Source organism: Nocardia sp. NPDC055165 (assembly GCF_053606985.1).
In genome coordinates this window covers 224,189-448,321 of record NZ_JBSGSS010000001.1, presented here as the reverse complement: position 1 = coordinate 448,321, position 224,133 = coordinate 224,189, and the positions used below count along the sequence as shown (strand labels likewise).

Genomic DNA, 224,133 nt, shown 5'->3' with positions numbered 1-224,133 from the left:
CGAGGCGCTGACCGCGTATATGCGCGCGGCGGCACCATCCGGACAGCTTGTCTCGGTCGATGTCGAACTCACTGCCCGTCTCGTGTACGCGCTGTTCTGGGAAGCGGGCCGACTCGTTCTGGCGGAACCCGATGCCTTCCCGCCGCAGCGCATTCGTGACTACGCCGCACAGCTCATTCCCGCTCTGCCTGCGTTTCATACCTCTGCCTGATCGAGCCGGGTCGACACCCTCGCGGCCGTCGATGTTTCGCCGCCTTCTCTAGGCGCTGCTGTTTACCGGCCGAAGATCGCCGTTATCGAGCGGCGACCTCGGCATGCCTTGCCGTCATGTTCATCGACTTCCCGGTGTACGCCCCGCGTGAGGCCCGAAAACCGACTCGTGCTTGACAGGGCACCGCCAGGTAGCAAATACTACACTCAATGTAGCTACAAAGACTGTAGCTTTTGATGGGAGGTCGCCATGACGCGCCGGTACTGCATCATCGGAGCGGGATACACCGGTCTGGCCGTGGCCAAGGCCTATACAGACCTCGGTCTCGACTACGACCACATCGAGGCGACCGCCGCGATCGGTGGCAACTGGTCGCACGGGGTGTACGACTCCACCCACCTGATCAGCGCCAAAGCGGTCACCGAGTACCCCGACTATCCGATGCCGGACGACTATCCGGATTTCCCCAGTGCCGGGCAGATGCGCGACTATCTGCATTCCTTCGCTGCCGCATTCGGGCTCGATCGGCGCATCGAGTTCGACTCTCAGGTCACCGACGTCGCGCCGCTCGATGACACCGGGACGGCGGGCTGGCGAGTCGAATTCGCGACCGGTGAGGCACGCGAGTACACCGGCGTCGTCGTCGCCAACGGGCACTACTGGGACACCAACATCCCGACGTATCCCGGCGAATTCACCGGCAAGCAGATCCACTCCAAGAACTACAAGCGCCCCGCCGACCTCGACGGCACGCGGGTCCTGGTCGTCGGCGCCGGTAACTCCGGATGCGATCTGGCGGTGGAAGCCGCACTGAATTTCGGCACGTCGGAGATCTCTCTTCGCCGCAGCTACTGGTTCATCCCGAAGTATGTGCTCGGCGTGCCGAGCAGCAAGTTCGACATCGGCTCGGTTCCGGTGCCGAAACTGCTGCAGGAGGCCGTCTTCCGGTCGATCGTCGCAGTGGGGATGGGTAGCTTTCACCAGTTCGGGCTGGAGAAGCCGAAGCACCGCATCTTCGACCAGGATCTGGTGGTCAACCAGCAACTGCCGTATTTCCTCAAGCACGGCCGGATCGCGGTCCGTCCCGAGATCGCGCGCTTGGACGGGCACATAGTGCATTTCGTCGACGGCACCAGCGGGGAGTACGACACCATCGTCTGGGCCACCGGTTTCAGGACAACCTTTCCGTTCCTGCGCGAAGGGCTGCTCACCTGGGAGAACGGGCAGCCGCGGCTGGTGTCGCACACTTTCGCGCCTGGCCTGGCCAACCTCTCCTTCGCCGGACTGGTCGCGCCGCGTTCCGGCGCGGGCATGTTGTTGATGAACAGCTCCCGGCTACTCGCCGAGGCCGCGTTGCTGCAACAGCAAGTACGCACCCCGCTCGGCGATCTCTACTCGATTGTCTCCGAACCCTCCGGTGAAATCCTCGCCGGTGGACCGGAATTGCGCTGGGAGGTGCTGCGCGGCCGATGGCTGGTGCGCGTGCTCACCCAGCTGTCCACATTGCGGATCCTGCTGTTGCGCAGTCCCGTCACGACGGCGACGGAACCTGCGAGCCCAGAACCCGTGCCGGTTGCGCCACGCAGGCTGACCCGCATCGTGGTGAGCCCAGTCCTCGCCGTCGCCCGTCGGATCGCTTGACTCCCAACCCACTACACAGGAGCCCCTTCCATGCCTCCCAAGAATCGTGCACCCCGGACGATCGCCGTCGGTAGCCCCTTGACCCTGCCGTGCGGGGTGACTTTGCCCAACCGCATCGCCAAGGCCGCGATGAGTGAACAGCTCGGCGAGATCAACGGTGCGCCCAGCCAGACGCTGACCCGTCTCTACAGTGCGTGGGGTCGCGGCGGCGCGGGTCTGTTGATCACCGGCAACGTCATGATCGACCGTCGTGCCTACGTCGAGCCCCGCAATGTGACACTCGAAGACGATCGCCACCTCGAAGCCGTCGGCAACTGGGCGCGCGCGGGGTCGCGGGAAGGCGCCGTGATGGTCATGCAGATCAACCATCCCGGCCGAGTCGCGATCGGCCCGCTGAACCGGCTTCCGGTGGGCCCTTCGGCATTGCGTCCGGGGACGATCGGCTACAACCTGCGCAAGCCGCGCGCGTTGCCGCTCGACGGCATCGCCGACCTGCGACGTCGCTTCGTACGCTCCGCGGAATTGGCGGTCGAGGCCGGTTTCGCCGGTGTGCAGGTGCATGCCGCGCACGGATATCTGCTCTCGCAGTTCCTCTCTCCCATCGCCAACCAGCGAACCGACCGATACGGCGGCAGCCCGGCGAATCGTCGTCGACTGCTACTCGACATCGTCGCCGACGTGCGCGCAGCCATCGGGCCACGTGCACTGCTCTCGGTGAAGCTCAACTCCGCCGACTTTCAGACCGGGGGACTGGACGAGTGCGAATCGCTCGATATCGCACTCGCCCTCGAGCAGCTCGGGATCGATCTGCTGGAGGTCTCCGGCGGCAACTACGAAGCGCCGGCGATGACCGGCGTGGTGCAGGACAGCACCCGTGCGCGCGAGGCCTACTTCCTGCGCTACGCCGAGAACCTGCGCGCCGAATCGGCGATGCCGCTCATGCTCACCGGCGGTGTCCGCACCCTCGAATTCATGAACGACGTGCTGGCACAGGGCGCGGTCGATGTGATCGGGCTCGGCCGCCCGTTCGCCGTGCGCCCCGAGGTCGCGGCCGAACTGCTGGCCGGTACGCAGGAGCCGCAGACGCTGCCCACGGCGCCGCGCATCCCGATCAAGGGCGCGACACCGATCAACTCCTACCTCCAACTCGCCTGGCACGCCGCGAACTTCCGTCGCATCGCGGCCGGCGAGCGACACGTGAGCGGACCGGGCGCGATCCGGACGCTGGCCGCGGCCGGGACCACCGTGACCGCCCGCGCGCTCACCCAATTCTGACCACCGAGGAGCAACACATGAGCCTGCCCACTCCCACCTCCGCCCTCCGGGCCGTTGTCACCGGGGCCTCCTCCGGCATCGGCGAGTCCCTCGCCGAGGGCCTGGCCCGTCGCGGATACTCGCTGATCCTGGTGGCGCGCCGTGAAGACCGGCTGCGCGAGTCGGCCGATCGGCTTGCCGATCGCCACGGCATCGAAGCCGAGGTCCGGGCCGTCGATCTGTCCGACCGCGACGAGCGCGCGAAACTGTGCGAGGAACTCGCCACCCGTGAAATCGCCGTCCTGTGCAACAACGCCGGCTTCGCTACCTACGGCACGCTCGCGACCGCGAACCCGGCCAGAGAACGCCAACAGGTGGAGCTGAATACCGTTGCCGTACACGACCTCACGCTCGCCGTACTGCCCGGCATGCTCGCCCGCCGCGCGGGCGCGATCCTGATCACCGGATCCACCGCGGGCAACCAGCCCGGCCCGAACAATGCCACCTACGCCGCCAGCAAGGCCTTCGCCAACACCTTCGCCGAATCGCTGCACGGTGAATTGGCCGGCACCGGCGTGCAGTGCACCTTGCTCGCGCCGGGGCCGGTGCGGACCGAATACGCCGAGGTGGCTGAGGTTCCGAACCTGGACCGGATGGTGCCGGGCCCGCTGTGGGTCAGCGCCGAACAGGCCGCGAACGATGCGATCGCGGGCATGGCAGGCGGTCGCCGCCGTGTAGTCCCCGGCATCTTCGCCAAGGTACAGACCGTCGGCGGCCAGTACACCCCGCGCGGGTTGGTCGGGCCGATCCTGCGCACCATCTACCGAAGGGTCAAGTGACATGGGTTGGGAACCTGCCGACCGGACCGAGGGCCGATCTTTCCAGGCGGATATGCGCCGCGCACTGGCGATCGGCGATCCGCGCCGCAGCCTCTACCGCGACGCCCACTACTTCAGCGCCACCGTCGACATCGACCCCGCTGCGATGAAGAGATGGCTCCCGGCCGGTGTGCGGTTGACCGAACCGGCGCGCGCGGATCTGTTCACCGCGTGCTTCCCGGACAACAACTTCGAGTCGCCGGGATACCACGAGGCGGGGTTGTTCGTGCACATCAAGACGGTGCAGGGCACCGGAATCCACTGCCCGTGGATGATTCTCGACGACGATGTCGCCTTGATCATGGGGCGCGAACTGCTCGGCTATCCGAAGAAGCTCGGTGAGGTCGACTGGACAGTCACCGACACCGAGATCCGGGCCGAGGCCTCGCGCCGCGGCAACAAGCTGCTCACCATGGGTGGCAGGCTCGGCGCGGTTATCGCCGATCCGCCACCGATTCTGGGCCGCCCGCACCGCAATGTCGTCGGCCTCGCCGGGCTGTTTCCCGCCTTTGTGGTGGGCTTCACCCCCCGCGAGCGGGTGATCGAGGTGCGCCAGATCGAGGACTTCAGCCTGGACGTACACGGTTCCGAACGCGATCCACTCGACCAGATGGGGATCGGGCGGGTGATCCAAGCACGGCTGCACCGCGTCGATCTGCTCGGTGTGTGGGTGCCACCGATACCGCTGCGGCCGCTCACCCCGCTGTTCACAGCGAGCCGGATGCGGCCTCGAGTCCTATGAGCATCGCCGATCGACTCATCACCGAACCGCTCGCCATCCCGCGACCGGCCGTCACCGCGCCGTTCCCCCGCATCGATACCTTCGACAAGGCACTCACCGCACCGGGCGGTTTCGGTCCACGACTGCGCGCATGCCGCACGGCCGCACTGGATTTCCGTCGCGAGTTCGCCGCCACCGGGCGACCGGACTCGGTGCGGACCCACGATCTGATCTCGCTGCCGTACCCGACCCGCTACGGTCTGTTCCGCGCCGCGATCAGTCCCACGCCGTTCGTTACCATCAGCAACCGCTTGCTGATCGTGCGCTGGACCGAGACCGACGGCACCCCGCGCACTTTGCTGTTCGAGCCGAGCGATCATGAACTCGACTCCTACACACCGTATTTCGATGACATGAAGCGATTGGCGCCAGGACCGGTACGAGGCCTGTTCGTCCATGAGCACACCGATGTGCTGACCGCCTGCCGCCGTGCCGGAGTCGACCCGGCCGAGGTCGACTACCTCACCTTCGACCACCTGCACACCCAGGATGTGCGGCGCTGGCTGGGCACCACCTCGCCGCAACCCGACATCAGCCCGAATCAACCTGTGGTAGCGGCTTTCCCGAATGCGAAGCTGCTGGCTCAGCGTGACGAGCTCGAGGCCATGGCCGACCTGCACCCGTTCCAGCGGCCCTGGTATCAGCCGAGCACCTTCGTCGACCTGCCACCCGAGAAGATCCTGCCGCTCGACGGCAGTGTCCTGCTCGGCCCCGGTGTCGCGCTGATCACCACGCCCGGCCACGCCATGGGTAACCAGTCGCTGGTGCTCAATACCGACACCGGCATCTGGGCGATCAGCGAAAACGCCATCGCCACGGAATGTCTCACGCCGGACCAGTCTCGAATTCCGGGTCTGGCGAAGGCGGCGAAATCCTGGGGACACGAGGTGGTGCTGAACGCCAACACCATCGAAACCACGTACGAGCAGTACAACTCGCTGGTCATCGAGAAGACCATCGTCGATGTGTCCCAGCAGGATTCACGCTTCCTGCAATTCTTCCCGTCCAGCGAGCTGACCGGCGCACTGCTCAATCCCGGCACCGCACCCACCTTCACCCACCGCGCCATCCGGCACGGCTGACCCACTCGGCGGCATCATGACCACCACACCCGCGCGCAACCTCGGACTTTTCGCTCAGCTGCTCGATCCCGCACACCGCGCAGACCCGTACCCGCTCTACCACCGCATCCGCGAGCACGGACCTGTCCGGCTCGGCGGGGCACCGGTAGTGGTGTTGTCGTCGTATCAGGACTGCGCAACGGTATTGCGCGACAAGGCGAGCAGCGTCGAACGCCACTACGCCTCGATTCCTTTGGGACCCACCCCCGTTCACGACCTCGCCGGAGACTTCGCCGGCGAACTCACCGGCATCGCCCCGATGCTGTTCCGCGACAACCCGGATCACGCCCGCCTGCGTCGTCTGGTCGCCGCGACCTTCACTCCCGCCGTCGTGCGCCGGATGGAGCCACGGATCACCGCCATCGCCGACGCAGCTCTGGACCGTGCGGCCGAGCGCGGGCAACTCGATATCGTCGCCGATCTCGCCGGCCCGCTGCCGGTCACAGTGATCTGCGAACTACTCGGTGTCCCACTCGATGACGAACCCCTGATTCGAGGGTGGTCGACTGGGCTGGCACGCGCTCTCGACCCGGTGTCGGCCACCGCCACCACCGGCCGTCCCGACCCCGCGGCACTGGTCGGCGACAACAACGCGCTGCACGATTACTTCGAACAGCTTGTGCGCCACCGCCGCACCCGGCCGGGTGCGGATCTGGTGTCCGCCCTGATCGTCGCCGAGGACTCAGGACAGGCCCTGAGCCACGACGAACTCATCACCACCTGCGCGCTCCTGCTGATCGCGGGACACGAAACCACGGTCAATCTCATCTCCAACACCGTTCTGGCTCTGCTTTCTCATCGCCTCCATCGCCAGATCCTGTGCGTAGCACCGCCTTTCGTCACGTCGGTGGTCGAGGAGAGCCTGCGCTACGACCCGCCGGTCCAGCTGGTTCCCCGCATCGCCCGCGAGGCCATCCAGCTCCCGGATATCACCATCGCGGCCGGTGACTTCATCGTCATGCTCCTCGCCGCGGCCAACCGCGATCCGGCGGTGTTCGCCGACCCCGATCGATTCGACCCCGCCCGTGCGAATCGTCATCTCGCCTTCGGTCTCGGCCAGCACTTCTGCCTCGGCGCCTCGCTGGCTCGGCTCGAAGCCACCGTCGCCATCAACTGCTTCGCCCGCCGGGTCATCGACCCCCGCCTGGTCAGCGATCCACCGAGCTACCGCGAGCACGTCACCTTGCGTGGACCGGCGGCGATGCCAGTTACCTTCGCCTCGATCGCTTCCGCGAACGCCGCGTGACCGGATGCGTGTGGTCCTGAGTGACCCGGGCGGGGACCCCATCGGTCCAGTCCTCGTTCAGCCCGCGGAACGGGTCATGTAGCAGACCAGAGCCTCGATCGTGCTCGGCAACGAACCGAGGTGAGGCTCTGTGAGTTCGGCCGCCTCGACGCTGAACCGGATAGCACAGATGCGCCCGCTCGATGACTTCCGCGCGCCGGCACGGTGCAGCCCCGGGATTTCTCAGTCCAGGAGCTGGGGGTCCCGTCGGCAGTAGGTGATGGGCGGGTCGATGACGATCACATCGGTGACGGTCAGCAGGTCGGCGGGCACCTGGCCATCGAGGTGGATGAAGGTGGGGCACAACACCACATCGACGGCGAGCTCGGTGACGAGGAACTGTAATCGGGCCAACGGTGTCGCCGTGAGTATCAGAGTCCCGAGGAGCTCGTAGCCGAGATCGGTCGCGGTGGTACGGATCAGTGATTCGCACTGCGGTCGGCTCGGACCGGTCAGGTCGGCACGCACATAGCCGATAGCGGTCCTGACGGCCGGAGGCCGGCGCCGACGGGCGAACCCGATGTCTGCCGAGGCGCGAGTGAACCGGCGCGCACCGGCCGGGTCCGAGATCTGTTTGTGCATCGGATGTCCTGCCTTCGGTCGAAGCCATGTCTGCGTGCACGGCACGGATGGGAAGGTGATGGCGAGATCGCACCAGGCTGGAACGATCTGGCGCGATGAGCTATCGAGTCCGCCCGCGGACATAGGACGGAGTGGTCGCATCGCCACCAGTAGCGCACGGCGCCACTGGTGGCGATATCGGCTGCGCTGTCGCCGATGTCCGGGCGGGCGGCACACGCAACTCGAGGGGCAATCATCACCTGAACACCTCACTGTCTGCGGGGTGGAGCGTTCGACGGGCCCAACCTCATCACAGTTACCGATAGGCAAATAGAGTAGAAAGTCCCTCTAAAAAGAGTGGTCGGGGAGCCGTGTCAGCATCGGGGACGTGCTCGCGTCTCGGGTAGCGTTCGACCGGGTGGGTTGTGAGTCTGTATCGACTCGTTCGTCGTCGTCGCGGGTCTGACCGCACTATTGGCGACCTGGGAGAAACTGAGTCTCGCAGGCGCATTGGTCCTGCTCGGCGGCATCGTCTTCGCGGCTATCGCGCTCGCGGCGGTTCGCACCGGACCCAACTGATCCTGCCGGGTCTGCTCGCAAAGTCTTCGATGATTCGTGCCATGTGCGGAATTTCGAGCCTGGTTGTCCGGTTGCGTTGCAGGTCTTGGTGTCTGGACCGCCGCCCTTGTGTCGTTGGAGGTCAAGCGGGACCTCGGTTTCATCGACCTGTGCGGCATCATCAGGCCCGGCAGTCCGGACGTTGCACCCCAATTGGGCGTGGCGACGACATCGTGAACGAGGAGAATTCCTCGCAGGTCTTGGTCGCGGACCTGGCTCGGCCGTCGACGATCTCGAAACAGAAACCGACACCAGGCGTTCGCGAGTACATCAACCCAAGCAATCCGGGAACCGCCCTGCTCTTGAGCCTCATCTTGCGGGCTTATCCCCGCCTCACGCGTCGCAAATCGAAAAATAGCGCATGCTAAGGCCGTCGTCCGTGGCGTCCGGCTGAACATCGACGGCTACTGCTGGATAGCACATATTCGCGACGGTCGTATCGATTCGATTGCGGGTGACCACGCCGACACACGGTCGGCGTCGGTTATCGGGATATCGCGGGTGATGCGGGGGAGGGAGGCCTGAGGCGGCTCAGCCCCGTTCGAGTTCCCCGCGCACGGTGGCGGCGATGCGGGTGAGCGCGGTCCCGAGGTTGCGGCGCTGAGCGGCGGTCAGCGGATCGAACACGAGCCGCTTCACCTGCGCCACGTGCTCCGGGGCGCTGTCGGCGAGCTTGCGGCGGCCGCCGTCGGTGAGGGTGGCGAAGGTGTATCGGCCGTCGCTGGGGTCGGGTCGGCGGGTGACCCAGTCGCGGGCTTCGAAGCGGTCCATGGCTTTCGACAGCCGGGGCTGGGTGCTGTCGCAGACCCGGGCGAGGTCGCTCAGGCGCATCGTGTCGTCGTCGGCCATCGACAGCCTGGCCAGCACCCCGTACTCGAAGTTGGAGATGCCCGCGTCGCGCTGTAGCTGACGGTCGAGAGCTGCGGGGAGGGCGGTGACGACCGTGAGGAGCGCCTGCCACAGCTCCTGTTGGTCCTCATCGAGCCAGGGTGACGGGGTGTTCATGCGCTCATCGTACTTGCCCAGGAAACACGTACTTGCCTGGGCAAGTATTCGTACGCTACGTTGGTACTTGCCTAGGCAAGTGAAAATACTTTCCAGGGCAACTTGAGGAGCTGATATTGATGACAACCAGCCGCCGCCTCTCCGCGAACGGCCGAGCTTCGGGCAAGCCTGCTGCCGCCTACGCGGAGCTCCTCGCCCGTGTTATGCCACAGGCGCGCGAACAACTCCTGTGGAGTCCGGCCGACGGGCCGCTGCCGAGCCTGTTCGTCAGCCACGGTGCCCCGTTCACCCTCGACGATCCGCAGTGGCTCGGCGACCTCTTCGCCTGGGCTCAGTCGATGCCCAAACCCCGTGGCATCGTTGTTGTTTCGGCCCACTGGGAACAAGCACCAGCCGCGGTCACCGCGGCCGTGGCAGGCACTCCGCTCTACTACGACTTCAGCGGCTTCGACCCCCACTACAAGACCCTTCCCTACGCGACCCCGGACGCCACCGACCTCGCCCGCCGAATCGCCGGTCTGCTGGGCCCTGCGCCCGTGCACGAATTCGCTGACCGCGGCTTGGACCACGGCGCCTTCATCCCCCTCATGGCCATGTACCCCGCTGCCGATGTCCCGGTCGTACAGCTCTCGATGCCCGGCCTCGATCCCCGCGTGCTCCTCGAACTCGGCGCACGCCTGCGGCCCCTACGCGAAGAAGGCATTCTCGTGCTCGGCTCGGGCTTCATGACGCACAGCTTCGCCGTCTTCCGCCATCCTGAGCTCGTCGCCGAGACAGCAGCTTTCGATGAGTGGGCAGTCGATGCTCTCGCCCGCGGTGACGTCGATGCGCTGGCTGATCACCGGAGGAAGGCGCCCGGTGCCGCGGTTGCCCACCCGACGGCCGAACACTTCGTTCCGCTGCTGCTCACTGTCGGTGCCGCTGCGGACCCCGCCAGTGCGGTGAGCGCCATCGACCGCCTGGTCATGGGCAATTCCATCCGCTCGGTCCAGCTGACCTGAGCCGGTTCGGCTTTCCCTTCCCACTCGATCGCCTCATCCCGCGGCGACGAGATCGCACACCCTGGAGGACAGTTTCATGAAGGCAATCCGTTTCCACGAGTTCGGCGCCAGCGAAGTCCTACGCTACGAAGACATCGAACGTCCTGTCCCCGCGCCGGGGCAGGTACTCGTCCAGGTCGTCGCTACTTCGTTCAACCCGGTCGACGACCACATCCGCGCCGGGCATCTGGCGCAGATGCTCCCGATCGTGCTGCCGTACGTGCCGGGCATCGACCTGGCGGGCACCGTCGTCGAACTCGGCGCGGACGTGACGGGCCTGGCGGTCGGTGACCGGGTCGTGGCGATGTTGCCCCTCGACTCCGCGGGCGGCGCAGCCGAATTCGCGCTGGTTCCCGCCGAGTCCCTGGCCGCGGCACCGCAGTCGATCGAGTTGACGGACGCCGCGGCGCTGCCGCTGACCGGCCTCGCCGCCTGGCAGTTGGCGTTCGAGCTCGCCGAGCTGAAGCCGGGTCAGACGGTCCTGGTCAACGGGGCGGGGGGTGCGGTGGGCAGCCTGGTGGTGCAGCTCGCTGTCGATGCGGGAGCACGGGTAACCGCGGTGGACGCGCCGGAGCACGCGGACCGGCTCGGCGGCTACGGCGCAGTCCGGGTCGAAGGCCCGCTCAGCCTCGCCGACGGTCCGGACGCGGTGGGTGGTCCGTTCCAGGTGGTGGTGAACCATGTGCGCGTTTCCCCCGAGGAACTCGCACAGTTGACGAACTATGTCGCCGACGGCGGGATCGCCGTCAGCTCGGCAGGCCCCATTCCCGAAGACGCCGCCCGCGGGGTCCGCAGCGAGAGTCTCTGGGTCCGTAGCGACGGGGCCCAACTGAGCGAGCTGGTCGCCAAAGTGGACGCCGGCAAGCTCCGCCTCCACATCGCCGACCGTCGCCCGGTCGCAGAGCTGGCCGAGGTACACGCGGACGCGGGCGCCGGTCGACTGACCGGGAAGATCGTCGTGCTCGCCCCCTGATCGCACCCGACCGAGGTAAGGCGCTTCCCGCTCGAGCGGGAAGCGCCTCCGCATCGAGGGTCGGGCGAGCTCGCCGTCGGCCAGGTGGAATGCAAGATCGTTTAGGGTCTTGCCGGATCGGGGCGTCAGCCCATCGACACGCATCCCTGCAGGGTCTGGAAGTCACCTGCGAATCCGGGCCCGCCCGCACAGGTGGGTGTCGAGGTCCCGGTGACAGTCACCGTGGCTCCGGGTCCGGCGATGCCGATGGACAGTCCCGGCCGCACGCCGGTGACAACCGCCAGTGCACCCGGCCCCACCGCGATCGCGGCCGGTCCGGACAGGTACTGCGATGCCGAGGCGGCCGCGCCGCCGTTCGCCGCGATCGCGAGCGACAGGCTGATGGGGGCGGCGTCGGCGTCGGCGTTGCCGTCGAGTCCGTATGCCGCGGCCGCCCCCATGGCCTCGCTTTCCGCGGCGCAGGACGCACCCTCCTCGCCCGCCTGGGCCGTGGTAGCGCCGGGGGCCGGACAGGCCGCGACCGGCGCGGCATTCGCTGTCGGGCCGCCGACCAGAGCCGACAGTGAAACCGCACCCGCACCTACCAATAGGGCCGCGGCGCGCCTAGCAGTGAAGCTGAACATCGGGGTCACCCTCGCTCTCGATCGTGTCGCTCGTACCCGGCAACCCGCGAGGCTGCCCGGTCGAGCTGAAATCTGAGTTGGACAACCTTCAGCTTACGCACCTAATGATGCAAATTCGATGCACTCGGTTACTTTTACGTTCGTAGGACGGGCGAGACCGTTGAGCAGCCGCGGCAGCGTCGAGGTGCCCGTACAGGTGGGCTCCGAGATCGGCCGGGCGGCCACGCCGCCGCTGAACACGACGAGCGAGCGAGGGCTCAGCCGTTCTTGAAGGGGTTGAGGGTCTTTCCGGCGAGGTAGCCCAGTCGGATGGGCAGGGGCTTCATGGCGACGGCGGAAATCTTGTTGACGATGCCCGGGATGCACACGGGTTTGCCTTTCATCACCGCGGCCCAGCCTTCGGTGACGACAGCTTCGGGCTGCTGCCAGAGGATCCGGGGTAACTGGTCGGCTGCGTCGCGAGTGCCCATGACGTCGTGGAATTCGGTGCGGGTGAAGCCGGGGCACAGCGCGGTTACATGGATGCCGTGGGGCTTGAGTTCCATGTCGAGGGCTTGCGAAGTGTTGAGGACGTAGGACTTGATGCCGGTGTAGAGCAGGCCGGCGCCGGGCGGGGCGAACGCCGCGACCGAGGACAGGTTGATGATCCGGCCCCAGCGGCGCTCCTTCATGCCGGGGATGACCAGGTGAGCGAGTTCGGTCGGGGCGGTCACCATCAGCTGGATCTCCGCGGCCAGGGCGTCCCATGGGGTGTCGGCGAACGCGGTCTTGCCCGACAGACCCGCGTTGTTGATCAGGACGTCGACGTCCAAGCCCTGCTGGGCGGCGTAGTCGAGGATCGCGGCGGGTGCGGCGGGGTCGGTGAGATCGGCGGCGAACACCTCGCAGCGCACCGCGTGACGTTCGGTCAGCTGCGTGGCGAGCTCCTGTAGCCGGTCGGCGCGGCGGGCGACGAGCAGCAGCTGGTAGCCGCTGGCGGCCAGGTGGTGGGCAAACGCCGCGCCGATGCCGGCGGACGCGCCGGTGATCAGGGCGGTGCGGGGGGAGGTGGTCATGGGTCCTTCGTTTCGGATGGGGCCGACAGGTGGGCGGTGTTCAGGCAGGTGGGCCGGGCAGCTCGCGAGGACCGGGTGTGAAGTCACGGCGGGCTTTGCCGATGTCGCCCCGGTAGGAGCCGACCGGGCCGGTCAGCAGGAAGGGGCGGGGTACGCGGCGCTGAGCGTCGGTGAATCCCCAGGTGCCCATGCCCAGATAGACGCCGGGCGCGGCACGCCGCACCTCGTCCACCATATGGAGCGACCCGCACATCGAGGTGTAGGCGCGATAGATGAGCGTGTAGGCCGCAGCGCCGTCGTAGCGGGACGGCGCCAACAGTGTGCGCATCGGGTAGCGCTGCCGGACCCGGCCGAACTCGCTGAAAGTGTTGTAGCCGCGCCCGCTGTTCTCGTCGACGGGCCGGAATGCCTTGCACAGCCATGGACCGAGCGGGTTGGCCACGGCCACCTTTCCGGTCGCCACGGCGAACAGGTTCGGCTGCGCCAGCAGGGCGGCGGTGTATTCACCGTCGATCTCGCTGATCGTGGGGGCTTCGAGGGTGGTGAACAGGGCAAGCAGGCCGCTGGTGTTCAGGCGGCGCAGCTCCGCGGTCACGGCTTCGGTGCCCACAGGGAACTCCACTTCTCTCGACTTCTTGAATGGTCCTCAAGAAGATAGCGCGTTCTTGAGGACCATTCAAGATAAAGTGATGGGGTGCCCAGGAATCGACGCCCGCAGGATCGCGAGGAGAAGCGCGCGGAGATCATCGCTGCCGCGCAGCGCCTGTTCATCGACGACGGCTACGAGTCGGCGCCCATGGGGCAGATCGCCAAGAGCGCAGGAGTCACCGTCAATACGGTCTACTGGTACTTCCGGGACAAGGACGAGCTGCTCATCGCCGTCCTGGATCGCCTCCTGGCCGAAGCGCTCGCGACCTATGCGTCGGTCGACGGCCTGCCGCTCAACGGCCGGCTGCTGTGGGTGGTCGACCAGCTGGAACGGCTACACGGGCTCGTCAACACCGTGCACACCCGCGCCCCGGCCTCTCCCGCCATCGGCACCTGGCACGCCGGGTTCCACCAACTGGCTGACGCCCTGTTCGCCGACGACCTCCGCAGGGCAGGCGCTGCCGAGGCCGACCTCGCAGCCATGACCGCCATCGGGACCTTCGTCATCGAAGGCCTCCTCACCCATCAGCGCGACGACGCGGGCAAGCGAGCCGTCATCGACCTGCTCGTCCACAGCCTCACCGCCGCCCCCCGCCGAACCGGGACAAGCTGACCGGCAGTCGTCGAGATCGGGTGTTACGAACGGATCTTGTGCCCCCCGACCTGCTCAACCTGGAGGCTGCCAAAATCTCCCAGGCTGCATATGCCCAGGACGAGGCTGTTGGAAGGTATCCATCACCAATCGGATCGCGGCAACGACGGCACCCGGACCGTGTTCAGGCCTGCTGTCGAAGTCTTCGTATCGCACTGCGGCCGACCCGTGGACGATCAGTTCTTCGGTGTCCGCCGGATAGAAGCCATAGCCCACTCCGTCGGTGAGTTCGGTGTACGGATGACGACTGGAGTAGGCCGTAGCGAGAACGCCCGGGTGGGGAGAGCGCACCAGACCGCTGGCCGCCGCACGGTTGATCAGTGCTTCCAGTGCCGATTCGATCTCGAAGTCGGGGGTGCGGAAACCGAGCAGGTCGGCCCAGTCCGGAAACGTCGACTGGCGTAGCTGCAACGCCGCCGGTGCGCCGACAACCCATGCTTGCGCCCACTCGTCGATCGCCGGATCGATGACGAATTCCCAACTCCGCGCATCGAATTCCTCGTGTGCTCGCCGCGCACGCCGGGAGTCCTCGGCGTAGTAGGCCTCTCGAAACGCCGCAGTCGAGCGGTCGACAATCGGGGAATTGCTGTGCAGCGCCCTGTCCCGATCGTCCCAGCGCCGCACAGGAGCGATGCGCGCCAACGAGAGTTCGTAACCGGACGGCTCCTGCTTCATACACGCACAGTACCGATGTTCAATTTCCGCGGAGGGCTGCAGCGAACGAGCACCAGCAGTCTCAACGGCTATTTATCCGCAACGGCATATTTCCGTGAGTGAGTGAGCTGGTCCATCGATCCGATCAGGGGGACGTGCGCGCGTCCTTCGCGGCGCGGCGCGGGGCTTGACAGGGGCGCCGGACACGGCTTTGACTGACTTGGAAATAGGTTCCACCTCCTACGACAATGCTCTGAGAGGTCGACGATGGGTACCACGCGGATAGCGAGCCCGGGGCATCGGCGCGGATCGTCCGCCCGCCGCGGAGTCATCTCGGTTCTGGCACTGATCGGTGCGTGCCTGCTCTCCTTGACGGCTACCCAGACCGTCTCAGGGCAACCCATGGCAAACACCTCCGACACCGGATTCGCGATCCCCTTCGCCGGTGCGCCCGCCTACGAACACGTCGCACCACCGCTGATGACGAGTCCGGAGCAGCTCAACCAGCCGCTCGGTCAGGCATTGGCCGACACGATCGCCGGTCAGGTGGGTCTCGACAGAGCCGACGCGCTGACCGAGCAGCAATATCGTGACCTCAGCACCGGCGGCGGCGTCGGCGGCAGCCGCGAGGCGGCCGAGGTGATCGTCGCCTGCGTCGAGATCCTCACCAATACGGTCGGCCGCCCTCTCTATTCCGAGGTCAACGGGCAGCGCACGCCCTCGGTGCTGGCCAGCTACGGACTGTATGTGAACCCCGGTGGGCTGTTGGAGAGCCCGGCCAACGTGGACGCGCCGACCAGACAGGTGAACACCTTGCTCGCGCCCGGCGGTTACGTCGGAACGTGGTTGCGCGACAACGGCGCGTTGCGCACTCTGGTCGCGCTCTACCGGTCGGCCTACACGGTGCAAGCTGCCTACGGCTTCGCGGCACAACAGATTTCGGGCGCGGCGCAGCTGGTGACCAACACCAAGGGGGGCGTGAGCGCCGAGGTCGGCATGTCGATGGCCCCGCCGCTGTGGATTGTGAACTTCGCGCTGATCTACATCTTGAACCCGGCCCTGGCGGCGGAGATGCCGGCCTACTGGGCTCCCATACCCCCGCAGGTCGCCGACGCCATCACAGCGAGCCCGACCGGCCAGGTCCCTTTCGGCGACTATGCGGTCTACTTCGAGTGACGTGGTCAGCACCACGGTGTGCCGGCGATCGTGCGAGCGGAGCGTCAGTTGATGGTGCCGACGTAGCCGATGATGGTGTCGCGCGCTGTGTTCCATGCAGCAGACTCGGCGTCGGCGAATTCACCGTGTCCGGTACCACGCAGGATTCGTAGGTCGGCGATGCCGCCGGCGCGAGTGACAGCTTCGACGTAGCGGTGACTTTGTAGCGGCGCCACAACTCGGTCGTTCTCGCCGTGTAATGCGGTGATGCGCGTGTCGTTCGCCGGGAGGCGGTGAATGGGGGAGGCGTTGCGGTAGCGGTCGGGTACCTCCGCCGGCGTACCGTCGAGGAGCTTCGGGACGAACGAATCCTGGCTCTCGGTGACGGCCAGATCCAAGTCGAGTACCGCCGCCATGAGGGTGAGACTGCGGATGCGAATCGCGGGATGTCTCGGTGGTTCGGCCGATCGGTGTCCGGCGGTCCAGGCGGCGAGGTGGCCGCCGGCCGAGTGCCCGGCGAGGTGAACCCGCTGTAGGTCGAGCAGGTTACCGAGGCGTGGTGCGACGATGTGTGCCAGCGCGTCGACGGCGTCGTCGACATCGGTGAGTGTGACCGGCCATCCGCCACCGCCGTTCACTCGGCGATACTCGATGTTCCACACGGCGACGCCGTCGCCTGCCAGCGCACGGGCATGGGCGTCGAATTGCGCGAGGGTCCGGTTCTGCGCCCATCCGCCGCCGTGGATCAGCACCACCACGGGCAGTAGCGTGTTCGATACTGGTGGCAGGTAGAGGTCGCCGAATGTCTCCGGTGAGTTTCCGTAGTTGATGCGCATCGGGGATGGCGGAATCGCCGATGCTTCCACAGCGATCGTCTCGGCCGGTACCGACAGATCCGTGGCGCGATATCCCAGGGCGAGGATGAACACCGCGAGCACACCGAGACCGGCAATGCGACGCTTGCCTCCGTGTGCCATTGGTAGATCTCCTCTCGATATCTGCTCCGTATCGTTCCCGCTGTCGGTGAACGACGAGATGGGGCGGTCGGATCCAGCGGCGTTCCTCACCACCACCCGAGTATCGGTTGCAGCTCCCGTCCGAGTGGTCCGGCCAGGGATCGGGAGTAGCTCGCGGTCAGGTGGTGTTCGTCGTGATAGATCAGGATGTTGCCTTCGGCTACCGCGCAGAGCGTGGGTTCGCAGACCGCGTCCGTCAGGTCGATCGGGAAGACGCTGGGAAACGCCGAGGCGGGTTCCAGTCCTGGGTTGACCGGGTCGAGCGCGTCCTCGCGGCGCATGCCGCAGCTGGTTCGGTTCCCGCCGCCTGCCAAGCAATCGGTGGCCTTGTATCGGACGGTTCCGCGGCGCAGCCAGGGGGTGTCGCGGATGGCGACCACGTTGAGACCACGGTCCGACAGCGCCGCCCAGACGTGGAGATAGTCGGCGGGCGTCTCGTCGCCGCCCTCGTCGCGGGGCCGGGTACCGGTGGTGAACACCCAGTCGGGGCGGTCGGCATCGAGGCGGTCGATCACTTCGGCCGACCAGTCCCGGCAGTCCGGGATGGGCTCGCCCTTGTAGGTGGCGTCGTCGGCGAGCGTGAGCGGGCAGCCCATCTTCAAGTACACCTGGATGCGGAACGAGTGTTCGGTGGCGAGCACCTGGAGCGCGGGCAGCCAGTGTTCGGCATGGGAGCTCCCGACGAGTGCCAGTGTCCGATCAGCATCCGGGTCGCCATAGGTACAGGTGACGACGTCGCGGGTGTCCCAGTCCGCGATACATCCGTCCGCCGTGGGCGGGGGGACTTCGGTGGGCGCGGCGAAGACGGTGGGTTGCATCGGCTCGTCGGGTGTCGCAGCGCCGGAGGCCAGCGCCTCCGCACCCGGGTACAGTGCCGGGTCGAGCTCCCCGGCCGCGACCGGTGGCTTGACCTGGACCACTGCGAACTGCCAACCGGCGGTGACGGTGATGGTCGCCGCCAGCAACACCGCGACCGCGGACGCGACGAGGTGCCGCGATCGTGCGTCCCCGGCATCGTTGCTGTCGGCTGGTGAAGTGCGCTGCCGCAGTGGCTGTTCGATCCAGCGGTGTGTCATCCAGGCCAGCACAACAGACAGCCCGATCACCCCGGTGCCGCCCACGAGACCGGCGTGGGTGTTCCCGCGTTCGGTGAGGAAGAAGATCAGGATCGGCCAGTGCCACAGGTACAGGGGATAGGCGATATCGCCGAGCCACCGCATGGCCGGATGCGCCAGTAGCCGGTTCGGTAACGGCCAGTCGGCGAACCGCAGCTGGGTCACCGAGAGGATCACCGCAGCCGTCGCGCAGACAGGGAGCAGGGCCGCGGGGCCGGGAAACCGGTTGGCGCCGTCGATGATGAGCCACCCGCACACCACGACACCGAGAACACCGAACACCGACAGCGCGACGCGCACCTGTCGCCACAACATCAGCGTCGGCGCGACGACGGCGAGCCCGGCGCCGACCAGCAACTCCCACCCACGCGCGAAGCTGTCGTAGTAGTTCCACCCCTGGTTCGTGGCGACGCCGTAGGCCGCGTAGACGAACGAGGTCACCGACACCGCGACCACGACAGCGCCGATGGTCGCGCGAATCCGACCAGGTCGTGAGAGCCGCGCGCACAACCAGGCGACAGCCGCGACCGTCAGCAGCGCGGCCAGATAGAACTGCCCCTGCACCGACATCGACCACAGATGTTGCAGCGGACTGACCGAAGGATCGGCGGCCAGGTAGTCCGACCAGGTCAGGGCGAGCTGCCAGTTCTGGTAGTAGAACAGCGAGGACAGAACCTGCGCCGCCGCCGTCGACCATTGTGTATACGGCAGCAACACCACCGTCGCGACGACGACCGCCGCCAGCACGACCGTCATGGCCGGGACGAGCCGCCGCAGAGTGCGGCGCACGACCGACCAAGCCCAGAACGGCTCCGGCGACTCCGCTCGGCGCAGCAGCAAGCCCGTGAAGAAGAACCCCGAAAGCACCAGGAAGACGTCTACACCCCCGGAAACACGACCGAACCACACATGAAAGACGACGACCAACGCGATCGCGAGACCCCGCAACCCGTCCAGATCGAAGCGGTGCTCCAACTCTCGGTTGGTTCGCGTTGCCGTGCCGAGACGAGTCTGCTCGGTCGAATCGGCGTCAACATCGGTCACAGCGCCTGACACCGCCTTGCGGACCTCACATCGGGTACAGGCGAGCCGGTTCTCCGGAGAACGGACGATGACGAGGACATGACAACTCTCCTACCACGGACGAAACCGCCAGGTCCATTCGCCGGCGCTCGCTTTGAGCCGGGGGCCATGCCATCGGGCGTCGATATTCGCGGCGATCGTGGTGGCGGTAGGTCGCCGAACGGATAGTGGTTCGGTAAACATGATCTGAATTCCACTCGGGCAGTTATGGTCTGGGTGCCGTCGTCATGAAGGGACGTCCATGGACACCACCGACCGAACGACACCCGATCAACACTCCTGGGTCCGCCGGAATCGGTGGATCGTCATCGCGAGCGCGGTCGGCGCGGTGATCGGGTTGACGTTGGCCGGTGGTGGCCTCCAGCACCTGAAACCGCTGTTCGGTATCGAGAGCGATTCGGTACGGTTGACCGAACCCGATGCCCTGCAGGGTCTTCCGCGCCTCGCCGGTCCCGAAATTCAGCGCGAGGCCGCGACTGTCAAGAGCACCTACGGTGCGGACGTCGACTCGGTGGTCGCCGCTTACGGCGCCTCCAGCGAGCAGCCCGAGCTGATGGTCCATGTGGTGGCCGCGTCTTTGAAGAACCCCGAGACCAACCTCGACCGGCTGTTGACCGACACGCTCGGCACCACGCCCCGAGACGTGACGAGGGTCGACGCGGGCCCGTTGGGCGGTATCGCCCAGTGCGCCACTGCCGAAACCGTTCAGGGCGCGACGGCCCTGTGCTCGTGGGTGGCCGGCAACAGTTTCGGCAAGATCGTATGGGTGGGCGCCTCACTAGCTGACGCGACGCGCGAATTCGAGCACATCCGGGGCCAGTTCGAGAGCTGATGTCCGGCCGAACTGCCAGTCGGCGCGCGAGTTCGGCCACAGCGTCATCTCCGCGCTGCGGTGGTCTACCAATCTTGTTGAGTCGACTCGGAACGTCGCTGGCTTCGTGCGACGGGTTACCGTCCAGCACTACGTTCGGCGGCGTGCCGTCGGCGTCGGTCAGAGCGATAGCTTTGGTTGTGCTTACGGTGATGATGAACGACCGGGCGACGAGGGTGCTCGGTGTTCGGGGCGGATTCGGCGGCCTGGACCCAGACGAGGGCTTGGCGGCCGGTCTGCGGAAGAGGGTGGACGGTGGGATCGAATGCCGCGGCGAGGTGGTGTGCTGGTGTCCTGTTCCCGCGCACGCTGACAACGCGCCGGGGCAGGCCGTCGATCTGACTGGCTGGGAATGTACTCATACCAGCTTCCATCTCGAAGACTTTGTGCCCGTTGAGGCTACGTACGCCGAAGGGCCGATCGTCAGCGTCGACGCGCAGCGAACCCTGCTTCGGCAGGGGATCGCACTGGCGCGGGAGGTCGGGCGACTGGCTGGTGAACTAGACGCGTCGATTCCGCTGCGATGCATCATCGCGACCAACGAAACCAACGGTACGTTCCGGTTTCACAAGATCCGGCTCGATGAAAGCTGGCTGGCCGACGACCTCGACGGTTACAACGGTGAATGCGTAGTTGCTATCGACTTTCCCTCGACTCACCCTTGATCTGTGAGCCTCTGTGCGTGAACGGCAGCCCGTTCGGGTTGGCGACAAACGACACGGCTGTGTGTACCCAATCCCGGAACAAGCCAAAGATCAACGCACGGCGTCCAGTACCCGGGTCCGCCATCCGTTTGGGTCGCTCTCCAGCACGGTGGCGTAGGTAAGTCACCTGTGCGGACACCGACGCGCTTCCGATGGTCGACGCGATCCGTCTACGCCTGTCCGATTGGCGCTCTGGTCAGTACCCGGCTATCCGTTGACCGGGTATCTGACCACAACGACTCGGCTGGTCAGAACGCCCGGCCGCGGGATACCGCGGCCGGGAGCGTCGGTAGATCAGGGCTGGCCGCTGACGGCGGCGGTGACGGCGTCGAGGAAGGGCTGGCCGCCCATGGCGTAGCCGCCGGCGATGGCGCCCAGGACCAGGCCGACGGGGCCGGTGATGATGCTGAGGAAGCCGAAGCCGAGGACCGTGCCGATGAGGCCGCCGAGGATGCCGCCCGCGACGACGCCGACCACGTTGCGGTTGATCTCGTTCGTCAGCTGGGACATGGGGCTGATGGCCTGCATCTCGCCGATTCCGGTGGCGCTCGCCTGCGGGGCGAGGACGAGGTGATGGCCGTTGTCGGAGATCGTTTGCGCCACCCGCATCTCCTTGCCGGAGATCTGGTAGGTGAGCGGGATACGGGTGACGACGGCGCCGGAGTCGGCGACAAGGGTGACCGCGGTGTTGTCGTCGGTGGTGGTGAACGTGCCGCCGGCGACGGTGGTGGTCAGCACCCGGGAGAACTCGGTGAGGGTGGCCTCGTAGTGCACGGACTGGTCGACCCCGGATGTGGTGACCTCAGGGCGCGGCGGTGCGACCGGCTGCGCGGCGGCGGTCCCCGCGGTGATCCAGACGGCGGCGCCGACCAGGAGCGTGGCAGCAGGGAAGTAACCGAGTTTCATCAGGGAATTCCTTTACGCATCACGAAAGTTTGCGCGGCAAAACGGCGTGCCGCTGCTCGGGGCACGAACCGTGTTGTCCGCCAGTGAGATCGGGCAGACAATAGCATCCTTTTCCGGCTGTCGGTGAACCGTGTCGAATTGGGCGGTGGACCAGTGTTTAGCATTGTTAAAAGACGTAGATTCACAATTCGACACGTTCGTGTGTGCCGTGTAAGAACTGTCAGGCGAGTGGGACGTCGGTCGGGGATGTCCAGCGGATGAGTAGGACAACACAGATGGCACGTCGAAGAAACCTAGCCATGCTCGGCGTGTCCATAGGGGCGGTGTTTGCCCTGGCAGGTGCGTTCTACCTGGCGCTTTCGGTCGTCGTGGGGTTCGCGGCCGAGGAGCCCGACGGGCCTGAGAATGCCTCCGCTGAAAAAACTTTGCCGAGCGAGGTTTCGGCAACTCAACCGCTGGGAACTATTACCGATGTTTCTGGCAGCGTCGTGTCGACTTTGACCAAATCCGCGACGCGGATTCCCTGGGTGGAACTGCGTGCCGGCGATTGTGTGGATTTGAATGCGAGTCCGGACGATATTCGCCAGGTCTCGTGCGGCGACATCAACTCCCGCTACAAGGTGACGGAATTGGCGTCGGTGGGCGGGCACTGCCCGGGCGACGTCGACCGCGCCCAACCTCGGACACTGCCCGGCGGCGTGGACCAAACCCTCTGCCTGGACATCGACTGGACCGTCGGGGAGTGCCTCGACATGGCGGGGGACGCGGCGAGGCACGTGGACTGCGCCGCCGACATCCCCGGTCGGGTCCGCGTCCTCGAGATCCGGCATGACACCACGGATGTGAACGTCTGCACGATCGGCGACCGCGGTGTCGTCTACGACCAGCGCCGCTACGTGGTGTGCGTCAGCACCCGCTGACCCGCCGGGATCGTCAGTCGGCCGTGCCGATGGTCGCGGCGGTCGTCTTCGCACTCGATGTGGCCTCGATCCGACTGACCGGCTCCTGCCCATTCGCTGTGTGTGAGATCCTCGGTGTACCACCGTGACTGGTGTATTCGAGGAGGAACCATGACCAACGCAGTCGGCATCACTCCCGCTGGAATCGGACGTCGGGCAGGGGCCAGGTTCATCGACTGGATCATCGCCGGAATCGTCGGCGCCGTGCTGTTCTGGATCCTCGAGCGAGTCACCGATCTGCCCAGCTGGATCGCGATCCTGCCCGGCGCCGGATTCGGGTTCCTGTACTTCGTCGTCTTCGAAGTGGCGACCGGATCGACCCCGGGCAAGAAGCTGCTCGGGCTGCACGTGAACGGCGCGGGCGGAGCGGTCAAGCCCGATCTCGTCGAATCGGCCAAACGCAACGCCTACATGCTGCTGAACCTGATTCCCTGGCTGGGCGGGCTGCTGTGGTTCGTCGCGGCCATCGGCATCGCGGTGACGGTGAGTTCGAGCCCGAGCAAACAGGGCTGGCACGACAAGTTCGCGGGTGGCACCCAGGTGGTCAAGGACTGATCCGGCCGTGGTGCGGTTGTGTTGCGTTCTTCGCGGCCCCCGGCGATAAGGAATCGGCGAACGCCGAAACTCCTGCGCCGGAAGAGGAACCGAACACACATGGCCGTACCGGTGGTCTTCACCAGCAACTGTTCCGACCAGTCCAACGACAACGGTTTCCAGTGGGAGTTCCGTTGCGAACGCTGCACCACCGTCCACCGGTCAGCGTTCCAGCAGAACTACCTGTCTCGGGGTCGCGGTGTGCTGCGCTCGATGCGTGATCTGCTCGGGGACCGAATCCCTCTCCTCCACAAAGTATCTTCGGCCGCGGACAGCTACTCCAACAGTTGGGGCGGCTCCGCGTCGAGCACCAAGGACGCTGCGTTCGCCAAGGCTGTCGACGAGGTAGCGCGCGAGTTCCGTCTGTGTGCGGGCTGTGGTTCGTGGACGTGTGCGCGGATCTGCTGGAACGACCATGTCGGACAGTGCACCAACTGCTCGCCGCAGGTGGGGCACCAGATCGCGCAAGCGCAGGCAGCCGCCCGCGGCGCGCAGATCCACCAGGCGGCTCAGCGTCAGGAGTGGGCGGGACAACACGACCTCGGTACTCCCGCGCGCGTCGCCTGCCCCACCTGCGCCGCCACCACCGACGGCGGCCGGTTCTGTCCATCCTGTGGCAGCGCACTCGACATCCGCATCGATTGCCAAGGTTGCGGTTCCCCTGTAGGTCCAGGCGCGCTGTTCTGCTCGAACTGCGGTCGCGCCAGATAGGCGCGGCGATCGGGGGCGCTCACGACATCGGCATGAGCGCCCTCGGTTATCGGAGCGGTGTCGTCATCGCTTCGCTGACCAGTGGTTTACCCTCCGGTCGGTTCTCCTCGCCGAGGCTGCGCACCAGCAGCGTCGCACCCGCGACGGCGCCGGGCATCAGCAGCACGGCCACGAACGGGATCAGGAAGACAAGGGCGAGCGGAACACCGAAGCCCCAGGCGAGCATGCGTCGTCCGCGCAAGACGGACAGTTGTTCGCGCAGTTCGACGCCGCGACGCTGCCATGCCACCGCGGTGAGTTCTTGCGCGAGGAAGAAGGCGGTCACGCCGATCCCGATCACCGGAACGACGGTTTGGCCGAGGACGGGGATGAACCCGAGAACGAACAACAGCACGGCCCAGACCAGCACTCTGATCAGCAGGCGAACACTGTCGCGGGTCGATATCCACAGATCCCGCCCGAACCCGTTGCCCGATTCCGGTGCGGTGCCGTCCGCGGACTCCGACCTGTCGACCTGCTCGGACAGTCGCTCGTAGAACGGCTGCCCGATCACCAAGGTGATCGCGGTGAACGCCACGACCGCGACCAGGGCCCCGAACCCGAACAACACCACGCCCAGCAACCCACGAAACAGCCCGCGCCACGGCGAGTTCCAGTCGTCGGCGAACGGCGACATCCATGCGGTGAAGTCCCCGACACCGAACGCCGCTACGGTGAACACCGCGACGTAGAGGATCAACGTGACCAGGCCGGGCAACAGCCCGAAGCCGAACCAGCGACCGTGGCTCGCGACCCACCGCTGCCCGCTCCACAAGTAACCGAACCCTGTCCCCAGTTCATGCATGGCCGTAGCCTATCCGCGATCGATCGACCCCTCGGCGGTGTTGTGGGCGTTGAGGTTTCACGCCCTGGTACGAAATGATTTCTCGTACAGTGGAACCAAGCATTCCTCGGGGGTGAGAGGCGCAACGGTGTCGACGAGTCTGTCGAAAGGGCAGAACAGCCCGCTGACCGTCCACGATGTCGTGGTCGCGGTGCAGATCGATGCGGCCGCGGACCTGTCGGCGCTACTGGTCACCGACGCGGGCAAGGTTCGCTCGGACGCGGACTTCGTCTTCTACAACCAGCCGACGGGGCCCGGAGTTCGTCTGCAGCCGAGCTCGTCGGGGCGACCGTCAGGGTTGGCGGTTTCGCTGGATCAGGTCCCGGCCGATGTCGCCCAGATCCGGGTGGTGATCACCCTCGACGACGCGCGTGCCACGTTCGGACGGATTGCGGCCCCGTCGGTGTTCGTGGCAGACGCATCCGGCATTCGGTTGTACGAGTACCGGATCGACGGGTTGACGACCGAGTCCATCGTGATCGCGGTCGAGTTCTACCGTCGCCAGGGCAGTTGGAAGGTTCGCGCGGTCGGACAGGGATACGCCGGTGGATTCGCCGCCTTGGTCACCGACCACGGCGTCACGGTCGATGACCCTCCGCCGCCGGTCCACCCCACCACGCCAGTCCCGAGCTATCCGTCGCCGCTTCCAGCGACTGCCGGTCACCCGCCACCGCCGCGCGCGACGCCACCGGTCGCCGCCGGTGAGGTCAGGCTGTCGAAGAATCGACCCGTCAGCCTGGCGAAAGGCCAGCGGGTCACGCTGCGCAAAGACGATGGCGTCGCGTTGACCTTCATTCGGATGGGGTTGGGCTGGGATCCGATCCGGCGCGGCGGGCTGTTCGGGCGCCGCGCGATCGAGATCGACCTCGACGCCTGGGTGGCGATGTTCGCCGACCGAAATCTGGTCGACGTCGCCTATTACGGGCAGCTCGTGTCCAAAGACGGCTCGATCCGGCACCAGGGTGACAACCTCACCGGTGAGGGGGAGGGCGACGACGAGGTGATCCTGGTCGATCTGACCCGCGTCCCGGCTCACGTCACCACGTTGCTGTTCATCGTGACCTCGTACCAGGGACATACTTTCGAGAAGGTCGTCAACGCGTTCTGTCGCTTGGTGGACAACACGACCGACACCGAACTGGCCCGATACTCGCTGACCGGTGGGATGCGGTGCACCGCGATGGCCATGGCGAAGGTCTTTCGCGGCGACGGAGACTGGCAGCTGCAAGCCCTCGGCGAGGGCTTCGATGCCAAGCATCCCGGTGAGGCGGTGCCCCTGCTCGGACGATTCGTCACACGAGGATGACCTAGCTCCTGGGGTCGACAAGGGCCGCGGGAGCCGGTGATCGGCCGGCCGTCACGTGCGGTCGTGGAGAGTGACGTGATAGCCGTCGGGGTCGGCGAAGGTGAAGGTTCGGCCGAAGGGGCCGTCGATCGGTGCGGCGACGATGGTGTGACCGTCGGCGGCGAGAGCATCGTGAACGGCCTGGACATCTGTGGCGTGGAGCCAGATCGCGGCACCGATGCCGGGCTGGGAAACGGAGGCGAGATCGGTGCCGGGAACGATGTCGCGCAGGGCGAACGCGATCGGTTTCGTCTCGAAGACGACGGCGTGCGGAGGACCGTTCGGTGAGCGGACGAGGCCGAGGTACTGCTCGTAGAACGCCTGGGAAGCGTCGAGGTCGCGTGTTTGCAGCGAGAGGAAGTCGGGGCCGGTGGCGGGCATGATGAACTCCTTCTAGTCGTGTCAGTATCCTGACACGAACCAATCTATGTCAGAATACTGACATGAGTCAAGACGGAGTAGATCTGGGGACGTCACTGGGCTACCTGCTGAAAGAGGCGTCGAGCGCGCTCCGCATCGCCATGGAGGAAGTGCTGCGCCCGCTCGGAATGAGCGTGACGCACTACTCCTGCCTCGAGCTGCTGGCTCAGCGACCGGGCTTGTCGAACTCCGAGCTCGCGCGGGGCGCGTTCGTCACCCGGCAGACGATGAACGTGCTGCTCCAGACCCTGGAACGAGACGGCTATGTGACCAGGCCCGCGGCGGCGCCCGTCGGGAAGGTTCTTCCCACGCGGCTCACACCTCGCGGACGACGGAGTCTCGAACAGGCCACCGTGGCCGTCCGGTCCGTCGAGGTCAGAATGCTGGCCGGCATGACCGAGGCCGAGCAGTCGGGCGCGTTCCGGATCCTGCGGAGCATGATCGGTTCTCTGCGCGAGGACAGCGACGGCGCATAGTCCGTTCCCCGGCGCGCTCTATGCTGTCGGCGTGGCACGCACCGAAGGAACCCGAGCTCCCGGCCGCCCGGCCGCGGCGAGCCGTGACGACGTGCTGGATGCTGCCGTGCAGGTCTTCCTGGCGGGTCATCGAGTCGACGCGAATGCCATTGCCGCCCAACTCGGTCTGGGCCGCACCAGTATCTACCGGTGGTTCGGTTCCCGGGACGGGCTGCTCGGGGCCGCTTTGGCGCGCCAGCTCGAGCGCATGGTCGCCTACGCCGAACGGCGCAGCACCGCCACCGGCGGGGAACGGCTCGTGGAGATCCTCGACCGCGCCATTCACTGGCTGGTCGAAGACGGTTCGCTGCGCACCTACTTCGATCAGGAATCCACGTCGGCACTGCGCGTGATCACCCGCAGCGACGGGGTGGTGCACCCGGCGGCGGTCTCGATCGTGGAAGGTCTGCTCGAACGCGCCGAGGAGCAGGGCTATCAGCCGCCGATCGATCGCGCCACCCTCGCGTATGCCTTGGTCCGGCTGTGGGAGGCGTTCCTGTACAACGACGCGGTGGCCGGATTCCAGGGTGACGTGGAGCGGCTGAGTCGCGTCCAGGCTGCCCTGCTTCGGGCTTAGTCGCCACTGTCGCGCAGGCGTGAGCAGTACCACGCGGCAAGGATGTCCAGCGCCGCCTGTCGCGATATCGGTTGCCGCAGGCGGTGCCATTCGTGTGCCGCCGCCAGGGTCGCGCCGATGAGTCCGGCGGCGAGGAGGCGGGTGCGCTGTGACCGATTTACGTACGGGTGCAGGTGAGTGGCCAGCGTGTCGACGAAATCCGCCAGTGCCCTGGCGATTCGGGACTCGACGGTGTGGTCGCCGACGGCCCCTGCACCGAAAACCAGCTCCGATGTGGAATGCGGGCCGGACTCGACGAGATCGAAGAGCACCGTCACGCAGTGCCGCACCTGGTCGACGTCTGAGGTCGCCGCGTCGTGGGCGTTGCGCAGCCTGTCCGCGACGTCGTCCAGATACTCCAGGATCACCGCGAGATAGAGCTCGCTCTTGGTGGAGAAGTGGCGGTAGAGAACGGGTTTGGTCACATCGGCGACGGCGCTCACGGTGTCCATCGTGGTGCCGTGATAGCCGTGCGCGGTGAACGTCGTCCGCGCGGCGGTGATGAGCCGACCGCGCTGCACGCTGCCGGATCGAGACGTTGCGAAGGAAGTGCTCATGTGCCGGGTCCCTACCTCCATTTGATACACGCAGAACTCTATGTAACATACTGGACCATGCAACTGGCCTTCACCGAGGACGAGCTCGCCTTCCGCGACGAGCTGCGAGCCTTCTTCCGCCGTGAGATTCCCGCGGACATCTGCGGGCGGAACCGACACATGCACGAGCTGAGCAAAGACGACTTCGTCACCACTCAGCGCATCCTCAACGCCGCCGGGCTGGCCGTACCCCACTGGCCCGTCGAGTGGGGTGGCCGGGACTGGTCGGCCGTGCAGCACCACATCTGGCATCACGAAATGCAGCTCGCCTCGGTGCCCGAGCCACTCACCTTCAACACGAACATGATCGGCCCGGTACTCGCCGAGTTCGGCTCGCCCGAGCTCAAGGCCCGATTCCTGCCCGCGACGGCGAATCTCGACATCTGGTGGTGCCAGGGCTTTTCCGAGCCCGACGCCGGCTCCGACCTGGCCTCGCTGCGCACCGTCGCGGTGCGCGACGGTGATCACTACGTGGTCAACGGGCAGAAGACCTGGACCACCGCCGCGCAGAGCGCGGACTGGATGTTCTGCCTGGTCCGCACCGATCCCACCGCGCCCAAGAAGCAGGCAGGCATCTCGATGCTGCTGTTTGCCATGGACACCCCCGGAGTGACGGTGCGGCCGATCGAGCTGATCGACGGCGGCTTCGAAGTCAACGAGGTGTTCCTGGAGAACGTGCGCGTCCCGGCCGATCAGCTGGTCGGCCAGGAGAACCACGGCTGGGCCTACGCCAAATTCCTGCTCGGCAACGAACGCACCGGCATTGCCGCGGTCGGGCAGACCGAGGTCCGCCTGGAGCTGGCGAAGGAATACGCCGCCCAGACCAGGCTCGGCACCGGCACGCTCCTCGACGACGCGACCTTCGCCGCCCGGATCGCCGATCTCGACAACGAACTGCTGGCACTCGAGCTGGTGCAGCTGCGGGTCGCGGCGAGTTCGAGTGGCGGCGCTCCCAACCCCGTCTCGTCGATCCTCAAACTGCGCGGTACCGAACTGCAGCAGGCCGTCACCGAACTGCTCGTCGATATCGCGGGCCCCGCTGCCGTCGCCCGGGTGGGGGAGACCGACGACTGGGCGCGTCGCACCATCGCCGGATACCTGAACTACCGCAAGACTTCCATCTACGGAGGATCGAACGAAGTGCAGCGCACCATCATTGCCTCGACGATCCTCGGACTGTGAGTAACCGCCATGGATTTCACCTTCACCCCTGAGCAGACCCTGCTGCGCGACACGGTGCGCAGCGTGCTGACCCGCCACTACACTCCCGGACGCCGCGCGGAGGTGATCGCCGATGTTCCCGGCTGGGATCCGAAGGTGTGGGCGGACTTCGCCGAGGTCGGTCTGCTCGGGCTGACCGTGTCCGTCGAGGACGGCGGCGTCGGCGGCGGCCCGATCGAAACGATGCTCGCGCTGGAGGAAATCGGCCGCACCCTGGCGCCGGAACCGATCTTCGACTGCGCCCTGCTACCCGCCCTCGTGATCGGCCGGGCGGGCACGGCAGACCAGCGTGCGTCCCTGCTGCCCGGAATCGTCGACGGCGAGCAGCTGTTCGCCTTCGCCCACGCCGAGCCCGGCGTCCGCTGGCCGGACACGCGTTCGGAAACCCTGGCCGTCGCCAACGGTGACCGGTGGACGCTGACCGGTCGCAAAAGTCCTGTGCCCTCGGGAGATCGGGCCGACCGGTTGATCGTCTCGGCCGTGGTACCCACCGGCGAGACCGCGTTGTTCCTGGTCGATGCCGAGGAGACGGCGGTCGTGCGCACCGCCTACCGCACCTACGACGGAGGTAGTGGCGCCGAGATCGAATTCCGTGGTGCGCCCGCCGAGTTGCTCGGCGCCGACCTCGACGCCGGTGCGATCATCGACGAAGCCGTGATCACGACGCAGGCCGCACTGGGCGCCGAAGCGGTCGGTGCGATGGCCGAGGCGTTGCGACTCACCACGGAGTATCTGAAGACCCGCAAGCAGTTCGGTGTCGCGCTGCGCACCTTCCAGGCTCTCACCCACCGGGCGGCGGACATGTACGTCGCGCTGGAACTGGCCCGCAGCATGAACCTGTACGCGGCGATGTCCTTGGCAGACGGCGTCATCGATCCGACGGTGGCTTCCCGTGCGAAACGGCGAATCGACCTCTCCGGCAAACACATCGGCCAGGAGGCCATACAGCTGCACGGCGGAATCGGCATGACCGCCGAATACCCGGTCGGGCACTACACCGCCCGGCTCACCACCATCGAACACACCCTGGGCGACACGAACGATCACCTGCGCTACCTGTCCGGTCCGCTGGCCGAGCACCGGAAAGCGAAGATCTGATGCGTATCCGTGGCGCGGTTCTCGACCACCCCGACCGGCCGCGGCCGTTCGCGTCGTCGCGCCCGATCGGGGTCTACGACCTCGAACTCGACGCGCCGGGCCCCACCGAGGTGCTGGTCAGGATCGAAGCGGCCGGTGTGTGCCATTCCGATCTCAGTGTGGTCGACGGCAATCGGGCGCGGCCGCTGCCCATGCTGCTCGGCCACGAGGCGGCGGGCATCGTGGTGGCACTCGGCGACCAGGTCGACGATCTGACAGTGGGTGACCGGGTGGTGATGTCGTTCCTGCCGCGGTGCGAGCGCTGTGCGGCGTGTGCCCGCGGCGGTGAGCTGCCCTGCACCGAAGGGACCCGGTCGAACACGGCAGGCGAGCTCCTGCACCACCCCGGCAGACTGACCAGGGCCGGCAGGCCCGTGCGTCATCACCTCGGCGTCTCCGGGTTCGCCACGCACGCGGTGATCGACCAGGCCTCGGTCGTCGCGGTCGGCCGCGACGTGCCGCCCGAGGTCGCGGCACTGTTGGGGTGCGCCGTCCTGACCGGGGGCGGCGCCGTGCTCAATGTCGCCGACCCGGGACCGGAGGACGACCTGATGGTGGTGGGGCTGGGCGGCGTCGGTATGGCCGCGTTGCTCACCGCCTCCGCGATCGGGGTGCGGCGCATCGTTGCGGTCGACCGTCTGCCCGCCAAGCTCGCGGCCGCCCGCGACCTCGGTGCGACCGAAACCTGCACACCCGAACAGGTTGCGGCACAGGGGATCCGGGCGCGCTACGTGATCGAGTGCGCTGGTCACCCCGCCGCGTTCGAAACCGCCTTTCTGGCCACCGCTCCCGGTGGAACCACCGTCACCGTCGGTCTGCCCGCCCCGTCGGCCACTGTGACACTGTCACCCCTGATGTTCACCGCGGAAGCCCGCACCGTGGTCGGTAGCTACCTCGGCTCCGCGGTACCGGCGCGCGATATCCCGCGCTACGAGCAGATGTGGCGGGCGGGCAGGCTGCCGGTCGAGAAACTGATCTCCGCCCGCATCGGACTCGACGACCTCAACGAGGCGATGGATCAACTCGCCGACGGCGCGGCGGTGCGTCAGGTGATCGTCTTCGAACCCGACATGGAGCCACGATGACATCCACCCTTTCCGACCTCCCGGTCGCCCAGTTCATCGGCGGCGACTGGGTGCACAGCGCGGCGACGATGCCGGTGCGCAACCCCGCCACCGGCGAAGAGGTCGCCACCGTCGCCGATGGTGACGACCGGACTGCCTCGGCCGCCTTGGACGCCGCGGTCGCCGCCCAGGACGACTGGGCGGCCACCGATCCGCGCCACCGCAGCGACATCCTGCTGCGCGCGTTCCACCTGCTGCATGCCGACACCGAGCGCATCGCCCACACGATCAGCCTGGAAATGGGCAAACCGCTCGCCGAGGCACGCGGCGAAGTCGCCTACGGCGCCGAATTCCTGCGCTGGTTCGCCGAGGAAGCCACCCGTGGCAGCGGAGCGTACTTCCGCGCACCGAGTGGTGGCCGCCGCATCGCTGTCCGCACACAGCCGGTGGGCCCGGTTTTCGCGATCACACCGTGGAATTTCCCCCTGGCCATGGTCACCCGCAAGGTGGCCCCGGCCCTCGCCGCGGGCTGCACCGTTGTTCTCAAGCCCGCACCCCAAACCCCGCTCACCGCAGTGGCATTCATGCAGATCCTGGCGAAGGCAGGCGTGCCACCAGGGGTCGTCAACTGTGTCACCACCTCGCGCGCGCCGCTGGTGTCGGCGCGGATTCTCACCGACCGGCGGCTCCGCAAGCTCACCTTCACCGGCTCCACCGCCGTCGGCCGCACCCTGCTGACCCAAGCCGCGCAAGGAGTCCTGCGGGTTTCGATGGAACTCGGCGGCAACGCTGCCTTCGTCGTCCTGGAGTCCGCCGACCTGGACAAGGCCGTCGACGGCGCGGTGCTCGCCAAACTGCGCAATGCGGGCCAGACCTGTGTCGCCGCCGACCGCTTCCTGGTCCACGAATCGCGGGCAGCGGAGTTCACCGACCGGTTCCTCGCCGCCGTTTCCGCGCTGCCGGTGGGCGACGGCCTCGACCGAGCCACCCGCATCGGACCCGTGATCGACGACGCGGCGGTACAGCGGATCACCGCGCTCGTCGACGAAGCGGTCAGCCAGGGCGCACACCTGCACACCGTCGGAACCGACACCGCAGGATCCGGTTACTTTGTGCAACCGGCGGTCCTGACAGACGTCGACACCCGAACCCGGCTCTGGAATTCTGAAGTATTCGGCCCCGTCGCCGCGATCCGCACCTTCACAGACCCGGCCGAGGCCCTGCAACTGGCCAACGACACCGACTCTGGCCTGGCCGGGTACGTCTTCGGCGAAAACCTCAGCGACACCCTCGAATTCGCCGAGAGCCTGCAGACCGGCATGGTCGGTGTGAATACCGGCGCAATCTCCGACCCGGCCGCGCCCTTCGGCGGGATGAAATCGTCCGGACTGGGACGGGAGGGTGGCAGCACCGGGCTGGAGGAGTACCAGGAACTGCAGTACCTGGCCATCGACCGGTGACGTGCCGATCGGTGAGGTTCACCCAATTCGTGTGATGCGATCTCGGCGGTGCCGGACGATCGTCGATCCCGACGATTCCCGGACCCCGACAGGAGCGCTGCATGTGCGAGAAGCCGAAGCCCGCGAGCGCCGCGACAACGGATATCAACCACGCCGCGACGCAGCTCTACGACCTGGAGAACCGGGCCGACTTCGCCGATGCGCAGCGAGGGCTCATCGCTCCACTTCCGGGCACCGTCTACTCCGACGCCGATCCCCACCAGGTGGTCTTCGACCCCGCCGAGTTCGACTACCTCCGTGGTGACCCGCCGGTCCCGGACTCGGTGAACCCCAGCCTGTGGCGGCAATCGCAGCTCATCAGCATGGGCGGGCTGTTCGAGGTGACCAAGGGTGTCTACCAGGTCAGAGACAACGACATCGCGAACCTGACGGTGATCGAGGGCGAGGACGGCATCATCGTCATCGACTGCATGGCCGGTGTCGAATCCGCGCGGCAGGGCATGGACCTCATTCGTGAACATGTCACCGACAAACCCGTCGCGGCGGTGATCTACACCCATACCCATGTCGACCACTACGGCGGCGTGAAGGGGGTGGTCTCGGCAGAGGATGTGGCGTCGGGCAAAGTGCCGATCATCGCCCCGGGTCTGCAGTTCGACAAGTTCGCGATCGGTGAGAACGTCGTCGCCGGTAATGCCATGGCGCGCAGAAGCTTCTACGCTTTCGGCGCGCTGCTGCCGCCCGGTGAACGTGGGTTCGTCACCTGCGGTATCGGTATCGCGTCGACGAACGGGCCGTCGATCTCCTACATCTCACCCACCGACCTCATCACCGAATCCGGGCAACGGCGCGAGATCGCGGGCGTCGAGTTCGAATTCCTCTACACCCCCGACACCGAGGCGCCGGAGGAGATGCACATCTGGATTCCGCAGTTGAAGGCGTTGACCTGCGCCGAGAATGCCAACCATGCCCTGCACAACATCCAGACGCTGCGCGGCGCCCGCACCCGCGACGCCCGCAACTTCGCCCGCTATCTCGACGAGACCTTGGAGCGGTGGGGCGACGACGTCGAGGTCCACTACGGCCCCCACACCTGGCCGGTCTGGGGCAACGAGAACGTCACCACCCTGCTGGAATCTCAGCGCGACACCTACAAGTTCATTCACGACCAGGCCCTGCGGTTGGCCAACAAGGGTTACACCCCGCTCGAGGCCGCCGAGGTGATCGAACTGCCCGACGAGCTGGGCCGGAACTGGGCCAACCGCGGCTACCACGGCACCCTGCACCACGACGTGCGCGCGGTGTACACCAAGGAACTCGGAATGTGGGACGGCGATCCGGTCTCGCTGCACCCCCACACGCCCGTGGACGCGGCAACTCGGTTCGTCGAATTCGCCGGCGCCGACAACATTCTCGCCGAGGGCGAGCGCGCGATCGCGACGGCCGACTACCGCTGGGCGGCCGAGATCCTGCACAAATTGGTGTTCGCCCAGCCCGACAACCAGCGAGCCAAAGACCTGCAAGCCGACGCCTACGAGCAGATGGGCTATCAGGCAGAGGGTCCGCAGTGGCGCGGGATCTTCCTCTCGGCCGCACTCGAACTGCGTGAGGGTACTCAGCCACCGCCGTATGTGGTCGCCAGCCAGGACACCATCTTGGCCATGCCCATCGACATCCTGTTCGACTTCGTCGCGGTGCACATCATCGGCGAACGTGCCGCCGAGGTGGACTTGCGCCTAGATCTGGACTTCACCGATGCCGGTGAGCAATGGACGATGTGGGTTCGCCGCGGCGTGCTCAACGCACGCCGCGGCAAGTCCGACAACCCACAGGTAGCAGTGTCCGGACCGAAGCCGTTCCTGGTCTCGACACTGTTGAAGCCGGAGACTGCGGTCCCCCTCGCCGACAGCGGCAAGATCACGATCACGGGCGATCCGGCGGTCCTCACCACCTTCGGCACGCTCCTCGACGAGTTCGATCCGGCTTTCCCGATCGTCACCCCCTGATCCGCCGTGAGAGGTCCGCGAACTGGTACCGACCCCGAGCGGCTGCCGTCGGTGTCGACGAGTCGGCACAACCGGACCGGGGGCGACGAATTCCCGGACCTCGTTCAGTGACGCCGAGACCTGGATTTCATCCGAGGACGAGGTTGCGGTAGGTATCGAGGATGCCGCGGATCGACGATGTCACCGGCAGCTCACCATCGAGTGGTGCCCAGATGTAGCGGGCGTGCGCGGTGAGGTGGATCGGGTGTGTCGCGGCGACATCGACGGCGAAATGCAGACGGCGAACCGGGTGTGCGTCGGGGGACAGGTAGTCGAAATCCCCGACGTGGTGGCGGATGCCGGTGACCATCAGCCCAGTTTCCTCGAGCACGCCGCGGGCGACCGCCGCTGCGAGGGATTCTCCCGGCATCACCGTCGCACCGGGCAGCTTCAAGGGTGCCTTGATCGGACCGGTGTCGTGGCGCTCGAGAAGTAGTATCTGCCCACCACGATCGATGATCGCGCCGACTCTCGGTGCGGTGCCGTCGATCGCGGCCCGGCGGGACAGATCTTCGAACTCCGACTCAGATACCGTAGGACTCACCGACTCTTCACTCCTACACCCACTCGATACCAACGGCCGGATTCGACGAACACAGCCGACTATTACGGTACTTGCCGGACGCCGCAGATGGAGGCGAACCGGAGGGTAGCTTGAGTTGGCCACTGCTGCAGCGAAACTGGACAATTGACCGCTGATCCGGTCGATGCTGGGAACAGTCGCCGCTGCGCACTTTCTTCGACGCTTGCTTTGGTCGCACCACTGGCGGTGTTGTCGAGGCGATCAACAACGTGGATCAACCCGACGTGGTCGGTCCTCGGTAGATCGCTATACGTGCCGTGACCGCGCCGTGGGCAGCCCACGGCGCGGTCGGTGTCAGCTTTCGATGGCGGCGTGGAAGGCCACGGTGTCGAAGATGTCTTCCATCCGGGTGGCTTTGCCGTGGCGCATGGTCCAGGAATGCAGGAACGGCAGGGTGGTGATCGTCCCGCTGCGGGCGGTGACCCGGCGGGTGCCCATGACGATGACGCGGTCGTTCTGTTCGATGAACTCGACCGGATCGAGCGCCATGCCGCCGAGTACCGACGGAACATGGGCGAGGAACTGCTTGATTCCGTCGTGGCCGATCTTGGTTCCGCCGAGGCCGTACTTGTGCATGCCGTCCGGGTGGACCCATTCCACGTCGTCGTGCATGACGGACAGGATCTTGCCGACATCGCGCGTGGCGAAACCGTCGTAGGACGTGCGGATGGCCTCGATGTTCGGTGTCGTCACCTGTGCGCGGCTCATGACGACGTCACCTGACGCACGTGCGCCGGGTGGTGCGCGGCGAGCGTGCGACGAATACCGTCGCGCCAGTCGACCGTGCACGGGCCGGTGAGGGACCGGCGCAGTTCGGGATCGAACTGGTAGGTCTCACGGGTGACCTCGGCGGGGACGAGTTTCGCCTCGATACCGCTGAGCTCTTCGAGGTATCGCACACAGTCGGTGATACCCACCGATTCGTCACCACCCCAGTTGACGAGCCTGGCCGGCACCGACGCCGCGTTCCACAGCTCGGGAACATGGGCGACGAGGTCGTCGGTGTAGAGCAGCGAACACCAGTTCTGCCCCTCCAGCGGAACCGGAATCGGTTCCCCGGCCAGCATCCGCTGGAAATACAGCATCGGCACACCGCCGTATCCGCCGGGACCGTAGGCGATGTTGAGCCGGGCGATCGTGGTCGGGAGTTCGAGCACGTTGGCCATCGCCCGCACGGTGCCTTCGGCGGCGATCTTGCCGACCGGGTAGGTGGGCAGCCAGTCGGCGACGCCGTCGATCGGGTCGGATTCGCGATAGGCGTGGTCGAGGGTCTGCCGTTTGTAGAGCGCGCCGGTCGAGACGAACAGGAACGACTCGGCGGTGCGGCAATGTGTCATGAGCCGCGCACAGGCGGTGGCGTTGATGCCGAGCGCGTCCTCGAAATCGCTGCCGTCACCGCGATGGACCGCGGAGTGCAGTACGTGGGTGAAATCGGTGGGCAGCTGTTCGTAGCCCGCGGCGGTGGTGTCGTTCATGTCCCACTGACGCGTGATCACACCGACGTCGCGCAGTTCGGCTTCGACACCCGGTGTCCCGAAGCGGCCGAGACACCAGACCTCGTTGTCTGCGGCGAGCGCCTCGGCGACAGGTCTGGCGACCTGCCCGGTCCCGCCGGTGATCAGAATCTTCTTGCCGTGCAACGTGTTTCTCCCTATCGGTCGGCGTCGGCGAGTGCCCGGTCGAGTTCCTTGCGCAGAACGGACTGGAACGCGGTAACGTGCCGTGGCCCCATCAGCGTGTAGTGCTCGCCGGGGACGTCGATGTAGCGGTTGGGTTCAGTGGTGAACTCGTCCCACCGGCTGAGTTCGTTGTCGATCCAGTCTTGTTTGGTGCCGCGCAGGGGAACCGCGCAGAACACGCTCATCGAGCGCACGGCACCACTGGGCGAGTACGTGCGGCCCAGGCCGGTGAGACCGTCGGCGAGCTCGGCCCATGCCGTGAACTTCGTCAGGTCCAGATCGAGTTCGGCGATCCGTTCGGGTGGGGCGAGCTCGATCAGGCGTGCGAGCTGCCGGCTCTTGGGCAGTGCGCGCAGCTCGGCGGGCAATTCGGCGGCCTGCCGCTTGCTGATCAGGTCGAGGAACATCGCCAGATTCGCCGCGGTCTCGGTGAAGTCCAGCTCGTCCATCCGGTACTTGATATGCGGTGGCAGGTTGAAGCTGCCGAGGAAATCGACCCGCTCGCCCTCGGCCTCGAGTCGCTTGGCGATCTCGAAAGCCACCGCGGCACCGAAGGAGTAACCGGCGAGGGCATACGGTCCGTGCGGTTGCCGTCGGCGGATGGCATCGAGATAGACATCGACCATCTCGTCGAAGGTGTGGAACGGCTCCTCACCGCTGTTGAATCCGCGGGCGCGCAGCGCGTAGAACGGCCGATCACCGACGAAGTACTTCGCCAGGTTGACGAAAACCAGGACTTCGCCGACGCCGGGGTGGACACAGAACAGCGGCGTTTTGTCGCCACTGGTCTGCAACGCCACGATCGGATCGTATCGGCGCGGTCCGTCGCCGCCGCCGTCGACGATGGCGGCCAGCTCCCGCACCGACGGGGCGGTCAGGATGGCGATGATCGGCAGGGTCGCCACCTCGAAGCGGCGCGCGATCTGCTGCTGCAATCGAAGGATGTCGAGCGAGGTGCCACCCAGATCGAAAAAGCTTGCCGTGACGCTGATTTCGGTGACCGGAAGATCGAACAGCTCCGCGTAGACACCGGTCAGGATCGACTCGGTGTTGCCCTCCGGTGCCGAATATCCGCCGAGCTGACGGGTTGTGACAGCCGCGGTGTCGGCGATGACCTGGTCGTAGCCACCCGATTCGAGCCGTTGGCGCATGCGTGGCCGCAAGGTCTTACCCAGACTCGTCTTGGGAAAGTCCGCCTTGTCCAGCGGCAGGATGAATCCGGGCCGGAACCCGCACAGCAACACGACCGTGGAACGCACCGCGGTCAGCAGGCGATGCAGACCGGCTTCGTCGGCTCCGGTCTCGGCGTGGATGGCGATCACGAGCTGTTCGGTGTCACTGCCGGGGCGCCGCGTCGGGAACGCGGCGACATAGCCGGGGGAGATGCCGTCGAGTTCCTCGATCGCCGTTTCGATCTCGTGGCTGAAATAGTTGACGCCGTTGACGATGACGCTGTCCTTGCTGCGCCCGACGAGCGTGAGCCTGCCGTCGGCCAGCCGCCCGAGATCGCCCGTGCGGAACCAGCCGTCGGCGGTGAAAGCCTCGCGGGTGGCGTCCGCATTGTTGAAGTAGCCGTGAGTGACCATCGGGCCGAGCAGTTGCACCTCGCCGGTCGCACCGTCGGGTAGTGACAGGTCTTCGTCGTCGGCGACCCGCAGCTGCAATCGGGGCACCGGATGCCCGACAGCGGCGAACTCCTGCCCGGTGTCGGCACTGGGGAAATCGCGATTGTAGATGCTGCCCGCGCAGGTCTCGGTCATCCCGAACGCGGGCCACAACGCGGCGTCGTGCAGGCCGCAGGCGGCGAAGGTCTGCAAGAACGCCTGTCCCGTCGCGACCACATTGGCTTCGCCACCGCTCACGATGTGGCGCAGGCAGGTCAGATCGAGCAGGTCGCTGTCGCTTTCTGGTTCGAACAACGAATTCAACTGGCCCAGTAGGAAATTCGGTGTGAAGGTCATGGTCACCCGGTGGCGGGAGATGATCCGCAGGAACTGCATCGGGTCGTCGGCGACGATCTCGCTCGGAGCATGGATCTGCTGCGCTCCGGAATACAGCGGAAGCAGATGTGTTTCCAGCAGCGCCGCGACATGATCGAACGAGATCCAGTTGAAGGTGGTATCGGCCGGGGTGAGGTGCTGCACCGCCGACTTGCCGGCCATGGAGCTGAGCAGGTTGCCATGGGTGAGTGACACCGCTTTGGCGTTTCCGGTGGATCCGGAGGTGAGGACCAGCAGCGCGAGGTCGTCGCTGCTCGCGTGGTGCACGAACGGTGGGTGTTCGCCCGTCCGCAGGGATTCCACCGTCACCGGCGCCAGTCCTGACACGGCGGGCATGGTGTCGCGCATCGCGAGCGATGTCACCACCAGTGGGCCTTCGAGCAGTTCGCCGACATGGCGCAGTGCGCTCGCCCAGCGCGTCGGGTCGGCGGGCTGGGCGACCATGGGACACGGGACGAACCCGCCGAGGAAACAAGCCCACAGCACGGTGACGAAGTCTTCGTGATCATCGAGCAGGAGAACGACTTTCGACTGTGGTCGCAGCCCCTGGTCGCGCAGCGCGCCGGTCAGCCGCAAGGCGTCGTCGAGCAGTTGTGGATGGGAACGATGGACCCGAACCGCGGGTGCGTCGGCGGTGCGTTGCAAATAGGTCGTGCCGCTGGTCGGATGATGGCGCGCGGCGTGCAGGAGAATTTGTGGTACCGACTCGGCGTCGCGTACCGCATGCGGTACAGGCACCGTCGAAAGAATCGATGTAGCAGTCATTTTCACCTAACCACTGATCAGACGTGCGGCGAACCGCGATGTTCAGGCAGTGCCGAAGACCTCGTCGTACTCCAGCCGGGGAAGGCGGCCCATCCAGGCGTCCGGGCCTGGCTTGCCGATGTTGATGACGCACAGCGGTGCGTGCCTGCCGTCGGGGAAGAACTCCCGGGCGATGGCGTCGGCGTCGAATCCGACCATCGGGCCTGCCGCGAGACCCGCGGCCCGGATTCCGATGATCAGGTACGCCAGCTGCAACGCCGCGTTGAACGTGGCCGACTTCTCGCGCACCGCCGGGTCGGCGAAGACGTTCTGCGGGTTCTCCATGAAGGGAACCAGTTTGGGCAGCTCGTCGTGGAAATCGAGGTCGGCCCCGAGCACGACTGCCAGTGGCGCCTGCGCGGTCTTGTCCTTGTTGCGATCTGTCATGGCCTCGACCAGGCGTGACCTCGCCTGGTAGGAGCGCACGAGGACGCCGCGAAGGGGTTGCTGGTTCATGGAGGTCGGCCCGAATTTCACGAGTTCGTAGATGGCGCGGAACTGTTCGTCGGTCACCGGCTCGTCGGTGAAGGTGTTGGCCGTGCGGGCGGTGCGGAACAACAAGTCCTGCGCTTCCGCGTCCAGTGCCAGCTGCTCGGTCGATACCGTCGCCGCCATGAAACCCTCCAGGGTGAGTTGATTAGACTAGTCGGTCCAGTCCAGTAAATAGTAGATAGACTGACTCGTCCACCCGTACTGTTGGTGACGCGGGTCACTCACCACGAAAGGCGCAGACGGACATGTCGACATCGGCCATACGCTCGAGTGGATCCGGTGGCCGCCCACCCGGCGGCGACCCGGGTAAACGTCGAGCAATCCTCGATGCCGCGATCGATACGTTCCTGCGAGACGGCTACGAGCGGGCGACCCTCGACGTGATCGCCGAACGGGCCGGCGTGGCGAAGCAAACCGCCTACAACCACTTCGGTGACAAACAGACCCTGTTCCTGGCCGCCGTGGACGACGAACGCAGCCGTGTCGCCGCGAACTTCGGCACAGACATCACCGGCGCGGATCAGGCCGACGATCTCGATGCCATCACCGCTCTCGTCGAGATCGGCCACCTCGTCCTGCGCGTCCTGCTCGACGAGCGCGCCTCCGCGCTGCGCCGCTTGGTCATCAGCGAGGTCGCCCGCATCCCGTCGCTGCGCCCTGCCTGCGCGGACGGCGAACCGAAACAGCTCGTCACGCAGATCGCCGACCTGCTGCGTCGCCGCAGTGAACGCGGTGAGCTCGACGTCGACGATTCGTCGACCGCCGCCCGGCAGTTCGTCTCACTGCTCGTCCAACAGGGTCTGCACGCCTCGATGTACGGCACGATCCCACTGCGTGCCGCCGACGCCGCAACGATCTGCACCGAGGCCGCCCACCTCGTCGTCCGCGCCTACCGCCCGGTCGCGGATCCCAACTGATGGACCGTGACTTTTGTCGAGATCGCGGTCCCGGTTGTGCGGAATGCAGGCAAAGGGCTTGTGTCACTTGCCATTGAGGTGCGCAGGGGATTCGATCCCCGGAGCGATCGGGAATGGGCGCGGCATCGCTGTGCGAGAGGCTACAGCGCCTAGGATGGATCCTGCCCCCGCGACGTGGCGGCGGCGCGTGGGTGCACGGGGAAGGCTCGCCTCGACCGGTCAACCGGTCGAGGCGAGCCGCACCGCCTTGCGAACGCCGAGGGCGTCAGTGATTACTGCGCGATCGCTGATCATGGGGAGGTCGGAGGGAATCCATCCGATCAGAGAGACAGCATGACAGCGACCATCGCCGTTTGCCCGAGCAGCTGAGCTATCGGATCGTCGATTGTTGTGCCCATTTTCCCATGGGACTCCGGTCCACCGACACGTTCTGATCTGACACTGGACAAGAATCCCATCGTCGTGGCACTTCGCGCCGACCGGAGGTGTTGAGGGCGGTCGTGGACATGCCTTCGGCGGCTTCTTCCAGCCCGGCGCGCTGCGTATTCTGGTCGGATGATCTCCGCAGGTATCGCGGCGATCGAATTCCTTGTGAGCGGAGGGTAATTCGTGAGCAGCGCGCAGGTCGGGTCGTCGCGAGGGGTGGGCGAACAGGAGATCCTGGATCGGGTGGCCGAACTGGCGGTGGGGTTTGCCGCCGACGCGGCCGGCTATGACGAGCGGGCCGAGATTCCGGTCGCCGAGCTGACCGCACTGCACGATGCCGGGGTTGATCGGGCGGTGCTGCCTCGGCGGCTGGGTGGGCTCGGATCGAGCTATCAGTCGTTCGGGGCAGTGGTCCGGATTCTGGCGAAGGCCGATCCGTCCATCGCGACGATCTGGGTGATGCACGCTGGTGCGGGCGTCGCACTGGCCGAGTTGACCGGGGATTCGGCGGGGTCGTTCTTCGCCGAGGAGTTCCTCGCGGGTAAACGGTTCGCCAACGCGTTGTCCGAGCCGGGCAGCGGGAACCGGTTTCTGCAACCACAGCAGGTGGCCGAACCCGTGGTGGGCGGCTGGTCGCTCACCGGCGCGAAACGGTTCGTCTCCGGTAGCGAGATCGCGGACTACCTGTTGGTGAACGCGCTGGTTTCGGGGGCACCGACGTTCTTCGGGGTGATACCGGACGAGTCCGTATCGATCATTCCGATCTGGGACACCCTCGGTTTGCGCGCGACCCGCAGTCAACTGCTGGCCTTCGACAACACCGTGTTGCGCGCCGAATACCGTGGTCGTGCACCGGGACCGGGTGATTTCGCGGTGATCCCGGCCGGGTTGCCCGCTATCTCCCTCGGCATCGCCGACGCGGCGCTCGCCGCGTTGGTCGCGCACGCCCGGTCGCGGATGATCCTGGGCAATCCGCTGGCCGAGCAACAGTGGGTGCAGCACGAGGTCGCCGACGTACAGGTACGCCTCGCCGCCGCCCACGCCCTCTACGACCAGGGTCTGCGCGAGGCCGACGGCGCGAGCCCCGCCTTCTTCTCCACCCTGTCGCGGGCGAAGTATCTCGCGAACAAGGTGGCAGTGGACGTCGCCCAGTTGGGTGTGCGCGTGGGTGGAGCATCGGGGTATCTGCGTCAGTCGCCGATTCAGCGGCACCTGCGCGACGCCGAGGCGGGGCAGCTCATGGCGTACTCGACCGAGGTGCTGGCCGGTGAGATCGGCCGGGAGGTGCTCGGCGCCGATGTGCCGCCGCCGAGCTCTTGATCACCTCGGTCGAGATCGGTTGTCTTCCAATACTTCAGGTGCCACAGCCGTCGTCGGACGTGGAGCTACCGGAGTCACTATCCGGCCATGGCGTCCTTGCGCCGCGCGGCGCGGTAGGCGGCCGGGGTGACCCCGTACTTGGCGCGGAATGCTCGGGAGAGTTGATCGACCGTGCGGAAACCGCAGCTGTCGGCAATGTCGCGCAGGCCACGGGTGTCATCGCTGAGCGCGCTCGCCGCGGCAGCCAGCCTGCGGGTGCGGATGAGCCGCCCCACGGACAGGCCCTGGAGTTCGAACGCCCGGAACAGGGTCCGCCTGCTCACGTGCAGCCGGACCGCGACCGCATCGGGATTCACCGCCGGGTCCGCGAAATTCCGGTCGATGAAGTCGGCCGCGCGGCGACGCAGCACATCCTCGGTTGTCAGCTCCCTCGTCGCATCCGTGAGATCGCGTTCGAGCAGCGCGACTATCGCCGCCCGGAACAAGATCTCGTCGATGCGAGCCACAATTCGCAGATGGTCGGGACTTGTTGCACCACAGGCGATATCACGGCCGAACATCAAGGCAGACACCGCCGCGCGCGACAGCGGCCAGGACCAGCCGCCTGCCGCGGCCGCGTCCAGTCCCCACGCGGTCAGCGAATCGACCGGTAGGTAGAGGTACAGCACATCGGTGGCCGGAGCCTCGCAGCGCGCGAGGGTCGACCGGAACGGGCTGTCGAGGCACACCGCGAAAGCCTCACCGGCCACCGCGGTCGATCGGTGGCCCCGTTGCTCGAGCGTGGCCCGCCCGGCCAGCACCAAACCCAGTTGCAGGTATTGGCTGTAGTGGTCGTCGCCGACGCCGGCGCCGCGCTCGGCGGTGATGTCCGAGGATCGCAGCCGGGCGACCAGCACCGACCCGGTGCTCGAGGTCCACAGCGTGGCAGCGAAATCCTCCCGGGCGCGCAGGCGGCAGCCGAACGCCACCCGCTGCAAATCGGGCGTCCCGCGGAGGGCCACACCCTGGTCGGCGGCGGGGCCCGGTCGCTCCAAGGGACACACAGTTGCCGGTCGAATCAATTCGCTCGCCGATTGCCCCAATTCGAACAAAACGGACTTCTCTGGCGCTGGGACCCTCGGAAAGGCCTCCGTTCGGTCGGAGTGCTGCTCGCCGCGCTCGGTTCGCCCTCCGGTCTCGATCCTGTGCGCGTCCGCCTCGCTGTGCATATTCCACCTCCGCGCTGGGGGTGCGCGGTCGCCGGAAACGGGTAGGACGCGGATCCGTCACCGGTTGCCTGCACCTGTCGACAATGGGAGTTGCTCTCGAAAAACCAAGGATAACAGCGCAATTCGATGACATAGTACGGTCTATCGGATCTGGGTGTCACCTCGTGGACGACACTCGCATTCCGTGCCAGGTTCGCCGGGATGTCGTGCCAGGACGGTTTGCGCGGGCCGTGCTCTCGACTGCCTCGAAGGCGGTTCCCGCCTGCCGATTTCGGTCATCCGGTAGCCATCGGGGGCGCTCGTCGATGGTTTGCCTGGTTATTGCGGCACTCCTGCCTGCGGCCTAACCTCGACACCGTTGGCTCCCTTGCTATTCCGCGTTCAACGGTCGCAGGATTCCTCATCGTGTCCTCCCTGCTCGCGCGCATTCCTCGCCCACCTCGACGACAAAGGACTACTGAGACATGCTGTGGGAAGCACTGCTGTGGGTGATCGTCGCCGCAGGACTGGCCGGAACCGCCGCCTACCTGCTGCGCAGGCGCGGCAAGGGGCGCGACGGAGAGGCCACCAACGAGTCGGTGGGGCAGGTGTTCACGCTCGTCGGCGGACTGCAGGTGGTGCTCGCGTCGTTCCTGCTCATCGGCGTGCTCGACACCAACGCCGGTGCGGCGAAGGCGGCATCGGACGAGGCAGACCGGCTGCTCGCCTTGCAGTGGGCGGGCGACGCGTTGTCCGAGCCGGCCCGCAGCACCGTCACCAGGGCTGTTCACTCCTATACCGGCCAGGTGATCGAGGTCGAATGGCCAGCCATGAGCTCCGGTGGGAGTGTCGATGACAGGGCGTGGAACCAGTTGTCGGCGGTGCGCACCAGCATTGCGGCCAGTCCTGCCGCCGACGAATGGCAACGTTCGCGTCAGATCGCGGCAGCCGATCGGCTGTGGGAGGTCTACGAGGCAAGGCAAGCCAGGATCGAGGCCGCGGGCAGCGCGCTGTCGCCGATGATGTGGCTGGCGCTGGCACTCGGCGCGATTCTGTCGGTGGGTTTGTCACTGCTGTTCTCGGGCACCAGCGCGCGCATTCACATCGTGGTGGTGGCCAGCTTCGCGGCGGTGGTGACGTTCATGATCTTCACCATCTTCGAGCTACAGAACCCCTATGGCAGGGCGGCGGCTGTCGCGCCGACGGCCTTCGATGCCGTGCTGGTGCAACTGAGGTGAAAAAGACTGTGCGGAGAGGGATCTGGGCTGCCGCACTGGCGGGGGTGGGCCTGTTCGCGCCCGTATCGGTCGGTGCGGTTCCAGGTCCGGTATCACCGTCGATCGAGCCACCGAGCGTCGTCGTACCGCGAAACACGCCGCGAATCGGGACGTTGACCACCGCCCCACCGGAACCCGCGGAGACGCTACGCGTACCGCCGCCTCTCGCGACGACCGGCCAGCTTCCTCGGTCGGTGCCGCGGTACGAGGAACCGGAGGTCACCCGGCGGCCGTTCGTGGAACCCAGGCTCCCCGGTCAGGGCGACCGGCCCGATCTACCGGAGACCACCACGCCGAGAAGGCCGTTCGAGAAGCCGGCCGTTCCTTCGTTCGAGCGGCCGACTGTTCAGGTGCCGGTACCGCCTCGCGGTGGTCTGGAATTGCCCGCTCCGGCCCGCCCGTTCGATGGACGGGAAGCACCGGTTCCGCATGCCCCGCGTCCGCTCCCGTTGCCTGCTCCGGCACCTCCGCCGTTCCCGTTACCTGCTCCCGCGCCGCCGAAGCCGCTGCCTGTACCACCGCCACCTCCCTCGGTCCCGGCCCCGCAGCCGACTGTGCCGCCTGTCCCTGAACCGTCACCTCCACCGGAACCTCCTCCGCCACCGCCTAGCGTGTCGGTCAGCCCCGCACCGGCCCCGATTCCGTCACCCGTGGAACCGCCGCCGAGTCCACCCGTCCCGGTCCCCACGCCGGTGAGGTTTGTCTCGCCGCCCGAGAAGGAGCCGGAGGCGGTGGTTGCCCAGCCGGTGGCGGTCGAACAGCGACGCTGGGCGCTCACCGCCCTGCTGCTGGTCATCGGAAGCGCGGGTGCGGGGAGGGCGGCGATGAGGCGCTCATGAGTCACTGAAGTAGACATGCAGCGTCCTCGTGGCAATGCCACGAGGGCCGATCGAACCTGGCTACGGGCCCGCGCGAGAATCGTGAAGGAGCTATGAATTCACTTCGCGCACAACGGATTTCGAGTCATTTTGCTCCGTAGATCGCGCACGATCCGCTACAGTCGCTTCTGCCACAATCGATAGCCGGTGGATAACTGATTCGTTCACTCCCCGTGGTGTGTCATCTCGTTTCTCCCATGTCTCTCGAAGCAGGAAGAACTCATGACTGAACTGGCTGAACCATTCTCTGGAACCATCGCCGCCGCCCAGCTGAGCCTCAGCACCGTCGCCGCGCGCAACCTCGCAACCACCACCAAATCCGTGCCGCAGATGCAAGGCATCACCTCGCGGTGGCTGCTGAAACTGCTGCCCTGGGTGCAGGCCGACGGTGGTGTGTACCGGGTCAACCGCCGCCTCACCTACACCGTCGGCGACGGTCTGATCACCTGCTACGACACCGCGGGCCAGGCGCGGGTCCTCGCACCCGACCTGCGTGAACTGCGCTATCTGCGTGACTACACCGACGATGCCGCCCTGCAGATGGTGGCGGACTCCTTCGTCGAACGCCAGTACGCGCCCGGCGACATCATCGCCGAAGCGGGCCGACCGGCCGAAGAGCTGGTGGTCCTCGCCCACGGCAAGGCCGACAAGCTCGGCACTGGCGCCTACGGGGAGTCGACCGTCCTCGAGATCATGACCGACGGCCGGTTCATCGGTGAACGAATCCTCGGCGCCGACGCGCAGCCATGGGACTTCACCGTCAAAGCGGTGACCGCGTGTACCTGCCTGGTCCTCACCGACCGTGCGCTGGCCGAGGTCAGCGCACGGATCGAAGGATTGCGCGAACACGTGCGGGCGGCCCAGCTCGACGGCGCCGTCACCGACGAGCGGGCCAACCCCTACGGCGAGAGTTCGATCGAGCTCGCCTCCGGTCACGAGGGCGAACCGCAGTTGCAGGGCACCTTCGTCGACTACGACCTGTCCCCGCGTGAATACGAGTTGAGCATCGCCCAGACCGTGCTGCGGGTCCACAGCCGCGTCGCCGACCTCTACAACAAGCCGATGGACCAGATCGAACAGCAGCTGCGGCTGACCATCGAAGCCCTGCGCGAGCGGCAGGAAGACGAGATGGTCAACAACCGAGACTTCGGACTGCTGCACAATGCCGCACCGCAGCAGCGGATCAGTACTCGCACCGGAGCTCCGACACCGGACGACATGGACGAATTGCTCGCCCTGGTCTGGAAGGAGCCCGCGTTCTTCCTGGCCAATCCGAAGGCCATCGCCGCCTTCGGCGCCGAATGCAGCCGCCGCGGTATCTATCCGACGAGCACCGAGCTGAACGGTCATCGGGTGCCCTCGTGGCGCGGGGTACCGATCCTGCCGTGCAACAAGATCGGCACCTCGGCCGGCCGTACCACCTCGATCATGCTGATGCGCACCGGTGAATCGTCACAGGGCGTGATCGGCTTGCGCCAGACCGGAATTCCCGACGAGTACGAGCCCGGACTGAACGTGCGCTTCATGGGCATCGACGACAAAGCGATCATCTCCTACCTGGTCAGCACCTACTACTCGGGTGCGGTGCTGGTGCCCGATGCCCTCGCGATCCTCGAGAACGTGCAGCTCGGCGCCGAGGGCTGACATCGTGCAGCCCTTCGAGCTGCCCGAGTTCTACGTCGCTCATCCCGCGCGGCTGAACGCGCACGTGGAACAAGCACGGGCACATACCAAACAGTGGGCCTACGAGATGGGAATGCTCGGCGACACCGTCGGTGGCGATGTGGTGTGGGACGAGCCGAGTTTCGACGGCATGGACTACGCCGGTCTGTGCGCCTACACGCATCCAGAAGCCGGCGCACCGGTGCTCGACACCGTCACCGACTGGTACACCTGGGTCTTCTATTTCGACGACCACTTCCTCGACGCGTTCAAACGCACCGGTGACATGGACGGTGCACGGCGGTATCTCGACCGTCTGGCCACGTTCATGCCGCCCGACGGTGCCGCGATGCCCGAGCCGACCAACCCCGACGAACGCGGTCTCGCCGACCTCTGGACCCGGACGGTGTCGTCGATGTCGGAATGCTGGCGCGAACGGTTCCGCGAAAGCACCCGGAACCTGCTGCTGGACTGTGTCTGGGAGATCGGCAATATCAATACCGCCCGGATTCCCAATCCCATCGACTACATCGAGATGCGTCGCAGGGTCGGCGGCGCACCGTGGTCGGCCGATCTGGTGGAGTACGCCCGCGGCGTCGAAATTCCCGAAGCCATCGTCGGCACCCGGCCGATGCGCGTGCTCAAGGACACGTTCTCCGACGCGGTGCACTTACGCAACGACATCTTCTCGTATCAGCGCGAGACCGAGGAAGAAGGCGAGGTGAACAACGGAGTCCTGGTGGTAGAGCGGTTCTTCGACTGTTCGCCACAGCAGGCCGCCGACATCGTCAACGACCAGCTCACCTCGCGGATCCACCAGTTCGAGAACACCGTGCTCACCGAGCTGCCGCTGCTGTTCGACGAGCACGGGCTGGACGCGGTGCAGTGCGCGGCGGCGCTGTCGTACGCGCACGGTCTGCAGGACTGGCAGTCCGGTGGCCACGAATGGCACCTGCGGTCCAATCGGTACATGAACGGCTCCGCGGCGACGGGACCGATGTCGTTCGGTCCCGCGGGAATCGGCACCGAACTGGCCAGACCCGGGTTCTGGAAAGGTCTCGCCGGGCCGGGCGGCGCGCGCAGCCACACCCGGACTCCGTTGCGCCGCACCGGGCAATTGCCGCTGCCGGACTTCGACGTGCCGTTCGAGTTGAGTCTGTCACCGCACCTGCCCGTGGCACGCGCGGCCAGTATCGACTGGGCGCAACAGGTCGGATTCCACGATCCGCTGCCCGAGCTCGGTGGGCGGCAGCTGTGGACTCGCGAGGATACGGCCGGATTCGATTTCGCGCTGTGCTCAGCCGGTTTGGACCCTGACGCCGATGTCGACGTGCTCACGCTGTCGGCCGAATGGCTCACCTGGGGGACCTGGGGCGACGACTATTTTCCTACTGTCTTCCCACCCACCCAGGGCGCCGCCGCGATGGCCGGCGCGAAAGCCTGCAACGCCAGACTGTCGACGTTCATGCCGCTGGACCTGAAACCTGTTGACACACCGGTCAATCCGCTGGAACGGTCGTTGGTGGACCTGTGGTCGCGCACGGCGGGGCCGATGTCGCCGACGGCTCGGCGCACCTTCCGGCAAGCGGTGGAATCCATGACCGAAAGCTGGTTGTGGGAGCTGGCCAACCACATCCAGCATCGCGTCCCCGATCCCGTCGACTACCTGGAGATGCGCCGCCGCACCTTCGGCTCGGATCTGACGATCGCCCTGTCGAAGATCGCCCGCGGCGGCCTGATCCCCGATGCGGTGTTCGAATCCACCACCATGCGCGGCATCGAACACGCCGCACAGGATTACGGCTGTTTGATCAACGACTTCTACTCCTACCAAAAGGAAATCGAATACGAATCCGAGCTGCACAACGCGATCCTGGTGGTCGAGTCGTTCTTCGATTGCGACCGCGACGTCGCCGCCACCGTCGTCGATGACCTGATGCGGGCCAGAATGCGGCAGTTCCAGCGACTCGTCGACGACGAATTGCCCGTCCTGTTCGAACACCACCGGCTCGACGACACCGCTCGCGCGGCGCTGACCAGCTACATCGACGAACTGCGTGATTGGATCGCGGGCATCCTGCACTGGCATCGCGGCACCAGCCGCTACCGCCCCGAGAACTTGCGCCGCCCGGTCGGCCAGCAACCGCGAACCGCCGCCCGCCCGGTCCACACGTGGGGACCCTCGGGCATCGGCACCGCCGCCGCCCGGGTTCGACCCCGAGTCGGATCCGTCGCCACCCATGCCACCTCGCCGGGAAGGACCTCCTTGTGACCAGCACCGCCCAGAACCCACCGACAGCGCTCGGTGTCGCCGCCGCCCGCACACTGTCGACCACCACCAAATCTGTTCCGCAGATGCAGGGGATCACGCCCCGCTGGCTGCTGCGCATGCTGCCCTGGGTCGAGGTCGACGGCGGAACCTACCGGGTCAACCGGCGCCTGACCTACACCGTCGGGGACGGCTACGTCACCTGCACGCTGGCCAACGGCCGGTACCAGGTGGTCCCCGCCGAACTGCGCGAATTGCGAGCGCTGCGCGATTTCGACGACGACGACACATTGCGCGAGATCGCCCACCTGTTCACCCAGCAGGAGTTCGCGGCGGGGGAGACGATCTGCGAGTTCGGCAACGAAATCGACGCGGCCTATGTGCTCGCCCACGGCCGGGTCGTGCTCTCCGGCCCCGGCGACTACGGTCAGCAGGTACAGCTGGACGTGCTCGACGACGGCAGCCACCTCGGTGCCTCCACACTCCTTGGCGGGCAGGCTATTTGGGAGCACACGGCGACCGCGAACACCGCCTGCACGGTTCTGGCGTTGCCGCGCGCCGTGTTCGACGCCCTGTGCGCCCGTGAACCGCGCCTCGCCGCCCATGTCGCCGGCCTCGGCGCCGCGGTCGCCGCCGAACGAAGCGGTGCCGACAAATACGGTCAGGCGGCGATCGGACTGCTGTCGGGCCAGCAGGGTGAGCCGACGCTGCCCGGGACCTACGTCGACTACGACCAGCAACCACGCGAACTCGAGCTCAGCATCGCGCAACTGCTGCTGCGCGTGCACACCCGGGTCACCGACCTCTACAACAAGCCGATGAACCAGCTCGACCAGCAGCTGCGCCTGTCGATCGCGGCGTTGCGGGAACGCCAGGAACGCGACCTGCTGACCCACCACGACTACGGTCTGCTGCACAACGTCGACCCGAGTCAGCGGTTGTGTTCGGCCACCGGCCGCCCGACACCCGAGGACCTCGATCGCTTGCTGGCCCGCCGTCGCAAGACCGCGTTCTTCCTCGCCCACCCCCGCGTCATCGCCCAGTTCGGCCACGAATGCACAGCCCAGGGCGTCTATCCCGATCACACCGAAATCGAGGGAAGACGGGTGCACGCGTGGCGCAATGTGCCGCTGCTGCCCTCGGACAAGATCCCGATCTCACCGAGCGGAACCAGCACGATCTTGGCGATGCGGATCGGTGAATCGGATGACGGGGTGATCGGCCTGCGCCAGACCGGTCTGCCCGACGAAGTCGAGCCGGGCGTCAACGTCCGCTTCACCGGCATCGACGACCGCGCCATCGCCTCCTACCTCATCAGCGCCAATCATGCTGCGGCAGTGCTCGTTCCGGACGCGCTCGGCGCGCTGACCGAAGTGCAGGTGAATCGATGAGCACCCCGGATGTCGCGACCACGCCGATCCCGGTGCCCACACCCGCTGTTGCGCACAGCTCGCGCACGGCCGCCGACGTCCTCGATCAATGTCGGGAGACCTGCGCGGCCACCCTGCATGCCACCGTGCAGATGATGCCTGCCACGGTCCGCACGATCGTGGGCTACCACTTCGGCTGGTGGGACAAGACCGGGCGACCGGAACGTCACGACGGCGGCAAGGCCATTCGCCCCGCCCTGGTTCTCTCGGCCGCGCGGTTGACCGGCGGCGACGTGGGAGATGCCGTGCGCGCTGCCGTCGCGGTCGAACTGGTGCACAACTTCTCGTTGCTGCACGACGACGTGATGGACCGAGACACCACCCGACGGCACCGGCCGACGGCGTGGACCGCGTTCGGGATCGGGCCTGCCATCCTCGCCGGCGACGCGCTGGTGGCCCAGGCGTATTCCCTGCTCGCCGCGGAGCCGGACACACCGATCGTCGAAGCGACGAATCTGATGAGCCGCTCGGTGCTGCACCTCGTCGAGGGGCAGTGCGCGGACCTGGGATTCGAGCGGCGCACCGATGTCGAGCTCGAGGAGTGCTTCACCATGGTCGACCAGAAGACCGGGGCGCTGTTCGGGTGTTCGGCCGCACTCGGGGGCCTGTTCGGAAACGCGGACTCCGGTGAGCTGTTGCGGCTGCAAGACTTCGGCAGGCGCTTGGGCCGTGCCTTCCAGCACACCGACGACCTGCTCGGCATCTGGGGCGACCCCAGCGTCACCGGCAAATCGGTGTTCTCCGACCTGCGCAGCCGCAAGAAGTCGTTGCCGGTGGTGTTCGCACTGCGCTCGAACACCCCGGAAGCGGGCGCCCTCGCCGACCTCTATCTCCGTGAGAAGCCGCTCGACGACGCCGAATTGGTCCGTGCCGCCGAGCTGGTCGAAGCCGCAGGCGGGCGGGAATGGAGTCGGCTGCAGGCCAGGCAACTGTACGAGGAAGCCATGTCGACGATCAGCGAGGTCGGGGCGAACGCCGAAGCCCTGGCCGACCTGGACTTGCTCGCGGCGCTGGCCGCGAACCGAGACTGCTGAAGCCGAGCGCTTCGCATGCCACCGCCCGATCGCGGCCACGGTTCCGATCGGGCCGTGGCCGGTCGGGCGGCGGCTGGTTCGGCATTCCACGGCGGAGTAGCCGCGCCCTCCGGATCATGTCGGGTAGATTTTCAGGCTTCACCGTAGAGCTGACGGAAGTCGTCGAGGGTGCCTGTGTAGTACTCGTAGTCGTCGACGAGCTGTGCCCGGGTGATCCCGTCGGGCTGCTCGCGCGCGAACTGTGCGCCGAGCTCGGACCAGAATGCTTTCTCCGGCAGTCTGTCCGCGTTCTCGGGCAAGAATTTCATCGCTTCACCGACCGCCTCGGCCGCGAACTGCCAATTCAGCTCAACAGACGCGCGGTCCTGACCGGGCCGGGCGGAGTAGGCCATGTCCGCCTCGAGTGCGCGGCGCGCAAAAGTTTGGGAAATCATGATCCACTGGCCGGCGTCGATGAGCTGAGAAACGCCGAGGCCGTACACGACCCCCAGTCTGCGGCTGACGTCCTCGGACTGGTAGCGCACGGCAACATCACCGAGCTGCGAGTGGACCGTCCACGCTTCCGTTCCTTCGGTCAGCGAAGTTTCGGGTGGGCTGTGCCGGGCCGCATCGGATGCGGCGACAAGGCTCAGGTAGGTGGTCGCCTCGGCCAGCGTCCTCGCTGTCAGCATCACGCCGCTCCCGTACCCGGCAGCCGTCACTCCGCTGGACGGCCAAGTCTTTCACCCCTCGGCCATCCCAGTCATCGGTAGCACCTGCCATTCGAAGGTGTTGGTACACGACTATTTTGGCACCAAGTCCGCCAGACCCGGGGCGGATTGCACGACTGACGCCCGCTTCTTGCCGAGGCTGAGGTCTTCCGCGAGATCTTCTTCGTCGACGGGTCGAGTCAGCAGCTAGTCGGTGAAGGTCCCTGTGGCGGGGCTGAATTCGCGTTCAACGTTCCAGCCACACGAATTCCGCACATTCTCACCGCGGAACCGCCACGCGGGCGCGATACCTTGTCGTCGTGCTCCTGGCGAAGTCCCCTCCTGCGGTTGCGCCCACATGCGCCGCATTCCTGATGTTGACGGCGATCATGGTCAGCTTGCATCGGGGTTGGGTGATGACGGAATTGTGGCTGCTGGCGCTACCCGTGCTCGGGATGGCGTGGTTGACGGTGATCGCGCTGTTCGCGGTCGCGATGGCCCGTGCCCGCGAGCTGACACAGCGATGGCCGCTGGCGATCACCGCCGCGATGGCCGTGGTGGGCATCGGAGCGCCAGTTCTTTTCGTCGCCTGTCCTGAGGTCGGGGCGCGGACCCGATTCTGGCTCGAGCGACCGGCGTTCACAGCGGTGGCAGCATTGGAGACTCCGGACGATGACGGCTACTACGGCAGTCCCTTGCCGGGGCACCTGTGCTTTGTGTCGGCGAATTGCAAAGTGGCGACTGTCAATACCCTCGGGGGACCTCCGGTGCGGTTCGTGCCCGATTACCTGGGAAGCCCCGACGGCGCCGTCGGTTACGCGCACTTCACCGAATCGCCTGGTCCTGAACCGTATGACGGTTTCGGCGATCCGATCTGTCCGACAATGGAACTGGGCGGTGGATGGTGGTGGCTCGGCGGCTGTCGGTAGATCGACGGCCTCGTCCTCGGTCGGCCGATCAGGCCGCCACGACGTCGGCGGCGCCGTTGAGCCGGGCGTAGCGTCCGCCGTCGTCGACGAGGGTCCGGTGGTCGCCGAGTTCGGCGACCCGGCCATGGTGCAGGACAGCGATCTGGTCGGCATCGCGGATGGTGCTCAGCCGGTGCGCGATCGTGATGACCGTGCGGCCCTGGGCGACCACGTCGATGGCGGCCTGCACCGCACGCTCGGTCTCGTTGTCGAGGGCGCTCGTCGCCTCGTCGAGTACCAGCACACGCGGGTCGCGCAACAGGGTGCGCGCCAGCGCGATCCGCTGCTTCTCACCGCCGGAGAACCGATGACCGCGCGACCCGACCACAGTGTCGTAGCCCTGGGGCAGTGAGGCGATCAGCTCGTGGATCTGGGCGGCACGGGCCGCGCGCTCGATCTCCGCATCGGTCGCACCGGGCTTGGCATAGCGAAGGTTCTCACGAATGGTCGTATGCAGCAGGTACGACTCCTGCGACACCACGCCGACGATGCGAGCGAGGGTGCCGAGCTCCAGATCACGAACGTCGACGCCGTCGATGGTCACCCGGCCACCGGTCGCGTCGTGCAGTCGCGCGACGAGCGAAGCGAGGGTGGTCTTGCCGGAACCGGTCTCGCCGACCAGGGCGAGCGTCGACCCGGGAGGTACGACGAGCGAGACGCCATCGAGGACATCGGGGCCCGCGGCGTCGTAGCGGAAGCTGACATCGTCGAACCGGACTTCGCCCACGACATCGCGTGGGTCGAGGTCGACCGGCTGGGTGGGTTCATCGATCTCGACCGGAAGGTCGAGGTAGCCGAAGATCCGGCTGAACAACGCCATCGAGCTGGTGACTTCGACACCCACATTGAGCAGAGCCATCAGCGGCCTGAACAACCCTGCCTGCAACGTGGTGAAGGCGACCAGGGTGCCGATCGTCATGCCGCTGCTGGTCGCCGGAAGACCGGCGGCGAGGTAGAGCAGCGCCGGGATGGCCGCGAAGAGGATGCTCATAGTGGCCATCCGCCAGCGGCCCGCGAGCTGTGAGCGCACTTCGAGGCCGACCAGGTCATGCGAGGTCTGCTCGAACTGCGCGGACGCGAGAGGACCGGTGCCGAGGGTCTTGCCCAGCTGGACGCCGCTCACCGAGAGTCCTTCCTCGACCTGGCCGTGTAGATCGGCGAGGTGACGTTGGCGCTGGGCGGTGATGTCGCGACGCAGCAGCGCTACGCGCCGGGTCAGCCAGATCGCCGGTGGCAGCACCACCAGCGAAAGCAGCGACAACCGCCACGACAGCACGGCCATTGCGACGGCGGTGCCGACCACGGTGGTGACGTTGCTCGCGATGGCGGTCGCGGTGCTGGTGACCACGGACTGCATGCCGCCGACATCGTTGATCAGGCGCGACTGGACCTCACCACTACGGGTGCGGGTGAAGAATGCCAGCGACTGCCGCTGTAGGTGGCGGAACACGTCGGCACGCAGGACATGCATCACCTGCTGCCCGACCGTGGTGGAGATGAGTGTCTGGCCTACGCCGAGCACGGCGGTGAGCACGGTGACGGCGAGCATGCCGCCCACGGCCCAGAGCAGGAGTGGGACGTTCTGCTGGGGGAGCGCGTCATCGATCACCAGCCGCAGCAGGAACGGCGAGGCGAGGCCGATCGTCGAACCCGCCACGATCAGGACGGTCAGCAGGGTGAGCTGAAGCCGGTACGGCGCGAAGAGCGCGGCGATCCGGCGCAGGGACACGGGGGACTCGCGCAGTTGTGCGCGATCGGCCGGGTCGGGTCGGCGGGCGCGGCCGCCGCCGGCGGAGACTTTCACTTCCATCTGCAACCCCCTTGGGTTGTGTTTATGCTGAGGTTACCTCACTATCTGGTAAGGAAAACAAAGCGAGAGGCGGGTTTATGCCCGACAACGAGAGCGACCTCCTGATGCAGGTCGCCAGGACGCTCCGTCGGCGCTGGTCGGCGGCGTACGCGCCGATGGGTCTGACGCCACACCAGGCCCGCGCGCTCCGCGTGGCCGGCGAGCACGACGGTCTCCGGCTGTCGGCCATCGCGGACGCGTTGCGGATCAGCGCCCGGTCGGCCACGGAAGTGGTGGACGCGCTCGAGGAAGCTGATCTGGTCACGCGACGGCCCGACCCGACCGACCGCCGCGCGATTCTCGTGGCGGTGACCGCGCTGGGCAAGCGGACTCTCGCAACCTTGACTGCCGCCCGGACGAAGGACGCCGACGACTTCTTCGGACGACTCACCGACGATGAGCGCGCTTCGCTGCGCGACATTCTCGGCAAGCTCGTCTCCGAGGGTGAGGAGCAGATCCACCCGATCCGGCGCTGAGCGCGGAACATCGAGCGGTGTCGACCTACCGGTGATTTCATGTCGTCGTGACGGATGAGGGACTACCGACCCGTCAGCGGTCAGATGCCGGCGGGTTCGTGGGGCGGAAACAGCGCTGCAGTGCCGTGCGGAGCGCCTGTCGGTCCGAACTGTCCGGGCACGGGGATGCGGTTGCCCACGCGACGTAGCAGTCCGGGCGCAGGAGCAGGGCGGTGGGTGATCCGGGTTGGGGGCGTGCGGTGACGATGTCGAGTTGGTCGTGCCACTCGGGCAGCGTTTCCGCCAACCCCGTGTTCCCGGTCAGGTCGAGCAGCAGTGGCCGTGCGGTCCTGGTCAGCTCGGCCAGCCGGACGGTCCCGTTCGGGGTGGTCAGTTCCATGTCCGGCGCGAACCGGCCGATGAGCGGGTGGGTATCGGGTCCGCCCGTGTCGTAGCGGATGTCGGCGCCCGCGGTGAGGGCGGCGAGACGCTGCACGGTGTCCTGGTCGCGTAGTAGTTCGGTGAACAGTTCGCGCAGGGCGGTGACGTCGCTACCCGGGGCGATCAGCGCGGATTGTGCTTGGGCGTAGGTGACCATGCGGGAGGCGGCTTGCCGACGTTCGGCCTCGTAGCTGTCGAGTAGGTCGGTCGCGGCGTTGCCGCGGATGTCGGCGGCGAGTTTCCAGCCTAGGTTGGCCGCGTCCTGCAGGCCGAGATTGAGCCCAGGGCCGCCTCCTGCAGTGTAGATGTGGGCGGCGTCGCCGATCAGGAACACGCGGCGGTCTCGGAATCGGTCGGCGATTCGGGTGTTGCCACCGCTGAGCCGGCGCAGCACGTGCGGTTCCTGGCCGGAGGGCGCGCCGAGTGGGATGTCGGCGGCGAGTACACGGTCGACGCTGGCCCGAAGCTCGTCGAGGCTCATGGGAGCGTCGGTCTCGGGCTGGTCCCACTCGATGGTGCTGATGAGCGGCGAATGACCGGGGAACGGCGCGTAGGAGAAACCCCCGTGCTCGGTGCGCAGTGGCAGGAATGGTTGGGCGGTCCCGTAGCCGGGCACAGTCAGGACGCCGGTTGTGGGGTCCACCCAGTCGGCCGGGACGGTGGCGTGCGCCGCCCGGCTGGTCGCGCGGTCGTAGGTGACACCGGGGAATCCGATGCCGGACAGCGTGCGGGTGACGCTGTGCGCCCCGTCCGCGCCGACGAGATATCGGGCCCGCAGGCGGTAGGTTCCGTCCGGGCCCGCGACGTCTACGGTGACCATGTCGTCGTCTTGTGCCAGGCCGACGACCTCGTGTCCGCGCCGGATCGCCGCGCCGAGTTCGACAGCACGCTGTTCCAGGACCTGCGCGATGTGGTGCTGCGGCGCCGCCAGCCCGAAGACCGGGCTGTCGTCGAGCAGACTCAGGTCCAGGGCCATCGCGGCGAACATGAAGTAGGTGGAGTTCGGTTGCGGCGGCGCCGGGCTGCCGCTGAGCCGCTCGTACAGACCCCGCCGGTCGACCAGTTGCACGACCTGGCCGAGCAGCCCGTTGGCTTTCGGTTCCTCGCTCGGTTCGGGCAGTCGCTCCAGCACGATCGGCCGGATCCCGGCCAGGCTCAGCTCGCAGGCCAGCATCAGCCCGTTCGGGCCGGCTCCGCTGATCACAACATCGACGGTCATCGGTGACTTCTCCTTCATCGGGATGGAAAGACGCGCAGCTCGCGCTCGACTTCGTCCAGGTCGACGCGCGCACGGGAGATCGTGCCGCCCCTGCTTCTCATCGACCTGGTTCCTGTCGGTCGGGGATGAGGAGGCCAGACTAGAGGACAAAAGTGCGTGCACGCAATTTTGCGTGTGCGCAAAGTCGATGGAATACTGAAGCGGTGACGACACGACGGGCAGGGTTGCGCGAGCAGAAGAAGCGGGCCACCCGGGAAGCGCTGTGCGAGGCGGCACTTCGGCTGGCGCTCGAGCGCGGGCCGGACAACGTGCGCGTGGACGACATCGCCGAGGCCGCCGGCGTCTCACCCAGGACCTACAACAACTACTTCTCCAGTCGAGAACAGGCGATCGTCGCTGCCATCACCACGGAACGGGAAACACGGGTCGCGGCGGCAGTGGCAGCTCGGCCCGCCGCCCGACTCGCCGACGCCGTCATCGACGCGATCGTGGATCAGTACACCGCTCAGGACGAATCCGGTCGTGACGCGCTGCTCCTGATCGCCGGCCATCCCGCGCTGCGTGACGCCTTCGTCCATACCTCCACCGCGATGGAACATCCTCTCGCCGACGCGATCGCGGCCCGCCTCGGCGACATCGACCCGCACACCGCCCGCGTGCTCGCGGCCAGCGTGACCGCCGCGGTTCGCGTCACCCTCGAACGATGGCTCCAACCGGCCCCCGTGACCAGCGGACTCGTCGTGCCATCCGGCGCGTTACCGGAGCTGCTCCGCGCCTCACTCGCACCACTCGCCCCCGCACTCGATGCCGCCGAGAAACGACCACACCGCTGACATTCGTGAGCCGCGAAACCCGTGCCCGCGGCCTGATCTGCGCCGATACCGGACTACTGCGATGGCGGGCCGGCGACATCCGGCACCGACCCATCCCGGATTTCCACCCGCACTACCCGGTCATGGTTTACCGAGTCGATTTGTCGCGCAAAGAAATCGATCCTGAACCGGGCCGCAGGGCAAACCTCTAGGTCGCCATCGCGTCGGCTGGCAGGCGGACCAGGCCGAGGTGATCGCATCGGCGGATCAGCGGTGTGAGGATGCGATCGGCTTCGCTCGCGCGGTCGGCCCGGCGCAGGGCGCTGCCGAGCAGGAACCCGGCACGCAGCGCGGCCAGCGGCCTGCGCTGCACATCTATCCCGGCGACCAAGTTCTCGGCGCGCTCGATCGCCGACCGGGGCCGACCCGTCGCCAGCAACACGCGGATCGCGGAGTCCTCATCGAATTCATCGATGGTAGTGGCGGTTCCGTTGTCACGCCGGATCGTGCGCGCGCTCGTCAGTGCCGCCGCCACGGTGGGATCGAGTTCGACGCCGAGACGCACCCGCTCGTTGCGGACCCGGGCGGCCAGGCGCGGCAGATCCAAGAGTTCGGCGTGGGACATGCCCTCGTCGAGGAGTTCCAGCGCGCCGTCCCGGTCGCCGCGCAGGGCTCGTACCCGCGCACCGGTCGCGTAGGTGGCGAGCATGATGTCCACTCCGCCGCCGCCTTCGGCGGACAGTTCTCTGCTCTGCTCCAGTAGATCCGCGGCGATATCGAAATCACCGGTCTCATAACGCAATTCGCCCAGCAAAGCGCACGCGAGGCGAGTCGCGTGGGCGGCGGCGCCCATGGTCGTGCGTGCGGTGTCGAGCGCGGTCGTGAACAGGTCGTCGGCGCCGATGATGTCGAGCTGTTCGCGGGCGGCCACACCCGCGAAACAGCGCCCGTACACCGACAGGAACGGGCCGGTCGCCTCGTGATACGGCGCTGCCCAGAGCTGCCACCGGCGCGCCTCGGCGAAGTCGAAGCGCTGGATCGCCGCGAAGCTGGCGATATTGGCCGCCACTCCGGGGATCCTCGGGGAGAAGTCGTCGGGCCGGGCCAGCGCGTCACCGATCAGACCGTCGAGCTCGGATACGCGGTCACCGAACATCTCCCGGACGCTGATCGCCACGTCCGCTTCCGCGCGCAGATCGGTGCGCTCGGGCTCGGCGGGTGGGGCCGCGGCCAGCGCGGTCTCGAAGCGGGCGAGGGAGGACGCGGTGGCCGCGGGTCTGCGCAGCACCAGGTTGACCCAGACGCCGAACAGCTGGATACGGGGCCTCGCCCGGCACACCCTGGCGGGTAGTTTTGCCAGAATGCCCTGCAGCATCACCATTTTCGACAGCTCCAGCAGGTAACCCGCGCCCTGTTCGACGAGATCGGCCGCGCGTTCGGGGTTCTGCGCGGCCAGCGCTTGGTCGACGGCGTCGTTGAGCAGGTGATGGTGCGCGAACCAGTCGGCGGCTCGCAGCCGCAGACCCGCGATCTCGCCCGGGCGGTCTTGGGCGAGCCTGCGGCACAGATAACCAGCGAACAACTGGTGGTAGCGGTACCAGTGGTGGTCGGGGCCGGTGGGCAGTAGGAACAAACCGCGGTCGGCGAGATCGGCGAGGAGGTCGGCGGCGTCGGTGCGGCCGGTCAGGGCGGTGGCCAGTCCGCCGCAGATCCGCTCGCAGATCGAGGTCGTCATGAGGAATTCGAGGGTGTCCGGATCCAGTGCGCCGAGTACGTTCTCGGCCAGGAACGCCCCGATGTCGGGGTGCGCGGCGAGGCTGTCGAGCAGGTGCGCCGGGTCCTCACCCGCGCGCAGCGACAGCACCGTCAGCTGTAGTGCCGCGACCCAGCCGTCGGTGGCGCCTGCCAGCGCGGCCACCTCGTCGGCGGCCAAGTGCACACCGCCGGCTTCGGCGAGGAACGCGTGTACTTCGTCGGGATTGAAACGTAGTGTCGTGGCGTCGATTTCGGCGAGTTCACCGTGGATGCGCAACCTGCTCAACGGCAGGTCGAGCCGCTCGGTGCTCGTGACGACGAGGGGCAGATGGTGACACCCGTGCTCGAGCAGGAACCGGACCGCGTCCACCGAGGCGGGGGCGGTGACCCGTTGCCAGTCGTCGAGTATCAGCGTCACCCGCCGGTCGTCGGCGTGCAGACCGTCGACGAGTGCGGTCAGCACGGCGCGGGTCGGATCGTCGGGGTTGGCTTCCAACAGCCGGTCGAGATCGTCGGCGAGCACGGGGACGGCGGGTCGGATCGCCTCGGCGAGGTGGGTGAGGAACCAGGAGGCATTGTCGTCGTCCTCGTCGACGGTCAGCCACGCGACTGCGGCGCCGTGCTCGACCAGCTCGTCGTGCCATTGGGCGGCCACCGTGGTCTTGCCGAATCCGCTGGGCGCGTGGATGGCGGTGAGCCGGGTGCGTTCGGTGGTGCGCAAGTGCTCGAGCAGGCGCTTTCTGGCCAGAGTCGCCCGCGCCGGAGTCGGCGGGCGATACTTCGTGGCGGGTGTGGGAGGCGCGGTGGTGCGGTCGCGGGCCCGGGCCGCCGGTGCGATCGGCACCGCCACGGGGCGCTGGGTATCCGGGACCCGGAGGACATCGACGGGGCTGCCGGTACTGCGCTGGGCCGCAACCAGTTCCGCGCCGAAGGCGGCGGCGCTGTCGGGCCGGTCGGCGGGGTCGGTCGCCATCGCGTGCTCGATGGCGGCTCTGACCTCGTCGGGCACATCCTGGCCGGTGAGATCGGGACCGGGCTGCGCGGAGACTCGCAGGAACTGTGACAACACCTGCTCTCCGACGCGCCGCTCGTAGGCGACATGTCCGGTGAGTGCGCAGAACAGCGTGGCGCCCAGGCCGTACACGTCGGCGGCGGCGGTGGCTTGCGCGCCGCGCAGGACCTCCGGCGCGGCGAAAGCGGGGGAGCCGGTGACGATTCCGGTCGTCGTGTGGAACCCGCCCTGGATCCGGGCGATCCCGAAGTCGGTGAGTTCGGGTTCGTCGTAGTCGCTGAGCAGGATGTTGGACGGTTTCACGTCACGATGCAGGATCCCGGCCCGGTGCGCGGTCTCGAGGGCGCCCGCCATCTTCACGCCCAACCGCAGTGTCGCTGCCCAGTCCAGCGGGCCGACGGCGTGGATACGTTGTTCCAACGACCCGCGTGCGTGATAGGGCATCACCAGGTAGGGGTGCCCGCCGTGGGTGGTGCCCGCTTGGAAGACCGCGACGATGTAGGGATGACCGGACAGCCTGCCCATCGCCTGCTGTTCGCGCACGAAGCGCTGCAATCCGTCGGGGTCGAGTTCGGAGGTCAGTACTTTCACCGCGACCACGCGGTCCAGATCGGGCTGGACGCAGCGGTAGACCACACCGAAACCGCCGCGTCCGATCTCCTGGGCGTCCTCGAAGCCCTCGGCGGTCAGTTCCGCCGCGATCCCGGTGGCCGAGCTGCGCTGCGTCGGCAAGTTTTCGGCCATTCAGGCTCGATTCGGTGCGACCTCGTGGCGGTGCGCTGGTGCGCCGCCCTCTACCGAGGATAGCCCCGGAACCCACGGTGTTCGACGACGTCAGGCGCGTTTCCGGTGTCGGCGAAAGCCCCTGCGTTCGCGCTGCGGGCGGGCGGCTCAGGCCCGCTTGTGCGGCGGGTCGACGAAGATGTCGTATTCCAGCCCGTCGGCGCCTCCGTAGGGCGAGAGATCGGTGACGCCTTCGGCACGGAGCACGTCGACGTCGAGGAAGGTATTTCCGGTGACCGATCGTGCGTCCTTGCGCAGGAGCGCCACCGCGGCGTCGGCCATGATCTGCGGGGTACGGGCTTTGGCGATCGCGTCGTCGCCGCCGAGGAGGTTCTGCACCGCGGCGGTGGCGATCAGGGTCTCGGGCCACAGGCAGTTGCCTGCGATGCCGTGTTCGGCGTATTCGGCTGCCCAGCCCAGCGTCAAAAGCGACATCCCGTATTTGGCGAGCATGTACGCGGGGTAGGCGCCGAGCCATTCGGGTGCGAGATTCAGCGGCGGCGACAGGCTGAGGATGTGGGCGTTGTCGCTGCGGCGCAGGTGCGGCAGGCAGGCGCTCGAGAGCAGGTAGGTGCCGCGCAGCTGGATCTGCTGCATCAGGTCGAACCGCTTGATCGGCAATTCCTCGGTGGGGGCGAGGGCGATCGCCGAGGCGTTGTTCACGCAGTAGTCGATGCCGCCGAAACGCTCGACCGCGCGGGCCACCGCGTCGGTTACCGAGGCTTCGTCGCGCACATCGCCCACCACCGCGAGCGCCTGTCCACCGGCGGCTTCGATCTCGGCGGCGGCGGTGTGGACGGTGCCCGGCAGTCGGGGGTCGGGCGTATCGGTCTTGGCGAGCAGCACGATGTTGGCGCCTTCGCGGGCGGCGGCGACGGCGATCGCCAGCCCGATGCCGCGGCTGCCGCCCGACATGATCATGGTGCGCCCGGTCAGCGGGAACGGGGAGATCGTGGATGTGGTCGTGGTCATACCGTGCGACGTTACAGTTTTCTGACAGTCGCGGCAATAGTGAAATATGTAGACTCGGTCTCGTGAAATCCGCTGCTACCGGCTTCGACGCACGGGTCCGTCCGGTGTCGGCCCGTTCGGCGGTGATCCGGATTCTGATAGCGGCCGAGTCGCCGACGACCACCTCGAGCGAAATCTGCGCTGCCACCACCGCCGTCGGCTATCCGGAGACAACGGTGCGTGTCGCGGTGTCGCGGATGGTGGCCGCGGGCGAGCTGATCCGCGAACAGCGCGCCTACACGCTCGACCCCGCCTTGCGCGCACGCCGGACCGAACTCACCGCCCCGCCCGTTCGGCCCTGGGACGGCGACTGGGAGCAGGTCGTCATCACCGCCGCCGGACGACCGTCGGCCGAGCGTGCGGCCCTGCGCGCCAGGCTGCTCTCGCTTCGCCTGGCAGAACTTCGCGAGGGAGTCTGGCTGCGGCCGGCCAACCTCGTCCGCGAGCTGCCCGCGGACCTGGCTACCACCACACTCCATTTCCGACTCCGGCCGGTCGAGAACGCTGCCGACCTCACCGCCGAACTGTGGTCGCTGGCCGATTGGTCGGCGCGGGGGCGCGCCCTGCTCGACGACATCGAAAACCCTGACCCGGCAGCAAGATTCGCGGTGGTATGCGCCGCGCTCGACCTGCTCACCACCGACCCCGCGCTTCCTGCGGCGCTGCAACCCGACGACTGGCCGGTCGACGATCTCCGGGCACAGACCTCGGCCTATCTCGCCTGGATCAGACAACTCGACCTGTAAGCCGTCCCGGCGCCGCAGGTCAGGAGAGGACGACTGCGCGGGCGCCGTTCTCGCCGGCGCAGTAGTCGACGGCCTTGGCGAGGTCGCCGAAATCGAAGGTCTCGGTGACCAACCGGTCGTCAGGTCGCGTCGTCCACGGTGGTCTCGGCCGACCTGCGACGGCTTCGCCGGGGCTCGCGGGGAGCCTCGGGGATCCCCAGTTGCGCGCAGGTCAGCAGGGCCACTTCGATATCGAGCCTGCGCTCGCCGAGCGGATGTCCGAGCAGCTCTTCGGCTTTGCGCACCCGGTAGTGGACGGTGTTCTTGTGGACGTGCAGCCGCGCGGCGGCGTCGGTGTAGCTGCCACGGGCGTCGAGGAACGCGCGGACGGTCTCGCGTAACCGCGCTGCTGTCTCGTCCGTGCCCAGCAGTGTGCCGAGCACACGCTCGGCCCACACCCGCATCTCGGGCACCCGGTCGGCGAACAGGGCGGTCAACGCCACGTCGGAATGAACGGTGAGTCCGTGCTCTCGCCTGGTCAGGGCGACGGCGCGGGCTTGTTGCGCGTCGCGGAAGGTCTGGCGGAATCCTTCGAGGCCGGTAGCCGGATCGCCCAGGGTGATCGACAGATTCGGATGGGCCCGCAGATCGTGGGCGAGTTGTTCGGTGTCGAGCACGGGTCGGGCCACCGAGGAGATCCACACCCACCGGTTGTGGTCGTCGACCTCGACGGTCATCGGCGTCTTGCCGGTCGCGGCCGCCAGCAGGGCGGTGCCCGCGCGCAGCGACGCGCGGGGATCGCGGGTTCCCGGTGGTGTCCACAGCGTCGCGAACTGGTGCCAGCCACGCAGGGAGGCCGACAGCATCTGCTCGGCCGAGCCCACGTCCAGATCATCGGCGTCGACGACGGCGCGCACCTGTGCGGCACGGGCGGCGTCGGTGCGCGCGTCCCAGCGGCGGCGCTCGCTCTCGTAGATATCGATCAGGCCCTCGATTACCTGGTCGATATAGCTGTTGACCAGGTAGGCGATGCGGGCCGCGGTGGCCATCGCCACGTCGGTGGGCGGGTTCAGTTCGGCCAGCAGCGTCATCGTCCACTGGACGAACATGTTCTCGCCGAGCCGGTAGGCGCGCAGCAGTGCCTCCAGCGACAGATCGTGCTGGGCGAAGCGGCGGGCGTATTCGGCGGCGGCGGGCGGCACGGTGATGTCGTCGAGGCCGATGGCCAGCGTGAGTATGTCCAAGATCGCGGACAGGTTGGACTCCGTGCTGGCCACCATCAGCCTGCGCACCTCGTCGTCGTGCCGGAATTCGGGGATGACCTCGGTGAACATCGTGGTCATCCTCGGTGACAGGTGGTCCAGGTCGGCTTTGATCCGGCCCGCCACCGCACGCACCAGTGGATCGTTGTCGTGGGCCATGGCCGCAGACAGTACCCCCGACGCTCACCTGTGTGGCGCTGTTTGTGCCCGTGGCACAACACGTCGGCGCAACGCTGGGCTGCGGGCCCGTAGTCGGCGCCTGATTCGCGTCCTACCGTGAGTGATGTAACTCAGATCACATTCGCCACCGGTGAGGAATCATGCGACACATCGCCGAATTGCCCGAGGTCAGAGCCGCTGCCGACCCGCACGGACCCTGCATCGCCGACGACACCGTCACACTGTCCAATGCGCAGTTCCATGCTCGGGTCGATGCCGCTGCGTCGGTCCTGCATCGTGAGGGCGTGCGGTCCGACGACGTCGTCGCGGTGGTGCTGCCCAACCGCGTAGACCTCGTGGTGGCCCTGTTCGCGGCCTGGCGACTCGGTGCGGCCGTCACTCCGGTGAATCCGGGGCTCACCGACGACGACATCCGGTACCAGGTCGAAGACTCCGGCGCCGCCGTCGTCCTCGGCGAATCCGGCAGGCCCGCAATCACTCTCGACATCGCGGAATTGGCCGAGCACGCCGGTCCCGTCGCCGCCGCGTCCTCTGACGATCTCGCCCTGATCATCTACACCAGCGGCACCACGGGCAGGCCCAAGGGTGTGCTGCTCGGTCACGAGAACCTCGCCGCCATGTGCGCGATGATCATCGACTCGCTCGGCCTGAACGAGACCGACCACAGCCTGCTGATCCTGCCGCTGTTCCACGTCAACGGCATCGTGGTCAGCGTGCTGTCGCCACTGCTGGCGGGCGGACGCACCACCATCGCCGGAAAGTTCTCCGCCTCAGGCTTTTTCGACACGGTCGAGCGGGTCCGGCCCACCTATTTCTCGGCGGTGCCCGCCATCTACGCGATGCTGGTGGCCCAGCCCGACGGTCCTCGTCCCGACAATTCCTCGTTGCGCTTGGCGATCTGCGGTGCCGCGCCGATGCCCGCCGAGCTCATCGCCCGGTTCGAGCAGCGCTTCGGTGTGCCGATCGTCGAGGGTTACGGTCTGTCCGAGGGGACCTGTGCGTCGACTCTCAATCCCGTAGCGGGCCAACGGAAGCCGGGGACTGTCGGTATCCCGTTGCCCGGTCAGACCGTAGCGATCATGGATGTCGGCGGCGCGTTGTCGGCGCCCGGCGAACCCGGCGAAGTCGTCATTCGCGGAGCGAACGTGATGCGCGGCTACCTCGGCAGGCCGACGGAGACGGCGAAAACCGTCGTGGACGGCTGGCTGCACACCGGCGACGTCGGCTACTTCGACGCCGACGGCTATCTGGTTCTGGTCGACCGGATCAAGGACATGATCATCCGGGCGGGCGAGAACCTGTACCCCAAGGAAATCGAGAACGCGCTCTACCGTCATCCCGCTGTTCACGAAGCCGCGGTAGTCGGTGTGCCCGACGCCGTGCTGGGCGAGGTGCCGGTCGCCCACGTGGTGCCCGCGTCGCAGGCCACGGTCACCGTCGAAGAGCTGATCGAACACTGCCGCGGGGAACTCGCGGCGTTCAAGGTTCCCGCCGCGATCGTGTTGACCGCGGAGATGCCACGCAATCCGGTCGGCAAGATCGACAAGAAGCAGCTGCGGCTCTCGGCCGCGCGCACCTGAGCGGTTGTGCACCGCAATCCACTTCGAACGAAAGACAGCCCTTTCGGTCGCGGTCACTCGCGTCCGGAAGCCGGAAGAAAGGGATCGAGCCATGGGATTCAAGACGGGAGACTTCCCGCCGGTGGACACCGAGACATTCTTGGATCTGCCGCTGCGCGAACGTATACGGACGCTGGCACTGCACTGGGCGGAATACGGATTCGGTACGCCGAAGATGATCCACACCGTGTATCTCGCGAAAGTGCTCGTGCTCTACATCATCGGCGGCATCGCGATCGCGACGGCGACGTCGGGCACCGGACCGTTCTGGGATGTGGCGCAGTGGTGGAACCAACCGGTGGTCTACCAGAAGCTGGTCCTGTGGACGGTGCTGCTCGAAGCCCTCGGCGTCGCGGGCTCCTGGGGACCGCTGGCGGGCAAGTTCAAGCCGATGACCGGCGGCATCCTGTACTTCGCGCGACGGGGAAGTATCCGATTGCGGCCCTGGTATCGGGTGCCGTTCACCAACGGTGACTCGCGCACCGCCCTCGACGTGGTCCTGTATCTGGGCTTTCTCGCGTCGCTGGTGATCGCACTTGTCGCACCGGGCCGGACCACCGCCGCACTGCTGGAAGCGCTGCCGGACAACACCTCCGGACTGGTCCGGCCCGTGCTGCTGATCGCGCCGATCCTGCTCTACATCCTGTGCGGGCTGCGCGACAAGACGATCTTCCTGGCGGCTCGCGGCGAGCAGTATCTGCCCGCGCTGCTGTTCTTCGCGGTGTTGCCGTTCACCGACATGATCATCGCGGCCAAGCTGCTGATCGTGATCGTGTGGGTCGGCGCGGGAGTTTCGAAGTTCGGCAAGCACTTCACCAATGTGGTGCCCCCGATGGTGTCCAACAGCCCGTCGATGCCGTTCCGGTCGATCAAACGCGCCCACTACCGCGACTTTCCGCGCGATATCCGCCCGTCGCGGGTGGCGGCGTTCATGGCCCATGTCGGTGGTACCGCCGTGGAGGTTCTCACCCCGATCGTGTTGCTGTTCTCGACGAACCACTGGCTCACGTTGGCCGGTGTCGCGATGATGGTCATCTTCCACCTGTTCATCACGTCCACCTTCCCGCTGGCTGTGCCGCTGGAGTGGAACATCCTGTTCGCCTACCTCACCGTGTTCCTGTTCCTCGGCTTCCCGAACTCGGACGGGTACGGGGTATTCGACATGTCGTCGCCGTGGTTGACGGTGGCGATCGCGGCCGGGCTCGCCTTCTTCCCTGTGCTGGGTAACCTGCGCCCCGACCTGGTGTCGTTCCTGCCGTCCATGCGTCAGTACGCCGGCAACTGGGCCTCGGCGCTGTGGGCCTTCGCACCGGGCGCCGAGGCGAAGCTCAACACCATCGCGCACCGCCCCGCCGACAATCAGGTCGACCAGCTGCTGGCCATGGGCTACCCGCCCGCGGTCGCCGAGATCACCATGCAGCAGACCATCGCCTGGCGTTCCATGCACAGTCAGGGCCGCGGCCTGTTCTCCCTGCTGTACAAGCACCTTCCCGACGTCGATCGCTGGACCGTGCGCGAAGCCGAGTTCGCCTGCAACTCGCTAATCGGCTTCAACTTCGGCGACGGCCACCTGCACAACCTGGACCTGATCGACGCGGTGCAGGCACGGGTCGGCTTCGCTCCGGGAGAATGGATCGTGGTGTGGGTGGAGTCGCAGCCGGTACACAAGAGCACGCAGCAATACATGGTGGTCGACGCGGCGCTGGGCGTCATCGAACGCGGAACATGGGAGGTGGCCGACGCGGTCGAGGCGTTGCCGTGGCTGCCGGACGGTCCCATCGCGCACACCGTGACCTGGCGGCGTGAAGACGTCACCGCACCGCGGCAGGGTGTGGTGGCTCCGGCCGAATAGCCGAGCACCGGACGATATCTCGACCAAGAGAAAGGCACGTCGATGACAACGGCGACAGTGGTCGGCAGCGGCCCCAACGGGCTGGCAGCGGCGATCACCCTGGCCCGCGCGGGCGTGGAGGTGACGGTTCTCGAAGCGGCCGACACGATCGGCGGCGGCACCCGCACGAGCGAGGCGATCCTGCCCGGTCTGCTGCACGACCACTGCTCGGCCATCCACCCGATGGCCGTGGGCTCGCCGTTTCTGCGGCGCATCGACCTGGAACGGTACGGATTGCGGTGGGCGTGGTCGGAACTCGACTGCGTCCACCCCCTCGACGACGGCACCGCCGGTGTGCTGCACCGCTCGGTCACCGAGACCGCCACGGGCCTCGGCGCCGATGAACGGCTGTGGCGCACGCTGTTCGAACGCCCGGTCGCCGGCTACGACATATTCGATGCCGACATCATGCGCCCGCTGCTGCGCATTCCTCGACATCCGATCCGACTGGCGCGCTTCGGCATTCCGGCGACCGCGCCCGCCACACTGCTCGCGCGAGCTTTCCGCACCGAAGCGGGACGGGCCTTGTTCGGCGGCGTCGCCGCACACGCCTTCCAACCCCTCGAACGCCCGTTGAGCGCCAGCGTCGGGCTCGGCATCCTGACGGCGGGACACCGATACGGCTGGGCGGTCGCGGTCGGCGGATCCCAGCGGATCGCCGACAGCATGGTCGCGGTACTGGCCGACCACGGCGGAAAGGTCGAGACCGGCGTCCGCGTGCGCTCGGTCGCCGACCTGCCGCCATCCGACATCACCATCTGGGACCTCGCCCCGACCGCGCTCGCGGAGATCCTCGCCGACCGACTCCCCACTCGAATTGCACGCGCCTACAACCGGTTCCGCTACGGCCCCGGCGCTTTCAAGGTCGACTTCGCCGTCGACGGCGGCATCCCGTGGACCACCGAGGCCGCCCGTCGTGCGGGCACAGTGCACCTGGGCGGCTCCTTCGCCGAGATCGCCGCGGGCGAACGTGACATCCACGTCGGCCGAATGCCCCAGCGCCCCTTCGTCCTGGTCGGCCAGCAATACCTCGCCGACCCTCAGCGATCCGCAGGATCGGTTCACCCAGTCTGGACCTACGCCCACGTCCCCAACGGCTACACCGGCGACGCCACCGCAGCGATCATCGCCCAGATCGAACGCTTCGCACCCGGCTTCCGAGACCGCGTAGTCGGCCTGACCACCCGCACCACCACAGAATTCGCCGACTACAACCCCAACTACGTCGGCGGCAACATCATGACCGGCGCCAAGAACATCCCGCAGCTGGTCTTCGGCCCCCGAAAAACCCTGCAGCCCTACGACACCGGCCTCCCAGGCCACTACCTGTGCTCGGCGGCGACCCCGCCCGGCCCCGGCGCGCACGGCATGTGCGGTGCCAACGCCGCCGAACGAGCACTGCGACGGCTGAGGTAACCAATATTCGAGGACCGACAATGGTGGCTGACCCATCACATATGCCACCACCAGCGGTGCCCGAACGTCCGCTCATGGCGATGAGCGCGAGGTTTGCAGGGGTACTCGGAGAGTATGTCTGAGCAGCAACTGGTTAGCCGCCCAGAAACTCGAGACGGTTGCCCACCGGGTCGGTTGTGTGGAATCGGCGGCGGCCGGGAATCTCGGCGGGATCAGCCCAGTGGACTTCGTGTCCAGCCGCCGTGACCGCGGACGCGAGGGCGTCCACGTCAACGATGAAGGCGGGATGAGCTTTGCGCGCAGGATGGAAGGGTTCCTCGACGCCCACGTGCAATTCCCCATCCGGGCCGCCCACTCCCGGAACCGTGAACCAGCAGCCGCCTCGGGCAGCGAGCAACGGAGGTTTGGGGAGTTCGGCCCAGCCGAGGACACCGGTGTAGAACGACCGCATGCGACCTTCGGCGCCTGGCGGACAAGCGACTTGTACGTGGTGAATCACAGATCCCTTCCTGAAATCTCTTGCAGGACAAGCGTACTGCTTGCCGTCATCCAGCCCTTGGAGGAACATCCGAACCGCCACGTGAGAACGCACTCAATGCCGATCATGTGAGGGGGCGACCGACTGTGTACCCGTCGTGCTCGGCTTCCGGACGGCGTGCTCCTTGGAGCGAAAATGCTCCAGTGAGTCTTCAGTCTGTACGAACAGCTCCACCGGCCACTCACCGAAATGTATCGATGAACGGTAGGACGCCGATGAACCATGCATCAATACGGTGATATCCAGATCAGAAGTCGCCGTGGCCATTCCGAGAGCCACGCTGCCACCTAGCCACGCTGCCCGAGCCTGCGGAAATTCTCGCCGGACCAGCAGCCGTGCCACTTCAACCCCGTCGATCGCCACCGGGCAAGTCTGTCATCGTGTCGGCTCTGCGACGATTCCCCCGCGATCTCGTGGTCCAGCGTTTCGTCATTTCGTCAGTCCGAGCAGTGCGGCGGTGAGTCCGTAGTCGGGGCCGAAGTCGTGCATGTTTCCGGAGCGGCAGCCATCGGACTTCATCTGGATCCGCTCACAGAACACGCTGATCATCTCGCCGGAGAGGGCGGTGCCGATCAGGGCGTGTATGCGCACGAAGCCCTCCTGCTTGTTCATGGCGCCGTCGATGTTCTGCATGAGCAGCGGCACCACGTCGACGATCTCGACCATCGCACCGGAGTTGGCGTGCAACTGGTTGGTCACGGTGGTCAGGCCGGTCAGCGAGGCGGCCAGTTCTTCCTGATGCCCGGCGAAGGTCGTCGAGGTGTTGTTCAGGAACTGGTTGAGCTGATCGAGGGTGGCCTGCAGACCGGGCGCCTGGTCGGCGAGCAGCCCCGACATGGCGGTCACCCGGTCGCTGAAGTCGCGCACCGACTGATCGTTGTCGGCCAGCATCGTCGTGAGCTCGTTGAGCTTGATGATGATGTTGGCGATGGCGTCCTTGTTGTCGACACCGACCTTCAGCGCACCCGAGAGCGCGTCGAGGGTTTCGCGGATCTTCTGACCGTTGCCGTTGAGCACCGGGTAGAGCACCCGGCCCGACAGCGGGCCCAGACCCTCCTGGCCGGGTTCGGGCTTCAGCGAGGCGGCGAACTGGTCGATGGTCTTGATCATCGTGTCCAGCTCGACCGGGGTCCTGGTGCGTGCCTTGGGCAGGTGATCGCCGGACTTCAGTGTCTCACCGCCGGTGAACGGCGGGCTCACCTCGATGTGGCGATCGGTGACGATCGAGGGCGAAATGATCGCCGCGATCGCGTCTTTCGGGACCTTGACGCCGGCGTCGATGGTCATGTGGACCTCGACGTAGGTGCCCTTGGGCACGATCTTGTCGACCTTGCCCACCGCGAGACCGAGGACCATGATCTCGTTGCCCTCGTACATGCCGGCGATGTTCTCGAAGTCGGCAGTGATCTTGGTCGAGCGGCCGAGCGGGTCGTTCACCTGGCCGGGTATGGAACAACTGACGATCGCGATGGACGCCGCTGCTAGGCCCAGAGGGCGGAAGGATCTGTACACGGTGCTGCGCAGGTACCTCATTGGTTCCATCTATTTGTTGTCAGTGTCGGTGAGTGGTGGTCGCGGCCCCAAAGCTGTGGCGATGGATGGTCCGTCGAAACTGCTGGGCAGTCCGTGTCCTGGAACCAGGGTGTGGGCGTGCACGGTTGCGAGAGTCGTAGCGGTGTCGTAGGTGAGTGCTTCGTCGTGATTGAACACCGCCGGTAGCAACTGGGGGCCGACGTGAGGTAGCAGCGGATGCCCGGTGACGAGTGCGTCTCCGGAGAACAGCACGCCTTCGGCGGGAAGGAGGTAGGCGGTGTGGCCGCTGGTGTGCCCGGGGGTGGGTATCGCGACGAGTCCGCCGGGCAGTGCCGCCAGGGTGGCGGGCTCGACCGCCTCAGCTTGTGGGATGGCCGTGCCGATGTGGCCGTGGACCGCGCGCAGGGTGTGTGCGACCCAGCGGCGGCCGCGGCGGGTGGCGAGTTGTTCGAGCATTCCGATCGGCGTGATCTGTTGCAGGTATTCGCGTTTGGCGTGGCGCACTTCCTCGGCGCCGGTGTAGACCGGCATGCCGAACTGCTCGATGAGCGCCGGGATCGCACCGATGTGGTCGAGATGGGCATGGGTGATCAGCACGGCCCGAACATCGGCAAGCCGACCGCCGATCTGCCGGACAGAACCGAGCACGTCGGCGGCGTCAGCGGGGTATCCGGCGTCTATCACGGTGATCCCGGAATCGTCGCTGATCAGCGCCCAGTTGACGTTGGTGCCGGCTACGACATGGACGGAGTCGGAAACCTGATCGATTTTCATCGCGGGCCTACTTCTGGATGTCGTGTTCGATGATCCCGATGCCGTCGATTTCCAGGCGCAGATGGTCGCCGGGGGCGAGCCAGCGGCCCAGTTCCATCCCACTTCCACCGGGCAAGGTGCCGGTCGACAGCAGTTCGCCGGGGTAGAGCTGTTCGCTGCAGGACACGTGCGCGATGGCTTGGGCCATCGAGTACCGGGCATTGTGTGTTCCGGTGCGCGCCACGGTCTCTCCGTTGATCGTGACCGTGGCGGTCAATCGGTCGAGCCGATCGATGAGCGCGGGCCCGGCGGCCGCGGTCGCCGACATCGAGGTGAGGAAGTGTTTGGATCGTTGCGGTCCGAACCCCGAACGCATTTCGGCCAGTTGGACGTCGCGGGCGGAGAAGTCGTTGATCACCACCACTGCGGCGATCGCGGCGGCCGCCTGTTCGACGGTGGCGTCGCGCAGCGGAACACCGAGCACGACGCCGAGTTCGAGTTCGAAATCCAGTGCCCGCGTGTAGTTCGGGGCAGCAACCGGCAACCCGGAGGGGACGATGGTCAAGGCGTTGGACATGTAGTAGATCGGCTGCCGGTACCAGAGCGCGTGCGGCCGGAACGGCGGGAAAGTGCGCCGGGTCAGTGTCTCGTACGCGGTGGCGACGCGGGAGCCCGCAGGCAAGAATCGGCGGGCCAGACCGCGCGCGGCGTCGACGGCGTGCCTTTCGAAGATCATGAAATCGCGGAACGAGGCCGGGCACACCGGCAGGACGAGGGCCCCGTCGTCCAGCCCGAGGGCGTCGTAGCGCGCTAGCTCGAAATCGAGGGTAAAGGCGGGCTCGATTCTCGGGAACCCCTGGCTACCATCGGATTCGGATTCGGACTCGGTGCGCCATCCCGTGCCGTATTCGATCTGGGTATCGATTCGGTGTGTGCTGCGATCGAGGATGCGCCGCATCCGAGGGATCGCCGCAGTGGCCCGATTGTGTGGGTGGGTCATGCGGTGACCTCGACGCCCACACGTAGGTGATCGCGAAGGAATTTCGTCGACAGTGCTGTCCACTGCTCGGCGTGGCCCATGGCACAGTGGTCGTCCTCGGCATAGAGCACCAATTGCGCGTCCGGTGCGGCGATGGCGATGTCGATCGAGTCCTGGGTGGAGGCAAGGGTGTCGCGGGCGCCGTTGATCACCAACAGTGGGATGTCGATCCGGCGATAGTGCTGGGCGAGTGAGAATGTCGCCAATTTGCTCGACAAGTCGGCAGGGCCTCGAGCACCAAGGGTCGAGACCAGTGCGGAGACCATGATCTCGGGCATGCCGATCGAGTTGAGCAGCCCGAAACTGCGGTCAGCGAGCGGGCCGTTGGACACTGCTACCGTCAGCCTCGGGTCGACGGCGGCCATCCGCGTCGACCAGTAGGCTCCGAAACTGAAGCCCAGCATGCCGATCCGTTGCGCATCCAGGCGCGGGTCAGCGCACAGGTGATCGATGACGGTCGAGTAGATGGTCTCGGCGTCGATGCTCAGCGGCTCGGTATACGAGTAGGTGCCGGGCATCTCCATCACGAATACGCCCATGCCGGCGTCACGCCGCGACAACAGCGGCAGTAGCGCTTCGGCGATGGTGCCTTCCAGCCCGTTGGTGACAAGGATCGTCGGTACCGACTCCACACCGGCTGGAAGCATCAGCATTCCACGCACAGTCTGAGCGCCGACCGGAATTCGCACCATTTCGATACGCACTCCCATCGCGGTGTCGAGCGAACCCAGCAGCACTTCGCACAGCCGGTGCGAGCGCTCGTAGGCGACGAGCCTGGCCGGGCTGAACCCCGGCCAGGCGGCGATGAACTCGTACACCAACGCCTTGATCAGCCCGTCGATCGCGATCGCGGCATCGGCGGCGTCGGGATGAGCCGCACAGAATCGGTCGACTGCCTCGGGATCGGCCACCGGCCCTCGGTCGGCCAGGATCGTTACCGCTGGTGAGAGCAACTCGCCAAGAGCATGCAGGTCCAATGGCGCGGCGGGGTCGAGCAGTTGGTCGGTCGACGGCCCGCCCAGGCGCAGCAACGCCGTGTCGGCCCGCGCGAAGTGTTGGCGGGCGAAGTCTTGCCAGTACCCGGTCCAGCGGGTGTCGTCGAAGGACCGGCAACCGTGCAGCTGACGCTGGAATTCCTCGGTGTCGATCCCGCCGAGGTGGGTGAACCTCTCGGCGAACAACCGGGGCAGGAATCCCGCCACGCCGACCCGCCGGGCCGCACGCTCGGTGGTGTGAGTCATCGCGCGAGCGCTGATGAGCACTCGTTTGCCGATCTCCCGCACTGACGTCATCGTTGTGCCTCTCGATCTCTAATCGCAGATGGTTCTGCTTTTGTGAGCGTAGGCACAGCGATAGCCAAAAGCAAGAAGCTCTGCTTTAGCATGGGGCTATGTCGGAAGCCGAGAACATCGAGCCGCCGCGTCGACCCGGAGGACGGGCGGCGAAGGTCCGCGAAGCCGTGCATCGCGCCGTGCTCGACGCTGTCGAAGAACACGGCGTGGACAAGGTCGGCATCCCCGATATCAGCCGCCGCGCCGGTGTCCGCGACAGCTCCATCTACCGGCGATGGGGAACGCGGGAGAACCTGGTGCTCGATGTGATGCTCAGCGCGAGCGAGCGCACCCTGCCGCTGCCGGACACCGGGTCGTTGCGCGGAGACCTTTCCTTCTTCGCCACCGCACTCATCGCCTACCTCGACAGCCCTCTGGGTACCGGTCTTGCGCGCGCACTGGCGTTCATCAGCGACTCCGAAGACATCGCCCGAGCACGGAACACCTTCTGGGAAACCCGCTACGAAGCCAACCGGGCCATGGTTGCCCGGGCGGTCGAACGCGGCGAGCTACCCGCCGGCACCGATACCCGGACCGTCGTCGAAACCCTCATCGCGCCGATACACTTCCGCCACTTCCTCACCCGCGAACCGATGGACGAACGGTTCGTCGACCAGCACGTCATCCGGGTGATCCGCGCGTTGCAGTCCGATCCGGCCGAATGAGCGACCGCCCATGACGCCTCCGATACCCCTCGACGAACAGGTAGTACATGACTGATCCCGAACCCCGGCAGCCTTCGGCCTACACCAACGGCCTGCGCACCCGCGAAGAAGTCATGGGTGAGGAATACGTTGCCCAGGCGCTGGCCCGCACCTCCGGCAGCGAATCGGCAGATCTTCAGCGCTTCGTCACCGAGCATGTCTGGGACGCGGTATGGAATCGGCCTGGTCTGGATCGCCGCGACCGCAGCCTGCTCAACCTGGGAATCCTCACAGCGTTACGAGCACACGACGAGCTCGCCGGCCACGTGCGAGGCGCGCTCAACAACGGGCTCACTCGCGCGCAGATCACCGAGTCGATCATCCACACCGCCGGATATTGCGGCGCACCCGCGGCACTGGCCGCCATGCGGATCGCCCAGCAGGAATTCGATCAACTCTGACCAACCCCGCAGCAGGTCGAACCTTTTGCCGCGCAGCGAACTCGAGTCTCCGAGTCGTACATTGATCAGTTTCGGGGGCCAGACCCGGTAGGGCCTGGGATAGTTCGGCGAGTGAATGTGCTGGTGGCGGGGTCCGTGGCGGGGTTGGTCGTCGCGATGCTCACCGCGCCGGTCGGGGCGTCGGGCGCGGTGTTTCTGCTGCCGGTGCAGATCAGCGTGTTGGGAGCTCTTCGAGGGAAGGGGCCTCGACGTGCCAGTCATCGGCGTGGGATTCCGAGAGGACTCCATATTTGCTCTCGTATGCCTGAACTGCGCCGATTCCCCCGTGATCTCGTGCTGGCGACTGTGGCTGTACTGCCGAAGACCGACGGTGGCCCTTCCTGATCCTGGGTGTTCGAAGGTCAGAGCTGGCCGGTAGTTTGTCGGGAGAGGAACAGCTGACGTTTTTCTCGGTCGACATGGGTGACAACGACCGTGACACCGTCCCCGATCTGGACGACTTCGTCCGTCGGCTGGGTGAGGTCTCGGCGATGAATCAGCCCCTCGATCCCGTCCGCCACTTGGACAAAGACGCCGAAGGGCACCAGCTGGGTGACATGCCCGCGTAGTTCTCTACCGACGGTGATGCGCTCGGCAAAGGCATGGAAGGGGTCGGGCTGCAGTGCTCGCAGAGACAGCCTGGCCTCGGCATTCCAGGTATCGAACTGCAGGAATTCACCCGAAACGCGCTGCCCGACCTGGACAATGTCGGAAGCCGCTTCGAAACGCCTCCAGGACAATTCCGGGATCGTGATGAACCCGACGCCCGGGTAGAGCGGATGCGCGGGGCCATCGTCGAGCGCCACGAACACGCCGAACAATTCAATCGCTGTGACGGTCCCGGAAAGGACCTCGCCGCACCGTAAGGATCCCAGGAACGCCCAGAGTTCGGGGTTCTCGGCCCGCCAATCCATCTGTCCAGCCTTTCATGACGCGCTCAGCCCCCTCCAACGACCCTGTGGAACGTCGCGCCGTGGCTGGATCGCAGAGTCGTTCCCAGGCTTGCCTTTTCGTTTTGCCGCTGGTCAGCGAGCATACGACGTGGAACGAGGCTGCGAAATCCTCAGTAGACGGGTCTTTCCGGACGGGCGGACGGCATTCACCATCACCACAAAGCGCCGATGCATAGAGTCGGTGATTGCGCGAACCGGTCTGGCGCTACCCAGAGTCAGCTACATCTTGGTGTAGCGCGCCATGGCGAAACTGTAGAGGCCATAGGTGATGATGCCCAGGCCGGCCGCGATCAACAGAGCCGCTCCGAAGGGCTGTGCTCCCAGAGTTTTGAACGCGCCGTCGAGTCCGGTGGCTTCGCTGGGGTCGGATCGGCCGACCGCCAGTATCACCAGCAATCCGATGGCCGCGACGGCCAACCCCTTCGCGATGTATCCCACCGTGCCCAACCGGCGAACCAGGTTGCTCGTGGAGCCTTGCAAGTCTTCGAGGAAGCTCTGCGTCGCTCCCTTGTACACGTGGTAGCCGCCGATCGCGATGATGATCAACCCGGCGGCGACGAGAACGATCGTGCCCACGCTCGATCGCATCATCGCAGCAGTGATCCCCGTACTCTGCTCGCTACTGGATTTGCCTGCGCCCCGGGCGAATCCGAATGCGGAGATGGCGAAACCGAGGTAGACCACCGAGAGGGAGAAGGCCTTGACGCGATTGACGGCCTCGGATTTCTTGCTGTCGGAGTCGGGTCTGGAGGAGCTGCCGAGCACTGCTTCGGCGAGCCGCCACAACGCCATCAGCGAGAACGCAACGACACCGACCCAGAGCGCGAGGACACCGCCCGGCTTGGCGGCCAGTTCCGCCATGGCCCCTGATTGGTCGGCGGTTCCGCCGCTGCCACCGAGGGCGAGCCGGATGGCGATGTAGCCGATGAACAGGTGCACGATGCCGCTCATGACGAAGCCCGCGCGGGCGAATCGTTCGAAGAGGCTGTTCTGGGCCACCTTGGCCACGGCACTGGACGAGTTGTCGTACGACGATGGGGAGACGGTGTTGTTCGGCATGGTGATAACCCCTGCGTGTGGTGGATCCGTCGAAGCGGTCCGCAACGGTCGGCGCGCGGGGTCTACTGCGAGGTCTCTCGTTCGGCGAAGCTAGTTCTTGAAGGCGTCTTTGATCTTGGCAGCGGACTGTTTCAGGTTGCCCTTGATTTGTTCGGCCCGACCTTCGGCCTCCAGGCTTCGGTTGCCAGTGGCTCGACCGAACACCTTCTTCATCCGGCCCTTGGTGGCCTCGACGGAATTCGCGATTTTCTTGCTCATACTCATGGCGGTTTCCTCGCTGTGTGAGATCAAGTCAACGCCGTAACCCCACGGCTGTCAACGATGTTGATCTTCAACACAGGGATCCGCGTGATCGCGGCGAGCCTTCTGGCGCGGCCCCCGGCCGGAGAGGGTCGTCGGCGCCCGCATTCTCAACCAGCGAAGATCACCGTCTCCGGACGCGGCATGTACTCCATCGCCGCGGTGAACCTCGGATCGGCGAAGCGCCGCTCCATGTCGGCCTATGGTCCAGTGCTTTTCGTTTCCAGGAAGGACGGCGCGGATCTGTCGGAGCAGGAGCAGGTACTCGAGCTCGTTCGAGCTGCTTGTCTGGGCTCGAGAATGACCGACGGTGAGGGTTTTCCGGTCGAACCGTCGAACTACGGTTACGACGAAGAGGCCAGGTCGCTGGGAATCCTGCTGCACTCCTCGTTGCCTATGCCGACATGCCTGAAGAAGTCCGAGCCGACGTGGAACACAGCTGGGAACACGAGGGCGCACGAGTGGCGGCGAGGGTCGAGGAGCGCTTCGCTGGGATCTACGCGTTCACGAGCTACGGAGTCGAGAACTGACAGCCCCAGATATCCACACTTGCCGCTGATCGGTTGTCCGGCAAGGCGGCTCGATGAGGTCACCTGAACACGCTCTTGTGCCGATGGCAGGTTGTTGTTGTCGACCCCGCGAATAGGGGGATGCCCCCGACGATCTTCGATCAGGACTTGCCGTCATCGACTGGCGTGGTGGGGCCCGGTCGGTTGGATTTATCGCCGAGGCGCGCGTGCAGCTGTTCGCGGACCTGGTCCGGTGTGTATGCGCGACGTTTGCGTTCGGCCCGCACGATGACCACCCCGGTTGCCGCGACGCCCGCGGTTCCGGCCAGACCCAATATCTTCCACCAGCGCATGCGCCTAGGCTAGTCGCTGTGTCACGCGAAACTCCGATAAGTATCGGCTTGGACGAAGCAGTAGAGCTGACGCGAACGGGAGATCTATGGCTGTTTCGCGGGCATTCTCGAGCCGATCGCGCGATACGGGGGTTGACCAACAGCCCGGTGAACCACGTCGGCATGGCAGTGGTCATCGATGACTTACCGGCGCTGATATGGCATGCCGAGCTCGGTCGGGCACTGCCGGATATCTGGTCGGGTAGCCATCATCGCGGAGCCCAGCTACACGATCTGCGGGCTGCGGTCATCCGATGGACCCAGGAGTACGGGCAACAGGCATGGATGCGTCAGTTGGATCGGCCGGTGACCCGCGAGATGGAGGATGCAGCGCTGCGGGTGGTGGCGAGGCTGGACGGCATGCCGTTCCCCTCCACCGGCGCGCTGGCGGGGCGCTGGTTGTTGGGCCGGGTGCCGGTACCGAAGCGGTCGAAAGAGCGCGAATCCGATCATGCCGGTCTTGAGAACGCCTACTGCGCGGAGATCGTCGCCATGACGTATGAGGCCATGGGCTTGTTGCCGAACAGACGTCCGAATTGGTATGACCCGGGCAGATTTTGGAGTGGTGACAACCTGCGATTGGCCGAGGGATATCACCTCGGCGGGGAAATCACGGTGCACGTTCCCGACCAATGACCTCGGCGACTTCCGCCACGAGTGACACCACCTCATCGTGCACGCACCACGACCCACGGAAGCTCGATAGTGCCGAATTTCGTGCACAGTGGTCGACAGTGAGCACTCACCCAGACGGAAAATTGATTGCCGTTTTGTGCTCGAATGCGAAAGCTGACCACGTGAGTTTCATAAGCGACGATTCCGAGATCGAGTATGTGGTGTCAGCCGAGCTGCGGTTGGCCGACCGCAAGATCCGCAACTCCAGAAAGGAATCCTCTGCACTACTGGACTCGGAATTTCGCGAGTTCGGCGCATCCGGCAGGGTGTGGGACAGAGAGTCGATCCTCGACATGATGAGCAACGACACCTCCTTGATGCCAACTGTCGACAACGTCAGAGCAGCCCGTCTGGGGCCGACCGTGATCCAGGTGACCTATCGGACACGTAACTCGGAAAGAACGGCCGTGCGCAGCTTGATCTGGCTCCTCCGCGACGGCAGCTGGAACCTCTACTTCCACCAAGGAACGTTGCAACACGGGACAGCGACACAGTATGAGAGCTGGCCGACGACATGCACGCCAGGCGCGAACCCCTGCCACCTCGACAGAAGCAACCCCTTGTGCCGATGATAGTGCCTGCCTCACTTGGCCGGAACGGTGCCCTGAATTCGGCGCACCCGGAAGCTAAGGGGTCCAGACCCGGTAGGGGCCTGGGATAGTTCGGCGAGTGAACGTGCTGGTGGCGGGATTCGTGGCGGGGTTGGTCGTCGCGATGCTCACCGCACCGGCCGGGTGTCGGGCGCGGTGTTCCTGCTGCCCGGCGAAGTTCGCTCCTGCCGAATTGTGTGCGATGACACGGAGCGGCCACGAACTGATAATCCGTTGCCGCCGTGTACTGCGCCGGCCGAGTATGTGGCATGACTTCTGATCTCGTACAGCACTACTCCGGCGCCTCGGAGGACGATCGCCTGTCCAGGTCCCCTCACGGCCGTCTGGAGTTCCTTCGCACACAAGAACTGATCCGTCGTGTTCTCACGGCTTCGATGAGAGTGCTCGATGTCGGTGGAGGGACCGGGGTCCACGCCGAATGGTTGGCGAACGACGGTCACATCGTGCACCTCGTAGATCCAGTACCTGGACACGTCGAGACGGCTGCGACACTACCTGGGGTGACCGCCGAGCTGGGCGATGCGCGGCGACTACCCGTCCCCGACAACAGCTTCGACACCGTTCTGCTGCTCGGACCGCTGTACCACCTCACCGAATCCGTCGACCGGACAACAGCTTTGTCCGAGGCCGTACGCGTGCTTCGTCCCGGAGGCATCCTGATCGCGGCCGCGATCAGTCGCTACCTGTCGGCCCTGGAGACTGGCGCAAACGGCGCCCTCGACGACACACTGACAGCTGCGGTGGGCGAGGTGATCGCCACAGGTGACTACGACGGCCACGTCGGTTTCGTCCGGACTCATTGGCATACGGCAGACGAGCTCCGTACCGAGCTGGAAGCAGCCGGTCTCATTGATGTCGTGACCTACGGCGTCGAAGGCCCGGCCTGGCCCACACTCGATCACGCCGGACAACACAGCTTTCGATCCCTCGTGACAGCAGCACTGCACTGTGCACGGCTACTGGAACAGGACCCACTGCTGATCAACGCAAGCGCACACCTATTGGCAATCGCCAGGACCGAGCACTGACCTGGCCCGTGAGTTCAAACGCGCTCTTCTGCCGCTGGGCGCGCGGTCGCGAACGTCCGCATCTGCCGATGGGCGGTTGGCGCCGGATCGTATCTGTGGCGGGTGTTCTGTCCTGGTCGCCTGCCAGGCCCGCCGTCCGAGCGATGTAAACGGGCCGCGTTCGGGTCACGACATCTTGTGGTGGTTCTATCGGTGATCTGTGAAGTCACCGATCGGTGGATCCTGATATCACCCCAGATCTGAAGATGTTCGCATCGGCGAATCTCGACAACGCGAGCTCGGTGCAAGGACGTGTGTGCTTCGCCCCATGCAAGGCGTTGGAGGAGTCGCCGTGCCTCGTCGGACAAAGGTCAAGCTCTAGGCCGCGATTCGGCGTGACGCACGAGCGGGGCCGTGATGCCCTCGTGCTGATCAACCCGCTGTTCGGGCGCGGGCTGTCAGGCCGGGCAGGATCAACGTGAGCCAGCGTTCGCGCGCGGCGGAGGGCTGATCGATCGGAGCGGTGGAGAACAACAGGTAGATGTCACCGACGGTGACATCCGGGTGGACGTCGCCGTCCGCTTGTCCGGCGCGGATAAGCGTGGCCAACGCAGTGGCAGCGCGCTGTTCGTCGGCCAGTACCCGGGGATCGGCGCCGAGGGTCTGCGCGGCAGCTTTGGCGGCACGGTTGGTCGCTGAGACCTCCACGACCCGCCGCAGAAACGCCGTGATCTCCTGTGAGGCATCAGCGCCGTCCGCGACGCGATCGCACGCCGCTTCGGCGTCGTCGGCGACCTGGGCTACGTACTCGGCGACGATGGCGGTGACCAGGTCGGCTTTGGTCGGGAAATGGCGATACAGGGTGCCCACGGCGACCCCGGCCGCGGTGGCGATCTCGTTCATGCCCACGTCGGGTCCGTGCGTGGTGATCTGCTCACGTGCGGCGGACAGGATCTTGCTGCGGTTGCGGATCGCGTCGGCGCGCTGCGGTCTGGCCTCGGTCATGAACTTCTCCCACGGGTCCTTGCATGAAGATGAATACTCGTTCATGATAGAACATGAATTGTCATTCATCTTACTGTCAGGAGACGACATGACCGCCAAGACCGCACTCGTCACCGGAGCCTCCTCCGGTATCGGCGAAGCCACCGCCCGCAAACTCGCTACCCTCGGCTTCACCGTCTACGGCGCCGCGCGCCGCACCGACCGGCTGCAGAAGCTCGCCGCCGACGGCATCCGACCGCTGGCCATGGACGTCACCGACGACGCGTCCGTGCGTGCCGGTATCGAACTCATCGTGGCCGAGTCCGGACGCATCGACGTGCTGGTCAACAACGCCGGATACGGTTCCTACGGCGCGGTCGAGGACGTGCCACTCGACGAAGCCCGCTACCAGTTCGAGGTCAACGTCTTCGGAGCCGCGCGCCTGGCCCAACTCGCGCTGCCGCACATGCGTGACCAGCGCAGCGGCACGATCGTCAACATCACCTCCATGGGCGGCAAGATCTACACCCCGCTCGGTGGCTGGTACCACGGCACCAAATTCGCCCTCGAAGGCCTCAGCGACTGCCTGCGGCTCGAGGCCGAACCCTTCGGCGTCGACGTGGTCGTCATCGAGCCCGGCGGCATCCGCACCGAGTGGGGCGGAATCGCCGCCGACCACCTGCGCAAGGTCTCCGGCGACGGCGCCTACTCGACCCAGGCCGACGCGGTGGCCGCCTCGCTGAGCTCGGAGGCCAACGCTCGACGCAATTCCCCGCCCGAGGTGATCGCCGACGCGATCGGAAAGGCCGTCACCGCCCGCCGACCCAAGACCCGCTACACCGTCGGCTTCGGTGCCCGCCCGCTGATCTTCCTGAAGTGGCTGCTGCCCGACCGGGCGTTCGACGCCCTGATCAAGCGCGCCACGGGCGTGCGCGACTGAAGTCGAGCAAAGCCTAGAATTCGCCGGTGGGAGCGGTCAGGTTCCCGCTTCAGCGACGACCGGATTCACCGATGAACGGCGTCAGAATTCACCCGCACAACCACACGACATCTTGTGGTGCAGCTCAGCCCTCGGGTAACCGCTCGCTGGTTTCGGGAGTCGGGGTCTGGGCGTTCCAGCTGGCGAGCAGTCGGATCGCATCATGCTCCGGTGAGCCCGGCTGCGGAGTGAACACGGTCAGAACCTGATCTGTTGCCGCGGTGACGGTGAGGTTCTCGAACGGCAGGGTGAGCTCTCCGATCAGCGGATGCCGAAAGGCCTTTTTACCTGCTTTGTGTGTTTTGACGTCGTGAGCGGCCCAGCGGGTGCGGAATGCCTGGCTGCGGGTGGACAGCTGACCGATGAGGGCGATCAGTGCCGGGTCGTCGGGGTTTCGGCCGGCCTCGATGCGCAGTATCGAGACTGTGTCGTTGGCGATGTGTTCCCATTCGGGGAACAGTTCCTGGGCCGCGGCTTCGTGCAGGAACATGAACCGTGCGGTGTTCACCGGACTTTCGGTGGCGAGAACGGTGGTGTAAAGGGCTCGACCGAGTTCGTTGACGGCAAGGATGTCGAGGCGGTTGTTGAACACCACCGCCGGCAGGTGGTCCATCGAGTCCAGCAGTACCCGAATCCCGGGGCTGACATTGTCCTTTGCCGTGGTCTTGCGGCGTTTGCGAGCCTCGGGGGTGAGTGCGGCGAGCAACCGCTCCAAGTGTGCTCGTTCGTCCTCGTCGAGTCTCAGCACAGTGGCGATAGCTTCCACGATGGCGGGTGAGGGGCCGGTGGCGCGGCCGCGTTCGAGGCGGATGTAGTACTCGGGGCTCACTCCGGCCAGTAGTGCTACTTCTTCGCGTCGTAGTCCTTTCACCCGCCGTCGGGTGCCGGTCGTGGGAAGTCCGGCCGTGGAGGGTGAGACTCGGTCACGGCGCGTGCTGAGGAATTCGCGAACCGCGGTGCGCGCCGCCTCCTTCTCGTCCATGTTGTCGAGCATAAGTGCTGGCAGGACACTTGAGGGGTCACTGTGAGTACCCCTCTCGGCAGGATCTGTCTCGACTGCACGACGCGGTGTTGTCTGGAGGCAGGGATACACCGAAGCCGCGCCAGGTTGCACTCGGCGGGCCGAGGTGGCCGTCCCTTCCATCACCACCGTCGAAGGAGTCGACTGATGAAGCACGCTTCTCTCGGAGCTCTACAGGTATCCCGGATCGGGCTCGGTGCGATGACCATGGCCGGGACCTACACCACTGGTGGAGACCTGGACGACGACGAGTCGATCCGCACCATCCACCGTGCACTGGACCTGGGCGTCACCCACATCGACACCGCTGAGATCTACGGTCCCTTCCACAGCGAAGAGGTCGTCGGCCGGGCGATCACCGGCCGCCGCGACGAGGTCGTCGTCGCCACGAAATTCGGCTTGGTCTCGCACTCCGGTGGCGGCCCCCGCGTCACAGACAGCAGCGCGGCGAATGTGAAAGCCGCCGTCGAAGGGTCTCTCAAACGCTTGGGCACTGACCGAATCGATCTCTACTACCAGCATCGCGTGGACCCCAACACTCCGATCGAGGAGACCGTCGGTGCGTTGGCCGAGCTGGTCGCCGAAGGCAAGGTGTTGCACATCGGGCTGTCCGAAGCCGCACCGCAGACGATTCGCCGCGCCCACGCGGTACACCCGGTGACAGCACTGCAGACCGAGTACTCGCTGTGGACCCGCGACCCAGAGGACGAACTCCTGCCCCTGCTGCGTGAGCTCGGCATCGGATTCGTGCCCTACTCCCCGCTGGGTCACGGATTCCTCACCGGTCAGCTGCGCTCGCCCGCAGACATTCCCGATGACGACTGGCGCAAAAGCAATCCACGGTTCGTCGGGGAAGCCTTCGACCAGAACCTGCGCCTGGTGGACGAGGTCCGTGCGGTCGGTAGCGAGGTCGGCGCCACCCCCGCTCAAGTCGCCTTGGCCTGGCTGCTGGCCCAGGGCAACGATATCGCCCCGATCCCCGGCACCCGCCGTGTCGCGCGCGTCGAGGAGAACACGGCCGCTGACGCTGTCGTCCTCACCGCCGACCAGATCGCGCGGCTCGACAGGCTGACCCCGGCCGTCGGTGCCCGCCATGACGAGGCGAACATGGCCAGCATCGACCGCTGACTATCGCGTCTGCCGGCCTTGCGACAGGTCGGCCTAGACAAGCTGACTGTGATCGAACGCGCGGTGTGGGGATAATTTGTCCCACACCGCGTTTGCGGCATTACCTCACGATCTGCACAACAATTCCTGACATCCGATAATGCCGCTGGGCGTGCGGTCACGAACGTCCGCATTGCCGATGAGCGTCAATCAGTCTCAACCCGGTCGGGCTGATCTACGCTTTTGGCTGGATCGATTCTGTGGAGTTCACTCGAAGATCCCGCCCCCATCTCGCGAGCAGACGCTCATGAGCTCGAGTTGGAGAACAGATCCCATCCAAAACGGCTGGTCGGTGGAGCTTTTCTGGATGCGGTACGAAACCGGCACGCTATACGGCTACGGAGTCGGAGGGACGGCCCCGGCCTCCGAAGATGGGAAGGTCTACGAGTTCAGTCACAGGTTGAATGAACCCTTCAAGCCAGACTCTGGCAGCTCTGCGATTGACAGCTATCAGACCATCTTTCAGGCGACAGCGAAGATTTCTGGAGACAAGTTCAGAGATGGACACGAGGTCAAACTCGATGAAGGACGCGCTTGGCCCAACGCGCAATAGTGCCGAGTTCATTGCGTTCGTTGGGTGGTCGCCAGGGGCTGGTCGATGAGACGTCGGCGATGATCGATGGTGCTGCGAGCGGGTGGACATGGGTGATCGTTGGTGGTGGTGGTTCTTCGCCGATTTCGCGCTCTGGCTCGCTTCCCTCTTCGATGGCGACAGCGCTCGTCAGTGCACGGGCCGACCCGGCGACGCGCTTCCTGTACCTTGTGCCGACTCGGTATCGAATATCTGTTCAATTAATCGCCGTTCAGAGCAGGGCACGAGACCTCGTGCGCCGGTTCTACGAGGACGCCGGGCATATAGTCGTCAGTGGCGACGCTCGACGAGGTGCACCGAATTTCCACCCCGTATGTCCGCACCTCCCCGCTCCGCATGAGCTGTCTCGGATGGGTGCGACTAACGGGTGAGGACCGATGGAACGCGACAAAAACAAGCTCTTACACGGGCCTTTGTTCGCCCGGAACATTCCGCTCGACCGTCGGAACGCGGCTCGCCGGATCAGCGCGTACATCTATGGGAACGTCCTGATCCTCTCCGCGCTGATCCCGGTCGCGCCATCCCTCGAGGATGTCGGCATCGCGGTCGTTCTCGGGGCCGCCCTGTCGACGTTCATCGCCCATGTCTTCGCCGAGAGCGTCGGGCAATCGGTACGCCAGAGCGGCGTGCCCTCCCCGCCCCAGCCATGGCTCGACCTGCGCGATTCGCTGCCGATCCTCAGTTCGGCGGTGCTGCCCTGCGCGATCCTCGCGGCGGCGGCGGTCGGATGGCTCGAGCCACGTACCGCCCAGGTGCTCGCCGAGGTCGCCATGCTGGTGCGGATCGGTGGAATCACGTTCGTCATCCGCAGGCTCGAGGGTGCGCGGCCGGATCGGTCGACTCTGCTCGGGGCGATTCTGCTCGGCTGCGCGGCCACCGCCGTCGTGGCGGCGAAGGTCATCCTCGCGCACTGATCCGAGGCGGAACGGTCGGGGAACGCCCCGACTGCCTTCGGGAATATGGATCACCGGGGCTGGGGGCGCGCTTTCCCTGCGCTGAATCTAGAACACGTTCTACACTCCGGTCATGGACCTGGTTGCTATCGAGGAGATCAAGCGTCTCAAGCACCGCTACTTCCGCACGCTCGACCTGAAACTATGGGACGAGTTCGCGGACTGCCTCGCCGAGGACGTCTCCGCGCGCTATGGCACCCAGGCCATGGGCGAGCCACTGCATTACGACAATCGCGCCGACGTCGTGGCCTTCATGCGCAAGAACCTCGGACCCGGGATCGTCACGGTCCACATCGCCAACCACCCCGAGATCGAGACCGATGGTGACATCGCGAAGGGTTCGTGGGCATTCGAGGACACCGTCCTGGTGCCGGGCGCGAAGATCCAGATCCGCGGCGGCGGATACTATTGCGACACCTATCGTCGCGACCCGGACGGGGAGTGGCGGATCGCCTCGACGCGATACGAGCGCATCTACGAGGCATTGACCTCGCTGGAAGACCTCCCGAGCTTCACGCTGCTGGCCAACCGCTGGGATCCATCGCTGGAGCACTGACCGGTGATTGCCTGCGCGAGCATCCAGCGGGCGGCATCATCGCACGCCCACCGGACGCCATCCGTCTGTCACACCTCGACAGCGGCCTCATCTATAGGATCGGGCACGCGAAACGCGGAATCAGGGGGCGACAGGTATGGATCAGCAGGCATCGCAACAGTTTCCGTCCAGGACGGGCGGGAGTTTCGAATCGCGCGGTGACACAGCACCTTGGCAGATGCCGGGGAGGGTCCGGGCGGCGCGGGTCATCATTTTCGTGATGTCGGCGATCGGACTGGCAGGCACCGTCGCGCTGATAGGAATGGGTCATCCCCATGCGGCGGGCGGGAACACACAGGGATACCTGTTCTTCTGGGCGATGGCCGTCACCGCCTTGTTCTTCGCGCGGCGCCGGGGCTGGGTCCGGATCACCGTGACCGTCTTCGCCGTGATCGAAGGGCTCGTCGCTTTCGGTTCCATGGCCTTCAACGGCGGGACCGTGGACACCGATGCCGGTTTCGCCTTCGTCCGGATGTCACCCGGGCCTTTCGGGCTGGTCGCGGTGATTGCCATCATCGCCCTGCTGTTCGGTGGATCGGCCGACCGATGGTTCGGTCGTCCCGCCGGGGCGGCACCGGGCAGCCCGCGACCGACGCGGGATCCGGGCGAGCCGCTGCTTCGCCGCCGCCCTTACGTGGTCGGTGTGCTGATCACGATCGTGGTCGTCATCGGCATCGTGACGGCGGTGGTCATCGGCAACACCAGCAACACCACCGGGCCCGGCGCGCTGTCGGCCGGCGACTGCGTCGCGACCCAGGACGACCTGAGTATCGGTTTCTCCGATGCCGAGTTGGTGAAGGTCGGCTGTTCGGACGTGAGAGCCCAGGCGAAGGTCATCGCCCGAATAGCGGGCACCGACAAGACCACCGAGTGCCAGAAGTACGAGGACTCCGTCAAGCTCGCGGGGTACATCGGCTCCGACGGCGGTGCGTCTTTCGTGCTCTGCCTGCGTTCGTTCAGCTGAATTCGGCGACCCCGGCGGCAGCCGCGTCGGAGGAGACATCACAAGGTCCTGACGAGCCTGAGTCGGTCGAGCCCGATGGGCGCGTAGATTCGACCTTGCTGTGATCGTGAGCGTTCCTCGACGAAGGGATCTCTGTCATGAGCAAGTCGCCCAGGCATCGCGGATGCCGCAGAGCATGTGCGGTGCTCGCGGTCGTGCTCGCCATCGCCACGGGCGGCTGCGGTGCGGAGGACATGTCCGGCGGCTCCGCGTCTTCGGCGGTCGAGAGTGCCGAAGCGGCGAAGATCGCCGACATCGTTCGCGCCAAGATGACCGAACTCGATCTCAGCTCCGCGGTCTACGGCGCATGGCGGGGCAGTGAGCAGATCGCCTTGGGCGCGCTGGGCGGATCACCGCTCGGTGTGCCCGCGACCGCGGAGATGCGCTTGCGCGTCGGCCAGCCGATGGAACCCATGCTGTCCACGGTCCTGTGGCGACTCGATGGCCAGGGCGTGCTGAAACTCGACGAACCCATCGCCCGCTGGCTGCCCGATTTCCCGCGCGCGGACAAGATCACTGCGCGGATGCTCGCCGACAGCACCTCCGGGATCTCCGACTATGTGACCGAACCGGAGTTCCTGAAGATCTTCGGCGAGAACCCGATCCGCGAATGGACCGCGCCGCAACTGCTCGAACGCGCCAATGCCCGCCCGCCGCTGTTCGAGCCGGGCACCAGTTTCGCCTACGCCCACAGCGATCTGGTCGTGCTCGGCGAGGTCCTGCAGAAGGCAGCGGGCAAGCCCCTCGGCGAGCTGATCGCCGAGCACATCACCGTCCCACTGGGCATGCACGACAGCAAAGTAGTACTCACCCCGCAGGTCGACGAACCGATCCTGCACGGCTACACCAACGAACGAAACTTCTTCGAAGACTCCACCTTCTGGAACCCCACCGCCTTCCTGCACAGCGGCAACATGAACTCCACCGTCGGCGACGTCGGCCGCTGGGTCCGCGCCCTCGGCACCGGCGAACGACTCACCCCCGACCAGTTCCAGCAGATGATGGGCCCGTCGACCGCGGGCCTCGGCCCGTTCACCACCGAAAAATACTTCGCCTTCGGTGTGGTCCACCTCGCCGACTGGCTGTATATGAACCCGTCCTACGGCGGGTACGACGGCGTCGCCTTCTACGACACGAAAACCGAGACCACCGTCGTCGTCTACGACACCCTCGGCCCCACCTCCGACTCCGATCAGAACAACGCCGTCGGCATCGGCACGGAGATCGCCACGCTCCTGGTCCCCGAACGCCCGCCGGCGGTCCCCTGAGCAGTGGGCACCGCCCTTCTGCCGGGTGCGGTCGGCAGGCAACGCCGGCCCGCGATCACCGGTCGCGCAGGACTTCGAGGCGGCCGTTGACCGATGCCAGACGACATCCGGTTGCGCCGGTGGTCAGCAGCATGTTGGCGACTTGGAGCAACAGGACTAGGGATGGCTTGCCGGAGGTGGACCGGCGGGGCCATTCGTGCCAGTAGTGGGGTGGGTCGAGGCCGGCGTCGGGGCCGGTGGGTAGCCGCAGTCGATCACCGGGTGCGAGGACGGTGATGTGGAGATCGGTGAGTGCCCCGATGGCATCGCCGGACAAGGGCGAGGTTCGGGTGAGCATCGCCCAGCGGTGCAGCGGAACGCAGGGAGGCGCCGTGGCGAGGGTCGGTACCGCCAGCGCGTTGCGGTCGTAGGTGGCGGCGGCCAGCCCGGCGGGAACGAGCAGCGCGGTGACCGTGTCGTCGCACACCAGCTCCACGCCTGTTCCGTCGGCGGTGACCTCGGTCGGTAGTCCTCGATGCTGGTAGGCATCCAGCCAGTCCAGGGGGGTGCGCAGTTGGAGTGTTTCCGGCCAGGGCAGACCCCGGGATCCGTTCAGGACCGCCCACGCGGCGGCGCCGAGCTCGCACTCGTGGTGGCGATGGTCGGACCAGTACCGGCGGGCGTCGGTGGGGGAGAACGCCAATGGTGGACTGGCACAGTCGAACTCCTCGTTCTCGAGTCCCATCGGTGTTCCTCCGGTGTCGGATGGCGGCCGATGACATCGGACGCGGGCACCGACGATCCTGCCACACGCTTCCATACTTTCAGGTATGGATAAGTGTGCTTCATAGTATGGTCGGTGGACGTGACGCCCAGCGGGGTCGTTCAGCGAATTTCACGTCAGGAGGCCGACATTGGCCGAGTTCGTCGAGGATCATCTCCAGCGGGTCGCGACCCGCGCCGCGAGCAGCGTGGACACCGTGCGAGCGCCGTCGAGATGTCCCACCGCCTTTCGCTACTGGGAGGCCCGTGGCACGCCGGCAGTGCGACGGATCGAACGCGCTTTCACGGCCGTGACCCGGCAACCGCTGTTCCCCAGCGACGAGCAGGCTGTGGCCATGTGCGAAGACCTGTTCGCCGGTGACCCGGTGGCCGAGCGATTCGTCGCCGAGGTGATGCACGGCGAGATCGGATCGAAAGCCGGGCGGGCGATGCTGGAGACAGCGCTGGCCGAGGGCATCGACGCCGTCGCGGACGCACCGGAATCCATGCGCGCGTTGTTCGCCGAGTTCGAAACAGTGCCCGACTGGGTGGTCCCCGAACTGGTGGAACAGGGTGCGGCGATCTGGCGGCGCTGGGGCACCATGCTGTTCAGCTTCGCCGGGGCCGAAACCCTCGAGATGTACACCGAAGCCGCGGTCGCGACCCCGTTGTCACTGGCAGGCGGCTACGCCGGAGACAGCGCGCTGCGCCGGTTCCTGGAGACCACCCGCTTCTGGATGGACGTCTCGGCCCCCGATGCGCTGCTCACCCCGGGATCGGCGGGCCGGGCCACCGCGCTGAAGGTCCGCGTCATGCACGTTTCGGTGCGGGCGAAGGTCGCCGACCATCCCGAATGGGACATGCGGCGGTGGGGCTTGCCGATCAGCCAGACCTACCAGATGCTGACCCTGCTGGCAGGCAGTGTGACCCCCGGACTGGGCTTGTGGGCGCTGGGCTACCAGACGACGCCCTCGGAAATCCGTGCGCTGCTGCACTTCCAGAAGTACATGGGCCACCTGCTCGGTGTGCGGTTGCGCTGGTACCCCGAGACCGTGCGCGACGCGCTGCGGGTGCTGGCCATGACGATGGTCTCGCGTTCCTACGACGCGGGTCAGCACGGTACGGAATTGATCGAGTCGTATCCGGCGGCGTTCGCGCCCCGCGACGGGCACCGTGGCCTGACCTGGTTGCGCGAAATGTACAACTACCGGATCAATTCCGTGTACTCCGCGATGTACATGGCGCCGGGAACCCGTCGGCGCTACACCATGCCACCCGCGTTGCCGTGGATCATCGTTCCGATCGCGCGATTCCCGCTGATCACCGTGATGGAGATCGTGCGCCGGGTCTGTCCGCCGTTCGCGCGGGCGCACGAGAAACTGATGCTCGCGCATCGCGAGAACTGGTATCGAGCCCAGATGCAGGGCCGCACCGCCGCATTCGACGCCAGCGGCGCACTGCGCCGATGAACCCACCGAAGGTAGCCATGAGCACTGCCCCCATCGTCGAAGTGTGGAACGGGCCGGGACGTCGCGACGGCGTGCTGACCCCGGTCGAGCCTCGGCACAACGCGTTACATCCGTCGTCGAGCACACTGGCCTTCGAACACTGGTACTTCGACGCGCACCTCGACACCGGGCACGTGGTGATCGGGTTCCTGATCAAACGCAGGCCCGAGGATCTGCCCCTGGCCAGGCCCTGGGTGGAGATGATGGTCTATTCGCCCGACGGCACCTTGCGTCAGGTATCGCGGCGCTACCCGCGTTCGGCCACCTCGTTCTCGGCCGAGGGGTGCGACGTGCGCATCGGTCACAACACCGCACGCACCGTGTCCGACGCCGACGGGCAGGTGAGCCATCACCTGCGGATGGCCGAGGGCGGCGTCGAGTTCGATCTGCGATTCCACAACGAGGTACCCGGTTGGATGCCGGGCAAAGGTGAAACCCGCTTCGGTACCAAGGATTCCTTCGGCTGGATGGTCGCCGCTCCTCGCGCGCGGGTGACCGGCGCGATCGAGCTCGACGGCGTGCGGCACGAGGTCACCGGGCGTGGCTATCACGACCACAACTGGGGTGTCGGCGACATGAAGAAGATCATCGAGCGCTGGCATTGGGGGCGGCTCTATGTCGAGGACTACTCGCTGCTGTTCGCCTCGGTGCTGACCCAGCAGCGCAGAGGCGGACACGAGATCAGCCCGCTGATGCTGGCCCACCACGACGAGATAGTGCTGTCCACCGGCGAGACCAGGCTCATCGAGGGCCCGGAACGCTTCGATGTGACCGCAGGACGCACCTATCCCGAATGGGTCGAACTGCATGTACCGGATCAGCTCGACCTCCGGTTGGACGTGGTGCGCGTCATCCACGCCCACGACCTGCTCGACGATCTTCCGGTGGTGCGGTCGCGGGTGATCAAGCCACTGATGCACCGATTGGTCGGGCACCCCGGCTACTTTCGGTTCGAGTCCACCTTCGACCTCAGCGTGCGCACCGCCGCGGGAACGCGGCGACGAACCGGCTCGACCCTGCACGAACTGGTCGCGCTGACCTGACCGGCACCGCGCGCCCCGGACGGTCAGCCCGGTGTCTCCCCGCTGGTGATGAATCGGAAGAACTCGCGGCGTTGCTCCTCGGTCGGTACGGGCAGGTTCTGATTCCCGTGCACGAAGCCGATTCCGGCGAAGCACATCAGACCCGCCCGCATCTGTGCCTGCTCGGTCGAGAACCCCATGTCGACGAGGGTGTCGGACAGTGTGTGAAATATCCGCTGATCCAGGGCTTTCACGGCCTCGGCCACCTTGGCGTTCGTTCGGGCCCAGTCCCGGACCGCGAGTTCGACCTGCCAGACCCGTTCTCCGGTGAGTAACTCGCCCATGCGGGCCAACCGCTGCTGCGGTGGCAGCTCGTCGAGGTCGTGGAAGCCGCGCGCCGCGTCGTTGTGGTCGGCGCACCAGAACTGCGCGGTGGTCTCCAGGAGTTGATCGATGCCGTCGAAATGCCAGTAGAAGCTGCCCTTGGTTACGCCGAGTTCGTCGCACAGGGTGGAAATGGTGATGGCGGCGACGCCCTTTCGCAGCAGCAGGCCGAGTGCGGCGGCCGTCCAGTCCTCGACCCCGAGCCTGCGTGCCCCGCGACCGGCCGCCGCCGCCTTGCGCTTGGACACCGGCTCGGCCGGTCGCGAAGCCCTGGTCCCTCCGGTCATGGCCACCTTCCGTGTGCGCGTCGAGGTCAGCTTATCGCGCGGCGTCCGGCGTGTCGGCCGACCACTGGATACACACTGACTGGTCGGTAACGGCGTGCGCGGCGAGAGGCAGCGCCCCCAGGGCGAATTCTGCGGCGATTCGCACTCTGCGCGGGCACGTACTCTGTTGAGTGCCTGCACATTTGGTGACCGTAGACCGTAGGATGGAGCCTGATGGACCACACGGACCCTTTCCCCCGCCCTATTCCCGTCACGGTACCGAAGCTGCTAGTGGGCTTAGGGTCAGCGTTGGTCGTCGCCGCGGCAATCGCATCCTTCACCTTCACCTCCACCCTCGCGCGGGTAGCCGGAGTTCCCGAGCACCTGACCTGGCTGTGGCCGGTGGTGGTCGGTCTCACCGTGGCGCTGGTCGCCTGCACGTTCATCACGCTGGTGGGTATCCGCGATGAGAAGGCCACGTCGCTGGTGCGGGTCTACGAGTTGCTGCTTGTCGGCGCCGTGCTGTCGAGCATCTGCGGAAACCTGCTCTCCATCTCCCGCGACCCGATCGAGATGGGAACCCTCGGCACCGCGATCGTGGTGTCCGTTCCCCCGATCTGCCTGATGATCTGCGTGGGTAACTATCTGTTGCTCACGGCAGTCATTCCCGTTCGTATCGTGGCAGCGATCCGTGAGGACGACTGGCGGCTGAGAGTCCTCGGCATACCCGGTGCGCCGTCGTCGTCCAAAGGTTCGCCCCCCGCCCAGCACGACAGCGACTCCTGGTGGGACCAGCACCGCAGCGAGGCAAGGACCCCGCCGACGACGCCGAGAACCCGGACGTAGAACCCACGCCCCAGTACATCGGGGCGTGCGCGCCACGATCTGCCTCCACCGATACCCGGGCTATTCGCCGAGCTGTTCTCGGACGAACGCCGCAGCTTGGTCGCGGGTGTCATTGAGGAAGTACATGAAGTGGCCGTAGCTCAGCGCATTTCCGAACCCGGCGGCCGGGTCGCCACCCTGGCAGACGCGGTCGCCGGTATTGCAGTAGTCGCGTAGGCGGTCGGCGAATTCCGTGAGCGCGCCCAGGCGCAGGGACCCGGTGCCGGACAGCGCGGGATCGAAGCTGCCGCGGTTGTAGGGTTCCGCGCCGTTGAACAGCGGGCTGCCGAACAGGGCGATGGCACGGACTCGCGTGGCCGCCTGTTCGGTCAACGTGGTTCGCGCGGAAAGGGCGTTGCCGATCACGCGTGCGCCTTGCGAGTAGCCGAGTAGAACGAGCTGCTGGTCAGGGCACGCGGCGGCGGTCGCGTTCAGGAGCGCGGTGAGATTCGCGATTCCTTGGACGGAGCTGTCCGGGCTCATCGAGGCCGGATACTCGAGTTCACCCACCGTGGTGCGGCGGCCGGATTCCTGGGCGATCCGCTCGCCCAGCGGAGTGAGCAGCCGGCTGCCGGACTGCGGTTCGAGGGTGCCACGGACGGTGACGACTCGGATCTCCGCGCAGCCGCCGGGCTGGGGTATCGGGTCGGCGGCCGCAGTAGAGAGAACCGGCAGCGACAGCGCTGCCGCGGCGCTCGAGAACGCCAGGATTCGAAAACATCCACGCATGCGGCCACTGTATTGCTTCCGCAGACCGAATTCGACCGACATCGACGACCCGTTCAGAGCGGGGCGTTGCGCCACCATCGGTCGTAGAGGTCCTGACCCGAGGTGCCGCCCGAGACTGCGAGGGCACACCGGGAGCGGGTGCCGTTCTCGAACTCGACCAGCATCTCGCCTGTCGGTCCCGCCACTCCCTGTGCGTCGTTCCAGCGGGCGTGTCCGCGGCCGCTGGGCCGTTGCCAGCCCTCCTCGCCGACGAAAACCGCGGTGGCGGAGGAGACGTAGCGTTCCGCCGGTTCGTCGGTTCCGCAGGTGAGCAACAAGCGGAACACCGGGTTCTGGTCACCGTTGCAGGCGAGTGCGTTCAGCGAATCACGGGTCTGACGCGCGTCGATGGGACGTTGGTTGCCGTCGACGGCGCTGCACCGCAGGCCTTGGTAGCCGCTGTCTGCCTGAGATTTCGGCAGCAGCTCGGGGAAAGCGTCGACGACCCACTGGTGGGCCGCCCAGGAATTCGGGTCGATCGGAGCCGTCGAGGTCGCCGCAGCTGTGTTCTCCTCGGGCGAATCACGATTCAGCACAACCACACTCGTGACGACCGCCGCGATCGCCGCCGTCAGCGCGCCGACCACGATGCCGAGGCGACGGCGACGCGCCGGTCGATGCCCCACCACCGCTACCGCGTCGGTGGCCACGCCCAGGGCGGCGGCGGCATCGGCGGCCAGCGCGCCGCAGCTCGGATACCGCCGCTGCGGATTCTTGGCCAGCGCGCGGGCGATCACGTCGTCGATCCGGCGCGGCAGCTCCCCGGCCACCGCGCTCGGGCGGGGCGGCGGGTCGTACAGGTGTGCCGCGATCACCGCGTCGACGCTCGGTCGCGGGAACGGTTTGGCGCCGGTCAGCAATTCGTAGAGGGTGCAGCCCAGCGCGTAGACATCGGCACGGTGATCGATCGCCGTGCCGATGAGCTGCTCGGGGGCCGCGTAGGCGACGGTCGCCAGAATGGTTCCGGCCTGGGTCAGTGTCGTCGCGGCCGCGGCCTTGGCGATGCCGAAATCGGTGACCGCGACCCGATCCGGTTGTCCCGGAATGGATTCGACCAGGATATTGGCCGGTTTGACATCGCGGTGCAGCATCCCGGCCCGGTGCGCGTGATCGAGACCACGAGCCACCCCGGTGACCAGATGCGCGACACGGTGCGGGGTGAGCGCGCGGTCGCGCAGCAGGGTGGCGGCGTCGGGGCCGTCGATGAAGCGCATCGCGATCCACAGTTGACCGTGTTCGATGCCACGGTCGTAGACGCCGATGATATTCGGATGGTCCAGCCGCGCGGCGAGTTCGGCTTCGCGACCGAAGCGCGCCCGGAACTCGGAGTCGGCACCGAATTCCGCCGACAGCACCTTCACCGCGTCGCGGCGCGGGAGCCGGGGGTGGGCGGCGACGTAGACGGTGCCCATGCCACCGACGCCGAGTACCCGCTCGATCCGGTACCCGGCGAAGACCGTGCCCGGCGGCAGCGGGCGGCTATTCACTGCGCACCAGCAGCGCGTACTGGGCCGCGCTCTGCTGTGCGGCGTGCGCCGGGCTGCGGCCGATGATCGAGGCGGTGTATCTGCCGTAGAGCACATGGCAGTAGACCTGGGCGGGTGACGCCGGGTGCTGATCGAGCTTGTTGCAGTAGACATCCGGCACGCCGACCGGTGTGTCGATCATCGTCGCGGGATTGGCTGCCTGCCGCTCCTTGGTGAAGACCCGGCGCGCGCTGACCGCGTCGGGAAACCGTTCGACCACATTGTTGCCGTTCACGGCGACGACTTCGATCGGATCCTGGAAACCGAAGTGCTTCATCAGCCGGGTGGCTCGTGGACCGAGCACGACGCCGCCGATCTCGATCGAGGCCGACCAGCCGGCATTGGCGTCGGTATCGGCGGTGATCACCGTCGGCGGGGGCCAGTGCCCGGCGCCGAAGGGAAGTACGCGCGCGACCATGCCGTCGCGATCGAGCGGCAGGTCGGCGAACCGGTCCGGCGCGGTCGGCTGGAAATCCTGCAGCCGGGGGAGCTGGACGTCGAAGGTCTTGCGCACCATGGCCAGCAACGCGGCCTGGTCCGGGCTGGTGTGCGCGGCCAGCACACTGACGACGAACGACCCGTGCGCGAGGGTGGCCGCCATGGTCGGCACGGTCGGGCGCCAATGCGCGAACGCCCCCGGGTACTCCGCGATCCGCACCGCGACGTTGTCGGCAGTGACCGCGGCGTCGGTGGCGTTCATCTGCCTGGCCGCCAGCCGCGCCTTCGTGTCGTCGGGGAAGCGCATCAGCAATACGGTGAGCAGACGGGCGGAGCCGATCTCCGGTGCTTTGCCACGAAAGTTGGCGTCGCTGCCGCTGACCACGAATCCGGCTAGCATGTCCTGGGATTCGAGCACTTCGCGGACCGGCTCGGCCAGAATTCCGGCTGCTTTCAACGGTGTGGGTAGCGGTGCGGTCCGGTTGGAGATGCCGTTGGTCAGGGTCGGATCGACCTCGACCGGATCGAGCACCGCCTCACCCATCCGCACCGATTCCAGCACCCTGCCGTACTTCTCGGTGCTCGAGGCCGGCGGCGTCATCGGGTCGACACTGTTCGAACCCACATCAAGGGTGGCCAGGTCGACTCGCTGCGGGACCGCTTCGCCGGGACGCACGCACCCGCACAGCACCGTCAACGCCGCGGCCAGGACGGCCACGGTTCGGATTCGCTCACCCCGCGAGAACATCGACTACCCCTGTCCCAGTGGCGCATCCGGCCACCAGCGTTGCCACAGCACCGAACCCGAGGTGCCGCCGGAGATGCGCAGCTTGCAGAACTGGCGGTCGGGCCCATCGAACATCACGTCGAGCCGACCGATGAGCGAGCCCTCGTCGCCGGTGATGGTTCCCCATCGCACCTTTCCGCTCGCACCGTCGCGGGTCCAGAGTTCCTCGCCCTCTACAGCCAGATTCGCTGTCCACGCCGGAATCTGGGTGCGATCGGACCGGCAGACGACCGAGAGCGTTTCGACGGGGTTCCGGTCACCGAGGCAGAGAACCCCGCCGATCTCGACCTGCTGATCGAGCGCGAGCGCATTGCCGTCCTGGTCGACGTGTATGCAGCTGTTGACGTCCTGGTATCCGACGGCCAGCGGTGCGACCGGCAGCAGGTTCGGCAAGGTCTCGGCGGCCAGCGCGGCCGCGCCCCATGCGTCGGAGTTGGTGGCGACCCGGGCAGGCGCAGCCGAATCGGGATCGCCACCGGCGAACCCGATGGCAACCGAAATCGCCACCGCCACGGTCACTACGGCTGCGATCGCCACGCCGGTCAGCAGTCGGCGCGGCTCGGCAGCGGCTTCGGGTACGCAGGCCGCCCGCGCGGCAGCAGCCAGTTCACCGCAGCTCTGATAGCGCTGCGCGGGGTCCTTGGCCAGCGCCGTGGCGATCACCGCGTCCAATTCGGCCGGTACCCGGCCGTTTTCGCGTGACGGCCGAGGCGGTTCGTCGGACAGGTGCGCATACATCACCGCCGCGGGACTGCTGCGCGAGTACGGGACCGTCCCGGTGAGCAGCTGGTAGAGCGTGCACCCCAGCGAGTACACATCGGCGCGATGGTCCACCGGGTCGCCGTTGATCAGCTCGGGCGCGGCGTAGGCCAGTGTCGCGGTGAATCCCGCACCCTCGGCGAGAGTCCCGTCTGTCTCGGCGGTGCGGGCGATCCCGAAGTCGGTGACCAGCACCCGATCCGGTTGGCCCGGTTCCGCGGTGAGCAGCAGGTTCGCGGGCTTCACGTCGCGATGCTGCAGGCCGACCCGGTGGATCTCGTCGAGACCGTTCGCCGACTCGGTCACGATGCGCAGCGCCCGCTCGACCGGAACGGCGGTCTCCTGCCGGATCAGCTCGGCGACATCGCCACCGTCGACGAACTGCATCGCGATCCACAGGCGGCCGTCCTGCTCGCCACGATCGCGGACCGCGACGACATTGGGATGTTGCAGCCGCACAGCGACTTCCGCTTCGCGCAGGAACCGCGCGCGGAATTCCTCGTCGTCGGTGTATCGGTCGGACAGGATCTTCAGCGCGTCGTGTCGGGGGAGCCGGGGGTGGTGCGCGAGGTACACCTCGCCCATGCCGCCGGCGCCGAGCCGGCGTTCGATCCGGTATCCGGCGAACTCGTCGTCAGAACGGAGCATCTGGCCACCACCGGTCGTAGAGTTCCTGGCCTGTTGTCGCGCCGATCACGACGACCATGCAGAAGTTTCGGGATGGCTCGTCGAATCCGACCCCGACCAAGCCGAGATCGCCGGTGGACACGGTCATGGTCGACCAGGTCACCCGGCCACGCCCGGTAGCGCGTTCCCACTTCTGGTCGCCGAGAACCACGGCACCCGGTTCGTTCACGAGGATGAAGGGGTGCCGGTTCGTCGAACAACGCACGTCGACATCGCGGATGGGGTTGTTGTTGCCGGTGCAGGTGATGCGGGCGACTTCGTCGGGCATCAGATTCAGGTCGGCGGCCGCACCGGTGTTCAGGCCCATGGCGGCGCATCGAATGCCCTGATGTCCGGTTCGGGTCGGGGTAGCAGGCAGCAGCCCGGGCAGCGCATCGGCGATGAAGGCGTACCGCCCCCAGGTCACCCCGGCACTGCTGGTCGGCGTGGCGGGGCTCGCGGTCGAATCGTCGGGGTCGCGGACGAGCGCCACGGCGACGGCGAGTGCCAGCACCAGCATGATGACGGCCCCGGCCATGGCGGCATACCGCAGCCGTGGAGTCTGTTGCTGCGGAGGCTGTTTCGGGGCGGGCGCGACGGGGCGATCGGTGCTGGGCGGGGGCGGTGCGGGCGGTGCGCCCGCGACCACGGTGTGATCCGCCGCCACACCGAAGGCGCCGGCGGCCGCCGCGGCCAGTGCGCCGCACGACGAATAGCGCTCGTCGGGGTTCTTCGCCAGCGCGCGGGCCAGCACCGCGTCGATCGCGGGCGGCAATTCCGGCCGAAGGGCCGTAGCCCGCGGCGGCACCGCCATCAGATGCGCCTGCATCACCGCCACCACCGAATCGCGGGGGAACGGCTTCGTACCGGTGAGCAGTTCGAACAGCGTGCAGCCCAGAGCGTAGACATCGGCGCGATGATCCACGCGCTGTTCGGTCAGCAGTTCCGGCGCCGCGTAGGCCAGCGTCGCCACCACCGTTCCGACCGCGGTGAGCGCGGTGCCGTCACCGGCGGCCCTGGCGATGCCGAAATCGGCGACCAACACTCGATCCGGTGCGTCCTCGACCGGCTCGAGCAGGATATTGGCCGGTTTCACATCGCGGTGCAGGAGGCCGTGGCGGTGCGCCTCGTCCAGCCCGCGCGCGGCCTCGGTGACGATGTGCACGGCCCGCGGCGGCGGTATCGGTGACTCGTGGCGCAACAACGCGGCCACGTCGGTCCCCGCCACGAACTCCATCGCGATCCACAACTGGCCGTCGTGCTCCCCGCGGTCGTGCACCGCGACGATGTTCGGATGATCGAGCCGGGCGGTGAGTTCGGCCTCGCGCAGGAAGCGCGCCCGGAATTCCTCGCCCGCACCGGCGTTCTCGGGCAACACCTTGATCGCATCACGGCGGGGCAGCCGCGGATGCGCGGCTACATACACCGTGCCCATGCCGCCGGTGCCGAGCACCCGCTCGATCCGGTAGCCGGCGAAAACGGTTCCCGGGGGAAGGGTTTCGGTCATCGCCTCTACTCGCTGTTCACCAGCAGCGCGTACTGCGCCGCCGCTCGTTGCTGGACATCCTGGTAGTCCCGGCTGAAAACCAGCGCGACGTAGCGGCCGTACTTCAGGCGGCAACTGAACTTGGTGATCGGCGAGTCTCTCGTCGACTCCGCGCAGTTGATGTCGACCATGCCCTTCGGTGGCGGAACCGCGAGCTGGTCGTTGTTGTTCGGCAGGTCGGCGAAGAACGCGGCCGCTGTCGCCGCGTCGGCGAAGCGCATCAGGCGGTCGTACCGGTTCAGGCTGACCAATTCGGCGACCTCGCGGCTGGGTTGGTAGAAGTGGCCCGCACGCGGACCGAGAACGATGCCGCGCGCCTGCAGCAGGCTTTCCCACCCGGCGACCTCGCTGAAGTCGCCGAGAATCACCACCGGAAACGGCCACCGCCCCGGTGCTTCGGGCACCATCCGTCCCAGCATGCCGTCACGGTCGAGGGGCAGGTCGGCGAACTGCTCGGGCGGTGTGAGCGCGACATCGCGCAGCATCGGGCGCTGTTCCTCGAAAGCCCTGCCCGCCAGCGTTGTCAGGGCGGCGAGGTCGGGCGAGGTGTGCCCGGCCATGACCGTGACGACAAACGAGTCCACGGCCATCGTCGCCGCCAGCGTCGGAACCGTCGGACGCCAGTGCGCGCGAGCCGCCGGGTGCCCGGGGATCGTGACAGCCACATTGTCCGGGCTCACCGCCGCGTCGGCGGAGTCGATCTCCTGCGCGGCCAGTCCCGCGGCTGCCGCATCGGGAAATCGCAGCAGCGTGAGCTGCAGAATCCGGCTGCTGCCGATCGAGAATTCGGTGGAAGCATCGGTGGCGCCGACGGTGTAGCCGGCCAGCATGCCGTGACGCTCCAGGACCGCGCGCACCGGATTGGCCAGCAGCGCCGCCGCTTTCGCGGCGGTCGGCAGGGGGTCCGAACCCGATCGTGAGCGGGGCACGGTCAGCGCCGGGTCGACCCTGGCCGGATTGGCGATGGCCTCGCCGAGCCGAACCGATTCGACCACGCGCCCGTGATACTCGCTGCCGCGCTCGGGCGCGCGCAGCGGGAAGCGGCTGTAGGGGCCGACATCGAGGGTGGCGGGATCCGGCACGGGCATTGGATCACCGGTCATCGCGCAGCCCGAGACCGCGGCGAGGATCACAGCAAGCGCGAGAGCCAGGGGTGCGAGTCTCACAGCGGTGCCTCCGTCCACCAGGCGGCCCGCAGCTCGGTGCCGTCCCGCGCGCCGGTGACGACGATGTAGCAGAAGCTGCGGTCGGGATCGTCGAAGTACAGCCGCAGGTAACCCGTCAGCTGCGGGGCCTTGTAGAGGTCGAGATAGGTTCCCCAGTGCAGGTTTCCGTGACTCGACGGCCTGGTCCACTGTTCGTCGCCCTCGGCGCGATCGTAGGTGGGCGGCGGGGCGATCGGGGTGCGGTCGGCGTTGCACACGAGTTCGATCGTCTGCACCGGTTCACGATTGCCGAAACACATGATCCGGCCGGTCGGGACGAAGACGTCGACGGGCAGGTCCCGCAGCTGTGCGTCGGAGGGCCTGCACCCCCACATCTCCTGATACCCGGTCCCGAACTGTGAGGCAGGCAGCAACTCCGGAAATGCCTGCGCGACATAGGTGTACGCGCCCCAGGACACCGGGTCGACCGCGGTTTGCGGTCCGAGCGCGATCGCGGTCGGCGCGTGTTCGGTGGAACCGGTTCGGCTGACACCGAGCACCGCGGCCGTCAACGCGATCAGGACAGCGGCGGCCAGCGCGCCGTAGACGAGCGGGCGCCGCCGGACGGGAGCCCGGACCGCTGCCAGCCGGACCGTCCCCTGCGCGGCGGCCGACGCGGCAGCGGCCAAGGCGCCACAGGTCGGATACCGGTCGCCGGGGTTCTTCGCGAGCGCGGTCGCGATCACCTGGTCGAATCCGGGTGGGAGCCCGGGCTTGTCGAGGGCCGGCGGGGCTTCGTTCAGATGGGCGTACATGACCGCGGCCGGGGTGTCGCGGGGGAACGGCACCGACCCCGTCAGTAGTTCGTAGAGCACGCAGCCCAGCGCGTACACGTCGGATCGGTGATCGATCGCCCCGCCGTTGATCTGCTCGGGTGCGGCATAGGCCAGGGTCGCGCTGAGCCCGGCGCCGGTCGAATCCGTGGGCGCGTCGGCGGGTCTGGCGATGCCGAAGTCGGTGATCAGCACCCGGTCGGGGCGGCCGTCCTGTTCGGCGACAAGGATATTGGCCGGTTTCACGTCGCGGTGCAGCACACCTTTGCGATGCAGCAGGTCGAGTCCCTTGGCGGCCTCGGCGACGATCCTGACCGTCCGCTCCAGCGGCAGCGCGCCCGGTCCACGGCGGATCAGCTGGGCGAGGTCGACACCGTCGACATACTGCATCGCGATCCACAACCGGCCGCCGTGCTGACCGCGATCGCGCACCGCGACCAGGTTGGGGTGGTTGAGCCGGGCCGCGATCGTGGCCTCACGCAGGAAGCGCTCACGGAACACCGCATCGCCGGAGTGCCTGTCGGACAGCACTTTCAGCGCGTCCTTGCGCGGTAGCCGCGGATGCTGGGCCAGGTAGACCGTGCCCATACCGCCCATGCCGAGGCGCCGCTCGAGGCGGTACCCGGCGAAATCCATGCCCTCAGAAACAGTCAACCGTCGTGCTTCCCGAACCTATCGGCGCCGGGACCCTTCCGGCGCAAGTCGACCGACCCGTGGTCGACCGGCCGACTATAACCCGACTGGCGGTTGGGTTACCGGGGGACAGTCGAGCTACCGGTCCACCCGGTAGTCGACAAGCAGGACAGCGGTTTACGACGCGGCACAGGACATCGTGCCCTGCCCGCTGACGTTCGATCACGATCATCGGAAGCCCTCCTCGCCACGCCGACGCGAAGCGCCTGCTGCATGGTTAGACGAGACGACCGAAGCGAATTCATCGCCGGCCCGATCCGACCGGTCGCAGCCCCACCTCGGCACTCGGGCTACTCGGCAAAGGTATCGCGCCAGTGTGGATTCGGTGCGAACGAGAACGAGTACAGGTTGCTCTGTACGTCGACCGCCGCGCCGGGGTAGTCGTTGTCACGCCACACACCGCCCACCTCACCGGCGCGTTCGAGCAGGACGACATCGGCGAATCCCGCCTGCCGCAGCCGCACGGCGGCGGCGATCCCGCCGAAGCCGGTGCCGACGATCGCGACATGATTGTGGGGGATGGGAGCACCGTGGGGGTCAGCGTGCTCCCGGGTGGTGGTCGATGACATCACTTGGCGGCCAGCCACTTCGAGTAGCTGCGCAGTGCGCGGGTTTGCACGCGCTGGTCGGCCAGCATGGCCAGCGCAGGGCTGACATCGATCGCGGGATCGGCGCCGGTGGCCATGCGCCGCATCTGGTAGCGGACCATCGCCATCTCGGTCGCCGAAGCCAGCGCCTTGTCCGTCCAGGTCACCGCTTTCATGGTCCTGGGGGCTTCGCGTCCCTCGCGCCAGCGGTGAGGCAGATCGGGCGTAACCGCGAGTGCTGTCGCCATGCCGATCAGCGCGACCTTGTTGTCCAGCACTCGTTCGGCGGTGTCCCGGCGCGAGATGCCGCCGGTCAGCATGAGCGGCAGGGCGCTGGTCGCGGCCAGTTCCGCGGCCAGTTCGAGGAAGTACGCTTCGCGCGCGGCGGTGCGTCCGTCGGCGGGTCGGCCCGACATCGCGGGGCTCTCGTAGCTGCCACCCGATACCTCGACCAGGTCGACACCGAGCGAGGCGAGCATGCCGATCACCGCGTGCGCGTCGTCGGCGTCGAAACCGCCGCGCTGGAAATCCGCCGAATTCAGTTTCACCGCCACACCGAACGTCGGCGATACCTCGGCGCGAATGCCGCGCACGATCTCGGTCAGCAGCCGGGCACGGTTCTCGAGTGAGCCGCCCCATTCGTCGGTGCGATCGTTGACCAGCGGCGAGAGGAACTGCGACAGCAGATACCCGTGTGCGGCGTGAACTTCCACGCCGTCGAAGCCGGCTTGTTCGGCGCGTCGGGCGGTGGTGACGAAACGCCCGATGGTCTCGTGGATCTGCCAGGCAGTCATCGCCACCGGCTGTCCGAAACGCTTGGAGTGACGCCCCAATTCGACCGCGATGTTCGACGGACCCCAGACCACGCCGGGCATGCGAGCCTGCACCTGACGGCCGGGGTGGCTGATCTGCATCCACATGGCCGCGCCTGCCGCCTTGCCTGCCTGCGCCCATGCCGTGAACGGCGCCAGCGGCGCCTGCGCGTCGAGCACGATGCCGCCCGGCCCGGTCAACGCCTCGGCGTGCACCATCACGTTTCCGGTGATCAGGAGCCCGGCGCCCCCGGCGCCCCATCGCCGATACAGCGCGATGAGGCGCTCGTCGGGAAGTTGGGACTTGCCCGCCATTCCCTCCTCCATCGCCGCCTTGGCGATCCTGTTCTGCAGGACCTGGCCGGATCGCAACCGCAGAGGCGAGAACACCTCGCCCGAGTCCGCACCGCTCGCCATTGTTCGCTCCTTTCGGCACGCATATTGACACTGCTTACATTCGCGTGCGGAGCCCAACGGTAGAGGTAAATGTAAGCAGTGTCAACACTTGCTAGATTTGTTTCCATGGCAATGTCGAACACGTCGTATCACCACGGCGATCTACCCAGCGCGCTCGTGCGCGCTGCCGTGGAGCTCCTCGAGGAGGATGGCGCGGCAGACCTCTCGCTGCGGGCGGCCGCCCGCCGTGCCGGGGTGTCCACGGCCGCGCCGTACCGCCATTTCGCCGATCGCGACGCACTGCTGTCGGCCGTCGCCGCGGTGGGCTTTCGTGAGCTGGCCGAACAGCTGGTCGCCGCGAGCGCGGAGCCGAGCACGCCCGAGGATCTCGCGACCATCGCTGTGGCCTATGTTCGATTCGCCTTGGCGCGGCCCGCGTTGTTCCGGGTCATGTTCTCGGACCCGTGCGATCCGACCAGTCCCGAACGCGTGGCCGCGACCACGGCGATCCACGACTACGTCCAGGCGATCGTGCGGAGGATCTATCCCACCGCCGACGAGGAATCGCTGACCAACGCGATGTGGGCTCTGGTGCACGGTCTCGCGTTCCTCTATCTGCAGGGCAAGTTCGATGCCGCCGCCGACGCGGAACTCGAAAGTCGTATCCGCGGTACGGTGTTCGCGATCGTCGAACTCCCGACGCTGCCGTCCGCGCACGGCTGAGCACCGCCGCCGAGCGCTCAGCGCGGATGCGGACAGCCGTGTTGCGGTGAGGAACCAAGCGCTGCGCGACGGTGAATCGGCGCCGCGCCCCGGTGTTCACCCGATCTCAGCGGGCACCCACCTTCTTCATGCCCGCGAGCACGGTGGTCAGAGTGGTCGCCCATGCGCTCCGTGACAGACCTGCCGGTGCGTCGAAGCCGAGGAGGCGCTGGTATGCGATCGTCTGCGGCTCGGTGTATTTCAGCATGCCGTCGGCGCCGTGCCTGCGGCCGAGCCCGGAATCGCCCATGCCGCCCATCGGCGAATCGACGCTGCCCCACGCCGCGGCGTAGGCATCGTTGACGTTGACCGTACCCGCGCGCACCCGGGCCGCAACGGCCCGGCCGCGGGCGCCGTCGCGGGTCCAGACGCTGGCATTGAGACCGTAGGCGGTGGCGTTGGCCCGCACGACGGCCTCGTCGATATCGGCGAAGGAGTAGATCGACACCACCGGCCCGAACGTTTCGTGGTCGTAGAGCGTCATTTCCGGGGTGACATCGGCGAGGATGGTCGGTTCGTAGAACAGCGGCCCGAGATCGGGTCGCGCCCGGCCACCGGCCAGCACAGTGGCGCCCTTGGCGACCGCGTCCTCGACGTGCGCGGTGACGGTATCGAGCTGGGACCGGTTGGTCAGGCAGCCGACGTCGGTGCTGTAGTCGTAGGCGGCACCGATGTTCATCGCCTTCGTCCGCTCGACGAACGCGGCCACGAACTCGTCGCGGATCGCCTCGGCCACATACATCCGTTCGATCGACACGCACAGCTGCCCGGTCGAGGAGAAGCACGCGGACACCGCACCGTCGGCGGCACGATCGATATCGGCGTCGTCGAGGACGATCATCGGGTTCTTGCCGCCGAGTTCGAGAGAAGCGCCGATGAGACGTTCGCCCGCGTCGCGGGCGATCCGGCGACCGCTGGCGGTGGACCCGGTGAACATCAGGTAGTCGGCGTTGTCCATCAGCGACGTGCCGATCGAGCTGCCACGGCCGACCACCATCTGCCACACCCCGCTCGGCAGACCCGCCTCGTGCATCAGATCCAGGGCCCACAGCGCGGTGAGCGCGGTCTGGGTGTCGGGCTTCTGCACCACCGCGTTGCCGGCCAACAGCGCCGCAATCGCGTCTCCGGCCCCCATACTCAGCGGATAGTTCCACGGCGAGATCACCGCGACGACACCCTTCGGATGGTGCAGCTCGGTGGTGTGGGTCAGGATCGGTATGGCGCCCCGGCGACGCTTGGGAGCGAGCAGCCGTGCGGCGCTGCGGGCGTAGTACCTGGTGGCGATCGCGATGTCGGTGACTTCCAGGAACGCGTCGCTACGAGTCTTACCGTTCTCGGCCTGGATGAGGTCGAGAACCTCGGCCTGACGTTGCAGTAGCAGGTCGTGGAACCGCAGCAGGATCGCCTTGCGCCTGGCCACCGGCATTGCGGCCCACGAGGTTTGGGCCGTGCGGGCACGCGCGAACGCCGCCTCGACGTCCTCGGGAGTCGAGACGGGCAGCGTGGCCAGCGGGTTGCCGGTATAGGGGACCGTGGTCGTCACCTGTGTGGCGTCCGGACCTGCCGCGATCCGTGCGGTCAACCGGTTGATCTGGGCCGGGGACAGGGAAGGCGGCAGGCCCTCGGTTCGGGTGGCGTGGTCGACAGACATGAAAGCTCCATGGTTTCGGATTCAGTGCAGTGCCGCGCGCAGGGTGTCCTGCGCCAGCTTGATGGCGGCGTCGGCCGCGTGCGTCGAGCGCATCGAATTGATCATCACGAAGTCGTGGATGATGCCGCCGAAGCGCACCTGGGTGACCGGCACCCCGGCCGCCCTGAGCTTGGCCGCGTAGGCCTCGCCCTCGTCACGCAGGACGTCGGCTTCCCCGGTGATCACCAGCGCGGGTGGCAGGCCCGTGAGCTGATCGACCGAAGCGCGCAGCGGTGACGCGTAGATCTCGGCACGCTGGGCGTCGTTGTCGGTGTACTGGTCCCAGAACCAGCGCATGCCGTCGCGGGCGAGAAAGTAGTGCTCGGCGAACTGGTGGTAGGACGCGGTGTCGAAATCGGCGTTGGTGACCGGATAGAACAGCACCTGCTGCGAGATCCGCACATCGCCGCGGTCCTTGGCCATCAAGGTGAGTACAGCGGCCATATTGCCGCCCACCGAATCGCCCACGGCCGCGAAACGCGTAGCGTCGAGACCCCTTTCAGCACCGTGTGCGAACACCCATTGTGCGGCGGCGTAGTTCTGTTCGATCGCCGTCGGATATTTCGCTTCCGGCGACAGGTCGTACTCCGGGAACACCACGGCGGCATCGGCGCCGACCGCGAGTTCGCGGACCAGCCGATCGTGGGTGTGCGCGTTGCCGAATACCCAGCCCGCACCGTGGATATAGAAGATCACCGGAAGCGTGCCGGTGGCGCCCGCCGGTTTGACGATGCGGACTTTCACCGAGCCGGTCGGCCCGCCCTCGACGGTGATCCATTCCTCGTCGATGGCGGGCTTGTCGATGTCACCCGATTGGACCTCGTCGACCGCTTTGCGACCCTGCTCCGGTGGCAACTGGAAAAGGAACGGCGGGGTATCGGTGGCTGTGGCGAACTCCGCTGCCTCAGGCTCGAGAACCGGCTTGATTTCGGTCATCACGATCTCCTTCTGGTCGGGTGTTCATTCAGGCGATGTGCTGTCCTATGCCCTTGTCGGGACCGAAGTCGGAACCGGCATGTGCAAAGCGTTCTGGCCTTCGCTCATCACGTCCAGGCGCAGAGTCTTGATCGGCGCGAGTGATCGAAGATCTCGCGAGAGGCGGCCGTGCCCCATCGTCAGCGTGACGTCACGGGGCATCGTCGTGCTGCCGGCCGACAGGACGTTGGTCTGGCTCAGTGTCGAGTGCCAGCCGCCCTTGATCGAGGTGTAGGAGGTGAGCGTCGACACCCGCTCACCGCTGGGATATGCGGTCTGGGCAGGTGTGGCCACCGACAAGGTCAGATCTGTTGCGCCGCTGTCGTCGAGGACCCGGCCGGTGGTCCGGGCGCCATCGACCTCGAAGTCGATCTCGGTGACCCATTTGGGGAAGCCGTAGCCGTCGTGCCCACGGACCCGGGCGATCTCGGTGCTCACCGGCAGCGACAGCACATAGGAATCCAGGCGGTCGCTGTCGAGGCCGGTGAGCAGGTCGGCGAGACCGAGCTTGCCGTGTCTGGCCGGTCGGACCGCGATGCCCACGGCGGCCTCGGTATAGAAGTCGATATCGCAGACGTCGTAACGGAAGAACATGACCGAGACCACGCCGAATCCGGGGAACACTTCCAGCGGCGCCAGCTCAGCGGGCAGCCGGGAACGGATCGCGCGCGAACGGGCCAGCATCGTGAGCCTGGCACTGGACATCCGGTAGTAGAAATTCGGCGTGTAGGTTTCGCCGATCAGTGAGTCGACCTTGGTTTTAGGGAGTTCCCGGAAAAAGTCGACACCGCTGACCCGGGAATCGCGCGCTATCTCGTCCAGATCGGGATTCATGCGATATCTGTCGTAGAGACCGTCTTCCGGCACGGTGACTGTACGGCCACCGAGATCTACCTGGACCGTGCTCTGTTGAGTCGTTGACATCGGCGCAGCTCCCTTTGTTTGCTTTCGAGGCGATCCCGACGCTAACCATCAATGTAAGCACTGTCAACACTGGTGTGGCGTGACCGTCACGCGGTCAGGCCAACGACCACGCGGCGCCGACGTCGGTGATGAGTCGGTCGGCGAGCTCTTCGGAGGATTGCGGGTTCTGTCCGGTGTAGAGGTTTCCGTCGACCACGATGTGTGGCCGTAAGGGGATGAGCGCCTTCGAATAGTCGACGCCCAGTTCTTTGAGCATGTCCTCGAGCAGCCATGGTGCCTTCCAGGCGAACCGGTTGAGCAGCTCTTCCCGATTGGACAGCCCGGTCATCCGGCGACCGGCGAACGGATTCTTTCCGTCGGGTCCGGTCGCCGCCGTGATCGCCGCGGGAGCGTGGCAGAGCAGGGCCAAGGGCTTGCCAGAGGCCAACCGGGCGGCGAGCAGCGCGCCGGAGGTCTCGTCGTAGGCCAGATCTTCCATCGGGCCGTGACCGCCCGGGTAGAAGACGACGTCGAAAGAATCGGAGTCGACAGTGTCGAGCGGGACCGGTGTGGCGAGCGCATCCTGAATGCTGTCGAGGTAGTGCTCGATGTCGCGGCGCTTGCCCGGCATTCCGCCGGAGATGCCGAGGCTGAGCCGGTCGAGCGTGGGTTTCTTGCCGCCCGGGGTCGCGATGGTGATGTCCCATCCGGCTTCGGTAAAAGCGCGGTGCGGAAAAGCGACCTCTTCGGCCCAATAGCCGGACGGGTGCACTGTGCCGTCTTTCAATGTCCAGCGATCCGCGGCCGTGATGACCATCAGCACTTTCGTCACAACATGTTCCTCCTGGGTGCGGTCGTACTCTCGACAGAGGGGATGCCAGGCGGCCGGAACGGCAGAAGAGTCCGTAGACCCGCAGCCAATGTTTTCGCTGCTAACATTAGCCTCGGGGTTGCCCGCCGTCAACGACCCGATGGGCGTATCGGACGAACGAAGGAGTGCATCAGTGAGCAGGTCGAGTAGTCGGCATTCGGGTGGTATCGGGCCGAAGGCGATATCGCCGATCGTCTTGATCGCGCCGGCCATGGCCATCGGTTCGCGCTTCTACGCCCCGCTCGTCGCAGCATTCGCCGACCTCGGCTGGAGCGCGCGGGCGCTGCCTCGGCGGGGCTTCGAACAGGGCACGCCGCAGGCATCGCGGCACAACAACTGGTCCTACCGGGACGAGATCGACACCATCGCGTACGCGGTGGCCGAGGCCCGCAGGGAAGACCCCGCCCGGCCGGTCGTCGTCCTCGGACACAGCCTCGGCGCCCAACTCGCCGCGGGCCACGAGCTCAACCACCCCGGCGCCGATGGCATGGTGACCGTCGGCGGCAGCCTGCCATACCACCGGCATTTTCCGAATTTCGGCCTGCCCGTGGCGATCATGGCTTCGCTCGTGCCGGTCATCACGGCGGTCTTCGGTTATCTGCCCAAGCCCGCCTTCGGCGCACCTGGAGCACGCACGCAAATGCGCGAGTGGGCCGCCATGGTCCTGACCGGGCGGCCTCCCTTCCCTGCGCTGGACACAATCAATACACCGACGCTGGTGATCGCCCTCGAAGACGACGCACTGGCACCGCGACGCGGTATCGAGGCTTTCGCCCGCCGGCTGTTCACCCCGGGCAGGGTCACTCGATGGGACTACCGCACCGCGGACGTACCGGCTGGTGCGTCCAACGACCACATCAAGTGGGTGCGGACACCAGGGCCGGTGGTCGACCGGATCGCCACGTGGTGGCACCAGGTGTCGACGACAGCGAGTCATTCGAGCGTGGCCGGCGTGACGGAGTGATCCGGGGCGCATGAGCATTCGCGAAGGGCGTTGTCCGAGTAGGTAACTCGCACGGGATCAGATGATGCGGTCCGGTGTGATCCTCGGTGCGCGCCCCAGCAATTCGGGGCGTGCGCGCCGCGAGGACACACGGCACGGTGGAGCTATGAACAAGCTCGCGGCGTCGTCCGCACTCGCTCTCTTCCTGCTCGCGTCCGCCGTCGGCGCGGGTTCCGCGCACGCCCAGCAGCCGGTGGCGGACACCGGCTCGTCGAGTCTGGACGTGCTCTGCAGCCCGGTCGGTGGCCTGCTGGTCGTGGTGGGCAGCGCCGAGAATCGGTACGGCCCGCTGCTCGGGATGGTCTGTCTCAACCGATGATCAGGGCGGCGTGAGCTCGGTGACCGTTCCGAGGAAACTGGTGACGTACAGGGCGTTCGGATCCCAGCCGGGTCCGGACCCGAACCGTGCCGACGACGACAACGGCAGACCGTCGGCGATCGCGCAGGTCCGGCCGGTGTCCACATCGACCTGCTGAACTGCTCCGGCCACGTTGAGGGTCACGTACGCCTTGCCGTCCGGGCCGACGGTCAGATCGTCGGCCGAGTTCAGTGGCCCGACACCGGGAATCACGGCCTGGCGTGGTGGGCTGTCGGGATCGGCGTAGTCGACGGCGGCGATGACCGATGTGGGGTTGAACGTCGTCGAGACGATGAGCCGATTGCGGTGCGGGTCGAACGCGAGGCCGTTGGTGGAGCTCAGTGACGGTGCGTAGGGTGTCGCGATGTTGTCAGAGGTGACCCGAGTCAAGGTGCCCGCGCCGATGTCTCTGCTGACGACGAAGTCGCCGTTCGGTAACTGCGCCAACCCGTTCGGCATCGTCAGACCGGTGGCCACCGTCTGCACGGTGCCGCTGTCGAGGTGCAGGGCCTGAATCGTCCCGTCGGCGCGGTCGGTGAGGGCGGCGGTGACGCTGTTGCCCGTCGTGAAATACGCGGTGTCGCCGGCGGTCAGGATCGACCCGGGACCCTCCACGTCGCTCACCGCGACAGATCGCGAGCCGTCGGCACCGAGGCGTTGCAGGGTGCCGGACGATCCGGTGGCGGATTGCTCTGCCAGCAGCAGATTTCCGCGACCGTCGAACCCCAGGTTCTCGAGTATTCCGTACCCCGCCGCGACGGTGTGCCGAGTCCATTGCGCGCACGAAACCGGTTCGGCGGAAGCGGTCTGCGCGGCGGGAAGGGTGGAGGCTGTCGCGGTGATCGCTATCGCGGCGAGTGCGCGAGACAGGATGGGGGAGAGGGGCATGGGGTTCCTCGGGTCCGGGCCGGCAGCTCTGCCGTTGTCGGAGGCGGTGTTGTCGACGAGATCGGGCCAAGCCTAGGGCGGGAGTCGTGGAACTCGCACCGAAACAACGGATCGGCCGCGGACGTCGGCGAAAGCCTCCGTGGGGTGATGAAGTCGGAGCTGTGGTCGGCGGGCCACGTCCGCAGCGTCAGAGGTCGCCCGCTTCGAGGATGGTCAGCAATTGGTCGGCCGCGTGGCGCGCTCGGTGGGTGATCTCTTCGGTGTCGGGCTGCGCTCCGCCGAGTAACACCTGGTCGAAGAGCCTGGCCTTCAGCAGTCCGCCGAACACCGCGGCCGCCTCGTACTTGTCGGTGATTCGCCAGCCCTGCCGCTCACGCCACCGGTCCAGATAGGACGCGAAGATCAGGCCGCTACGGCCGAGGACTTCCCGCCGGTAGATGCGCCCGAGTTCGGGAAAACGATCCGCGTCGTGAGCGACCACCCGGTAGAGCGCGAGCTGCTCGTCGGAAAGGGCATGGCGAAGGTACTCCTCGCCCGCGCGAACCAAGCCGACTTCGGGCGGATCGGTGTACCAGGCGGGGTCTCGGGTGGTGTCGCTGTCGGGTGCGCACAGACCCGCGATGACGGCGGTGAAGAGCTCGTCCTTCGTCTCGAAGTGGCGGTAGAGGGTCTTGATCGAGACGCCGGCCTCGTCGGCGATCTTGTTGACCGAGCTCGCGGCGTATCCCTCGTCGAGGAAGGCCGTGCGCGCGGCCGCGACGATCTGGGCACGCTTGCGCGCCATGAGCCCGGCCTTGGGATCGTCTGTCGCCCAAGTTCTGACCATGTGTCCGCCTTCCGTCTTGACCGACCTTACGACAGTAGTTACTGTCGTTTCAAACAACAGTAACTACTGTCGTGAGGGTGGGTCGCCCGAGTGGGCGATCGCGATCTCGAACGACCACACAGAGGCGGGGCTCGGAACATGAAACTGGTGGTCTTCGGTTCGACCGGTATGGGCGGCAGCGCTGTTGTCGCGAAAGCGCTCGAACGCGGGCACAACGTGACAGTCCTCGCGCGCTCCACGACAAGCGCCGACAAAGCGCCCCACGGCGTTCGCGTCGTGCGCGGCGATGCGCTGGATCCGGCGGCGGTCGAGCGCGCGCTGGACGGCACCGACGCCGTGATCCAGTACCTGGGGGTCGGCGGGCTCGGCGACGGTAAACCCAATGACCTCGTCCCCGACGCCACACGCGTGATCATCGAGAAGATGCGCGCGCACGGCGTCGAACGACTCGTGTGCGCGAGCAACATGGGACTACCCGGTTCCGGTGCCTTCCTTTTCCGTCGCGTCCTGGTGCCGCTGTTCGCGCGCCGCCTGCCGCCCATTCTCGATGCCAAAGTGGCGATGGAAGCCCAGCTCGCAGTCAGTGAGCTGGCCTGGACAGCCGTTCGCCTCCCGGCTCTGAAGGCGGTGGCAGACAAGGGAACCGTCAAGGCCGACCCGAGCGGGCGAGCGACGGGCTACTCCATCACCTGCGGCGATGCCGCCGACTTCATGCTCGACATCATCGAGCAGCGCCAACACCTGCGCACAGCGGTCGGCGTCTCCAACTGACAGCTCACAATCCTGGCCGACCTCGAGTCTCGCGGCTGTTCCGTCCCTGGCCGTTGGAGATCCGGGGCCTGGTGCGCCGCTCGATCAGCGGCCCCGATGCGGTCCTCACCCTGGAGGGGAGGGTGAGGCCCGTGTCGGTCGACGCGGCACCCGCGCGCAGGCCGAGGTGCGCGGGCCGCCAGATCTCACACCACCCGCCGATTGCCCACGTACACCCGGCCGTCGAAACGGCGAAGAGGACTGCCGAAGTCGAGTGACCAGAGCGGATTCGAGTGCTCGCCGGCCGGGATCGCGGTCACCGTTCCCTGACCGCCTCGCGGAACGGCCACGACTCGGGTGCCGCGAAAACCTCTCCTGGACGCAACATCAGTCCCTCCTCCGGCGACGAGGTTACCGACAGTTCCCCACGGAGCCGGAGCAACCCGAGCCGGGGTCCGGCCCAGAATGCGCAGCGCGGTCCAGCGTTGATAGTCGGTCCATGACGCGTGATCTCTGGTGCGGCCGCAGTTGCAGCGCTGCCGGAACGATCAAACGATGCGCAAACGATGCATTTTTGCTCGATCGGTGTCACAATCGATGGGTGGATGCCGAACGAGTAGCAATCGCGCTTCGACCTTGTGAACCCGCAACCGGTGATGACGGATCCGCGCGGTTCGCCGACTGGCTCGCGCGCACACAGATCTCGGTCCGCGGTCATGTCGACGAGTTCGTCCGCGCGCGTTGCCGGGCAGAACTCGACCCGGCGGGATTCTCGTTCCCAGGCCGGTTGATGATCGATTTCGCGTCGGGCGGCAAGTGCGTACGGTCGGTGTTCGTCTATCTCGGCTGGCTGTGCGGCGGCGCAGGGGAATCCGAAGCCGCCCTGCGTGCGGCCGCCGGCGCGGAGCTCCTGCACGCGTTCGCGCTGGTGCAAGACGACGTGATGGACGAGTCGACTGTCCGGCGCGGACAGCGGTCCGCTCACCTCCGGCTCGCCGCATGGCACCGCGATCAGGGATTGTCGGGCTCGCCGGCCCGATTCGGCGAGTCCGCGGCGATCCTCATGGCCGACCTGTTCCTGGTGTGGGCTGAGCGCATGGTGCGCGAGAGCGGCTTGCCTGCCGCCGCGCTGGATCGGGCATGGCCGCGCTACGACGCGATGCGCAGCGAACTGGCGGTAGGTCAGCTCGCGGATCTGACCAACGACGCGAACCGGCTCCCGAGCGTGGGCGAGGTGATGGATATCGCGCGGCGCAAGTCCGGCAACTACACAGTGCGGCGCCCACTCGAATTGGGTGCGGCGATGGCCGGCTGCGACGAGACGGTGATGCGCGTTCTCGGCGAATACGGCGACGTGATCGGGGAAGCGTTCCAGCTCCGTGACGACCTTCTCGGCATCTTCGGCGACCCGTCGACTACCGGAAAACCCACCGGAGACGATGTCCGGGAACGCAAGGCGACCACCGTGATCGCGCTGGCCGATCAGCTCGCCGAGCCGTCGGATCGCGCCCGGCTACGAGATCTGTGGCGGGCCGAGTTCATCGACGAGCAGGCCGTAGCGCTCGCCCAGACCGTGATCATCGACAGCGGCGCACGCCGGCGTGCCGAGCAGATGATCGGCGAGCGCGTCGAGCACGCACGCCGGCTCCTCCAGAGCGCCGACCTCGAACCATCGGTGGCCGACGCGCTGCAGCGAATGGCGCTGTTGTGCACGCACCGCTCGCACTGACCGGCGAACCCGCCGCCCCACCGAAAGGAAGCAATGCGCACGATATCGGGAACAACCGATGAGGTGGTCGTCGTCGGGGCCGGTCTGGCAGGACTGGCCGCCGCGTTGCACCTGGCAGGACGCGGACGCAGCGTCACGGTGGTGGAGCGCGATACGGTCCCCGGTGGCCGGGCCGGACGGCGCGACGTCGACGGCTATCTGCTCGACACCGGACCGTCGGTGCTCACCATGCCCGACATCGTCGCCGACACCCTCGCCGCGGTCGGTGACAGTCTCGAGTCCCGGTTGGAGCTGTTGCCCGTCGCCCCGGCCTATCGCGCGCACTTCGCCGACGGCACCGCGCTGGATGTCCACAGCGACGCCTCGGCCATGGAGGAATCGGTCCTGGCGTTCGCCGGACCGAAAGAGGTCGAGGGATATCGCCGGCTGCGTTCGTGGTTGAGCGAGCTGTACCAGGTCGAATTCGAACGGTTCATCGCCGCGAATGTCGACTCTCCGCTCGGGCTGCTGACGCCGGCGTTCGCGCGGTTGATCGCGTTGGGCGGATTCCGGCGCCTCGACAGGGCCATCGGATCGTTCCTGACCGATGAGCGGCTGCGCCGCGTCTTCACCTTCCAATCGCTCTACGCGGGCGTTTCGCCACAACGCGCACTGGCGCTGTACGCGGTGATTTCCTACATGGACACCGTGGGCGGGGTCTCCTTTCCGCGCGGCGGCATGCGCGCACTACCCGACGCCCTGGCCGCCGCCGCTGTCGATGCCGGTGTGACGTTCTGTTACGGCGAGACAGTCAACGATCTGGAGCGGCGTGGATCCCGGATCACCGCGGTACTCACCGAGCGTGGCCGCCGAATCCCTTGCGACGCTGTCGTTCTGGCGACCGAACTTCCCACCGCCTACGAGCTGCTCGACCGTGTCCCGCGTCGGCCGAGCAGTTGGCGCCCGGCGCCGTCCGCGGTCGTCATGCACGTCGGTGTCCCCGAATCGGTGCCGACCGCCCATCACAACCTTGTCTTCGGCGCCGCGTGGGAGCAGACCTTCGACGAACTGATCGGTGCCGGAAAAGTGATGACCGACCCGTCGTTGCTGGTGACCCGCCCGACCGCGACCGACGCCACCCTGGCCCCACCCGGCCACGACTTGTTCACTGTTCTCGCCCCGGTGCCCAACCTCTACCGCAGCGGTGACCTCGACTGGGATCGCCGTGCCACCGCCTATGGCGAGGAGCTGGCCGCGATAGTCGAGAACCGGTTGGTTCCGGGTTTCGTCAGCGATGCCCGGGTCGTGCATCTGGACACGCCCGCCGACTGGCAGCGGCAGGGCCTGCTGGCCGGAACCCCGTTCTCGCTCGCGCACACCTTCGCTCAAACCGGTCCCTTTCGCCCCGCGAACCTGCCGCGCGGTGTGAGCAATGCGGTGCTGGCCGGCTGCGGCACCGTACCCGGCGTGGGCGTACCGACGGCACTGCTGTCGGGCCGCCTCGCCGCCGACCGCGTCACCGGCACGGTGTCCGCGTCGCGGGCTTCGACCTCGACCTCGATCGGAGGCGATCGACGATGATTCGCACGGAACTCGACGCGGCCGGTATCCGCGATGCTCGATTGCGCGAGGCGTACCAGCGCTGCCGGGAACTCAACGCGCGCCATGGCCGCACCTTCTTCCTCGCCACCCGGCTGCTCGCGCCCGCCCAGCGCCCGGCGATCCACGCTCTCTACGGCTTCGCCCGGTGGGCCGACGACATCGTCGACGAACCGCTGACCGACGATGCAGCGGGCACTCCGGCGCAACGGCTGGACGCGGTGACGAGGGACCTGCACGACAGCCTTTCCGGTGCCCCGGTCGACGACCCGATTTTCGCCGCGCTGGCCGATACCGTCGCCAGATACGAGATCGACCACGTCCTGTTCGACGAATTCCTCGACTCGATGCGCATGGATCTGACTGTCACCGACTACCCCGACCGGGCCGCGCTCGACCGCTATGTGCGCGGTTCGGCCGACGTGATCGGTTTGCAGGTACTGCCGGTGCTCGGCACCGTCGGCGAACGAGCCGATGCTGCCCCCTACGCGGCTGCGCTGGGAAAAGCGTTTCAGCTCACCAACTTCCTGCGCGATATCGCCGAGGACCTCGACCGCGGCCGGGTGTACCTACCGGCCGACGAGCTGGCTGCCCATGATGTGGACCGCACCAGGTTGCAGTGGTGTCGTTCTCGCCGACGCACCGACGCGAAGGTCCGGTCAGCGCTGGCCGAGCAACACGCGATCGCGCGCGACTGGTATCGGTACGCCGACAGTGGAATAGCGCAACTACACCCGGTGTCGCGACCCTGTGTGGCCACCGCGGCGGTGCTGTACTCGGAAATTCTCGACCGCATCGAGGAGAGCGAGTTCGCGGTGTTCACTGCGCGTGCCACCGTGGGCAACGCGCGCCGCACCCGCGTTGCCGGTTCGGCGTTGGCTCGTGCGCTGTGGGCGCGGCGAGGCAGCCGCGCTCGCGCGCTGACGAACGCGGCAGGCTGATCGTCAGCTGGACGGCACCGCGCCGTCGGCGGGGTCGTGTTCGGCGGTGCCGGTGATGTTGCGGACCATGCCGCCGAACACGGCGTTGTGAAACGGCGTGATCGCTTTCCAGTAGAGGTGGCCGGCGAGACCGTGCGGCTGGAAGATGGCCCGCTGCCGATAGCGGGAGCCGCCGGTCGGGTCCGGTTCCACACCCAGTTCGAGCCACGCCAGTCCCGGGAGCTGCATCTCGGCGCGCAGCCGCAGGAGATGGGGCCGGTCGATGTATTCGACGCGCCACCAGTCCAAGGCTTCGCCCGAGTGCAGGTGGCGGGGGTTCTTGCGGCCGCGGCGTAACCCGACACCGCCGGTGACACGGTCGATCCAGCCGCGCAGCGACCAGGCGAGAGGGAAGGAGTACCAGCCGTTCTCGCCGCCGATGGCTTCGATCACCGCCCACACGGTTTCGGGGTCGGCGTCGGTGTGCTGCTCACGAAGGTCCTCGTAGAGTGAGCCGCCCGACCACGCGGGGTCGGTGGGCAGCGGATCCGAGGGTGCGCCGAATGTGCTGGCATCGGACCAGCGGGTGGGTACGTCGGCATGGCGAATACGGGTCAGCGCCAGTTCCACGGCTCGCGCGTAGCGGGTGAGACCTTCGGCGGGATCCGGGATGTGGGTGGCGATATCGTGCTCGCCGCACACGACTTCGTGCACGAGCGACTCGATGAGCGGCACGGCCAGCGCTCGTGGCACAGGGGTCACGAGGTTGACCCACTGCGCCGACAGCCACGGCGTGAGCACCGGAACCGGCAGCACCACACGACGAGTGAGCCCGGCTACCACAGCGTATTCGCGCATCATGGTCAAGTAGGTCATGACGTCGGGCCCGCCGATATCGAACGAGCGATTGACGTCGGCGGGCAACTCCGCGGCCTGCACCAGGTAGTAGAGGACATCCCGAACGGCGATGGGCTGGATCCGGTTGTGCACCCATCGCGGGGTGATCATCGCGGGCAGGCGTTCGGACAGGTATCGCAGCATCTCGAAACTGGCCGAACCGGATCCGATGATCACCGCGGCGCGCAGTTCCGCTGTGGGAACGCCGGATTCGCGCAGAATTTCGCCGACCTCGGCGCGGGAGGCGAGATGGCGTGACAGCGTCGCGTGCTCGGGGATGATGCCGCCGAGATAGACGATGCGGCGGACACCGGCCGAGTTCGACGCGGCCGCGACGAGCCGCGCAGCCTCGCGATCGATGTCGGAGAAGTCGTCCCGGGCCAACGAGTGCACCAGGTAGTAGACGACCTCCTGGTCGGCGACGGCGGCGCGCACCTCGTCATCGTCGGTGACATCGCCACGGACGATCTCGACCTGTTCCCGCCAGGGAACCTCTGCCAACTTCTCTGGGGTCCGGGCCACCACCCGGACCTGATGGCCGGCCTGGATCAGCTCGGGCACCAGACGTCCACCGATGTAGCCGGTCGCGCCGAACACCACACACCGCATGCTCATCACCCGTTCCCTGTGCTCGTCATCGGCATTGTTCGATGCATAAATGATTCATCATATCGGGATGGTGATCGTTGTGCGAGCTGTTGCCGTGCGCTGACCCGCGCGGACTATCCCCAGTCGCGTCGTGTCGCGGGCATCTCGGCGTTGCCTGTCGCTTCGGGCACCACGCCGAGGACCTGGTGAATCCCGAGTCCGCCGTCCTCGAAGCCCAGCGCGGAGGCAGCCATGTACAGCCGCCAGATTCGGGCTCGCCCATCGCCGACGAGCGAAACCGCCTGTGCCCACTCGTTTTCCAGATTCGCGACCCATTGGCGGAGGGTGCGTTCGTAGTGCTCGCGCAGGGCTTCGACGTCACGGACCTCGAATCCGGCGCGTTGCATGGCGAGCACGACCTCGCCCACATCGACGAGTTCGCCGTCCGGGAAGACGTAGCGCCCGATGAAGGAACGATTGCGCATGACGGATCCGCCCGGCGAGGAAATGGCGTGGTTGAGCAGCCGTCCGCGCGGGTGCAGCAGTGCGCGCAGAGTGTCGAAGTATTCGGCGGCGCGCCCGGAGCCGACGTGCTCGAACATGCCGATCGAGGAGATGGCGTCGAACTGCTCGCCGCGCAGGTCCCGATAGTCGGCAAGCCTGATCTCGACGCTGTCCGACAACCCCGCCTCGGCGACGCGTTTGCGGGCGAGCTCGACCTGAGCGCTGCTGATGGTGACGCCGACGACCTGCGCGCCGTAGGTCGACGCCGCGTGGATCGCCATGGATCCCCAGCCGCAGCCCACGTCGAGCAGGCGCATACCCGACTGCTCGGCCAGGCCCAATTTGCGGCAGATCAGGTCGTGTTTGGCTCGTTGGGCGGCCTCGAGCGAGCCGTCGTCGTCCGGCACGAACCGCGCGCAGGAGTAGGTCATGCTCGGTCCGAGCACCAGCCGGTAGAAGTCGTTGCTGACGTCGTAGTGATGGCTGATCGCCGCCGCATCGCGCCGCTTGGTGTGCAGGGGTCCACGCTGCGGACGGGCTTCCTCCGGCGGCGGTTCCAGGCGGCGACCGAGCGCCCCGAGCTGGCGCGCCGCGCCGATGGCCTGCCATGTCGCCCCGAGACCGAGGCGGGCATCGTTCGGCGCGGTCGACTGGAGTGCTCGCAGCATCGTGAAGATATCGCCGTCGAGATCCACCGCGCCCGAGACGAAAGCACGCGCCAAGCCGAGCTCGCCCGGCGCCCAGACCAGGTGACGTAGCGCGTCCTCGGAGCGCACGCGCATCGTGCCGGGACTCTCCCCGTCGGGATGGATCGTGCTGCCGTCCCAGAACTCGAACCCCACCGCGGGGCGGGGGCCCAGCGTGGCTCGCAGCAGGGGTTGGAACGCGGTAGCGATCGTGGACTGGTTACCCATCCGACCACTATGGCCCGCTTCGCGCCGCCGCTGTGGCAACGACGCGGCGCCATCCGTCCCAGATCAGGGAACTCGGGTGAACAGCTCGTAGCTGTGGCCGTCGGGGTCGCGAACATAGACCCCGCGTCCACCTGCCAGGTGATTGACCTGCCGGTCCCATCCGTGTTCGGGCCCTGAGCCGTAATCGACCGCAGGCCACGTAGCCAGCCGCCCCAGCACGGCGTCCAAGGTGTCGTCGTCGACCAGGAAGGCGTAGTGGCCGGGCTCGACTTGCCCACGGTCGTCGAAGTCGAACGTCAGATCGTCGTTGACCCGCACCGGCACGAAGGGCCCGCTGGGTGCTGAGACCGTCAGCCCCATCATCTCGGCGAAAAATGTTGCTGCGGAGCACTTGTCGGTCGCCGGAATGATCGTGTGATGGAGAACGATGGACATCGCCACCTCCTGAGTAGTGGACCCGGAAAGGTCATTTGTATGCGATACGCATACAAATGTACGTGCACATCGCATACAATGTCGAGGGTGGGCACACGCGACGGTAGAAACTCCCCATCCGCAGCCGGTCCTGCGGTGACCGAACCCCGTCAGGCGGTCGAAGGAGGTCCGGCACTGTTTCGGCTGGTCCGTTTCTGGTCACGCCGCTGGAGCAACCAGGCATTCACCGGCTCCATCCCGGAGTCGGACGATGACCGGCGGCGTGTGCAGCACATCCAAGTCGTGGAAGCCGTCGCCGCCGCGCTTCGGACAGACAGGGAAACCACCGTTACCGACGTTGCCGAACAGCTCGGCCTCGACCACTCCGGTGCCAGCCGCATGGTGCGTGACGCCGTCGCGGCCGGATACCTCGCCCGCGAGGGCTCAGCGGACGACCGCCGCCGGGTCGTCGTGCGACTCACCGGCAGCGGCCGCGAGTTGTCCGCCGCATCCCATGACTGGCAACGCCGATGCTTCGATCAGCTCACCGCGTCGTGGACCGGGCACGACCGTCGCCAATTCGCCGGCTACCTGGAACGCCTCGCCGACGAGACGATCCGATGAGCTCCCGCTTCGAACAGGTGGCGATGCTGATCAGCGGTAGTCGGGGGCGGGCGTAGCGTCTAGCGATATGGCCGCGAGATCCAAGCACGCCCTTCCCCCGGTGGGTACGAGGGAGCTGGTGGCCGCGTGCCGAACCGAGATTCCCGCGCTGACCAGGCAGTTGATCGCCGCGATCTTCACCGATATCCCGGAGTGGACCGACTACTCGCCGGTGAGCCGGGAGGACCTGCACCATGCGTGCTGCCGCTATCTGACCAGGGTGCTCGATCTGGTCGCCGGTGACGTGACGGGCCCGGATCGCGACGATGTCGCCGCCGCCATCGGCCGCAATCGGGCCGCGCAGGGCGTGCCCCTGGAGGTTATGTTGCGGACGTTCCGGCTCGGCGGTCAGATCGTGTGGGAGGCGCTGCTCGACAAGGCCGGCGAACTCCCGCCCGGTGAGGTCCGCAAGATCGGAGTGGCGACCTGGTCGGCCATCGACGGCATGTCGTCGTCGCTGGTCACCTCCTATCGCAGCACCGAACTGGAGCAGGTTCGTCGCGACGAGCGGCGACGGCACGGCGTGATCGAGGACCTGCTGGCGGGCAGCGCCCGTGACGCGACTTTCGCCGCGCGGGCGGCGCGCGAGCTGAACTTGCCCGCCCACGGTGGGTATCTGGTGGTCGCGGTGCGCGGTGATCGTCCGCACGTGGAGTTCGGCACCGAGACCGCGTTGGCGGCGATGGGCATTCGGTCGATCTGGCACGACCGCGTCGAGACCATGGTGGGGCTGGTCTCGCTCGAGCAGCGAGACGGTTCCGCTGTGCTGGACCAGGTGGGAAGCCGGATCCGGGGCCGGGCAGCGGCGTCACCGGTGGTGCAGGGATTGGCGCAGATCGAGACGGGCCACGCGCTGGCGATGCTCGGCTTGGAGACCCTGCCCGCGACAGCACGGGGTCTGGTGTCGTTGGAGCAGCGCTACCCCGAAGCGTTGTTGCTGCGCTCTCCCGACCTGACCGCGCTCATGGTCGCGCGCACCCTCGGCCCGGTGCTGGAACTGCCGGCCAAAGAGCGCGAGATCCTGTTGCGCACCCTGGCGATCTGGCTCGAAGAGAACTGCTCGGCGGCGAATGCCGCGCCGCGACTGCACTGCCATCGCAACACCGTGATCAACCGGCTCCAGCGAATCTCCGCCCTGCTGGGTCGGCGACTGGAAGGACAGCGGTCCTACCTGGAACTCTCCCTCGCCTTGGCCGCGCTGGAGATGGGCGTCAACCCACCCGGCTGACCAACCCCGCAACCGTGACCGATTGGGCGCAGCGCCCATTTTCGAGCCCCGAATTCTGGGCTGTCGGTTGGTTGTTTGTGCATTTGTGGACCGTGAGACTCGACGGATGATCCAAGCCACGACCGTGGATGGGTTGATCGTTCGAGCTGAGGAGCACCACGAGTGCTGGAATTCGATCTATTGGTGATCGGTGGTGGACCGGGCGGATACGTGGCCGCCATCCGTGCCGCGCAACGCGGCCTGAAGGTCTGCGTGGTGGAGAAGGAACGCCCCGGCGGCGTGTGCCTGAACTGGGGTTGCATTCCCACCAAGGCGATGCTCCGCTCGGCGGAGGTCTTCCAGACTCTCACCACCGCAGCGGAATTCGGTGTTCTCGCCGACAATGTGCGCTACGACTTCGGCGCGGTGCGCCAGCGCAAGGACTCCATCGTCAAAGAACTGACCGACGGTGTAGCCGGCTTGCTGAAGGCCAATGGTGTCACGGTCATCGAGGGTCATGCCCGGTTCGTCGAACCGACTGTCGTGGAGGTCCACGAAGTCGGCGCCTCACCGATCTTCGACGGCGGCCCCCGCTACGCCGCGCCCGCCGGAACGGCGATTCGCCGGGTGAACGCGCGCGACGTGATCGTCGCGACCGGTTCGGTCCCCGCGCGGCTACCGATCCCGGGCGCGGGATTGCCCGGCGTCGTCACCTCCGACGGCGCGTTCGGGCTGACCGAGGTACCGCGACGGTTGGTGGTCATCGGCGGCAGCGCGGTCGGCGCGGAATGGGCCAGCCTGTTCGCCACGTTCGGCAGCCAGGTCACGGTCGTGGAGATGCAGGACCGCCTGGTTCCGTTGGAGGACAGGGAGATCGGCGACGCACTCGGCCGCTCGTTCCGCAAACGTGGCATCACCGTTCTCACCGGCGCCACCGTCACGGCGATCACCGAGGGCGACGCGCTGCGGGTATCGGTCGGCGGCCCAGCGGCACAGGAACTCGACGCCGATGTCGTCCTCGTCGGCGTCGGGCGACGCCCCAACACCGCCGAACTCGGTCTCGAAGTGGCCGGAATCGCCACGGACGCGCGCGGTTTCATCGAGGTTGACGATCGACTGCGGACAAATGTCGAGCACGTGTCCGCCATCGGCGACGTGACCGGCCGGGCCCTTCTCGCCCATGTCGCCTCCCACCAGGGCATCACCGCGGCCGAGGTGATCGCCGGGCACGACACCCACATCGACTACACGGTCATCCCGGCAGCGACGTTCACCCACCCGGAGATCGCGAGCGTCGGTCTCACGGAGGAGGCCGCTCGCACGGCGGGCCACGAGGTGATCACCGCCAAATTCCCGTTCGCGGCACTGGGCCGGGCCAAGACTTTCGGCGAGACCGAGGGGTTCATCAAAATCGTGGCGGGGCAAGCGCATCAGGAAGTGCTCGGCGTGCACATCATCGGCCCGTCCGCCAGCGACCTGATCGCCGAAGGCGCGCTGGCGATCTCGCTGGAAGCCACGCTCGACGAGTTGGCCGACACCATCCACGCCCACCCCACACTCGGCGAAATCGGCATGGAGGCGGCCATGGCCGGACTCGGACTGCCGGTACACATCGCGCCACGCAAGCGTTGAGGAGCTCGACATGACCACGACCACCGCGCGGAGCAAGCCCGCCCGCAAGCCGGCCGAAACCGCCGCGCCCGCTTCGGATGTCGACTCCGCAGTCGCGGCCGAGAATCCCGAGACCCTGCGTGGTCTCTACCGCGACATGCTGTTCATCCGGCGCTTCGAGGAGCGCACCGCGCAGAGCTACCAGCAGGCCAAGATCGGCGGCTACTGCCATCTCAACCTCGGCGAGGAAGCCACGGTCGTCGGCCTGGGCGCGGCGATGCGCCCCACCGACTACCTGTTCACCAACTATCGCGAACACGGATACGCACTGGCCAAGGGCATCGAACCGGGCCGCGTGATGGCCGAGCTCTACGGCCGCTCCACCGGCACCTCCAAGGGGTGGGGCGGCTCGATGCACATGTACGACACCGCGACCCGGCTGCTGGGCGGCTACGCCATCGTGGGCGGACAGGTTCCCCTGGCGATCGGCGCGGCGCTGGCTATCGACTACAACGACGGCGACGACGTCGTGGTGTGCCAGATGGGGGAGGGCACCACCAATATCGGCGCCTTCCACGAATCGCTCAATATCGCGGCGCTGTGGCGGCTGCCGGTGGTGTTCCTGGTGATCAACAACCAGACCGGCATGGGAACCACGGTCGAGAAGTCCTCGGCCGAACCGGATCTGTGGAAGCGCGCCGCGGCCTATCGCATGCGCGGGGAGCGGGTGGACGGTACCGATGTGCTGGCCGTGCGCGACCTGGCGAGCGAACTCATCGAAGGTGCCCGCCGGGAAGGCAAACCCGCACTGCTCGAAGCGGTGAGCTACCGGCTCAAGGGTCACTCGGTGGTCGACCCGGCCAAATACCGCAGCACCGAAACTGTTGCCACGGTGCGTGAACACGATCCGATCGTGTTGTGGCAGCGGCGTTTGCTCGCCGCCGGTGTGCTCACCGAAGCGTCGCTGGCCGATCTCGACCGTGAGGTGGCCGACGGTGTCGCCGCCGCCGTCGAATTCGCCGACGCGAGCCCGCATCCGGAGCCGTCGAGCCTGTTCGACTACACCTACGCCACTCCGGTGCCGGGCGATTCCCGCCGTCTGCCCGCCGATCCGCTCTTCACCCACTGAGGACTCCCACTGTGCCTGTCATGACCTATCGCGAAGCGCTGCGCGAGACCCTGCGTGAAGAGATGCGACGCGATGACGACGTTTTTCTGATCGGGGAGGAGATCGGTGTCTTCGAAGGCTCCTACAAGATCACCGCCGGTCTGCTCGAGGAGTTCGGCGAGAAGCGAGTACGCGACACCCCCATCGCCGAGGAGGGTTTCGTCGGTGCGGCGATCGGCGCCGCGATGCTCGGATTGCGCCCGGTCGTGGAGATCATGACGATCAACTTCTCGCTGCTGGCGCTGGACCAGATCGTCAACCACGCCGCGAAGATCTACGGCATGTTCGGCGGGCAGACCAATGTGCCCATGGTGATCCGGACTCCCGGTGGCGGCGGCCAGCAACTCGGGGCGACGCATTCGCAGAACATCGAGTTGTACTACGCCTTCGTGCCCGGTCTGAAGGTCGTGGCGCCCAGTACTCCCGCTGATGCGCGGGCGCTGCTCAAGGCCGCGATCGCCGACGACGATCCGGTGTTGTTCCTGGAGAATCTGTCGCTCTACAACACCAAAGGCGAAGTGCCCGAGGATCTTGCGCCTGCCCAGATCGGCAAGGCGGCGGTCACCCGGGAGGGTACCGACATCACGCTGATCGGCTACTCCCGGATGGCCACCGTCGCGACCGAGGTCGCGCAACGTCTTGCCGGCGAGGGGATTTCGGTGGAGGTGATCGACCTGCGCAGCTTGCGTCCGCTCGATCGCGACACCATCGTGGCCTCGGTCCGCAAGACCGGGTGCGCGGTGATCGGCGAGGACGACTGGCTCACCTACGGCATCGGCGCGGAAATCGCGGCCTCCATCTCCGACGGTGCCTTCGACTATCTCGACGCGCCGGTCCGCCGTGTCGCGATGGCCGAGGTCCCGCTGCCGTATGCCAAGCCGCTGGAGAAGCTCGCCTTGCCGTCCGCGGAATCGCTCTATACCGCCGTGACGGAAACCCTGGCCGCTGTCGGCCGGCGGCGCTGAGAACCAGGAACAGGACGGACAAGATCATGCCCGAAATCGTCATGCCCCGGCTCTCCGACACCATGGAGGACGGCGTCGTCTCCGCCTGGCTCAAACAGGTCGGCGACCAGATCACCCGCGGCGAGATCGTCGCCGAGATCGAAACCGACAAAGCGCTGATGGAACTCGAAGCCTACGACGACGGAGTGCTCGAGAAGATCCTCGCCGAGCCGGGCGTTCGGGTCGCGATCGGTGAGCCGATCGCGATCGTCGGCGACGGCACCACCTCGACGGCGGATTCCGGTGCCGCTGCTGCGGTGACGCCATCCGTTGCCGTGCCGTCCGCTGTCAACTCTCCTGCCAGAGACTTTGCACCACAACGTAGTTCGCACAGTGAGCCCGTCTCGGTCTCGCCGAGGGTCGTGGTCAAGTCCTCGCCGCTCGCTCGCAAGATCGCCCGCGAGTTGCAGGTCGATATGGACTCCGTCGTGGGTACCGGCCCTGGTGGGCGGGTCACCAAACGAGACGTGGAGGCGGCCCACAGCGTCGCGGCGCCCGCTGACATCTCGACGCCGTCACCTGAGGCGAGTGCGGTTGCCGTGCAGTCTGTTCCGGCGTCAGGGGAGTTCGAAGAGGTCGCGCTGACCAACATTCAGCGCGTATCGGCAACTCGGCTCACCGAGAGCAAGCAGCAGGCACCGCACTTCTATCTGACCAGCGCGATCGACGTGACCGAGCTGTTCGCCTTCCGCGCGCGGATCAACGCCACCCTGGACGCGGCGGGCGAGAGCAAGGTCAGCGTGAACGACCTGCTCGTCAAGGCGGTCGCGACTGCACTGCGCAAGGATCCCTCGGTCAACGTGAGTTTCGCGGGCGACAAGCTGTTGCGCCACCAAGGAATCCACATCGGCGTCGCGGTGGCGACCCCGGTCGGACTCCTCGTCCCGGTCATCCGTGACGCCGACCGCAAGAGCGTCTCCGAGATCGCGACCGAGAGCCGCGACAAGGCGACCCGCGCCCGCGATCGCAAGCTCCGCGCCGAGGACATGTCGGGCGGCACCTTCACCATCTCCAACCTCGGCATGTTCGGCATCGAACAATTCACCGCGGTGATCAACTCGCCCGAATCCGCGATCCTCGCCGTGGGAGCGGCGGCCGACGAACTCCGCCTCGACAACGGCGAAGTGGTCGCCCGCAAGATCCTTCGCGTCACCATGTCCGCAGACCACCGGGCCATCGACGGCGCGGTCGCGGCCCAATTCCTGGCAACCCTGAAGGAATTCGTCGAGAATCCGCTACGGATCGTCACGTAACAAGGACACCCGGTCTCTGCGGATGCATTTCCGCAGAGGCCGATTACCTCATCCCGCCCCCCATTCCCACAGCCATACCGCCACCTGCAAATGCACACGGCAATCGTCCGGTCGGTGCTGGTTGTGCAGCGCCTGAAGCTCCAACGCGCGGGTGAAGGTCAAGCCGAGGAGCTGCACCTGGCACATGTGCTCGGCCAGCAGGCCCGCGGCATCCACGAACATGTTCTGCGCGTTCGGATCTGGCGTAGACATGGCGGATCGCCCTTCGATTCGAGATAGCGGTAAGTATGGCGGGCACTCGCGAGCTGCTGGCGAACATCAATCCCAGAGCCTGGCGCACGGGAGGGGTGGTAGTTCGCGGTGAAGTTCGTCGTCGATCGTCACGACGAACTGCGGGCGGCCTCGAGTCAGTTCGTCGGCGACATGTCGAGCTTGGACTGGCTGGGCATAGCGTCTCCGTTTCAGCAGCTTCAGTGGCGGGATTTGGACGCACCCGGCACCGGGGCTTTCGCCACCGCCCTGCCACCCACGGGCAGACCGGTGCGCCGCGAAAGGGATTCGCGGCGTCGCCCGGTGCCGGATACCTGCCTCAGCCTTGTCGCCGAAGCCCCCCGGCGGTATGCCGCGACTTCGCCCCGGCGTATGCGCCGGGCGTATGGCCGGGGCTTCTGCTCGCTGCCTCTGACACCGCCCCTTGAGCCCGAAAAGCCCTTTAGTGCAGGGAGTGTCGAGGTATGCATGAAACGTATAGCGCCCCTGATCATGAGCTGGTACGGTCCACCTGACCAGGGGAAATGGCATCACCCGAGCGAATCCGGGAGTAGCAAGTCATGACGCGGGCACCCAGAACGCAGCGTTACTGCGCTCACTGTGGGAACAGACTCAGCAGTTACAACGCCCAGAAATTCTGTCATCCTTGCGATCTCGCCTTTCGCGAACAACTGGCTCACCCACCTCAGGTACCCGCCGGATTCTGGCAAACCGACCAAATGCGAGATGCGCTGTCTACTTGGCATATCGGCCGGGTCATCTACGCCTATCGGCTACATCCGCACCATGGTCGCGTTCTGCCACAGGAACTGATCGCGTCGTGGCTCGGCCTGACCCAAGCCCAGCTGAGCAGGATCGAGAAAGGCCCCGCCCCCGAACAGCTTTCGCGCCTCACCCAGTGGGCGCAGGCGCTACGCATTCCGGTCGAGTTGTTGTGGTTCAAGTTGCCCCTGGCAGACGAGGACGAAGCCATCGCACCTGACCACCACGACGGCGATGCAGGTCTTCGTCTCGCGCGGTGGCTCCTCGCCGGTGGCCGAGGGACACCACCAGCTGCCAGCCACACCGGCGACCTCGGGCAGATCGCACTGGCACTGGATGATGCCTATCGCTACTTCGACGGTTCGGTGGTCGAGTTCTTCCGCGATCAGCTCGCCCGGTGCAAGGCTGATGACGGCCAACGTGGCCCGACTGGGGCATTGCCCCTGATGCTGGCGATTCTCGGTGCGATCACGCGGCACAGCAAGGACATGCGGCCCGATGTTCGTCGGTCACTGCTGACGGTTGGCGCCGATGGTGCCGAATTCGCGGGCTGGCTGTACCGCGATCTCTACGATCCGGTCACGGCTACCTTCCTGTACGACCGAGCGATGGAGTGGGCGCAGGCGGCGGGCAGTCTGCCCCTGCAGGGCTACGTCCTGCTCAAGAAGTCGCAGATGGCCTACGAGTCCAAGGATGCCGCTGCGGTGTTGGGGCTGGCGCAGGCTGCCGAACAGGGGCCGTGGCAGTTGCCTGCCCGCGTTCGGGCCGAGGTGGTACAGCAAGAAGCCCTGGGGCTGGCCATGATCGGCGAATCGGCGATCGCGGTCGAGCAGCACCTCGGCGAAGCTTCCGAACTGCTGACCCGAACCCACCCTGACGACGACCAACTGTTCGGCACCTACTTCAACGAAGGAACCCTGCAACTGCGCTCGGCGACCTGTTTCACCGAGGCAGGCAAACCGCAGCGGGCCGTGGAGATGTTCGGCGCGGTGCTGGCAGGCAACGGGTTGTCTCGGCGCGACAGCGGCTTCTTCAGCGCCCGGCAGGCCAACGCCCTCGCCCTCAGCGGTGAACCGGATGAAGCTGCATCCCTGGCCACTACCGCCGTCAAGGTTGCCCGCGAGACGCGCTCAGAACGAACGATGAACGTGATCATCGAAGTGTTGCAGGTGCTCGAGCCGTGGCGGAACCGCGCCAGTGTTCGTGCCCTGCACGAGGTGCTAGCTCCTGCCCGATGAACCGGTGGTGAGCCACTGGGCCACGGTCTCGATGACGAATGCCTGATAGTGCTGGCTCTTCGGGTTCAGGTACTGCGGATCGTCGTGGACGGCGAAGCCGTGTTGCGAACCGTCGACCTCGACCAGCTCGACCGGGGCGGTGAACTGGTCGAGGGCCTGGCGGGAGCCGTCGATCGACACGAGTGTGTCGGCGTTACCGTGGACGATCAGGGTGGGAGTTCGGATCTCGCCGAGGACTTCGTTGGGCTTCAGCCAAAACACCTCGTTGAGCAGTGGGCGACCATGTTTGAGCGACGGGGTGAACTGGATGGCACCGGCCTGGTTCAGCTCCTGGGCGGCTTCGTCGCTGATGACCTCGTTCGTCCAGTACGGACGGCTATCGATAGTGCGCTTCTTGTAGTCGACCTGAGGATTGAGCAGCACCAGCCGTGTCAGCTCGTCAGGACGCTTGGCAGCGTAATAGGCGCAGATGCCGCCGCCGAAGCTGGCTCCGAGCAGGCTCAGCGCCGCGGCACCGGTGGATGACCGCAGTGCCGCCAGCGCAACCCGGATATCGTTGAGGATCGTCGACAGCGTCAGTTCTTCCTGTCGGCCCTCGCTGTCCCCGTGACCACGCAGATCGAACCGCAGCGAGGCAACCCCGGACTCGGCCAACCCATCCGCCAGCCGGGTGAAGAAGCCACCCTCCTCGCGGGTGACACCACCACCGTGCACCAGCAGCGCGGCGTTAGCCGGCGGTTGGTCAGGGGTGACGATGGTGCCTGCCAGGTGCAGGCCGTCGAGGGTGCGGATGCTGGTGATGGTGCTCGTGGAAACCACAGGGCCAGTCAACCAAACAATCGGCGAGGGTTCTATACGCCGGTGGCTGCATCGTCGAGTATCGGCAGTCCGTTCACCGAGGACGCGCCGCATACTGTCGACGAGATCCGGGCCGAAGCCAAGGTTCAGGCGGTCATCGCCGAGGTCCGTGGCGCCGGCGCGGCAGGAGACGGAGCCATCAGCGCGACCATCGACGCAGGCGAACGCTGCCGGGTTCCCAGACGATGCGACGGACTTGTGCGCCGCCGGTCCACGCATTTTCAGCGGCCTTGGAGATGAGCTCGCTGTTGTGATCGAAAACAGGTGCGGGCCTATTCCGGTTGCCTCACAGTGGGACAGGGTCCGATATCGGTGACCGTGAATAAGGGAATGTTCGTATGCGACTTCGGCTAAACAGCGTCTCGGCATTGGTGACAGCATTGGCGATGGCCGGAATCGGCGTGTCTGCCGCAGCCCCGGTCGCGAGCGGTGAGGTGCCCGTCCGCACGGAAACGGTGTACTCGACTTCGTCGCCGGTGACGTCGGTCGTCGCATCGAAAGTCACTCTCGCGGTGCCGTTGCCGCCGGGCAGCCTGCCGCATCCGCAGGCGTGCGACACCCTGTCGTATCTGCGGTGGCGGGCGATCGACGGACCGCGGTCCTCGGCCGACGCCGAGCGTGTCCTGGTCGCGCAACCCGGTGTCTTCGAGGGGGCTGGCGCCTTCGACAGTGTGGCGCGCAACACTGTCGCGTCGGCGGCGGAGTCGGGACGATACATCGAATTCTGGGCACTGGATCGTCGGTCGAATTGCTTGGAGGACCACACCGGGGTCGCCGCGGCCTTACGGACCGGATCGTTCGATACCGCGGCGGACTATTACTTCCGCGGCGCCGAGGCCGACGGTCGCCGGTTCAGCGGATATGCCGACGGTGCGGCAACAGCGTGGTTGCGAGATCAGGGACTCGCACAAACCCTGCGCGACCAATACGACGTGCTGCGGATCGAATTCCCCGACCAAGCGGTGCGCAAGCGAAAGATACTGTGCGGCGGCCATTCGCTGGGCGGCTTCGTCACCGGCTATTTCGCGGAGTGGGACTTCGACGGGGATCCGGCAACCACCGATAACGCCGGATATAACCAGTGCTCGGGCTATTTTGCGCTCGACACCACCATTCAAGCCGGACTGAGCCTGCGCGGCCTTCAGGTCCCCGAGCTTCCCGCACCGATTGCCGGATCGGTGGAAGCCGTATCGCTGCAACTCGATACCGCGCTGCCGGTCTTACGCCTGCCCGCGGTGATCAATCCCGAAACCACCAATCTGCTCGCCCTGGCAGGCCTCGCGGCCAGACTGAGTCCCGACGGCGCCAACGACCTCGTGCGACGACTGCCCGACAATCCCAATGTCGCCGCAACCCTGCGAACCCTGCTCTCCCAGGACGCCGCCATGTTCGTTACCGGACAACCGGATGTGCGTGACCTGAACGCCACCAACGAAGCTGTGCTGGGCGCGATCCTCGATGACAATTCCCAACCACTCGGATTCCTCCAAGCGAGCGTGGGTTTCCCCACCGGCGGCCCGATCGGCCCGAAATCCTTTCCCCTTCCGGACTCGATCGCACTGAGCCCGCTGGCGATGGGGATGTTCGGCGACGCACCGAAGATTTCGCCGACGGTCTACCACCCGGATACCCTCTACCGCTGGGCAGATTACGACGACACAGCGGAATTGACCGCCCCCTACACGTCCTCGACCAGCGAAGTGACCGCCATCGGTGAACTGGCCCGCAGTCTGTGCGAACCACCCCTCGACTTCACCGAGTGGTATTTCCCCACCCGTCTCAGCCTCGACCTCCAACAGACGACGGCACCGTCGTTCGCCGTTCATCACATCCATCTCGACGGCGTGGATCGCAACCCCATCCTGACTTTCCGCAGCAGCGGCGGTATCCCGGTCGCGGACTCGGGAAGCCCCCAGGACGAAGTGATCCACCTCCCGGGCTACAACCACATCGACGTCCTCACTGCCGCGGCTCATCAGAACGACGGCAGACCCGAGGTGGTCTCCACTCGTCTCGCCGAATTCGCCACCGGCGCTTCCTAGTGCGGGTGTGCTGCGGCCGCCGCCGATCGGGGGGTGTCTGTGGGGTGAAGGCTCGCGTCGAGGCCGAACGCGTCGACCGGGCCCAGCGCGACCGGGGTGAGTAGCATCTGCCCATGAGTTCCGGTAAGTCCTCGGTCGTCTTGTTCCATGGCGTCACCATGTCGGCGGCGGCGTGGGAAGACGTCGTTCCGCGCCTGACCGATCATCACGACGTGGTCGCGCTGACAGCGCTCGGGCATCGGGGCGGGCCGGCGGTGCGCGAGCGTCCGGTCAAGGTGCGCGACATCGTTGACGCGGCGGAGCGCATGCTGGACGAGCGGGGTATCGGGAAGGCTCATCTCGCGGGGAACTCGCTCGGCGGGTGGATGGCCATCGAGCTCGCGTTGCGGGGTCGGGCATTGAGCGTCTGCGCGCTCTCACCTGCCGGGTTCTGGGATGGTGGTGGCCATGGGCAGACCGACGCGGTCAGGAAGCTGCGCCGCTTGGGCGCCCTGGTCGAGCTGTCGCGACCGGTTCAACCGGTGGTCATGCGATCGGCGGTGGTCCGGCGGCTCGCGCTGCGCGATATCGCTTGTCGCGCTGATCGTTTGACACCGACGCAAGCACTGACAGCGGCCGCCGACCTCATCGGGTGCACGGTCACCGAAGACGTGCTCGACACCAGGGAGCAGATCGCGTCGGTGTCGGAGTTGCCGTGTCCGATCACCCTGGCCTGGTCGGAGAAGGACGCGATCCTGCCGCCGGCGGTCAATGGCCGCATCGCCCAGGAGCGCTTCCCGCGGGCCCGCTTCGAGATCTTGCCGGGCGTCGGCCATGTGCCGATGATCGACGATCCGAAACTGGTCGCGGCGACGATTCTGGCGACGACGGGCGCCGTGCCCACCACGACGGGCGTGCCGTCGGCGAGCCTTGACGGCGACCGGTAGGAAGACGGTTAGGCCCCTCCGGCGCCCGCGTTCAGTCGTTCGACTCGAAGTGCTGCTTGAGGTTGCGCAGCGTGCGGCGGATGTTCTTGCGCTGGAATTCCACGAAGGTGTCGCCGCCGGTGGCGATCCGGTCGAAGACCTGAACCGCCGCGTCCGGCCATGACTTGCGATCGTCGTGCCAGGTCTCGGTGACCAGGGTGCCACCGTCGTCCGGCTCGAACCGGTAGTCCCAGGTCGCGATACCCGCGCGGATCCATGGCCGCCGGACGCCGATCGCCTCGACGCGGAACGCGAACCGCTGTCCCGGCTCGGCCGCGATCACCACGCAGCGGGTCACCCAGCGAGCACCGCCACGCTTGTTCAACCCTTCGAATTCCATTCCCACGTAAGTGGACTCGCGCGGTTGGGCCACCTTGGCGCCACGGTTCTCCGGGCTCCACCGACCCATCAGTGTCGGATCGCTGACCTGCTGATAGATGGACACCGGATCGGCAGCGATGTCGATGCTGTCGAAGACGGTCGTGGTGCGGCTCATGGGCACGAACCTAGCCGACTGTGGTGCCGGCGCCGTAGCTCGGTGATCGCAGCCTCGGCGGACCGAGGACATCTCACAGCATGTCGTCCGAAAAACTATGTCGGATAGTAAATTGGGCGGGCGGCATCCGGTCCGGTGGTGTTGTCGCGGCGGACGAGGGGGAGTGATGAAGGGGCTCGGGGCGCTGGAGAGCCAGGTGATGGCTGTGCTGTGGGAGAGTTCGGCGGCGCTGTCGGTGCATGATCTGGTGGATCGGTGGGACAACGACCAGCGGGTTCCCGCGTACACCACCGTGCTGACCGTGGTGACACACCTGTGGGAGAAGAAGTGGGTGCGGCGCGAGAAGGTCGGGCGTTCCTATCGATACCGGCCCAGCCGGACCCGGGCCGAGGCGACGACCGATCTGCTGCGCGAGATCCTCGACGCCAGCCCCGACGCTCCCGCGGTGCTGTTGCATCTGGTCCGCACGGCCAGTGCGCCCGAGGTCGAGGCGCTGCGCCGGGGACTCTCCGACGACGAGCGCGGACCATGATCCTGCTGACCGGGTTGCTGGCGGCCGGTATCGCGCTGGCTGTGCTCGCTCCAGCGTTCCTGTCCCGGGTCGATTTCACCGCCGCCCCGGTCGCCGGGTTGGTGGCGTGGCTGGGTGCGCTCGTCGCGACGATCGGCTGTGGGGTGCTGGCCGTGATCGCATTGGCGTGGCCGGGCGATCCGCCGGGAAATGTGTTGGCGGGCACCGTGGTGCGCAGTCTGGCCGCGGTCGAACCGGCGGTCGTCACCTGGGCGGCGGGGCTGATCATGCCGATCGCCGTGGTCGCCACGATCGTACCGACCGGACAGCTGGCACGGATCGTCGTCGGCTACCGGGGGCGCGGGGCCGCGCTGCGCCGCAAGCACTGGGAGTTGGTCGAGATGGTGGGCCGGGTCGATGGGGCTGGGGCGAAACTGGTCCGGCTCGATCATCCGATTCCGCTGGCGTACAGCGTCGCCGGGCGCGGTGGGTACGTGGTGGTCACCGACGGGCTGCGGAGCTGCCTGACCGAACCGCAGTGGCGTGCGGTACTCGCGCACGAACACGCGCATCTGCGCGGGTTCCATCACCACATTCTCGGCGTCTGTCAGGTTCTCGCCCAAGCCTTTTCGTGGATTCCGCTCTTCGCCGCGGCTCCGGTAGCCGTCGCCACCTTGGTCGAATTCGCTGCCGATCGGTCGGCCGCGGCCTCGACCGATTCGCGGGCGCTGTCCGGGGCGCTGCATACCGTCGCCTCCCGCATGCCGTCGATCCCGGGCACGCCGCTGCGGTTGATCGATGACTCGCTGTCGATGCGTCTCGAGTGCCTGGCGGCCGCGCCGGAGTCTCGTGCCGTCGCACGCCGAACGGCGATCACGATGCTGGTCGCCATGATGCTGCTCGCGCCTGCGGCGGCGGTGGCCGTGGTCGGTGTGAGTGCGGCACTGGTGAGCGCGCTGGTGGTCTGAGAACCCGCCACAAAAAACTATGTTCCATAGTATTTTGACCGAGAAAGGTGAAATACCTCTAGTTCAGAATTGAGAAGTCTTGCGTTCCACCATCTCCCGTCGGGGACCAGCAGGTTCGACGTACCTACCGATACTCGCCGTCACCCTGATCGCCACAGGTCTCGCGGTGCCGGGGCACGCCACCGCTGATCCAGGACAGACCCGCTATTCGCTGGTCGACGGCTGCTACCGAATCGACACGCCGACAGGGCCGTTGGTCCCGGGAGCCGGGCCGTACCGGATGCGGGCGACAGCGCTCGGCGAATACCTGCTCTACGGTCGTAACGGCGACGTCCTGGCAGCCGGACAGGGGGTGATCAGCCCCGCGACGAACCCGACGCCGTCGGCGGTATGGAAGGTGGACGGCACCGGTGCGAGCGGATTCGTTCTCAGCAACAGCGAAACCGCGACCAGCACGCCCGCCACGTTCGTCCAGGACACCGGGTGCGCGGACTTCCCCGAGGCACAGACCGGCGCCCAGGGAACTCCGGGCCCCAGCGTCGGCGCCGACGGCGCGGTCGTGGGCGCCATCGACGCGCACGCGCACGTCACCGCCTACGAATTCATGGGCGGCAACTTTCACTGCGGCCGCCCGTGGCACCCCTACGGAGTGAGCTACGCGTTGCCCGATTGCGCGCAGTACCGCACCGGCACCAACGGTGTGATCGCCGACTTCCTCGACCACGGCGAACCGTTCCACGCCTCCGACACCCGCGGCTGGCCTACCTTCCGCGACTGGCCGAAACCGTCGGTTCTCACCGCCGAAGGCACCTACTGGACCAGCATCGAGCGCTCGTGGAAGGCGGGCCTGCGCGTGATGACCGTCGATCTGGTGGACAACGAATCACTGTGCGCCATGATGACCGATCGCCGAAACCCCTGTGACGACATGGCTTCGGTGCGCAGGCAGGCCGACAGCCTGCGGGCGTTGCAGGACTACATCGACGCCCAGGCCGGTGGGCCCGGGCAGGGCTTCTTCCGCATCGTCACCGATCCGGCCCGAGCACGCCACGTCGCCGCGTCCGGCAAGCTCGCCGTGGTCCTCGGCATGGAGTTGTCCGACCCGATGGGGTGTGGCGTGTTCCTCGGGCAACCGGAGTGCGGCCGAGCCGACGTCGACCGCTGGCTCACCGAACTTCGCGCCATCGGCGTGAGCAGCTTCTTCCCGGTACACAAGTTCGACAACGCGTTCGGTGGCACGAAAATGGATCACGATGTCACCGGCCTGCTGGTGAACGCGGGCAACTTCATGCAGACCGGCACGTTCTGGAACGTCCAGCCCTGTCCCGGACCCGAACAGGACAGCACCCAGCTCTCGGTGCCGCTCGCCGGTCATATCAACCAGTTCATCGCCGATCTCACCGGCCCGCTGCTCGGCGGCGCACCACTGCCGCTGTACGCGGCGGGATCTCACTGCAATGCGCGCGGGCTGACCGACCTCGGCGAGTACCTGATCAACGCGATGATCGACCACGGTTTTCTCATCGAGATAGATCACCTCAGCGAAGCCACCGCGGAGGAAGTCATGACGATCATCGAAAAGCGTGGCTACCCCGGTGTGCTGTCCTCACACGGCTGGGACTCGCCCACCACCACCGAACGGGTCTATGCGGCAGGCGGTTTCGCGACTCCCTATGCCGGTGGGCCCGCGAGCTTCGTCCAAGCCTGGCGGGAAGCCCGCGTGCTGCCCCGGCCCGGCGCGGAGTTCGGTTTCGGCTTCGGTTCGGATATGAACGGCATCGCCGGCCAGGGCGGCCCGCTCGGACCCGGCACCATCCGATATCCCTTCGTCTCCCACGACGGCGCGGTGACGTTCGACAGGGAACGATGGGGCGAGCGCACCTTCGACATCAACACCGACGGCACCGCGACCTACGGAACCTACGCCGACTGGCTCGAAGCGGTCCGTGTTCTCGGCGGCCCGGAGATCATGGCCGACGTCTTTCGCGGTGCCGAGGTCTACCTGCGCCTCTGGGAAGAGGTCAGGTCATGACGCGCCCAGGTGCTACTGACCCTGGTGCGCGGCGTCGAGGAGCGGCTGCCCGATGACACCCATCGCCTGCGACGCGCCACCGAGGACCCACCCGCCGTCAGCCGGAAGCACAACGCCGGAGACGTAGTCGGCCAGCGGGGAAGCGAGGAAGCGGCAGACGTTGGCGACGTCGCGGGGGGTACCGTAGCGGCGCAGCGGGACGCTTCCGGTGACCAGGGCCCGGTCCTGCTCGGTCGGGGCCAGCCTGGCCATGCCCTCGGTGCCATCGATCGGGCCCGGGATCACACCGTTGACGCGGATGCCGAACGGGCCCCATTCCATCGCCAGGACCTTGGTGAGCATGTCGACGCCGGCCTTGGCCGCACACACGTGCGCCTGGGTGATCGTCGGCAGCTCCGACTGCGGTGCCGAGATGTTGATGACGGAGGCGCCGGGCTTGCGCAGGAACTGGTAGCTCGCGCGCAGGACGTTGTAGGTGCCGAGCAGGTCGATGTCGACGACCGACTTGAATCCGTTGGCGGACATGCCGACGGCGGCGGCGGGGAAGTTGCCTGCCGCACCGGAGATCATGACGTCGAAGTCGCCGAACTGCTCGTGCACCGATCGCAGGACGGCTTCGGTCGCGCTGTAGTCGCGGACATCGGCGCTCCCACCGAAGGCTTCGGCCCCGAGCTCGCGCAGCCGTTCGACGGCCGCGTCGACCTTGTCCGCGGAGCGGCTGAGCACCGCCACGCGAGCACCGGCCCGCGCGAAGTCCTCGGCCACACCGAGATTGATGCCGCTGGTGCCGCCCGCGACGACGACGACCTTGTCGGCAAGGTCGATCTTCTGGATGAATTCTGACGCCATGCCGGGCAGACTATCAGTAGTACGAACTATTATCTGTAGCGATTATCGGTGATGATGGCTGCCGATGACCGACGCGGGTGTGGCGACGACTACGATCGCCTCTGCTGTCCAGCTCAGAAATCGAGGTTTCCCACCAGTGACCGAACCGTTGATCCCGGACATGGTCGCCGACCACACCAGCTGCCTGCTGATCAAGCTCGGGCAGGTGATGTTCCGTGTGAGCGAGGATCGGCTCGCCACCCTGGGCCTGCGGACCAGACACTTCATGATCTTGAAGGTACTGGCAGGCGACCAGGCCAGCTCTCAGCTCGAACTGGGAACCCGGCTGCGCATCGACTCGACCACCATGGTCGCCGCGATCGACCATCTGGAGTCGGCGGGCCTGGCCGCCAGGATTCGCGATCACCGCGACCGCCGCCGGTTTCTCGTCGAGATCACCGAGCAGGGAATGCGCGCCGTCGAGCAGGCTGACGAGCTCGTCCGCACACTGAACGACGACCTCTTCGACGGTCTGGATCAGGATCAGCGCGCGAACCTGCACCAAGCGTTGCTGGCGATGAATTCCGGCGAAGCGTTGCCGCGGGCCTACGACGCCGTGCGCCAACGCTGACCCCCCGGCGCGAGAGCGTTCCACCGGATCTCGGTGCCGGTCGATCCGGTGGAACGGGTTTTCGTCGCTGCGGCGAACAGCTAGCCGCGCAGGGCGGAGGCGAAGATCGCCGGTAGCTTGGACCACCCCGGCGCAGCCGAGAAATAGGCCAGCAGACGGCCCGTGGTGGCGGCGGTCTTGTTGGTCACGAACCAGGGCGGCTTGGGCGCCAACGTGAATTCACCGCGCGTGATCGACCTGGGCGCGGGTCGGAACGGCCCACGGACGACAGTGCGTTCGGGATCTTCGATCAGCAGCGCGTTGTGCACCACGCCGATACCGCTCTGCACATCGTCGAGGGTATGGCCGGGGAACGCACCCCAGCTCGCGCGGGCGGTCAGATAGCCGACTCCGGTCCAGGCGTTGATCGCGACGGTGCCGTATCGAAGGTCGACGATCGCCTCATCGAGCGCGGCGCCGAGCTGACGCAGCGTCTTCGGGTGGGCGATGATGTTCACGCCCAGGGTGCCGATGAACTGCTCGTTCGAGACCTCGACCGCGGCACGCAGGAACGTCGACCCGGTGCCGGGCAGTTCGGTGACACCGAAAACGGGGGAGAAGTACTCCTCGCGCAGCGCTGGTTCGTCCTTCGACGGCGAGATTCCGAGCACCAGCGTGCGGTCGTTGTTCGGGCCGACGCTCTGTGCCTGCGGATATTCCCTGCGCGCGTTGGCCACTCGACTCTCGCTGCCCGGGTAGTACGCCGGTCGCCCCGGTGCCCGCTCGAACGCCGCACGCAGCTCGGCGAGGAATCTCTCCTTCTGTGGCCAGTCCGCGCTCACGATGGCGACCTGGGACGCGACACAGTTGTACCCGTTGTTGTGCAGTCGCTGCGTCGCAAGGTGTTCGGCCTGGAACTTCAGATCCGCCTCCGACCACTGCCCGGGGATCACGATGGTGGGTGAGACGCCGCCGAGTTCGCTGGTGATCGGTTTCGTCAGCAGCGGTGTGTTCGCTGCTTTGCGTTGCGCGCCTTCGGCTCCCCGGCCGAACACGATGGCGTCGTGGGTGTTGCTGCTGCCGGTCATGTGCACCGAGGTCACGTCGGGATGGTTGACCAGCGCGGTGCCGACATCGGCACCGCCGGTGAGGATTCGCAAGAACCCGCGATCGATCAGCGGGGCGAAAATGCGCTCGAACACCGGAAGCAGCGGATCGGTGATGGGGTTGAGCTTCAATGCCACGACCCGGTTGTCCGCGATCAATTGGTACAGCAGGTCCAGCGGCGGAATGGAGAAGATGTTCCCGGCGCCGAGCACGACGCCGACCCCGCCTGCCGTGCGTGGTGCGCGTGCGCCCGAACCTGCTCGTGCCCGGACGGTGGCGGCGTCGACGCCGGGCTTGGTCCACACCTCGGCGGTGAAGCCGTTGAGCAGCAGCCGATCGAAGATCCCGTGCGGGAGCACGTGCACGGCCGACCTGTTGCCGGGCGCCGCGGTGACCTCGAAGCCGTCGACCGGGCTATGACCGGCGTCGAGCGCGGCGAGGCTTTCGATCAACGCGCCGGTGCCGGTGATCACCGGATAGGGGCCGCTGATCCATTCCTCGCCGACCAGGGGTGAATCCTTCGGCAGGCCCTTGATGCCGATGGCGATGTCTACCCAGTCCTGCGCGTGTTGCTCGGTCAGGTCGTGCACCTGCTGCAGCAGCAGGCGACGGTCGGCGAGCGGAGTCGCCGCCCACCGCGCCGCGCCCTCGGTCAATGCCTCGATCGCGGCGTCGATTGTCGTTGCTGTGCTGGTCATTTCGTTCCTCCGGTGGTGGCGACGGCATCTTCGCGAATGAGGTCGGCGGCCTTCTCGGCGATCATGATGGTCGGCGCGTTCGTATTGCCGCGCACGACCGTGGGCATCACCGACGCGTCGACGACGCGCAAGCCCTGCAGGCCGAGCACCCGCAGCCGGCTGTCGACGACCGACCCGATGGCACACGTCGATGTCGGGTGATACAGCGTCTGGCCGTACCTGCGGGCGAAGGCGAGCAGGTCTTGCTCCGAATCCGACTCGGGGGCAACGAAGTCCGCGGTGATGTGCTCGGCGAGGGCGGCTCGGCCCGCGATGTCGAGGGCGATGCGCAGGCCCGCCACAATGCTGCGCCGGTCCTCGTCGGTGGCGAGGTAGTTGTGCACGATTCTCGGCGCGGTGGTCGGCGCAGCCGAACGGAGCATCACCTTGCCGACGCTCGTCGGATGGAGCACACAGGGTCCCACGGCGAATCCGTGCGCGACGGGTGCGCCGAGTCCCTCCTCGTGGAACAGCACCGGTGCCAGGTGGAACTGTACGTCCGGACCTTCCAGGCCGGACGTCGTCTCGAAGAATCCGCCCGCCTCACCGATGTTCGAGGTGAGCGGACCACGGCCCTGCTCCTGCAACAACGCGAGGTTCTCCGGCGACAACGCGGTCATCAGCGACTCGGTGTCGGTGCGGTAGTTGATCAGCGTCATGTAGTGGTCTTGCAGGTTCTCGCCGACCGGAAGGTCGCGCACCACCTCGATCTGGAACAGCGCAAGCTCATCGGCAGGACCGACGCCCGACAGCAGCAACAGATGCGCCGATCCGTAGGTGCCGCCGGAGAGGATGACTTCGCGTTCGGCACGAACCGTGTCGACCTCGCCGCCACGGCTGATCTCGACGCCGACCGCCCGATCGCCCTCGAACAGCACCTTCTGGGCGAGCGCATCGGTGATGACGGTCAGGTTCGGCCGCGTCATCGCCGGATGCAGATAGGCGACGGCTGTGCTGCACCGCATGCCGTCACGCTGGGTCACCTGATAGCGGCCCACGCCCAATTGTGTTGCGCCGTTGAAGTCTTCGTTGCGCGCGTACCCGGCCTGCTCGGCCGCTTCGACGAAGGCTCCGGCAATGGCGTGCTGTGAACGACTCTCCGAGACGCGCAGTGGTCCACCGGCGCCGTGATAGGCGTCCTTGCCTCGTTCGTTGTCCTCGGCTCGCTGGAAATACGGCAGGACATCGTCGTAGGACCAACCCTCGGCACCGGCCGCGGCCCAGGCGTCGTAGTCGGCACGGTTGCCCCGGATGTAGATCATCGCGTTCATCGAGCTCGATCCGCCCAGCATCCGGCCGCGGGGCAGGTACGCGCGCCGACCGCCCAGCTGCGGTTCGGGTTCGGTGTCGAGATCCCAGTCCCACTCGCTCTTGAACAAGGCGCCGAACGCGGCCGGAATATGGATCTCGTCGGCGCTGTCGGCCGACCCTGCTTCGATGACGGCGACCGATACCGCCGGATCCTCGGAGAGTCTGGCAGCCAACACGGCGCCTGCCGAACCCGCGCCGACGATGACGTAGTCGTACATTGCAATGCCTCTCGATGCGATGTAGTGAGGTGGATCACTTGTCTCGATCGTGGCCGACGGTGGGCGGGCAGCCTATGGTCCAGCGCTCCGGATTACCGTGACCTCAGTGTGCAAGTGCACAACGCAGCTGGTAGGGACGCTTTTCGCAGCGCCTACAATAAGAGGATGACGACAGTTCCCGAGGTGTCGTCCGACGTATCGGTGGAGCTTGTCGACAGGCTGTTGCTGCGGGCGGACGAGCTGACCGACGTGCTGGTGGCGCAAATCCTGTCCGGCGACCATGCCTATGCCGAGGCGACCTGGTTGACCCACCAGGACCTGCGCCAGGCCACCTACGACAACCTGGTGACTCTGCTCGGTCAACTCGGGGGTCGCTCCCGGCCGCGGCTGGACGCCGCGCGCGCTGCCGGACGGCTCAAGGCCGAGCAACAGGTTCCGCTGGCGGCGCTGCTGCACGCGTACCGGCTGGCGGGCCGGTTGCTATGGGACCGGCTGCTCGGCGAGATGGGCGGCGAGCTCACGGAATCGTTGGCGCACAAGGGCTCCGAGCTGTGGAGCATCATCGACGACTACTCGAGCGCGGCCGCGGAAGCCTACGGTGAGGTGGCGTTCGAACGCGCCCATCGCGACGCGCAGACCCGCAGCCTCGCGTTGCGCTCACTGCTGTCGGCCGCCGTCGACGACGGCGCGCCACTGTGGGAAACCCTGCGCCTGCTGAACCTGCCGGAGACCGGGACGTTCCTGGTGGTCAGCGCCGAAATCGTCGAGCCGGTCGCGGCCCCGCTGCGCGGCGTCGAGGAACGTCTGCGCTCGATCGGCGTGCACTCGATCTGGACGGTCGAATTCGACACCCACATCGGCTTGATCAGCCTGAAACCGGGCACGGCGCGGGCCGAAGCCGACGCGGTCCTCGCGGGCCTGGCCACCGGCCGGGTCGGGGTGAGCCGCCCGTTCGACGATCCGCGCCGAGCCCACGACGCGCTCCACGAGGCGAAACTGGCGTGCCGGTGCGCCCGGCCCGGCGATATCGAGGTCAACAACTTCGGTGACCAGCCGATCCCGTTGCTGATCGCGCATCTGCCGGAGGTGAGTCGTCAGCTCGCCACCGGAATTCTCGGCTCGGTCCTCGAGCTGCCCGCGATGGAGCGGGACACGCTGTTGGAGACGCTCGAGGCGTGGTTCGCCGCGGGCGGGGTGGTGGCCGATGCGGCGAAACGACTGCACTTCCATCGCAACACCGTGCACCAACGGCTGCGGCGAATCGAAGCCCTCACCGGCCGCAGCTGTACCGATCCCACCGCGGCCGCCGAGTTCTACTTCGCCTTGCAGACAACCCGACTCGTCCGACCGCGCCAGGCGGGGTCGGACAAGTCGGGTACCGCTATCCGGCGTTGACGACCTCGGCGGGCGGGTTCTCGGCGTAGAGCTCGTCGATCTGCGCGGTGTACTTCTCGGCGATGACCTTGCGCTTGAGCTTCAACGTGAGCGTGACCTCGTCACCGCCCGCCTCCCAGAACGTGGGCAGAATGCGGAAGCGCTTGATCTGCTCCACCCGCGAGAGCTTGCTGTTGCCCTGTGCCACACCGGCTTCGATCGCGGCCCGCACCGTGGGATCGACCGCCAGCGCGGCGGCGGAAGCGTCGGGGAGCGCGTGCTCGCGCGCGTAGGGCTCGACGGATTCGGCGTCGAGCACGATCAGCGCGGTGTTGTAGGACCGGCCGTCGCCGAGCACGGCCATCGCGCCGATCAGCGGCGTGGCCGCCTTGATCGCGTTCTCGATGTTGGTGGGGGACATGTTCTTGCCCGCCGCGTTGATGATCATCTCCTTCTTGCGGTCGACGACGCGAAGGTAGCCCTGGTCGTCGATGCTGACGATGTCGCCGGTGCGCAACCAGCCGTCGGCGTCGATCGCCTCGGCGGTCTGCTCGGGCATCCCTCGGTAGCCCTTCATCACCAGCGGCCCACGCACGTGCAGTTCACCGTCGTCGGACAGCCGTGATTCCATGCCGGGCAACAGCTTTCCGACCGCCCCGAGCTTGGCGTCACGGGGATGGCTGACGCTACAGATGCACGACAGTTCCGACATGCCCCAGATCTCGGCGATCGGGATGCCGAGACCGGCGAAGAAGGCCAGCGTCTGCGGCGGGATCGGGGCCGCGCCGGACATGGCCCACCGCACCCGGTCCAGACCGAGGGCGGCGCGCAGCTTGCTCAGCACCAGTTCGTCGGCCCGCGCCCATTCGGCGGCGAGCTCGGCGGGTACCGGTTCATCGGCGAGCTGATGGGCGGCGCGGGCCGCGGCCACCGACATCGCCCACGCCATGCCCTGGCGGCGGGTCTCGTCCGGTTCGGCCGCGAACTTGAATTCGATGGCGGCCTTGAGCTTTTCCCACACCCGCGGCACCGCGCCCCAGATGGTCGGATGCAGGTCGGCGAGGGCGGCGGCGATCTGCTTGGGATCGCCGACACTGGTCACCTGGGTGCCGAGCACCTCCTGGACATAGAGCGCGGTCAGCCGGTCGGCGATGTGCGCGGTCGGCATGAACGAGGTGATGGTGTCACCGAATTCGATGCCGAGGATGTCGGCGATGCCGTACACCTGGAACAGCAGGGCGGCATGGGTGGTCTCGACGCCCTTGGGCGCGCCGGTGGTGCCCGAGGTGTAGATGAGCGTCGCGACGTCCTCGCCACGGACCGCGCGCCAGGCGGCGTCGAAGTCGAAATCGTCACGGCCCGCCGCGAGCAGATCCTTCACCGACAGGGTTGCCTCGGGCGCCTCGTCGACGCACACGATGTGGTCGACGTCGACCCCGGACGAGGCGATCAGCTTCGCGTACTGCGGCTCGCAGATCACCACGCGCGCTCCGGCATTACCGAGCACGTAGGTGAGCTGTTCGGGGGAGAGCGTGTTGTACACCGAGAACGAGGTGGCGCCCAGATGCTGCGCACCGACTTCCAGGGGATAGAACTCCACCCGGTTGCTCATCATCAGTGCCACGGTGTCGCCGCGACGCACACCGAGACCGGCCAGTCCGGCGGCGACGGCGCGAACCTGGGTCGCGTACTCGGCCCAGGTGAGGGTCTTGGTGTCGCCGGGGGTGCGCAAGGCGATCGCGGTGGGGGCGATCGAGGCGGTGTGCTGGAACGCTGCGGGCAGGGTGTCGAAACGGGAAATGCTCACGAGGCAGGCACTTTCTGGGTCATGACCGCGGGGGCGGTGTCGAGATGGGTGGCGACGAAGCGAGCCGCTGCGCGATAGGCGGTCCTCGACTCGGGGACGACGATCGGCAGGGTCTGGAAGGCGTGCATCTGATCCGGCCACACTTGCAGTTCGCACTGCGCCCCGGTGGCCTGCCAGCGCCGCGCGAGTTCGGTCGCGTCGGCGCCGAAATACTCGGTGTCGCTGGCGTGGATCAAGGTGGGCGGCAGCCGCATTCCGTGGACAGGTCGCAGGTCGAACGGTTCGGCGGTGAACGCGGCGATCGCCTGCCTGGCGATCTGGGTGGACAGCAGACCGTCGCGGTGCTGGTTCTCGTGGCCGATGGCGGTGGCCAGACTCAGGTCGGCCATCGGGGAGAACAACACCAGCGCACCCGGTTCGGGCTGCCCGGCGCGGGCGTTCTCGATGGTCAGATGAGCCGCCAGGAAGCCGCCGGCGGAATCACCGGCGACGACGATCCGGTCCGCCGGACAGCGCCGCGACAGCCACTCGAAGGCGGCGGCCACATCGGCGGGTGCGGCCGGGAACGGGTGCTCAGGGGCGAGGCGGTAGTCGAGAGTGAACACCGCGAGCTTGGTCGCGGTGGACAGCCGGGAGGCGACGCCGCGGTACCCGAGGGCCGAACCGGCGACGAACCCGCCGCCGTGGATGTAGAGCACGACCGCGTCGGTACGGTCGGCGCGCGGCCCACGCACCCACTCGCCGCGGATCCCGTCCTCGTCCACCGGCTCGGTCGCCGTCGCGCGCAACGGCGGCGCGCCCGCCCGCAGTGCCTGTTCGATCAGCAACCGCGACGGCGACAGCGTGTAGGCGTTCACCGGCGCGAACGCGGCCAGCTGACCCACCGTGAGCGCCGACACCTGCCGGACGGTGCGCGCCCGCAGCGACCCGCGTTCGGCGCTCACCGGCGTTGCTCGATCGCCCGGATCAGCGCGTGCACCGTGGAGTCGGCGGCGAGCCGGTGATCGAGCACGACGTTGATCGCACCGCGCAGCAACGCGTAGGGCTCCCACCCGCTCGGCGCGATGGTTCGCGGTGCGCGCCGGGCGATGCCGTCGGCGATCGTCTTGGCCGCGTACTCGGCGGTGATCCGCACATTGAGCGGCCACGGCAGCATCGCGTCGAGCTCTTTGCCCAGGTCGTCGGTGTCGAGCATGTCGTGGGTCATCGCGGTGTCGACGACGCCGAAGTACGCGACGCCGGCACTGGCCCCGCTCGCGGCGAGTTCCACCCGCAGTGCCCGCCCCAGCTGTTCGACCGCGGCCTTGCTCACCATGTACGGCGAGCCGCCCATCCCCGGTGCGAACGCCGCGCACGACGACACCGCCACGACGTGCCCGCGCGCGGACACGATGTGGTCCAGGGCCGGGTGCACGGTGTTGAACACGCCGGTGAGGTTGATCCCGATCACCCGGTCGAAGTCCGCCGGGTCCATCGTGCGCACGGTGGCGGGCTCGGGCGTCACGCCCGCGTTGGCGACCACCACGTCGAGGGTGCCGAATCGGCGCACCACCTCGTCGACCGCCGCTGTCATCTGCGCCCGGTCGGCGACATCGGCGCCGATACCGTGGGCGTCCAACCCCAACTCGTCGGCGGCCCGGCGGGCCGCGACCGCGTCGATATCGACCACCACGACCCGCGCACCACGGTGGGACAGGATCGCGGCCAGCTCACGGCCGATGCCCTGACCCGCGCCGGTGATCAGGACGACCTTGCCCGCCACGTCGTAGGAGCGCGCGAACCAGGCGGACGGCGCGAGATCGGACAGGCCCATCATGCCGACACCTCATAGGACTCGATGTCGAATCGTCGGGTGCGGCGGCGGTATTCGAAGCTCCAGTTCGGGTACAGCCCGGCATTGCCGCCCTCGGCGGTGGTGTAGTAGCTCTCGCAGCCGCCGGTGAGCCACACGGTCTCGGCGCTGCGCCTGCCCATCTCCTCGACGAAGTCGCGCTGGACCTGCGACCGCACCTCGATGCGGGTTTCGCCGCGGGCGCGCAGCGTGCTCAGCGCGTCGACGATGTAGGCGATCTGCGACTCGATCATGAATACCGCCGACTGGTTGCCCGCCGCACCGAACGGACCGAGGGTGCAGAAGAAATTCGGGAACCCGGCCACCGCGGCGCCGAGATAGGTCTGCGGACGCTGCCGGAACAGCTCGGCGATCGAGCGCCCGTCGTGGCCGACGATGCGATCGAAAACACTCGGCGTCGAGGTGAAACCGGTGCCGTAGATGATGGTGTCCACCGGGATCTCGACCCCGGCGCGGGTCACGATGGAGCGTGCGCGCACCTCGGCGATACCGTCGGTGACGACGTCGACGTTGTCCTTGTCGAGGGCGGGGAGATAGGCGTCGGAGAAGATGGCCCGCTTGCAGCCGATCATGTAGTCCGGCGTCACCTTCGCACGCAGCTTCGGGTCGCGGATCTGGCGGCGCAGCTGGATCCGGCCCAGCAGCTCGAAGGGATGCCGGAATCGGTTGTCGACGAACCCGACCAGCCCGAAACCCTCGATCAGCGAATACCAGGTCCCCCGAACAGCCTTCTGCGCCAACGGGATCTTGCGCAGCAGGCGACGTTCGAGCCCGATCGTCGGGCGGTCCATCCGCGGCACGATCCACGGCGCCGACCGCTGGAACACCGTCAGCGCGGCGACCTTCGGCTGGATCTCCGGTACGAACTGGACCGCGGAGGCGCCCGTGCCGATCACCGCGACGCGCTTGCCGGTCAGATCGTGGTCGTGGTCCCAGTGCAGGGAATGGAAGGCTGTGCCCTCGAAGGTGTCGAGACCGGGCAGCGACGGGTACTTCGCCTCCGCGAAAATTCCTGCGGCGGAGAGGAAGTAGTCCGCGGTGAGTTCGCCTCGTGAGGTCGCGATCCGCCACAGCGACCGCTCGTCGTCCCAGCGCGCGTCCAGGAGTTCGGTGCCGAGCCGCACGTGCCGGATCACGTCGTTGGACTCGGCGACAGTGCGCAGGTAGTCGAGGATCTCGGGCTGCTTGCCGTAGGTGCGCGACCACTCCGGGTTGGGCGCGAAGGAGTAGCTGTAGAGCTGGGAGGGGACATCGCAGGCGCAGCCGGGGTAGGTGTTGGCCTGCCAGGTGCCGCCGAGGTCGTCGGCGCGTTCCAGCACGACGATGTCTTCGAAGCCGGCTTCGCGGAGTTTGATCGTCAGCCCGATCCCGCCGAATCCGGCGCCGAGCACGACGATGTGCGTGTGTTCTGCGGGCATGGGTCAGCCGATCCTTCCGTGCAGCACCGAGACCAGGCGATCGACGACGGTGTCGATCCGGGCGCTGCGGGTGAATGTCGTGAGCGCCAGCGGTGAGGGGAACCGTTGCCGCGTAGTCGCTTTGGCGTAGGTGAACTCGCGCAGACCGTCGGGACCGTGCACCCGGCCGAAGCCGGAGGCGCCGACCCCGCCCAGCGGCAGCGCCGGGATGGTGGCGTGCGCGACGAACGCGTTGATCGAGGTGGCGCCCGCGTCGATGCGGTCGGCGATGGCGTCGCCGTCGCGGCGGGCGAAGACGGTGGCGCCGAGCCCGTACTCCGAGTCGTTGACCCGCTCGATCGCCTCGTCCATGGACGCGACCCGGGTGACGACCAGCGTCGGGCCGAAGGTCTCCTCGGTGACCGCCGCGGCGTCGTGCGGCACGTCGACCAGGATGGTCGGCTGCACGAACTGGCCCTCGATGGCGTCGAGGCCGCCCAGCAACGCCCGCCCGCCGCGCGCGAGGGCGTCCTCGATGTGGCGGTGGATCACGGCCAGCTGTTTGGGCATGGTGATCGGACCGATCTTCGCTGTTCCCGACCCGGCTCGCAGGCCGCGGGCCCGATCGAGCAGTTCGGTGAGGAAAGTGTCGTAGACGTCGGTGTGGACGTACACCCGCTCCACTCCGAGGCAGGTCTGCCCGGCATTGGCCATGCCACCCCACAGCGCGGCGTCGGCGGCGGCGTCGAGGTCGGCGTCGGCGTCGACGACGAGTGCGTCCTTGCCGCCGCATTCCATGAGCACCGGCGTGAGCCGCTGCGCACAGGCGGCCATCACGCGTTTGCCCGTCTCGGTGGAACCGGTGAACCCGATCTTGCCGACCCGGCTGCGGCACAGCGCCGCGCCGGTCTCACCGCCGCCGGTGATCACCTGCAGCACCGGCTGTTCGGGGACGACGCGGGCGAACGCCTCGGCGAGCCAGACGCCGACTCCCGGGGTGTACTCGCTGGGTTTGAACACCACCGCGTTGCCCGCGGCCAGGGCGAACGAGATCGAGCCGAGCGGGGTGAACACCGGGTAGTTCCAGGGGCCGATCACCCCGACCACGCCGAAGGGGCGGTACTCGACCCGGCAGGCCTGGTTGACGGTCAACAGGCTGGGCGCGACCGATCGCGGGCCGAGCACGTCTTTCGCGTTGTGCGCAGCCCATTTCAGGTGTTCGAGCGCCATCACGATCTCGAGCGCGGCATCGGAGTGGGGTTTGCCCATCTCCTGGCTCATGATGCGCGCGAGTTCGTCACGGCCGCGGGTGATCTCGGCGCGCCAGCGATCGAGACGACGCGCACGTTCGTCGAAACCCGCGGTGCGCCACCAGGTCGCGGCACCGTGGGCCCGTTCGACGGCGGCCTCGACGGCGCTCTCGTCGTGGCTGGGATAGGAACCGACCAGGGCACCGGTCGCGGGGCTGTGGACGTCGAAGCTGAGGGTGGTGGTCACGGGAGGCGTGCCTTTCGCGGTCAGAGGTCCAGCGTGAGTGCGCCACCGGCGGAACGGGACACGCAGGTGAGGAGGTGGTCGGTACGCTCGCCCGGGGGGAGCAGTCGGTCGCGGTGATCGATCGAGCCCGCGAGGACTTTGGTCTTGCAGCTGCCGCAGAACCCCTGTCGGCAGGAGTAGACGACGTCGGGGCGCACCCGGCGGATCGCATCGAGCGCGGTTTCGGTGCTCTCGACGCGCACGGTCCGCCCGCTGCGCGCGAGGGTGATGTCGAAGGCTTTGCCGTCGGTCACCGGCCGCGCCGAGAACAGTTCGGTGTGTAGCGAGGCAGTGGGATTCAGCGCGAACAGGCTGCGCTGGGCGGCGTCGAGCACCGGGGGAGGACCGCATACGTAGACCGCCGCACCGGGGGCGGCGGTGGCGAGCAGCGCGGGCAGATCGGGTGTGCCGAATTCGTCGTCGGGGCGCACCTGGGTGCCCGCCGGGAGCTCGGCCAGGAACGGCATGGTCGCGCGCGAACGGCCCGAATAGACCAGTTGTCCTCGGGAACCGGCCGCACGAGCCATCGGCAGGATCGGCGTGATCCCGATGCCCGCGGCGATGAACAGATACGATGGCGCGGTCTCGACGAAGGTGAAGGCGTTGCGCGGACCGCGGATGCGCAACACGTCACCGGCGCGCAGGGTGTGCATCTCCTGGGATCCGCCGCCGCCGTTGTCTATGCGGCGCACCGCGATCCGGTAGTGATGGCGGTCGCGCGGGTCACCGCACAGGGAGTACTGGCGCTGGCGGCCCGAGGCGAGGAAGACATCGATGTGGCACCCCGGCCGCCACGACGGCAGGTACCCGCCGTCGGCGCCCGCCAAGGTCAGACTCACCACGTCGGCGGCCTCGGCGCGCACCGCCTCCACCCGCACGGCGAGATCGAAGCCGTTGTGCCGCACCGGATGTGGTGGCGACAGCGCGGGCTGGGTGAAAACTTTCTTGTAGATGTCGACGGCGGCACCGAGGGCCCGCAGGCTCGGTGTCGCGACACCCGCGGGAGGGTTCACGCGCGAGCCGCCGGCGAGTGCGCCAGATACCGCAGGGCATTGTCCATCGAACCTAGCTGGGAGGGATGGAAACTCGGTCGCAGGTAGCGCGGCATCTCGGTGACGAAAGTGGTGAAGCTCGGAATCACCCCGCGCACGGTGGCGCTGACGAATTGCCTGGCCCAGGAGCGGCCTTTGTCCTTGCTCGGATCCTGGCGATACAGGTACGCGGTCGAGATGACGAACAGCGGCAGCAGGGTGCCGCTGGCGAGCAGCCCGGTGCGCAGTCGGCGCGCGTAGCCGCCGTCGACGTGCATGTAGGCGTCGAACACCACGCTGCGGTGCTCGACTTCCTCGGCGCCGTGCCAGCGCACCAGGTCGAGCATGGTCGGGTCCATCCCGAGCTCGGCGAGTACGTCCGATTCCAGCAGCCATTCGCCGATGACGGCGGTGAAGTGTTCCATCCCGGCGAACAGGCCGAGGCGTTCCTTGAGCCATTCCTCTTTGGCGCGGCCGGTGAGTCCCTGGTCGCCCAGGATCCGGTCGACCATCCAGGCGATCTTGGCGACATAGGACTCGACATCGAGTCCGATCGACTGCAGATGCCGCCGCGCGCCTTCGTGGCTGCTGGCGTGCATCGATTCCTGGCCGATGAACCCGGTGACCTCCTCCCGCAGCCGCTCGTCCTCGATATAGGGCAGGGCTTCGGTCAGGCAGGTGGCCATCGCCCGTTCGCCCTCGGGGAGGACGAGATGCATCACGTTGGTGACATGTGTCGCGAGGACTTCGCCCGGGATGTAGTGCAGGGGCACCGACGAGAAGTCGAAGTGCACATCCCGCGCGTGAATTGCGTGCGCTTGTTCCTGATAGGAGCGCGCCGTTGCACCGTTATCAGCCATATCGGAACCGTACAGTGCAACAAATACTATCGCAATGTTGCAGACGGATCTGATCTGCGGTTGTGATCGGGACCCGCCGCGCCTGATACCGTCGAAGCGTGCTCTCCACCGCCGCGACCTCGGGAAATTCGCCCACCGCCGACTCCGTCGAAGAACGAATTCTCGATGCCGCCCTCGTGCAGTTCGAGCGGGTGGGCGTGCGCAAGACGACGATCGAGGACATCGCGAAGGCCGCCGACGTCGACCGCGCCACCGTCTACCGGCGGATCGGTTCGCGCGACGATGTGGTGAGCGCGGCCTTCGAACGGGAGGTGCGCAGGCTGCTGGCCGATCTTGGTGAGATCCCGGCGCGCCACGACACCTTCGACGACATCGTCGTCGACGTGTTCACCACCGTGATCACGCGCTGGCGGGCGCACCCATTGGTCGAGCGGCTGCTCACGCTGGAGGCCGACCGCCTGCTGCCCCAGCTCACCGTCGACGGGGCGTCGTTCTTCCTGCTCTCGGTCGCGGCGTCCACCGAGATCCTCCGAAAGGTGCTCGAGGACAGCCGATTTCCCGACATTCCTGACCTGAGCGCTCGGGTCGAAGTGGTCTGCCGCGTGGTGCACTCGCTGATCCTGCAGCCGGTGGGCACCATTGATACCGGCTCGGAGCAAGCATTGGCGGCGTTCGCCCGCACGTACGTGGTTCCGATTCTGGTAGCCGGGTTGTAAGCGCGGGCTCCGCATCGGGGGGGAAGGGTGTGGTCGGGTCCTCGGTGACCCGGTCGGCCCCCACGTAGCTGGTGTCGAGTTCTGCACTACTTTGTTGGCGGTATGTCAATAGCGTCGGCCCCTGCATTGACAAACACCGGGCCGGACTGCGAAGGTACCAATTACTTGGACATCCAACTATTGGAAACCCTCCAACTGCGCACACCGCGCGACCGACATCAACGGAGTAGGACTGGCATGGTTCGCGAACTCACGCACTTCATCGGCGGCAAGCACGTCACCGGCACTTCCGGCGCCTTCGGCGACGTCTTCGATCCGAATCTCGGGCAGGTGCAGGCCAGGGTTCCGCTGGCGAATGCCGCCGAGGTGAGCGCGGTGATCGACAACGCGGCCGCGGCTCAGCCGGTGTGGGCGGCGTTCAACCCGCAGAAGCGGGCCAGGGTGCTGATGAAGTTCGTGAACCTGGTCAACGACGAGATGGACAGCCTGGCCGCGCTGCTCTCCTCCGAGCACGGCAAGACCATCGCCGACGCCAAGGGCGACATCCAGCGCGGCCTCGAGGTCATCGAGTTCGCGATCGGCATCCCGCACCTGCTCAAGGGTGAGTACAGCGACAGCGCGGGCACCGGTATCGACGTGTACTCGATGCGTCAGCCGCTGGGTGTCGTCGCCGGTATCACACCGTTCAACTTCCCGGCGATGATCCCGCTGTGGAAGGCGGGTCCGGCGCTGGCCTGCGGTAACGCCTTCGTGCTCAAGCCCTCCGAACGCGATCCGTCGGTGCCTCTGCGCCTGGCCGAACTGTTCCTCGAGGCGGGTCTGCCGCCGGGGGTGTTCAACGTGGTCAACGGCGGCAAGAAAGCCGTCGACACGATCTTGGGCGACAAGCGGATCAAGGCGGTCGGTTTCGTCGGCTCGACTCCGATCGCCCAGTACATCTACGAGACCGCGACCGCCAACGGCAAGCGCGCGCAGTGTTTCGGTGGTGCCAAGAACCATGCCGTCGTGATGCCCGATGCCGACCTCGACGATGTCGCCGATCAGCTGATCGGTGCGGCGTACGGGTCCGCGGGGGAGCGCTGCATGGCGCTGTCGGTGGCTGTGCCGGTGGGCGCGGAGACCGCTGATCGGTTGGTCGCGAAGCTGACCGAGCGGGTGCACAAGCTCAATGTCGGGCGCTCCGACGACGCGGGCGCCGATTTCGGGCCGCTGGTCGGGCTCGACGGGGTGAACCGGGTCAACGACTACGTCCAGATCGGGGTCGACGAGGGCGCCGACCTGGTGGTCGACGGCCGCGGCCTGAGCGTCGAGGGTGCCGAGAACGGCTTCTTCGTCGGCGCGAGCCTGTTCGACAATGTCACCGCCGATATGCGGATCTACAAAGAGGAGATCTTCGGCCCGGTGCTCACCGTGGTCCGCGCGGGCGACTACGAAGAAGCGCTGAAGCTGGTCGACGAGCACGAATACGGCAACGGTGTCGCGATCTTCACCCGCGACGGTGACACCGCGCGCGATTTCTCCGCTCGGGTGCAGGTCGGCATGGTCGGGGTCAATGTGCCGATTCCGGTGCCGATCGCCTACTTCACCTTCGGTGGCTGGAAGGGCTCGGGCTTCGGCGATCTCAACCAGCACGGCCCGGATTCGATCCGGTTCTACACCAAGACCAAGACGGTGACCCAGCGTTGGCCTGCCGGGCTCAAGGAGTCCAACGCTTTCGTCATCCCGACGATGGACTGAGGCGGCGATGTTCACCCTCGATGCGGACGAGCGCGCGATCGGCGAGACCGCGCGCCAGTTCGCCGACGAGTTCCTGGCGCCCAACGCGCTGGATTGGGATGAGCGCAAACACTTCCCGGTCGACGTGCTGCACAAGGCGGGCCCGCTCGGCCTCGGCGGCATCTCGGTGCGCGCCGATGTCGGCGGCTCCGAACTGCGCAGGCTCGACGCGGTGCGGATCTTCGAACAGCTCTCGACCGGGTGCCCCTCGGTCGCGGCGTACATCTCCATCCACAACATGGCGACCTGGATGATCGATGCCTACGGCACCGAGCAGCAGCGCCACCGGTGGGTGCCGGGAATGGCCGCGCTGGAGCTGCTCGGCAGTTACGCGCTCACCGAACCGGGCGTCGGATCCGACGCGGCGGCCTTGAGTACCAAGGCCGTTCGCGACGGCGAGGACTACATCCTGTCCGGCGCCAAGCAATTCATCTCCGGCGCCGGCGCCAACGACGTGTACGTGATGATGGTGCGAACCGGCGGGGACGGCCCGCGCGGCATCTCGGCGCTGATTGTCCCGGCCGACACACCGGGTCTGACGGTGGGACCGAACGAACGGAAGATGGGCTGGAACGCGCAGCCGACCCGGCAGGTGATCCTCGACGGTGCCAGGGTGCCGGTCGCCAACCGCCTCGGTGAGGAGGGCGACGGCTTCTCGATCGCGATGAACGGCCTCAACGGTGGCCGCCTCAATATCGCCGCCTGCTCGATCGGCGGCGCGCAGGCCGCGCTCGACAAGACGGTCCGCTACCTCACCGAACGCCACGCCTTCGGAAAACCCTTGGTGCGCAACGAGGCATTACAGTTCGAGCTGGCCGACATGGCCACCGAACTGGAGGCGGCGCGGACGCTGCTGTGGAGGGCTGCCGCCGCGCTCGACGCGGACGCGGCGGACAAGGTATCGCTGTGCGCGATGGCGAAGCGATTCGCCACCGACACCGGGTTCGACGTGGCCAACAAGGCACTGCAATTGCACGGTGGCTACGGCTACCTGCACGAATACGGCCTGGAGAAGATCGTGCGCGACCTGCGGGTGCATCAGATCCTCGAGGGCACCAACGAAATCATGCGGGTGGTTGTCGCCCGCTCGCTGATCGGAGCAGCATGACCGACGAACCCGAGGTGCTGATCGCCGTCCGTGACGGTCTCGGCGTGATCACCCTGAACCGGCCCAAGGCCATCAACGCGCTCAATCACGCGATGACACTGGCCATCACCGACGCGCTGCGCTCCTGGGCTCACGACGACGCGGTGCGCGCCGTCGTGGTCACCGGCGCGGGGGAGCGCGGGCTCTGCGCGGGCGGCGACATCGTCGCCATCCACGCCGACGCGAAAGGCGGCACGGCGGGCGCCGATTCGCCCACCGGGCGGTTCTGGCGCGACGAGTACCACCTCAACGCGCTGATCGGCAGCTATCCCAAGCCGTATGTGGTGATCATGGACGGCATCGTGATGGGCGGCGGGGTCGGCCTGGCCGGACACGGCAGCCACCGCATCGTCACCGAACGGTCCAAGATCGGGATGCCCGAGGTCGGCATCGGATTCGTCCCCGACGTCGGTGGCACCTACCTGCTCTCGCGGGCACCGGGTGAGCTCGGCACGCACGTGGCGCTGACCACCGCGCGGATGTCCGCGGGCGACGCGATCGCGGCCGGATTCGCCGACTACTACGTGCCCTCCGACGCACTACCCGAGCTGCTCGACGCGCTGGGCACCGTCGGTGTCGACGCGGCGATCGCGAAGTTCGCCGAGTCCGCGCCGGCCTCGGACCTGCTCGCACAGCAGCGCTGGATCGACGCTTGCTACAGCGCGGACACCGTCGAGGAGATCGCGGCGCGGCTCCAGGCCGACGAAGCGCCCGAGGCCGTCGAGGCAGCCGCTGCTCTCCTCGCGAAATCCCCAGTTGCGCTGAAGGTCACGCTGCGGGCCTTGCGTGCCGCGCAGGACCTGCCGAGCCTCGAGGCGGTGCTGGACCAGGAATATCGGGTCTCGATCGCCTCACTCGGCTCGCACGACCTGGTCGAGGGCATCCGCGCCCAGGTGATCGACAAGGACCGCAATCCCCAGTGGCGGCCCGCGACCCTCGCCGAGGTGACCGACGAGCAGGTGGCGGCGTACTTCGCCGGACTGGGTGCGGCGGAGCTGGGTTCGACGACAGCGGAGGCACAGCGATGACGAAGACGATCGGTTTCCTCGGGCTCGGCCACATGGGCGGCCCGATGGCGGCGAATCTGGTGCGGGCGGGCTACGACGTGCTCGCCTACGACCCCGTGCCCGCCGCGCAGGAGCAGGCGCGCGCCGACGGCGCGACGGTGGTGGCCACCGCCGTCGAGGCCGCCGTCAACCGTGACGTGGTGATCACCATGCTGCCCAACGGCAAACTCGTCCTCGACGTCTACGCCGAACTGCTGCCCGCCGCCACACCGGGCACCCTGTTCCTCGACTGTTCCACCATCGATGTCGCCGACGCGAAAGCCGCTGCGGCCCAGGCTGTGACGGCCGGACATCGGCCGCTGGACGCACCGGTCTCCGGTGGGGTGGCCGGTGCCACCGCGGGCACCCTCACCTTCATGGTCGGCGGCACGGCCGCCGACTTCGCCGACGCCGGCGATGTGCTGGAGGTAATGGGAGGCAAGGTGGTGCACTGCGGTGACTCCGGCGTCGGTCAGGCCGCCAAGATCTGCAACAACATGCTGCTCGGGATCTCCATGATCGGCCTGTCGGAGGCACTGGTTCTCGGTGAGCGGCTCGGCCTGAGCCATCAGTCGTTCTTCGACGTGGTCTCCACCGCATCCGGTCAGAGCTGGGCACTGACCAGCTACTGCCCGGTGCCCGGCCCGGTCCCCACCAGCCCGGCCAACAACGACTACCAGCCCGGCTTCGCTACCGCGCTGATGTCGAAAGACCTCACCCTGGCCGCGAACGCGTTGCAGGCCAACGGGGTCGACGGCCGGCTCGGCGAACTCGCCGCCGCGATCTACGCGCGGTTCAACCAGACCGACGCCGGGCGCGACTTCTCCGCCATCGTCACCGACATCCGGGACCGTTCCGCGGAGGCCGACCGGTGACCGAGGCAGACAGCTAGGTGCGAACCGACACGTCACCGCTCGGTCTGCGGGGGCCCGCCGCGCGGGCCCGCCGCAGACAGGCGGTGTTGGTCGCCGCGCAAGATGTGTTCGTCGCGCACGGCTACCACGGCGCCCGGATGGAGGAGATCAGCGCGCGGTCCGGGATCAGCAAACCGGTGCTCTACGACCACTTCGCGGGCAAACTCGACCTGTATCTCGCTGTGCTGCAGCACAATCTGGACCGGATGGTCGACGGCGTCCGGGCCGCCGTCGCCCGCGACACCGACCCACGGCAGCGGGTGCGCCGGGCGGTGATGTCCTACTTCGACTTCGTCGAACACGACGTCGGCGGGTATGTGCTGGTGTTCGAATCGCCGGTGCCCAGCGAGCCGTCGGTCGAATGGCGGGTGCGCACCGCGATGCGCGACTGCGCCGCCCTGGTGAGCGTGGAACTGCGCGCGGGCGGGGTGGACGAGGCCAGGGCCGAGATCCACGCCTGGGCGCTGGTGGGTATCAGCCGCCTCACGGCCGGCCATTGGCTGGAGGCAGGGCGGCCGATCTCCAAAAGCGACGCGGTCGACACCGCGGCCGCCCTGTGCTGGAACGGATTATCGACAGTCGATCGACAACAGGAAGAACAAGGACAGTCATGGCTCAGGCTTTCGCATTGACCGAATCCGACGACGCGTTCCTCGCGAGCGCGGCGAACCGCTACGTCCACGTCATCGACATTGCCGCGCCGCCCTCGGCGGTGTGGGCGGCCCTGGTCGCCGATGACGCGCTGGTGTCGTGGTCCGGGCTGGTCACCGGCATGCGGTGGACCACGCCGCGCCCGTTCGGCGTCGGCACCTGCCGCGTCGTCACCCTCGGGCGCATCGCCGCGCTGACCGAACGCTTCTACCGCTGGGACGACCAGCGGCGCATGACCTTTACCGTCGACTTCGCCTCGATCCCCGGCCTGCGCCGCTTCGCCGAGGACATCGAGCTGACGCCGACCGCCGCGGGAACCCGGCTGACGTGGACCTTCGCCGTGGAGGGCAAGCCCGCGCTGCAACTGCTGCTGCGCTCGATGAGCGCGGTGACCGAGCGGATCACCGGCTCCATCGCCAAGGGCATCGCGGGCAGTGTCGCCGCGACAGCGCCGAACAGCGGCCCTGCCGTCTGACGGTGCGTCGTCTGCGGTTCATCCTTTGAGCCGCAGCACCGCCAGCACCCTGCGATGGCGGGTATCCGACGGTGGCAGATCGAGTTTGGTGAAGATATTGCCGATGTGCTTCTCGACGGCCCGCTCGGTGACGGTCAGCGAGGTGGCGATGGCGTTGTTGGTGAGGCCCTGCGCCATCAGCTCGAGCACCTCCCGCTCGCGCGGGGTGAGCCGGGCGAGCGAATCCTGTTGCCGGGACGCGCCCATCAGCTGACTCACCACTTCGGGATCGAGTGCGGTGCCGCCGGTGGCGACCCGGTGCAGCGCGTCGACGAAGTCACCGACGTCGGCGACGCGATCCTTGAGCAGGTAGCCGACGCCGCTGGCGCCGGCGGCGAGAAGCTCTGTGGCGTACCGGGTTTCGATCCACTGCGAGAACACGAGCACGCCGGTATCCGGATACTTCCTGCGCAGTTCGATGGCGGCCAGCAGGCCCTCGTCGGTGAAGCTGGGCGGCATCCGCACATCCACCACCGCGACATCGGGCCGGTGGGTGCCGACGACCTCGCTCAGCGACGTCGCGTCGCCGACCATCGCCACCACCTCGTGACCGCGTTCGGTGAGCAGCCCGGCCAGCCCGTCGCGCAGGATCGCGCTGTCCTCGGCGATCACCACCCGCAACGGTCCGTGCGCACCGCCCGCGGTCACTGCGGGCCCTCGTTCGGCAGGATCATGGTCACCACGGTAGGCCCACCGGCGGGACTGTCGACGGTGAGCGTGCCGTCGACAGCGAGAGCGCGGGCGGCGAGCCCGGCCAGCCCGCTGCCGGTGACGGTCTGCGTGCCGGGACGGGGCGCACCACCGATTCCGTTGTCCCGCACGGTGACCGCGATGGACCGCAGACTGTCGGGCAGCACCGACACCGCCACCCGGTTCGCGTGCGCGTGTTTGACCACATTGGTCAGTAGCTCGGCGACGGAGAAGTAGGCGATCGCCTCGATGGCCGGGCTCGGTCGCCGCAGGATCTGCACACGCAGGTCGACCGGCACCGCGCAGCGGGCAGTGAGCGTCTCCAGCGCCGGGCCGAGACCGAGTTCGAGCGCGGGTGGATGGATGCCGCGCACCAGTTCGCGCAGTTCGGTGAGCGCCTCCTTGGAGTTGGCGCGCGCCTCGGCGATGAGGTCACGGGCGTCGCCGCCCGCGGCCAGTCGTTCTTCGGCCCTGCCCAGCGCCATGGCGATGGTGACCAGCCGCGCCTGCGTGCCATCGTGCAGGTCGCGCTCGACCCGGCTCAACGTGGCGGTCGCGTCGTCCACCGCGGCGCGTCTGCTGGCCCGCAATTGCGCCAGTTGCCGGTCGCGCGGTGTCGCCGCCAACAGATGCACGATCAGCATCCGATGCACCCAGCAGATTGCCCGGATCAGCCACGGCAGCGCGAAGCACAGCAGAATGCCGATCCCGGCCATGGCGAGCGCCCGCGGCCAGGTATCGATGTAGAACGTTCCGAACTGCGCGAGACTGTGGTGCTCCACGCCGTTGTCGTCCACCTGCACCGGATCGAGCAGCGCCCACGGCACGGGGGAGATCGCCGTGAACCCGACCATCGCGATCGTCACGAGGACGACCCAGCCCACCGCGACACCGAGCACCGACTGCGCGAGCAGGAACAACACCGCCCGCCAGCTCGGCCGATCGGTGAACGCGCTCTTCAGGAAACCGAACAAGCCGCTCGACCTGGTGAAATCCGGTGGTGATTCGACGTGGGCGCCGAGCAGCCCGCGCCCGAGGAACCGGTAGATCCGGCCCCAGACCCGCCCGCCGAGCAGCACCCCCGCCAGCAACGGGATACCGATGAGCACGATCGACGCGTACAGCCCGCCGCCGAACCCGAAGAACAGGTAGCACACGGCCACACAGCCCAGAACGAACGACAGGACCAGATAGGCGAGCTCCTTCCACGTCCTGGCCTCGAACGGTGCGCGCAGGATCGCCCCCAGCGGGCCCGTCCGGCGCTGCGGTGTCTCCTGCGTGGCATCGAGCGCCACGGTGGGTTCGCCGGCGATGTCGACCACGAGTGTCTGCTCGGCTGGTGTCTCGGTCATGACTCCATGGTTGTCGTCGCGGGCCGGAAATACGATCGAGCTGTCCACCGAGTCGATGGTGTAGCGAGCTACACCATCGACTCGGTCGAGGGAGAACGACCGCTGGCCGGATTGTCCGCGTCCGTGTTTGAATGCGGCGCAACCACATTCGCGGGTGGAGGAGGGCGCTATGGGTCAGGATGTCGACTTTCCGGGGCTGGCGGAGGGAGTGAGGTCTCGTTTCGTCGACGACGTCAACGGGTTGCGTGTGCACGTTCTCGAAGCCGGCCACAGCCGTTCCGGTCGTCCGCTGGTGGTGCTGCTGCACGGTTTCCCCGAACTGGCGTACTCGTGGCGCAAGGTCTTGGCGCCGCTGGCCGACGCCGGATTTCATGTGGTCGCCCCTGATCAACGCGGCTACGGCCGAACGACAGGCAGCGATGTCACCGACCTGGCGTCCTTCCGCACCGACAACCTGGCCCGCGACGCGCTGAGTCTGGTTCGCGCACTCGGCTATGACCGGGCGCATCTGGTCGGGCACGACTTCGGCTCTGTTGTCGCGGGATGGGCCACGCTCGGCGGCGAACACGTCATCAGCTCGTTGACGATGATGAGCGCGCCGTTCGCCGGTGCGGGAATCCCCAAGTCCTCGACCGAACTCGACGACGCCCTGCGCGCGCTGTCACCACCGCGCAGGCACTACCAGCATTATTTCGCGGGAACCTCGAGCGCCGCAGACATTTACCATGCCCCGCAAGGGATCGCCGACTTTCTGCGCGCGTATTTCCATATGAAGAGCGCTGACTGGCCGGGCAATGCGGACGCCGGAGAACTCCCGGGACCGACCGCGGCCGATTTGGCACTCCTGCCGCGGTACTACGTCATGGACGCGGGCGTCGGCATGCCGGAAACAGTAGCGCCGCACTTACCCTCACCGCAGGAGCGGGCCGACTGTGCCTGGCTAACCGACGAAGAACTGAATTTCTACGCTCGAGAATTCGGTCGCACGGAATTCCAGGGCCCACTCAACTGGTACAGAGCTCTCACCCTGCCGCTCACAGAAACGCCGACCGTCCCACGTATCGAAGTGCCCACCCAATTCATTGCCGGCCGATGCGATTGGGGTATTTGGCAATCGCCCGGCGCGCTGCGCACCATGTCGGAAGACGTGTGCGCGCAGTTCACCGGTACCTATTTGGTACCCGATGCCGGGCACTGGGTCCAGCAGGAGCAGCCACTCGCCGTCATCGAACAGCTCTCGAGATTCCTCGACGAAAACTAAGCCGGACGGCGCTGACTCCCTCGTCGGTCTCGCATCGCCTGGGTTTTCAGCACATCGACCTCGCAGCCGGGTGAGTTCGGGTCGAAGCCGTGCTCGACCAGCCAGCGGACTCCCAGCAGGCTGCGCAACGACCACCACGCCCGGATCACGTCGAGGTCGACGTCGGTGCCGTACCCGGCGATCACCTCGTCGAGGTGTTCCTCGTGCCCGAGCGTCAGGGTGGCGAGGTCGTACATGGCATCGCCGCGGGCGGCCTCGGACCAGTCGATCACCCCGGTGACCTCGTCACCGGCGACGAACACGTGGGCGACTTGAAGATCGCCGTGGATGAACACCGGTGTCCACGGCCGCAATGCCGACTCGGCGATCCGGCGATTACGGGTGACCAGGTCGGGGGGAAGCACGCTGTTGGTGACGAGCCACTCGCATTCACCATCGAGTTCCGAGGTGAGTTCGTCGAGGCGGCGACCCGGTCGGGGTGGCAGTGGCGCATCGTGCAACATCCGGACAGTGGCGCCTGCCGCGGACCACGCCGCCGCGGATGCGGTCGACGGTTCACCGAGGCGGCCGAGTGCGCGACCCGCGAGCGCGGCGAGTGCGAGGACGGGCGGCTCGCGCCACAGGATCTCCGGCGTCGGAATCGGTGCGGCTGCCATTGCTGCGACTTCGACGTCGGTGCGTGCCTGGTCGGTGTCGATCTTCAGGAACACCTCGCCCGCACGCACCGTCGCGCGCTCGTGATGGGCGACAACGACTTCGACTGCTTCCACGTCGGCCAGTATGGCCGGGATTTCGACGAACATCGCCGGGTTTTCGCGCAACGGGGTACGTCGTATGCACGCGCGAATCCATCTCTGTTTCGGATGTTCCAGCGCGGGTAGCGCGGTAGGAGACCGCGCTCAGAGAGGGTGTCGTGATGCCGAGGACCACCGAATCCGGGTCGGCGAGGAGTTCGGAGTTGTCGACTGTCTCGCGGCACTGCTGATGGCCGACGACGTCGAAAAGCCGGGGGCCGACGACGGGCAATACCGGCGTGCCGTGCTCTACGTCGTCTGCGTGGTGGGTGTCGCGGCTCTTGTCTTCGCCGCCGTGAACGTGTGGGCGGCCAACCGGGGTGCGTGCGCGGACGCGCAGACGCACCTGTGTGACACCCTGTCCGAATCGGCCATTGTGATCGGCCCCTCGGCCGTTGTGCTGCTCGGCGGTATCGGCGCGTTCATCCAGACCTACCAGCGGTGGCGGGCGGGCAACTCGTGGCGGACATGGCAGGGCGCGGGCTGGTTTCTGTTCATTCTGATGACGGCCTACCTGGCTATCGGGGCCGGCACGATCACGGCATAGCTCTGTTCCTGATCCCGCCCATGATCTCGGTCCACCATGACTGCAACGGACTGGGTTCGGGCCAGTGGACGAATGGTGCTTCAGGTTCCGATTCGGGCACGGGATCAACGAAGTCGAGTGCGAGATGGTCGGAATAGCGCATGACAACTTCCTCGGTCTTTCTGGAACTGTGCTTTCGCCGACGCTGCGGGGACTGTGGCCGGTGATCCGGTAGGACTACTACACCCGAGCGGAATTCCTCGGCACCGGCAGGATTCGCGGTGTCCCGGCTGTTCCTGTGTTCTCACGAGCGGTTGGTAGTACCCATTTGAGCACGCGAGTATTCGTCTGTCAGGCGTTGTGACCGTCCTGTTGTAATAGCCCATGGGGTACGGATTCGACCGAGTATCCGAAGTACTTTCTGTCGTGGAGGTGAATACTGGGGTGATCACTTCGGTGGAGGACGGCGGCGCGTTCTGGAGTCACCACCGCAAGCTGCGTTCCAGGCTCGGCGATGGACCGTATTCGGAGCGCCGAGGCAGGAGGGTCTGGTGATGGATGACTCTTCCTGGAATCGGCGCGTTCGTGGCGAGACCGAGATCCAGCGGCTCGACCGGAACTGGGCATCACTGCTGCAGGAATTGCGCGTGGTGCAGACGGGCGTTCAACTGCTCACCGGGTTTCTGATGGTGCTGCCGTTCCAGCCTCGATTCGAATCGTTGAGCACGTCGATGCGGGTGCTGTACCTGGTCGTTCTCACCGCCTCGATCTGCGCTACCGCGCTGCTGGTCGCCCCCGTGGCCGCGCATCGGCTGCTGTTTCGCCGGCATCAGCTCGCGTGGCTGGTCTCGGCGTCGAATCAACTCGCGCTCACCGGGGTGATACTGCTCGGCGTGGTACTTGTCGGAGTGGCGGTGCTGCTCTTCGATGTCGTGGCGGGCCCTGTCGCGGCGGCGGTAGCGGGGGTGGTGTTCGGTGCACTGTTCATCGGGACCTGGCTGGTTCGACCCTGGCTCGCACATCGCCGATCAGCGCAGGGCGCCTTCGACGACCAGCAACTCGGTGTCGAACGGGCCGACCCACCCGAGCACTGACTCCTCCGGCGCCGGAGTGGTTGGCGGTTGCCGGGGCCGTCGTGTGGGACAGCGCCCGAACGGGACGCGCTGACCCCGGCAACCGCCCGCCCGCCGGTCAGGAGGTCGGCCATCCTGTTTCCGGCGGCGGTCTGTGGTTCGATCTACAACCGCGCGATACCCGAGCGCATCAGGTCGAAACAGGGCACCGATTCCCCCGACGTCTCGAGTCAGTTCTGCTTCAGACTGCCCACGGCGAGCGATCCGTTCGCCAGGGGCTCCTGCTCCTCCACGGCGCGGACATAGCTACCGGGATCCTTGTCGACCGGCCGGACACCGGCGTAGTGGCGCGCCTCGTAGGCGGCGAACGTGACAGCCAGCCGGTGGCGTTGCAATACCGGGGCCAACCGGCGGAATTCGGTGAGGCCTTCGCGTTCTTCCTCTGCCATGTGGTCGCTGTTGGCGAGGTTGGCCGCCGCGACGGCGGCATACCAGTCATCGGTGCCCACGTGATGACGCGCGACGTCGGCCACCGCGTCTCTGATCTCGTTGTGATCGTGGATGGCATCGAGCGTCTCGTCCTCCACCGCGCTCGTGCGCCTGGCCGCGATCCCCGTCTCGAGCAGCGCGGGGTAGAAGATCTCCTCTTCGGCCTGCGCGTGTAGCTCGAGGAAAGCCGCGAGTCTGTCCCAGATCGATGACAGCGCACCGGTGTCGGTGCGATCGATCTGTTCCACGATCGCGAACAGCCGCCGCTGCTCGTGGTGGTCATCAAGGATCAGCTGGGTAATGTCCACGATTCCTCCCTGATTGTCAGGTCAGCATGGATGGTCGGGGCAGCTTGCTTCTTCGCCGGTAGCCGACGATAACGCACCGCCGCTGCCTTCATGGTCAGCGCCGTTGTTGTCCCCGCGCGACGGTGCGCGGCGCGGGCCAGTCCAGCGGGATCCCCAGGATGGAGCCCACACCGCGGACCGCCGAGATCACCGCGCGCACCTCGTCGATCCCCTGTCCGAAGGCTTCGGTGCGATCGTCGATCCGGAAGGGGCAGAGAAAGGTGTGCGGTCGATCGGGGTCTTGGCGGGGTCGTCCGAGCGTGATCACCACCGGACCCCCGGTGGTGTGCACGGCCTTGGCCGCCAGCGGCGGACCGAACTCGCGGGCCTTCGCGGCGGATGCGGAGGTGCCGACTACCGGCAGGGGAGGATGCACGGGTACTCGCGAGTGGTCCGAGTCGTCAGGGCGGCCCGACGAGCTGACGAGCGTCGCGGCGTGCGAAATGTCGATCAACGCGGCATAGATGGCAGCCAACCTGTCCGGTCCGCGAGCTTCGCGAACGGGACTGCCGACAACGCGGTACGTGCACCGCCATCCCTGTGTCGCATGGTCTTGGCGAGGATCGCCGACCTGTACACGCAGTGCACGGTGTCCGGCCTTCACGGTGCTCGCGATGGCTATCTCGTCGAGTTCAGTCTTCACAGATCCTCCAATGGTTGTGCGCAATCGCGACGGACTTCGCTGCGCGCAGACCCGCGGATGGGTGTTGCCGCCTATAGGCTGGATCGGTTCATCTCCGGCGTACCACTTCCACGACGAGAAGGGGATACACGTTGTCGACTCACAGAATCGCGTCCGCCCTGGCGATCGGCGTCACCATCGCTTTCGTGGCGGCCGGAACAGCGGCCGCTGCGCCCCGATCACTTCCTCCGACGCAGTTGCACCACGATGAGAGCGCCCAGATCGGCAAACGCGCAGCCGAAGCCATCGGCGACAGCGACGAAGGCGGTAAGCCCGACAGCGACGCCGGCGGTAAAGGGAAGGGCAAGGGGAAAGGCAAAGGCAAAGCCGGAGGCCCGGGAGAGGCGGATCGATGACCGCGATCGGGTTGATCTTCACCGGAGTCGCTGTGCTGCTGCACGGCTACATCTTCGTGATGGAGTCACTGCAGTGGACGTCGGCGCGGACGCGAGCGACCTTCGGAATATCCGCCGCGGAGGCCGAGGCCACCAAGGAAATGGCCTTCAACCAGGGGTTCTACAACCTCTTCCTCGCCGTCGTAGCGGCGATCGGCATGGGGTTCACCGCGTTCGGGGACAAGGGAATCGGGCTCGCGCTCGTGCTGGCCGGGGCCGGTTCGATGGTGGCTGCCGGCGTGGTGCTGCTCGCATCCTCGCCGGACAAGGCGCGTCCGGCCCTGATCCAGCTGGTACCACCACTGATCGGTTGTGCCGCCTTGGTGATCGCCCGGCTGTGAGCGCGTCATCCACGACCCGACATCGGCGCGCGGCTGTTTGGGACGCGGATTTCGAGGTAACACGACGATGCGGCCGTAGGCCGCGCGAGCAGGTCATCACATCGTCGGAGGAGGAGAAGTTCATGGATCCCCTGGACATCATCGCTCAGTGGCGTCGCGACATCGAGCTCGCCGATAGCGGTGGCGAGGAAGCCGCGATCCAGCGGTTGCGTGGCGAGTGGTCCGTGTCGGCAGGCCTCGACCCGCAGGACGCACTGACCCTGACTCCCGAGAGCGACGAGTTCGGTCGGCGTACCGGAACCACCGACGACGATCGGACCTGATCGGCTCGGCGTAGCCGGTCGGCAACGCGCTGGACAATCAGTGGGGAAGCGGTGCGGTCGCTGGGCCTTCCAGCACCGCGCCGTCCGGTGCGAAACGGGACCCGTGCAGCGGACAGTCCCAGGTCTTCTCCGCGTCGTTCCAGTTGAGGATGCCTCGCAGGTGTGTGCAGACCGCCGACACCGTGTGGGTCGCACCGGCGACGGTGCACAGCGCGGTCGGGTGCAGGCCGCGACGCTCCACCCTGCCCTCTCCCTCGGGCGGCGTCGTTCCCGCGTCGGTGCCGAGCAGGTGCAGCCATCCGGTCGACAGGTGCCGTGCCACTGCGGTATTGGCCTGCACGCCCGCGACCAGTGACTTCACCGCACCGGAACGCCAGCCGTCGTAGGCTCGCGACCACGCGGGCTGCCGCTCGGTCAGCCTGCCGGCCAACATCAGTGCGGCGGCGACGCCGTTGGTCATGCCCCACTTGGCGAAACCGGTCGCGCACTGCACCTCGTCGGCACCGAGCTGCACCGCGCCGACATAGGGCAGTTCGGAGATCGGGTGGTAGTCCTGCGCGGACCAACGATCGAGGAGCCGCGCGCCGGGGAACCAGCGATTCGTCCAGTCCAGCAAATCCCGGACATGATCGGCCTCGGAATCGACGCGGCCGACGTCGTGGCCGCTACCACCGACCAGCAGGACGTCGTCGGCCTCGGTGGGGCACCAGCGCAGCGAACGGATCGGCCGGCCTGCGCTGATGAACATCTCTTGCGGAATCGGTCCGGGAACCTGGACCGCGGCCAGGTAGGACCGCTGGGCCGTGAGTTGTGCCGCGAGGCCGAGCCGGTCGAACACCGGTGATCCGGTCGCCACGATCGCGTTCGCCGCCGAGACCTCGCCCTGGTCGGTGCCGACCACCACGCGACCTTCGCGTCGGCGAAGTCGCCGTGCGCGCGTCGATTCGAAGATCCAGCCGCCGCTCGCCTCGAGCTCGGCCGCGAGCGCGGTGAGAACCGCGACCGGATCGACCTGCGCTTGCTCCCTGAGCCGGACACCGCCGTGCGTGGGGAAAGGGACGTCGAACTCGTCGATCAGCTGGGTGGGCAGTCCTACCGCTCGGGTGGCCTCGTACTCGGCGCGGACCGCCGCGAACTCGCCGGCATTCTGTGCGTAGGTGGCCGCGGGAACGCGCTGAGTCGCGATCTCGTGGTCGATACAGAAGTCGAGCAACCAGTCGAAGCCCGCCTGATTCGCGACCAGATACGTCGACAGAGCGTCGGTGCCGTGCCGGCGGGCGATCGCCTGCGCGCGGGTTCCCTGCAGCAGGGAGATCTTCGCGGTGGACGCGCCGGTTGTCACGGCGCCGATCTGGCGTGCCTCGAGGACGGCGACCTGGCGGCCCTGCTCGGCCAGGAGCAAGGCGGTAGTCAGTCCGACGATGCCGGCACCGATCACCACGGTGTCGACCTCGATGTCACCGGCGAGCGGAAGCCGGGCCGGCGTCGGCGTACCTGCGAACCACAACGATGTCATGCGGGCCGCATACCCCGATACGCCGAACGAAACGACGCAATTCGACAGCGATACCCGGCGCCAGGCGACCGCCGCGAAGCGGAAGTGCCGCTTACCCGGGCCGAGTTCAGTGTCTGCCCTCGGCGAATTCCTCGACGATCTTGGCGCAGAAGGCGGGCAGGTCGGCGGGATTTCGGCTCGACACCAAGCCGTTGTCGGTGACGACTTCCTGGTCGACCACGGTGCCGCCGGCGTTGCGGATGTCGGTGCGCACGCTGGGGTAGGAGGTGAGGGTACGGCCGCGGACGGCGTCGGCCTCGACGAGGATCCACGGTCCGTGGCAGATGACGCCGATCGGTTTGCCGGTGGCGGCGAACTCCTTGACGAAGGCGACCGCCGCGGGGTCCTGGCGGAGCTTGTCAGGGTTGGTGGTGCCCCCGGGGAGCAGGAGCGCGTCGAAGTCGTCGACGGCGGCTTCGGCGACGCGTCGGTCCACCGGGAAGGTGTCGCCCTTCTCGACGTCGTGGTTCATGGCCTGGATGGCGCCGTTGGCCAAGGAGAGCAATGCGGTGGTGGCGCCCGCGTTTTCGACGGCGTCGCGTGGCTGGACGAGTTCGACCTGTTCGACTCCGTCGGTGGCCAGGATGGCGACGTGCTTTCCGGTCAGTGGTTGCTGAGGCACCGTGCACTCCTTCGGATCAATGGGGTTGCGTTCGTGGGCATGGCCGTCACCCGTCCCGGCCCTCGGCTCTCGCATCCGGGTATCCGCCCTCGGCGAGGTCGGCGAGCCGCGACAACGATTCGCGATTACGTGGCACGAGCGGCAGCGCCTGGACCGCGTGCGGCAACAACCGGCTCGGTCCGCGAACGGCGCGTTCGGTCATCACGGCCTCACACGACGTGGGGTCGATGGCGCGTAGCTCCACCCGGACTACCGCGGCGCCGATCGGCCAGAGCCTGGCGGCGAGTTCGATGCTGTGCGGCGAATCGATGGCGCGGACCGACGTCGTGTCCTGGACGGTGCACGGCCACGGTCCGACACTGTGATGAATGCGAGCTCCCACCTCCGGCCATGTGTCGTCCACGTCGCGGATGTGGGAGGCGCCGACGACCCAACTCGCATAGGACCATCCATCGGCGAGCACCGCGAACACCTCTTCCACCGGGGCATGGATCGTGCGCGTCACCTGGACCATGTCGTGGATCGCCTCCTCGGCCGCGTTGTTCTCGCTCGGTCACATCGACGCGTACCTGCTCCTGCCTGCACGCTCGAACGGAAAGCGTCAGCTCGTTGCCGGCGGAGGTGCGCGATACCGGGCTATACCCGGTTATCGGCCACCCACACCGGAGCTGATCGCGTGAGCGTTGTCGCCGTCGACAGCAGCAACTCGAGTGCGTACTGCACCGACCGGTCGACAACCGCGGCGGGATCTCCGTCGTACTGCCGGTGACTGGCCTGTGCGTCGCCGCGTGTAACCACGCAGAACCACACGGAACCGGCGTCCTCCCCGTCTTGCGGTTCGGGTCCGCCGACTCCGGTGGTGGCGACGGCAATATCGGCGTCCATCAGCGAACGCACGCCCGTTGCCATCGCCTTCGCCGCGGTCTCGGACACGACCGGCACATCGGGAATCCCGAGCACGTGCCGTTTGACCTCGGTGGCGTAGGCGACGACCGCACCTCGAAACCACACCGCCGAATCCGGTGCGGCGCCGAGGGCAGCGGCTACCTGGCCCGCTGTCAACGATTCGGCGACGGCTACCGTCAACCCATATCGTTCGGCGAGAGCGGCAAGCTGGTTCGCCGTGTCATTCCGCATTGCTGTCGGATCGATCGCCGGACTCTTCCAAGACCTTCGACAATTCGTTGCGAAGCCGTTGGGCGGTGCGTTCGTCCCCGGCGTCGCCGGCGGTGGTGATGTCCTGTCGCAGTTGCGCGATGATGTCGCGAGTACCCATGGGTCCTCCTTCGGCGCCGGGATAGTCGATGCGGTGGCCGTCGTCCAGACCGCCCAAGGTGGTCGTACCGCGGAATTCAGTTCCTAAACAGCGCGGCCGTACCACGCGGGTGGCCGATCACCGTCGGCGCTGTTCACAGGAGGCGGCGCACGGCCTCGACGAGCGCGCTGCGGCGGTCGTCGGCGCTCTCGGCGCCGGACGAGCAGGCGGGCAGGCTGGTGATGTTGTTCGGGTTCCACGCGAGAGCCATGCTCAGCACCAGCGTCAGCAGCGTCGGGGGTGAGAATTCGGCGCCGATGCCATCCTTGTCCTGCGCCGCGGCAAGCGCGTCCAGTTTGGCGTCGCGCGCAGGCGCTGCGACGGCCGGGTCATCCCGGTCGCCACGCTCGAGGCGGTGCCAGGTGGCCAGCCGGATGACTTCGGGGTGCCGCAGGCAATAGTCGAAAATCCGTCCCGCGTACTCGGGCAGGTCGCCGGCGGTGAAGGGGACCGAATTCAGGCCGTGGGTGACGTGGGCGTCGAAGACCGCGTCGAAGAGTTGGTCCTTGTTGCCGAAATAGACGTAGATGAGGTTCTTGTTGGCTTCCGCGGTCTTGGCGATCCGGTCCACCCTGGCTCCGGCGATGCCGTACGTGGCGAACTCGTCGGTGGCGGCCTGAAGAATACGGGCCTTGGTGGCGTCGGCTCGGGACATGGGGTCATCGTAAGACGGCGAAGGCCGCGTCCGATGCGACGAGCAGCACCGTGCACCACAGGGTGATCCCGGTCATCAGCCAGCCGATCAGCGGCCGGCGGGGGATACCCAGCGCCGCACCGAGCAGGGCCGAGCCCCACGTGCCGAACAGGGCAGGCCCGACGATGCCGAATCCTGCCACGCCGTATCGGTCGAGGACTCGTCTGGCCCGGCGACCGGCGGCGCCGGAGAGCCGGGCTCTCTGTGCCGGCGTCGTCGGGGCGGTCGCGTCGACAGGGGAGGTGCCGTCGGTCGGAGCCGCCGAATCCACCGGTGCGGCCACCGGATTCCGACGGACCCGCCAGGACCGCCACAGCAGCCGGGCGCGTTCCATGGCGAAGACCGCGAAGGTCACGCAGCACGCCGCACCGAGTAACACCGCCAACAGCGCGACCGGGCCGGGTAGGGAAAGCGAGAGGCCGACCGGGATCGCGGGGGTGCCCACCGCGAAGCCCGCGAGCAGCGTCCCGACGAATCGCCCCATGCGGATTCCTTTCACCGGCGACATGCGCGCGTGGTTGGGCGGTTCCGGCGACCGCTTATTAACTAACTAGTTAGTATCGTGCCATGGAATCCACCGATGCGGTGCTCGGCGAGCTGGCGGCCGGCAAATATCTGCTTCTCACCACGTTTCGCCGAGACGGCACGGCGGTCCCTACGCCGGTCTGGGTGATGCGAGACGGCCGAGCGCTGGCGGTGTGGAGCGTGGCGGACGCCGGAAAGGTGAAGCGGATCCGCAACGGGGGTCGAGTGAGCGTCGCCCCCTGCGACTGGCGCGGCAAGCCACTCGGCGCCTCGGTTCCCGGCTGTGCCGAGGTGCTGGCGCCGGAAGCGAGTGCGTACTTCGCCACGTTGATGAAACGCAAGTACGGGCTGGTCGCCCGGATCGGGCTGTGGGGCAGCGGGCTGCGTGGAGGCGCCGAACGGATGGTGGGAATTCGGATCCGGCTGGACGTTTGACGGTGGCGGACGTGTGCCCGGCGGCGAGCCTAGGTGCAGCAGTTCGGATCCAGGACCGTGCACAGCGCGGACAGTGCGTCGCGGCGGGCGCGGTGAATCGTGTTCATCCCGCGCCGCTCGGACTCCACCAGGCCGGCCTTGCGTAACTGGCCGAGATGATGCGAGACCGTGGACTCGCTCAGGCCGACCGCGGCGGCGAGGTCGCCGCCGTTCTCCTCGCCGAGCGGGCTGGTCAGCAGCAGCGACAGCAATTTGACCCTGGCAGGGTCGGCGATCGCCTTGAGTCGCAACGCCACCTCCAGTGCGGCGGCGTCATCGACGGGCCCCGCCGCGACAGGGGCGCAGCAGACGGGGGTGGACATGTCGATCATGGGGAGTGCCTTGGGCATGAAATCGACCCTACCCGCGGTATTGACATATGTCGAAAAGGTGAGCAGACTCGGCACCACAAGTTCTTCGATATATGTCACACAAGTGGAGGTTCGATCATGTCTCGTATCCAGCTGGCCCTCAATGTCGACGACCTCGACACCGCCGTGCGGTTCTACTCGACCCTGTTCGGCACCGAACCTGCCAAGCGCAAGCCCGGCTACGCCAACTTCGCGATCGCCGAGCCCCCGCTCAAGCTCGTACTGATCGAGAACGCGGGTCAGGGCGGGTCCATCAACCACCTCGGCGTCGAGGTTGACACCTCCGAGCAGGTGCGCGGCGAGATCGCCCGGCTCTCCGCCGCGGGCCTGTTCACCGAGGAGCAGATCGCGACCACCTGTTGCTTCGCCACCCAGGACAAGGTGTGGGTGACCGGGCCGGGCGCTGAGCGGTGGGAGGTCTACACGGTGCTGGCCGACAGCGAAACCTTCGGCACCGCGCCCGAACTCGGCCTTACCGACGCCGAAGCGGTCGACGTCTGCTGCGGAACCGCCGCCGAAGCCGAAGCTGACGGTGCCTGCTGCGGAACCGAGGCCAAAACGAAGGCCGTGGCCTCCGGGGCGAGCTGCTGCGGCTGACCCGATCCGAGAGCGAGCGAGTTCACTCGACGTTCGCTTGCTTTCTTGATTCGATATCGATCAATATCGACATATGTCGAATCAAGACTTGCCGCTGAGTGTGGCCTCACCCTCGTGTGAGGCCACACCTCGCACCCGCCCACCGATGAGCGGCGAGACCGCCGCCGAACTGGCCGTGCTGTTCAAGGCACTCGCCGACCCGGTCCGGCTGCGGCTGCTCTCGGCGATCGCGTCCCGAGCAGGCGGTGAGGCCTGTGTGTGCGACCTGTCGACCGGTATCGACGTCACCCAGCCGACCATCTCCCACCACTTGAAGGTGCTGCGCGAGGCCGGATTGCTCACCAGCGAACGCCGTGCGTCCTGGGTGTACTACCGGGTCGTCCCGCACGCGCTGGCGCGGCTGTCGGACGTGCTCGCGACCGAGGCCGGAGCGGTGACCGCGTGAGCACCACCACCGACCACCCGGCCGTCGTGGGAAAACTCTCGACGCTGGACCGGTTCCTGCCGGTCTGGATCGGCGTCGCGATGGCTGCCGGACTGCTGTTCGGGCACATGATTCCCGGTCTGGGCGACACGCTGAGCGCCGTGGAGATCGACGGTATCTCGTTGCCGATCGCGATCGGGCTGTTGATCATGATGTATCCGGTGCTGGCGAAGGTCCGCTACGACCGCCTCGACGCCGTCACCGGCGACCGCAAACTCCTGATCAGCTCGCTGGTGCTGAACTGGATCCTGGGCCCAGCGCTGATGTTCGCCCTGGCCTGGCTGTTCCTGCCCGACTTGCCCGAATACCGCACCGGCTTGATCATCGTCGGCCTGGCCCGCTGCATCGCCATGGTCATCATCTGGAACGACCTCGCCTGCGGCGATCGCGAAGCCGCCGCCGTCCTCGTCGCGCTGAACTCGGTCTTCCAGGTCTTCATGTTCGCCGTGCTCGGCTGGTTCTACCTCGCGGTCCTACCCGGCTGGCTCGGCCTGGAACAAACCACCATCGACGTCTCCCCATGGCAGATCGCGAAATCGGTGCTGATCTTCCTGGGCATCCCGCTACTGGCCGGGTTCCTCACCCGCCGCTTCGGCGAACGCGCCAAGGGCCGCGACTGGTACGAGTCGACATTCCTGCCCAGGATCGGGCCCTGGGCGCTCTACGGGCTGCTGTTCACCATCGTGATCCTGTTCGCTCTGCAGGGCGACCAGATCACCTCCCATCCACTCGACGTCGTCCGCATCGCGATCCCCCTGCTGGCCTACTTCGCGATCATGTGGGGCGGCGGCTATGCCATGGGCGCGGCCCTCGGCCTCGGCTATGAACGCACCACCACCCTCGCCTTCACCGCCGCGGGCAACAACTTCGAACTGGCCATCGCCGTCGCGATCGCCACCTACGGCGTCACCTCCGGCCAGGCGCTCGCCGGGGTCGTCGGTCCGCTGATCGAGGTCCCTGTCCTGGTCGGCTTGGTCTATGTCTCCCTGGCCTTGCGCAAACGGTTCGAGCCCACCACCCACACTTCGCCGGCCTCGGCCGGCTGAAAGGCACCACCCATGACTACCAAGCCCAGCGTGTTGTTCGTCTGCGTGCACAACGCGGGTCGCTCCCAGATGGCCGCCGGATTCCTCGCCCATCTCGCCGGTGACGCGATCGAGGTTCGGTCGGCGGGTAGCACGCCCGCCGACACGATCAATCCGTCCGCGGTCGCCGCGATGGCCGAACTCGGCATCGATATCGCCGACCGGACCCCGAAGATCCTGACCTCCGACGCGGTGGAAACCTCCGACGTCGTGATCACCATGGGCTGCGGCGACACCTGCCCTTGGTACCCCGGCGTGAGCTACCGGGATTGGGTCCTGGACGACCCCGCGGGCAAGGGCGTCGATGCGGTCCGCCCGATTCGCGACGAGATCAAGTCCCGCGTGCAAGCCCTGATCGGGGAGTTGTTGCCACAGACCATGCGGTGATTTCGGCGCCGGTGCGTATTCGGTCCCGGTCGGGGTAAGCGCTTCGTACTTCTGTTCTCGATGATCGGAGGCGTCATGGTGGATCACGACGAGAAAGTGTCGACCGGGACCGTCGGGCGATTGCGTATTCCGCGTAGCCGGGGCGCGCTGGGCGGGCTCGCGGTGCTGCTCCTCGGCATCTGGGGCGCACTCATCCCGTTCGTCGGGCCGTACTTCGATTTCGCGTACACCCCCGACGAGCCGTGGGTCTGGACCTCGGCCCGCGGCTGGCTGCAGGTCCTGCCGGGCGTTGTCGCGATCGTCGGTGGACTGCTCATGCTGATGAGCAGGAACCGGGTGGTCGCGAGTTTCGGTGGCTGGCTGTCGGTCGCGGCAGGCGCGTGGTTCGTGATCGGGCCGTTCCTGGCCGATCTGCTGCGTCTCGGGGACATCGGCGAACCGGTCGCCACCTCGGATCTGAAGCGCGCGCTGCTGCAGCTGACGTTCTTCTACGGACTCGGCGCGCTGATCCTGTTCTTCGCCGCGAGCTCGCTGGGCCGGCTATCGGTGCTCAGCACCAGAGACATCGCGTTCGCTGAACGCGCGCGCAGTGTCGAGCAGCGTCGTGTGATCGAGAAAGAGGGACCCGCCACCGGCGGTTACGCTGCGCCTCGACAGCCGTACCCCGCCGATGTCCGGCATCGGCCGGTCTGACGGGCTAGGCCGTTTTGACGGGCTAGGCCGTTTTGACGGTGACCATCGTGTCGGCGCTCGGGAAGTCGAGCACGCGCAGGCGTCCGGTGACCAGATCGACGGTGTCGGCGACCACTCGGCCCGCGCGACGCGCGTCGTCGGCGAAGCTGGTGCTGACCACCCGGTAGCTGCGCTTGGCGGTGAGCACGATGTCGCCCGCCCGTAGCGACCCGGCCGCGGTCGGGGGCTCGGTCGGGACTGTCGCCTGTGCCGGTTTCCGTATGAGCTCGATCAATTTCAGCAAGCTGTTCTCCACCCTGTGAACGTCCGCCAGGACGCCCCGTTCGCCGGATTCGCGAACGGTGTCGAGCTTTCTTTACCCGCAAGCGTCACGGTTGAACCCTCGAATCCGCGCCGTCCGCTCGGGCGGCGCGGATGCGTCCGTGGGTCACCGTTCGGTCGCGTCGGCCCGTGGGCGCGTCCGGAATATCACCCCGCAGTCCGATTCGATGTCATACCAAGGGATTACGGCCGACGAGAATTCGGTCGATAGCTTCGGGAGATGACGACACCTGCTCTGGTTCCCGAGTCACCTCCACGGTCGCCGCGGCGCCGCGCCGACGGCGATTACGCCCGCCTGTTGCGCAGAATCTCCGACGCGGGGCTGCTGCGCCGCCGCCCTGTCTACTACGCGATGCGGCTGAGTCTCGTCGGGACCGCGTTCGTGGGCGGCTGGGCGGCGTTCGTCCTCGTCGGCGACTCGTGGTGGACCCTGCTGGTCGCGGCGTTCATGGCCGTGACGTTCGCGCAGGTCGCGCTGGTGATGCACGATGTCGCCCACCGGCAAGTGTTCCGGCTGCGTCAGCCCACCGAGCTCGTGGGAAGAATCGCGGGCAACGCCGGCATCGGCCTCGGCTACGGCTGGTGGCAGGACAAGCACACCCGCCATCACGCCAATCCGAACCACGAGGAACTCGACCCCGATGTCGCACCCGACATCCTGGTCTGGTCACAACAGCAGGCACGTTCCAGCCGCGGTCTGCCGCGTCTCATCGGACGGGCGCAGGCGTTCCTGTTCTTCCCCCTGCTGTTGCTGGAGGGCCTCAACCTGCACCTGGCCGGTGTGCGGGCGCTAAAGAATCGTTCGGTCAAACATCGCGGCTGGGAGGGCGCGCTGCTGTTGGGTCACTTCGCCCTCTACCTGACCGCACTGTTCGCGGTCCTGCCCGCCGACAAAGCTCTCGTGTTCCTCGCCGTCCACCAGGGCCTGTTCGGCCTGTACATGGGCTGCATCTTCGCCCCCAACCACAAGGGCATGCCGACCTTGACCGGTGACGACCGCCCCGACTACCTCCGTCGCCAGGTGCTGACCTCCCGCAATGTGCGCGGCGGTGTGGTGACCGACCTCGCCCTCGGCGGACTCAACTATCAGATCGAACACCATCTGTTCCCGAGCATGCCGACGCCGAACCTGCGTCATGCCCAGGTGATCGTCCGCGACTACTGCGCCGAAATCGGCGTGCCGTACCACGAGACCGGCCTGATCGCCTCGTATCGCGAGGCGCTGACCCACCTGCACCACGTCGGCGCGCCCCTTCGTGCCGCCGAGCCCCCGGATGCCGACGTGCTCCGCCGCGATCGCTGAATCCGGCCCCGGTCACGCTGGTGATCGGGGTTCGCCCCGGCTGAGGTCAGCGATGAATGATGCAGGTGGTGGTGGCGTGGGCGACGAGTTTGCCTGCCTCGTCGAACACCTTGCCTTCGGCTGTGGCCGTGGTGCGGCCGACATGCAACGTCGTGCCGGTGCCGATGAGGCGGCGCCCGTCGGTCGGGACAGATCGGATGTAGTTGACCTTCAGCTCCAGCGTGCCGTATCCGACCCCGGCATCCAGTGCGGAATGAACCGCGCAACCCATCACCGAGTCCAGCAGGGTCGCGCAGATACCGCCGTGGGTGGTGCCGAGTGGGTTGGCGAAATCGGGCCGCGTGACGAGGCTGAACGACACCCGCCCGAACTCGAGTTCCTCGACCGTCATGCCGAGCAGCGTGCCGATTCCGGCTCGATCGGGCATCGCGGTCGCCGCGCGCAGCAGTTCGAGTCCGCTCATGGTGGCGAAATCCGGAGTTTCAGGGTTGTGCGTTGCGGTAGTCATCGTGCCCTCTCTGTGGATAGACCAATCGTTCTATCGTCGACGACGATACCGTAGGATGAACTGATCGGTCTATTGCGGAAGGGTTGCCGATGAACACAGTGGCGGGGCCACGAGAACGCCTCATCCGCAGCGCGATAATCATGATGCGGGAACACGGAGTCGCCGCGACCGGGCTGACCGAGCTCCTCGCCCACAGCAAGACCGCCCGAGGCTCGATATACCTGCACTTCCCCGGCGGCAAGAACGAACTCATGGAGCAGGCGACCCTGCATGCCGGGCAACAGATCAGTGCGACGATCGACGCGCTGGTCGCTGCGTCGTCGTCACCGGCGCAGGTCGTTCTCGGACTGGTGGACGTCTGGAAGCGGGTACTCGACACGTCGTCGTTCACCGCAGGCTGCCCGATCGTGGCCGCCGCGCAGAGCGGCGCCGACTCGCCGGCCGTGCAAGCGGCGTCGGCCACTGTTTTCGCCGACTGGACCCGCCGACTGGCCGATTTGCTGATCTCGACGGGCATGGACTCCGCCGCGGCAGCGTCGGTCGGTAGCGTCATCGTCAGCACGATCCAAGGCGCGATCATTCGAGGTCGCAGCGAGAAATCTCTTCAGCCGCTCGACGACGCGGGGATCAACCTCGTCAAACTTCTCGAACTCTGAAAGTTCGATGCACACCCGATCGGCGTCGACCTGAGACCGGTGGCGCTAGCCGGTCGGTGTGAAGAGAGCGTGGACGAGAGGCGTCGCTGGGTTCGGAGGTAGCAGATCCTCGGCATTGGCCAGTACCGATTCCAGCGGCAGCGTTCGGTCGGCGTGGTGTGCCGGGTTCTCCATCACCGCGTCGGCGTCGGCGATGCCCTGCTCGATGGCGAGCCGAAGATCGGCCGGCAGCTGAGTGGCCTTCTCCGGATTCACCGGCTGGTCGAACCGCAGTGGCGTAGGCGTCGAGTAGTCCGCGCGGTCGTATCCCGTTTCGATCAGTACCCGCAGTGCGGGCTCCATCAGGGCGGCCGCGGGTTCTGTCACCGCCGAGTGGTCGGTGTGTTTCCCGAGTGCACGCAGCGGATACAGCAGCGGCAGCGTTCCCTGCGGGTTGGGCAGCGAAATGTAGGTCGTATCGCCGTGGTGCTGGCAGTTCCCGGGATGCGCGGCGCAGTTCTGTTGCGCGATGTAGTCGGAGCGGTCCGGGTATCCGTAGACGGCCGCGCCCGCCTTGGGTTGGCTGCCCGCGCCGTTGCCCTTGGGTTGCAGATACGACGGATGGATCAGGACAGTGCCCAGCACGGCATTCGCGTCGGCGAGCACATTGAGTGGATACGCCGGAAAGTCCGAGATGCCGTCGTACTGCATCGCGATATCCGTTGTCCGGATGCCGGTATCGGTGGGGGTGGGTGGGCCGAAGCTGATGTCGGCGATCGGGAGCCGACCGAAACGCACCGGCCGTTCGATGATCCCCCCGTTGGGCCGGTTCGGATTCGCGATGAGTACGAACGACAGGCGGTCCTTGTCCGTCTGCGACAGCTCGGCCGAGGCAGCCTTCTCCGCGCTGGCCACCGTCGCGCCCTGTGAGTATCCGAAGATGACAACGGCGTCGCCCGGATTCGAATCCATGACTCGCGTCGCGATCGCGTCGAGGTTCGCCACACCGTCGGCCACCGAGGTGTCCCACTTCGCCGACGACGCGTCCGGGCCTTTCGACGAGATGAGCGGCCACAGCGCCGCGTCGTACGGGACGGGAACGAAGGCGACGCCGGGGCACTCGTTGTCGGTGCAGCCGCGAGCGCCGGGATCGATGAAGTTCTGGTACGCGTTGCTTTCGAAGTTGTGCGCCACCGCGGGGTCGCTGGTACCGGTTCCCGGAACGATCAGCGCCGTCGTCGCCAAGGCCACCGTGCCGAAAGCCTGTGCCTTGATCCAACTCACGCCCAGCGCCGCCAGCACTGCCACGGACGCGCCGTCGCGGATCATCGACCGCCGTCGACGGTGACCACCGAATCCGGTCGCGACGGGCGGTGTATCGGCAACTCGCGCTCTCGACACCTGCATCATTGACTATCCCTTCGATGGGGGGAAGTGCGAGGTCAGGGCAATTCTGGCGGACCGTGCTACCGGGCAAGGAGTGCTACGGAAGATCGTCGAAACGCACGTCGTGGGCTACGGCGGTCGCGTGTAGACCGTCGGCGCCCGGTTGGATGGCGGTCAGGCGGGCACCGAGCGGCAGTGCTTGCAGCGGCACGACGAAGGTCAGCGATTGGCGCAGCAATGCCAGGGAGATCGTCGGTCCGCCTGCCGCGGCCTGGACCGACACCGGGGTGACCTCGATGCCCGCCTCGGTCGGTGCGACGGTGACGAAAACCGTCGCGGGCACCGAGATCCCCGCCACCGAGAACGACCCGGTGGCGCGCAGCCCTTGCGGGCTGTCGGAGATCGACTCCACGCCCTCCGGCGCGAAACCCAGCACGACGTCGTAGGGGACCACCGCGGTCGCGGTCGCCGTAGCCGCGACAAGTTCGGACGTGCGGTTGTTGATCAGGTCGCCCAGCGGTGCGGAGACGTCGGTCAGCGCGACGTCGAGATCGTGGACGGAAATGTTGTGCCCACTCCAGTCGCCGATCCGGATGTCGATGTCGGAATAGGTACCGGCGACGGCCTGGGTCAGGAACGGAAACCCGGCGATCTCGACATCCGGTCGCTCCGCCAGGTTGTACTCGGCGGCAACCTGGCGTCCGATCTCGTTCTGCGCCACCACAACTGCGACCCGATCGCCCACAACCAGCCCGATCGCCAGCACAACGATCAGGATCAGCAGGGCACGCATACATTCACCATCTCGGCCATCCCCCCATCATGCTGTGGATCGCGGCCGAATGCTGCCCTCGACCCGCCAGATATTCCTCTACCGTGGGTGGTTGCCGCGTTCACCGAAGGAGAGCCGAGTTGCTGAGCCCGTGGGATGGCCGACCGACATTCGTGTTCGTGCACGGCGCGCACGGCAACGCTGGATACTGGACACCTCTCCTGCGTGAACTCGGACTGTGTGGACACAGAGCGATCGCCGTCGACCTACCGGGCCACGGCGCCGACGCCTACTTCCCGATGTCCTACCAGGCCCCGCAGGACCTCGCCGCATTCACGGAACTGCCGGCGCCGACGGCTGCGGTGACACTGCAGGACAACGTTTCTCACGTCGAAGCCATCGTTCGCAGAGCCGGGGTGTTCGGGCCGGTCGTGCTGGTGGGGACCAGCGGTGGAGGTGCCACGATCAGCGCTGTCGGCAACGCGATTCCCGAGGCGCTCGCCCGCGTCGTCTACATCTCCGCCTGGTGCTGCGTCGAACTCCCCAGCGTGGCCGCCTATCTGGCAACCCTCGGCCACCACGACGTCGCCACCGTCCCGGTCAACTGGCGTACGGCTGACCCGGACACGCTGATGGCGCTCAAGGACGGTCTGATGGCCGACGCCACGGACGAGCAATTCCGCGCCTGCCTGAACCTGCTGGAACCGGCGGATTCCCCCTCTGTACTGACCGCCGATTCGCGCGTGCACGCCAGCACCTGGGGAACGATCCCACGCACCTATATCCGGCTGTCCAGGGACCGGGCGATCCCACCCGAAATGCAGGACAAGATGATCGCCGAAGCCGACGCCCTCACGCCCACCAATCCTTTCGACGTCCACACGGTCGACACCAGCCACATGGGGATTCGCCTGCACCCCAACGAGATAGCAAACATCCTCGACCGCCTCACGAGTTCGGATGACCGTGCCGGCTGATGCGACGACCTGAACTGAAATGATCTGGGGTGGCGTGCTGCCCGGACGGGGTGGCCCTGGGTGGAACGGGACTTCGTGAGCTCCGCTGTAGTGCTGATAGTGATCGTGTTGATTGCGGCGGTGATGTTCGCGGTGCCGTGGTGGGTGCTGGTTGCCGCGCCGACCGGGCGCAGTGGGTTGCGGTATCGGGTCGGGACCGGGGTCTGCGTTGCCGGCTTCGTCGGTCTGCCTGTCGCCATGTTCTTCGGGCACGGTCCGCCGCAGTTCGACCCGGCGGCGATTGCCGGTGACGTGCTGCTCGGGGTGTTGTGGGTGGTGTTCGTCTGGTCGGTGATCGGGTCGGTTGTCCGGGGCGCGCTGCGTGTTGCCGGGGTCACCGGGATGCGCGTTACCCAAGGGGTGGCTCTGGGTGTGGTGGTGGTGTCGGCGGTGCTCACGGGGTACGGGGTGTACGAGGCGCGGCGGGTGCCGCAGGTTCGGACCGTCGACATCGCGATCCCGGGCTTGGCCGAGGGACTCGACGGGCTGCGGGTCGTGGTGCTCACCGATACTCACTTCGCCGCGATCGACCGGGAGGGATGGTCGCGAGAAGTCGTCGACGTGGTGAATGCGCAGCGGCCCGACATCGTGGGGCTGGCCGGGGATCTCGTCGACGGTTCGGTGGAGCAGCGCCGCGATCAGGTCGCCCCGCTCGCCGACGTCGAAGCGCCGCTCGGCCGGTTCTACATCACCGGCAATCACGAGTACCTCGACGACGCCCAGAGCTGGATCGACTACATGGCCGGCATCGGCTGGCAGCCGCTGCACAACGCGCACCGGACCATCGACCGCGACGGTGACCGGTTGGTTGTCGCCGGTATCGACGACCCCACCGCCGATGTGCCCGGACACGGTCCCGACCTGCCCGCCGCGCTCGCGGGCACCGACCCCGCCGCACCGGTCGTCCTGCTGGCCCACCAGCCCGAACAGGTCACCGACAGTGCCGCGGCCGGGGTGGAACTGCAAATCTCCGGGCACACCCACGGCGGTCAGATCTGGCCGTTTCACTATCTGGTCCGACTCGATCAGCCGGTCGTTTCCGGCTTGAGCAGGCACGCGAACACCCAGCTCTACACCAGCCGCGGCACCGGCTACTGGGGTCCGCCGATGCGGGTGTTCGCACCGAGTGAGATCACCGTGCTGGTGCTGCATCCCCAGCGGTGAACGCCTGCGGCACAGGATGTTTCGCCGCGTTCAGGTGCCGAGTCCGAGCCGGACGATGCGGTCGTCCCTGTCGGTAGGATCACCGCGGCCGTCGGTGTTGTTCGTCAGCAGCCACAGGGACCCGTCCGGCGCGACGGCGACATCGCGAAGGCGTCCGTACTCGCCGACGAGGAGCTCGGTCGAATGGGCGAGGTCGTCGAGCGGGATTCGGCGCAGTCGCTCACCGCGCAGATTCGCGAGGTAGACGAACCCGTCGACAGTCGTCATCCCGCTCGGGCTGGCCTCAAACGGTTTCCACTGCTGCACAGGGTCGAGGAAGCCCGCCCGCCCCGCGATGCCTTCGACCTCGGGCCACCCGTAATTTCCGCCGGGTTGGATGAGATTGAGTTCGTCCCAGGTGTTCTGGCCGAATTCGCTGGCGAGCATCCGCCCGTCCGGCGCCCAGGTGATGCCCTGCGGGTTCCGGTGGCCGTAGCTGTAGACGAGTGATTCCGGCAGAGGGTTGTCGGCGGGTGCCCGCCCGTCCGGTGTCATGCGCAGGATCTTTCCGCCGAGGGACGCGCGATCCTGGGCCGTTCGGCGATTACCCGCGTCGCCGACGGTGGCATACAGCATTCCGTCGGGTCCGAAGGCGATCCGGCCGCCGTTGTGATTGGTGGCGGCGGGTAGGCCGGTGAGAATCGTTGTGCCGCTGCCCAGTCCGAGGTTGCCGGGCTGCCCGGTGAGGTCGAATCGTTCGATGCGATTGTCATCGGCGGTGGTGTAGTAGGCGAACAGGTGCCCCTCGCGCACCGCGATGCCGAGCAGACCGCCCTCGCCGGACGGCTCGACGTCCTCGATGACCCCCACCTCGTATTGTGCTCCGTCGGTACCGATTTCGAGGATACGGGCGCTGTCACGTTCGCTCACCAGTGCGGTCGAGCCGTGGAAGGCGATCGACCACGGGGCGTCGAGCTCCTCGGTGACGGTGGTGTCGGGGCCGGACGCGCCGGTCCGGGTGGTTGCCTGCTCGGCCCGCTCGCTGGGGGCGCAGCCGCACAGCAGAGCGATGGCCGAGCCGAACGCCACGAGACACGCTCTGGTGCGGAACTCCATGTCTTCGAGACTAAACCCGCCGTTCGATCGCCTACCAGGTGTGGCGAGCGCCTGAAACCGGTGACCGCATCAGGCGAAGACAGCGCGCACAACGGACTCGTCGCCATCGATCGCGACCAATCCGAGCGCGAGGGCATCGCTGAGAGTGATCGCGCCGGCGGCGAGGCCGAGGATGTAGCCGGGGTCAGCGCGGACAGTGGCGTCGAGTGCGCGGCCGTCATGCGCGCCGACCTCGAAGCCCGAGCGCGACGCGCGGAGCTGGAAGAGTGAGTCGCCGATCTCGAGACCGACTGTCGCCGACGGACGAACCTCGATACGGGCGTCGAGCAAGGCGGGGACGGCGAGGGCGAGCCATCCGGGGCGGAAGGCGTCACCGTCGGCGGGACCACGAACCATCAACGGTGTGGACCAGCGAATCAGGCTCTCGATCGGTCGGCGCAGCTCGGCACCCCACGGCGTCAGGGCGTACTCGACCACGCTGCCCTCGCCGGTCAGTCGCCGCTCGACCACACCCGAGGCCTCGAGGTCGCGAAGCCGATCGGCGAGCAGGTTGGTCGCGATGCCGGGCAGGCCCTCGATCAGGTCCCGGTAGCGAGCGGGGGCAAGGAGAAGCTCGCGGACGATGAGCAGGTTCCACCGGTCACCGACGACTTCGAGGGATCGGGCGAGCCCGCAGTACTGACCGTAGCTACGCATCGTTTCCTACCATCGCTTGATCTTCTCAAGTGCACGTGAGATCCTCAAGTATACCCTGATGCCGAGCCCTGAGGGGGCCACCATGGTCGACACCACCAAGCGCGTGCGGCCCGGTTGGGTCGACGACGAACTGTTCCCGTTCGAGAGTCGGTTCGTCGAGATCGACGGGCACACCGTGCACTACGTCGACGAGGGATCAGGCCCCACTCTGCTACTGCTGCACGGCAATCCGACCTGGTCGTTCCTGTGGCGCGACGTGATCGGCGCACTGCGCGGCGACTTTCGTTGCGTCGCACTCGACTACCCGGGATTCGGGCTGTCCTCGCCGCGGCCCGGCTACCGCTTCCTGCCCGAGGAGCACGCAGCGGTGGTCACCGGGTTCGTCGACGCGCTCGGCCTCGAGGGAGTCACCTTGGTCGGGCAGGATTGGGGCGGCATGATCGGCCTGGCGGTCGCGCAGCGGCGGCCGGGCGTCTTCGATCGGCTGGTCCTCGCCAACACCTGGGCCTGGCCGGTCAACGGGGTCCTCCACTTCGAGGCCTTCGGTCGCATCATCGGCGGCCCCGCGGTCCGCTTCCTGGTCCGGCGGCTCAACCTCCTCGTGAACGGGTTCATTCCCACCGGCCATCGACGGCGAAAGCCGACCGCAGCCGAAATGACGCACTACCGTCAGGCGCTCGGCACCCCTGAGCGGCGCCAAGCCTGCGCCGTGCTTCCCGGCCGGGTTCTCGCGAGCCGGGACTTCTTCGCCGAGGTCGAGGCCGGGCTCGGCGACGTCGCTCAGCTGCCGACGCTGATCGTGTGGGGCGATGCCGACATCGCCTTCCGTGCGCAGGAGCGCGAGCGTCTGGAAGCGACGTTCACCGACCACAAGACGGTGATCGTCGAGGGCGCGGGCACCTACGTCGAATCCGACGCACCCGAGGAGTTCGTCGCCGCGATCCGCGACTGGACGGCGATTCAGCCCACTTTGTAAGTGCCGCCGCCCGCCGCGATCAACCGACCGTCATCGGTGGCGACGATGTCGACCCGGCAGGTGCTGAGCTGGCGGCCCGCGCGCAGGCGGGTGCCGATGATGTCGATGCTTTCGGCGCGGGCGGGCTGGATGAAGTCGATCGACATCGAGACGGTGACGCCGCGCAGCTGCTCGGGCAGGCGCGCGCCTGCCCAGGACGCGGCCATGATGCCGATGTCGATGCAGCTCGCGAGGGCGCCGCCGTGAACCATGTCGCCGACCGTGACGAGTTCGTCCCGGAACGGCATGCGCAGGCGGGCCCGGCCTTCGTCGATGTCGATGAGCTCGATGCCCATGTGCTGGACGAAAGGGGATTGGGGCAGGAACAGCGACATTGCTTCGCTGCCGGTGCGGGGGGAGGTGATCATCGAGACTCCTATCGGAAGTTGACTACGATATCGGAATGAGACTACGGTATTTCGTATGACGTTGGAACCCCCGACAGACAGACGAAAACGCCGGACACACACCGCCGTTCTCGATGCCGCGCAGATCCTGTTCCAGCGAGAGGGCTACCGCGGCACCACCATCGACATGCTCGCCGGTGAGGCCGACGTCGCGGTCAGTTCGATCTACGCCAACTTCCGTGCGGGCAAGGCCGATGTGTACGCCGCGCTGGCGTGGCGCATCGCGACCCGCCATGCGGAGGCGATGTCCGCACCGACCGGCGACGAGCCGATCCCGCGCGACGAAGTGGCCGCCGTCTTCGACCGCTACGTCACGTTCCATCGGGAGAACCCGCTCGCGCTGCGCATTCTGGCGCTGACCGACGTCGATATCGGCGAATCCGAACTGGCGGCGAAAGCCAAGACGCAGATCGACGGTGTGCTGGGCGGGTTGGTCGAATCCTTCGCCGCCGCAGTGCGGCGCGGGGGATGCGATGTCGACGCCCGTGCGCTGGTGCTGGTTTCGTGGGCCGCGGGCAACGGTGCCTACTCGTTGTTCCAGCGACGGATGGTCGACCGATCGACCCTGGATGTCATGCTCGGTATCGCCCGAGCCGATCTTCTTTCCCATGTGGGCGGCCCCGATGAAGCGTGACGGCGAGCTCAGCCGACGGCAGCAGATCCGTACTGTGAGTGCGGCATCGGTCGCGCAGACCATGGCCCTGCCCCATCTCGTTCGCGGGCTGCGTCGCGGCGGCGACGTTTCTGGGTGGCCTGTTCCGGTACCGCCGGATTCGCGGCTGTGTCGCTCCGCGCTGGACGAGGCGACGGAAGTGCTCACTCCGGCGCTGCTCGCGCACAGTCTGCGATGCTGGGAATTCGGTACGGCCTTGGCGCAAGTGGACGATCTCGCGCCCGATCCTGAGGCGCTCTACCTCGCGTGCGTCCTGCACGATGTCGGAGTGGGTGCGCCCGGCGATGCGACGACGGGGTGTTTCGCCCTGCTCGGCGCCAACCGGGCTCGCACGTTCGTCACCGACCGGGGCGCTACCCCCGAGCTGGGCCAGTGCGTCCATACCGCCATCGCCCGGCACATGGATCCGCGCACTCCGCGCGACGACGGCGCCGAAGCGAGGTTGCTGCACGACGCCGCCCACCTGGACGTCGTCGGGCTGCGCGCCCACCACCTCGATCCCGGTCGGATCGCCGAAATCCACGCCCGCCACGGACGCGACGGATTCAGTAGCGAGTTCGCCGCCGCGATGCGCCACGAAGCGCGCGTCCGCCCACGCTCGACAGCGGCGACACTGTGGTGGGCGGGAATGCCGATCGCCATCGCGCTGAATCCCCTCGACCGCTGACGGCGGTCGAGGGCGCAGGCAGCGATCAGGAAACCAGGATCAGTCGGTGCGGACACCCCGGGCCGGAAACAGGCTGTCCCACAGTCGCGTCGGGGTTCGCTCGGGATCCATCAAGTCGTTCTCGGCCAGGGCACTGTCCTCGTTCTCGACGGTCGCCGGCTCGAATCGTTTCAGGGTCCGGCCGTCGCCGCGCAGTGCCTCGACGGTGCGCACCAGCGAGGATGTCTCGGCGAGCGTGGCGTCGAACTTCGCGGGTTCGGCGTCGAGATGTTCGCACAGCAGCGTGCGCCGGATACCGAGGATGGTCTCGCGCAGTTGCTCACCGTCCGCGGTGGCAGGGGTGACCTCGACGGCCAGATCGCATTCGGTGTCGAATCCCATCGAACGGTTGTTGAGATTCGACGATCCCACCCGCAGCAGGCGGTCGTCCATCACCACCACCTTGGCATGGACATAGATGGGCGCACCGGCGGCGGTGACGGGATAGTAGACGCCGAGCCGATTCTCGGTGTCGGCCTTCCACAGCAGGTGCAGCAGGCGGCGGCGGGCTCCATCCATGGCCTGTTGCTCGAGCCAGCCGTCGGCGTTGCGGGGCAGTACCAGCACGACCTCCGGGCCGTTGCGCTCGCGCAGGCGGCTCGCGATCGCCTCTGCGAGCGTGCGCGAGGCGAGGTACTGGCTTTCGATGTAGAGCGACCTGGTGGCGCCCGCGATCGCCGCCAGATACAGCGCCTCGATCTCGCGAACTTCGGCGCGGTCGGCGAGTTCGGGCAGCGTCCGCGCGATACCGACATCGACCGACCGCATCGTCGGTTCCAGGCCCTGCGGCCACGGAGTGTCCCCGGCGATCTCGCCGAGCGGGTCCAGTTCCCGGCCGGTGGCCGCTTTCCATCTGGCACGAGCCAGCTCGCCGATGGCTTTCGCCGCGTCCCCGTCGACGGCGGTGGTCGCGTCGTGCCAGGGACCGTAGCGGTTGCCGTTCGGCGCGGTCCGGAAACCGTTGTCGTCGCGGTGGTCGCTGGTGTCCCAGCGATCGACAGTCATGTCGATGCCGCCGCAGAAGGCGAGCCGGTCATCGATCACCACGATCTTTTGATGATGTGCCGACCCGATCGGGTGCGCGGCGTCCATTTCGAAGTGCAGCCGACGGTCGGTCAGCCAGTTGACGACGAAGATCGGTGTCATCCCGCGGCTCATCGCGGTGAACGCGCCGATGTTCCATTTCAGCAGATAGATCTCGAGGTCCGGGCGATGCCGTGGCAGCCAGGACAGGAATTTGCCCAGCCGCTCTGGTCCTTCGAGGGTCTTGCCGTGTGGTTCGAATTTGATCCGGGTGTCGAAATCCCAGCCGATCAGCACGATGCGCTTGCGGGCTTGCAACATCGCCGACTTGGCATGGCGGAAGTAGTCCGCCGCGTCGACGATGCATGCCAGCCGGTCCGCCTCGGCGATCTGCCAGCAGGTTTCGCCGGGAGAAAGGATCGGTTGCTCGTCGCGCATGGGTAGTCAGTTCTTTCGTCCGTCCGGCCACCCGTCCCCGCAGGTGAACGATTCACACTACTGCGTGGACCCCCAGGTCGTGGGCCGCGGCGACCGCGGCGTTGGTGAGGTTGCCCGCATGGGTGTTCAGGCCCAGCGCGAGACCGGGATCTTCGGCGCAGGCGCGTTCCCAGCCCTTGTCGGCCAAGGGCACCACGTAGGGCAGGGTGGCGTTGGTGAGTGCGTAGGTCGAGGTGTGCGGTACCGAGCCCGGCATGTTCGCCACGCAATAGAACGTCGTTTCGTGGACCGGATAGGTCGGCTCCGCGTGGGTGGTGGGGTGGGTGTCTTCGAAGCAGCCGCCCTGATCGACCGCGATATCGACCAGCACCGAACCCGGCTTCATCTGCGCGACGAGGTCGTTGCTCACCAGCTTCGGGGCGGCGGCGCCGGGGATCAGCACAGCGCCGATCACCATGTCCGCCGCGCGGACCTGCTCGGCGATCGCCAGCTTCGACGACGCCAGGCCGCGCACACGGTTGTTGTAGCGCCAGAACGACATCCGCAACTTGTCGAGATCGGTGTCGAGCAGGGTCACGTCCGCGCCCATACCCAAGGCGATGTTGGCCGCGTTCTGGCCCGCGACGCCCGCCCCGATGATGACCACCTTGGCCTGGTCGACACCGCCGACACCGCCGAGCAGCACTCCGCGACCACCGTAGGGCTTCATCAACGCGTGCGCGCCGACCTGCGGCGCCAGACAGCCCGCGACCTCCGACATCGGATACAGCAACGGCAGCGCCCCGGACGGCAGTTGTACGGTCTCGTAGGCGATGGCCGTAACCCGGTGCGCCAGTAGCTGTTCGGTCAACGGCCGATCCGCGGCCAGATGCAGGTAGGTGAACAGGGCGAGTCCTGCGCGCAAGCGGTGATATTCCTGGGCGACTGGCTCTTTGACCTTCAACACCAGGTCCGACCCGGCCCAGACGTCGTCGGCCGCGGCGAGGATCTGTGCTCCGGCCGCGAGGTATTCGGAGTCGGGAATCGACGATCCCACCCCGGCCCCGGCTTCGATGATCACGTGGTGACCGTTCGACACCAGTTCGTGCACGCCGATCGGTGTGATCGCCACACGAAACTCGTTGTTCTTGACTTCCTTGGGGACACCGATGCGCATGGAAGCTCCTCCTCGAGGATGTTCGGGTTCTGACACGAGCATCAGCGATAACCACAGCAATCAGCGATAAACTCTGCACGATCAGCGGAATTGGGCGTCCGAGCTGAGTATCCTGCGGTGATGGCGTCGCGACAGCAACCCCGACCGCACCCCGTGCAGCCGTTCCGGGGGTCGCCGTCGAGCCTGGACGACATCGACCGTCAGCTGCTCGCCGAACTCGCCGAGGACGCGCGCGTACCCAACAACGTCCTGGCGGCCCGGGTGGGCATCGCCGCGTCGACCTGTTCGCTGCGGCTGCGCAGGCTCCGCGAACTCGGTGCGATCCGCGGCTTCTACACCGACATCGCCCCGGAGGCGCTGGGGCTGCCCCTGCAGGCGATGATCTCGGTTCAGGTCCAGCCGGCGGCGCGGGCGCGAATCGGTGAACTCAGCGCCAAGCTCGCCGCGCTGCCGGGTGTGGTGAACGTGTACTTCCTCGCCGGGACGGTCGACTTCTTGATCCAGGTGTCGGCGGCCTCACCGGACGCGTTGCGCGAGTTCGTCACCCAGGAGCTCAGCGCGACCCGTGAATTCGCCTCGACCGAGACGAGCTTGGTCTTCGAACACATTCGCAGCCCACCGCCCACCCGCTGAGATCGGATCACGCCGAGCCTGTGCACTGTGCCCGCGTGGACTCTCTGCGACGATGTGCCCATGAGCACCACCACCCGACCGGGTGTGATCACGGCAGGCACGCTGGTTCTGTTGTCGTCGCTGTACTTCGCGCAGGGGCTGCCGTTCGGCTTCTTCACCCAGGCGCTGCCGGTGGTGTTGCGCGAATCGGGCTATTCGCTGGTGGCGATCAGTGCCTCGGGGGTGCTGTTCCTGCCGTGGGCGCTGAAGTTTCTCTGGGCGCCCTACGTCGATCGCTACGGCACCCGGCGCACCTGGCTGCTGGTGTTGCAACTGCTGTCGGCCGCGGTCGCGCTGGTGCTGGCCTGCCTGGATCTGTCGTCCTCGCTGCGATGGTTGTTCGCGGGCATCGTGGTGGTGAATCTGCTGTCGGCGACCCAGGATGTGGCGACCGACGGTGTGGCCGTGCGATTACTCGGGCCGCGTGAGCGTGGGCTGGGCAACGGGATCCAGGTCGGTGCCTATCGCATCGGGATGATCGTCGGCGGTGGCGCCCTGCTGTGGTTGTTCGCACTGGCCGGATGGCGGGCACTGTTCCTGGCCATGGCGGCGTTGATCGTGCTCACCACGGTGCCGGTATGGCTGATGCGCGAGCGGGTCGCGGACCGGCTGCCGGCACCGAAACCCGCGCGGTTGCTCGGCGCCTGGTGGACCCGATTGCGCCGCCCCGGCATGCTGGCCTTCATCGCGTTGATCGGCGCCTTCAAATTCGGTGACTCGATGGCCGCTGCGCTCACCGGTCCCTTCCTGTCCGACGCCGGACTCGGCCTCAGCGAGATCGCGCTGATCAAAGGCGTCCTGTCCTCGGCGGGTGCGCTGGCGGGCGCGGCCATGGGCGGCTGGCTCGCCTACCGCTACGGCCGTCGGCAGGCGCTGCTGATCGGCGGTGTCACCCAGACCGCGAGCATTGCGCTGTATCTGGTCGCGTCCCTCGGCCTCGGTGGCTTCGAACTTCTGGTCGCGGCAAGCCTGGCCGAACACATCTTCGGCGGTGCCGCCACCGTCGCCGTCTTCGCGCTCATGATGGACGCGTCCGAATCCGAGCACGCGGGCAGTGACTACACCCTGCTCGCCTGCGCGATCGTCGTCGTCCAAGGCACAGCCGGGATGGCCGCGGGTCTCATCGGCGACCTGGCCGGATATCCCACACTCTTCGCCACCGGTCTCATCCTCTCCGGACTCGGTTGCGCCGCGATGATTCTCGGCCTGTCGCGGGGTCTCGGTCCCACCGGCCTGCACCGAGCCCTCGTGCCGACGGACAGTCCACGACACGACGGCGACCGCAGCGCCGTCCGGTAGCCCGGCGAACGCGGTCCACCTGGTCGACCGGAAATCCCGGCCTTGCCATCGACGCCGATCAGAGGCCGTACCGGGCTCGCTCGGCTATCTTGAGTCCGATGTGCTCGCCGGAGATCGTTCGTCTCGCCCACGAGAGTGCGCCGCAGCCGAGTCGGCGGGCGGTGTTCGGTCTCGCGGGCCTCACCGCATTGGCCGCGGTGGCGCCCGCCCCTGCGGTCGCCGCGCCGCGCTCCGGCGTCGTCGACCTCACCCACACGCTCACGCCGCAACTGCCGGTGTGGCCGGGTAATCCGCCGATGGCCATGGTCCCGGTGGCCTGGCACGCGGCGGGTGGGTTCGGGCAGTTCGCGCTCAGGTACTGGGAGCACACGGGAACCCATCTCGACGCGCCCGCGCATCGGATCCCCGGCGCCACGACCACCGATGTCCTCGCTGTCGACGACCTCGTCGCGCCGCTCGTCGTCCTCGATATCAGTGCCAAAGCCGCCGTCGACGTCGACGCGGTGGTGACCATCGCCGATATCGACAGCTGGCGATCACGGCACGGTGACATCCCCGAGCGGGCCTTCGTCGCGATGTATTCCGGCTGGGAACATCGCCTCGACCGACCGTCGGCCTTCCTCAATCTCGACGAGCGCGGCACACCACACGCGCCGGGATTCTCCGCCGAGGCCGCGCGATACCTCGTCGCGCACTGCGGAATCGTCGGCGCCGGAGTCGACACGCTCAGCCTGGATTGCGGTGCCGATCCCGAATACGGTGCGCACACAGCCTTTCTCGGCGCGGGGCGCTACGGGGTGGAGATGCTCGCCAATCTCGCCACGGTCCCGGCGACGGGCGCGACGATTGTCGTCGGCGCACCGAACCACGCGGGCGGCACAGGCGGACCGTGCCGGGTGCTCGCCCTCACCTGACCACCGTCACCAGTCCGGTCGACCGATCGACAGTCGGTGCCGGAAAATGTTTCCCGGATCCGCGGCCGCCTTGACTCGGAGCAGTCGCCGATAGTTGTCGCCGTAATAGAAGGCGTGCCACGGCAGACCGGAGGTGTTCCATTCGGCATCGGCCAGATCCGGGTCCGGGTAGTTGATGTAACTGCCGCCGTAGGCCTTGTTCGGCACCGGAACACCACCGGTTTCGGCGTGGACGTCGCGATACATCTCGCGCGCCCAGCGCACATACCGGTCGTCATCCGACGGCAGTCGCCACGATGCGTGGATCAGCATCTTCATGAACGAATCCCGGGCCGGCATCGCCGTCGTGTCGCCGGCGACGGCATTGATCGCGCCGCCGAACGGCAGGAATTCGAGCTGGGACTCACCGAGGAAACGGAGATCGGTGATGGAGCGGTAGAAGATTCGGAGTTGATCGGGGGAGTACGCCGTGCGCAGATAGGCGGCTTTGACCTTGACGCGCGTGGTGTTCACGCCCTTCGCGTAATACACCTGGTTCACAGTGTCGGCGTAGGACAACTGGGCGAGCGGGGTGAGAATGGGCGGCGGGAACACGCCGTCGCTCACCGTGGCGACGAATTCGTCGAAACGGGTTCGCGCGTGCGGTGTTCCGGCATCGAGCAGGATCAGCATCTCGGCCGCGCCGGTGCCGGTCGTCCGGATCATCAGCGGCGCGTAGAGACCGGCGAAGTCATTGCCGGGGGCGCTGTGGCGTTCGAAGAACCCGAGATAGTTGGTGAGTAACCGGACGAACGAATCCTCGGTCGTGATCGGCAGGATCAGTCGCGCGTTGAGCATGCTGCCCGGCGGCTTCGGTAGCGCGTGTGCCGGGTCCGCGCCGTCTGATTCGGGCGACCGGAGCAGATACCGGGTCACCACACCGAAATTGCCGCCGCCGCCACCGGTATGCGCCCACCACAGATCGCGGTCTGGGCCATCGCCGGTCGCGACCACGATGTCCGCCGTGCCGTCGGCATCGACGGTGACGACTTCCACCCCGGCCAGGTGATCGGCCACGAGTCCGAAGCGTCGCGACAGCGGGCCATAGCCACCACCGCAGACGTGACCGCCCATCCCGACGCCGAGACAGATCCCACCCGGCACGGTGACGCCCCAGCGGTGCAGGGCGTTGTAGACGGTGCCGATGTCGGCGCCGGCGTCGACGGAGAACGCGCGGTGCCGCTCGTCCCAGAACACCGCGTTCAGCCGGCCGAGGTCGATGATCGAACGGGTCCGGTCGTTGTCGACGAAATCATCGAAGCAATGTCCGCCTGAGCGCGCCGCGATCGGCGAGCCCTCGGCCACCGCCCCGGCCACCGCGCGACGAACCTCCTCGGCGCTGGAAGGCACGAAGATCTTCGCGGGTCGAGCCACGAAGCGTCGGTTGTAGCCGCGCGCGGCCAGCGACTGGAACTCGCTCGTGCCGAGCACCGGCTCCTCGGCGCGGCTCACGGGCACACCCAGCGCGGCCGCTGTGCCACCGGCCGCGGCCGCGGCGATCAACTGTCGACGGGAGAGCGCCACCGGGTTCCTTTCGCGCCGTGTTCGAGGATCTGCTCGGACAGTAGCGGAATCGCCAGGGGGTGGACGCCAGAAATGCGGCGCGGTCGCAGTGGTTGTGAGGTCGATATCGAAGCCGGTGGCGTCAGGTCGGCGGATCGGTGGGGCGCAGGTAGACGGGGTGGCCACCGGTGAGGCTGTTGTACAGCACGCTGAGGTCGAGGGAGTCCGTGGTCGGCTTCGTCTTCGGGGGTGCGCTGCGGTCGACCTGGCGGTGGAGCGCTTCCATCTTCTCGTCGAGCTGGGTGGCGACCTCGGCGGCCTGGGCCAGGTCGGTGCGCAGGTTCGGCGGGACCTCGCCGCGGTACTTGTAGTAGATCTTGTGCTCGAGGCTGGCCCAGAAGTCCATCGCGATCGTGCGGATCTGGATCTCGACCGGAATCAGCTCGGTGCGGTCGGAGCGGAACACCGGGATCGACACGATCAGGTGCATGCTCTGGTAGCCGTTCGGCTTGCGGTGGGTGATGTAGTCGCGCTCCTCGAGGACCGTGATGTCTTCCTGACCGGCCAGCATGTCCCGGATCGTGCCGATATCGGAGATGAAGCTGCACACCACCCTGACCCCGGCGATATCGAGCACGTTCTCGCGGATCGCCGCCAGATTCATCGCGTAGTTCTTGCGACGGACCTTCTCGAGAACACTCTCGGGCGACTTGAGCCGCGACCCCACATGTTCGATCGGGTTGTACTCGTGGGTGTTGTTGAAGTCCTCCCGCAAGATGTTGATCTTGGTCGTCACCTCGTCGATCGCGAACTTGTAGCCGAGCATGAAGTCGACGAACTGCTCCCTGAGGATCCGCAGGTCATCGATGCCGACGTGGCCTCCGTCGCCGAGCGGGCCGTCATCGGAGCTGGGGTCGCGCTGCCACTGTTTCATCGTCCTCCATTGTGCCGTCCTTCCCGCGAACACCTCGACTGGTGCGTGCGGCATCACGTTGGCACCTCTCACAGCTGCTGGGTGATCCGGTTCGTTCGGTGACCAGAATCCGTAGATATTTCGTTTGCCCACGGGCAGGCAGGCTGATGATGACTTCTGGTGCAGTGCCTGACGACGGGCACCGTCACGGCACGGGGGCCGAGGCGAGCAGGCACTACCCGGCAATGTGGCCGGGCTGAGGAAAGCGCGCAGCAATGCCCAGTGATGTCGTCGATGTGTCCGTGGAGTTCTCCATCCCACGCCGGGCTCTGTGGGATGTGTTGCTCGAACCGCAGAGTTATCCGCGGCTGTGGGCCGGGATCGGGGGGTGCGATCGGCTGCTCCAGCCGGACGGGAGCACCGTGTGGGAGGTCAGAATCGGGGACCGGGCCGCGGGCGTGCGGCGAACGGGGCTGGCACTGACCATCGGTCGCTGGTACGAGAGTTTCGAACTGCACAACCCCGAATCGGGCAGTTTCGCCCTGGTCCGGCTCACCGGCGACGAGCAGCGCACCCGGGTGAGCGTGACCGTCTTCGCGGCGCCGCGGCTGCACCCGACGCTCGCGGGGGTGACGAACTCGGTGATCATCGGGTGGGTCAAGGACGGGCTGCGCCGGGCGGCCGACGTCGTGGGTGGCGCACGGACCTCGGTGGTGGCCAATGGCAACCGGGCACCGATCCGGCGCAAGTCCGAAATCGTGCGCTGGTGGGTGCAGTCGGGCCAGGTGTCGCCGCCGCTGACGTCGGCCAGGCAGCTGCGCTCGCTGTACCGGTGGGGATTCAATCTGGCGGGCGGCTACGCCGCAGGCGCCGCGCACAGCCCGGACCAGGTCGCGCTCGTCGACGACACCAGCACCGCCACCTTCGCCGAAACCGACAAGCGGACCACCGCGTTGGCGGGTGCGATGTACGAGGTCGGGCTGCGTGCGGGCGACGCGGTGGGGCTACTGGCCGGAAATCATTGCGGCATGGTCGAATCGATGGTCGCGGCGGGCAAGCTCGGGGTCGACGTCGCGCTGCTGAACTCGGGACTGTCGGGGCGGCGGATCGAGGACATCGTGCAGCGGCACCGGCTGTCGGCGTTGTTCGTCGACACCGATCTGGCGCATCTGGTGCAGTACCTGCACACCGATCTGCCGCGCTTCTTCACCGACGACGCGCCCGCCGACCCGACCCGGATCACGATCGAAGACCTCATCGCGGTCCGCCACACGAAGTTCCCCGTCCCGACGGTGCCCGGACGTCAGATCGTGCTCACCTCGGGCACCAGCGGCACCCCGAAGGGAGCGCGGCGCCCGCACCCGAAGGGTTTCGACACGTTGGTCGCGCTGCTGTCGCTGATTCCGATCCACGCCGGCAGCACCATGATGATCCCGGCGCCGCTGTTCCATACCTGGGGGCTCTCCGCGCTGCAATTGAGCACCGCGGTGCGAGCCACAGTGGTGCTGACCCAGGGCTTCGACGCCGAGGAATGCCTGCGCCGCGTCGCCGAACACGGGGTGCACACGCTCATCGCGGTGCCCACGATGGTGCAACGCCTCGTCGATCTGCCCGAGCAGGTGCGACAGCGGTACGACCTGAGCAGCCTGCGGCATGTGATCAGCTGTGGCGCGCCGCTCGCGGCGGTCACCGTCGACCGGTTCCTCGACGACTACGGCGACGTCCTCTACAACCTCTACGGGTCCACGGAGGTCTCCTGGGCCAGCGTGGCCGGGCCCGACGACCTGCGCGCCGCACCGACGACGGCCGGACGTCCGCCGCTGGGCACCAAGATCGCCATCCTCGATGCCGAGCACAAGGCGGTGCCGGTCGGCGTGGTGGGGCGGATCTTCGTCGGCAATCACATGCTGTTCGACGGTTACGTCAGCGATTCCCCGCCCGAGGAATCCGACGGCATGATGGACACCGGCGACCTCGGCTACCTCGATGCCGAGGGCAGGCTGTTCGTGGCGGGCCGCGACGACGAGATGATCATCTCGGGCGGTGAGAACGTCTTTCCGCGCCCGGTGGAGGAGGCGCTGGCGCACCTGCCGCAGGTCACCGATGTCGCGGTGGTCGGCGTGCCGGATCGCGAATTCGGGCAGCGTCTGGCCGCGTTCCTCGTCAAGCACGAAGGCTCCGGGCTCGACCCGGACATGGTGCGCACCTACGTCCGAAACCGCCTCAGCCGCTTCTCTGTTCCGCGCGACGTCACCTTCCTCAACGCGCTGCCACGCGGTGAGACCGGCAAGGTGCTCAAGCGCTTGCTGGTCGATCCGGAGGGGCTGGCCGGCTGAGCCGCCACGGCCTGCCCCTCCGTCGCGGTCGCTACGGGCGTGGGTTGGCCTGGAACAACTGCCACATCCGGTTCAGCATCTCGGTGCGCCGCGTGCCTGTCGGCCAGGAATGGCTGCCGCCGTTGTAGACCCGCCACAGCACTTCGGTGCCGGATTCGCAATCCCAGTGCCGCGAGTCCTTGACGTCGGTGCCGCCGTCGGGCTGCTCGTTCTGGCACGGACGGTTTTCCCAGCTCCAGTACATGACGTGGCTGTAGGCGATGGGTTCGATGACGGTGGTGTCGTTCGCCGAGGCGAACACGCCCCACGAGACCGCGCGCGCGGGATCGCATCCGGTCGGTGGTGGCGCCGGTGCGTACACCGCGCCGGACGCGAAGACCTCGGGCGCGGTGCAGGCCGCGCGCGAGGCCATCTGACCACCGTTGGAATGACCGGTCAGATGGATGCGGTTCGGCGCCACACAGTATTTCGTGCTGACCTCGGTCACGACCTTCTTGATATGGGTCACGTCGGCCGCGTCGGCGTTCCAGCCCCAACCGGGTGTGCCGTCCGGCTTGTTCTCGGTCTTGATACCACGCGGGTAGACGACGATGAACTTGTGCTGATCGGCCAGGGCGTTCCAGCCCGACACCGCCTCGATTCCTTCGGGTCGGTCGTAGCCACCGTGGATGGCGACAACCAGCGGCGCACCGGCGGATACCCCCGCGGGTACGTGGACGCGGTAATACCGGCCGTCGAACGGGACATTGTCGGGGACCGGCGTCGTCGAACATCCGGTGGCCGGGCTTTCGAGAACCGCGTTGTCGGCGGAACCGGGCGCGGCCGCCGCCACCGCGAGTAGTAGGGCTGCGCAGGACGCGCCGAAGAGCGCGGCCAGGCGTTTCGTCGGAGAGGACGCCACGGAAACTCCTTGTGTGCGAACAGAATTGCACGTCGCACACTACGCGTACAGTGATGTTCTTTGATGCCGATTCACGGACACAGGCGGAGTCCGGCGCGCCGGGCCACTCGGGCTCAGAGGTCGAGGACCAGGCGTTTTCCCGCGCAGCGCGAGACGCAGGCCAGGGTGACGCCCGCGGCGTGTTCCTCGGGGGTCAGCGCGCCGTCGCGGTGGTCGGGGGAGCCGTCGGTGACGTGGACGACGCAGGTGCGGCAGAAGCCCTGGCGACACGAGTAGGGCTGGTCGGGGCGGACCGCGAGCAGTGCGTCGAGCATGGTCTGGTCGGCGGCGACGGGCACGACCTCACCGGTGCTCGCCAACTCCACTTCGAACGCGGTGCCGTCGACGACCGGTGCGGGAGAGAACCTTTCGGAGTGGAACTCGATGCCCGCCATCGTGCGCACCGCGGCGACGAGGGCGGCCGTCATCGGGGTGGGTCCACAGCAGTAGATCGCGGTGTCGTGATCGACACCGTCGAGAAGGTCTGTGGCACCGGGTGTTCCGTGCTCGTCGTCGGTTCGCACCACGACGTGTCCGGAGAGTTCGGCGAGCTGGTCGAGGAACGGCAGGGTGTCGCGGCTTCGCCCGCAATAGACCAGCGTCCAGTCGATGCCGAGCCGGTCGGCGGCGCGCGCCATCGCCAGGATCGGGGTGATGCCGATACCGCCCGCCACGAAGTGCAGGCGTTTCGCCGAGGAACCACGCCCGGGCGGCGCGAACGGGAACGCGTTGCGCGGTCCGCGGACCACGACCTCGGTACCGACCGGCAGCTCGTCGTGGACCTCGATCGACCCGCCACCGCCCTGCGGAATGCGGCGCACCGCGATGCGGTACTCGCCGGTTTCGGCCGGGTCGCCGCACAGCGAGTACTGCCGCAGACGCCCGGACGGGAGTTCGATGTCGATGTGCGCGCCCGGTGCCCACCGGGGCAGCGCAGCACCGTCGGGGGCGCGCAGGCCCAGATCGACGACGGCCTGGTCCTGCGCCACCAGCACCCGGTCGGTGACGACCACCGGGAAGCGGGCGTCGTCGGCCCTGGTGAGGATCGGTCGGCGATTGATCAACGTCGACCAGCGAACTCGCAGGTTGGCCACGGTGTCGATCACCTTGGTGGTCGGATCGTGATCGTGCTTGCCGTACAGGTCCGGCGGGATCGCCTCGGGCGCGGGATACACGGTCACTGCGCCGCCGCCCTGGCCGCCGGGGACTTGGCGAGGTAGGCGATCGCCTGTTCGGTGGAGCCGACATTCGCCGGGTCGTAGCGCGGATCGAAGGTGGACCCGGCGCTGATCAGCAGCGCCGGAATACCCGGCAGCGCACCGCGCCACATCGCCCCGAGGATCTTCCAGATCAGCGTGGGGTAGCCCATCTTCGGTAGTTCGGGATCCTGATTGACCAGGAACTTGGTGCCGCGCACGAGCAGACTGAGCAGGATCGGGATGACGATCAGCATCATCGCCGCACGGCGCAGGTAGCCCGCGCCGAAGTAGATCGCGACATCGTGGGCGACACTGCGGTGTTCGACCTCCTCGGCGCCGTGCCAGCGGAACAGGTCGAGCACACGCGGTTCGGCGCCGTGTTTTTCCAGGTCGGCGTTGAGAATCCAGTCGCCGAGCCAGGCGAAGAAATGCTCGAGGCTGGCAATGAACGCCAACCGCTCGACCAGCCGGGTCTGCGCCTGTTGCGGGCTGCCCTCGCGCGCGCCGAGGGAGTTACGGAACACGTACTCCATCTGGCGGGTGTAGGGCGCGGTGTCGATGTGGTGGGCCGTGAACACCTGGTCGAGGACCTTGGCATGGGTTTCGGCGTGCATCGACTCCTGACCGATGAATCCGAGCATGGCCTCGCGCACCTTGGCATCGCGCACGTAGGGCAGCGCGTCGCGGTAGGTGGCGCAGAACATCCGCTCGCCCTCGGGCAGCAGCAGGTTCAGCGAGTTCACCACGTGCGAGGCGATGGGCTCGGACGGCATCCAGTGCAGGGGCGCCGAGGTCCAGTCGAACTTCACATTGCGTGCCTGCAGCGCCACATCAGGTGCGCGCACGGTCCTGGCCGTGCGACGGAACGGGAGTTTCATCGGGTCTCCTGTGCGAGGGGAGCGGAGTTGTCGTGGCCAGCGCGCAGGAACCGCCCGGTTCCCCAGTCCGCGCCGATGCCGGGCGCTACTTCGCCCGCGCCGAAAACCCGGCGGCCGTTGACGACGGTGGCCACGACGGCGCGGTCGTTGCGGTTGACCATCCGGTCGAGGCCGAATTCGGGCAGCGGAGCTTCGTGGAGCTGATGTACCTGCTCGTCGAGCCCGGCCGGATCGATGACCACCAGGTCGGCTCGACCGCCTTCGCGCAGGTGACCGGCGTCGATCTGATACCAGTCGGCGAGCTCGCCGGTGAGGCGGTGGACGGCACGTTCCACGCTCAGGAACGGCTTGCCGGCTTCCTGTGCCCGCAGCACCCTTTCGAGCAACCGCAGCGGGAAGTTGTAGAACGACATGTTGCGCAGGTGCGCCCCGGCGTCGCCGAAGCCCATCTGCACGCCGGGGCTGGCGGCGAGCTTGTTCAGGTACTCGGGGCGATCGTTGGCGATCGTGGTGCGCCAGCGCAGCGCCGGACCGTACTCGACCACCATGTCGAGGTAGGCGTCGACGGGGTGCAGCCCGCGGTCCTTGCCGACCTGCCCGATCGACTTGCCGACCACCGATTCGTCAGGGCAGGCGATGATCTCGGCATCGAAGAAGTTGCGGTGCCAGATGCGCGGGGTGAACTTGTTGTCGTACTGCTTGCGGAACCAGCGACGGTAGGGCTCGCTCTGGAGCAGCTCGTTGCGTTCGACCTGGTCTTTCAGATGCAGGGCCGCGGCACCGGCGCCGAACTCCTCGAACACCACCAGGTCGATGCCGTCGGCGTAGACGGTGAACGGCACGGGCAGGTGCTGCCAGCGGAAGTCGGTGCGCGCGAAGCGATTCAGCAGCGGCGCGGCGTAGAGCATGAACCACACCAGCGGCGGGTAGGCCTTGGAATCGGCGGCCGAGAGCAGCGAGGTGCGCAGCTTGGGCCGGCCGATGCCGGCGCTGCCGACGAAGAACTTGGCGATGTTGGGGTTGAAGCCGACCGTGGGGGCGCTCTGCAGCACCCGATCGCGCCGACGCAGCACCTTGTTGAGCGCGCGCACCTCTTTGCCGCGGGTGTAGGTAGACGGCAGCGACCGCGACCGGTATTCCTCGCCATCGATCTTGTCGAGCTTGTTCGTCATCGACGACAAACCGAGGAAGCCGGCGTCGACCGCCGCGTCGAGCAGGCTGGTCATCTGCTCGATTTCGGCGGCGGTGGGCTTGGTGTCGCGGGTGACCGCTCGCCCGAGCCCGAGCACGTGCGTGCGCAGATCGGAGTGACCGAGGAACGCCGCCACATTGGGGCCGAGGGGCAGCGAATCGAGTGCCTTCGCGTACTCGGCCGGGTCCGACCAGGTGCGGTGCTTGTCGAGGGCGCCCTGAACAGCGTCGCGCGGCACGGCTTCGACGCGGCTGAACAGGTCGGCGCAGTCGGCGTTGGAGGCCAGGACGGTCGAGAGCGAGCAGTTGCCGACGACGACCGTGGTGACGCCGTGGCGCAGCGACTCCGACAGTTCGGGCTTGAGCAGCATCTCGGCGTCGTAGTGGGTGTGCACGTCGACGAAGCCGGGCAGCACCCACTTACCCGCGGCCTCGATCACCTCGGTGTCGGTGCCGATCGGTAGCGCGGTCGCGGAGACGGCCTCGACGATGCCGTCACGGATGCCGATATTGCGCCGGGCGGCGGGGGCGCCGGTGCCGTCGAACCAGAGACCGTCGGTAATGACGATGTCGAAGTCGAGCATGTGCTTTTCTCTCATTCGTCGTTACTTGGGCTGAGCCTGGATGAACGCGTCGGCGTAGCCGGCGATCGCGGCGGGGTCGGAGTAGGGCAGCCAGTGCCCGCGCGACAGGTCGTGGCGCACGACCTGATCGGCCCACTTCGCGGTGTCGTCGTAGCCCGCGGGGCGCACGGCGATGTCACGGGTGTTGACCAGCAACTGCACCGGCACGGTGGTGCGTCGTTCCCGTGGCCCGAACATGCGGGCCAGGATGTTGGCCCGGTAGAAGCGCAGCCCCGAGATCATGTCCTGTTTCAGGGTCGGCGCCAGCGAGATCTGCTCCGCGGAGGTGCCCTCGACCGCGCGAAGGAACAACTTCCAGATCTTCTCGGTGCCCACGAGCCGGAAGAACAGGTCCGGCAGGATCGGCAGCATGAAGAAGGTGGTGTAGGCCGAGGACAGGCACTGGCTGAGCGCGCCCCAGATCCCACGCGGGGTTCCCGACAGCACACCACGGCGCATCCAGGTGGCCAGGTGGTCGAGGTTGGGGCCCGAGATCGAGGTGAACGACGCGACGTACTGGTCCGCGCCCGGTTCGCACACCGCTTCCCAGACCTGGACCGAGCCCCAGTCATGGGCCACGACGTGCACGGGTTCGGTGGGGCTGACGGCCTCCACCACGGCGAAGAAGTCGGTCGCGAGCTGGTTCAGCTCGTAGGCCGACACCTGGGTCGGCGCGCTGGATTGGCCGTACCCGCGGGTGTCGTAGGAGATCACGCGGTATTTGTCCGACAGCAGCGGAACGACGCCGTCCCAGAGGTGATGGGTATCGGGCCAACCGTGGACGAGAACCACCGGAATGCCGTCTTGTGGGCCGAATTCGTAGACAGCGAGTGAAATGTCGCCGTTGCGCACCAGATGCGTTCTGGATGACGCTGCCCCGGGAGTGTGGTTTCCGGTTTCGCGCGTCATACGAGACTCCTTCCGGCACGGGGCTTCGTTGCTCCGTGCGCAATCAATAGTACCGCCGGTACCATTTTCTGGTACGCGTAGTACCGGGAATATCTTGAGGATCGAAAGGGCCGCTGTCAACACCCCCTCGGAGTCCGCCCGCGATACGGCGGCCTGTGCCTCGCCGGGCGCCGCTATCCTGGCCGTACGCGAAGGGCGGATCAGGGAGAACAGTGACTACATCGTCTAGGCCGGCTCGCCGGTCGCCCGTACGGTTGCTCACCCGCGAACAGGTCATCGCGGGCGCGGTGCGGTGCATCGACCGCGACGGACCCCAGCTGAGCATGGAGGCGCTGGCTCGCGAGATGGGCGTCGCCAAACCGCGTCTGTACCGCATGTTCGCCGACAAATCCGAGCTCGACGGCGCGGTCTCGGACTGGCTCGTCGCGCAGATCTACGCGGCCGTCGCGCCGGATCTCTCGCTCATCATGCAGCCGCCCAGGGTCACGATCCATCGGTTCCTCACCGCCTACGCCGGGGTCATCGCCGAACATCCCGACGTGTTCCGGTTCCTCGTCCTCACCCAGAGCGTCTCGGGCGCCGACCCGGACGCTCGCCCGTTGGACATCGGTCGGCGCCTGTCGCACGATCTGGCCGAGCGCAGCCGCAGTGTGCTGTCCTCGGTCGCGCTCGATACCGACGGTATCGATCATCTGCTGCGCGGCATCGTCGGATTCGTCATGGCCGTCACCGACCTATGGCTCGACACCGATCCCGTCCCGCTGCCGGACCCGACCGCACTGTTCGTCGATCGGACGACCAATGCGGTCGTGCAGTTGTTCGACGGCTTTCTCCGCGAGAAGGGCGTCGTCATCAAGCCCGATATGTCGGTGGCGGCGACTCTGGCCACCATCACCGAGAACGCGCCGCCGCCCGACTGACCCCGGTTGCCTCCGCGCGATGCACGGAGGCAACCGCCGTTGCTGGATCAGGCCTTCATCTCGTAGGTCCCGGCCAGCGCGCGCGCCCTGCCGAGTACCCGTTCGAAACGGGATTCGTCGAAGGCAGGCCGGCGAACCAGGTCGAGGGCCCGGCGCTGCTGGGTGGGGGTGGCGGTCGGCTTGTTGTGCAGGTTGAGCGCGTTCGCGGAGAAGGTCCGCACGAAGCCGTCGAAGATCTGGTCGATCACTGCCCGGTCGGTGTCGTCGATGCGCGCCTGCTCCAGCACCAGCTGCGCGTAGGGCACCGCGGTGAACAGCTCACCGAACGCGAACAGGAAGTCCACGTCCTTCTGCTGCGACGAGGTCGGGGCGGCGACCGCGAGCAGCGCCTGCAGCGCGAGAACCTGCTCGAGGAACACCGCCACATTCGCAACGTCGCGGAAGCTCTCGAACACCGGGCGCCAGTCCGCGAAGCGAATGCGGCCCAGGCCACTGCTCGGGCCCTGCCGGAACAGGAACTCGTCGTCGGCGGTGTCGTGCCGGGAGGGCACCGGAGCGTAAGCGGCGCTGGCGAATTCGGCACGCAACGGCTTCACGACCGCGCCCAGACGCGGGGTGATCTTGCGGCTCGACCACGTCAGGGCGCCGGCGACCGCACGAGTGGCTCCCTTGGGTGCCACCGAGGCACCCGGCAGCGACTGCATCGCGGCCAGACCGGCGTCGGCGGGGTGGAACATGTAGTTGGCCATGAACTTCAGCGACAACGCCATGTTCACGTGGACGGTGCCCTCCAGTCGCGGCAGGCCGAACATGGCCGTCATCGCGACCGGGAAGTACATGTCGTTCTCGAACCCACGCGCGGCGATCACGTCGGCGAGATCTTCGATCACGCGCTGGCCCTGCCGGGTTACCGACATCTTCTCGATGGCGTTGAACAGCAGGTAGCGGCGGTCATCGGGCGAGGCCGAGCGCATGTAGTCCACCGCGCGTGCGCTGTAGAGCTTCATCGCGGCGATGCGCGCGTAGGAATCGGTGATCAGCGCCCGCACCTGGGGGAACTCGGTGACCCTGTGCCCGAACAGGATCCGGTTCTCGGCGTGGTTGATCGCCTCGTAGAAGGAGTGCTCACAGGCGCCGACCGCACCGAAGCCGAGGTTGAACTTGCCCACGTTGACCGTGTTCATCGCCGCGTGGAACGCGTCCTCGCCACGGTGGAGGATGTCCTCCTCGGCGACGGGGTAGTTCTCGAGATCGAACGCCGCGACATAGATCTGGCTGTTGACGACATTCTTCCTCAGCTTGTACGCGTCGTGCTGGGAATCGGCGACGAAGAAGAGATACCCCTCGTAATCCTGCTGCGTCGGCTTGCCCCGCAGTGCCGCGGCGCTGTCGATGATCGGCTTGTCCGAACGGCGCCCGAACACCGAGACCATCGAGGCCAGGTTGCCGTTGCCGATGTAGTGCTTGCCGCCGGTCGCGGTGTAACCACCGTCGGGCTGCGGGTCGACGATCATGTCGGTGGAGTACACGTCGGCGCCGTGTTCCTTCTCCGACAGGCCGAACGCGAAGATCTCCCCGGAGTCGAGCTGGGCAGCGGCCTTCTTCTTGGCCACGGCGTTGTCGCTCTGCCAGATCGGGCCGAGGCCCAGGATGGTGACCTGCCAGACGTACCAGTAGGTCATGCCGTAGAAGCCGAAGATCTGGCTCAGCATGGCATTGCGCGCGGTGTCCCAGCGCTTGTCCGGGTCACCGGCGGCCTCGGCCGCCGGGGTGAGGAAGGTGGCGAACAGCCGCTCCTTCTTGGCGAAGTCGAGGAAGTCCGACGGCCAGACGCGGGACCGGTCGTCGTCGAGCAGCTGGGTCTTGCCGCGGCTCTCGAACCAGTCGACCGTCGCGCGCAACAGCCGGCGCGTCTGCGGGTCGAACTGCGCGAAGTCGGCGGTGTTCGGGTTGAAGAAATCCTGGGGCATCGTCGCTCCTCTTGCGGGCGTCCAGCACGGTCGGACGGTTCATTCGCCACTGTAGCATTTTCGTACATCGGTGTAGGAATGCCGAGGTGGTTGCTATGGTGGGCGCATGGGTAGCGAGACGGCACTGCAGCGGCGAGGGCGGGCCGCGCACCTCGGCCCCGAGCGGCGCAGACCGCAGGTGCTCGACGCGGCGCTCGCCATCGCCGCCGACGACGGCATCGCCGCGGTCACGATGGGCGCGGTCGCCGACTACATGAAGGTCACCCGCCCGGTGATCTACGCCTGCTTCCCCGACCGGGTCGAGCTGATCGACGCGCTGATCCAGCGCGAGGAGAGTTTTCTGATCTCGGGTGTGCTCGACGTGTTGCCGCCGCGCGCGACCAACGCCGACGAGACGGTGTTCGTCGAAGGTTTCCGCACCCTGCTCAACAAGGCGGCCGAGCGCCCCGATGCCTGGCGCCTGATCTACGGCAACCCCGATCCCGCCGTCGCCGGTTCCTTCGGACGTGGTCGTCAGCTGGCAGTCGAGCGCTGCACGGCGTTGCTCCGGCCCACCCTGCTGGCCTGGGGAGTCGACGACGCCGAACGCAAATTGCCCGCGCTGGTGGAGTTATGGGTCTCGGCCGCCGAAAGCGCGGTCCGCACCCTGTTCGCCCACCGCGACGAGTGGAATCCCGATGACCTCGGCGCCTTCGTCGGCTCGGCGGTCTACCGCGCCATGCGCAGCGCGTGACGCCTGCGGCGTAAGCGGCGCGCGGGGGTGCGATCGATCGACCCCGGGGCCGTCGGGTCAGTGCGTGGGTGAAGGTGTGCGGGTGGACAACCGCACACTGTCGAGGAAGTCCGCGATCGTCGCCCAGGTGGTGTCGCGGGCGGTGGGGCCCGCGATGATGCCGAGATGGCTTCCCGGGACCTCGGTGAACCGAACCCGCGCCGCGCCGGTGAGGACCCCGATGCCTGCCGCGACCGACGCCGACGAGGCCAGCGCGTCCTTGGTGCCGCCGATCAGCTGCGTCGGCGCGGTGAGTCCGGTCAGATCGATCGCGCGATGCGGGCCCAGATGCACTGTGCCCTTGAACATTTCGTTGCGGATGATCAATTGCCGGTAGGCCTGACGATAGAACCGGCCCGGGTAGCCCGGCATGGTGTCCATGAACCGGTCCACCGATTGCATGCGGGCCAGTGCCTCGGTGTCGGCGATATTGCGGGCGATGTACCAGGGCTTGGTGAGTTCGCGGTCGATCGACTGGATACGGAAACCCGCCCGCACCCCGTACTTCGGCACGCCGCCTGCCACGCGGACCGGCACGGTGACCTCGCGGCCGCCGGTGAGCTGCCCGAATTTGCGGGCCAGCGAGATCTGACCGTTGCGGCGCTGATCGAACGGGGTTCCCACCGCGGTGACCGAACCGATCGGCAGGTCGGCGTGCCCGGCGGCGGTGAGCACGCTGATGGTGCCGCCGAAGGACCAGCCGATCAGGTCGACGGGGGAGTGGCTGTTGTCCGCGCTGACCGCCTCGATCGCGGTGGGCACGATGTCGTCGACCCATTCCTCGAAGCCGAGATCGCGGTCCGCGTAGGTGATCTCGCCGTAGTCGAGCACATAGACCTCACGTCCCAGCTCGAGCAGGAATCGCACCAGGCTCTGGCTGGGTCGCATGTCGTAGCAGGAGATCGTCACCGCCAACGGCGGCACGAGCAGCACGGGATCGCCGGTGGCGGGGGTGGAGCGCCGGTAGCGCAGCAGCCTGCGGTGCGGTTCGTCGTAGACGATGTCCGACGGCGTCGGCGCGTACGGCTCGACGCCGTCGTTGAAGAGCGCGACCACGTTGCGCAGTGCAACCGACAGGGGGCCCATGTAATTCTCCGGAACGTCGAGACGGTGGGAGAAAACTAACTGTAACTCCCTGTATCACCATATCTTGTCCCTGAGGCTTCCTCCGAATCCGCGGGCGATCCACGCGGCCGCGCCCCATGCGAGCAGGGCTCGGATGGGGCGTGTCGCGGGTGGCGGACGGCGGCGCGGGTCAGGGTTTGCGGGCGACCGCGCCGTACGCCGAGATCGGGAGGACCTGGCCCACCTCGGCAGTTTCCGGACGCCACTGGGTGATCGAGACGACGCCCGGTTCGACTACTTCCAGCCCGTCGAAAACACCGCGGATCTGGGCCTGCGGGCGCGGGACATACGGTGTGCCGCCGGTGCCGGTGTAGTTCTCGCACAGGGTGACGTAGGCCTGGCTGTCGTCGGTGCCGTCCCAATAGATCAGGTAGCTGCCCGAGGGCACTGCGCCGACCACGGTGCCCACGATGCGCAGCAGGTCGTCGTAGGTTTTGGCGTGACCGAGAACACCCATGAACATCACCGCGATCGGCTCGTTGAAGTTCAGCACATTGCGCGCGTCGGCGACGATCTGTTCGGGGTCGTGGAAGTCGGCGTCGATGTAGGTGGTGACGCCTTCGTCGGTGGTGCTGGTGAGCAGTGCGCGCGCGTGGGTGAGCACCAGAGGGTCGTTGTCCACGTAGACCACCTTGGCGTCCGGGGCGACGCCCTGGGCGACCTCGTGCGTGTTCTGCATCGTGGGCAGGCCGGTGCCGATGTCGAGGAACTGCTTGATGCCGCGTTCCTTCGCCAGGAAGCGGACGGCCCTGATCAGGAACTGGCGCGACTGCACGGCCATGGTCGAGATGTCGGGGTCGACCGCCAGCCCGGCGTCGCCGGCGATCTTGTCGATCTCGTAGTGGTCTTTACCGCCCATCCAGTAGTTCCAGATCCGTGCTGAATGGGGGATATCGGTCCTGATCATCGGGGTCTGCACGTCGGCCATGAGCCTTGCTCCTCTGCAACTTTGACAGTGGCGCGCCCACCCAGGGGAGAACCACCAGCGACATAGCATCTGATCTGGCTGCGACAGTACAAGATTGGCACTGAAACGGTCGGGTCAATCCGTGAACGTTCACCGCTGCGTGCGACGGCCGGAATCGGGTAAAGCCGCTCCATGACGACACTGCGCAGGAATGCTGTAGCCACCGTGTCCGTCGCCGCCATCGATCTGATGTGTGGCGCGCAGGCCGATCCGGACACCCCCATCCGGGAAGCCGATCTGACGGGTGTTCTCGTGCCCAAGTGACACCGGAAGCCCGGTCCGTGGGTATCCGTTCCGGCAGCGCCGATAGTTCGATCTCACTGTGTGATCCCCATTCCAAGTGTTCACTGCGACAGAGACGTTCGGCCGGTAGCATCGCTAACGGCCCGTAAGGGCTAGTCCAGCAAGATGTTTCGCTGCGACCTCGGAAGACGGGGTCTGCGAGGCGCCGGGTGATCGAGAGGTTTCACAATGGAAACGGTGACGAATCGGGTCGTAATGGACCCGACTGGGCAAGACATTCAGGGTGAGAACCTCGAGATCAGGTCGCATGGTCCCGCCACCAGGGTCGAGCTGCCGGGCGGGGTGCAGGCATGGTCGATCACCGACGCCGCGCTGCTGGAGAAACTGCTCGTCGATCCCCGGGTCTCCAAGGACGCGAGCCAGCACTGGCCCGCCTTCGTCGCCGGTGAGATCCCCCCGGATTGGCCGCTGTACCTGTGGGTTTCGGCGCCGAACATGTTCACCGCCTACGGCAGCGATCACCGCAGGCTGCGCAAGCTGGTGGCGCCGGCCTTCACCGCGCGGCGCACCGAGGCCATGCGCGCACAGGTCGAGCGCATCACCACCGAACTGCTCGACGAGCTGGCAGCCACCCCGGCCGGTCAGACCGTGGACCTGCGCGAGCAGTTCGCCTACCCGCTGCCGATCCAGGTGATCTCGGAGCTGATGGGCGTGCCGGAATCGCTGAACCCCGGCCTGCGCACCTGCATCGACGGCATCTTCGACACCTCGCTCACCCCGGAGCAGTCGCAGGCCAACTACATGGAGATGTACCGGATCCTCGGTGAACTGGTGGCGTTGCGGCGCGAACAGCCCGGCGACGACATCACCAGTCTGCTGATCGTCCAGCGCGACGAGGACGAGGGCCAGCTCACCGAGGAAGAGCTGGTCGGCACGCTGCTGCTGGTGATCTCGGCGGGTCACGAGACCACCGTGAATCTGCTCGATCAGGCCATCACCGCTCTGCTCACCCGGCCCGATGTGCTCGCGGGCGTGCGCGAGGGCACGATCACCTGGCCCGATCTGGTCGAGGAGACGCTGCGATTCGAATCACCGGTCGCGCATCTGCCGTTGCGTTTCGCGGTGGAGGACATCGACATCGACGGTATCCAGTTCGCCAAGGGTGACCCGATTCTGGCCAGCTACGCCGCGGCCGCGCGTGACCCGAAGCTGCACGGCGACACCGCGGACGAGTTCGATCCCACGCGCGAGAAGCAGTCGCACATGGCATTCGGCTACGGCGCGCACCACTGCCTCGGTGCGCCGCTGGCCCGCCTCGAGGCACTGGTCTCGCTGCCGGCGCTGTTCGAGCGGTTCACCGAGCTGAAGCTCGCCGCTCCCGTGACCGAACTGGGCACTGTGCCCAGCTTCATCTCCAACGGCCACCGCCACCTGCCGGCTTACATCCACGGCGCGTAGCGCCGAACTCGCTCGGCCGACCCGCGCGGGTCGGCCGAGCGAGGGGATTCAGTTGCCGGGCACCACCAGCGGTGCGGTGCTCGGGAACATCACCGGCAGGCCCGCCAGCGCCCGGTGGAAAGGCCCTGGCCGCCAGACCAATTCCTCCGGCGGCACCGCGAGCTCGAGTTCGGGCAGCGCGTCGAGGAGCTGGTCGATGGCTTCCTGGGCGATCAGGTAGGCGGGCGACTTCGCCGGGCAGCCGTGCGGGCCGGTGCTCCACGCCAGGTGCGCGCGGTTGTCGAGGAAATCGCCGGTCCCGATCGCGGGATCGTTGTTGCACGCGGCCATGCTGATGACGACCGGCTGATGCGCGGGCAGCCACACATCGTCGACCAGGATCGGCTGTCGCGGATACGTGGTGCAGAAGTTGGCCATCGGCGGGTCGGTGTAGAGCACCTCGTCGAGTGCGTCGCGGGTGGACAGGCTACCGCCGAGCAAGCTGCCCGCGAATCGCTGATCGGTGAGCATCAGCCGCACCGTATTGAGAATCAGATTGAGCATCGGCTCGATCCCCGCGCCGTACATCGTGAGTACCTGGTTCATCAGCTCCTCGTCGGTGAGCCGCTGCGGATGCTGTACCAACCGGGTCGTCACGTCGTCGCCGGGTTCGCTCTGCTTGAGCCGCACCAGGTCGTAGAGCGCGTCCTCCATCATCTGCGTACCGCTGGCCGCGGTGTCGCCGCCCTCGAACATCTGCGCCATGCCGGTCGCGATGTGCCCGCCGATATCGGCGGGCACACCGAGCATCGCGTTGATGGTGGCGAAGATGACAGGAAAGGCATACTGGCTCAACAGATCCGCGCGGCCGTCCGCGCAGAAGGAGTTGATCACCGGCATCGCGATCTGCTCGACGGTGCGATGCAGCTGGTACAGGTCGACACCCGCCAGGCCCGCGACGGTGACCTGCCGGTGGCGCGTGTGCTCGGCGCCGGCAGTGCGGATCGCGTTGGGGCGGTAGCGCATCATCGGCAGGACAGGGCAGTCGGCGGGGATGTCGCGCTGCCACATCTTCGGGTCGGCCGGAAAATGGTCGGGATCGTTGAGAATCTGTACCGCGGTGCGGTAGCCGATCACGAGGGTGGCGGGGACCCCGGGCACCAGATCGACCGGTACCAGCGAACCGAAGCGGTGCCGCATCTCGCGGTAGGTGCTCTGCGGGTCGGCGGCGAATTCCGGCGAGTACAGCGGCACCCGGTCCTGGCCGCTGCGCGAGTCCGGCGAAACATCCAGTGTCACAGCGAGTACTCCTGAGTCGAGGATCGGTGCCTCGGCGACGCGCCGAGTTCGTGGCCGACCCTGGCGGCCAGCTCGTTCATGCGATGGGCGATGAGCGCGAGGTCCACATCGCCGGTGGTGGCGACGCCGAGCAGGGTGCCCGCGCCCGCGGCGGTGATCAGCACCATGCCCTCGTCGTATTCGGTCATGTTCTGGCGCACGGTGTTCGCCAGTCCGCCACAGAACTCACCGAGCACCTTGCCCAGCGAGCGCAGCCCGCACGCGGCGGCCGCGAAACGCTCCGCGTCGTCGATGGAGATGGCGCCCGAGTGCGCCACGCGTAGGCCGTCCTCGGATAACAACACCGCGAAGCGGACGCCGTCGAGCGCCAGGTCGTCCAGCAGCCACGCGAGGCGGTTGGTGCTGTTGGAGATCGGAGTACTCATCAGCTGTCGTGCCCTTTCGTCGAGCGTGCGGCCGCGGCGCGGCCGTGTCTGGAGCCGCTGTGCCAGGCCGCCGCGAGCTCGGGGCGCGCGAGCACCTCGCCGGTGTCGGCGCGCTCGTCGGCCGGGGCCACGGTGCGGCGCGTGCGTTTGGGCAGCCCGCCGGTGGTGCGGTCGAGCTCGGCCACGTCCAGCTCGGGCGCCGACGCGCTGATCTCGGAGACAGGTGGTGGTGGCGCGACCGGTTCCGGCGCCTCGGCATGCTTGGGCCGGTGCACCTCGGTGGCCGTGACGAGCAGCGCCGCGGGAACGAACACCATCGCCCTGGTGCCGCCGTAGATATTGGGTCCGTCGACATAGGCGGCGAAGCCGTAACGGCGTGCGAGCGCGGCGACACCGGGGAACCCGACCCGCGGTGACGGGCCGAGGGCGTTGATGTCGACAACGCGCTCGCCCGAGAGCACCTGGCGCGCCTCCTCCATCTGCTCGTGGCTCATCCGCACGCCCGCGTCATCGATGATCACGGTGACCCCGTGATGGCCCTGCTGGTAGGAGATGTCGACGAACGACGACGGCGGCGAGTAGCGCAGCGCGTTGTCGAGCAGGGTCGCGACCGTGTGCACCAGCGGCTCCACCGCCCGGCTCATGACCACCAGTTCGCAGTGGCCCGTGCGCACGCGCAAATAGTCGCGCACCCGGCCGGTGGCGCCGCCCACCACGTCGCCGACGGTCTGTTGCGGCCAGCGTCTGCCCGGCAGCCCGCCCGAGACGATGACGTAGGCCTGGGCCTGACGGATCATCTGCTGGACGGTGTGGTCGATCCGGGTGAGTGTCGCGTAGACCTCGTCGTTGCGGTTCTCCCGCAGCGCGTTGCTCACGACCTGGCCCACGTCGGCGCCGAGACTCACCACGGTGGTGCCGAACGCGCGCACGGCGTTGCTGGTGGCGGCGCGGGCGTCGGCGGAGACCTGGGCGCGCGTCGCCTCGTGTGCCGCCTCGACCTGTGCCACGGTGCGCTGTTCGGCCGCGCGGTCGGCGAGTGCCGCGTCGTGTTCGCACGCCCGGAGTTCCTCCGCGTGGGCCAGCGACATCTGCTCCATCGCTGTGTTCTTGGCGTGGAGATCGCGCTCGGCCGCCGCCAGGCGGGCGCGGATCTGACGTTCGTTGCGCAGGGCCTGCAGCGCGACAGCGACCGCGCCGAGCAGGACCAGTGTTGCGATGGAGAACAAGAAGACCGCGAGCGTCGGAGTCATCGGTTCCTTTGTCGTCTGTACCGACCGAAGAGCCGTGGTGGCCGGGTCCTCGCCGGTCTCTCCGACGAGACTTCTCGCCGCGACCAGCCCTCACACCGAGTGCGCCGCACCACAATTGGGCACCGCGCACGTGAGTTCGGTCGAAACCGGACTCGCTGCCCGGCGTTTCGGCGATGCGGACACGTTAGCAGTGCGAATCGCCGAGTGCACGAAACGGGTTGCTGCAGAACGTGACTCGCATTGTCGTGGAGAGCCGTGAATTGATACCGACGGTTGATCCTCGGCGTGTACGGTTGAACGCATACAGGTCAGCCGTGGACCAGCGGCGACCAACGCGTCGTCGCCGCACCCGGCCTCGAGTCCTGGCTCATCCTTCTCTCGTCTCCCCGCTGCGGCGCCGTCGATCGATTCGAGGAAGAACCTGCATGACCAGCGATCTCGACGACGACCCGTCCGACGTGCCACCCGCCGACCCCGAGGAAGAGGACCCGACCGTTCATTGGCCCGAACCGAGCCCGCTGCAATCGTGGTGGACCGACATCATGGGCGCGAAGAAACCACGCCGGTTCGGTCAACAGACCTGACCTCGGCAGCACGACCCCAGGGCCGCACCGTTCTCGGTGCGGCCCTTGTCGTGTGCGGGCTGTGTTCGCCGGGGTATTGACCTGGACGCGGTGTCCAACCTAAATTACATGGACACCGTGTCTCAGGTATTCGGGACACACGGCACACGGGAGTGCGTTCATGACACAGAAGGTGTTCGTCGTCGGCGTCGGCATGACGAAGTTCGAGAAGCCGGGTTCGCGGGAGTGGGACTATCCGGACATGGCCCGTGAGGCGGGGACCAAGGCGCTCGCCGACGCCGGAATCGACTACGACCGGGTGCAGCAGGCCTATGTCGGTTATGTGTACGGCGAGTCGACCTCGGGTCAGCGCGCGGTCTACGAGCTGGGGCTGACCGGTATTCCGGTGGTCAACGTGAACAACAACTGCTCGACCGGTTCGACCGCGCTCTACCTGGCGGCGCAAGCGGTGCGCGGTGGGCTCGCCGAGTGCACCCTCGCCTTGGGTTTCGAGAAGATGCAGCCCGGCTCGCTCGGTTCGACCTACGACGACCGTGAGCAGCCGATGATGAAGCACCTGCTGGCGCTGGCCGAGCTGCAGGAGTTCGCGATGCCGCCCGCGCCGTACATGTTCGGTGCCGCGGGCAAGGAGCACATGGAGCTCTACGGCACCACGGCCGAGCAGTTCGCCAAGATCGGCGTGAAGAACCACCAGCACTCGGTGAACAATCCGTACGCGCAGTTCCAGAAGGAATACAGCCTCGAGGAGGTCCTCGCGGCGAAGCAGATCTACGGCCCGCTGACCAAGCTGCAGTGTTCGCCGACCTCCGACGGTTCCGGCGCGGTGATCCTGGCGAGCGAGGACTTCGTGGACCGGCACAACCTGGCCGACCGCGCGGTCGAGATCGTCGGGCAGTCGATGGTCACCGACCTCGCCTCGACGTTCACCCGCCCGACCGCAATCGATCTGGTCGGCTCCTCGATGTCGCGCACTGCCGCCGAAGCGGTGTACGCCGAGGCCGGTTTCGGGCCCGAGGATGTCGATGTCATCGAGCTGCACGACTGCTTCTCCACCAACGAACTGCTGACCTATGAGGCTCTGGGCCTGTGCGCGCCGGGGGAGGGCGGCCGGCTCGTCGACGACAACGCCACCACCTACGGCGGCCAGTGGGTCGTCAACCCGTCGGGCGGTCTGATCTCCAAGGGCCACCCCCTCGGCGCGACCGGTCTGGCCCAGTGCAGCGAACTCACCTGGCAGCTGCGGGGCACCGCTGACGCCCGCCAGGTCGCCGACGCGCGAATCGCCCTGCAACACAACATCGGTCTCGGTGGCGCGGTCGTGGTGACCGCCTACCGCCCCGCCAACCGCTGACTTTTCCCCTACCGAATCACACCAGGAGTAACCCCATGGCATCTGTGTCCGTTTCCACCGCACTTCCCGTCGCACCCGAGCTGGCCTGGGCCCGGCTCAGCGATCTCGCCAACTGGGAGGAATGGCTGACCATCCACCAGGGCTGGCGCGGCGATCTGCCCGCCGAGCTCGCCGCGGGCGCACGCTTCACCGAGGTCGTGTCGGTGATGAACATGGCCAACAAGATCGAGTGGACCGTCGCCGAAGTGGTGCCGAACTCGTTCCTGCGCATCACCGGCGCCGGCATGGCCGGTGTCACCATCGAATTCGCGTTGAAGGTCGACGCCACCGACACCGGCTCCTCGGCCGCGTTCGACGCGAGCTTCAAGGGCGCGATGATCGTCGGCCCGATCGGCAAGGCCGTCGCCAAGCACGCCGAAGCCGACCTGAAGGAGTCGATGGCCAAGTTCACCGAGCTCGTCGGTTCGGCCGCATGACCACCTCGGAATCGGCCGGAGTCGTCTTCGACGGCTCCGCCCTGGGGGAGTGGACCGACGAAGAGCGGTTCTCGGTCACTGCTGAACGAATCGCGCAATACGCCGCGGCGACCAATGATCCGGTCCCCGCGCACCGGTCGGGCGAGATCGCGCCGCCGGTGTTCGCGGTGGTGCCGGTGTTCACCTCGATGGCGCCCGCCGCGCTGTCGGTCGCGCCGGTGGAGCTGCTGATGAAGCTGGTCCACGGTGAGCAGGACTTCCTGTTCCACCGTCCGATCCGGGCCGGTGACGAACTGGTGGTGCGGGCCAAGCCGATCGGCTACGTGGGCCGCCCGAACGGCTCCACGGTCGTCATCTACGCCGAAACCCGCGACGCGGCGGGTGAGCTCGTCAACGAACAGTGGATGACCGCGTTCTTCCGCAAGGTCGACGCCGGTCCCGGTGAAGGGGAGCTCGCGCCCACCCACCGGATCACCGACGAGGATCGGGCAGGCGATCCGGCCGCGTCGGTCACCGCCCACATCGACGACGACCAGACCTTCCGCTACTCGCCGGCCTCGGGCGACCCGATGCCGATCCACCTCGACGACGAGATCGCCCGGATGGCCGGGCTTCCCGGCATCATCAACCACGGTCTGTGCACCATGGCGTTCACCTCGTGGGCCGCGCTGACCGAACTCGCAGGCGGCGACACCGCGCGCCTGCGCAGGCTGGCCGTGCGATTCGCCAAGCCGGTGCTGCCCGGCCAGGACATCACCACCACCTTCTGGCCCACCGAATCCGCTGATCCCGGGGTGCGGGCCTACGCCTTCGAAACCGAAGCCGCGGGCCAGATCGCGATCACCGACGGTCGCGTCGAAATCAACTAGGAGACAAGACTCATGGGAAAACTCGACGGTCGTGTCGCGGTCATCACCGGCGCCGGTCGTGGCATCGGCCGCGAACACGCGCTGCTGTTCGCCCGCGAAGGCGCCAAGGTCGTGGTCAATGACCTCGGCGGCGCCAACGACGGCACCGGTACCGACGCGGGCCCGGCCCAGCAGGTGGTCGACGAGATCGTCGCCGCCGGCGGTGCCGCGGTCGCCAACACCGACAACATCGCCACCTGGGACGGCGCGAAAGCGCTGGTCGACCAGGCGGTCAGCGAGTACGGAACGCTGGACATCGTGGTGAACAACGCGGGCATCCTGCGTGACGCGTTCATCGCGGGCATGGACGAGTCGCAGTGGGATTCGGTCATCGCGGTGCACCTCAAGGGCCACGCCGCCACCCTGCATCACGCCGCCGCGTATTGGAAGGCACAGTCCAAGGCCGGTACCCCGGTGTCGGCGTCGGTGATCAACACCGCCTCGGCCTCGGGCACGTTCATGCCCAACGCCGGTCAGGGCAACTACGGTGCGGCCAAGGCCGGCATCGCCGCGCTCACGCTGGTCGCCGCCGACGAACTCGAACGCTACGGCGTACGCGTGAACGCGATCGCCCCGATCGCGCGTACCCGCCTGACTCTGGCCACTCCTGGCATGGGCGCGTTGTTCGCGGCCGAGGTGCCCGAGGGTGAGTTCGACGCGTTCTCCCCGGCCAACATCTCCCCGCTGGTCGCCCATCTCGCCGAGGCCGACTGCGCGATCACCGGCAAGGTGTTCGCCGTGCAGGGCGGGGCGATCGTCGAGCTGGCCGGCTGGCACGACGTGCGCACCGTCGAGACCGACGGACCGTGGACCATCGACGAGGTGGCCGCCCAGCTGAAAGAGACCAACTAGCCATGGCGCGCAACAGTTATGAGCTCGGGGTCGGTGTCAGCGAGGACCATCTGGCCCTCGCCGACGCGGTCGCCGGTTTCGTCGAGCGGACCATCACCGCCGAGGTCGTCCGGGCCGCGGTCGAGTCGACCGACGCGGGCAAAGTCCTGCCGTTCTGGGACGGCCTCGTCGCCCAGGATCTGCTCAGCCTGCACATCGCCGAGGATCTCGGTGGTCAGGGCGCCGGTCTGCTGACGCTGGCCGTCGCGCTCGAACCGCTCGGGCGTGGCCTGCACACCGGGCCGTTCGTGCCGACCGTGCTCGCCGCCGCGGTGCTGGCCGCCGCGGATGACATTCGCGCCGAGGGCAATCCGAGCCTGGCTCGGATCGCCGGGCTGGCGGACGGGTCGCGCACCGGCGCGGTGGCCCTGACCTCGAACCTGACCGGCACGCTCACCGACGGCACGTTGACCGTCAGCGGAACGGCCGACGGTGTGCTGGGGGCGGTGTCGGCCGATGTCGTCATCGCGCCCGTCGCGGTGGCCGGGGAACAGCGGTGGGTCGTCTTCGAGAACATCGAACTGACCGTCAGCGCGCAGGACGGCATCGATGTGCTGCGCGGTTCGGCACGGCTGCAAGCGGATGCGCTCGAGCTCTCCTTCGACCGGGTGCTCGAGGTGAGTTCGGCGCGCGTGCGGTCGGTGGCCGCGGTGGTGCTCGGCGCCGAAGCGGTCGGCGTGATGTCGTGGTGTGTGTCGACCGCGTCGGAATACGCCAAGACCCGGGTGCAGTTCGGTCGGCCGATCGGTCAGTTCCAGGGCGTCAAACACAAGTGCGCCCAGATGGGCATCGCGCTGGAGAAGGCGCGTGCCGTGCTGTGGGACGCCGCCTACGCTCTCGATCGCGACGACGACACCGCGGAGTATGCCGCAGCTGTCGCGGCGCTGATCATCCCGGACGCCGCGGTGCAGGTCGCCCAGGAGTGCATCCAGGTGCACGGCGGGATCGGCTTCACCTGGGAGCACGACGCGCACCTGTACTACCGGCGCGCTCTCGCGCTGCGCGGGCAGCTCGGCGCGCGTGACGAACGAGCCGAGGCGGTGGCCGGCTACGCGCTGTCGGGGCTGACGCTGTCGAGCGAGCTGGAATTGCCTGCCGAAGCCGAGCGGATCCGGGCGGCGGTCCGGGCCGAGCTGGCCGAGATCGCGGCGATCGATGACGAGGACGACCAGCTCGTCGCGCTCGGCGACGGTGGCTGGAATCTCCCGCACCTGCCGCGGCCCTACGGCCGCTCGGCCTCGCCGCTCGAACAGGTGGTGATCGCGCAGGAGATCAAGACCTCCGGTATCCAGATGCCGCAGTTGCTGATGGGCACCTGGGCGGTCGGCGCGTTGGTTCCACACGGTGACGAACGGCAGAAACAGGAACTGGTCGTGCCGACACTGCGCGGCGAGCTGGTGTGGTGTCAGCTGTTCAGCGAGCCGGGCGCGGGTTCGGATCTGGCGAGCCTGACCACCAAGGCCATCAAGGTCGACGGTGGCTGGCGGGTGAGCGGACAGAAGATCTGGACCACGGTCGCGCAGTTCTCGGACTGGGCGATGCTGATCGCGCGCACCAGCCCCGACAAGCCCAAGCACGAAGGCATCACCTACTTCGTGCTCGACATGTCGAGCCCCGGGATCACGGTGCGCCCGCTGCGGGAGATGACGGGATCGGCGCTGTTCAACGAGGTGTTCCTCGATGAGGTGTTCATTCCCGACGAGAACGTGGTCGGGGCGGTCGACGACGGCTGGCATGTGGCCAGGACGACACTGGCCGGTGAGCGGGTGGCGCTGAGCCAGAAGATGGAGGCCTACGCCACCGATACCGACCTGCTGCGCTTCGCGATCGGCCGCGATCTCTCGCCGGTCGCGCGCTACCGGCTCGGCGAACTCATGGCCGAGAGCCGAGCGGTGGACGTGATCAGTTCACGGGTGGTGCTCAAGCAGCTGTCCGGCATCGACGTATCCACCACGTCCAGTGTCGGAAAGCTGTTGGGAATGGCGCTGGGACAAGCGATTTCGGAGTACATCGTCGCCGAACTCGGTGTCG

The 224,133-nt window shown here is 67.0% G+C and carries 217 protein-coding genes and 1 pseudogene (2 of these 218 only partly in view); 114 read left to right on the top strand and 104 right to left on the bottom strand.

The window, feature by feature from the left end:
- From ACWFRF_RS02230 to ACWFRF_RS02200, 7 genes are all read left to right on the top strand, one after another.
- Positions 1 to 211: the 3' end of a TetR/AcrR family transcriptional regulator gene (locus tag ACWFRF_RS02230; protein ID WP_452448554.1), read on the top strand. Its footprint begins 380 nt before the window's first position; the window shows 211 of its 591 coding nt (coding positions 381-591); the start codon falls outside the window, past its left edge; the stop codon is at positions 209 to 211.
- 249 nt (positions 212 to 460) lie between these two features.
- A complete protein-coding gene (locus ACWFRF_RS02225) occupies positions 461 to 1,852 on the top strand; it encodes a flavin-containing monooxygenase (protein WP_452448553.1) in 1,392 nt (463 codons plus the stop codon).
- A gap of 30 nt (positions 1,853 to 1,882) precedes the next feature.
- Entirely contained in the window at positions 1,883 to 3,127 is a 1,245-nt protein-coding gene (locus tag ACWFRF_RS02220) for an NADH:flavin oxidoreductase/NADH oxidase family protein (protein ID WP_452448551.1), read from the top strand.
- A gap of 17 nt (positions 3,128 to 3,144) precedes the next feature.
- On the top strand, positions 3,145 to 3,945 hold the full coding sequence (locus ACWFRF_RS02215) for an SDR family NAD(P)-dependent oxidoreductase (protein WP_452448549.1): 801 nt from the start codon (positions 3,145 to 3,147) through the stop codon (positions 3,943 to 3,945).
- A gap of 1 nt (position 3,946) precedes the next feature.
- Positions 3,947 to 4,726 (top strand): acetoacetate decarboxylase family protein, encoded by a 780-nt coding sequence (locus ACWFRF_RS02210; protein WP_452448548.1) that lies wholly within the window; start codon positions 3,947 to 3,949, stop codon positions 4,724 to 4,726.
- A complete protein-coding gene (locus ACWFRF_RS02205; RefSeq protein ID WP_452448547.1) occupies positions 4,723 to 5,847 on the top strand; it encodes a hypothetical protein in 1,125 nt (374 codons plus the stop codon). The genes ACWFRF_RS02210 and ACWFRF_RS02205 overlap by 4 nt, the downstream gene beginning before the upstream one ends.
- A 16-nt stretch (positions 5,848 to 5,863) precedes the next feature.
- Positions 5,864 to 7,132 carry a cytochrome P450 gene (locus tag ACWFRF_RS02200; protein WP_452448546.1) on the top strand — a complete coding sequence of 423 codons (1,269 nt, stop codon included), beginning with the start codon at positions 5,864 to 5,866 and terminating at the stop codon, positions 7,130 to 7,132.
- Positions 7,133 to 7,354: 222 nt separating this feature from the next.
- Here the strand turns inward: ACWFRF_RS02200 and ACWFRF_RS02195 are convergent, their stop codons facing one another.
- Complete coding sequence (locus ACWFRF_RS02195; protein WP_452448545.1) at positions 7,355 to 7,753, bottom strand: hypothetical protein; 399 nt, start codon at positions 7,751 to 7,753, stop codon at positions 7,355 to 7,357.
- Between the two features lie 1,128 nt (positions 7,754 to 8,881).
- Complete coding sequence (locus ACWFRF_RS02190; protein WP_387446782.1) at positions 8,882 to 9,355, bottom strand: MarR family winged helix-turn-helix transcriptional regulator; 474 nt, start codon at positions 9,353 to 9,355, stop codon at positions 8,882 to 8,884.
- Between the two features lie 119 nt (positions 9,356 to 9,474).
- Between ACWFRF_RS02190 and ACWFRF_RS02185 the strand changes: the two genes are divergently transcribed.
- Complete coding sequence (locus ACWFRF_RS02185; RefSeq protein ID WP_452448543.1) at positions 9,475 to 10,356, top strand: DODA-type extradiol aromatic ring-opening family dioxygenase; 882 nt, start codon at positions 9,475 to 9,477, stop codon at positions 10,354 to 10,356.
- Between the two features lie 76 nt (positions 10,357 to 10,432).
- Entirely contained in the window at positions 10,433 to 11,368 is a 936-nt protein-coding gene (locus tag ACWFRF_RS02180) for an NADP-dependent oxidoreductase (protein WP_452448542.1), read from the top strand.
- A 125-nt stretch (positions 11,369 to 11,493) separates the two neighbouring features.
- Here the strand turns inward: ACWFRF_RS02180 and ACWFRF_RS02175 are convergent, their stop codons facing one another.
- The 3 genes from ACWFRF_RS02175 to ACWFRF_RS02165 form a co-directional block, all read right to left on the bottom strand.
- On the bottom strand, positions 11,494 to 11,991 hold the full coding sequence (locus ACWFRF_RS02175) for a DUF6764 family protein (RefSeq protein WP_452448541.1): 498 nt from the start codon (positions 11,989 to 11,991) through the stop codon (positions 11,494 to 11,496).
- A 257-nt stretch (positions 11,992 to 12,248) separates the two neighbouring features.
- The gene (locus tag ACWFRF_RS02170) at positions 12,249 to 13,046 is read right to left on the bottom strand and encodes an SDR family NAD(P)-dependent oxidoreductase (RefSeq protein WP_452448540.1); all 798 of its coding nucleotides are present in this window, start codon (positions 13,044 to 13,046) and stop codon (positions 12,249 to 12,251) included.
- Positions 13,047 to 13,086: 40 nt separating this feature from the next.
- Positions 13,087 to 13,656, bottom strand: a complete 570-nt coding sequence (locus ACWFRF_RS02165) for a hypothetical protein (RefSeq protein ID WP_452448539.1) — start codon at positions 13,654 to 13,656, stop codon at positions 13,087 to 13,089.
- Between the two features lie 84 nt (positions 13,657 to 13,740).
- Between ACWFRF_RS02165 and ACWFRF_RS02160 the strand changes: the two genes are divergently transcribed.
- Positions 13,741 to 14,307, top strand: a complete 567-nt coding sequence (locus ACWFRF_RS02160) for a TetR/AcrR family transcriptional regulator (protein WP_452448538.1) — start codon at positions 13,741 to 13,743, stop codon at positions 14,305 to 14,307.
- A gap of 54 nt (positions 14,308 to 14,361) precedes the next feature.
- On the opposite strand, the gene ACWFRF_RS02155 is transcribed toward ACWFRF_RS02160, so the two are convergent.
- The gene (locus ACWFRF_RS02155; protein WP_452448537.1) at positions 14,362 to 15,021 is read right to left on the bottom strand and encodes a hypothetical protein; all 660 of its coding nucleotides are present in this window, start codon (positions 15,019 to 15,021) and stop codon (positions 14,362 to 14,364) included.
- A 246-nt stretch (positions 15,022 to 15,267) separates the two neighbouring features.
- On the opposite strand from ACWFRF_RS02155, the gene ACWFRF_RS02150 reads away from it, so the two are divergent.
- Complete coding sequence (locus ACWFRF_RS02150; protein ID WP_452448536.1) at positions 15,268 to 16,176, top strand: hypothetical protein; 909 nt, start codon at positions 15,268 to 15,270, stop codon at positions 16,174 to 16,176.
- 44 nt (positions 16,177 to 16,220) lie between these two features.
- On the opposite strand, the gene ACWFRF_RS02145 is transcribed toward ACWFRF_RS02150, so the two are convergent.
- Positions 16,221 to 17,132, bottom strand: coding sequence for an alpha/beta hydrolase family protein (locus ACWFRF_RS02145; protein WP_452448535.1), 912 nt, complete (start codon positions 17,130 to 17,132; stop codon positions 16,221 to 16,223).
- A gap of 86 nt (positions 17,133 to 17,218) precedes the next feature.
- On the bottom strand, positions 17,219 to 19,330 hold the full coding sequence (locus tag ACWFRF_RS02140; protein ID WP_452448534.1) for an acyltransferase family protein: 2,112 nt from the start codon (positions 19,328 to 19,330) through the stop codon (positions 17,219 to 17,221).
- 280 nt (positions 19,331 to 19,610) lie between these two features.
- On the opposite strand from ACWFRF_RS02140, the gene ACWFRF_RS02135 reads away from it, so the two are divergent.
- A complete protein-coding gene (locus ACWFRF_RS02135) occupies positions 19,611 to 20,201 on the top strand; it encodes a hypothetical protein (protein ID WP_452448533.1) in 591 nt (196 codons plus the stop codon).
- 191 nt (positions 20,202 to 20,392) lie between these two features.
- A complete protein-coding gene (locus ACWFRF_RS02130) occupies positions 20,393 to 20,905 on the top strand; it encodes a hypothetical protein (RefSeq protein WP_452448532.1) in 513 nt (170 codons plus the stop codon).
- Positions 20,906 to 21,238: 333 nt separating this feature from the next.
- Here the strand turns inward: ACWFRF_RS02130 and ACWFRF_RS02125 are convergent, their stop codons facing one another.
- The gene (locus ACWFRF_RS02125) at positions 21,239 to 21,850 is read right to left on the bottom strand and encodes a hypothetical protein (RefSeq protein WP_452448531.1); all 612 of its coding nucleotides are present in this window, start codon (positions 21,848 to 21,850) and stop codon (positions 21,239 to 21,241) included.
- 299 nt (positions 21,851 to 22,149) lie between these two features.
- On the opposite strand from ACWFRF_RS02125, the gene ACWFRF_RS02120 reads away from it, so the two are divergent.
- The 3 genes from ACWFRF_RS02120 to ACWFRF_RS02110 all read left to right on the top strand — a co-directional run bounded on the left by ACWFRF_RS02120 (position 22,150) and on the right by ACWFRF_RS02110 (position 24,114).
- Entirely contained in the window at positions 22,150 to 22,770 is a 621-nt protein-coding gene (locus ACWFRF_RS02120) for an LppU/SCO3897 family protein (RefSeq protein ID WP_449960630.1), read from the top strand.
- Positions 22,771 to 22,920: 150 nt separating this feature from the next.
- Entirely contained in the window at positions 22,921 to 23,364 is a 444-nt protein-coding gene (locus ACWFRF_RS02115; RefSeq protein WP_378989614.1) for an RDD family protein, read from the top strand.
- Between the two features lie 99 nt (positions 23,365 to 23,463).
- Entirely contained in the window at positions 23,464 to 24,114 is a 651-nt protein-coding gene (locus ACWFRF_RS02110) for a zinc ribbon domain-containing protein (protein ID WP_379312808.1), read from the top strand.
- Positions 24,115 to 24,160: 46 nt separating this feature from the next.
- Here the strand turns inward: ACWFRF_RS02110 and ACWFRF_RS02105 are convergent, their stop codons facing one another.
- Complete coding sequence (locus ACWFRF_RS02105) at positions 24,161 to 24,958, bottom strand: EI24 domain-containing protein (RefSeq protein WP_452448530.1); 798 nt, start codon at positions 24,956 to 24,958, stop codon at positions 24,161 to 24,163.
- A gap of 127 nt (positions 24,959 to 25,085) precedes the next feature.
- Here ACWFRF_RS02105 and ACWFRF_RS02100 point away from each other — a divergent pair, with 127 nt between their 5' ends.
- Positions 25,086 to 26,303: a TerD family protein gene (locus tag ACWFRF_RS02100; protein ID WP_452448529.1), complete on the top strand. Its 1,218-nt coding sequence runs from the start codon at positions 25,086 to 25,088 to the stop codon at positions 26,301 to 26,303.
- A 51-nt stretch (positions 26,304 to 26,354) separates the two neighbouring features.
- On the opposite strand, the gene ACWFRF_RS02095 is transcribed toward ACWFRF_RS02100, so the two are convergent.
- Positions 26,355 to 26,723, bottom strand: coding sequence for a VOC family protein (locus ACWFRF_RS02095; protein WP_452448528.1), 369 nt, complete (start codon positions 26,721 to 26,723; stop codon positions 26,355 to 26,357).
- Positions 26,724 to 26,785: 62 nt separating this feature from the next.
- Here ACWFRF_RS02095 and ACWFRF_RS02090 point away from each other — a divergent pair, with 62 nt between their 5' ends.
- Together ACWFRF_RS02090 and ACWFRF_RS02085 are read left to right on the top strand one after the other, a co-directional pair.
- Entirely contained in the window at positions 26,786 to 27,238 is a 453-nt protein-coding gene (locus ACWFRF_RS02090; RefSeq protein WP_449960640.1) for a MarR family winged helix-turn-helix transcriptional regulator, read from the top strand.
- 31 nt (positions 27,239 to 27,269) lie between these two features.
- Positions 27,270 to 27,854: a QsdR family transcriptional regulator gene (locus ACWFRF_RS02085; protein WP_379312804.1), complete on the top strand. Its 585-nt coding sequence runs from the start codon at positions 27,270 to 27,272 to the stop codon at positions 27,852 to 27,854.
- Here ACWFRF_RS02085 and ACWFRF_RS02080 read toward each other — a convergent pair.
- Complete coding sequence (locus ACWFRF_RS02080) at positions 27,851 to 28,450, bottom strand: TetR/AcrR family transcriptional regulator (RefSeq protein WP_452448527.1); 600 nt, start codon at positions 28,448 to 28,450, stop codon at positions 27,851 to 27,853. The genes ACWFRF_RS02085 and ACWFRF_RS02080 overlap by 4 nt on opposite strands.
- A 57-nt stretch (positions 28,451 to 28,507) precedes the next feature.
- Between ACWFRF_RS02080 and ACWFRF_RS02075 the strand changes: the two genes are divergently transcribed.
- The 5 genes from ACWFRF_RS02075 to ACWFRF_RS02055 all read left to right on the top strand — a co-directional run bounded on the left by ACWFRF_RS02075 (position 28,508) and on the right by ACWFRF_RS02055 (position 35,377).
- Positions 28,508 to 29,671: an acyl-CoA dehydrogenase family protein gene (locus tag ACWFRF_RS02075; RefSeq protein ID WP_452448526.1), complete on the top strand. Its 1,164-nt coding sequence runs from the start codon at positions 28,508 to 28,510 to the stop codon at positions 29,669 to 29,671.
- Positions 29,672 to 29,680: 9 nt separating this feature from the next.
- Positions 29,681 to 30,808, top strand: a complete 1,128-nt coding sequence (locus ACWFRF_RS02070; protein ID WP_452448525.1) for an acyl-CoA dehydrogenase family protein — start codon at positions 29,681 to 29,683, stop codon at positions 30,806 to 30,808.
- Positions 30,808 to 31,932, top strand: a complete 1,125-nt coding sequence (locus ACWFRF_RS02065; protein WP_378989624.1) for an alcohol dehydrogenase catalytic domain-containing protein — start codon at positions 30,808 to 30,810, stop codon at positions 31,930 to 31,932. The genes ACWFRF_RS02070 and ACWFRF_RS02065 overlap by 1 nt, the downstream gene beginning before the upstream one ends.
- On the top strand, positions 31,929 to 33,371 hold the full coding sequence (locus ACWFRF_RS02060; protein WP_387446816.1) for an NAD-dependent succinate-semialdehyde dehydrogenase: 1,443 nt from the start codon (positions 31,929 to 31,931) through the stop codon (positions 33,369 to 33,371). Before ACWFRF_RS02065 ends, ACWFRF_RS02060 begins: the two co-directional genes overlap by 4 nt.
- A 101-nt stretch (positions 33,372 to 33,472) precedes the next feature.
- Positions 33,473 to 35,377: an alkyl/aryl-sulfatase gene (locus ACWFRF_RS02055; protein ID WP_452448524.1), complete on the top strand. Its 1,905-nt coding sequence runs from the start codon at positions 33,473 to 33,475 to the stop codon at positions 35,375 to 35,377.
- Positions 35,378 to 35,504: 127 nt separating this feature from the next.
- On the opposite strand, the gene ACWFRF_RS02050 is transcribed toward ACWFRF_RS02055, so the two are convergent.
- The 5 genes from ACWFRF_RS02050 to ACWFRF_RS02030 all read right to left on the bottom strand — a co-directional run bounded on the left by ACWFRF_RS02050 (position 35,505) and on the right by ACWFRF_RS02030 (position 41,097).
- On the bottom strand, positions 35,505 to 35,960 hold the full coding sequence (locus tag ACWFRF_RS02050; RefSeq protein WP_378989627.1) for an NUDIX hydrolase: 456 nt from the start codon (positions 35,958 to 35,960) through the stop codon (positions 35,505 to 35,507).
- Positions 35,961 to 36,293: 333 nt separating this feature from the next.
- Positions 36,294 to 36,707 (bottom strand): nuclear transport factor 2 family protein, encoded by a 414-nt coding sequence (locus ACWFRF_RS02045; protein ID WP_378660098.1) that lies wholly within the window; start codon positions 36,705 to 36,707, stop codon positions 36,294 to 36,296.
- On the bottom strand, positions 36,704 to 37,639 hold the full coding sequence (locus ACWFRF_RS02040; protein ID WP_452448523.1) for an NAD-dependent epimerase/dehydratase family protein: 936 nt from the start codon (positions 37,637 to 37,639) through the stop codon (positions 36,704 to 36,706). Before ACWFRF_RS02040 ends, ACWFRF_RS02045 begins: the two co-directional genes overlap by 4 nt.
- Positions 37,640 to 37,650: 11 nt before the next feature.
- Entirely contained in the window at positions 37,651 to 40,416 is a 2,766-nt protein-coding gene (locus tag ACWFRF_RS02035) for an AMP-binding protein (RefSeq protein WP_452448522.1), read from the bottom strand.
- Between the two features lie 69 nt (positions 40,417 to 40,485).
- On the bottom strand, positions 40,486 to 41,097 hold the full coding sequence (locus tag ACWFRF_RS02030) for a malonic semialdehyde reductase (protein WP_378989633.1): 612 nt from the start codon (positions 41,095 to 41,097) through the stop codon (positions 40,486 to 40,488).
- Between the two features lie 122 nt (positions 41,098 to 41,219).
- On the opposite strand from ACWFRF_RS02030, the gene ACWFRF_RS02025 reads away from it, so the two are divergent.
- Together ACWFRF_RS02025 and ACWFRF_RS02020 are read left to right on the top strand one after the other, a co-directional pair.
- Positions 41,220 to 41,891, top strand: a complete 672-nt coding sequence (locus ACWFRF_RS02025) for a TetR/AcrR family transcriptional regulator (RefSeq protein WP_452448521.1) — start codon at positions 41,220 to 41,222, stop codon at positions 41,889 to 41,891.
- Positions 41,892 to 42,500: 609 nt separating this feature from the next.
- The gene (locus ACWFRF_RS02020; RefSeq protein WP_452448520.1) at positions 42,501 to 43,637 is read left to right on the top strand and encodes an acyl-CoA dehydrogenase family protein; all 1,137 of its coding nucleotides are present in this window, start codon (positions 42,501 to 42,503) and stop codon (positions 43,635 to 43,637) included.
- Positions 43,638 to 43,714: 77 nt separating this feature from the next.
- Here ACWFRF_RS02020 and ACWFRF_RS02015 read toward each other — a convergent pair whose 3' ends face one another.
- Positions 43,715 to 44,671, bottom strand: a complete 957-nt coding sequence (locus ACWFRF_RS02015) for a helix-turn-helix domain-containing protein (RefSeq protein WP_378989637.1) — start codon at positions 44,669 to 44,671, stop codon at positions 43,715 to 43,717.
- 638 nt (positions 44,672 to 45,309) lie between these two features.
- On the opposite strand from ACWFRF_RS02015, the gene ACWFRF_RS02010 reads away from it, so the two are divergent.
- The 5 genes from ACWFRF_RS02010 to ACWFRF_RS01990 all read left to right on the top strand — a co-directional run bounded on the left by ACWFRF_RS02010 (position 45,310) and on the right by ACWFRF_RS01990 (position 53,374).
- Entirely contained in the window at positions 45,310 to 46,062 is a 753-nt protein-coding gene (locus ACWFRF_RS02010) for a bestrophin-like domain (protein ID WP_452448519.1), read from the top strand.
- A 1,139-nt stretch (positions 46,063 to 47,201) separates the two neighbouring features.
- Positions 47,202 to 48,623 carry a family 2B encapsulin nanocompartment shell protein gene (locus ACWFRF_RS02005; RefSeq protein ID WP_452448518.1) on the top strand — a complete coding sequence of 474 codons (1,422 nt, stop codon included), beginning with the start codon at positions 47,202 to 47,204 and terminating at the stop codon, positions 48,621 to 48,623.
- A 4-nt stretch (positions 48,624 to 48,627) separates the two neighbouring features.
- A complete protein-coding gene (locus ACWFRF_RS02000; protein WP_452448517.1) occupies positions 48,628 to 50,913 on the top strand; it encodes a terpene synthase family protein in 2,286 nt (761 codons plus the stop codon).
- On the top strand, positions 50,910 to 52,301 hold the full coding sequence (locus ACWFRF_RS01995) for a family 2B encapsulin nanocompartment shell protein (protein ID WP_387446832.1): 1,392 nt from the start codon (positions 50,910 to 50,912) through the stop codon (positions 52,299 to 52,301). The genes ACWFRF_RS02000 and ACWFRF_RS01995 overlap by 4 nt, the downstream gene beginning before the upstream one ends.
- Positions 52,298 to 53,374, top strand: coding sequence for a family 2 encapsulin nanocompartment cargo protein polyprenyl transferase (locus ACWFRF_RS01990; protein ID WP_449960681.1), 1,077 nt, complete (start codon positions 52,298 to 52,300; stop codon positions 53,372 to 53,374). Before ACWFRF_RS01995 ends, ACWFRF_RS01990 begins: the two co-directional genes overlap by 4 nt.
- 131 nt (positions 53,375 to 53,505) lie before the next feature.
- On the opposite strand, the gene ACWFRF_RS01985 is transcribed toward ACWFRF_RS01990, so the two are convergent.
- Entirely contained in the window at positions 53,506 to 54,045 is a 540-nt protein-coding gene (locus tag ACWFRF_RS01985; RefSeq protein ID WP_452448516.1) for a hypothetical protein, read from the bottom strand.
- 338 nt (positions 54,046 to 54,383) lie between these two features.
- On the opposite strand from ACWFRF_RS01985, the gene ACWFRF_RS01980 reads away from it, so the two are divergent.
- Positions 54,384 to 54,992, top strand: a complete 609-nt coding sequence (locus tag ACWFRF_RS01980; RefSeq protein ID WP_452448515.1) for a hypothetical protein — start codon at positions 54,384 to 54,386, stop codon at positions 54,990 to 54,992.
- A 28-nt stretch (positions 54,993 to 55,020) separates the two neighbouring features.
- Here the strand turns inward: ACWFRF_RS01980 and ACWFRF_RS01975 are convergent, their stop codons facing one another.
- Positions 55,021 to 56,841 (bottom strand): ABC transporter ATP-binding protein, encoded by a 1,821-nt coding sequence (locus ACWFRF_RS01975; protein WP_379315848.1) that lies wholly within the window; start codon positions 56,839 to 56,841, stop codon positions 55,021 to 55,023.
- A gap of 77 nt (positions 56,842 to 56,918) precedes the next feature.
- Here ACWFRF_RS01975 and ACWFRF_RS01970 point away from each other — a divergent pair, with 77 nt between their 5' ends.
- Entirely contained in the window at positions 56,919 to 57,356 is a 438-nt protein-coding gene (locus ACWFRF_RS01970; protein WP_452448514.1) for a MarR family winged helix-turn-helix transcriptional regulator, read from the top strand.
- A 73-nt stretch (positions 57,357 to 57,429) separates the two neighbouring features.
- Here ACWFRF_RS01970 and ACWFRF_RS01965 read toward each other — a convergent pair whose 3' ends face one another.
- The gene (locus ACWFRF_RS01965; protein WP_452448513.1) at positions 57,430 to 58,995 is read right to left on the bottom strand and encodes an FAD-dependent monooxygenase; all 1,566 of its coding nucleotides are present in this window, start codon (positions 58,993 to 58,995) and stop codon (positions 57,430 to 57,432) included.
- 203 nt (positions 58,996 to 59,198) lie between these two features.
- Here ACWFRF_RS01965 and ACWFRF_RS01960 point away from each other — a divergent pair, with 203 nt between their 5' ends.
- On the top strand, positions 59,199 to 59,828 hold the full coding sequence (locus tag ACWFRF_RS01960; protein ID WP_452448512.1) for a TetR/AcrR family transcriptional regulator: 630 nt from the start codon (positions 59,199 to 59,201) through the stop codon (positions 59,826 to 59,828).
- Between the two features lie 187 nt (positions 59,829 to 60,015).
- Here the strand turns inward: ACWFRF_RS01960 and ACWFRF_RS01955 are convergent, their stop codons facing one another.
- Together ACWFRF_RS01955 and ACWFRF_RS01950 are read right to left on the bottom strand one after the other, a co-directional pair.
- Positions 60,016 to 63,318 (bottom strand): protein kinase domain-containing protein, encoded by a 3,303-nt coding sequence (locus ACWFRF_RS01955; RefSeq protein WP_452448511.1) that lies wholly within the window; start codon positions 63,316 to 63,318, stop codon positions 60,016 to 60,018.
- A gap of 147 nt (positions 63,319 to 63,465) precedes the next feature.
- Positions 63,466 to 64,329, bottom strand: a complete 864-nt coding sequence (locus ACWFRF_RS01950) for an SDR family oxidoreductase (protein ID WP_452448510.1) — start codon at positions 64,327 to 64,329, stop codon at positions 63,466 to 63,468.
- A gap of 62 nt (positions 64,330 to 64,391) precedes the next feature.
- Between ACWFRF_RS01950 and ACWFRF_RS01945 the strand changes: the two genes are divergently transcribed.
- On the top strand, positions 64,392 to 65,114 hold the full coding sequence (locus ACWFRF_RS01945) for a PaaX domain-containing protein, C- domain protein (RefSeq protein WP_378989652.1): 723 nt from the start codon (positions 64,392 to 64,394) through the stop codon (positions 65,112 to 65,114).
- 119 nt (positions 65,115 to 65,233) lie between these two features.
- Here ACWFRF_RS01945 and ACWFRF_RS01940 read toward each other — a convergent pair whose 3' ends face one another.
- Complete coding sequence (locus tag ACWFRF_RS01940; RefSeq protein ID WP_452448509.1) at positions 65,234 to 66,514, bottom strand: helix-turn-helix domain-containing protein; 1,281 nt, start codon at positions 66,512 to 66,514, stop codon at positions 65,234 to 65,236.
- Positions 66,515 to 66,675: 161 nt separating this feature from the next.
- Between ACWFRF_RS01940 and ACWFRF_RS01935 the strand changes: the two genes are divergently transcribed.
- The 3 genes from ACWFRF_RS01935 to ACWFRF_RS01925 all read left to right on the top strand — a co-directional run bounded on the left by ACWFRF_RS01935 (position 66,676) and on the right by ACWFRF_RS01925 (position 71,461).
- Entirely contained in the window at positions 66,676 to 68,115 is a 1,440-nt protein-coding gene (locus tag ACWFRF_RS01935) for a class I adenylate-forming enzyme family protein (RefSeq protein WP_452448508.1), read from the top strand.
- Positions 68,116 to 68,206: 91 nt separating this feature from the next.
- Positions 68,207 to 70,006 (top strand): DUF3556 domain-containing protein, encoded by a 1,800-nt coding sequence (locus ACWFRF_RS01930; RefSeq protein ID WP_452448507.1) that lies wholly within the window; start codon positions 68,207 to 68,209, stop codon positions 70,004 to 70,006.
- A gap of 42 nt (positions 70,007 to 70,048) precedes the next feature.
- Complete coding sequence (locus ACWFRF_RS01925; RefSeq protein WP_452448506.1) at positions 70,049 to 71,461, top strand: phytoene desaturase family protein; 1,413 nt, start codon at positions 70,049 to 70,051, stop codon at positions 71,459 to 71,461.
- 133 nt (positions 71,462 to 71,594) lie between these two features.
- On the opposite strand, the gene ACWFRF_RS01920 is transcribed toward ACWFRF_RS01925, so the two are convergent.
- The 6 genes from ACWFRF_RS01920 to ACWFRF_RS01895 form a co-directional block, all read right to left on the bottom strand.
- Positions 71,595 to 71,912, bottom strand: a complete 318-nt coding sequence (locus ACWFRF_RS01920; RefSeq protein WP_387446846.1) for a VOC family protein — start codon at positions 71,910 to 71,912, stop codon at positions 71,595 to 71,597.
- A gap of 141 nt (positions 71,913 to 72,053) precedes the next feature.
- Entirely contained in the window at positions 72,054 to 72,362 is a 309-nt protein-coding gene (locus ACWFRF_RS01915; protein ID WP_452448505.1) for a nucleotidyltransferase domain-containing protein, read from the bottom strand.
- Positions 72,363 to 72,428: 66 nt separating this feature from the next.
- Complete coding sequence (locus ACWFRF_RS01910) at positions 72,429 to 73,532, bottom strand: MCE family protein (protein WP_452448831.1); 1,104 nt, start codon at positions 73,530 to 73,532, stop codon at positions 72,429 to 72,431.
- A 9-nt stretch (positions 73,533 to 73,541) separates the two neighbouring features.
- A complete protein-coding gene (locus ACWFRF_RS01905; protein ID WP_387446847.1) occupies positions 73,542 to 74,306 on the bottom strand; it encodes an MBL fold metallo-hydrolase in 765 nt (254 codons plus the stop codon).
- 7 nt (positions 74,307 to 74,313) lie between these two features.
- Complete coding sequence (locus ACWFRF_RS01900; RefSeq protein WP_452448504.1) at positions 74,314 to 75,285, bottom strand: fumarylacetoacetate hydrolase family protein; 972 nt, start codon at positions 75,283 to 75,285, stop codon at positions 74,314 to 74,316.
- Positions 75,282 to 76,616, bottom strand: coding sequence for an alpha/beta hydrolase family protein (locus tag ACWFRF_RS01895; protein WP_387446851.1), 1,335 nt, complete (start codon positions 76,614 to 76,616; stop codon positions 75,282 to 75,284). The genes ACWFRF_RS01900 and ACWFRF_RS01895 overlap by 4 nt, the downstream gene beginning before the upstream one ends.
- A 98-nt stretch (positions 76,617 to 76,714) precedes the next feature.
- On the opposite strand from ACWFRF_RS01895, the gene ACWFRF_RS01890 reads away from it, so the two are divergent.
- Positions 76,715 to 77,320, top strand: a complete 606-nt coding sequence (locus ACWFRF_RS01890) for a TetR/AcrR family transcriptional regulator (protein ID WP_378989662.1) — start codon at positions 76,715 to 76,717, stop codon at positions 77,318 to 77,320.
- Positions 77,321 to 77,367: 47 nt separating this feature from the next.
- On the top strand, positions 77,368 to 77,760 hold the full coding sequence (locus ACWFRF_RS01885) for a carboxymuconolactone decarboxylase family protein (protein WP_387446853.1): 393 nt from the start codon (positions 77,368 to 77,370) through the stop codon (positions 77,758 to 77,760).
- Between the two features lie 401 nt (positions 77,761 to 78,161).
- On the opposite strand, the gene ACWFRF_RS01880 is transcribed toward ACWFRF_RS01885, so the two are convergent.
- From ACWFRF_RS01880 to ACWFRF_RS01870, 3 genes are all read right to left on the bottom strand, one after another.
- Positions 78,162 to 78,713, bottom strand: coding sequence for a S1 RNA-binding domain-containing protein (locus tag ACWFRF_RS01880; RefSeq protein ID WP_452448503.1), 552 nt, complete (start codon positions 78,711 to 78,713; stop codon positions 78,162 to 78,164).
- Between the two features lie 258 nt (positions 78,714 to 78,971).
- Positions 78,972 to 79,811 carry a DUF1206 domain-containing protein gene (locus ACWFRF_RS01875; protein ID WP_379318343.1) on the bottom strand — a complete coding sequence of 280 codons (840 nt, stop codon included), beginning with the start codon at positions 79,809 to 79,811 and terminating at the stop codon, positions 78,972 to 78,974.
- Positions 79,812 to 79,901: 90 nt separating this feature from the next.
- Positions 79,902 to 80,069: a CsbD family protein gene (locus ACWFRF_RS01870; RefSeq protein ID WP_379318345.1), complete on the bottom strand. Its 168-nt coding sequence runs from the start codon at positions 80,067 to 80,069 to the stop codon at positions 79,902 to 79,904.
- A 446-nt stretch (positions 80,070 to 80,515) separates the two neighbouring features.
- On the opposite strand from ACWFRF_RS01870, the gene ACWFRF_RS01865 reads away from it, so the two are divergent.
- Positions 80,516 to 80,641, top strand: coding sequence for a hypothetical protein (locus ACWFRF_RS01865; RefSeq protein ID WP_452448502.1), 126 nt, complete (start codon positions 80,516 to 80,518; stop codon positions 80,639 to 80,641).
- Between the two features lie 140 nt (positions 80,642 to 80,781).
- On the opposite strand, the gene ACWFRF_RS01860 is transcribed toward ACWFRF_RS01865, so the two are convergent.
- Entirely contained in the window at positions 80,782 to 80,973 is a 192-nt protein-coding gene (locus ACWFRF_RS01860; RefSeq protein WP_379318594.1) for a hypothetical protein, read from the bottom strand.
- Positions 80,974 to 80,991: 18 nt separating this feature from the next.
- Between ACWFRF_RS01860 and ACWFRF_RS01855 the strand changes: the two genes are divergently transcribed.
- The 3 genes from ACWFRF_RS01855 to ACWFRF_RS01845 all read left to right on the top strand — a co-directional run bounded on the left by ACWFRF_RS01855 (position 80,992) and on the right by ACWFRF_RS01845 (position 83,326).
- Positions 80,992 to 81,648 carry a hypothetical protein gene (locus tag ACWFRF_RS01855; protein WP_452448501.1) on the top strand — a complete coding sequence of 219 codons (657 nt, stop codon included), beginning with the start codon at positions 80,992 to 80,994 and terminating at the stop codon, positions 81,646 to 81,648.
- 98 nt (positions 81,649 to 81,746) lie between these two features.
- Positions 81,747 to 82,259: a nuclear transport factor 2 family protein gene (locus ACWFRF_RS01850; protein ID WP_452448500.1), complete on the top strand. Its 513-nt coding sequence runs from the start codon at positions 81,747 to 81,749 to the stop codon at positions 82,257 to 82,259.
- 287 nt (positions 82,260 to 82,546) lie between these two features.
- Positions 82,547 to 83,326 carry a class I SAM-dependent methyltransferase gene (locus ACWFRF_RS01845; RefSeq protein ID WP_452448829.1) on the top strand — a complete coding sequence of 260 codons (780 nt, stop codon included), beginning with the start codon at positions 82,547 to 82,549 and terminating at the stop codon, positions 83,324 to 83,326.
- A 411-nt stretch (positions 83,327 to 83,737) separates the two neighbouring features.
- Here the strand turns inward: ACWFRF_RS01845 and ACWFRF_RS01840 are convergent, their stop codons facing one another.
- Positions 83,738 to 84,310 carry a TetR/AcrR family transcriptional regulator gene (locus ACWFRF_RS01840; protein WP_379317713.1) on the bottom strand — a complete coding sequence of 191 codons (573 nt, stop codon included), beginning with the start codon at positions 84,308 to 84,310 and terminating at the stop codon, positions 83,738 to 83,740.
- An 88-nt stretch (positions 84,311 to 84,398) separates the two neighbouring features.
- Here ACWFRF_RS01840 and ACWFRF_RS01835 point away from each other — a divergent pair, with 88 nt between their 5' ends.
- Positions 84,399 to 85,229, top strand: coding sequence for an oxidoreductase (locus ACWFRF_RS01835; RefSeq protein WP_379317711.1), 831 nt, complete (start codon positions 84,399 to 84,401; stop codon positions 85,227 to 85,229).
- A 124-nt stretch (positions 85,230 to 85,353) separates the two neighbouring features.
- Here the strand turns inward: ACWFRF_RS01835 and ACWFRF_RS01830 are convergent, their stop codons facing one another.
- Positions 85,354 to 86,250 (bottom strand): helix-turn-helix transcriptional regulator, encoded by an 897-nt coding sequence (locus ACWFRF_RS01830; RefSeq protein ID WP_452448499.1) that lies wholly within the window; start codon positions 86,248 to 86,250, stop codon positions 85,354 to 85,356.
- 186 nt (positions 86,251 to 86,436) lie between these two features.
- On the opposite strand from ACWFRF_RS01830, the gene ACWFRF_RS01825 reads away from it, so the two are divergent.
- The 5 genes from ACWFRF_RS01825 (at position 86,437) to ACWFRF_RS01805 (ending at position 91,867) form a co-directional block, all read left to right on the top strand.
- Positions 86,437 to 87,417, top strand: a complete 981-nt coding sequence (locus tag ACWFRF_RS01825; RefSeq protein WP_452448498.1) for an aldo/keto reductase — start codon at positions 86,437 to 86,439, stop codon at positions 87,415 to 87,417.
- 1,008 nt (positions 87,418 to 88,425) lie between these two features.
- Positions 88,426 to 88,962 carry a hypothetical protein gene (locus tag ACWFRF_RS01820; RefSeq protein ID WP_387446866.1) on the top strand — a complete coding sequence of 179 codons (537 nt, stop codon included), beginning with the start codon at positions 88,426 to 88,428 and terminating at the stop codon, positions 88,960 to 88,962.
- Positions 88,963 to 89,074: 112 nt separating this feature from the next.
- Positions 89,075 to 89,557, top strand: a complete 483-nt coding sequence (locus tag ACWFRF_RS01815) for a nuclear transport factor 2 family protein (protein WP_379312449.1) — start codon at positions 89,075 to 89,077, stop codon at positions 89,555 to 89,557.
- A gap of 259 nt (positions 89,558 to 89,816) precedes the next feature.
- Positions 89,817 to 90,560: an LppU/SCO3897 family protein gene (locus tag ACWFRF_RS01810; RefSeq protein WP_452448497.1), complete on the top strand. Its 744-nt coding sequence runs from the start codon at positions 89,817 to 89,819 to the stop codon at positions 90,558 to 90,560.
- A gap of 137 nt (positions 90,561 to 90,697) precedes the next feature.
- Positions 90,698 to 91,867 (top strand): serine hydrolase domain-containing protein, encoded by a 1,170-nt coding sequence (locus tag ACWFRF_RS01805; RefSeq protein ID WP_387446871.1) that lies wholly within the window; start codon positions 90,698 to 90,700, stop codon positions 91,865 to 91,867.
- A 55-nt stretch (positions 91,868 to 91,922) separates the two neighbouring features.
- On the opposite strand, the gene ACWFRF_RS01800 is transcribed toward ACWFRF_RS01805, so the two are convergent.
- A complete protein-coding gene (locus ACWFRF_RS01800) occupies positions 91,923 to 92,591 on the bottom strand; it encodes a hypothetical protein (protein ID WP_452448496.1) in 669 nt (222 codons plus the stop codon).
- Between the two features lie 226 nt (positions 92,592 to 92,817).
- On the opposite strand from ACWFRF_RS01800, the gene ACWFRF_RS01795 reads away from it, so the two are divergent.
- Both ACWFRF_RS01795 and ACWFRF_RS01790 read left to right on the top strand, forming a co-directional pair.
- On the top strand, positions 92,818 to 94,077 hold the full coding sequence (locus tag ACWFRF_RS01795) for an oxygenase MpaB family protein (RefSeq protein ID WP_452448828.1): 1,260 nt from the start codon (positions 92,818 to 92,820) through the stop codon (positions 94,075 to 94,077).
- A 17-nt stretch (positions 94,078 to 94,094) separates the two neighbouring features.
- Positions 94,095 to 95,159, top strand: coding sequence for a lipocalin-like domain-containing protein (locus ACWFRF_RS01790; protein WP_452448495.1), 1,065 nt, complete (start codon positions 94,095 to 94,097; stop codon positions 95,157 to 95,159).
- 23 nt (positions 95,160 to 95,182) lie between these two features.
- Here the strand turns inward: ACWFRF_RS01790 and ACWFRF_RS01785 are convergent, their stop codons facing one another.
- Positions 95,183 to 95,809, bottom strand: coding sequence for a TetR/AcrR family transcriptional regulator (locus ACWFRF_RS01785; protein ID WP_378989673.1), 627 nt, complete (start codon positions 95,807 to 95,809; stop codon positions 95,183 to 95,185).
- A 270-nt stretch (positions 95,810 to 96,079) separates the two neighbouring features.
- Between ACWFRF_RS01785 and ACWFRF_RS01780 the strand changes: the two genes are divergently transcribed.
- Entirely contained in the window at positions 96,080 to 96,634 is a 555-nt protein-coding gene (locus tag ACWFRF_RS01780) for a hypothetical protein (protein ID WP_378989675.1), read from the top strand.
- 60 nt (positions 96,635 to 96,694) lie between these two features.
- On the opposite strand, the gene ACWFRF_RS01775 is transcribed toward ACWFRF_RS01780, so the two are convergent.
- From ACWFRF_RS01775 to ACWFRF_RS01735, 9 genes and pseudogenes are all read right to left on the bottom strand, one after another.
- Positions 96,695 to 97,402 carry a cutinase family protein gene (locus ACWFRF_RS01775; RefSeq protein ID WP_452448494.1) on the bottom strand — a complete coding sequence of 236 codons (708 nt, stop codon included), beginning with the start codon at positions 97,400 to 97,402 and terminating at the stop codon, positions 96,695 to 96,697.
- A 53-nt stretch (positions 97,403 to 97,455) separates the two neighbouring features.
- The gene (locus ACWFRF_RS01770) at positions 97,456 to 98,928 is read right to left on the bottom strand and encodes a serine/threonine-protein kinase (protein ID WP_452448493.1); all 1,473 of its coding nucleotides are present in this window, start codon (positions 98,926 to 98,928) and stop codon (positions 97,456 to 97,458) included.
- Complete coding sequence (locus tag ACWFRF_RS01765; protein ID WP_452448492.1) at positions 98,921 to 100,153, bottom strand: DUF7373 family lipoprotein; 1,233 nt, start codon at positions 100,151 to 100,153, stop codon at positions 98,921 to 98,923. The genes ACWFRF_RS01770 and ACWFRF_RS01765 overlap by 8 nt, the downstream gene beginning before the upstream one ends.
- 3 nt (positions 100,154 to 100,156) lie before the next feature.
- A complete protein-coding gene (locus ACWFRF_RS01760) occupies positions 100,157 to 101,599 on the bottom strand; it encodes a serine/threonine-protein kinase (protein ID WP_452448491.1) in 1,443 nt (480 codons plus the stop codon).
- Positions 101,586 to 103,124 (bottom strand): serine/threonine-protein kinase, encoded by a 1,539-nt coding sequence (locus tag ACWFRF_RS01755; protein ID WP_452448490.1) that lies wholly within the window; start codon positions 103,122 to 103,124, stop codon positions 101,586 to 101,588. The genes ACWFRF_RS01760 and ACWFRF_RS01755 overlap by 14 nt, the downstream gene beginning before the upstream one ends.
- Positions 103,125 to 103,129: 5 nt before the next feature.
- Positions 103,130 to 104,329, bottom strand: coding sequence for a DUF7373 family lipoprotein (locus ACWFRF_RS01750; RefSeq protein ID WP_452448489.1), 1,200 nt, complete (start codon positions 104,327 to 104,329; stop codon positions 103,130 to 103,132).
- Positions 104,326 to 105,795 (bottom strand): serine/threonine-protein kinase, encoded by a 1,470-nt coding sequence (locus ACWFRF_RS01745; RefSeq protein WP_379316734.1) that lies wholly within the window; start codon positions 105,793 to 105,795, stop codon positions 104,326 to 104,328. The genes ACWFRF_RS01750 and ACWFRF_RS01745 overlap by 4 nt, the downstream gene beginning before the upstream one ends.
- Before the next feature lie 335 nt (positions 105,796 to 106,130).
- Positions 106,131 to 106,403, bottom strand: a pseudogene (locus ACWFRF_RS01740) (NAD(P)-binding protein); the annotation flags it as partial.
- The gene (locus ACWFRF_RS01735) at positions 106,403 to 107,650 is read right to left on the bottom strand and encodes an NADH:flavin oxidoreductase/NADH oxidase family protein (protein WP_452448488.1); all 1,248 of its coding nucleotides are present in this window, start codon (positions 107,648 to 107,650) and stop codon (positions 106,403 to 106,405) included. The pseudogene ACWFRF_RS01740 and the gene ACWFRF_RS01735, both read right to left, overlap by 1 nt.
- A 105-nt stretch (positions 107,651 to 107,755) precedes the next feature.
- Between ACWFRF_RS01735 and ACWFRF_RS01730 the strand changes: the two genes are divergently transcribed.
- Positions 107,756 to 108,352 carry a TetR/AcrR family transcriptional regulator gene (locus ACWFRF_RS01730; RefSeq protein ID WP_378989690.1) on the top strand — a complete coding sequence of 199 codons (597 nt, stop codon included), beginning with the start codon at positions 107,756 to 107,758 and terminating at the stop codon, positions 108,350 to 108,352.
- A gap of 106 nt (positions 108,353 to 108,458) precedes the next feature.
- Here the strand turns inward: ACWFRF_RS01730 and ACWFRF_RS01725 are convergent, their stop codons facing one another.
- The 4 genes from ACWFRF_RS01725 to ACWFRF_RS01710 form a co-directional block, all read right to left on the bottom strand.
- A complete protein-coding gene (locus tag ACWFRF_RS01725) occupies positions 108,459 to 110,042 on the bottom strand; it encodes a succinic semialdehyde dehydrogenase (protein WP_379313644.1) in 1,584 nt (527 codons plus the stop codon).
- Between the two features lie 21 nt (positions 110,043 to 110,063).
- Complete coding sequence (locus ACWFRF_RS01720) at positions 110,064 to 111,017, bottom strand: alpha/beta hydrolase (protein ID WP_452448487.1); 954 nt, start codon at positions 111,015 to 111,017, stop codon at positions 110,064 to 110,066.
- Positions 111,018 to 111,062: 45 nt separating this feature from the next.
- Complete coding sequence (locus tag ACWFRF_RS01715) at positions 111,063 to 111,980, bottom strand: acetoacetate decarboxylase family protein (protein ID WP_452448486.1); 918 nt, start codon at positions 111,978 to 111,980, stop codon at positions 111,063 to 111,065.
- 94 nt (positions 111,981 to 112,074) lie between these two features.
- The gene (locus tag ACWFRF_RS01710; protein ID WP_452448485.1) at positions 112,075 to 112,791 is read right to left on the bottom strand and encodes a type 1 glutamine amidotransferase domain-containing protein; all 717 of its coding nucleotides are present in this window, start codon (positions 112,789 to 112,791) and stop codon (positions 112,075 to 112,077) included.
- A gap of 172 nt (positions 112,792 to 112,963) precedes the next feature.
- Between ACWFRF_RS01710 and ACWFRF_RS01705 the strand changes: the two genes are divergently transcribed.
- A complete protein-coding gene (locus ACWFRF_RS01705) occupies positions 112,964 to 113,794 on the top strand; it encodes a serine aminopeptidase domain-containing protein (RefSeq protein ID WP_452448484.1) in 831 nt (276 codons plus the stop codon).
- A gap of 145 nt (positions 113,795 to 113,939) precedes the next feature.
- Positions 113,940 to 114,152, top strand: a complete 213-nt coding sequence (locus tag ACWFRF_RS01700; RefSeq protein ID WP_452448483.1) for a hypothetical protein — start codon at positions 113,940 to 113,942, stop codon at positions 114,150 to 114,152.
- Here ACWFRF_RS01700 and ACWFRF_RS01695 read toward each other — a convergent pair whose 3' ends face one another.
- Positions 114,153 to 115,079, bottom strand: coding sequence for an SMP-30/gluconolactonase/LRE family protein (locus ACWFRF_RS01695; protein ID WP_452448482.1), 927 nt, complete (start codon positions 115,077 to 115,079; stop codon positions 114,153 to 114,155).
- 187 nt (positions 115,080 to 115,266) lie between these two features.
- Positions 115,267 to 115,905: a TetR/AcrR family transcriptional regulator gene (locus ACWFRF_RS01690; RefSeq protein WP_452448481.1), complete on the bottom strand. Its 639-nt coding sequence runs from the start codon at positions 115,903 to 115,905 to the stop codon at positions 115,267 to 115,269.
- Between the two features lie 138 nt (positions 115,906 to 116,043).
- On the opposite strand from ACWFRF_RS01690, the gene ACWFRF_RS01685 reads away from it, so the two are divergent.
- From ACWFRF_RS01685 to ACWFRF_RS01670, 4 genes are all read left to right on the top strand, one after another.
- Entirely contained in the window at positions 116,044 to 116,676 is a 633-nt protein-coding gene (locus tag ACWFRF_RS01685) for an NAD(P)-dependent oxidoreductase (protein ID WP_452448480.1), read from the top strand.
- A gap of 769 nt (positions 116,677 to 117,445) precedes the next feature.
- Positions 117,446 to 118,384, top strand: coding sequence for a polyprenyl synthetase family protein (locus ACWFRF_RS01680; RefSeq protein WP_452448479.1), 939 nt, complete (start codon positions 117,446 to 117,448; stop codon positions 118,382 to 118,384).
- A 33-nt stretch (positions 118,385 to 118,417) separates the two neighbouring features.
- Positions 118,418 to 119,944 (top strand): phytoene desaturase family protein, encoded by a 1,527-nt coding sequence (gene crtI / locus ACWFRF_RS01675; RefSeq protein WP_452448478.1) that lies wholly within the window; start codon positions 118,418 to 118,420, stop codon positions 119,942 to 119,944.
- Entirely contained in the window at positions 119,941 to 120,903 is a 963-nt protein-coding gene (locus tag ACWFRF_RS01670; protein WP_387446902.1) for a phytoene/squalene synthase family protein, read from the top strand. Before crtI ends, ACWFRF_RS01670 begins: the two co-directional genes overlap by 4 nt.
- Positions 120,904 to 120,906: 3 nt before the next feature.
- On the opposite strand, the gene ACWFRF_RS01665 is transcribed toward ACWFRF_RS01670, so the two are convergent.
- The 3 genes from ACWFRF_RS01665 to ACWFRF_RS01655 form a co-directional block, all read right to left on the bottom strand.
- Positions 120,907 to 122,394 (bottom strand): SDR family oxidoreductase, encoded by a 1,488-nt coding sequence (locus ACWFRF_RS01665; RefSeq protein ID WP_452448477.1) that lies wholly within the window; start codon positions 122,392 to 122,394, stop codon positions 120,907 to 120,909.
- Between the two features lie 107 nt (positions 122,395 to 122,501).
- Positions 122,502 to 123,785, bottom strand: a complete 1,284-nt coding sequence (locus ACWFRF_RS01660) for a class I SAM-dependent methyltransferase (protein ID WP_379315053.1) — start codon at positions 123,783 to 123,785, stop codon at positions 122,502 to 122,504.
- 63 nt (positions 123,786 to 123,848) lie between these two features.
- Positions 123,849 to 124,220 (bottom strand): VOC family protein, encoded by a 372-nt coding sequence (locus ACWFRF_RS01655; protein WP_452448476.1) that lies wholly within the window; start codon positions 124,218 to 124,220, stop codon positions 123,849 to 123,851.
- 135 nt (positions 124,221 to 124,355) lie between these two features.
- On the opposite strand from ACWFRF_RS01655, the gene ACWFRF_RS01650 reads away from it, so the two are divergent.
- The 6 genes from ACWFRF_RS01650 to ACWFRF_RS01625 all read left to right on the top strand — a co-directional run bounded on the left by ACWFRF_RS01650 (position 124,356) and on the right by ACWFRF_RS01625 (position 131,105).
- Positions 124,356 to 124,823 (top strand): MarR family winged helix-turn-helix transcriptional regulator, encoded by a 468-nt coding sequence (locus ACWFRF_RS01650; protein ID WP_452448475.1) that lies wholly within the window; start codon positions 124,356 to 124,358, stop codon positions 124,821 to 124,823.
- A 67-nt stretch (positions 124,824 to 124,890) separates the two neighbouring features.
- Positions 124,891 to 126,090, top strand: coding sequence for a PucR family transcriptional regulator (locus ACWFRF_RS01645; protein ID WP_452448474.1), 1,200 nt, complete (start codon positions 124,891 to 124,893; stop codon positions 126,088 to 126,090).
- Positions 126,091 to 126,252: 162 nt separating this feature from the next.
- Positions 126,253 to 127,701 carry a dihydrolipoyl dehydrogenase gene (lpdA, locus tag ACWFRF_RS01640; protein WP_452448473.1) on the top strand — a complete coding sequence of 483 codons (1,449 nt, stop codon included), beginning with the start codon at positions 126,253 to 126,255 and terminating at the stop codon, positions 127,699 to 127,701.
- 10 nt (positions 127,702 to 127,711) lie between these two features.
- A complete protein-coding gene (pdhA, locus tag ACWFRF_RS01635) occupies positions 127,712 to 128,809 on the top strand; it encodes a pyruvate dehydrogenase (acetyl-transferring) E1 component subunit alpha (RefSeq protein WP_378989711.1) in 1,098 nt (365 codons plus the stop codon).
- A 20-nt stretch (positions 128,810 to 128,829) separates the two neighbouring features.
- On the top strand, positions 128,830 to 129,813 hold the full coding sequence (locus ACWFRF_RS01630) for an alpha-ketoacid dehydrogenase subunit beta (protein WP_452448472.1): 984 nt from the start codon (positions 128,830 to 128,832) through the stop codon (positions 129,811 to 129,813).
- Between the two features lie 26 nt (positions 129,814 to 129,839).
- Positions 129,840 to 131,105 carry a dihydrolipoamide acetyltransferase family protein gene (locus ACWFRF_RS01625; protein WP_452448471.1) on the top strand — a complete coding sequence of 422 codons (1,266 nt, stop codon included), beginning with the start codon at positions 129,840 to 129,842 and terminating at the stop codon, positions 131,103 to 131,105.
- Positions 131,106 to 131,153: 48 nt separating this feature from the next.
- Here the strand turns inward: ACWFRF_RS01625 and ACWFRF_RS01620 are convergent, their stop codons facing one another.
- Positions 131,154 to 131,357 (bottom strand): hypothetical protein, encoded by a 204-nt coding sequence (locus ACWFRF_RS01620; RefSeq protein WP_449960808.1) that lies wholly within the window; start codon positions 131,355 to 131,357, stop codon positions 131,154 to 131,156.
- Positions 131,358 to 131,935: 578 nt separating this feature from the next.
- Between ACWFRF_RS01620 and ACWFRF_RS01615 the strand changes: the two genes are divergently transcribed.
- Positions 131,936 to 133,375, top strand: coding sequence for a helix-turn-helix domain-containing protein (locus tag ACWFRF_RS01615; protein ID WP_452448470.1), 1,440 nt, complete (start codon positions 131,936 to 131,938; stop codon positions 133,373 to 133,375).
- Here the strand turns inward: ACWFRF_RS01615 and ACWFRF_RS01610 are convergent.
- The gene (locus tag ACWFRF_RS01610) at positions 133,358 to 134,452 is read right to left on the bottom strand and encodes an alpha/beta hydrolase (RefSeq protein WP_452448469.1); all 1,095 of its coding nucleotides are present in this window, start codon (positions 134,450 to 134,452) and stop codon (positions 133,358 to 133,360) included. The genes ACWFRF_RS01615 and ACWFRF_RS01610 overlap by 18 nt on opposite strands.
- A 119-nt stretch (positions 134,453 to 134,571) precedes the next feature.
- On the opposite strand from ACWFRF_RS01610, the gene ACWFRF_RS01605 reads away from it, so the two are divergent.
- Together ACWFRF_RS01605 and ACWFRF_RS01600 are read left to right on the top strand one after the other, a co-directional pair.
- Complete coding sequence (locus ACWFRF_RS01605; RefSeq protein ID WP_452448468.1) at positions 134,572 to 136,275, top strand: hypothetical protein; 1,704 nt, start codon at positions 134,572 to 134,574, stop codon at positions 136,273 to 136,275.
- A 113-nt stretch (positions 136,276 to 136,388) separates the two neighbouring features.
- Positions 136,389 to 137,201 (top strand): alpha/beta fold hydrolase, encoded by an 813-nt coding sequence (locus ACWFRF_RS01600; protein ID WP_452448467.1) that lies wholly within the window; start codon positions 136,389 to 136,391, stop codon positions 137,199 to 137,201.
- 31 nt (positions 137,202 to 137,232) lie between these two features.
- Here the strand turns inward: ACWFRF_RS01600 and ACWFRF_RS01595 are convergent, their stop codons facing one another.
- Positions 137,233 to 137,736 carry an SRPBCC family protein gene (locus tag ACWFRF_RS01595; protein WP_378989720.1) on the bottom strand — a complete coding sequence of 168 codons (504 nt, stop codon included), beginning with the start codon at positions 137,734 to 137,736 and terminating at the stop codon, positions 137,233 to 137,235.
- A 166-nt stretch (positions 137,737 to 137,902) separates the two neighbouring features.
- On the opposite strand from ACWFRF_RS01595, the gene ACWFRF_RS01590 reads away from it, so the two are divergent.
- The 3 genes from ACWFRF_RS01590 to ACWFRF_RS01580 all read left to right on the top strand — a co-directional run bounded on the left by ACWFRF_RS01590 (position 137,903) and on the right by ACWFRF_RS01580 (position 141,247).
- Positions 137,903 to 138,268, top strand: a complete 366-nt coding sequence (locus tag ACWFRF_RS01590; protein ID WP_449960825.1) for a BlaI/MecI/CopY family transcriptional regulator — start codon at positions 137,903 to 137,905, stop codon at positions 138,266 to 138,268.
- Complete coding sequence (locus ACWFRF_RS01585; protein WP_452448466.1) at positions 138,265 to 139,215, top strand: M56 family metallopeptidase; 951 nt, start codon at positions 138,265 to 138,267, stop codon at positions 139,213 to 139,215. The genes ACWFRF_RS01590 and ACWFRF_RS01585 overlap by 4 nt, the downstream gene beginning before the upstream one ends.
- A 79-nt stretch (positions 139,216 to 139,294) precedes the next feature.
- Positions 139,295 to 141,247 carry a peptidase gene (locus ACWFRF_RS01580; protein WP_452448465.1) on the top strand — a complete coding sequence of 651 codons (1,953 nt, stop codon included), beginning with the start codon at positions 139,295 to 139,297 and terminating at the stop codon, positions 141,245 to 141,247.
- 12 nt (positions 141,248 to 141,259) lie between these two features.
- Here the strand turns inward: ACWFRF_RS01580 and ACWFRF_RS01575 are convergent, their stop codons facing one another.
- Complete coding sequence (locus ACWFRF_RS01575) at positions 141,260 to 142,096, bottom strand: SDR family oxidoreductase (RefSeq protein ID WP_378989724.1); 837 nt, start codon at positions 142,094 to 142,096, stop codon at positions 141,260 to 141,262.
- 136 nt (positions 142,097 to 142,232) lie between these two features.
- Between ACWFRF_RS01575 and ACWFRF_RS01570 the strand changes: the two genes are divergently transcribed.
- Positions 142,233 to 142,706, top strand: a complete 474-nt coding sequence (locus ACWFRF_RS01570; protein ID WP_378630766.1) for a MarR family winged helix-turn-helix transcriptional regulator — start codon at positions 142,233 to 142,235, stop codon at positions 142,704 to 142,706.
- 80 nt (positions 142,707 to 142,786) lie between these two features.
- Here ACWFRF_RS01570 and ACWFRF_RS01565 read toward each other — a convergent pair whose 3' ends face one another.
- Together ACWFRF_RS01565 and ACWFRF_RS01560 are read right to left on the bottom strand one after the other, a co-directional pair.
- Positions 142,787 to 144,490 (bottom strand): aldehyde dehydrogenase family protein, encoded by a 1,704-nt coding sequence (locus ACWFRF_RS01565; RefSeq protein ID WP_452448464.1) that lies wholly within the window; start codon positions 144,488 to 144,490, stop codon positions 142,787 to 142,789.
- Complete coding sequence (locus ACWFRF_RS01560) at positions 144,487 to 146,058, bottom strand: GMC family oxidoreductase (protein WP_452448463.1); 1,572 nt, start codon at positions 146,056 to 146,058, stop codon at positions 144,487 to 144,489. The genes ACWFRF_RS01565 and ACWFRF_RS01560 overlap by 4 nt, the downstream gene beginning before the upstream one ends.
- A gap of 165 nt (positions 146,059 to 146,223) precedes the next feature.
- Between ACWFRF_RS01560 and ACWFRF_RS01555 the strand changes: the two genes are divergently transcribed.
- A complete protein-coding gene (locus tag ACWFRF_RS01555) occupies positions 146,224 to 147,453 on the top strand; it encodes a PucR family transcriptional regulator (protein ID WP_452448462.1) in 1,230 nt (409 codons plus the stop codon).
- Here ACWFRF_RS01555 and fadD11 read toward each other — a convergent pair.
- From fadD11 to ACWFRF_RS01520, 7 genes are read right to left on the bottom strand one after another with little or no spacing between them, the layout of a single operon-like run.
- Positions 147,440 to 149,239: a fatty acid--CoA ligase FadD11 gene (gene fadD11, locus ACWFRF_RS01550; RefSeq protein WP_452448461.1), complete on the bottom strand. Its 1,800-nt coding sequence runs from the start codon at positions 149,237 to 149,239 to the stop codon at positions 147,440 to 147,442. The two genes, ACWFRF_RS01555 and fadD11, sit on opposite strands and share 14 nt — an antisense overlap.
- Positions 149,236 to 150,183 carry an alpha/beta hydrolase gene (locus ACWFRF_RS01545; protein WP_452448460.1) on the bottom strand — a complete coding sequence of 316 codons (948 nt, stop codon included), beginning with the start codon at positions 150,181 to 150,183 and terminating at the stop codon, positions 149,236 to 149,238. The genes fadD11 and ACWFRF_RS01545 overlap by 4 nt, the downstream gene beginning before the upstream one ends.
- A complete protein-coding gene (locus ACWFRF_RS01540) occupies positions 150,180 to 151,052 on the bottom strand; it encodes a short-chain dehydrogenase/reductase (protein WP_452448827.1) in 873 nt (290 codons plus the stop codon). The genes ACWFRF_RS01545 and ACWFRF_RS01540 overlap by 4 nt, the downstream gene beginning before the upstream one ends.
- A complete protein-coding gene (locus ACWFRF_RS01535; protein ID WP_452448459.1) occupies positions 151,052 to 152,509 on the bottom strand; it encodes a flavin-containing monooxygenase in 1,458 nt (485 codons plus the stop codon). The genes ACWFRF_RS01540 and ACWFRF_RS01535 overlap by 1 nt, the downstream gene beginning before the upstream one ends.
- Positions 152,510 to 152,512: 3 nt before the next feature.
- Positions 152,513 to 153,985, bottom strand: coding sequence for an aldehyde dehydrogenase family protein (locus ACWFRF_RS01530; protein WP_452448458.1), 1,473 nt, complete (start codon positions 153,983 to 153,985; stop codon positions 152,513 to 152,515).
- A 20-nt stretch (positions 153,986 to 154,005) separates the two neighbouring features.
- The gene (locus ACWFRF_RS01525) at positions 154,006 to 155,037 is read right to left on the bottom strand and encodes a PDR/VanB family oxidoreductase (protein ID WP_452448457.1); all 1,032 of its coding nucleotides are present in this window, start codon (positions 155,035 to 155,037) and stop codon (positions 154,006 to 154,008) included.
- A complete protein-coding gene (locus tag ACWFRF_RS01520) occupies positions 155,034 to 155,915 on the bottom strand; it encodes a metal-dependent hydrolase (RefSeq protein ID WP_452448456.1) in 882 nt (293 codons plus the stop codon). Before ACWFRF_RS01520 ends, ACWFRF_RS01525 begins: the two co-directional genes overlap by 4 nt.
- A gap of 98 nt (positions 155,916 to 156,013) precedes the next feature.
- Between ACWFRF_RS01520 and ACWFRF_RS01515 the strand changes: the two genes are divergently transcribed.
- The 7 genes from ACWFRF_RS01515 (at position 156,014) to ACWFRF_RS01485 (ending at position 162,640) form a co-directional block, all read left to right on the top strand.
- Positions 156,014 to 156,631 carry a TetR/AcrR family transcriptional regulator gene (locus tag ACWFRF_RS01515; RefSeq protein ID WP_378989735.1) on the top strand — a complete coding sequence of 206 codons (618 nt, stop codon included), beginning with the start codon at positions 156,014 to 156,016 and terminating at the stop codon, positions 156,629 to 156,631.
- A gap of 237 nt (positions 156,632 to 156,868) precedes the next feature.
- Positions 156,869 to 158,368, top strand: coding sequence for a CoA-acylating methylmalonate-semialdehyde dehydrogenase (locus ACWFRF_RS01510; RefSeq protein WP_452448455.1), 1,500 nt, complete (start codon positions 156,869 to 156,871; stop codon positions 158,366 to 158,368).
- A 7-nt stretch (positions 158,369 to 158,375) separates the two neighbouring features.
- Positions 158,376 to 159,515, top strand: a complete 1,140-nt coding sequence (locus tag ACWFRF_RS01505) for an acyl-CoA dehydrogenase family protein (protein ID WP_379314287.1) — start codon at positions 158,376 to 158,378, stop codon at positions 159,513 to 159,515.
- Positions 159,512 to 160,582: an enoyl-CoA hydratase/isomerase family protein gene (locus ACWFRF_RS01500; protein ID WP_452448454.1), complete on the top strand. Its 1,071-nt coding sequence runs from the start codon at positions 159,512 to 159,514 to the stop codon at positions 160,580 to 160,582. The genes ACWFRF_RS01505 and ACWFRF_RS01500 overlap by 4 nt, the downstream gene beginning before the upstream one ends.
- Entirely contained in the window at positions 160,579 to 161,475 is an 897-nt protein-coding gene (gene mmsB / locus ACWFRF_RS01495; RefSeq protein WP_449960870.1) for a 3-hydroxyisobutyrate dehydrogenase, read from the top strand. Before ACWFRF_RS01500 ends, mmsB begins: the two co-directional genes overlap by 4 nt.
- Positions 161,476 to 161,492: 17 nt before the next feature.
- Positions 161,493 to 162,146, top strand: a complete 654-nt coding sequence (locus tag ACWFRF_RS01490) for a TetR/AcrR family transcriptional regulator (protein ID WP_379314285.1) — start codon at positions 161,493 to 161,495, stop codon at positions 162,144 to 162,146.
- Positions 162,125 to 162,640 carry an SRPBCC family protein gene (locus tag ACWFRF_RS01485; protein WP_452448453.1) on the top strand — a complete coding sequence of 172 codons (516 nt, stop codon included), beginning with the start codon at positions 162,125 to 162,127 and terminating at the stop codon, positions 162,638 to 162,640. The genes ACWFRF_RS01490 and ACWFRF_RS01485 overlap by 22 nt, the downstream gene beginning before the upstream one ends.
- A gap of 18 nt (positions 162,641 to 162,658) precedes the next feature.
- On the opposite strand, the gene ACWFRF_RS01480 is transcribed toward ACWFRF_RS01485, so the two are convergent.
- Complete coding sequence (locus ACWFRF_RS01480; RefSeq protein ID WP_387447028.1) at positions 162,659 to 163,300, bottom strand: LuxR C-terminal-related transcriptional regulator; 642 nt, start codon at positions 163,298 to 163,300, stop codon at positions 162,659 to 162,661.
- Between the two features lie 23 nt (positions 163,301 to 163,323).
- Positions 163,324 to 164,721 (bottom strand): sensor histidine kinase, encoded by a 1,398-nt coding sequence (locus tag ACWFRF_RS01475; protein ID WP_452448452.1) that lies wholly within the window; start codon positions 164,719 to 164,721, stop codon positions 163,324 to 163,326.
- 169 nt (positions 164,722 to 164,890) lie between these two features.
- Here ACWFRF_RS01475 and ACWFRF_RS01470 point away from each other — a divergent pair, with 169 nt between their 5' ends.
- Positions 164,891 to 165,982: an alpha/beta fold hydrolase gene (locus ACWFRF_RS01470; protein ID WP_452448451.1), complete on the top strand. Its 1,092-nt coding sequence runs from the start codon at positions 164,891 to 164,893 to the stop codon at positions 165,980 to 165,982.
- On the opposite strand, the gene ACWFRF_RS01465 is transcribed toward ACWFRF_RS01470, so the two are convergent.
- The gene (locus ACWFRF_RS01465) at positions 165,979 to 166,752 is read right to left on the bottom strand and encodes a phosphotransferase family protein (RefSeq protein ID WP_387446951.1); all 774 of its coding nucleotides are present in this window, start codon (positions 166,750 to 166,752) and stop codon (positions 165,979 to 165,981) included. The genes ACWFRF_RS01470 and ACWFRF_RS01465 overlap by 4 nt on opposite strands.
- Before the next feature lie 214 nt (positions 166,753 to 166,966).
- On the opposite strand from ACWFRF_RS01465, the gene ACWFRF_RS01460 reads away from it, so the two are divergent.
- Together ACWFRF_RS01460 and ACWFRF_RS01455 are read left to right on the top strand one after the other, a co-directional pair.
- On the top strand, positions 166,967 to 167,323 hold the full coding sequence (locus ACWFRF_RS01460) for a hypothetical protein (RefSeq protein ID WP_452448450.1): 357 nt from the start codon (positions 166,967 to 166,969) through the stop codon (positions 167,321 to 167,323).
- Between the two features lie 533 nt (positions 167,324 to 167,856).
- The gene (locus ACWFRF_RS01455; RefSeq protein WP_452448449.1) at positions 167,857 to 168,396 is read left to right on the top strand and encodes a DUF6328 family protein; all 540 of its coding nucleotides are present in this window, start codon (positions 167,857 to 167,859) and stop codon (positions 168,394 to 168,396) included.
- Positions 168,397 to 168,605: 209 nt separating this feature from the next.
- On the opposite strand, the gene ACWFRF_RS01450 is transcribed toward ACWFRF_RS01455, so the two are convergent.
- Positions 168,606 to 169,172 carry a hemerythrin domain-containing protein gene (locus ACWFRF_RS01450; protein WP_449960886.1) on the bottom strand — a complete coding sequence of 189 codons (567 nt, stop codon included), beginning with the start codon at positions 169,170 to 169,172 and terminating at the stop codon, positions 168,606 to 168,608.
- 94 nt (positions 169,173 to 169,266) lie between these two features.
- The gene (locus ACWFRF_RS01445; protein WP_378989749.1) at positions 169,267 to 169,686 is read right to left on the bottom strand and encodes a hypothetical protein; all 420 of its coding nucleotides are present in this window, start codon (positions 169,684 to 169,686) and stop codon (positions 169,267 to 169,269) included.
- Between the two features lie 299 nt (positions 169,687 to 169,985).
- Here ACWFRF_RS01445 and ACWFRF_RS01440 point away from each other — a divergent pair, with 299 nt between their 5' ends.
- The 3 genes from ACWFRF_RS01440 to ACWFRF_RS01430 all read left to right on the top strand — a co-directional run bounded on the left by ACWFRF_RS01440 (position 169,986) and on the right by ACWFRF_RS01430 (position 170,952).
- Positions 169,986 to 170,249 (top strand): hypothetical protein, encoded by a 264-nt coding sequence (locus ACWFRF_RS01440; protein WP_452448448.1) that lies wholly within the window; start codon positions 169,986 to 169,988, stop codon positions 170,247 to 170,249.
- Positions 170,246 to 170,629, top strand: coding sequence for a DUF1304 domain-containing protein (locus tag ACWFRF_RS01435; protein ID WP_379316801.1), 384 nt, complete (start codon positions 170,246 to 170,248; stop codon positions 170,627 to 170,629). Before ACWFRF_RS01440 ends, ACWFRF_RS01435 begins: the two co-directional genes overlap by 4 nt.
- Before the next feature lie 122 nt (positions 170,630 to 170,751).
- A complete protein-coding gene (locus ACWFRF_RS01430) occupies positions 170,752 to 170,952 on the top strand; it encodes a hypothetical protein (RefSeq protein ID WP_378989752.1) in 201 nt (66 codons plus the stop codon).
- Positions 170,953 to 170,989: 37 nt separating this feature from the next.
- On the opposite strand, the gene ACWFRF_RS01425 is transcribed toward ACWFRF_RS01430, so the two are convergent.
- The 7 genes from ACWFRF_RS01425 to ACWFRF_RS01395 form a co-directional block, all read right to left on the bottom strand.
- Positions 170,990 to 172,468, bottom strand: a complete 1,479-nt coding sequence (locus ACWFRF_RS01425; protein WP_452448447.1) for an FAD-dependent oxidoreductase — start codon at positions 172,466 to 172,468, stop codon at positions 170,990 to 170,992.
- 106 nt (positions 172,469 to 172,574) lie between these two features.
- On the bottom strand, positions 172,575 to 173,129 hold the full coding sequence (locus ACWFRF_RS01420; RefSeq protein ID WP_452448446.1) for a type 1 glutamine amidotransferase domain-containing protein: 555 nt from the start codon (positions 173,127 to 173,129) through the stop codon (positions 172,575 to 172,577).
- A gap of 46 nt (positions 173,130 to 173,175) precedes the next feature.
- Positions 173,176 to 173,643 carry an SRPBCC family protein gene (locus ACWFRF_RS01415; protein ID WP_452448445.1) on the bottom strand — a complete coding sequence of 156 codons (468 nt, stop codon included), beginning with the start codon at positions 173,641 to 173,643 and terminating at the stop codon, positions 173,176 to 173,178.
- Positions 173,644 to 173,765: 122 nt separating this feature from the next.
- Positions 173,766 to 174,266: a CinA family protein gene (locus ACWFRF_RS01410; RefSeq protein ID WP_379314584.1), complete on the bottom strand. Its 501-nt coding sequence runs from the start codon at positions 174,264 to 174,266 to the stop codon at positions 173,766 to 173,768.
- Entirely contained in the window at positions 174,256 to 174,405 is a 150-nt protein-coding gene (locus tag ACWFRF_RS01405) for a hypothetical protein (RefSeq protein WP_379314585.1), read from the bottom strand. The genes ACWFRF_RS01410 and ACWFRF_RS01405 overlap by 11 nt, the downstream gene beginning before the upstream one ends.
- Before the next feature lie 133 nt (positions 174,406 to 174,538).
- The gene (locus ACWFRF_RS01400) at positions 174,539 to 175,099 is read right to left on the bottom strand and encodes a TetR family transcriptional regulator (RefSeq protein WP_379314586.1); all 561 of its coding nucleotides are present in this window, start codon (positions 175,097 to 175,099) and stop codon (positions 174,539 to 174,541) included.
- Positions 175,100 to 175,103: 4 nt separating this feature from the next.
- The gene (locus ACWFRF_RS01395) at positions 175,104 to 175,622 is read right to left on the bottom strand and encodes a hypothetical protein (RefSeq protein WP_452448444.1); all 519 of its coding nucleotides are present in this window, start codon (positions 175,620 to 175,622) and stop codon (positions 175,104 to 175,106) included.
- Between the two features lie 83 nt (positions 175,623 to 175,705).
- Between ACWFRF_RS01395 and ACWFRF_RS01390 the strand changes: the two genes are divergently transcribed.
- Positions 175,706 to 176,098 (top strand): PPOX class F420-dependent oxidoreductase, encoded by a 393-nt coding sequence (locus tag ACWFRF_RS01390; RefSeq protein ID WP_452448443.1) that lies wholly within the window; start codon positions 175,706 to 175,708, stop codon positions 176,096 to 176,098.
- A 29-nt stretch (positions 176,099 to 176,127) separates the two neighbouring features.
- Here ACWFRF_RS01390 and ACWFRF_RS01385 read toward each other — a convergent pair whose 3' ends face one another.
- Positions 176,128 to 176,487: an Rv2640c family ArsR-like transcriptional regulator gene (locus ACWFRF_RS01385; RefSeq protein WP_378630814.1), complete on the bottom strand. Its 360-nt coding sequence runs from the start codon at positions 176,485 to 176,487 to the stop codon at positions 176,128 to 176,130.
- 99 nt (positions 176,488 to 176,586) lie between these two features.
- Between ACWFRF_RS01385 and ACWFRF_RS01380 the strand changes: the two genes are divergently transcribed.
- The 5 genes from ACWFRF_RS01380 (at position 176,587) to ACWFRF_RS01360 (ending at position 179,754) form a co-directional block, all read left to right on the top strand.
- Positions 176,587 to 177,105 (top strand): ArsI/CadI family heavy metal resistance metalloenzyme, encoded by a 519-nt coding sequence (locus tag ACWFRF_RS01380; RefSeq protein WP_378989758.1) that lies wholly within the window; start codon positions 176,587 to 176,589, stop codon positions 177,103 to 177,105.
- Positions 177,106 to 177,178: 73 nt separating this feature from the next.
- Entirely contained in the window at positions 177,179 to 177,550 is a 372-nt protein-coding gene (locus ACWFRF_RS01375) for an ArsR/SmtB family transcription factor (RefSeq protein ID WP_378989760.1), read from the top strand.
- Positions 177,547 to 178,635 carry an ACR3 family arsenite efflux transporter gene (gene arsB / locus ACWFRF_RS01370; RefSeq protein WP_452448442.1) on the top strand — a complete coding sequence of 363 codons (1,089 nt, stop codon included), beginning with the start codon at positions 177,547 to 177,549 and terminating at the stop codon, positions 178,633 to 178,635. Before ACWFRF_RS01375 ends, arsB begins: the two co-directional genes overlap by 4 nt.
- 12 nt (positions 178,636 to 178,647) lie before the next feature.
- Positions 178,648 to 179,061 (top strand): arsenate reductase ArsC, encoded by a 414-nt coding sequence (locus tag ACWFRF_RS01365; RefSeq protein ID WP_452448441.1) that lies wholly within the window; start codon positions 178,648 to 178,650, stop codon positions 179,059 to 179,061.
- Positions 179,062 to 179,136: 75 nt separating this feature from the next.
- Complete coding sequence (locus ACWFRF_RS01360; RefSeq protein WP_378989763.1) at positions 179,137 to 179,754, top strand: hypothetical protein; 618 nt, start codon at positions 179,137 to 179,139, stop codon at positions 179,752 to 179,754.
- A gap of 22 nt (positions 179,755 to 179,776) precedes the next feature.
- Here the strand turns inward: ACWFRF_RS01360 and ACWFRF_RS01355 are convergent, their stop codons facing one another.
- On the bottom strand, positions 179,777 to 180,037 hold the full coding sequence (locus tag ACWFRF_RS01355) for a hypothetical protein (RefSeq protein ID WP_378989764.1): 261 nt from the start codon (positions 180,035 to 180,037) through the stop codon (positions 179,777 to 179,779).
- A 258-nt stretch (positions 180,038 to 180,295) separates the two neighbouring features.
- On the opposite strand from ACWFRF_RS01355, the gene ACWFRF_RS01350 reads away from it, so the two are divergent.
- Positions 180,296 to 181,378, top strand: coding sequence for a fatty acid desaturase family protein (locus tag ACWFRF_RS01350; protein WP_452448440.1), 1,083 nt, complete (start codon positions 180,296 to 180,298; stop codon positions 181,376 to 181,378).
- A 46-nt stretch (positions 181,379 to 181,424) separates the two neighbouring features.
- Here the strand turns inward: ACWFRF_RS01350 and ACWFRF_RS01345 are convergent, their stop codons facing one another.
- The gene (locus ACWFRF_RS01345; RefSeq protein WP_378630826.1) at positions 181,425 to 181,886 is read right to left on the bottom strand and encodes a PaaI family thioesterase; all 462 of its coding nucleotides are present in this window, start codon (positions 181,884 to 181,886) and stop codon (positions 181,425 to 181,427) included.
- 89 nt (positions 181,887 to 181,975) lie between these two features.
- On the opposite strand from ACWFRF_RS01345, the gene ACWFRF_RS01340 reads away from it, so the two are divergent.
- On the top strand, positions 181,976 to 182,542 hold the full coding sequence (locus ACWFRF_RS01340) for a TetR/AcrR family transcriptional regulator (RefSeq protein ID WP_452448439.1): 567 nt from the start codon (positions 181,976 to 181,978) through the stop codon (positions 182,540 to 182,542).
- Positions 182,543 to 182,587: 45 nt separating this feature from the next.
- Here ACWFRF_RS01340 and ACWFRF_RS01335 read toward each other — a convergent pair whose 3' ends face one another.
- Together ACWFRF_RS01335 and ACWFRF_RS01330 are read right to left on the bottom strand one after the other, a co-directional pair.
- Positions 182,588 to 183,931: a PE-PPE domain-containing protein gene (locus tag ACWFRF_RS01335; protein WP_452448438.1), complete on the bottom strand. Its 1,344-nt coding sequence runs from the start codon at positions 183,929 to 183,931 to the stop codon at positions 182,588 to 182,590.
- 73 nt (positions 183,932 to 184,004) lie between these two features.
- Positions 184,005 to 184,700, bottom strand: a complete 696-nt coding sequence (locus ACWFRF_RS01330) for an LmeA family phospholipid-binding protein (RefSeq protein WP_452448437.1) — start codon at positions 184,698 to 184,700, stop codon at positions 184,005 to 184,007.
- Between the two features lie 119 nt (positions 184,701 to 184,819).
- Between ACWFRF_RS01330 and ACWFRF_RS01325 the strand changes: the two genes are divergently transcribed.
- Positions 184,820 to 185,656, top strand: coding sequence for an alpha/beta fold hydrolase (locus ACWFRF_RS01325; protein ID WP_452448436.1), 837 nt, complete (start codon positions 184,820 to 184,822; stop codon positions 185,654 to 185,656).
- Between the two features lie 99 nt (positions 185,657 to 185,755).
- On the top strand, positions 185,756 to 186,859 hold the full coding sequence (locus ACWFRF_RS01320) for a metallophosphoesterase (protein ID WP_452448435.1): 1,104 nt from the start codon (positions 185,756 to 185,758) through the stop codon (positions 186,857 to 186,859).
- A gap of 30 nt (positions 186,860 to 186,889) precedes the next feature.
- Here ACWFRF_RS01320 and ACWFRF_RS01315 read toward each other — a convergent pair whose 3' ends face one another.
- Positions 186,890 to 187,954 (bottom strand): PQQ-dependent sugar dehydrogenase, encoded by a 1,065-nt coding sequence (locus tag ACWFRF_RS01315; RefSeq protein WP_452448434.1) that lies wholly within the window; start codon positions 187,952 to 187,954, stop codon positions 186,890 to 186,892.
- Between the two features lie 69 nt (positions 187,955 to 188,023).
- Positions 188,024 to 188,650 (bottom strand): winged helix-turn-helix transcriptional regulator, encoded by a 627-nt coding sequence (locus tag ACWFRF_RS01310; protein ID WP_379317629.1) that lies wholly within the window; start codon positions 188,648 to 188,650, stop codon positions 188,024 to 188,026.
- Positions 188,651 to 188,708: 58 nt separating this feature from the next.
- Between ACWFRF_RS01310 and ACWFRF_RS01305 the strand changes: the two genes are divergently transcribed.
- A complete protein-coding gene (locus tag ACWFRF_RS01305; RefSeq protein ID WP_452448433.1) occupies positions 188,709 to 189,626 on the top strand; it encodes an alpha/beta fold hydrolase in 918 nt (305 codons plus the stop codon).
- On the opposite strand, the gene ACWFRF_RS01300 is transcribed toward ACWFRF_RS01305, so the two are convergent.
- Complete coding sequence (locus tag ACWFRF_RS01300; protein WP_378989775.1) at positions 189,611 to 190,033, bottom strand: PaaI family thioesterase; 423 nt, start codon at positions 190,031 to 190,033, stop codon at positions 189,611 to 189,613. The two genes, ACWFRF_RS01305 and ACWFRF_RS01300, sit on opposite strands and share 16 nt — an antisense overlap.
- 55 nt (positions 190,034 to 190,088) lie before the next feature.
- Between ACWFRF_RS01300 and ACWFRF_RS01295 the strand changes: the two genes are divergently transcribed.
- Positions 190,089 to 190,706 carry a TetR/AcrR family transcriptional regulator gene (locus ACWFRF_RS01295; protein ID WP_379312982.1) on the top strand — a complete coding sequence of 206 codons (618 nt, stop codon included), beginning with the start codon at positions 190,089 to 190,091 and terminating at the stop codon, positions 190,704 to 190,706.
- On the top strand, positions 190,696 to 191,412 hold the full coding sequence (locus ACWFRF_RS01290; RefSeq protein WP_452448432.1) for an HD domain-containing protein: 717 nt from the start codon (positions 190,696 to 190,698) through the stop codon (positions 191,410 to 191,412). The genes ACWFRF_RS01295 and ACWFRF_RS01290 overlap by 11 nt, the downstream gene beginning before the upstream one ends.
- Positions 191,413 to 191,451: 39 nt before the next feature.
- On the opposite strand, the gene ACWFRF_RS01285 is transcribed toward ACWFRF_RS01290, so the two are convergent.
- Together ACWFRF_RS01285 and ald are read right to left on the bottom strand one after the other, a co-directional pair.
- The gene (locus ACWFRF_RS01285) at positions 191,452 to 192,912 is read right to left on the bottom strand and encodes a phospholipase D-like domain-containing protein (RefSeq protein ID WP_452448431.1); all 1,461 of its coding nucleotides are present in this window, start codon (positions 192,910 to 192,912) and stop codon (positions 191,452 to 191,454) included.
- Positions 192,913 to 192,964: 52 nt separating this feature from the next.
- Positions 192,965 to 194,068 (bottom strand): alanine dehydrogenase, encoded by a 1,104-nt coding sequence (ald, locus tag ACWFRF_RS01280; protein WP_452448430.1) that lies wholly within the window; start codon positions 194,066 to 194,068, stop codon positions 192,965 to 192,967.
- Between the two features lie 120 nt (positions 194,069 to 194,188).
- Between ald and ACWFRF_RS01275 the strand changes: the two genes are divergently transcribed.
- The 3 genes from ACWFRF_RS01275 to ACWFRF_RS01265 all read left to right on the top strand — a co-directional run bounded on the left by ACWFRF_RS01275 (position 194,189) and on the right by ACWFRF_RS01265 (position 196,953).
- Positions 194,189 to 194,701, top strand: coding sequence for an Lrp/AsnC family transcriptional regulator (locus tag ACWFRF_RS01275; RefSeq protein WP_452448429.1), 513 nt, complete (start codon positions 194,189 to 194,191; stop codon positions 194,699 to 194,701).
- A 60-nt stretch (positions 194,702 to 194,761) separates the two neighbouring features.
- Positions 194,762 to 196,039, top strand: a complete 1,278-nt coding sequence (locus ACWFRF_RS01270; RefSeq protein WP_452448428.1) for an MFS transporter — start codon at positions 194,762 to 194,764, stop codon at positions 196,037 to 196,039.
- Between the two features lie 98 nt (positions 196,040 to 196,137).
- Positions 196,138 to 196,953 carry a cyclase family protein gene (locus ACWFRF_RS01265; protein ID WP_452448427.1) on the top strand — a complete coding sequence of 272 codons (816 nt, stop codon included), beginning with the start codon at positions 196,138 to 196,140 and terminating at the stop codon, positions 196,951 to 196,953.
- 6 nt (positions 196,954 to 196,959) lie between these two features.
- On the opposite strand, the gene ACWFRF_RS01260 is transcribed toward ACWFRF_RS01265, so the two are convergent.
- Positions 196,960 to 198,516, bottom strand: coding sequence for an FAD-binding oxidoreductase (locus tag ACWFRF_RS01260; RefSeq protein WP_379312974.1), 1,557 nt, complete (start codon positions 198,514 to 198,516; stop codon positions 196,960 to 196,962).
- Positions 198,517 to 198,637: 121 nt separating this feature from the next.
- Positions 198,638 to 199,429, bottom strand: a complete 792-nt coding sequence (locus ACWFRF_RS01255) for a GTP pyrophosphokinase (protein ID WP_379312973.1) — start codon at positions 199,427 to 199,429, stop codon at positions 198,638 to 198,640.
- 254 nt (positions 199,430 to 199,683) lie between these two features.
- Here ACWFRF_RS01255 and ACWFRF_RS01250 point away from each other — a divergent pair, with 254 nt between their 5' ends.
- Positions 199,684 to 201,744 carry an AMP-binding protein gene (locus ACWFRF_RS01250; RefSeq protein ID WP_387446989.1) on the top strand — a complete coding sequence of 687 codons (2,061 nt, stop codon included), beginning with the start codon at positions 199,684 to 199,686 and terminating at the stop codon, positions 201,742 to 201,744.
- Between the two features lie 31 nt (positions 201,745 to 201,775).
- Here the strand turns inward: ACWFRF_RS01250 and ACWFRF_RS01245 are convergent, their stop codons facing one another.
- The 5 genes from ACWFRF_RS01245 to ACWFRF_RS01225 form a co-directional block, all read right to left on the bottom strand.
- Positions 201,776 to 202,645, bottom strand: coding sequence for an alpha/beta hydrolase family esterase (locus ACWFRF_RS01245; RefSeq protein ID WP_379314632.1), 870 nt, complete (start codon positions 202,643 to 202,645; stop codon positions 201,776 to 201,778).
- A 113-nt stretch (positions 202,646 to 202,758) separates the two neighbouring features.
- Complete coding sequence (locus tag ACWFRF_RS01240; protein WP_452448426.1) at positions 202,759 to 203,865, bottom strand: PDR/VanB family oxidoreductase; 1,107 nt, start codon at positions 203,863 to 203,865, stop codon at positions 202,759 to 202,761.
- Positions 203,862 to 204,761 (bottom strand): metal-dependent hydrolase, encoded by a 900-nt coding sequence (locus ACWFRF_RS01235; protein ID WP_378989793.1) that lies wholly within the window; start codon positions 204,759 to 204,761, stop codon positions 203,862 to 203,864. Before ACWFRF_RS01235 ends, ACWFRF_RS01240 begins: the two co-directional genes overlap by 4 nt.
- Complete coding sequence (locus ACWFRF_RS01230) at positions 204,758 to 206,536, bottom strand: N-acyl-D-amino-acid deacylase family protein (protein ID WP_387447029.1); 1,779 nt, start codon at positions 206,534 to 206,536, stop codon at positions 204,758 to 204,760. The genes ACWFRF_RS01235 and ACWFRF_RS01230 overlap by 4 nt, the downstream gene beginning before the upstream one ends.
- A gap of 21 nt (positions 206,537 to 206,557) precedes the next feature.
- Entirely contained in the window at positions 206,558 to 207,484 is a 927-nt protein-coding gene (locus tag ACWFRF_RS01225; protein ID WP_452448425.1) for an alpha/beta fold hydrolase, read from the bottom strand.
- Between the two features lie 212 nt (positions 207,485 to 207,696).
- Here ACWFRF_RS01225 and ACWFRF_RS01220 point away from each other — a divergent pair, with 212 nt between their 5' ends.
- Positions 207,697 to 208,404, top strand: coding sequence for a TetR/AcrR family transcriptional regulator (locus tag ACWFRF_RS01220; RefSeq protein ID WP_378989796.1), 708 nt, complete (start codon positions 207,697 to 207,699; stop codon positions 208,402 to 208,404).
- A 47-nt stretch (positions 208,405 to 208,451) separates the two neighbouring features.
- Here ACWFRF_RS01220 and ACWFRF_RS01215 read toward each other — a convergent pair whose 3' ends face one another.
- Positions 208,452 to 210,374 (bottom strand): acyl-CoA dehydrogenase family protein, encoded by a 1,923-nt coding sequence (locus ACWFRF_RS01215; protein ID WP_387446995.1) that lies wholly within the window; start codon positions 210,372 to 210,374, stop codon positions 208,452 to 208,454.
- A 106-nt stretch (positions 210,375 to 210,480) separates the two neighbouring features.
- On the opposite strand from ACWFRF_RS01215, the gene ACWFRF_RS01210 reads away from it, so the two are divergent.
- Positions 210,481 to 211,107 carry a TetR family transcriptional regulator gene (locus ACWFRF_RS01210; RefSeq protein WP_378989799.1) on the top strand — a complete coding sequence of 209 codons (627 nt, stop codon included), beginning with the start codon at positions 210,481 to 210,483 and terminating at the stop codon, positions 211,105 to 211,107.
- Positions 211,108 to 211,164: 57 nt separating this feature from the next.
- Here ACWFRF_RS01210 and ACWFRF_RS01205 read toward each other — a convergent pair whose 3' ends face one another.
- Both ACWFRF_RS01205 and ACWFRF_RS01200 read right to left on the bottom strand, forming a co-directional pair.
- Positions 211,165 to 212,232 (bottom strand): alpha/beta hydrolase, encoded by a 1,068-nt coding sequence (locus tag ACWFRF_RS01205; protein WP_452448424.1) that lies wholly within the window; start codon positions 212,230 to 212,232, stop codon positions 211,165 to 211,167.
- Between the two features lie 169 nt (positions 212,233 to 212,401).
- Entirely contained in the window at positions 212,402 to 213,199 is a 798-nt protein-coding gene (locus ACWFRF_RS01200; RefSeq protein WP_378989801.1) for an SAM-dependent methyltransferase, read from the bottom strand.
- Positions 213,200 to 213,370: 171 nt separating this feature from the next.
- Between ACWFRF_RS01200 and ACWFRF_RS01195 the strand changes: the two genes are divergently transcribed.
- Positions 213,371 to 213,502, top strand: coding sequence for a hypothetical protein (locus ACWFRF_RS01195; protein ID WP_378989802.1), 132 nt, complete (start codon positions 213,371 to 213,373; stop codon positions 213,500 to 213,502).
- A 207-nt stretch (positions 213,503 to 213,709) separates the two neighbouring features.
- Positions 213,710 to 214,939 carry a cytochrome P450 family protein gene (locus ACWFRF_RS01190; RefSeq protein WP_449960967.1) on the top strand — a complete coding sequence of 410 codons (1,230 nt, stop codon included), beginning with the start codon at positions 213,710 to 213,712 and terminating at the stop codon, positions 214,937 to 214,939.
- Between the two features lie 48 nt (positions 214,940 to 214,987).
- Here ACWFRF_RS01190 and ACWFRF_RS01185 read toward each other — a convergent pair whose 3' ends face one another.
- Genes ACWFRF_RS01185 through ACWFRF_RS01175 form a run of 3 tightly spaced genes read right to left on the bottom strand, consistent with a single transcriptional unit; the run spans position 214,988 to position 217,892 of the window.
- Positions 214,988 to 216,211, bottom strand: coding sequence for a cytochrome P450 (locus tag ACWFRF_RS01185; protein WP_387447030.1), 1,224 nt, complete (start codon positions 216,209 to 216,211; stop codon positions 214,988 to 214,990).
- Between the two features lie 2 nt (positions 216,212 to 216,213).
- Positions 216,214 to 216,642: a roadblock/LC7 domain-containing protein gene (locus ACWFRF_RS01180; protein WP_378989804.1), complete on the bottom strand. Its 429-nt coding sequence runs from the start codon at positions 216,640 to 216,642 to the stop codon at positions 216,214 to 216,216.
- On the bottom strand, positions 216,642 to 217,892 hold the full coding sequence (locus tag ACWFRF_RS01175) for a sensor histidine kinase (RefSeq protein ID WP_378989805.1): 1,251 nt from the start codon (positions 217,890 to 217,892) through the stop codon (positions 216,642 to 216,644). The genes ACWFRF_RS01180 and ACWFRF_RS01175 overlap by 1 nt, the downstream gene beginning before the upstream one ends.
- A gap of 425 nt (positions 217,893 to 218,317) precedes the next feature.
- Between ACWFRF_RS01175 and ACWFRF_RS01170 the strand changes: the two genes are divergently transcribed.
- The 6 genes from ACWFRF_RS01170 to ACWFRF_RS01145 form a co-directional block, all read left to right on the top strand.
- Positions 218,318 to 218,476 (top strand): hypothetical protein, encoded by a 159-nt coding sequence (locus ACWFRF_RS01170; RefSeq protein WP_378989807.1) that lies wholly within the window; start codon positions 218,318 to 218,320, stop codon positions 218,474 to 218,476.
- Positions 218,477 to 218,636: 160 nt separating this feature from the next.
- The gene (locus ACWFRF_RS01165; RefSeq protein WP_452448423.1) at positions 218,637 to 219,827 is read left to right on the top strand and encodes a lipid-transfer protein; all 1,191 of its coding nucleotides are present in this window, start codon (positions 218,637 to 218,639) and stop codon (positions 219,825 to 219,827) included.
- Between the two features lie 35 nt (positions 219,828 to 219,862).
- Positions 219,863 to 220,303: a type II toxin-antitoxin system Rv0910 family toxin gene (locus ACWFRF_RS01160; RefSeq protein ID WP_101462898.1), complete on the top strand. Its 441-nt coding sequence runs from the start codon at positions 219,863 to 219,865 to the stop codon at positions 220,301 to 220,303.
- Positions 220,300 to 221,172 (top strand): MaoC/PaaZ C-terminal domain-containing protein, encoded by an 873-nt coding sequence (locus ACWFRF_RS01155; RefSeq protein ID WP_452448422.1) that lies wholly within the window; start codon positions 220,300 to 220,302, stop codon positions 221,170 to 221,172. The genes ACWFRF_RS01160 and ACWFRF_RS01155 overlap by 4 nt, the downstream gene beginning before the upstream one ends.
- Positions 221,173 to 221,184: 12 nt before the next feature.
- Positions 221,185 to 222,063: an SDR family oxidoreductase gene (locus ACWFRF_RS01150; RefSeq protein ID WP_378630878.1), complete on the top strand. Its 879-nt coding sequence runs from the start codon at positions 221,185 to 221,187 to the stop codon at positions 222,061 to 222,063.
- A gap of 2 nt (positions 222,064 to 222,065) precedes the next feature.
- Positions 222,066 to 224,133: the 5' portion of an acyl-CoA dehydrogenase gene (locus ACWFRF_RS01145; protein WP_452448421.1), read on the top strand. It continues 161 nt past the right edge of the window; only the first 2,068 of its 2,229 coding nucleotides appear in the window; it begins with the start codon at positions 222,066 to 222,068; its stop codon lies off the right edge, out of view.

Excerpts from the sequence above, each read along its gene's own strand:
- ACWFRF_RS02225 (WP_452448553.1), top strand. The coding sequence starts at position 461 with ATGACGCGCCGGTACTGCATCATCGGAGCGGGATACACCGGTCTGGCC.
- ACWFRF_RS02220 (WP_452448551.1), top strand. The coding sequence starts at position 1,883 with ATGCCTCCCAAGAATCGTGCACCCCGGACGATCGCCGTCGGTAGCCCC.
- ACWFRF_RS02215 (WP_452448549.1), top strand. The coding sequence starts at position 3,145 with ATGAGCCTGCCCACTCCCACCTCCGCCCTCCGGGCCGTTGTCACCGGG.
- ACWFRF_RS02210 (WP_452448548.1), top strand. The coding sequence starts at position 3,947 with ATGGGTTGGGAACCTGCCGACCGGACCGAGGGCCGATCTTTCCAGGCG.
- ACWFRF_RS02205 (WP_452448547.1), top strand. The coding sequence starts at position 4,723 with ATGAGCATCGCCGATCGACTCATCACCGAACCGCTCGCCATCCCGCGA.
- ACWFRF_RS02200 (WP_452448546.1), top strand. The coding sequence starts at position 5,864 with ATGACCACCACACCCGCGCGCAACCTCGGACTTTTCGCTCAGCTGCTC.
- ACWFRF_RS02195 (WP_452448545.1), bottom strand. The coding sequence starts at position 7,753 with ATGCACAAACAGATCTCGGACCCGGCCGGTGCGCGCCGGTTCACTCGC.
- ACWFRF_RS02190 (WP_387446782.1), bottom strand. The coding sequence starts at position 9,355 with ATGAACACCCCGTCACCCTGGCTCGATGAGGACCAACAGGAGCTGTGG.
- ACWFRF_RS02185 (WP_452448543.1), top strand. The coding sequence starts at position 9,475 with ATGACAACCAGCCGCCGCCTCTCCGCGAACGGCCGAGCTTCGGGCAAG.
- ACWFRF_RS02180 (WP_452448542.1), top strand. The coding sequence starts at position 10,433 with ATGAAGGCAATCCGTTTCCACGAGTTCGGCGCCAGCGAAGTCCTACGC.
- ACWFRF_RS02175 (WP_452448541.1), bottom strand. The coding sequence starts at position 11,991 with ATGTTCAGCTTCACTGCTAGGCGCGCCGCGGCCCTATTGGTAGGTGCG.
- ACWFRF_RS02170 (WP_452448540.1), bottom strand. The coding sequence starts at position 13,046 with ATGACCACCTCCCCCCGCACCGCCCTGATCACCGGCGCGTCCGCCGGC.
- ACWFRF_RS02155 (WP_452448537.1), bottom strand. The coding sequence starts at position 15,021 with ATGAAGCAGGAGCCGTCCGGTTACGAACTCTCGTTGGCGCGCATCGCT.
- ACWFRF_RS02150 (WP_452448536.1), top strand. The coding sequence starts at position 15,268 with ATGGGTACCACGCGGATAGCGAGCCCGGGGCATCGGCGCGGATCGTCC.
- ACWFRF_RS02145 (WP_452448535.1), bottom strand. The coding sequence starts at position 17,132 with ATGGCACACGGAGGCAAGCGTCGCATTGCCGGTCTCGGTGTGCTCGCG.
- ACWFRF_RS02135 (WP_452448533.1), top strand. The coding sequence starts at position 19,611 with ATGGACACCACCGACCGAACGACACCCGATCAACACTCCTGGGTCCGC.
- ACWFRF_RS02130 (WP_452448532.1), top strand. The coding sequence starts at position 20,393 with ATGATGAACGACCGGGCGACGAGGGTGCTCGGTGTTCGGGGCGGATTC.
- ACWFRF_RS02125 (WP_452448531.1), bottom strand. The coding sequence starts at position 21,850 with ATGAAACTCGGTTACTTCCCTGCTGCCACGCTCCTGGTCGGCGCCGCC.
- ACWFRF_RS02120 (WP_449960630.1), top strand. The coding sequence starts at position 22,150 with ATGCTCGGCGTGTCCATAGGGGCGGTGTTTGCCCTGGCAGGTGCGTTC.
- ACWFRF_RS02115 (WP_378989614.1), top strand. The coding sequence starts at position 22,921 with ATGACCAACGCAGTCGGCATCACTCCCGCTGGAATCGGACGTCGGGCA.
- ACWFRF_RS02110 (WP_379312808.1), top strand. The coding sequence starts at position 23,464 with ATGGCCGTACCGGTGGTCTTCACCAGCAACTGTTCCGACCAGTCCAAC.
- ACWFRF_RS02105 (WP_452448530.1), bottom strand. The coding sequence starts at position 24,958 with ATGCATGAACTGGGGACAGGGTTCGGTTACTTGTGGAGCGGGCAGCGG.
- ACWFRF_RS02095 (WP_452448528.1), bottom strand. The coding sequence starts at position 26,723 with ATGCCCGCCACCGGCCCCGACTTCCTCTCGCTGCAAACACGCGACCTC.
- ACWFRF_RS02090 (WP_449960640.1), top strand. The coding sequence starts at position 26,786 with ATGAGTCAAGACGGAGTAGATCTGGGGACGTCACTGGGCTACCTGCTG.
- ACWFRF_RS02080 (WP_452448527.1), bottom strand. The coding sequence starts at position 28,450 with ATGAGCACTTCCTTCGCAACGTCTCGATCCGGCAGCGTGCAGCGCGGT.
- ACWFRF_RS02075 (WP_452448526.1), top strand. The coding sequence starts at position 28,508 with ATGCAACTGGCCTTCACCGAGGACGAGCTCGCCTTCCGCGACGAGCTG.
- ACWFRF_RS02070 (WP_452448525.1), top strand. The coding sequence starts at position 29,681 with ATGGATTTCACCTTCACCCCTGAGCAGACCCTGCTGCGCGACACGGTG.
- ACWFRF_RS02065 (WP_378989624.1), top strand. The coding sequence starts at position 30,808 with ATGCGTATCCGTGGCGCGGTTCTCGACCACCCCGACCGGCCGCGGCCG.
- ACWFRF_RS02060 (WP_387446816.1), top strand. The coding sequence starts at position 31,929 with ATGACATCCACCCTTTCCGACCTCCCGGTCGCCCAGTTCATCGGCGGC.
- ACWFRF_RS02055 (WP_452448524.1), top strand. The coding sequence starts at position 33,473 with ATGTGCGAGAAGCCGAAGCCCGCGAGCGCCGCGACAACGGATATCAAC.
- ACWFRF_RS02045 (WP_378660098.1), bottom strand. The coding sequence starts at position 36,707 with ATGAGCCGCGCACAGGTGACGACACCGAACATCGAGGCCATCCGCACG.
- ACWFRF_RS02030 (WP_378989633.1), bottom strand. The coding sequence starts at position 41,097 with ATGGCGGCGACGGTATCGACCGAGCAGCTGGCACTGGACGCGGAAGCG.
- ACWFRF_RS02025 (WP_452448521.1), top strand. The coding sequence starts at position 41,220 with ATGTCGACATCGGCCATACGCTCGAGTGGATCCGGTGGCCGCCCACCC.
- ACWFRF_RS02010 (WP_452448519.1), top strand. The coding sequence starts at position 45,310 with ATGCTGTGGGAAGCACTGCTGTGGGTGATCGTCGCCGCAGGACTGGCC.
- ACWFRF_RS02005 (WP_452448518.1), top strand. The coding sequence starts at position 47,202 with ATGACTGAACTGGCTGAACCATTCTCTGGAACCATCGCCGCCGCCCAG.
- ACWFRF_RS01990 (WP_449960681.1), top strand. The coding sequence starts at position 52,298 with ATGAGCACCCCGGATGTCGCGACCACGCCGATCCCGGTGCCCACACCC.
- ACWFRF_RS01985 (WP_452448516.1), bottom strand. The coding sequence starts at position 54,045 with ATGCTGACAGCGAGGACGCTGGCCGAGGCGACCACCTACCTGAGCCTT.
- ACWFRF_RS01975 (WP_379315848.1), bottom strand. The coding sequence starts at position 56,841 with ATGGAAGTGAAAGTCTCCGCCGGCGGCGGCCGCGCCCGCCGACCCGAC.
- ACWFRF_RS01970 (WP_452448514.1), top strand. The coding sequence starts at position 56,919 with ATGCCCGACAACGAGAGCGACCTCCTGATGCAGGTCGCCAGGACGCTC.
- ACWFRF_RS01965 (WP_452448513.1), bottom strand. The coding sequence starts at position 58,995 with ATGACCGTCGATGTTGTGATCAGCGGAGCCGGCCCGAACGGGCTGATG.
- ACWFRF_RS01955 (WP_452448511.1), bottom strand. The coding sequence starts at position 63,318 with ATGGCCGAAAACTTGCCGACGCAGCGCAGCTCGGCCACCGGGATCGCG.
- ACWFRF_RS01950 (WP_452448510.1), bottom strand. The coding sequence starts at position 64,329 with ATGACCACGACCACATCCACGATCTCCCCGTTCCCGCTGACCGGGCGC.
- ACWFRF_RS01940 (WP_452448509.1), bottom strand. The coding sequence starts at position 66,514 with ATGGCCCACGACAACGATCCACTGGTGCGTGCGGTGGCGGGCCGGATC.
- ACWFRF_RS01935 (WP_452448508.1), top strand. The coding sequence starts at position 66,676 with ATGCGACACATCGCCGAATTGCCCGAGGTCAGAGCCGCTGCCGACCCG.
- ACWFRF_RS01930 (WP_452448507.1), top strand. The coding sequence starts at position 68,207 with ATGGGATTCAAGACGGGAGACTTCCCGCCGGTGGACACCGAGACATTC.
- ACWFRF_RS01925 (WP_452448506.1), top strand. The coding sequence starts at position 70,049 with ATGACAACGGCGACAGTGGTCGGCAGCGGCCCCAACGGGCTGGCAGCG.
- ACWFRF_RS01920 (WP_387446846.1), bottom strand. The coding sequence starts at position 71,912 with ATGCGGTCGTTCTACACCGGTGTCCTCGGCTGGGCCGAACTCCCCAAA.
- ACWFRF_RS01910 (WP_452448831.1), bottom strand. The coding sequence starts at position 73,532 with ATGAGGTACCTGCGCAGCACCGTGTACAGATCCTTCCGCCCTCTGGGC.
- ACWFRF_RS01905 (WP_387446847.1), bottom strand. The coding sequence starts at position 74,306 with ATGAAAATCGATCAGGTTTCCGACTCCGTCCATGTCGTAGCCGGCACC.
- ACWFRF_RS01900 (WP_452448504.1), bottom strand. The coding sequence starts at position 75,285 with ATGACCCACCCACACAATCGGGCCACTGCGGCGATCCCTCGGATGCGG.
- ACWFRF_RS01895 (WP_387446851.1), bottom strand. The coding sequence starts at position 76,616 with ATGACGTCAGTGCGGGAGATCGGCAAACGAGTGCTCATCAGCGCTCGC.
- ACWFRF_RS01890 (WP_378989662.1), top strand. The coding sequence starts at position 76,715 with ATGTCGGAAGCCGAGAACATCGAGCCGCCGCGTCGACCCGGAGGACGG.
- ACWFRF_RS01885 (WP_387446853.1), top strand. The coding sequence starts at position 77,368 with ATGACTGATCCCGAACCCCGGCAGCCTTCGGCCTACACCAACGGCCTG.
- ACWFRF_RS01880 (WP_452448503.1), bottom strand. The coding sequence starts at position 78,713 with ATGGATTGGCGGGCCGAGAACCCCGAACTCTGGGCGTTCCTGGGATCC.
- ACWFRF_RS01875 (WP_379318343.1), bottom strand. The coding sequence starts at position 79,811 with ATGCCGAACAACACCGTCTCCCCATCGTCGTACGACAACTCGTCCAGT.
- ACWFRF_RS01870 (WP_379318345.1), bottom strand. The coding sequence starts at position 80,069 with ATGAGCAAGAAAATCGCGAATTCCGTCGAGGCCACCAAGGGCCGGATG.
- ACWFRF_RS01865 (WP_452448502.1), top strand. The coding sequence starts at position 80,516 with ATGCCTGAAGAAGTCCGAGCCGACGTGGAACACAGCTGGGAACACGAG.
- ACWFRF_RS01860 (WP_379318594.1), bottom strand. The coding sequence starts at position 80,973 with ATGCGCTGGTGGAAGATATTGGGTCTGGCCGGAACCGCGGGCGTCGCG.
- ACWFRF_RS01845 (WP_452448829.1), top strand. The coding sequence starts at position 82,547 with ATGACTTCTGATCTCGTACAGCACTACTCCGGCGCCTCGGAGGACGAT.
- ACWFRF_RS01840 (WP_379317713.1), bottom strand. The coding sequence starts at position 84,310 with ATGACCGAGGCCAGACCGCAGCGCGCCGACGCGATCCGCAACCGCAGC.
- ACWFRF_RS01835 (WP_379317711.1), top strand. The coding sequence starts at position 84,399 with ATGACCGCCAAGACCGCACTCGTCACCGGAGCCTCCTCCGGTATCGGC.
- ACWFRF_RS01830 (WP_452448499.1), bottom strand. The coding sequence starts at position 86,250 with ATGGACGAGAAGGAGGCGGCGCGCACCGCGGTTCGCGAATTCCTCAGC.
- ACWFRF_RS01825 (WP_452448498.1), top strand. The coding sequence starts at position 86,437 with ATGAAGCACGCTTCTCTCGGAGCTCTACAGGTATCCCGGATCGGGCTC.
- ACWFRF_RS01820 (WP_387446866.1), top strand. The coding sequence starts at position 88,426 with ATGGAACGCGACAAAAACAAGCTCTTACACGGGCCTTTGTTCGCCCGG.
- ACWFRF_RS01815 (WP_379312449.1), top strand. The coding sequence starts at position 89,075 with ATGGACCTGGTTGCTATCGAGGAGATCAAGCGTCTCAAGCACCGCTAC.
- ACWFRF_RS01810 (WP_452448497.1), top strand. The coding sequence starts at position 89,817 with ATGTCGGCGATCGGACTGGCAGGCACCGTCGCGCTGATAGGAATGGGT.
- ACWFRF_RS01805 (WP_387446871.1), top strand. The coding sequence starts at position 90,698 with ATGAGCAAGTCGCCCAGGCATCGCGGATGCCGCAGAGCATGTGCGGTG.
- ACWFRF_RS01800 (WP_452448496.1), bottom strand. The coding sequence starts at position 92,591 with ATGGGACTCGAGAACGAGGAGTTCGACTGTGCCAGTCCACCATTGGCG.
- ACWFRF_RS01790 (WP_452448495.1), top strand. The coding sequence starts at position 94,095 with ATGAGCACTGCCCCCATCGTCGAAGTGTGGAACGGGCCGGGACGTCGC.
- ACWFRF_RS01785 (WP_378989673.1), bottom strand. The coding sequence starts at position 95,809 with ATGACCGGAGGGACCAGGGCTTCGCGACCGGCCGAGCCGGTGTCCAAG.
- ACWFRF_RS01775 (WP_452448494.1), bottom strand. The coding sequence starts at position 97,402 with ATGCGTGGATGTTTTCGAATCCTGGCGTTCTCGAGCGCCGCGGCAGCG.
- ACWFRF_RS01765 (WP_452448492.1), bottom strand. The coding sequence starts at position 100,153 with ATGTTCTCGCGGGGTGAGCGAATCCGAACCGTGGCCGTCCTGGCCGCG.
- ACWFRF_RS01760 (WP_452448491.1), bottom strand. The coding sequence starts at position 101,599 with ATGCTCCGTTCTGACGACGAGTTCGCCGGATACCGGATCGAACGCCGG.
- ACWFRF_RS01755 (WP_452448490.1), bottom strand. The coding sequence starts at position 103,124 with ATGACCGAAACCCTTCCCCCGGGAACCGTTTTCGCCGGCTACCGGATC.
- ACWFRF_RS01735 (WP_452448488.1), bottom strand. The coding sequence starts at position 107,650 with ATGGCGAGCGGTGCGGACTCGGGCGAGGTGTTCTCGCCTCTGCGGTTG.
- ACWFRF_RS01730 (WP_378989690.1), top strand. The coding sequence starts at position 107,756 with ATGGCAATGTCGAACACGTCGTATCACCACGGCGATCTACCCAGCGCG.
- ACWFRF_RS01725 (WP_379313644.1), bottom strand. The coding sequence starts at position 110,042 with ATGTCTGTCGACCACGCCACCCGAACCGAGGGCCTGCCGCCTTCCCTG.
- ACWFRF_RS01720 (WP_452448487.1), bottom strand. The coding sequence starts at position 111,017 with ATGACCGAAATCAAGCCGGTTCTCGAGCCTGAGGCAGCGGAGTTCGCC.
- ACWFRF_RS01715 (WP_452448486.1), bottom strand. The coding sequence starts at position 111,980 with ATGTCAACGACTCAACAGAGCACGGTCCAGGTAGATCTCGGTGGCCGT.
- ACWFRF_RS01700 (WP_452448483.1), top strand. The coding sequence starts at position 113,940 with ATGAACAAGCTCGCGGCGTCGTCCGCACTCGCTCTCTTCCTGCTCGCG.
- ACWFRF_RS01695 (WP_452448482.1), bottom strand. The coding sequence starts at position 115,079 with ATGCCCCTCTCCCCCATCCTGTCTCGCGCACTCGCCGCGATAGCGATC.
- ACWFRF_RS01690 (WP_452448481.1), bottom strand. The coding sequence starts at position 115,905 with ATGGTCAGAACTTGGGCGACAGACGATCCCAAGGCCGGGCTCATGGCG.
- ACWFRF_RS01685 (WP_452448480.1), top strand. The coding sequence starts at position 116,044 with ATGAAACTGGTGGTCTTCGGTTCGACCGGTATGGGCGGCAGCGCTGTT.
- ACWFRF_RS01680 (WP_452448479.1), top strand. The coding sequence starts at position 117,446 with ATGATCGATTTCGCGTCGGGCGGCAAGTGCGTACGGTCGGTGTTCGTC.
- crtI (WP_452448478.1), top strand. The coding sequence starts at position 118,418 with ATGCGCACGATATCGGGAACAACCGATGAGGTGGTCGTCGTCGGGGCC.
- ACWFRF_RS01670 (WP_387446902.1), top strand. The coding sequence starts at position 119,941 with ATGATTCGCACGGAACTCGACGCGGCCGGTATCCGCGATGCTCGATTG.
- ACWFRF_RS01665 (WP_452448477.1), bottom strand. The coding sequence starts at position 122,394 with ATGAGCATGCGGTGTGTGGTGTTCGGCGCGACCGGCTACATCGGTGGA.
- ACWFRF_RS01660 (WP_379315053.1), bottom strand. The coding sequence starts at position 123,785 with ATGGGTAACCAGTCCACGATCGCTACCGCGTTCCAACCCCTGCTGCGA.
- ACWFRF_RS01655 (WP_452448476.1), bottom strand. The coding sequence starts at position 124,220 with ATGTCCATCGTTCTCCATCACACGATCATTCCGGCGACCGACAAGTGC.
- ACWFRF_RS01645 (WP_452448474.1), top strand. The coding sequence starts at position 124,891 with ATGGCCGCGAGATCCAAGCACGCCCTTCCCCCGGTGGGTACGAGGGAG.
- pdhA (WP_378989711.1), top strand. The coding sequence starts at position 127,712 with ATGACCACGACCACCGCGCGGAGCAAGCCCGCCCGCAAGCCGGCCGAA.
- ACWFRF_RS01630 (WP_452448472.1), top strand. The coding sequence starts at position 128,830 with ATGACCTATCGCGAAGCGCTGCGCGAGACCCTGCGTGAAGAGATGCGA.
- ACWFRF_RS01625 (WP_452448471.1), top strand. The coding sequence starts at position 129,840 with ATGCCCGAAATCGTCATGCCCCGGCTCTCCGACACCATGGAGGACGGC.
- ACWFRF_RS01620 (WP_449960808.1), bottom strand. The coding sequence starts at position 131,357 with ATGTCTACGCCAGATCCGAACGCGCAGAACATGTTCGTGGATGCCGCG.
- ACWFRF_RS01615 (WP_452448470.1), top strand. The coding sequence starts at position 131,936 with ATGACGCGGGCACCCAGAACGCAGCGTTACTGCGCTCACTGTGGGAAC.
- ACWFRF_RS01610 (WP_452448469.1), bottom strand. The coding sequence starts at position 134,452 with ATGCGTGGACCGGCGGCGCACAAGTCCGTCGCATCGTCTGGGAACCCG.
- ACWFRF_RS01605 (WP_452448468.1), top strand. The coding sequence starts at position 134,572 with ATGCGACTTCGGCTAAACAGCGTCTCGGCATTGGTGACAGCATTGGCG.
- ACWFRF_RS01600 (WP_452448467.1), top strand. The coding sequence starts at position 136,389 with ATGAGTTCCGGTAAGTCCTCGGTCGTCTTGTTCCATGGCGTCACCATG.
- ACWFRF_RS01595 (WP_378989720.1), bottom strand. The coding sequence starts at position 137,736 with ATGAGCCGCACCACGACCGTCTTCGACAGCATCGACATCGCTGCCGAT.
- ACWFRF_RS01590 (WP_449960825.1), top strand. The coding sequence starts at position 137,903 with ATGAAGGGGCTCGGGGCGCTGGAGAGCCAGGTGATGGCTGTGCTGTGG.
- ACWFRF_RS01585 (WP_452448466.1), top strand. The coding sequence starts at position 138,265 with ATGATCCTGCTGACCGGGTTGCTGGCGGCCGGTATCGCGCTGGCTGTG.
- ACWFRF_RS01575 (WP_378989724.1), bottom strand. The coding sequence starts at position 142,096 with ATGGCGTCAGAATTCATCCAGAAGATCGACCTTGCCGACAAGGTCGTC.
- ACWFRF_RS01565 (WP_452448464.1), bottom strand. The coding sequence starts at position 144,490 with ATGACCAGCACAGCAACGACAATCGACGCCGCGATCGAGGCATTGACC.
- ACWFRF_RS01560 (WP_452448463.1), bottom strand. The coding sequence starts at position 146,058 with ATGTACGACTACGTCATCGTCGGCGCGGGTTCGGCAGGCGCCGTGTTG.
- ACWFRF_RS01555 (WP_452448462.1), top strand. The coding sequence starts at position 146,224 with ATGACGACAGTTCCCGAGGTGTCGTCCGACGTATCGGTGGAGCTTGTC.
- ACWFRF_RS01540 (WP_452448827.1), bottom strand. The coding sequence starts at position 151,052 with ATGGGCCTGTCCGATCTCGCGCCGTCCGCCTGGTTCGCGCGCTCCTAC.
- ACWFRF_RS01535 (WP_452448459.1), bottom strand. The coding sequence starts at position 152,509 with ATGCCCGCAGAACACACGCACATCGTCGTGCTCGGCGCCGGATTCGGC.
- ACWFRF_RS01520 (WP_452448456.1), bottom strand. The coding sequence starts at position 155,915 with ATGGCTGATAACGGTGCAACGGCGCGCTCCTATCAGGAACAAGCGCAC.
- ACWFRF_RS01510 (WP_452448455.1), top strand. The coding sequence starts at position 156,869 with ATGGTTCGCGAACTCACGCACTTCATCGGCGGCAAGCACGTCACCGGC.
- ACWFRF_RS01505 (WP_379314287.1), top strand. The coding sequence starts at position 158,376 with ATGTTCACCCTCGATGCGGACGAGCGCGCGATCGGCGAGACCGCGCGC.
- ACWFRF_RS01500 (WP_452448454.1), top strand. The coding sequence starts at position 159,512 with ATGACCGACGAACCCGAGGTGCTGATCGCCGTCCGTGACGGTCTCGGC.
- mmsB (WP_449960870.1), top strand. The coding sequence starts at position 160,579 with ATGACGAAGACGATCGGTTTCCTCGGGCTCGGCCACATGGGCGGCCCG.
- ACWFRF_RS01485 (WP_452448453.1), top strand. The coding sequence starts at position 162,125 with ATGGCTCAGGCTTTCGCATTGACCGAATCCGACGACGCGTTCCTCGCG.
- ACWFRF_RS01475 (WP_452448452.1), bottom strand. The coding sequence starts at position 164,721 with ATGACCGAGACACCAGCCGAGCAGACACTCGTGGTCGACATCGCCGGC.
- ACWFRF_RS01470 (WP_452448451.1), top strand. The coding sequence starts at position 164,891 with ATGGGTCAGGATGTCGACTTTCCGGGGCTGGCGGAGGGAGTGAGGTCT.
- ACWFRF_RS01460 (WP_452448450.1), top strand. The coding sequence starts at position 166,967 with ATGGCCGACGACGTCGAAAAGCCGGGGGCCGACGACGGGCAATACCGG.
- ACWFRF_RS01455 (WP_452448449.1), top strand. The coding sequence starts at position 167,857 with ATGGATGACTCTTCCTGGAATCGGCGCGTTCGTGGCGAGACCGAGATC.
- ACWFRF_RS01435 (WP_379316801.1), top strand. The coding sequence starts at position 170,246 with ATGACCGCGATCGGGTTGATCTTCACCGGAGTCGCTGTGCTGCTGCAC.
- ACWFRF_RS01430 (WP_378989752.1), top strand. The coding sequence starts at position 170,752 with ATGGATCCCCTGGACATCATCGCTCAGTGGCGTCGCGACATCGAGCTC.
- ACWFRF_RS01425 (WP_452448447.1), bottom strand. The coding sequence starts at position 172,468 with ATGACATCGTTGTGGTTCGCAGGTACGCCGACGCCGGCCCGGCTTCCG.
- ACWFRF_RS01415 (WP_452448445.1), bottom strand. The coding sequence starts at position 173,643 with ATGGTCCAGGTGACGCGCACGATCCATGCCCCGGTGGAAGAGGTGTTC.
- ACWFRF_RS01410 (WP_379314584.1), bottom strand. The coding sequence starts at position 174,266 with ATGCGGAATGACACGGCGAACCAGCTTGCCGCTCTCGCCGAACGATAT.
- ACWFRF_RS01405 (WP_379314585.1), bottom strand. The coding sequence starts at position 174,405 with ATGGGTACTCGCGACATCATCGCGCAACTGCGACAGGACATCACCACC.
- ACWFRF_RS01400 (WP_379314586.1), bottom strand. The coding sequence starts at position 175,099 with ATGTCCCGAGCCGACGCCACCAAGGCCCGTATTCTTCAGGCCGCCACC.
- ACWFRF_RS01395 (WP_452448444.1), bottom strand. The coding sequence starts at position 175,622 with ATGGGGCGATTCGTCGGGACGCTGCTCGCGGGCTTCGCGGTGGGCACC.
- ACWFRF_RS01390 (WP_452448443.1), top strand. The coding sequence starts at position 175,706 with ATGGAATCCACCGATGCGGTGCTCGGCGAGCTGGCGGCCGGCAAATAT.
- ACWFRF_RS01385 (WP_378630814.1), bottom strand. The coding sequence starts at position 176,487 with ATGCCCAAGGCACTCCCCATGATCGACATGTCCACCCCCGTCTGCTGC.
- ACWFRF_RS01380 (WP_378989758.1), top strand. The coding sequence starts at position 176,587 with ATGTCTCGTATCCAGCTGGCCCTCAATGTCGACGACCTCGACACCGCC.
- ACWFRF_RS01375 (WP_378989760.1), top strand. The coding sequence starts at position 177,179 with ATGTCGAATCAAGACTTGCCGCTGAGTGTGGCCTCACCCTCGTGTGAG.
- ACWFRF_RS01365 (WP_452448441.1), top strand. The coding sequence starts at position 178,648 with ATGACTACCAAGCCCAGCGTGTTGTTCGTCTGCGTGCACAACGCGGGT.
- ACWFRF_RS01360 (WP_378989763.1), top strand. The coding sequence starts at position 179,137 with ATGGTGGATCACGACGAGAAAGTGTCGACCGGGACCGTCGGGCGATTG.
- ACWFRF_RS01350 (WP_452448440.1), top strand. The coding sequence starts at position 180,296 with ATGACGACACCTGCTCTGGTTCCCGAGTCACCTCCACGGTCGCCGCGG.
- ACWFRF_RS01345 (WP_378630826.1), bottom strand. The coding sequence starts at position 181,886 with ATGACTACCGCAACGCACAACCCTGAAACTCCGGATTTCGCCACCATG.
- ACWFRF_RS01340 (WP_452448439.1), top strand. The coding sequence starts at position 181,976 with ATGAACACAGTGGCGGGGCCACGAGAACGCCTCATCCGCAGCGCGATA.
- ACWFRF_RS01335 (WP_452448438.1), bottom strand. The coding sequence starts at position 183,931 with ATGATGCAGGTGTCGAGAGCGCGAGTTGCCGATACACCGCCCGTCGCG.
- ACWFRF_RS01330 (WP_452448437.1), bottom strand. The coding sequence starts at position 184,700 with ATGCGTGCCCTGCTGATCCTGATCGTTGTGCTGGCGATCGGGCTGGTT.
- ACWFRF_RS01315 (WP_452448434.1), bottom strand. The coding sequence starts at position 187,954 with ATGGAGTTCCGCACCAGAGCGTGTCTCGTGGCGTTCGGCTCGGCCATC.
- ACWFRF_RS01310 (WP_379317629.1), bottom strand. The coding sequence starts at position 188,650 with ATGCGTAGCTACGGTCAGTACTGCGGGCTCGCCCGATCCCTCGAAGTC.
- ACWFRF_RS01305 (WP_452448433.1), top strand. The coding sequence starts at position 188,709 with ATGCCGAGCCCTGAGGGGGCCACCATGGTCGACACCACCAAGCGCGTG.
- ACWFRF_RS01300 (WP_378989775.1), bottom strand. The coding sequence starts at position 190,033 with ATGATCACCTCCCCCCGCACCGGCAGCGAAGCAATGTCGCTGTTCCTG.
- ACWFRF_RS01295 (WP_379312982.1), top strand. The coding sequence starts at position 190,089 with ATGACGTTGGAACCCCCGACAGACAGACGAAAACGCCGGACACACACC.
- ACWFRF_RS01290 (WP_452448432.1), top strand. The coding sequence starts at position 190,696 with ATGAAGCGTGACGGCGAGCTCAGCCGACGGCAGCAGATCCGTACTGTG.
- ACWFRF_RS01285 (WP_452448431.1), bottom strand. The coding sequence starts at position 192,912 with ATGCGCGACGAGCAACCGATCCTTTCTCCCGGCGAAACCTGCTGGCAG.
- ald (WP_452448430.1), bottom strand. The coding sequence starts at position 194,068 with ATGCGCATCGGTGTCCCCAAGGAAGTCAAGAACAACGAGTTTCGTGTG.
- ACWFRF_RS01275 (WP_452448429.1), top strand. The coding sequence starts at position 194,189 with ATGGCGTCGCGACAGCAACCCCGACCGCACCCCGTGCAGCCGTTCCGG.
- ACWFRF_RS01270 (WP_452448428.1), top strand. The coding sequence starts at position 194,762 with ATGAGCACCACCACCCGACCGGGTGTGATCACGGCAGGCACGCTGGTT.
- ACWFRF_RS01265 (WP_452448427.1), top strand. The coding sequence starts at position 196,138 with ATGTGCTCGCCGGAGATCGTTCGTCTCGCCCACGAGAGTGCGCCGCAG.
- ACWFRF_RS01255 (WP_379312973.1), bottom strand. The coding sequence starts at position 199,429 with ATGAAACAGTGGCAGCGCGACCCCAGCTCCGATGACGGCCCGCTCGGC.
- ACWFRF_RS01250 (WP_387446989.1), top strand. The coding sequence starts at position 199,684 with ATGCCCAGTGATGTCGTCGATGTGTCCGTGGAGTTCTCCATCCCACGC.
- ACWFRF_RS01235 (WP_378989793.1), bottom strand. The coding sequence starts at position 204,761 with ATGAAACTCCCGTTCCGTCGCACGGCCAGGACCGTGCGCGCACCTGAT.
- ACWFRF_RS01230 (WP_387447029.1), bottom strand. The coding sequence starts at position 206,536 with ATGCTCGACTTCGACATCGTCATTACCGACGGTCTCTGGTTCGACGGC.
- ACWFRF_RS01225 (WP_452448425.1), bottom strand. The coding sequence starts at position 207,484 with ATGACGCGCGAAACCGGAAACCACACTCCCGGGGCAGCGTCATCCAGA.
- ACWFRF_RS01215 (WP_387446995.1), bottom strand. The coding sequence starts at position 210,374 with ATGCCCCAGGATTTCTTCAACCCGAACACCGCCGACTTCGCGCAGTTC.
- ACWFRF_RS01210 (WP_378989799.1), top strand. The coding sequence starts at position 210,481 with ATGGGTAGCGAGACGGCACTGCAGCGGCGAGGGCGGGCCGCGCACCTC.
- ACWFRF_RS01205 (WP_452448424.1), bottom strand. The coding sequence starts at position 212,232 with ATGGGCCCCCTGTCGGTTGCACTGCGCAACGTGGTCGCGCTCTTCAAC.
- ACWFRF_RS01200 (WP_378989801.1), bottom strand. The coding sequence starts at position 213,199 with ATGGCCGACGTGCAGACCCCGATGATCAGGACCGATATCCCCCATTCA.
- ACWFRF_RS01195 (WP_378989802.1), top strand. The coding sequence starts at position 213,371 with ATGACGACACTGCGCAGGAATGCTGTAGCCACCGTGTCCGTCGCCGCC.
- ACWFRF_RS01190 (WP_449960967.1), top strand. The coding sequence starts at position 213,710 with ATGGAAACGGTGACGAATCGGGTCGTAATGGACCCGACTGGGCAAGAC.
- ACWFRF_RS01180 (WP_378989804.1), bottom strand. The coding sequence starts at position 216,642 with ATGAGTACTCCGATCTCCAACAGCACCAACCGCCTCGCGTGGCTGCTG.
- ACWFRF_RS01175 (WP_378989805.1), bottom strand. The coding sequence starts at position 217,892 with ATGACTCCGACGCTCGCGGTCTTCTTGTTCTCCATCGCAACACTGGTC.
- ACWFRF_RS01170 (WP_378989807.1), top strand. The coding sequence starts at position 218,318 with ATGACCAGCGATCTCGACGACGACCCGTCCGACGTGCCACCCGCCGAC.
- ACWFRF_RS01165 (WP_452448423.1), top strand. The coding sequence starts at position 218,637 with ATGACACAGAAGGTGTTCGTCGTCGGCGTCGGCATGACGAAGTTCGAG.
- ACWFRF_RS01160 (WP_101462898.1), top strand. The coding sequence starts at position 219,863 with ATGGCATCTGTGTCCGTTTCCACCGCACTTCCCGTCGCACCCGAGCTG.
- ACWFRF_RS01155 (WP_452448422.1), top strand. The coding sequence starts at position 220,300 with ATGACCACCTCGGAATCGGCCGGAGTCGTCTTCGACGGCTCCGCCCTG.
- ACWFRF_RS01150 (WP_378630878.1), top strand. The coding sequence starts at position 221,185 with ATGGGAAAACTCGACGGTCGTGTCGCGGTCATCACCGGCGCCGGTCGT.